216 protein-coding genes, 5 tRNA genes, 3 rRNA genes, 2 pseudogenes and 1 riboswitch (2 of these 227 running past the window's edge) are annotated in these 224,103 nt (G+C 64.1%); of the genes and pseudogenes, 102 read left to right on the top strand and 124 right to left on the bottom strand.

Annotated elements, in window-relative coordinates; all coding sequences use genetic code 11:
* Both rpsP and ffh read right to left on the bottom strand, forming a co-directional pair.
* Nucleotides 1-202, bottom strand: partial view of a 30S ribosomal protein S16 gene (gene rpsP, locus THL1_RS23085; protein ID WP_069085410.1) — the 5' portion only. Its footprint begins 50 nt before the window's first position; only the first 202 of its 252 coding nucleotides appear in the window; it begins with the start codon at nt 200-202; its stop codon lies beyond the left edge, outside the window.
* Nucleotides 203-338: 136 nt separating this feature from the next.
* Nucleotides 339-1,712, bottom strand: coding sequence for a signal recognition particle protein (gene ffh / locus THL1_RS23090; RefSeq protein WP_069085411.1), 1,374 nt, complete (start codon nt 1,710-1,712; stop codon nt 339-341).
* 156 nt (nt 1,713-1,868) lie between these two features.
* Between ffh and THL1_RS23095 the strand changes: the two genes are divergently transcribed.
* A complete protein-coding gene (locus THL1_RS23095) occupies nt 1,869-2,669 on the top strand; it encodes a cytochrome C assembly family protein (RefSeq protein WP_069085412.1) in 801 nt (266 codons plus the stop codon).
* 7 nt (nt 2,670-2,676) lie between these two features.
* Nucleotides 2,677-3,501, top strand: a complete 825-nt coding sequence (locus tag THL1_RS23100; protein WP_069085413.1) for a transporter associated domain-containing protein — start codon at nt 2,677-2,679, stop codon at nt 3,499-3,501.
* Nucleotides 3,502-3,522: 21 nt separating this feature from the next.
* On the opposite strand, the gene THL1_RS23105 is transcribed toward THL1_RS23100, so the two are convergent.
* The 5 genes from THL1_RS23105 to THL1_RS23125 are packed head-to-tail and all read right to left on the bottom strand — an operon-like array spanning nt 3,523 to nt 6,848.
* Nucleotides 3,523-4,296 (bottom strand): SGNH/GDSL hydrolase family protein, encoded by a 774-nt coding sequence (locus THL1_RS23105; RefSeq protein ID WP_069085414.1) that lies wholly within the window; start codon nt 4,294-4,296, stop codon nt 3,523-3,525.
* Nucleotides 4,293-5,474: a formate-dependent phosphoribosylglycinamide formyltransferase gene (gene purT, locus THL1_RS23110; protein ID WP_069085415.1), complete on the bottom strand. Its 1,182-nt coding sequence runs from the start codon at nt 5,472-5,474 to the stop codon at nt 4,293-4,295. The genes THL1_RS23105 and purT overlap by 4 nt, the downstream gene beginning before the upstream one ends.
* Before the next feature lie 17 nt (nt 5,475-5,491).
* Nucleotides 5,492-5,701: a DUF1289 domain-containing protein gene (locus tag THL1_RS23115; protein WP_162493737.1), complete on the bottom strand. Its 210-nt coding sequence runs from the start codon at nt 5,699-5,701 to the stop codon at nt 5,492-5,494.
* On the bottom strand, nt 5,701-6,225 hold the full coding sequence (locus tag THL1_RS23120) for a gamma carbonic anhydrase family protein (protein ID WP_069085417.1): 525 nt from the start codon (nt 6,223-6,225) through the stop codon (nt 5,701-5,703). Before THL1_RS23120 ends, THL1_RS23115 begins: the two co-directional genes overlap by 1 nt.
* Before the next feature lie 20 nt (nt 6,226-6,245).
* Complete coding sequence (locus THL1_RS23125; RefSeq protein ID WP_069085418.1) at nt 6,246-6,848, bottom strand: CoA pyrophosphatase; 603 nt, start codon at nt 6,846-6,848, stop codon at nt 6,246-6,248.
* Between the two features lie 169 nt (nt 6,849-7,017).
* Between THL1_RS23125 and THL1_RS23130 the strand changes: the two genes are divergently transcribed.
* The gene (locus tag THL1_RS23130; protein ID WP_069085419.1) at nt 7,018-7,572 is read left to right on the top strand and encodes an NUDIX hydrolase; all 555 of its coding nucleotides are present in this window, start codon (nt 7,018-7,020) and stop codon (nt 7,570-7,572) included.
* A 42-nt stretch (nt 7,573-7,614) separates the two neighbouring features.
* Nucleotides 7,615-8,118, top strand: coding sequence for a L,D-transpeptidase family protein (locus THL1_RS23135; protein ID WP_069085420.1), 504 nt, complete (start codon nt 7,615-7,617; stop codon nt 8,116-8,118).
* A gap of 112 nt (nt 8,119-8,230) precedes the next feature.
* On the opposite strand, the gene THL1_RS23140 is transcribed toward THL1_RS23135, so the two are convergent.
* The 3 genes from THL1_RS23140 to THL1_RS23150 all read right to left on the bottom strand — a co-directional run bounded on the left by THL1_RS23140 (nt 8,231) and on the right by THL1_RS23150 (nt 9,530).
* Complete coding sequence (locus tag THL1_RS23140) at nt 8,231-8,590, bottom strand: PilZ domain-containing protein (RefSeq protein ID WP_069085421.1); 360 nt, start codon at nt 8,588-8,590, stop codon at nt 8,231-8,233.
* A 60-nt stretch (nt 8,591-8,650) separates the two neighbouring features.
* On the bottom strand, nt 8,651-9,073 hold the full coding sequence (locus THL1_RS23145; protein ID WP_069085422.1) for a DUF4124 domain-containing protein: 423 nt from the start codon (nt 9,071-9,073) through the stop codon (nt 8,651-8,653).
* 85 nt (nt 9,074-9,158) lie between these two features.
* A complete protein-coding gene (locus THL1_RS23150) occupies nt 9,159-9,530 on the bottom strand; it encodes a tetratricopeptide repeat protein (protein WP_069085423.1) in 372 nt (123 codons plus the stop codon).
* 167 nt (nt 9,531-9,697) lie between these two features.
* Here THL1_RS23150 and THL1_RS23155 point away from each other — a divergent pair, with 167 nt between their 5' ends.
* Together THL1_RS23155 and pyk are read left to right on the top strand one after the other, a co-directional pair.
* Nucleotides 9,698-10,501 carry a tetratricopeptide repeat protein gene (locus THL1_RS23155; protein WP_069085424.1) on the top strand — a complete coding sequence of 268 codons (804 nt, stop codon included), beginning with the start codon at nt 9,698-9,700 and terminating at the stop codon, nt 10,499-10,501.
* A 157-nt stretch (nt 10,502-10,658) separates the two neighbouring features.
* Complete coding sequence (pyk, locus tag THL1_RS23160; RefSeq protein ID WP_069085425.1) at nt 10,659-12,110, top strand: pyruvate kinase; 1,452 nt, start codon at nt 10,659-10,661, stop codon at nt 12,108-12,110.
* 160 nt (nt 12,111-12,270) lie between these two features.
* Here pyk and THL1_RS23165 read toward each other — a convergent pair whose 3' ends face one another.
* The 3 genes from THL1_RS23165 to THL1_RS23175 are packed head-to-tail and all read right to left on the bottom strand — an operon-like array spanning nt 12,271 to nt 15,134.
* Nucleotides 12,271-13,044: an enoyl-CoA hydratase gene (locus THL1_RS23165; protein WP_069085426.1), complete on the bottom strand. Its 774-nt coding sequence runs from the start codon at nt 13,042-13,044 to the stop codon at nt 12,271-12,273.
* Nucleotides 13,045-13,072: 28 nt separating this feature from the next.
* The gene (locus THL1_RS23170; RefSeq protein WP_069085427.1) at nt 13,073-14,014 is read right to left on the bottom strand and encodes an iron-sulfur-binding ferredoxin reductase; all 942 of its coding nucleotides are present in this window, start codon (nt 14,012-14,014) and stop codon (nt 13,073-13,075) included.
* The gene (locus tag THL1_RS23175) at nt 14,007-15,134 is read right to left on the bottom strand and encodes a GGDEF domain-containing protein (protein ID WP_069085428.1); all 1,128 of its coding nucleotides are present in this window, start codon (nt 15,132-15,134) and stop codon (nt 14,007-14,009) included. The genes THL1_RS23170 and THL1_RS23175 overlap by 8 nt, the downstream gene beginning before the upstream one ends.
* 215 nt (nt 15,135-15,349) lie before the next feature.
* Between THL1_RS23175 and THL1_RS23180 the strand changes: the two genes are divergently transcribed.
* Complete coding sequence (locus THL1_RS23180) at nt 15,350-16,873, top strand: fumarate hydratase (RefSeq protein WP_069085429.1); 1,524 nt, start codon at nt 15,350-15,352, stop codon at nt 16,871-16,873.
* 125 nt (nt 16,874-16,998) lie between these two features.
* On the opposite strand, the gene THL1_RS23185 is transcribed toward THL1_RS23180, so the two are convergent.
* Both THL1_RS23185 and THL1_RS23190 read right to left on the bottom strand, forming a co-directional pair.
* The gene (locus THL1_RS23185) at nt 16,999-17,877 is read right to left on the bottom strand and encodes a carbon-nitrogen hydrolase family protein (RefSeq protein ID WP_069085430.1); all 879 of its coding nucleotides are present in this window, start codon (nt 17,875-17,877) and stop codon (nt 16,999-17,001) included.
* On the bottom strand, nt 17,874-18,464 hold the full coding sequence (locus tag THL1_RS23190; RefSeq protein WP_069085431.1) for a GNAT family N-acetyltransferase: 591 nt from the start codon (nt 18,462-18,464) through the stop codon (nt 17,874-17,876). Before THL1_RS23190 ends, THL1_RS23185 begins: the two co-directional genes overlap by 4 nt.
* A 113-nt stretch (nt 18,465-18,577) precedes the next feature.
* Between THL1_RS23190 and THL1_RS23195 the strand changes: the two genes are divergently transcribed.
* Nucleotides 18,578-18,976 carry a nuclear transport factor 2 family protein gene (locus tag THL1_RS23195; protein WP_069085432.1) on the top strand — a complete coding sequence of 133 codons (399 nt, stop codon included), beginning with the start codon at nt 18,578-18,580 and terminating at the stop codon, nt 18,974-18,976.
* Between the two features lie 132 nt (nt 18,977-19,108).
* Here THL1_RS23195 and THL1_RS23200 read toward each other — a convergent pair whose 3' ends face one another.
* From THL1_RS23200 to THL1_RS23230, 7 genes are all read right to left on the bottom strand, one after another.
* Entirely contained in the window at nt 19,109-19,414 is a 306-nt protein-coding gene (locus tag THL1_RS23200) for a ribbon-helix-helix domain-containing protein (RefSeq protein WP_069085433.1), read from the bottom strand.
* A gap of 123 nt (nt 19,415-19,537) precedes the next feature.
* Nucleotides 19,538-20,119, bottom strand: a complete 582-nt coding sequence (locus THL1_RS23205; protein ID WP_069085434.1) for a DJ-1/PfpI family protein — start codon at nt 20,117-20,119, stop codon at nt 19,538-19,540.
* A gap of 106 nt (nt 20,120-20,225) precedes the next feature.
* Complete coding sequence (locus THL1_RS23210; protein WP_069085435.1) at nt 20,226-20,837, bottom strand: DUF2846 domain-containing protein; 612 nt, start codon at nt 20,835-20,837, stop codon at nt 20,226-20,228.
* 91 nt (nt 20,838-20,928) lie between these two features.
* Nucleotides 20,929-22,086 (bottom strand): phospholipase D-like domain-containing protein, encoded by a 1,158-nt coding sequence (locus tag THL1_RS23215; RefSeq protein ID WP_069085436.1) that lies wholly within the window; start codon nt 22,084-22,086, stop codon nt 20,929-20,931.
* The gene (locus THL1_RS23220) at nt 22,083-22,664 is read right to left on the bottom strand and encodes a YceI family protein (RefSeq protein ID WP_069086614.1); all 582 of its coding nucleotides are present in this window, start codon (nt 22,662-22,664) and stop codon (nt 22,083-22,085) included. Before THL1_RS23220 ends, THL1_RS23215 begins: the two co-directional genes overlap by 4 nt.
* Nucleotides 22,665-22,954: 290 nt before the next feature.
* Nucleotides 22,955-24,004: an alkene reductase gene (locus THL1_RS23225; protein WP_069085437.1), complete on the bottom strand. Its 1,050-nt coding sequence runs from the start codon at nt 24,002-24,004 to the stop codon at nt 22,955-22,957.
* 165 nt (nt 24,005-24,169) lie between these two features.
* Entirely contained in the window at nt 24,170-24,478 is a 309-nt protein-coding gene (locus THL1_RS23230) for an ArsR/SmtB family transcription factor (RefSeq protein WP_069085438.1), read from the bottom strand.
* Nucleotides 24,479-24,605: 127 nt separating this feature from the next.
* Between THL1_RS23230 and THL1_RS23235 the strand changes: the two genes are divergently transcribed.
* Nucleotides 24,606-25,187: an ACP phosphodiesterase gene (locus tag THL1_RS23235; protein ID WP_069085439.1), complete on the top strand. Its 582-nt coding sequence runs from the start codon at nt 24,606-24,608 to the stop codon at nt 25,185-25,187.
* A 68-nt stretch (nt 25,188-25,255) separates the two neighbouring features.
* Entirely contained in the window at nt 25,256-26,110 is an 855-nt protein-coding gene (locus THL1_RS23240) for a universal stress protein (protein WP_069085440.1), read from the top strand.
* Nucleotides 26,111-26,117: 7 nt separating this feature from the next.
* Here the strand turns inward: THL1_RS23240 and THL1_RS23245 are convergent, their stop codons facing one another.
* The gene (locus THL1_RS23245) at nt 26,118-26,891 is read right to left on the bottom strand and encodes a lysophospholipid acyltransferase family protein (protein ID WP_177343850.1); all 774 of its coding nucleotides are present in this window, start codon (nt 26,889-26,891) and stop codon (nt 26,118-26,120) included.
* Between the two features lie 8 nt (nt 26,892-26,899).
* Entirely contained in the window at nt 26,900-27,670 is a 771-nt protein-coding gene (olsB, locus tag THL1_RS23250) for an L-ornithine N(alpha)-acyltransferase (RefSeq protein ID WP_069085441.1), read from the bottom strand.
* 136 nt (nt 27,671-27,806) lie between these two features.
* Between olsB and THL1_RS23255 the strand changes: the two genes are divergently transcribed.
* The 10 genes from THL1_RS23255 to THL1_RS23300 all read left to right on the top strand — a co-directional run bounded on the left by THL1_RS23255 (nt 27,807) and on the right by THL1_RS23300 (nt 39,168).
* Nucleotides 27,807-28,691 carry an acyl-CoA dehydrogenase family protein gene (locus THL1_RS23255; protein WP_069085442.1) on the top strand — a complete coding sequence of 295 codons (885 nt, stop codon included), beginning with the start codon at nt 27,807-27,809 and terminating at the stop codon, nt 28,689-28,691.
* A gap of 280 nt (nt 28,692-28,971) precedes the next feature.
* The gene (locus THL1_RS23260; RefSeq protein WP_237234742.1) at nt 28,972-30,009 is read left to right on the top strand and encodes an IS110 family transposase; all 1,038 of its coding nucleotides are present in this window, start codon (nt 28,972-28,974) and stop codon (nt 30,007-30,009) included.
* A 185-nt stretch (nt 30,010-30,194) separates the two neighbouring features.
* Nucleotides 30,195-30,980 (top strand): MBL fold metallo-hydrolase, encoded by a 786-nt coding sequence (locus tag THL1_RS23265; protein ID WP_069085444.1) that lies wholly within the window; start codon nt 30,195-30,197, stop codon nt 30,978-30,980.
* Nucleotides 30,981-31,088: 108 nt separating this feature from the next.
* On the top strand, nt 31,089-32,204 hold the full coding sequence (locus THL1_RS23270; protein ID WP_069085445.1) for a serine hydrolase domain-containing protein: 1,116 nt from the start codon (nt 31,089-31,091) through the stop codon (nt 32,202-32,204).
* Nucleotides 32,201-32,533: an amidase gene (locus tag THL1_RS23275; RefSeq protein ID WP_069085446.1), complete on the top strand. Its 333-nt coding sequence runs from the start codon at nt 32,201-32,203 to the stop codon at nt 32,531-32,533. The genes THL1_RS23270 and THL1_RS23275 overlap by 4 nt, the downstream gene beginning before the upstream one ends.
* A gap of 232 nt (nt 32,534-32,765) precedes the next feature.
* On the top strand, nt 32,766-33,977 hold the full coding sequence (locus THL1_RS23280; protein ID WP_069085447.1) for a M20 aminoacylase family protein: 1,212 nt from the start codon (nt 32,766-32,768) through the stop codon (nt 33,975-33,977).
* A 27-nt stretch (nt 33,978-34,004) separates the two neighbouring features.
* Nucleotides 34,005-35,333 (top strand): citrate-proton symporter, encoded by a 1,329-nt coding sequence (locus THL1_RS23285; RefSeq protein WP_069085448.1) that lies wholly within the window; start codon nt 34,005-34,007, stop codon nt 35,331-35,333.
* Entirely contained in the window at nt 35,334-36,818 is a 1,485-nt protein-coding gene (locus THL1_RS23290) for an amidase (RefSeq protein WP_069085449.1), read from the top strand.
* Nucleotides 36,819-36,906: 88 nt separating this feature from the next.
* A complete protein-coding gene (locus THL1_RS23295) occupies nt 36,907-37,677 on the top strand; it encodes an IclR family transcriptional regulator (RefSeq protein WP_069085450.1) in 771 nt (256 codons plus the stop codon).
* 183 nt (nt 37,678-37,860) lie between these two features.
* Entirely contained in the window at nt 37,861-39,168 is a 1,308-nt protein-coding gene (locus tag THL1_RS23300) for an OprD family outer membrane porin (RefSeq protein WP_069085451.1), read from the top strand.
* A gap of 302 nt (nt 39,169-39,470) precedes the next feature.
* Here the strand turns inward: THL1_RS23300 and THL1_RS23305 are convergent, their stop codons facing one another.
* On the bottom strand, nt 39,471-40,322 hold the full coding sequence (locus tag THL1_RS23305) for an ATPase (protein WP_069085452.1): 852 nt from the start codon (nt 40,320-40,322) through the stop codon (nt 39,471-39,473).
* A gap of 301 nt (nt 40,323-40,623) precedes the next feature.
* Between THL1_RS23305 and THL1_RS23310 the strand changes: the two genes are divergently transcribed.
* Complete coding sequence (locus THL1_RS23310; protein ID WP_069085453.1) at nt 40,624-40,887, top strand: hypothetical protein; 264 nt, start codon at nt 40,624-40,626, stop codon at nt 40,885-40,887.
* A 4-nt stretch (nt 40,888-40,891) separates the two neighbouring features.
* On the opposite strand, the gene THL1_RS23315 is transcribed toward THL1_RS23310, so the two are convergent.
* A complete protein-coding gene (locus THL1_RS23315; RefSeq protein WP_069085454.1) occupies nt 40,892-41,881 on the bottom strand; it encodes an NAD-dependent epimerase/dehydratase family protein in 990 nt (329 codons plus the stop codon).
* A gap of 194 nt (nt 41,882-42,075) precedes the next feature.
* Between THL1_RS23315 and THL1_RS23320 the strand changes: the two genes are divergently transcribed.
* Nucleotides 42,076-43,119 carry a saccharopine dehydrogenase family protein gene (locus THL1_RS23320; RefSeq protein ID WP_069085455.1) on the top strand — a complete coding sequence of 348 codons (1,044 nt, stop codon included), beginning with the start codon at nt 42,076-42,078 and terminating at the stop codon, nt 43,117-43,119.
* 76 nt (nt 43,120-43,195) lie between these two features.
* Here the strand turns inward: THL1_RS23320 and THL1_RS23325 are convergent, their stop codons facing one another.
* A complete protein-coding gene (locus THL1_RS23325; RefSeq protein WP_069085456.1) occupies nt 43,196-44,092 on the bottom strand; it encodes a LysR family transcriptional regulator ArgP in 897 nt (298 codons plus the stop codon).
* Between the two features lie 100 nt (nt 44,093-44,192).
* Between THL1_RS23325 and THL1_RS23330 the strand changes: the two genes are divergently transcribed.
* The 4 genes from THL1_RS23330 (at nt 44,193) to THL1_RS23345 (ending at nt 48,349) form a co-directional block, all read left to right on the top strand.
* Nucleotides 44,193-44,600: an ACT domain-containing protein gene (locus tag THL1_RS23330; protein ID WP_069085457.1), complete on the top strand. Its 408-nt coding sequence runs from the start codon at nt 44,193-44,195 to the stop codon at nt 44,598-44,600.
* Between the two features lie 5 nt (nt 44,601-44,605).
* Entirely contained in the window at nt 44,606-45,208 is a 603-nt protein-coding gene (locus THL1_RS23335; RefSeq protein ID WP_069085458.1) for a LysE/ArgO family amino acid transporter, read from the top strand.
* 205 nt (nt 45,209-45,413) lie between these two features.
* Complete coding sequence (locus THL1_RS23340) at nt 45,414-45,995, top strand: superoxide dismutase (protein ID WP_069085459.1); 582 nt, start codon at nt 45,414-45,416, stop codon at nt 45,993-45,995.
* Between the two features lie 287 nt (nt 45,996-46,282).
* Nucleotides 46,283-48,349: a putative bifunctional diguanylate cyclase/phosphodiesterase gene (locus THL1_RS23345; protein WP_069085460.1), complete on the top strand. Its 2,067-nt coding sequence runs from the start codon at nt 46,283-46,285 to the stop codon at nt 48,347-48,349.
* Between the two features lie 108 nt (nt 48,350-48,457).
* On the opposite strand, the gene THL1_RS23350 is transcribed toward THL1_RS23345, so the two are convergent.
* Nucleotides 48,458-49,363 (bottom strand): GIDE domain-containing protein, encoded by a 906-nt coding sequence (locus THL1_RS23350; protein WP_069085461.1) that lies wholly within the window; start codon nt 49,361-49,363, stop codon nt 48,458-48,460.
* A 1-nt stretch (nt 49,364) separates the two neighbouring features.
* On the bottom strand, nt 49,365-49,937 hold the full coding sequence (locus THL1_RS23355; RefSeq protein ID WP_069085462.1) for a LemA family protein: 573 nt from the start codon (nt 49,935-49,937) through the stop codon (nt 49,365-49,367).
* 199 nt (nt 49,938-50,136) lie between these two features.
* Between THL1_RS23355 and THL1_RS23360 the strand changes: the two genes are divergently transcribed.
* The 8 genes and pseudogenes from THL1_RS23360 (at nt 50,137) to THL1_RS23390 (ending at nt 62,012) form a co-directional block, all read left to right on the top strand.
* Entirely contained in the window at nt 50,137-51,471 is a 1,335-nt protein-coding gene (locus tag THL1_RS23360; protein ID WP_069085463.1) for an imelysin family protein, read from the top strand.
* A 289-nt stretch (nt 51,472-51,760) separates the two neighbouring features.
* Nucleotides 51,761-53,191 (top strand): di-heme oxidoredictase family protein, encoded by a 1,431-nt coding sequence (locus THL1_RS23365; protein ID WP_069085464.1) that lies wholly within the window; start codon nt 51,761-51,763, stop codon nt 53,189-53,191.
* Between the two features lie 10 nt (nt 53,192-53,201).
* Nucleotides 53,202-54,266: an imelysin family protein gene (locus tag THL1_RS23370; RefSeq protein WP_069085465.1), complete on the top strand. Its 1,065-nt coding sequence runs from the start codon at nt 53,202-53,204 to the stop codon at nt 54,264-54,266.
* 1 nt (nt 54,267) lies between these two features.
* Nucleotides 54,268-55,362 (top strand): DUF1513 domain-containing protein, encoded by a 1,095-nt coding sequence (locus tag THL1_RS23375; RefSeq protein ID WP_069085466.1) that lies wholly within the window; start codon nt 54,268-54,270, stop codon nt 55,360-55,362.
* 1,132 nt (nt 55,363-56,494) lie between these two features.
* Nucleotides 56,495-56,605, top strand: a pseudogene (locus THL1_RS31465) (hypothetical protein); the annotation flags it as partial.
* 228 nt (nt 56,606-56,833) lie between these two features.
* Complete coding sequence (locus THL1_RS31470) at nt 56,834-57,538, top strand: methyl-accepting chemotaxis protein (protein ID WP_414703764.1); 705 nt, start codon at nt 56,834-56,836, stop codon at nt 57,536-57,538.
* Nucleotides 57,539-57,780: 242 nt separating this feature from the next.
* The gene (locus tag THL1_RS23385) at nt 57,781-58,935 is read left to right on the top strand and encodes an efflux RND transporter periplasmic adaptor subunit (protein ID WP_069085468.1); all 1,155 of its coding nucleotides are present in this window, start codon (nt 57,781-57,783) and stop codon (nt 58,933-58,935) included.
* A gap of 23 nt (nt 58,936-58,958) precedes the next feature.
* Nucleotides 58,959-62,012, top strand: coding sequence for a multidrug efflux RND transporter permease subunit (locus THL1_RS23390; protein WP_069085469.1), 3,054 nt, complete (start codon nt 58,959-58,961; stop codon nt 62,010-62,012).
* A gap of 321 nt (nt 62,013-62,333) precedes the next feature.
* Here THL1_RS23390 and THL1_RS23395 read toward each other — a convergent pair whose 3' ends face one another.
* The 9 genes from THL1_RS23395 to THL1_RS23435 all read right to left on the bottom strand — a co-directional run bounded on the left by THL1_RS23395 (nt 62,334) and on the right by THL1_RS23435 (nt 69,593).
* A complete protein-coding gene (locus THL1_RS23395; protein WP_069085470.1) occupies nt 62,334-62,555 on the bottom strand; it encodes a hypothetical protein in 222 nt (73 codons plus the stop codon).
* Nucleotides 62,552-63,253, bottom strand: coding sequence for a lipopolysaccharide kinase InaA family protein (locus tag THL1_RS23400; protein WP_069085471.1), 702 nt, complete (start codon nt 63,251-63,253; stop codon nt 62,552-62,554). Before THL1_RS23400 ends, THL1_RS23395 begins: the two co-directional genes overlap by 4 nt.
* Nucleotides 63,243-63,938, bottom strand: coding sequence for a class I SAM-dependent methyltransferase (locus THL1_RS23405; RefSeq protein WP_069085472.1), 696 nt, complete (start codon nt 63,936-63,938; stop codon nt 63,243-63,245). The genes THL1_RS23400 and THL1_RS23405 overlap by 11 nt, the downstream gene beginning before the upstream one ends.
* Nucleotides 63,939-64,018: 80 nt before the next feature.
* Entirely contained in the window at nt 64,019-65,308 is a 1,290-nt protein-coding gene (locus tag THL1_RS23410; RefSeq protein ID WP_069085473.1) for a sensor histidine kinase, read from the bottom strand.
* A complete protein-coding gene (locus THL1_RS23415; protein ID WP_069085474.1) occupies nt 65,298-65,981 on the bottom strand; it encodes a response regulator transcription factor in 684 nt (227 codons plus the stop codon). The genes THL1_RS23410 and THL1_RS23415 overlap by 11 nt, the downstream gene beginning before the upstream one ends.
* Before the next feature lie 187 nt (nt 65,982-66,168).
* Nucleotides 66,169-67,809: a chaperonin GroEL gene (gene groL, locus THL1_RS23420; RefSeq protein ID WP_069085475.1), complete on the bottom strand. Its 1,641-nt coding sequence runs from the start codon at nt 67,807-67,809 to the stop codon at nt 66,169-66,171.
* A gap of 48 nt (nt 67,810-67,857) precedes the next feature.
* Nucleotides 67,858-68,151, bottom strand: coding sequence for a co-chaperone GroES (locus THL1_RS23425; protein WP_028628402.1), 294 nt, complete (start codon nt 68,149-68,151; stop codon nt 67,858-67,860).
* 191 nt (nt 68,152-68,342) lie between these two features.
* Entirely contained in the window at nt 68,343-68,795 is a 453-nt protein-coding gene (locus THL1_RS23430) for an FxsA family protein (protein ID WP_069085476.1), read from the bottom strand.
* Nucleotides 68,796-68,861: 66 nt separating this feature from the next.
* Entirely contained in the window at nt 68,862-69,593 is a 732-nt protein-coding gene (locus THL1_RS23435; RefSeq protein ID WP_069085477.1) for a HugZ family protein, read from the bottom strand.
* 104 nt (nt 69,594-69,697) lie between these two features.
* Between THL1_RS23435 and THL1_RS23440 the strand changes: the two genes are divergently transcribed.
* Nucleotides 69,698-70,456 carry an SDR family oxidoreductase gene (locus THL1_RS23440; protein ID WP_069085478.1) on the top strand — a complete coding sequence of 253 codons (759 nt, stop codon included), beginning with the start codon at nt 69,698-69,700 and terminating at the stop codon, nt 70,454-70,456.
* A 464-nt stretch (nt 70,457-70,920) separates the two neighbouring features.
* Here THL1_RS23440 and THL1_RS23445 read toward each other — a convergent pair whose 3' ends face one another.
* Together THL1_RS23445 and THL1_RS23450 are read right to left on the bottom strand one after the other, a co-directional pair.
* Complete coding sequence (locus tag THL1_RS23445) at nt 70,921-71,883, bottom strand: PA2778 family cysteine peptidase (RefSeq protein ID WP_083245997.1); 963 nt, start codon at nt 71,881-71,883, stop codon at nt 70,921-70,923.
* Nucleotides 71,883-72,290 carry a PA2779 family protein gene (locus THL1_RS23450; RefSeq protein ID WP_069085479.1) on the bottom strand — a complete coding sequence of 136 codons (408 nt, stop codon included), beginning with the start codon at nt 72,288-72,290 and terminating at the stop codon, nt 71,883-71,885. Before THL1_RS23450 ends, THL1_RS23445 begins: the two co-directional genes overlap by 1 nt.
* A gap of 166 nt (nt 72,291-72,456) precedes the next feature.
* On the opposite strand from THL1_RS23450, the gene THL1_RS23455 reads away from it, so the two are divergent.
* From THL1_RS23455 to THL1_RS23465, 3 genes are all read left to right on the top strand, one after another.
* The gene (locus tag THL1_RS23455; RefSeq protein ID WP_069085480.1) at nt 72,457-72,978 is read left to right on the top strand and encodes a sigma-70 family RNA polymerase sigma factor; all 522 of its coding nucleotides are present in this window, start codon (nt 72,457-72,459) and stop codon (nt 72,976-72,978) included.
* Between the two features lies 1 nt (nt 72,979).
* The gene (locus THL1_RS23460; RefSeq protein ID WP_069085481.1) at nt 72,980-73,942 is read left to right on the top strand and encodes a FecR domain-containing protein; all 963 of its coding nucleotides are present in this window, start codon (nt 72,980-72,982) and stop codon (nt 73,940-73,942) included.
* Between the two features lie 232 nt (nt 73,943-74,174).
* Nucleotides 74,175-76,721 carry a TonB-dependent receptor gene (locus THL1_RS23465; protein WP_145928374.1) on the top strand — a complete coding sequence of 849 codons (2,547 nt, stop codon included), beginning with the start codon at nt 74,175-74,177 and terminating at the stop codon, nt 76,719-76,721.
* Between the two features lie 195 nt (nt 76,722-76,916).
* Here THL1_RS23465 and THL1_RS23470 read toward each other — a convergent pair whose 3' ends face one another.
* The 4 genes from THL1_RS23470 to THL1_RS23485 all read right to left on the bottom strand — a co-directional run bounded on the left by THL1_RS23470 (nt 76,917) and on the right by THL1_RS23485 (nt 79,652).
* Nucleotides 76,917-77,426, bottom strand: a complete 510-nt coding sequence (locus THL1_RS23470; protein ID WP_069085482.1) for a DUF3016 domain-containing protein — start codon at nt 77,424-77,426, stop codon at nt 76,917-76,919.
* An 86-nt stretch (nt 77,427-77,512) separates the two neighbouring features.
* Complete coding sequence (locus THL1_RS23475) at nt 77,513-77,836, bottom strand: DUF3325 domain-containing protein (protein ID WP_069085483.1); 324 nt, start codon at nt 77,834-77,836, stop codon at nt 77,513-77,515.
* Complete coding sequence (locus THL1_RS23480) at nt 77,836-79,359, bottom strand: PepSY-associated TM helix domain-containing protein (RefSeq protein WP_069085484.1); 1,524 nt, start codon at nt 79,357-79,359, stop codon at nt 77,836-77,838. Before THL1_RS23480 ends, THL1_RS23475 begins: the two co-directional genes overlap by 1 nt.
* Nucleotides 79,356-79,652, bottom strand: coding sequence for a DUF3649 domain-containing protein (locus THL1_RS23485; protein WP_069085485.1), 297 nt, complete (start codon nt 79,650-79,652; stop codon nt 79,356-79,358). The genes THL1_RS23480 and THL1_RS23485 overlap by 4 nt, the downstream gene beginning before the upstream one ends.
* 260 nt (nt 79,653-79,912) lie before the next feature.
* Here THL1_RS23485 and THL1_RS23490 point away from each other — a divergent pair, with 260 nt between their 5' ends.
* The gene (locus tag THL1_RS23490) at nt 79,913-80,224 is read left to right on the top strand and encodes a DUF3509 domain-containing protein (RefSeq protein ID WP_069085486.1); all 312 of its coding nucleotides are present in this window, start codon (nt 79,913-79,915) and stop codon (nt 80,222-80,224) included.
* A gap of 22 nt (nt 80,225-80,246) precedes the next feature.
* Here THL1_RS23490 and THL1_RS23495 read toward each other — a convergent pair whose 3' ends face one another.
* Complete coding sequence (locus THL1_RS23495) at nt 80,247-80,738, bottom strand: phosphate-starvation-inducible protein PsiE (RefSeq protein ID WP_069085487.1); 492 nt, start codon at nt 80,736-80,738, stop codon at nt 80,247-80,249.
* Nucleotides 80,739-81,041: 303 nt separating this feature from the next.
* Between THL1_RS23495 and THL1_RS23500 the strand changes: the two genes are divergently transcribed.
* Complete coding sequence (locus THL1_RS23500; protein WP_069085488.1) at nt 81,042-81,296, top strand: YebG family protein; 255 nt, start codon at nt 81,042-81,044, stop codon at nt 81,294-81,296.
* A 137-nt stretch (nt 81,297-81,433) separates the two neighbouring features.
* Here THL1_RS23500 and THL1_RS23505 read toward each other — a convergent pair whose 3' ends face one another.
* From THL1_RS23505 to THL1_RS23520, 4 genes are all read right to left on the bottom strand, one after another.
* On the bottom strand, nt 81,434-82,540 hold the full coding sequence (locus THL1_RS23505) for a dihydrolipoamide acetyltransferase family protein (RefSeq protein ID WP_069085489.1): 1,107 nt from the start codon (nt 82,538-82,540) through the stop codon (nt 81,434-81,436).
* Between the two features lie 10 nt (nt 82,541-82,550).
* Complete coding sequence (locus THL1_RS23510; RefSeq protein ID WP_069085490.1) at nt 82,551-83,552, bottom strand: alpha-ketoacid dehydrogenase subunit beta; 1,002 nt, start codon at nt 83,550-83,552, stop codon at nt 82,551-82,553.
* Entirely contained in the window at nt 83,545-84,636 is a 1,092-nt protein-coding gene (gene pdhA / locus THL1_RS23515; RefSeq protein WP_069085491.1) for a pyruvate dehydrogenase (acetyl-transferring) E1 component subunit alpha, read from the bottom strand. The genes THL1_RS23510 and pdhA overlap by 8 nt, the downstream gene beginning before the upstream one ends.
* A 91-nt stretch (nt 84,637-84,727) precedes the next feature.
* Entirely contained in the window at nt 84,728-85,747 is a 1,020-nt protein-coding gene (locus tag THL1_RS23520; RefSeq protein ID WP_069085492.1) for a Leu/Phe/Val dehydrogenase, read from the bottom strand.
* A gap of 164 nt (nt 85,748-85,911) precedes the next feature.
* On the opposite strand from THL1_RS23520, the gene THL1_RS23525 reads away from it, so the two are divergent.
* Nucleotides 85,912-86,715 (top strand): SirB1 family protein, encoded by an 804-nt coding sequence (locus THL1_RS23525; protein WP_069085493.1) that lies wholly within the window; start codon nt 85,912-85,914, stop codon nt 86,713-86,715.
* A gap of 8 nt (nt 86,716-86,723) precedes the next feature.
* On the opposite strand, the gene THL1_RS23530 is transcribed toward THL1_RS23525, so the two are convergent.
* The 3 genes from THL1_RS23530 to THL1_RS23540 form a co-directional block, all read right to left on the bottom strand.
* Nucleotides 86,724-89,270 (bottom strand): LuxR C-terminal-related transcriptional regulator, encoded by a 2,547-nt coding sequence (locus THL1_RS23530; RefSeq protein WP_069085494.1) that lies wholly within the window; start codon nt 89,268-89,270, stop codon nt 86,724-86,726.
* 186 nt (nt 89,271-89,456) lie between these two features.
* Nucleotides 89,457-90,824, bottom strand: coding sequence for a DUF1329 domain-containing protein (locus THL1_RS23535; protein WP_069085495.1), 1,368 nt, complete (start codon nt 90,822-90,824; stop codon nt 89,457-89,459).
* A 20-nt stretch (nt 90,825-90,844) separates the two neighbouring features.
* Nucleotides 90,845-92,641, bottom strand: coding sequence for a DUF1302 domain-containing protein (locus tag THL1_RS23540; RefSeq protein ID WP_069085496.1), 1,797 nt, complete (start codon nt 92,639-92,641; stop codon nt 90,845-90,847).
* Between the two features lie 254 nt (nt 92,642-92,895).
* Here THL1_RS23540 and THL1_RS23545 point away from each other — a divergent pair, with 254 nt between their 5' ends.
* From THL1_RS23545 to THL1_RS23555, 3 genes are all read left to right on the top strand, one after another.
* Nucleotides 92,896-93,678: a helix-turn-helix domain-containing protein gene (locus tag THL1_RS23545; RefSeq protein WP_145928375.1), complete on the top strand. Its 783-nt coding sequence runs from the start codon at nt 92,896-92,898 to the stop codon at nt 93,676-93,678.
* Nucleotides 93,679-93,856: 178 nt separating this feature from the next.
* Complete coding sequence (locus tag THL1_RS23550; RefSeq protein ID WP_069085498.1) at nt 93,857-95,263, top strand: NAD(P)/FAD-dependent oxidoreductase; 1,407 nt, start codon at nt 93,857-93,859, stop codon at nt 95,261-95,263.
* A 75-nt stretch (nt 95,264-95,338) separates the two neighbouring features.
* Entirely contained in the window at nt 95,339-95,683 is a 345-nt protein-coding gene (locus THL1_RS23555; protein ID WP_069085499.1) for a cupin domain-containing protein, read from the top strand.
* Between the two features lie 206 nt (nt 95,684-95,889).
* Here THL1_RS23555 and THL1_RS23560 read toward each other — a convergent pair whose 3' ends face one another.
* The 5 genes from THL1_RS23560 to THL1_RS23580 form a co-directional block, all read right to left on the bottom strand.
* Nucleotides 95,890-96,801, bottom strand: coding sequence for an SDR family oxidoreductase (locus tag THL1_RS23560; RefSeq protein WP_069085500.1), 912 nt, complete (start codon nt 96,799-96,801; stop codon nt 95,890-95,892).
* Between the two features lie 105 nt (nt 96,802-96,906).
* Complete coding sequence (locus THL1_RS23565) at nt 96,907-97,158, bottom strand: hypothetical protein (protein ID WP_069085501.1); 252 nt, start codon at nt 97,156-97,158, stop codon at nt 96,907-96,909.
* 120 nt (nt 97,159-97,278) lie between these two features.
* Nucleotides 97,279-98,103 carry an alpha/beta fold hydrolase gene (locus THL1_RS23570; protein ID WP_069086618.1) on the bottom strand — a complete coding sequence of 275 codons (825 nt, stop codon included), beginning with the start codon at nt 98,101-98,103 and terminating at the stop codon, nt 97,279-97,281.
* A 50-nt stretch (nt 98,104-98,153) separates the two neighbouring features.
* Nucleotides 98,154-98,936: a class II aldolase/adducin family protein gene (locus THL1_RS23575; protein ID WP_069085502.1), complete on the bottom strand. Its 783-nt coding sequence runs from the start codon at nt 98,934-98,936 to the stop codon at nt 98,154-98,156.
* A 201-nt stretch (nt 98,937-99,137) separates the two neighbouring features.
* Complete coding sequence (locus THL1_RS23580) at nt 99,138-99,584, bottom strand: flavodoxin (RefSeq protein WP_069085503.1); 447 nt, start codon at nt 99,582-99,584, stop codon at nt 99,138-99,140.
* A gap of 103 nt (nt 99,585-99,687) precedes the next feature.
* On the opposite strand from THL1_RS23580, the gene THL1_RS23585 reads away from it, so the two are divergent.
* Entirely contained in the window at nt 99,688-100,149 is a 462-nt protein-coding gene (locus tag THL1_RS23585; RefSeq protein WP_069085504.1) for a PAS domain-containing protein, read from the top strand.
* A gap of 65 nt (nt 100,150-100,214) precedes the next feature.
* Here THL1_RS23585 and THL1_RS23590 read toward each other — a convergent pair whose 3' ends face one another.
* On the bottom strand, nt 100,215-101,162 hold the full coding sequence (locus THL1_RS23590; protein ID WP_069085505.1) for a MerR family transcriptional regulator: 948 nt from the start codon (nt 101,160-101,162) through the stop codon (nt 100,215-100,217).
* Nucleotides 101,163-101,393: 231 nt separating this feature from the next.
* Between THL1_RS23590 and THL1_RS23595 the strand changes: the two genes are divergently transcribed.
* From THL1_RS23595 to THL1_RS23625, 7 genes are all read left to right on the top strand, one after another.
* On the top strand, nt 101,394-101,963 hold the full coding sequence (locus THL1_RS23595; protein WP_069085506.1) for an antibiotic biosynthesis monooxygenase: 570 nt from the start codon (nt 101,394-101,396) through the stop codon (nt 101,961-101,963).
* A gap of 215 nt (nt 101,964-102,178) precedes the next feature.
* Nucleotides 102,179-102,889, top strand: coding sequence for a dihydromonapterin reductase (folM, locus tag THL1_RS23600; RefSeq protein WP_069085507.1), 711 nt, complete (start codon nt 102,179-102,181; stop codon nt 102,887-102,889).
* Between the two features lie 22 nt (nt 102,890-102,911).
* Nucleotides 102,912-103,472, top strand: a complete 561-nt coding sequence (gene folE / locus THL1_RS23605) for a GTP cyclohydrolase I FolE (protein WP_069085508.1) — start codon at nt 102,912-102,914, stop codon at nt 103,470-103,472.
* A 3-nt stretch (nt 103,473-103,475) separates the two neighbouring features.
* Nucleotides 103,476-103,847: a dihydroneopterin triphosphate 2'-epimerase gene (folX, locus tag THL1_RS23610; protein ID WP_069085509.1), complete on the top strand. Its 372-nt coding sequence runs from the start codon at nt 103,476-103,478 to the stop codon at nt 103,845-103,847.
* A gap of 107 nt (nt 103,848-103,954) precedes the next feature.
* On the top strand, nt 103,955-104,248 hold the full coding sequence (locus THL1_RS23615) for a DUF1244 domain-containing protein (protein ID WP_069085510.1): 294 nt from the start codon (nt 103,955-103,957) through the stop codon (nt 104,246-104,248).
* Nucleotides 104,245-104,586, top strand: coding sequence for a HopJ type III effector protein (locus THL1_RS23620; protein WP_069085511.1), 342 nt, complete (start codon nt 104,245-104,247; stop codon nt 104,584-104,586). The genes THL1_RS23615 and THL1_RS23620 overlap by 4 nt, the downstream gene beginning before the upstream one ends.
* Nucleotides 104,587-104,758: 172 nt before the next feature.
* On the top strand, nt 104,759-105,346 hold the full coding sequence (locus tag THL1_RS23625) for a putative glycolipid-binding domain-containing protein (RefSeq protein WP_069085512.1): 588 nt from the start codon (nt 104,759-104,761) through the stop codon (nt 105,344-105,346).
* Between the two features lie 245 nt (nt 105,347-105,591).
* Here THL1_RS23625 and trxB read toward each other — a convergent pair whose 3' ends face one another.
* Nucleotides 105,592-106,539: a thioredoxin-disulfide reductase gene (gene trxB, locus THL1_RS23630; protein WP_069085513.1), complete on the bottom strand. Its 948-nt coding sequence runs from the start codon at nt 106,537-106,539 to the stop codon at nt 105,592-105,594.
* A 287-nt stretch (nt 106,540-106,826) separates the two neighbouring features.
* On the opposite strand from trxB, the gene cysZ reads away from it, so the two are divergent.
* Both cysZ and THL1_RS23640 read left to right on the top strand, forming a co-directional pair.
* Nucleotides 106,827-107,594 (top strand): sulfate transporter CysZ, encoded by a 768-nt coding sequence (gene cysZ / locus THL1_RS23635; RefSeq protein ID WP_069085514.1) that lies wholly within the window; start codon nt 106,827-106,829, stop codon nt 107,592-107,594.
* Between the two features lie 91 nt (nt 107,595-107,685).
* Nucleotides 107,686-108,870, top strand: coding sequence for a glycosyltransferase family 4 protein (locus THL1_RS23640; protein WP_069085515.1), 1,185 nt, complete (start codon nt 107,686-107,688; stop codon nt 108,868-108,870).
* A 201-nt stretch (nt 108,871-109,071) separates the two neighbouring features.
* On the opposite strand, the gene THL1_RS23645 is transcribed toward THL1_RS23640, so the two are convergent.
* From THL1_RS23645 to THL1_RS23660, 4 genes are all read right to left on the bottom strand, one after another.
* Nucleotides 109,072-110,181 (bottom strand): NADH:flavin oxidoreductase, encoded by a 1,110-nt coding sequence (locus tag THL1_RS23645; RefSeq protein WP_069085516.1) that lies wholly within the window; start codon nt 110,179-110,181, stop codon nt 109,072-109,074.
* Nucleotides 110,182-110,238: 57 nt separating this feature from the next.
* Nucleotides 110,239-110,829 carry a TetR/AcrR family transcriptional regulator gene (locus THL1_RS23650; protein WP_145928376.1) on the bottom strand — a complete coding sequence of 197 codons (591 nt, stop codon included), beginning with the start codon at nt 110,827-110,829 and terminating at the stop codon, nt 110,239-110,241.
* A gap of 140 nt (nt 110,830-110,969) precedes the next feature.
* Nucleotides 110,970-111,452 (bottom strand): glutathione peroxidase, encoded by a 483-nt coding sequence (locus THL1_RS23655; protein WP_069085518.1) that lies wholly within the window; start codon nt 111,450-111,452, stop codon nt 110,970-110,972.
* 126 nt (nt 111,453-111,578) lie between these two features.
* Entirely contained in the window at nt 111,579-112,064 is a 486-nt protein-coding gene (locus THL1_RS23660; RefSeq protein WP_069085519.1) for an FKBP-type peptidyl-prolyl cis-trans isomerase, read from the bottom strand.
* Between THL1_RS23660 and THL1_RS29255 the strand changes: the two genes are divergently transcribed.
* The 4 genes from THL1_RS29255 to THL1_RS23675 all read left to right on the top strand — a co-directional run bounded on the left by THL1_RS29255 (nt 112,033) and on the right by THL1_RS23675 (nt 116,731).
* Nucleotides 112,033-112,359, top strand: a complete 327-nt coding sequence (locus tag THL1_RS29255) for a DUF3565 domain-containing protein (protein ID WP_083246079.1) — start codon at nt 112,033-112,035, stop codon at nt 112,357-112,359. The two genes, THL1_RS23660 and THL1_RS29255, sit on opposite strands and share 32 nt — an antisense overlap.
* The gene (locus tag THL1_RS23665; protein ID WP_069085520.1) at nt 112,359-113,525 is read left to right on the top strand and encodes an acetate/propionate family kinase; all 1,167 of its coding nucleotides are present in this window, start codon (nt 112,359-112,361) and stop codon (nt 113,523-113,525) included. The genes THL1_RS29255 and THL1_RS23665 overlap by 1 nt, the downstream gene beginning before the upstream one ends.
* Nucleotides 113,526-113,547: 22 nt before the next feature.
* Nucleotides 113,548-115,581 (top strand): phosphate acetyltransferase, encoded by a 2,034-nt coding sequence (gene pta / locus THL1_RS23670; RefSeq protein ID WP_069085521.1) that lies wholly within the window; start codon nt 113,548-113,550, stop codon nt 115,579-115,581.
* 244 nt (nt 115,582-115,825) lie between these two features.
* Nucleotides 115,826-116,731, top strand: coding sequence for an acyltransferase (locus THL1_RS23675; RefSeq protein WP_069085522.1), 906 nt, complete (start codon nt 115,826-115,828; stop codon nt 116,729-116,731).
* A 44-nt stretch (nt 116,732-116,775) separates the two neighbouring features.
* On the opposite strand, the gene THL1_RS23680 is transcribed toward THL1_RS23675, so the two are convergent.
* The 6 genes from THL1_RS23680 to THL1_RS23705 all read right to left on the bottom strand — a co-directional run bounded on the left by THL1_RS23680 (nt 116,776) and on the right by THL1_RS23705 (nt 125,765).
* Nucleotides 116,776-117,090, bottom strand: coding sequence for an EthD family reductase (locus tag THL1_RS23680; RefSeq protein ID WP_069085523.1), 315 nt, complete (start codon nt 117,088-117,090; stop codon nt 116,776-116,778).
* Between the two features lie 116 nt (nt 117,091-117,206).
* On the bottom strand, nt 117,207-119,363 hold the full coding sequence (locus tag THL1_RS23685; protein ID WP_069085524.1) for a putative bifunctional diguanylate cyclase/phosphodiesterase: 2,157 nt from the start codon (nt 119,361-119,363) through the stop codon (nt 117,207-117,209).
* Nucleotides 119,344-123,072: a response regulator gene (locus tag THL1_RS23690; protein WP_069085525.1), complete on the bottom strand. Its 3,729-nt coding sequence runs from the start codon at nt 123,070-123,072 to the stop codon at nt 119,344-119,346. Before THL1_RS23690 ends, THL1_RS23685 begins: the two co-directional genes overlap by 20 nt.
* A 193-nt stretch (nt 123,073-123,265) precedes the next feature.
* Nucleotides 123,266-123,973: an OmpA family protein gene (locus THL1_RS23695; protein ID WP_069085526.1), complete on the bottom strand. Its 708-nt coding sequence runs from the start codon at nt 123,971-123,973 to the stop codon at nt 123,266-123,268.
* A gap of 80 nt (nt 123,974-124,053) precedes the next feature.
* Complete coding sequence (locus THL1_RS23700; protein WP_069085527.1) at nt 124,054-124,695, bottom strand: MBL fold metallo-hydrolase; 642 nt, start codon at nt 124,693-124,695, stop codon at nt 124,054-124,056.
* Between the two features lie 50 nt (nt 124,696-124,745).
* Nucleotides 124,746-125,765 carry an AraC family transcriptional regulator gene (locus THL1_RS23705; protein ID WP_069085528.1) on the bottom strand — a complete coding sequence of 340 codons (1,020 nt, stop codon included), beginning with the start codon at nt 125,763-125,765 and terminating at the stop codon, nt 124,746-124,748.
* Between the two features lie 122 nt (nt 125,766-125,887).
* Between THL1_RS23705 and THL1_RS23710 the strand changes: the two genes are divergently transcribed.
* Nucleotides 125,888-126,724, top strand: coding sequence for a metal-dependent hydrolase (locus THL1_RS23710; protein ID WP_069085529.1), 837 nt, complete (start codon nt 125,888-125,890; stop codon nt 126,722-126,724).
* A gap of 172 nt (nt 126,725-126,896) precedes the next feature.
* Here THL1_RS23710 and THL1_RS23715 read toward each other — a convergent pair whose 3' ends face one another.
* Entirely contained in the window at nt 126,897-127,838 is a 942-nt protein-coding gene (locus THL1_RS23715; protein WP_069085530.1) for an alpha/beta fold hydrolase, read from the bottom strand.
* Nucleotides 127,839-128,089: 251 nt separating this feature from the next.
* On the opposite strand from THL1_RS23715, the gene THL1_RS23720 reads away from it, so the two are divergent.
* On the top strand, nt 128,090-128,950 hold the full coding sequence (locus tag THL1_RS23720; protein ID WP_069085531.1) for a hypothetical protein: 861 nt from the start codon (nt 128,090-128,092) through the stop codon (nt 128,948-128,950).
* Here the strand turns inward: THL1_RS23720 and THL1_RS23725 are convergent.
* The 4 genes from THL1_RS23725 to THL1_RS23740 all read right to left on the bottom strand — a co-directional run bounded on the left by THL1_RS23725 (nt 128,939) and on the right by THL1_RS23740 (nt 137,151).
* Entirely contained in the window at nt 128,939-131,662 is a 2,724-nt protein-coding gene (locus THL1_RS23725; protein ID WP_069085532.1) for a LuxR C-terminal-related transcriptional regulator, read from the bottom strand. The two genes, THL1_RS23720 and THL1_RS23725, sit on opposite strands and share 12 nt — an antisense overlap.
* 292 nt (nt 131,663-131,954) lie before the next feature.
* Nucleotides 131,955-133,322 (bottom strand): DUF1329 domain-containing protein, encoded by a 1,368-nt coding sequence (locus THL1_RS23730; RefSeq protein WP_069086619.1) that lies wholly within the window; start codon nt 133,320-133,322, stop codon nt 131,955-131,957.
* A gap of 31 nt (nt 133,323-133,353) precedes the next feature.
* A complete protein-coding gene (locus THL1_RS23735; RefSeq protein ID WP_069085533.1) occupies nt 133,354-135,228 on the bottom strand; it encodes a DUF1302 domain-containing protein in 1,875 nt (624 codons plus the stop codon).
* Between the two features lie 240 nt (nt 135,229-135,468).
* Nucleotides 135,469-137,151 (bottom strand): fatty acid--CoA ligase, encoded by a 1,683-nt coding sequence (locus THL1_RS23740; RefSeq protein WP_069085534.1) that lies wholly within the window; start codon nt 137,149-137,151, stop codon nt 135,469-135,471.
* A 180-nt stretch (nt 137,152-137,331) separates the two neighbouring features.
* Between THL1_RS23740 and THL1_RS23745 the strand changes: the two genes are divergently transcribed.
* The 4 genes from THL1_RS23745 to THL1_RS23760 all read left to right on the top strand — a co-directional run bounded on the left by THL1_RS23745 (nt 137,332) and on the right by THL1_RS23760 (nt 142,674).
* Complete coding sequence (locus THL1_RS23745) at nt 137,332-138,507, top strand: thiolase family protein (RefSeq protein ID WP_069085535.1); 1,176 nt, start codon at nt 137,332-137,334, stop codon at nt 138,505-138,507.
* Nucleotides 138,508-138,835: 328 nt separating this feature from the next.
* Nucleotides 138,836-140,383, top strand: a complete 1,548-nt coding sequence (locus tag THL1_RS23750) for a DUF1302 domain-containing protein (protein WP_069085536.1) — start codon at nt 138,836-138,838, stop codon at nt 140,381-140,383.
* A gap of 30 nt (nt 140,384-140,413) precedes the next feature.
* Nucleotides 140,414-141,790 (top strand): DUF1329 domain-containing protein, encoded by a 1,377-nt coding sequence (locus THL1_RS23755; protein ID WP_069085537.1) that lies wholly within the window; start codon nt 140,414-140,416, stop codon nt 141,788-141,790.
* A gap of 11 nt (nt 141,791-141,801) precedes the next feature.
* Entirely contained in the window at nt 141,802-142,674 is an 873-nt protein-coding gene (locus tag THL1_RS23760; protein ID WP_161490987.1) for a tyrosine-protein phosphatase, read from the top strand.
* Between the two features lie 380 nt (nt 142,675-143,054).
* Here the strand turns inward: THL1_RS23760 and THL1_RS23765 are convergent, their stop codons facing one another.
* Nucleotides 143,055-143,684 carry a LysE family translocator gene (locus THL1_RS23765; protein ID WP_069085538.1) on the bottom strand — a complete coding sequence of 210 codons (630 nt, stop codon included), beginning with the start codon at nt 143,682-143,684 and terminating at the stop codon, nt 143,055-143,057.
* 82 nt (nt 143,685-143,766) lie between these two features.
* On the opposite strand from THL1_RS23765, the gene THL1_RS23770 reads away from it, so the two are divergent.
* From THL1_RS23770 to THL1_RS23790, 5 genes are all read left to right on the top strand, one after another.
* Nucleotides 143,767-144,729 carry a 2-hydroxyacid dehydrogenase gene (locus tag THL1_RS23770; RefSeq protein ID WP_069085539.1) on the top strand — a complete coding sequence of 321 codons (963 nt, stop codon included), beginning with the start codon at nt 143,767-143,769 and terminating at the stop codon, nt 144,727-144,729.
* A 52-nt stretch (nt 144,730-144,781) separates the two neighbouring features.
* Complete coding sequence (locus THL1_RS23775; protein WP_069085540.1) at nt 144,782-145,780, top strand: class I SAM-dependent methyltransferase; 999 nt, start codon at nt 144,782-144,784, stop codon at nt 145,778-145,780.
* Nucleotides 145,781-145,915: 135 nt separating this feature from the next.
* The gene (locus tag THL1_RS23780) at nt 145,916-147,346 is read left to right on the top strand and encodes an amino acid permease (RefSeq protein ID WP_414703765.1); all 1,431 of its coding nucleotides are present in this window, start codon (nt 145,916-145,918) and stop codon (nt 147,344-147,346) included.
* Nucleotides 147,347-147,394: 48 nt separating this feature from the next.
* Nucleotides 147,395-147,515, top strand: a riboswitch (yybP-ykoY riboswitch).
* 93 nt (nt 147,516-147,608) lie between these two features.
* Nucleotides 147,609-148,190 (top strand): TMEM165/GDT1 family protein, encoded by a 582-nt coding sequence (locus THL1_RS23785; RefSeq protein ID WP_145928441.1) that lies wholly within the window; start codon nt 147,609-147,611, stop codon nt 148,188-148,190.
* Between the two features lie 209 nt (nt 148,191-148,399).
* Nucleotides 148,400-148,843: a ketosteroid isomerase-related protein gene (locus tag THL1_RS23790; RefSeq protein ID WP_069085543.1), complete on the top strand. Its 444-nt coding sequence runs from the start codon at nt 148,400-148,402 to the stop codon at nt 148,841-148,843.
* Here THL1_RS23790 and THL1_RS23795 read toward each other — a convergent pair whose 3' ends face one another.
* Both THL1_RS23795 and THL1_RS23800 read right to left on the bottom strand, forming a co-directional pair.
* The gene (locus THL1_RS23795) at nt 148,844-149,827 is read right to left on the bottom strand and encodes an NAD-dependent epimerase/dehydratase family protein (protein WP_069085544.1); all 984 of its coding nucleotides are present in this window, start codon (nt 149,825-149,827) and stop codon (nt 148,844-148,846) included. It abuts the gene before it with no gap.
* Nucleotides 149,828-149,925: 98 nt separating this feature from the next.
* Complete coding sequence (locus THL1_RS23800) at nt 149,926-150,744, bottom strand: M48 family metallopeptidase (RefSeq protein WP_069085545.1); 819 nt, start codon at nt 150,742-150,744, stop codon at nt 149,926-149,928.
* A 179-nt stretch (nt 150,745-150,923) separates the two neighbouring features.
* Between THL1_RS23800 and THL1_RS23805 the strand changes: the two genes are divergently transcribed.
* Nucleotides 150,924-153,059, top strand: a complete 2,136-nt coding sequence (locus THL1_RS23805; protein ID WP_069085546.1) for a methyl-accepting chemotaxis protein — start codon at nt 150,924-150,926, stop codon at nt 153,057-153,059.
* A 653-nt stretch (nt 153,060-153,712) separates the two neighbouring features.
* Here the strand turns inward: THL1_RS23805 and THL1_RS23810 are convergent.
* The 3 genes from THL1_RS23810 to THL1_RS23820 are packed head-to-tail and all read right to left on the bottom strand — an operon-like array spanning nt 153,713 to nt 154,794.
* Nucleotides 153,713-154,327 (bottom strand): SOS response-associated peptidase, encoded by a 615-nt coding sequence (locus THL1_RS23810; RefSeq protein ID WP_069085547.1) that lies wholly within the window; start codon nt 154,325-154,327, stop codon nt 153,713-153,715.
* Between the two features lie 24 nt (nt 154,328-154,351).
* Nucleotides 154,352-154,612, bottom strand: a complete 261-nt coding sequence (locus tag THL1_RS23815; protein WP_069085548.1) for a DUF2007 domain-containing protein — start codon at nt 154,610-154,612, stop codon at nt 154,352-154,354.
* Complete coding sequence (locus THL1_RS23820) at nt 154,612-154,794, bottom strand: CPXCG motif-containing cysteine-rich protein (protein ID WP_069085549.1); 183 nt, start codon at nt 154,792-154,794, stop codon at nt 154,612-154,614. The genes THL1_RS23815 and THL1_RS23820 overlap by 1 nt, the downstream gene beginning before the upstream one ends.
* A gap of 105 nt (nt 154,795-154,899) precedes the next feature.
* Here THL1_RS23820 and THL1_RS23825 point away from each other — a divergent pair, with 105 nt between their 5' ends.
* On the top strand, nt 154,900-156,063 hold the full coding sequence (locus THL1_RS23825; RefSeq protein ID WP_069085550.1) for a 1-acyl-sn-glycerol-3-phosphate acyltransferase: 1,164 nt from the start codon (nt 154,900-154,902) through the stop codon (nt 156,061-156,063).
* 262 nt (nt 156,064-156,325) lie between these two features.
* Here the strand turns inward: THL1_RS23825 and THL1_RS23830 are convergent, their stop codons facing one another.
* Entirely contained in the window at nt 156,326-156,613 is a 288-nt protein-coding gene (locus tag THL1_RS23830; RefSeq protein ID WP_069085551.1) for a hypothetical protein, read from the bottom strand.
* A 220-nt stretch (nt 156,614-156,833) separates the two neighbouring features.
* Entirely contained in the window at nt 156,834-157,415 is a 582-nt protein-coding gene (locus THL1_RS23835; protein WP_069085552.1) for a YajG family lipoprotein, read from the bottom strand.
* A gap of 176 nt (nt 157,416-157,591) precedes the next feature.
* On the opposite strand from THL1_RS23835, the gene THL1_RS23840 reads away from it, so the two are divergent.
* Nucleotides 157,592-157,825 carry a hypothetical protein gene (locus THL1_RS23840; protein ID WP_083245999.1) on the top strand — a complete coding sequence of 78 codons (234 nt, stop codon included), beginning with the start codon at nt 157,592-157,594 and terminating at the stop codon, nt 157,823-157,825.
* 308 nt (nt 157,826-158,133) lie between these two features.
* The gene (gene mqo / locus THL1_RS23845) at nt 158,134-159,696 is read left to right on the top strand and encodes a malate dehydrogenase (quinone) (protein WP_257784998.1); all 1,563 of its coding nucleotides are present in this window, start codon (nt 158,134-158,136) and stop codon (nt 159,694-159,696) included.
* 121 nt (nt 159,697-159,817) lie between these two features.
* On the opposite strand, the gene THL1_RS23850 is transcribed toward mqo, so the two are convergent.
* Both THL1_RS23850 and THL1_RS23855 read right to left on the bottom strand, forming a co-directional pair.
* Nucleotides 159,818-160,105, bottom strand: coding sequence for a PA4642 family protein (locus tag THL1_RS23850; protein WP_069085554.1), 288 nt, complete (start codon nt 160,103-160,105; stop codon nt 159,818-159,820).
* Between the two features lie 64 nt (nt 160,106-160,169).
* Nucleotides 160,170-160,658 (bottom strand): hypothetical protein, encoded by a 489-nt coding sequence (locus THL1_RS23855; RefSeq protein ID WP_069085555.1) that lies wholly within the window; start codon nt 160,656-160,658, stop codon nt 160,170-160,172.
* A 129-nt stretch (nt 160,659-160,787) separates the two neighbouring features.
* Between THL1_RS23855 and dauA the strand changes: the two genes are divergently transcribed.
* The gene (gene dauA, locus THL1_RS23860; RefSeq protein WP_069085556.1) at nt 160,788-162,542 is read left to right on the top strand and encodes a C4-dicarboxylic acid transporter DauA; all 1,755 of its coding nucleotides are present in this window, start codon (nt 160,788-160,790) and stop codon (nt 162,540-162,542) included.
* Here dauA and THL1_RS23865 read toward each other — a convergent pair.
* Nucleotides 162,509-162,982 carry a WbuC family cupin fold metalloprotein gene (locus THL1_RS23865; RefSeq protein ID WP_069085557.1) on the bottom strand — a complete coding sequence of 158 codons (474 nt, stop codon included), beginning with the start codon at nt 162,980-162,982 and terminating at the stop codon, nt 162,509-162,511. The two genes, dauA and THL1_RS23865, sit on opposite strands and share 34 nt — an antisense overlap.
* A 3-nt stretch (nt 162,983-162,985) precedes the next feature.
* Nucleotides 162,986-163,543, bottom strand: coding sequence for a hypoxanthine-guanine phosphoribosyltransferase (locus THL1_RS23870; protein ID WP_069085558.1), 558 nt, complete (start codon nt 163,541-163,543; stop codon nt 162,986-162,988).
* A 279-nt stretch (nt 163,544-163,822) separates the two neighbouring features.
* Between THL1_RS23870 and upp the strand changes: the two genes are divergently transcribed.
* Both upp and THL1_RS23880 read left to right on the top strand, forming a co-directional pair.
* Nucleotides 163,823-164,461, top strand: coding sequence for a uracil phosphoribosyltransferase (gene upp / locus THL1_RS23875; RefSeq protein ID WP_069085559.1), 639 nt, complete (start codon nt 163,823-163,825; stop codon nt 164,459-164,461).
* Between the two features lie 3 nt (nt 164,462-164,464).
* Entirely contained in the window at nt 164,465-165,742 is a 1,278-nt protein-coding gene (locus THL1_RS23880; RefSeq protein WP_069085560.1) for a uracil-xanthine permease family protein, read from the top strand.
* 133 nt (nt 165,743-165,875) lie between these two features.
* Here the strand turns inward: THL1_RS23880 and THL1_RS23885 are convergent, their stop codons facing one another.
* The 3 genes from THL1_RS23885 to THL1_RS23895 form a co-directional block, all read right to left on the bottom strand.
* Nucleotides 165,876-167,243, bottom strand: a complete 1,368-nt coding sequence (locus THL1_RS23885) for a spinster family MFS transporter (protein ID WP_069085561.1) — start codon at nt 167,241-167,243, stop codon at nt 165,876-165,878.
* Nucleotides 167,244-167,433: 190 nt separating this feature from the next.
* Nucleotides 167,434-168,462, bottom strand: coding sequence for a ferrochelatase (gene hemH, locus THL1_RS23890; RefSeq protein WP_069085562.1), 1,029 nt, complete (start codon nt 168,460-168,462; stop codon nt 167,434-167,436).
* Nucleotides 168,462-169,370, bottom strand: a complete 909-nt coding sequence (locus THL1_RS23895) for a TIGR01777 family oxidoreductase (RefSeq protein ID WP_069085563.1) — start codon at nt 169,368-169,370, stop codon at nt 168,462-168,464. Before THL1_RS23895 ends, hemH begins: the two co-directional genes overlap by 1 nt.
* Nucleotides 169,371-169,567: 197 nt before the next feature.
* Between THL1_RS23895 and THL1_RS23900 the strand changes: the two genes are divergently transcribed.
* From THL1_RS23900 to THL1_RS23950, 11 genes are all read left to right on the top strand, one after another.
* Entirely contained in the window at nt 169,568-170,551 is a 984-nt protein-coding gene (locus THL1_RS23900) for an NAD(P)/FAD-dependent oxidoreductase (RefSeq protein WP_069085564.1), read from the top strand.
* A complete protein-coding gene (locus THL1_RS23905; RefSeq protein WP_069085565.1) occupies nt 170,548-170,769 on the top strand; it encodes a TIGR02450 family Trp-rich protein in 222 nt (73 codons plus the stop codon). Before THL1_RS23900 ends, THL1_RS23905 begins: the two co-directional genes overlap by 4 nt.
* A gap of 98 nt (nt 170,770-170,867) precedes the next feature.
* Nucleotides 170,868-171,833: a YbgA family protein gene (locus THL1_RS23910; protein WP_069085566.1), complete on the top strand. Its 966-nt coding sequence runs from the start codon at nt 170,868-170,870 to the stop codon at nt 171,831-171,833.
* 2 nt (nt 171,834-171,835) lie between these two features.
* Complete coding sequence (locus THL1_RS23915; protein WP_069085567.1) at nt 171,836-172,762, top strand: MerR family transcriptional regulator; 927 nt, start codon at nt 171,836-171,838, stop codon at nt 172,760-172,762.
* Between the two features lie 11 nt (nt 172,763-172,773).
* Nucleotides 172,774-174,204 carry a deoxyribodipyrimidine photo-lyase gene (gene phrB, locus THL1_RS23920; RefSeq protein ID WP_069085568.1) on the top strand — a complete coding sequence of 477 codons (1,431 nt, stop codon included), beginning with the start codon at nt 172,774-172,776 and terminating at the stop codon, nt 174,202-174,204.
* Nucleotides 174,201-174,623, top strand: a complete 423-nt coding sequence (locus THL1_RS23925; protein WP_069085569.1) for a nuclear transport factor 2 family protein — start codon at nt 174,201-174,203, stop codon at nt 174,621-174,623. The genes phrB and THL1_RS23925 overlap by 4 nt, the downstream gene beginning before the upstream one ends.
* Nucleotides 174,620-175,393 carry an SDR family NAD(P)-dependent oxidoreductase gene (locus THL1_RS23930; RefSeq protein WP_069085570.1) on the top strand — a complete coding sequence of 258 codons (774 nt, stop codon included), beginning with the start codon at nt 174,620-174,622 and terminating at the stop codon, nt 175,391-175,393. Before THL1_RS23925 ends, THL1_RS23930 begins: the two co-directional genes overlap by 4 nt.
* Nucleotides 175,390-176,637 (top strand): NAD(P)/FAD-dependent oxidoreductase, encoded by a 1,248-nt coding sequence (locus THL1_RS23935; RefSeq protein ID WP_069085571.1) that lies wholly within the window; start codon nt 175,390-175,392, stop codon nt 176,635-176,637. The genes THL1_RS23930 and THL1_RS23935 overlap by 4 nt, the downstream gene beginning before the upstream one ends.
* Nucleotides 176,634-177,434 carry a DUF1365 domain-containing protein gene (locus THL1_RS23940; RefSeq protein WP_069085572.1) on the top strand — a complete coding sequence of 267 codons (801 nt, stop codon included), beginning with the start codon at nt 176,634-176,636 and terminating at the stop codon, nt 177,432-177,434. Before THL1_RS23935 ends, THL1_RS23940 begins: the two co-directional genes overlap by 4 nt.
* Entirely contained in the window at nt 177,421-178,692 is a 1,272-nt protein-coding gene (locus THL1_RS23945; protein ID WP_069085573.1) for an SAM-dependent methyltransferase, read from the top strand. The genes THL1_RS23940 and THL1_RS23945 overlap by 14 nt, the downstream gene beginning before the upstream one ends.
* On the top strand, nt 178,685-179,185 hold the full coding sequence (locus tag THL1_RS23950) for a DUF2878 domain-containing protein (RefSeq protein ID WP_069085574.1): 501 nt from the start codon (nt 178,685-178,687) through the stop codon (nt 179,183-179,185). The genes THL1_RS23945 and THL1_RS23950 overlap by 8 nt, the downstream gene beginning before the upstream one ends.
* Nucleotides 179,186-179,262: 77 nt before the next feature.
* Here THL1_RS23950 and THL1_RS23955 read toward each other — a convergent pair whose 3' ends face one another.
* The 6 genes from THL1_RS23955 to hemA all read right to left on the bottom strand — a co-directional run bounded on the left by THL1_RS23955 (nt 179,263) and on the right by hemA (nt 184,602).
* Nucleotides 179,263-179,778 carry an acyloxyacyl hydrolase gene (locus THL1_RS23955; RefSeq protein WP_069085575.1) on the bottom strand — a complete coding sequence of 172 codons (516 nt, stop codon included), beginning with the start codon at nt 179,776-179,778 and terminating at the stop codon, nt 179,263-179,265.
* Nucleotides 179,779-179,880: 102 nt separating this feature from the next.
* Nucleotides 179,881-180,675, bottom strand: coding sequence for a glutamate racemase (murI, locus tag THL1_RS23960; RefSeq protein ID WP_069085576.1), 795 nt, complete (start codon nt 180,673-180,675; stop codon nt 179,881-179,883).
* Nucleotides 180,668-181,423, bottom strand: coding sequence for a molybdopterin-synthase adenylyltransferase MoeB (locus tag THL1_RS23965; RefSeq protein ID WP_069085577.1), 756 nt, complete (start codon nt 181,421-181,423; stop codon nt 180,668-180,670). The genes murI and THL1_RS23965 overlap by 8 nt, the downstream gene beginning before the upstream one ends.
* Nucleotides 181,417-182,247, bottom strand: a complete 831-nt coding sequence (gene prmC / locus THL1_RS23970; RefSeq protein WP_069085578.1) for a peptide chain release factor N(5)-glutamine methyltransferase — start codon at nt 182,245-182,247, stop codon at nt 181,417-181,419. Before prmC ends, THL1_RS23965 begins: the two co-directional genes overlap by 7 nt.
* Before the next feature lies 1 nt (nt 182,248).
* Nucleotides 182,249-183,331, bottom strand: a complete 1,083-nt coding sequence (prfA, locus tag THL1_RS23975; protein WP_069085579.1) for a peptide chain release factor 1 — start codon at nt 183,329-183,331, stop codon at nt 182,249-182,251.
* A complete protein-coding gene (gene hemA / locus THL1_RS23980; RefSeq protein WP_069085580.1) occupies nt 183,328-184,602 on the bottom strand; it encodes a glutamyl-tRNA reductase in 1,275 nt (424 codons plus the stop codon). Before hemA ends, prfA begins: the two co-directional genes overlap by 4 nt.
* A gap of 186 nt (nt 184,603-184,788) precedes the next feature.
* Between hemA and THL1_RS23985 the strand changes: the two genes are divergently transcribed.
* The 10 genes from THL1_RS23985 (at nt 184,789) to THL1_RS24030 (ending at nt 192,048) form a co-directional block, all read left to right on the top strand.
* On the top strand, nt 184,789-186,519 hold the full coding sequence (locus THL1_RS23985; protein WP_069085581.1) for a tetratricopeptide repeat protein: 1,731 nt from the start codon (nt 184,789-184,791) through the stop codon (nt 186,517-186,519).
* 3 nt (nt 186,520-186,522) lie between these two features.
* Nucleotides 186,523-187,140 (top strand): lipoprotein insertase outer membrane protein LolB, encoded by a 618-nt coding sequence (gene lolB / locus THL1_RS23990; protein WP_069085582.1) that lies wholly within the window; start codon nt 186,523-186,525, stop codon nt 187,138-187,140.
* On the top strand, nt 187,140-187,991 hold the full coding sequence (ispE, locus tag THL1_RS23995; protein ID WP_069085583.1) for a 4-(cytidine 5'-diphospho)-2-C-methyl-D-erythritol kinase: 852 nt from the start codon (nt 187,140-187,142) through the stop codon (nt 187,989-187,991). The genes lolB and ispE overlap by 1 nt, the downstream gene beginning before the upstream one ends.
* 32 nt (nt 187,992-188,023) lie before the next feature.
* A tRNA-Gln gene (locus THL1_RS24000) sits at nt 188,024-188,098 on the top strand.
* 62 nt (nt 188,099-188,160) lie between these two features.
* Nucleotides 188,161-188,235: transfer RNA gene (locus tag THL1_RS24005), tRNA-Gln, on the top strand.
* 85 nt (nt 188,236-188,320) lie between these two features.
* Nucleotides 188,321-189,262, top strand: a complete 942-nt coding sequence (locus tag THL1_RS24010) for a ribose-phosphate pyrophosphokinase (protein WP_028629917.1) — start codon at nt 188,321-188,323, stop codon at nt 189,260-189,262.
* A gap of 108 nt (nt 189,263-189,370) precedes the next feature.
* On the top strand, nt 189,371-189,973 hold the full coding sequence (locus tag THL1_RS24015; RefSeq protein ID WP_069085584.1) for a 50S ribosomal protein L25/general stress protein Ctc: 603 nt from the start codon (nt 189,371-189,373) through the stop codon (nt 189,971-189,973).
* A gap of 35 nt (nt 189,974-190,008) precedes the next feature.
* Nucleotides 190,009-190,593: an aminoacyl-tRNA hydrolase gene (gene pth, locus THL1_RS24020; RefSeq protein WP_069085585.1), complete on the top strand. Its 585-nt coding sequence runs from the start codon at nt 190,009-190,011 to the stop codon at nt 190,591-190,593.
* Between the two features lie 26 nt (nt 190,594-190,619).
* Nucleotides 190,620-191,720, top strand: a complete 1,101-nt coding sequence (gene ychF, locus THL1_RS24025) for a redox-regulated ATPase YchF (protein ID WP_069085586.1) — start codon at nt 190,620-190,622, stop codon at nt 191,718-191,720.
* 251 nt (nt 191,721-191,971) lie between these two features.
* Nucleotides 191,972-192,048 (top strand) — tRNA-Met (locus tag THL1_RS24030).
* 143 nt (nt 192,049-192,191) lie between these two features.
* On the opposite strand, the gene THL1_RS24035 is transcribed toward THL1_RS24030, so the two are convergent.
* The 5 genes and pseudogenes from THL1_RS24035 to THL1_RS29265 form a co-directional block, all read right to left on the bottom strand.
* The gene (locus THL1_RS24035; protein WP_069086622.1) at nt 192,192-192,482 is read right to left on the bottom strand and encodes a HigA family addiction module antitoxin; all 291 of its coding nucleotides are present in this window, start codon (nt 192,480-192,482) and stop codon (nt 192,192-192,194) included.
* Nucleotides 192,483-192,650: 168 nt separating this feature from the next.
* Nucleotides 192,651-192,785, bottom strand: a pseudogene (locus THL1_RS31475) (FitA-like ribbon-helix-helix domain-containing protein); the annotation flags it as partial.
* A 396-nt stretch (nt 192,786-193,181) separates the two neighbouring features.
* A complete protein-coding gene (locus THL1_RS30185; protein WP_161490988.1) occupies nt 193,182-193,358 on the bottom strand; it encodes a hypothetical protein in 177 nt (58 codons plus the stop codon).
* Nucleotides 193,359-193,366: 8 nt separating this feature from the next.
* A complete protein-coding gene (locus THL1_RS29905) occupies nt 193,367-193,696 on the bottom strand; it encodes a hypothetical protein (RefSeq protein ID WP_145928378.1) in 330 nt (109 codons plus the stop codon).
* A complete protein-coding gene (locus THL1_RS29265) occupies nt 193,689-193,958 on the bottom strand; it encodes a hypothetical protein (protein WP_083246000.1) in 270 nt (89 codons plus the stop codon). Before THL1_RS29265 ends, THL1_RS29905 begins: the two co-directional genes overlap by 8 nt.
* 119 nt (nt 193,959-194,077) lie before the next feature.
* Here THL1_RS29265 and THL1_RS24040 point away from each other — a divergent pair, with 119 nt between their 5' ends.
* The gene (locus tag THL1_RS24040; protein ID WP_069085587.1) at nt 194,078-194,323 is read left to right on the top strand and encodes a DNA-binding protein; all 246 of its coding nucleotides are present in this window, start codon (nt 194,078-194,080) and stop codon (nt 194,321-194,323) included.
* Between the two features lie 216 nt (nt 194,324-194,539).
* Here the strand turns inward: THL1_RS24040 and THL1_RS30840 are convergent, their stop codons facing one another.
* Together THL1_RS30840 and THL1_RS30845 are read right to left on the bottom strand one after the other, a co-directional pair.
* Nucleotides 194,540-194,710, bottom strand: a complete 171-nt coding sequence (locus tag THL1_RS30840; protein ID WP_145928379.1) for a YhfG family protein — start codon at nt 194,708-194,710, stop codon at nt 194,540-194,542.
* Nucleotides 194,711-194,739: 29 nt separating this feature from the next.
* Nucleotides 194,740-195,303 carry a type II toxin-antitoxin system prevent-host-death family antitoxin gene (locus THL1_RS30845; protein WP_237234743.1) on the bottom strand — a complete coding sequence of 188 codons (564 nt, stop codon included), beginning with the start codon at nt 195,301-195,303 and terminating at the stop codon, nt 194,740-194,742.
* Between the two features lie 190 nt (nt 195,304-195,493).
* Between THL1_RS30845 and THL1_RS24055 the strand changes: the two genes are divergently transcribed.
* Nucleotides 195,494-195,721 carry a hypothetical protein gene (locus THL1_RS24055; protein ID WP_069085588.1) on the top strand — a complete coding sequence of 76 codons (228 nt, stop codon included), beginning with the start codon at nt 195,494-195,496 and terminating at the stop codon, nt 195,719-195,721.
* Between the two features lie 168 nt (nt 195,722-195,889).
* Here THL1_RS24055 and THL1_RS24060 read toward each other — a convergent pair whose 3' ends face one another.
* The 10 genes from THL1_RS24060 to THL1_RS24105 all read right to left on the bottom strand — a co-directional run bounded on the left by THL1_RS24060 (nt 195,890) and on the right by THL1_RS24105 (nt 206,606).
* On the bottom strand, nt 195,890-196,888 hold the full coding sequence (locus THL1_RS24060; RefSeq protein ID WP_069085589.1) for an isocitrate/isopropylmalate dehydrogenase family protein: 999 nt from the start codon (nt 196,886-196,888) through the stop codon (nt 195,890-195,892).
* 4 nt (nt 196,889-196,892) lie between these two features.
* A complete protein-coding gene (locus THL1_RS24065; RefSeq protein WP_069085590.1) occupies nt 196,893-197,804 on the bottom strand; it encodes a DMT family transporter in 912 nt (303 codons plus the stop codon).
* Nucleotides 197,805-197,807: 3 nt separating this feature from the next.
* Nucleotides 197,808-198,452, bottom strand: coding sequence for a carbonate dehydratase (gene can, locus THL1_RS24070; RefSeq protein WP_069085591.1), 645 nt, complete (start codon nt 198,450-198,452; stop codon nt 197,808-197,810).
* 70 nt (nt 198,453-198,522) lie between these two features.
* Nucleotides 198,523-198,975, bottom strand: coding sequence for a ribosomal protein S18-alanine N-acetyltransferase (gene rimI, locus THL1_RS24075; RefSeq protein WP_069085592.1), 453 nt, complete (start codon nt 198,973-198,975; stop codon nt 198,523-198,525).
* The gene (locus tag THL1_RS24080) at nt 198,972-199,775 is read right to left on the bottom strand and encodes an energy transducer TonB (RefSeq protein ID WP_069085593.1); all 804 of its coding nucleotides are present in this window, start codon (nt 199,773-199,775) and stop codon (nt 198,972-198,974) included. Before THL1_RS24080 ends, rimI begins: the two co-directional genes overlap by 4 nt.
* Nucleotides 199,772-201,322, bottom strand: coding sequence for a 2-isopropylmalate synthase (locus THL1_RS24085; RefSeq protein ID WP_069085594.1), 1,551 nt, complete (start codon nt 201,320-201,322; stop codon nt 199,772-199,774). Before THL1_RS24085 ends, THL1_RS24080 begins: the two co-directional genes overlap by 4 nt.
* Before the next feature lie 276 nt (nt 201,323-201,598).
* On the bottom strand, nt 201,599-203,923 hold the full coding sequence (locus THL1_RS24090; RefSeq protein WP_069085595.1) for a DUF6160 family protein: 2,325 nt from the start codon (nt 203,921-203,923) through the stop codon (nt 201,599-201,601).
* 10 nt (nt 203,924-203,933) lie between these two features.
* Entirely contained in the window at nt 203,934-204,542 is a 609-nt protein-coding gene (locus tag THL1_RS24095) for a DUF6160 family protein (protein WP_069085596.1), read from the bottom strand.
* On the bottom strand, nt 204,532-205,560 hold the full coding sequence (locus tag THL1_RS24100) for a hypothetical protein (RefSeq protein ID WP_069086624.1): 1,029 nt from the start codon (nt 205,558-205,560) through the stop codon (nt 204,532-204,534). The genes THL1_RS24095 and THL1_RS24100 overlap by 11 nt, the downstream gene beginning before the upstream one ends.
* A 2-nt stretch (nt 205,561-205,562) precedes the next feature.
* Nucleotides 205,563-206,606 carry a DUF6160 family protein gene (locus tag THL1_RS24105; protein ID WP_069085597.1) on the bottom strand — a complete coding sequence of 348 codons (1,044 nt, stop codon included), beginning with the start codon at nt 206,604-206,606 and terminating at the stop codon, nt 205,563-205,565.
* Nucleotides 206,607-206,910: 304 nt separating this feature from the next.
* Between THL1_RS24105 and mksB the strand changes: the two genes are divergently transcribed.
* Genes mksB through mksF form a run of 3 tightly spaced genes read left to right on the top strand, consistent with a single transcriptional unit; the run spans nt 206,911 to nt 211,717 of the window.
* A complete protein-coding gene (gene mksB / locus THL1_RS24110) occupies nt 206,911-208,170 on the top strand; it encodes an Mks condensin complex protein MksB (RefSeq protein WP_069085598.1) in 1,260 nt (419 codons plus the stop codon).
* Complete coding sequence (gene mksE / locus THL1_RS24115) at nt 208,170-208,886, top strand: Mks condensin complex protein MksE (RefSeq protein WP_069085599.1); 717 nt, start codon at nt 208,170-208,172, stop codon at nt 208,884-208,886. Before mksB ends, mksE begins: the two co-directional genes overlap by 1 nt.
* A complete protein-coding gene (gene mksF, locus THL1_RS24120; protein ID WP_069085600.1) occupies nt 208,883-211,717 on the top strand; it encodes an Mks condensin complex protein MksF in 2,835 nt (944 codons plus the stop codon). The genes mksE and mksF overlap by 4 nt, the downstream gene beginning before the upstream one ends.
* 208 nt (nt 211,718-211,925) lie before the next feature.
* On the opposite strand, the gene THL1_RS24125 is transcribed toward mksF, so the two are convergent.
* From THL1_RS24125 to ilvC, 12 genes are all read right to left on the bottom strand, one after another.
* Nucleotides 211,926-214,217, bottom strand: a complete 2,292-nt coding sequence (locus tag THL1_RS24125; protein ID WP_069085601.1) for an intermembrane transport protein PqiB — start codon at nt 214,215-214,217, stop codon at nt 211,926-211,928.
* Nucleotides 214,210-214,833, bottom strand: coding sequence for a paraquat-inducible protein A (locus tag THL1_RS24130; protein WP_069085602.1), 624 nt, complete (start codon nt 214,831-214,833; stop codon nt 214,210-214,212). Before THL1_RS24130 ends, THL1_RS24125 begins: the two co-directional genes overlap by 8 nt.
* The gene (locus tag THL1_RS24135) at nt 214,820-215,482 is read right to left on the bottom strand and encodes a paraquat-inducible protein A (protein WP_069085603.1); all 663 of its coding nucleotides are present in this window, start codon (nt 215,480-215,482) and stop codon (nt 214,820-214,822) included. Before THL1_RS24135 ends, THL1_RS24130 begins: the two co-directional genes overlap by 14 nt.
* 165 nt (nt 215,483-215,647) lie before the next feature.
* Nucleotides 215,648-215,763 (bottom strand): 5S ribosomal RNA (gene rrf / locus THL1_RS24140).
* Between the two features lie 136 nt (nt 215,764-215,899).
* A 23S ribosomal RNA gene (locus tag THL1_RS24145) occupies nt 215,900-218,790 on the bottom strand.
* Nucleotides 218,791-219,017: 227 nt separating this feature from the next.
* Nucleotides 219,018-219,093 (bottom strand) — tRNA-Ala (locus THL1_RS24150).
* Nucleotides 219,094-219,125: 32 nt separating this feature from the next.
* Nucleotides 219,126-219,202: transfer RNA gene (locus tag THL1_RS24155), tRNA-Ile, on the bottom strand.
* A 65-nt stretch (nt 219,203-219,267) separates the two neighbouring features.
* Nucleotides 219,268-220,804, bottom strand: a 16S ribosomal RNA gene (locus tag THL1_RS24160).
* Together the 16S, 23S and 5S rRNA genes with 2 tRNA genes alongside form the textbook arrangement of a ribosomal RNA operon.
* Before the next feature lie 510 nt (nt 220,805-221,314).
* Nucleotides 221,315-221,923 carry a protein-methionine-sulfoxide reductase heme-binding subunit MsrQ gene (gene msrQ, locus THL1_RS24165; protein WP_069085604.1) on the bottom strand — a complete coding sequence of 203 codons (609 nt, stop codon included), beginning with the start codon at nt 221,921-221,923 and terminating at the stop codon, nt 221,315-221,317.
* Entirely contained in the window at nt 221,923-222,927 is a 1,005-nt protein-coding gene (gene msrP, locus THL1_RS24170; RefSeq protein WP_069085605.1) for a protein-methionine-sulfoxide reductase catalytic subunit MsrP, read from the bottom strand. Before msrP ends, msrQ begins: the two co-directional genes overlap by 1 nt.
* A gap of 60 nt (nt 222,928-222,987) precedes the next feature.
* The gene (gene pssA / locus THL1_RS24175; protein WP_069085606.1) at nt 222,988-223,803 is read right to left on the bottom strand and encodes a CDP-diacylglycerol--serine O-phosphatidyltransferase; all 816 of its coding nucleotides are present in this window, start codon (nt 223,801-223,803) and stop codon (nt 222,988-222,990) included.
* Nucleotides 223,804-223,944: 141 nt separating this feature from the next.
* Nucleotides 223,945-224,103, bottom strand: the 3' end of a protein-coding gene (gene ilvC / locus THL1_RS24180) for a ketol-acid reductoisomerase (protein WP_257785000.1). It continues 900 nt past the right edge of the window; only the last 159 of its 1,059 coding nucleotides appear in the window; its start codon lies off the right edge, out of view; the stop codon is at nt 223,945-223,947.

Below are 224,103 nucleotides of genomic sequence, written 5' to 3' on the forward strand. Positions count from 1 at the left end.
ACGGCTGGGCGCCCTGGCTCAGCCAGTAGCTGACGCGCTCCTGGTTTACGGAGAGCTTCACTTCAGCACCCTGAGCAACCGGGTTGAAGAAGCCGACGCGCTCTACGAAGCGACCATCGCGCGCGTTGCGGCTGTTGGTCACGGTCAGGTGGTAGAAGGGGCGCTTCTTGGAGCCGCCACGGGCAAGACGGATGGTTACCATTGAACTTCGTTCCTATAGTCGGTGCTTTTCAAGCTGTGCACACACATGGGCCATGGGCCCGAAAGGCCGCATATTCTAAGGATTATCCGGCCGATTGCAAATCTCTTTTTGCTGGCCGCCGGTCGGCGGCCAGGTCTCACATCTTCGGCATGCCGCCGGGGAACATGCTGCCCATGCCGCGCATCATTTTGGCCATGCCGCCTTTGGCGGTGACCTTCTTCATCATTTTCTGCATCTGCTTGTGCTGCTTGATGAGGCGGCCGACGTCCTGCACCTGAGTACCGGAACCCAAGGCGATGCGGCGTTTGCGCGAGCCACTGATCACTTCCGGATCACGGCGCTCAGCAGGCGTCATGGAGTTGATGATCGCCTCCATCTGCTTGAACTGCTTCTCTGCCGCATTCTGGGCATTGCCCATCTGCGCCAGATTGACGCCACCGAGCATCGGCATCTTGTCCATGAGGCCGCCGAGGCCGCCCATGTTCTTCATCTGTTGCAGCTGGTCACGGAAGTCTTCGAGGTCGAAGCCCTTGCCCTTCTTGATCTTCTTGGCAAGCTTCTCGGCCTTCTCGCGGTCCATGGTCTGCTCGGCCTGCTCGATCAGGCTGAGCACGTCACCCATGCCGAGGATGCGCGAGGCGACGCGGTCCGGATGGAAGGGATCGAGGGCTTCGGTCTTCTCGCCCATGCCGAGGAACTTGATCGGCTTGCCAGTGATGGCGCGTACCGACAGTGCTGCACCGCCACGGGCATCGCCGTCCACCTTGGTCAGCACCACGCCGGTCAGCGGCAGGGCGTCATTGAAGGCCTTGGCGGTGTTGGCGGCGTCCTGGCCGGTCATGGCATCGACCACGAACAGGGTTTCCACCGGCGTGATCGCCGCGTGGACCTGCTTGATCTCATCCATCATCTCGGTGTCGATGTGCAGACGGCCGGCGGTGTCGACGATGACAACATCGATGAACTTGAGCTTGGCTTCATGAATCGCCGCCCGGGCGATATCCACCGGCTTCTGGCTGGTGTTGGACGGGAAGAAGGTGACGCCGATGTCGTTGGCCAGGGTTTCCAGCTGCTTGATCGCCGCCGGGCGGTAGACGTCCGCCGACACCACCAGCACGGACTTCTTCTTCCTCTCTTTAAGGAAGCGTGACAGCTTGCCCACGGTGGTGGTCTTGCCCGCACCCTGCAGGCCGGCCATCAGGATCACCGCCGGCGGCGCGGCGTTCAGCGCCAGGTCCTCGTTGGCGGCGCCCATCAGCTCCACCAGTTCGGCCTGGACGATCTTCACGAAGGCCTGGCCGGGGGTCAGGCTCTTGGAAACTTCGGTACCGACCGCACGGTCCTTGATCTTGCCGACGAAGTCCTTCACCACCGGCAGGGCGACGTCGGCTTCGAGCAGGGCCATGCGCACCTCGCGCAGGGTGTCCTTGATGTTGTCCTCGGTCAGCTTGGCCTTGCCGGTGACATGGCGCAGCGTCTGTGAGAGGCGGTCGGTAAGGTTTTCAAACATGCGCGTTCCTTTCGGGCTCTCGTGAGCCCCGGGTGAGCTTGCGGCAGGCGGCGGAGTATAACCAAGTGTCGCCGCCGCCGACACCGCCAGCGGTCTTTCACCGGCAGGCCTTGTATGCCACACTCACTGCCTTTCGGGCTTGCCTTACAAGGACTTATGCACCCTCTGCTGCCCAGCCTCCTGGCTGCATTCCTCTATGCGGGCACTACTGGTTACCAGGGCCTTCGCCTCAGCCAGCGTACAACGCCGGACAAGCGCCTGCTGATCCTCGGCGGCGGCCTGGCCCTGCTCGCCCATTGCACCGCACTCTTCCTCGAGCTGCTGACCCCTGCCGGGCTCTACCTGGACTTCTTCAACGCCGCCAGCCTGATCGCCGCAGCGGTGATCCTGCTGACCATCCTGGCCTCCACGCGGATACCCATCGAAAACCTGCTCCTGCTGCTGCTCCCCCTCGGCGCACTGACTGCACTGGCAGCGGCACTGGTACCGGGCGGCACCTCCCAGGCAATAGATGAAGCCCCGGGCATCCTCGCGCATATCCTGCTGTCGATACTGGCGTACGGCCTGCTGACCATGGCGGTATTCCAGGCGCTGCTGCTGCTCCTGCAGGACCACCAGCTCAAGCACAAGCACCCGTCCGGGCTGATCAAGAACTTCCCAGCCCTGCAAACCATGGAAAGCCTGCTGTTCAGCTTCCTCTGGGCAGGCTGGAGCCTGCTCTCGCTGTCGCTGATCTCTGGTTGGGTGTTCGTCGACAACCTGTTCGCCCAGCACCTTGCGCACAAGACCATCCTCTCCTGCATCGCCTGGGTGGTGTTCGGCGTGCTGATCTGGGGTCGTCACCAGCTCGGCTGGCGCGGGCACAAGGCCATTCGCTGGACCCTGGCGGGCTTCTGCCTGCTGATGCTGGCGTATTTCGGCAGCAAGCTGGTCCGCGAATTCATCCTCCACGTCTGAGTTGATCATGCACGGATTGCTCGCCGGCCTCCTCCTCGGAATCACTGTCTCCCTGGTAGCCGGCGCGCTAGTCGCCTGGCTGGCGACCCGGCGCCGCCACGGCGTGGAAATCCAGCCGCAAGCCCGCCTGCCCGTGGCGGTGACCGACGCGCTGCAGCGGGTCACCATCAGCTCCATCATGATTCCCCGCAGCGAGATGCAGGGCATCGACCTGGCGACCACGCCGGACGCGCTCCTCGCCCAGTTGCAGAGCGCCACCCACACGCGCCTGCCGCTTTACCGCGAAGACATCAACCAGATCGAAGGCATCCTTCACCTGCGCCAGTTGCCGCGCCTGCTGGCCGAGGGCCCACCCAGTGCCGAGCAGCTGTTGGCAGTGAGTCGCGAAACCTACTTCGTGCCGGAAAGCACGCCGCTGCTCACCCAACTGGTGAACTTCCAGAAGCAAAAGCGCCGCCTGGGAATCGTGGTAGACGAGTACGGCGACGTGGTGGGACTGGTCAGCCTGGAAGACATCTTCCAGGAACTGGTGGGCGAATTCGGCAGCCTGGAAGACTTCGCGCCCAATCCTGGCATTCAGTCACGCGAGGATGGCCGCTACGAGCTGGACGGCTCCCTGCACCTGCGCGAACTGAACCGGGTACTGGGCTGGCACCTGCCCTGCGACGGCCCGAAGACCCTCAATGGCCTGATCACCGAAGCCCTGGAACAGATTCCCGACTGCAGCGCCTGCCTGAAGGTCGGCCCCTATCGCCTGGAAATCCTCCAGTCCGGCGAGAACCGCGTGCAGCGGGTGCTCGCCTGGCGTGCCGCACTCACGCCCAAGGCCTAGGGGCCGCTGCGCCCCTCAACCTCATGCGCTGAGGTCGAGCACCAGACCCTCTGCCTCGCGCGTTGGCAGGGCCTCGACGATTAACCAGTCGGCGAGCGATTCGCCCCAGACCCGATACCCCAGCGACGACGGATGGTAGCCATCCAGCGCCAGGAACTCCGGGCGCATTTCCAGGCGGGTCGCGCAGCAAGCCAATCCCTCGCGCGCGGCCAGCTCTTCCAGTTGCCGATCCAGTATCCGCGCACGCCATCCCAGCAATTGGCGCAACAGCCAGGGTAATGCCGTGAAGTGCTGTAAAGGCGGCACGCCGGCCAGGGCAACCTGCGCACCGCGCTCGATGAAATGTCGCGCCAGCCCTGCAATGGCGACCTGCCAACTGCGGCTGGAACTGAAATGGGTGGTGTCGTTGACGCCGAAGACCAGCAACACCAGCTCGACGGGCTCATTGGCGACCAGCGGCAACAGGCGCTCCACGGCCTCACCAGCGGTAATGCCGTTCTCACCACAAGCGCGCCAGGCCACTGGGCGCGAAAGGCGCGAAGCGAGGGCGGCAGCCAATTGACCGGCCAGGGCGAAGTCCAGACAGGAAGCGCCGACGCCCACAACCGTGGACTCGCCAATCAGGAGAAGACGCAGGGGCTCCCCTTCGAGTTTGCTGCCGGCCAAACCGCTCTGCGGCCCGGCAGCCGGCGCCAGGCGAAGGGCCGCTCGACGGGCTTGCATGCCCATTGGCAGTGCCAGGGGCAGCAGCGGTAACGCCGCCGCCCACCAGCACAGCCCGGCCAGACGGATCACAGCTGGACATCGACCGCCTGGGCCGAACGGGTCGCCTTGGCCCGCGCCAGGTCAGTGGACTCGTCCCGCGCCAGCGCCACGCCCATGCGGCGCTGGCCGTCCACTTCGGGCTTGCCGAACAGGCGCAGAGCAGTGTCCGGTTCGCTGAGGGCAGCCCCCAGATTGCCGAAGCTGACCTGATTGGACTTGCCATCGACCAGGATCACCGCGGAGGCCGAAGGGCCCGCCTGGCGAATGACCGGGATCGGCAGGCCCAGGATGGCCCGTGCGTGCAGGGCGAACTCGGACAGGTCCTGGGAAATCAGGGTCACCAGACCGGTATCGTGCGGGCGCGGCGACACTTCGCTGAACCACACCTGGTCACCCTTGATGAACAGCTCGACGCCAAACAGGCCACGTCCGCCCAGGGCCTCGGTCACCGCCTGGGCGATGCGTTCGGATTCGGCCAGGGCTTTCGGGCTCATGGCTTGAGGCTGCCAGGACTCGTGATAGTCGCCCTTCACCTGACGATGGCCGATGGGCGCGCAGAAGCTGGTGCCGCCGATGTGACGCACGGTCAGCAACGTGATCTCGTAATCGAAATCGATGAAGCCCTCGACAATCACCCGGCCCTTGCCGGCGCGGCCGCCTTCCTGGGCGTAGTCCCAGGCGGCCTTGAGGTCGGCGTCGGATTTCAGTACCGACTGGCCCTTGCCGGACGAGCTCATGATCGGCTTGGCCACACAGGGGTAGCCGACGCTGGCCACCGCCGCGCTGTAGTCTTCGAACGTATCGGCGAAGTGGTACGGCGAAGTGGGGACACCCAGCTCTTCGGCCGCGAGGCGACGGATGCCTTCGCGGTTCATGGTCAGTTGGGCAGCGCGAGCGGTCGGCACTACGGTGAAGCCTTCAGCCTCCAGCTCAACCAGGGTTGCGGTGGCGATGGCTTCGATCTCCGGCACGATGTAGTGCGGTTTTTCCTGCTCGATCACCGCGCGCAGGGCGGCACCGTCCAGCATGCTGATGACGTGACTGCGATGAGCCACTTGCATGGCCGGGGCGTCGGCATAACGGTCAACGGCGATCACTTCGCAGCCGAGGCGCTGCAGTTCGATCACCACCTCCTTGCCGAGCTCGCCGGAGCCACACAGCAGTACACGGGTCGCGCTGGGCGACAAGGGGGTTCCAATACGGGGCATGTCATTTCCTCGGGGAGTCAAGAAGCCTGAGTCGGGGGTGTAATGAAAAGGCCGCTGGCCTTGGCGCGCTCGAAACAGCGCACCAGCACTTCACGACGCTCGGTATTGTCCATGCGACCCCAGCGGGTGATTTCGTCGGCGGTGCGCTGGCAACCGCTGCAGACGTCATGGTCGTCCAGCACGCAGACCTGCACACAGGGCGAGCGAACGGGGCGTTCGGCGTCCATCAGTCGTCCTGCTCGGCCAGATCGCGGGCGTAGCGCTGGGCGTTATGCACGTAGTGGGCTGCACTGGCTTCGAGCATTTTCTTCTGTTGCTCGGTCAGCTCGCGCACCACCTTGCCGGGGGACCCCATGACCAGCGAGCCATCGGGGATTTCCTTGCCCTCGGGAATCAGCGCATTGGCGCCGATGATGCAGTACTTGCCGATCTTCGCGCCGTTGAGCACCACGGCGTTGATGCCGATCAGGCTGAAATCACCCACCGAGCAGCCGTGCAGCATGGCGTTGTGACCGATGGTGACGGAGCGGCCGATGTTCAGCGGGTAGCCCATGTCGGTGTGCATCACAGTGCCATCCTGGACGTTGCTGTTCTCACCAATGTGGATCAGCTCGTTGTCGCCGCGCAGTACGGCACCGAACCAGACGCTGGCGCCGGCGTCCAGGCGAACCTTGCCCACCAGGGTGGCAGTGGGGGCGGTCCAGCTGTCAGGGTGGGTTTCGACCTGGGCGGTTCCAAGGCGGTATTTCATCAGGCGCTCCTCGGAGGGGCTTATTTGAGTTGTATGAAGTTCGCGGGCGCGCGGGTCATGTCGATCCCGGCGTCGTACACCAGGTTGACCAGTTCGACGACCATGATCGCGGTCAGGCCCCAGATCTTGTACTCGCCATACTGGTAGCTGGGCACGTACCAGCTGCGGCTGAGGTAGTCGATGCGGTGGGTCACCTGCCGCGGGTCGTCGCGAAAGAACTCCAGCGGCACGCTGAAGACCGAGTCGATTTCGCCGTCGTTGGCCTTGTACTGGACGAAGTCCGGAACCAGCCCCACGTAGGGCGTGACCTTGATGCCATGCCGGGAGACCAGCGTACTGAGCGGGCCGATGACCTCGACCAGTCCGGGGGGAAGGCCCACCTCTTCTTCCGCTTCGCGCAGGGCGGTGCGGATCAGGTCAGGATCTTCGGGATCGCGACGACCGCCGGGGAAGGCCACTTCGCCGCCGTGGGTAGACAGGCCACTGGCGCGCAGGGTCAGGACCAGTTCGGGCTCCTCGCTGCGGGTAATCGGCACCAGCACCGCGGCCTCGGGAAAGTCGTGATCGGTCTCCAGGATTGTCGGGGAGTAGCTCTGCACACGACGGAGCAGGTCATCCAGCATGGATTTTCTCGTTGTTCTCGACTGCCGGGCATCATGGCATGAACCTCTGGACCGCCCAAGCCCCGCGCCGACAGGTCGCACCATTCACCACCTTTGGTTTGCCCGGTAAGACGCTTGCCGTGCGGCACCATGCCGCGCCAAGATGAGCGCCTGATCCCGAGGAACTTTGATGAAATTCTGCAGCCAGTGCGGCGGCCCGGTTGTCCAGCGCATTCCCGAGGGCGATAACCGCCTGCGTTACGTGTGCGACAGCTGCCACACCATCCACTACCAGAATCCCCGCATCGTCGCCGGCTGCCTGCCGGTATGGGACGAGCAGGTACTGCTCTGTCGCCGCGCCATCGAGCCACGCAAGGGTTACTGGACACTGCCCGCCGGTTTCATGGAAAACGGCGAGACCATGGAGCAGGCTGCCAGCCGGGAAACCTTCGAGGAAGCCTGCGCCCGGGTGCGCAACCTCAGCCTCTATACCCTCTTCGACCTGCCACATATCAGCCAGGTGTACACCTTCTTCCGGGCCGAACTGGTGGATCTGGACTTCGCCGCGGGCGACGAGAGCCTGGAAGTGCGGCTGTTCTACGAACGGGAGATTCCTTGGTCCGAGCTGGCTTTCCCCACCGTGGGCCGTACCTTAGAATGTTACTTCGCCGACCGCGCCGGGCAGGTTTTCCCGGTGCGCAACGAGCCCCTGCCGCCGTTGTTGGCCCACTACAAAAAAGCCTGACCGCTACTCTGCTTACTTGAACACTGTGGGGATGTTGTGCCGATGCGCTGGTTGCTAGTTGTACTTTTCATGAGCCTTGCCGCGCTCGCCCAGGCAAGCACCACGCCGACACTGGGCGGCAAATCCATCGACAAGGTCCTGGTGGTGAAATCGGAGCGCAAGCTGCTGCTGATGAATCGCGGCGACGTGCTCAAGGCCTATCGCATTTCCCTCGGCAAGCAACCCTCGGGCCCCAAGCTGCGTGAGGGCGACCAGCGCACCCCGGAAGGTTTCTATTGGATCGACTGGCGCAAGACCAGCGACAAGTTCAACCTGGCCATGCACATCTCCTACCCCAACGCCCGCGACGCCGCCAAGGCTCGAGACAAAGGCGTACCCCCCGGTGGCATGATCATGATCCACGGCACCCCGCTGGATGAGGAATACCCAGAGTGGTACTTCCATACCCTGGACTGGACCGAGGGCTGCATCGCCATGAAGAACGCCGATATGCGTGAGATCTGGGCCCTGGTGAAAGACGGCACGCTGATCGAGATTCGCCCCTGAGCCGATCTGCTACGAACAAGGCGCCTCTGGGCGCCTTTCCTTTTAAATCATCGGCAGCGCACAGACATCGGCGTGCGCGCCGGTGTAGTCCGGTAGCATTTTTCAGGCAGATTCAGGCCGAGGCGGCCAGAGGGCGAAAGCTGAAATAGAAGCGCAGGGAGTCGATGAGGTCGGCGTATTCCGAAGGCGGCGCCACCAGCGAGAAACCCGAATCGTAGTGCCCAGGCGTCACATCTTCATGGCACCACTGGCACGTGGCGTAGAAATCGACGAAATGCAGTTGCCCGTCCTTGCCCGGAATTTTCAGCCGCATGTCGAAGCGCGCGCCCACCAGCATGGGCAGCTGGCTGATCAGCATCAGGCCGTCCATGGACACATTGCCCAGGTAACCCATGGGCTTGTCGGTGATGCGATTGAACACCTTCAGGTAATAAGGCAACTGATGGCGTTCGATATGGCGCTTGGTCGGCATGATATCAAATCGCTATTAATGACGTTTCAGTATGCGCTCGTTGCGGCGTCAGACCAACCTTCAATCGCACTCACGTGCCATGCGCTCCGCCAGCGAGCGACGGAAGGTTTCGATCTGCTCATCAGTGTAGTACTGCCGTTCACCCTGTTCGTCGACTCGGTAGAGCGGTCCACCGTGATTCAACTTCCCTTGCTGGTCACGCAACTGACCGCAACGCTTCTGCTGTTGCCCTCGCGCTTCTGCCGTCCGGCTGGCTGCCGCAGCCTGCTCCTGGCGGCGCGCATCGTAGAACCTGGCAGTGCGCACTTCACGCTCACGGGTAGCAGCATCGCGTTCCACCACCTGCGGCTTCACCGACACCTGCTCGGCGCCCTCTCGGGGTGTTTCACTGAAATGCACCCGCCCCTGGGCATCGGTCCAACGATAGATCTCCGCCCCGGCGACAGCCGGCAGCAGCAACAGGCAGCACAGCAGGTGGCGCATTCCTTGGCTCCTCGGAAATAGATGCTCAGCTTAGCCCTGGCCCTTCGCGGCTCAAGCGAAGCACGACCGACGGCCGAGTTGCGGGTCAGAGCGGTGCTGCAGTGGCCTTTGCCGTGCTGCCACCGAGGTGCCCGAGTTGCTGCAAGGTTTCCAGGCGCGCCTTGGCCCGGTAGGCGTACTCGCTGGCCGGGTAGCGGGCGATGATGAACTGGTAGGTCTGCGCGGCATCGACGAACAGGCTCTGGCGCTCCAGGCACTGGCCACGCAGCAGGGAGATTTCCGGCTGCAGGTATTGCCGGGCGCGGCTTTTGCGCTCGGCCTTGGACAGTTCGAGGATCACGTCTTCGCAATCACCGCGCTCATAGGAGCGGTAGGCGTTGTTCAAATGGTGGTCAAGGGACCAACGGGTACAACCGGCCGTGGCTGCCAGCACGGTGAGGATGATCAGGGTTCGCATGGTTAATTCCTCCGTCCACCGGAATATCGGCCGAATGCGCCGCTTCTTCAGGCCGCCGGACGATCACAAAGTACGAAGCATAACCTCCGATTGGTCCTGCCTGCGCGAGCCCCGGATGAGAAACCGCCACTGCTAGACTGCCGGAATCCATCTGCCACGGTCCCGCCATGCACGCAACGCGCCCCACTCTCCTCACCTTCTGCCTCCTGCTGAGCGCCTGCTCGCCCACCACGCCGCTGTTCATCGCACAGGTCACTACCAACGAAGTGGTGGAATACAAGGCCATGAAGAGCAAACGCATGGCCGCCGCTGTGGAAGAGGAAGGCGACCTGCTCACCTACAGCGCAATGGCCATCCGCGATGCCAAGAGCCCGGAGGCGGAAGAGCTGTATCTGGTTGGCTACCGCGATGACGAATTCAGCGATGACGTACGCGCCATTGCGCTCTACCAGATCGGCCTGATCTACATGAGCCGCTACAACGAGCAACGCAACGACACCAGGGCGCTGGCCTACCTGGAACGGGTCCTGAATGAGTTCCCCAGCAGCCGTGCAGCCGAGCGGGCCGAGGCGCGCATCCTGGTGATCCGCCAGCGTGCAAGGGACCCGGTGCAGAAAACCTCCCGCGAGCTGCTGGCCAACTGGAAGCCAAGCAATGCACTCGACCTCTACAAGGCGGGCCTGGACCCGGACATGACCCTGCTGTCGCGCCGCGCCGTACTCAAGGACCGTGTCGCCGAGGCCGAGGAGCTCTACCTGTTGGCGCTGTCCGATGCCCACGTGCAGCCCGACATCAAGCAGAAGGCGCTCTACCAGTTGGGTCTGATGTACCTGGCGCCCGACAATCCCCACGCCAACCGCGACAAGGCTATCGGCTACCTCCGTCGATTGCTCGTGCAGTTCCCCGACAGCGACCTGGCCAGCAAAGCCTCCCGCCACCTCGACCAGGCACTCAACCTGGACCGTCCCTGAGAGCAACGCAGCCACTCGGCGTGACGGCATTGAGAAGGTCGCCGAAAAACCGTTTGGCGGGCCACGTGAAACAATTCAGCGAGTAGTGAAAAGTAACCATGACTACAGTTTCCGCGCGTAGTAGCCTCGGGCTCTGCTTGAAAAATGGAGTCTTCGCATGCCCTTCCGCCGCACCAAAATCGTCGCCACCCTCGGCCCGGCCAGCAACTCCCCGGAGGTCCTGGAGCAACTGATCATTGCGGGCCTCAACGTCGCCCGCCTGAACTTCTCCCACGGCAGCCCCGAGGAACACAAGGCACGTGCCCGCCTGGTCCGCGAGCTGGCCGCCAAGCACGGCCGCTTCGTCGCCCTGCTCGGCGACCTGCAAGGGCCGAAGATCCGCATCGCCAAATTCGTCAGCAAGCGCATCGAGCTGAAAGAGGGCGACAGCTTCCGCTTCTCCGTCACCCACCCTCGCGATGCCGGCAACCAGGACGTGGTGGGCATCGACTACCCGGACCTGATCAAGGACTGCGGCGTAGGCGACGAATTGCTGCTGGACGACGGCCGCGTGGTCATGCGCGTCGAATCCACCAGCGCCGATGAACTGCAGTGCCGCGTGCTGATCGGCGGCCCGCTGTCCGACCACAAGGGCATCAACCGCCGTGGCGGCGGCCTGACCGCTCCAGCCCTAACCGCCAAGGACAAGGCCGACATCAAGCTGGCTGCGGAAATGGAACTGGATTACCTGGCCGTGTCCTTCCCCCGCGACGCCGCCGACATGGAATTGGCCCGTCGTCTGCGCGATGAGGCCGGCGGCAAGGCCTGGCTGGTCGCCAAGATCGAACGCGCCGAAGCCGTGGCCGACGACGAGGCGCTGGACGGCCTGATCCGCGCCAGCGATGCCGTGATGGTGGCCCGTGGCGACCTGGGCGTGGAAATCGGCGACGCCGAGCTGGTGGGTATCCAGAAGAAGATCATCCTGCACGCCCGCCGCTACAACAAAGCCGTGATCACCGCGACCCAGATGATGGAGTCCATGATCCACAGCCCGATGCCGACCCGCGCGGAAGTCTCCGACGTAGCCAACGCCGTGCTCGACTACACCGACGCCGTCATGCTTTCCGCCGAGAGCGCCGCCGGCGAATACCCGGTGGAAGCCGTGCAGGCCATGGCGCGTATCTGCCAGGGCGCCGAAAAACACCCGGACACTCGCCGCTCCCACCACCGTATTGGCAATACCTTCGAGCGCTGCGATGAGAGCATCGCCCTGGCGTCCATGTACGCCGCCAACCACTTCCCCGGCATCAAGGCCATCATCTGCCTGACCGAAAGTGGCTACACCCCGTTGATCATGTCGCGCATCCGCTCTTCGGTGCCGATCTACGCCTACTCCCCCCACCGCGAAACCCAGGCCCGTGTGGCGCTGTTCCGTGGCGTCGAGACCATCCCCTTCGACGCTGCCGCACTGCCGCCGGAGAAGGTCAGCCAGATGGCCGTGGACGAACTGCTGCAACGCGGCGTCGTGACCAAGGGTGACTGGGTGATCCTGACCAAGGGTGACAGCTACACCACCCAGGGCGGCACCAACACCATGAAGATCCTCCACGTCGGCGACCTGCTGGTCTGACCCGATCTGGAACGAAAAAGCCGCCCCGAAGAGGCGGCTTTTTTGTTTCCTGGTAAGAGCGAAGCAGGCCGCAGGCCTGCCATTCATTTCTGCAGGGGCAGCTCCGCTGCCAATCTCGAATGAATTCGCTCCCACTGGAAAAACTGCAGGCGTTTACCCATCACACAAACTTCGAGAAATCCGGCTTGCGCCGCTGGGTAAAGGCCGACAGCGCTTCTACCGCTTCCGGCGAGCGCAGGCGCTGGCTGAACAGTTCGCCTTCTTCGGCGATCACCCGACGCAGTTCTTCCCGCCCCGGCGCCTGCATCAGGCGCTTGCTCACTGCCAGGGCCGAGGGGGCCAGGTCGAGGAAGCGCAGTGCGGCTTCGCGGGCGCGGGCAAAGGTCACGGCGCCATTCTCCAGGGCGGCGTTGGCAATACCCCAGCTGGCGGCCTGTTCCCCCGTGAAGCCCTCACCCAACAGCAGCAGTTCCGCCGCCTTCGCATGGCCGAGCAGGCGCGGCAGGATGAGGCTCGAGCCGAACTCCGGGCAGAGGCCGAGATTGACGAACGGCATCTTCAGCTTGGCTGCGCAGCTCACGTAGACCAGATCGCAATGCAGCAGCAGGGTGGTGCCGATGCCCACCGCCGGGCCGCTCACGGCGGCCACGACCGGCTTGGGAAAATCGAACAGAGCACGCATGAACTGGAATACCGGGCTGTCCATGCCGCTCGGCGGCTCCTGAAGGAAGTCGACGATGTCGTTACCGCTGGTGAAGCACTCTTCGCTGCCCGTAATCAGCACGGCGCGGACCTCGCGATCCTCGCGCGCCGCATCCAGCACCTCGGCCATGCGGCTGTACATGGCGCGCGTCAGGGCGTTCATCTTGTCCGGGCGGTTCATGCGCAGCGTCAGCAGGCCTTGCTCGCGCTCGACCAGAATGTGCTCGCTCATGGGAAATCCTCAATGGGCAGGGGCCCGCTCACGTTTCGCGGGTCAGGAAAGTATCGGCCAGCAACTGGTTGCGGGGCAGGCCAGCCAGGTAAAGCCGGCGCGCGAATTCCTCGACGCTGGCAGGATGGCCGCAGAGTAAGGCGATGGTCTGCCGGGAAACAAGGCGGAATTGCGCCAAAACCTCCGGCAACTCGGCCGGTGTGATCAACTGGATGTCCACTCCGGAATGGGACGCTGCCAGCGCTGCCAAGGGCTCGGCCAGATAGTGACCGCTGCGGTCATGAGCCAGGTGAATGACGCGGATCGATCCCTGGTGATGGTGCCTCAAAGCATCCCGCAACAGCCCCCAGAGTGGTGCCAGGCCGGTGCCCGAAGCGAGGAAGAGCAGCGGCCGGGTGTCCCAGGATGGGTCATAGTGCAACGCGCCAGCGTGCAATTCGCCCAGGCGCAAGGTGTCGCCAACCACCAGGCGCCGGGCACGATCGCTGAACAGGCCGGGCTTGCGGCAGTCCACGTGGAATTCCAGGTAATCATCGGTGCCGGGCAGGCTGGCCAGGGAATACGGCCGGGCGACGCCGTCTTCGGTCCACAGCAGCACATGCTGCCCGGCTGCGTAGCGCAGCGGCCGCGACGGGGCGAGCTGAAAGCGCAAGACATCGGGCGCGGGCCAGTCCAGGCCTACCACTTGCGCAGCCATACCATCACGCGAGGGGTCGAAGACCTCGACCACCAGGTCCTGCACCACCAGGCACTGGCACGACAGTCGCCAGCCCTCGGCACGCTGGAAGCGGTCCAGCGCCTCCGGCCTGGCGTCCGCCGGTTCACCGGACAGGCAACGCACCAGGCAGGCATGGCAACTGCCCGACCGGCAGCTGTAGGGCACCTTGCAGCCCCCGGCGTTCAACGCATCCAGCAGGTTGCTGGCAGGTGCCACGGTCCAGCGTTTACCAGCCACTTCGAGTTCAGGCACCCTGCCCCTCCCAGGCGGCATCGCAACGGTTACGTCCGCCGCGCTTCGCTCGATAGAGTGCCTGATCCGCACGCTGCAACGCATCATCCAGATCGTCCCCGGCGACCAGCAGGGTCATGCCGGCCGACAGGCTCAACCGTTCAACCCGCACGCCTACCGGTTCGGCCTGCTCGAAGGCCTGGCGCAGGCGCTCGCAACAGGCGGTGAGGCGATCGGCATCGCAATTGGGCAGCAGCAGGACGAATTCCTCGCCGCCGTAGCGCGCCAGCACATCGCCGTCACGCAGGCAGGCTCGCGCTACGGCCGCAAAGGTTTGCAGCACGCGATCACCCGCGGCGTGACCGTGGACGTCGTTGATCCGCTTGAAATGGTCGAGGTCGATCAGCGCCAGGCCGTGTTGGCGGCTGGATGTCAGGTTGTCCAGCTCACGACCGGCCAGGCGCAGGAAATGGCGGCGGTTGAACAGCCCGGTCAGCTCGTCGGTGGCCACCAGGTCCTCCAGCTGGCGCATCATCCCGCGCAGCGTGTCCTGGTGTGCCTGGAGCGCAAAGCGGCGTTGGCGCATCCGCTGACGCAGCGCCTGGACGTAACTGGCGAAGAGGCTCAGCCAGACCATCAGCACGAACAGCATGCAGACCTGCAGCAGCGCCAGCGCCGGGTCGGCCAGCTGCATATGGTAGGCCTCGAACAGGTTGAGGCCGGCGAAGGCGAAGAAACCAATCGCCGCACAGCGGGCGAATACCCGCGGCTTCAACTGGAATACGCCGAAAAGCATGATCAGCACATAGACCGCCAGCAGCGTGCCCCGCGCACTGTCCACCATGGACATCAGCCAAGTGTTCCAGACAAGGGCGAGCAGCACCTGGGTCTCGGTCAGGCTGGGATCGGAAAAGCGCAGGTTATGGCCACGGATGAACAGCCAGAACAGGGCGACTTGAGAGCAGGCGACAAGGCCGGTGGCGACCAGGGCGGTGGAGAGCGGCACCCGGAACAGGCCACCCCACAGCGCGACCCAGCACAACACCAAGACCATCGCGTAGGTAGCCACGGCCATGCCGAAGCGCTTCAGCAGCAGACTTTGCAACGCTCTATGGCTGACCCGCTGGCTGGATGGGCTCATGGGCTCCTTCCCGTAATGGCACCATGCCTTCAATGTACGCCTGTGATCACAAATTTCCTAGCCTGTAGGATGTGTCCGACAACCGACCAAGGTCGACTACCGGCGACTGTGCCCGCTCGCCCCCACGCGCTATACTTCCGCGCCTTTTTAGCCTGCAAGCGCGCCGGGTCGTGGTCCGGCGCTTCCCTGATGTTCCCTCCAAGAGGAGCGCCCCCATGACCGTGATCAAGCAAGATGATCTGATCCAGAGTGTCGCCGACGCCCTGCAATTCATCTCCTACTACCACCCCGTGGACTTCATCCAGGCCATGCACGAGGCCTATCTGCGTGAAGAGTCGCCCGCCGCGCGCGATTCCATGGCGCAGATCCTGATCAACTCGCGCATGTGCGCCACCGGCCACCGCCCGATCTGCCAGGACACCGGTATCGTCACCGTGTTCGTCCGCGTCGGCATGGACGTGCGCTGGGATGGCGCCACCATGAGCGTGGACGACATGATCAACGAGGGCGTACGTCGCGCCTACAACCTGCCGGAAAACATCCTGCGTGCTTCCATCCTGGCCGACCCGGCCGGTGCCCGCAAGAACACCAAGGACAACACCCCGGCGGTCATCCACTACTCCATCGTTCCCGGCAACACCGTGGAAGTGGACGTCGCGGCCAAGGGTGGCGGCTCCGAGAACAAGTCGAAGATGGCCATGCTCAACCCATCCGACTCCATCGTCGACTGGGTGCTGAAGACCGTTCCGACCATGGGCGCCGGCTGGTGCCCGCCGGGCATGCTCGGCATCGGCATTGGCGGTACCGCCGAGAAGGCCGCGGTGATGGCGAAGGAAGTCCTGATGGACCCGATCGACATCCACGAACTGAAGGCCCGTGGTCCGCAAAACAAGATCGAGGAAATGCGCCTCGAGCTGTTCGAGAAGGTCAACCAGCTGGGCATCGGCGCCCAGGGCCTGGGCGGCCTGACCACCGTGCTCGACGTGAAGATCATGGACTACCCGACCCATGCCGCGTCCTTGCCGGTGTGCATGATCCCGAACTGCGCGGCCACCCGTCACGCCCACTTCGTGCTCGACGGCTCCGGCCCGGCCGAACTGGAAGCCCCGCCGCTGGACGCCTACCCGGAAATCGTCTGGGAAGCCGGCCCGTCCGCGCGCCGCGTCGACCTCGACACGATCACCCCGGAAGACGTGCAGAGCTGGAAGCCGGGCGAAACCCTGCTGCTCAACGGCAAGATGCTCACCGGCCGCGACGCCGCGCACAAACGCATCGTCGACATGCTGAACAAGGGCGAAGAACTGCCGGTGGACCTGAAAGGCCGCTTCATCTACTACGTCGGCCCGGTCGATCCGGTCGGTAACGAAGTGGTCGGCCCGGCTGGCCCCACCACCGCCACCCGCATGGACAAGTTCACCCGCCAGATCCTCGAAAGCACCGGCCTGCTGGGCATGATCGGCAAGTCCGAGCGTGGCCCCATCGCCATCGAAGCGATCAAGGACAACAAGGCCGTCTACCTGATGGCCGTCGGCGGTGCCGCCTACCTGGTGGCCCAGGCGATCAAGAAGTCCAAGGTCCTGGCCTTCGCCGAACTCGGTATGGAAGCCATCTACGAGTTCGACGTGAAGGACATGCCGGTCACCGTCGCCGTCGACACCAACGGCGAGTCGGTACACATCACCGGCCCGGCGATCTGGCAACAGAAGATCGCTGAAAACCTGGCGGTGGAAGTGAAGTAAGCCTTCAGCGTCCCACGAAGAAGCCCGGCCTCGCGCCGGGCTTTTTTATGCGCTCCCCGTAGGTTGGCGCCGAGCTTGCGAGGCCCAACGCCGCGATGTTGGGCTTCGCTCCGCTCTGCGCCAACCTACAGGAGCCGTGCCTGGCCGAACTGCTCCGGCCAGTCGCGGCGAGTGAACACCTGCCCCTCATTGCGAACCCTGCGCACTTCCTCCAGGTCCAGGTCGCAGACCAGCCACCGGCTGGTTGCCGGGCAGAGTTCGGCGCTTTCGGCGATCACGCCGTCACTCGGCATGCCAAAGTCCGGCGGTACATAGAGACCAGCGCGTCCGATGTTTTCGTCCAGTGCTGGCGACCAGGGCGCCAGGCCGACGGTAGGCGACTGAAGAACGGCGATCTGGTTTTCCAGGGCGCGAGCCTGGGCGCCGATCCGCACACGGTTGTAGCCGGCCTCGGTGTCGGTGCAGCTGGGGGCGAGAATCAGGTCTGCGCCCGCTTCGGCCAGGGTGCGGGCCAGCATCGGGAATTCGTTGTCGTAGCAGATGAGGATGCCCAGCCGCCCCAATGCCGTGTCGAACACCTTGAGCCCCTCCCCCGCCACGATGCCCCATTGCTCGCGCTCGAAGCGGGTCATGATCAGCTTGTCCTGATGGCCCAGTTCACCGCCCGGCCCAAACAACCAGGCGCGATTGCGATACAGGCCGTCGGCATCGCGCACCGGCAGGCTGCCAGGCAGCAGGTAGACACCGAGCCTGGCCGCGATACCGGCGCAGAGCGCGCGCCAGTCCTGCAACAAAGGCTGGATGCCGGCGATGGACGCCTGCAGGTCGCCGCGCTCATCCGGCGGCAACTGGCCGGCGAGCGCCAGCCCGGCGTATTCCGGCAGCACCAGCAGCTTCGCGTCGGCCGCCGCGGCTTCGGCGCATAGGCGTTCAAGATGGGCGGCGTAATCGCCCCAGCTTTCGTGGAGTTCAATGGCGTACTGGCAGGCGGCGATCCTGATCATGGGTTGAGCTCCTTGAGCCAGAAGGACATGGGCTTGGCCGACTCGGTGTCCTCGTCCAGGTCGCGCCAGTGAAATTCCGTGCGCAGCTCCGGATGATGGTGGTAGCCACGCCTCCCCCAGAAGTCGTTCAGGGGCTGGTAGCCGGGCGGGCGGCGCGGATGCTCGACGGGCCGCTCCACCGCGCAGAAGGCGCAGAAGTCGAAGCGCCCCAGGCGCCGTGCGTAATCCTCACGCTCGGCGAAGAAACGCACGCCGAGCCCCGTGCCGCGATACTCCCCCAGCAGCACCGACTCGCCAAAATAGAAGATGCGCTCCGGGTCCCACCCCTGCTCACGGAACGGCCGCTGGAACGCTTCGGTTTCATCCGCCATCGGCAAACCTGTGGAAGCGCCTACGACGCGCTCACCGTCCAGAGCCAGGACGAACAGGCTTTCCGGCGACTCGGCGTAGGTGGAGAGATAACGTGCCTCGTACGCCAGTGTGCCGTCGTAGAGGTAGGGAAAGTCGCGAAACACCGTCAGGCGCAAACGCGCGAGGTTGTCGATATGCGGCGCGATGGCGGCGCCCTGGAGCAGGCGGATGTGCATGGGAGCGGTCGTTCTGGCGATGTGGATGACGCCCCTGGCTAAGCCGGGTCTTGGCCAAGAACCTATCATGCCGGTCAGTGACCGACTGACTCCATTGCGACAGGAACCCAACCATGACCGCTACCGAACTGGTGCACGCTTATTACGACGCCTTCAACGCCGGGGACATGCCGGCCTTCCTCGCCCTGCTCAGCGAGGACGTGGTGCACGACATCAACCAGGGTGAACGCCAGCAGGGCAAGGTGGTTTTCGCGGCCTTCATGGACAAGATGAACCGCTGCTACAAGGAGCGCCTGTCGGACATCGTGGTCATGCAAAGCGCCGACGGCAGCCGCGCCGCCGCCGAGTTCGTAGTGCACGGCCAGTACCTGGCCGACGATGAAGGCCTGCCGCCGGCCACGGGGCGGACCTATGTGCTGCCGGCCGGGGCCTTCTTCCACATTCACTGCGGCAAGATTGCCCGCGTGACCAACTACTACAACCTGAACGACTGGGTCGAACAGGTCTGCTAATCGCAGCCTGCTGCGCGTCGGCGATACTGCGTCATAAACAGTCTCGGATTGCTCATTTACAGTCGTAAACTCCGCCTCCTCGACTGTTTATGCCTTGTCTCGCTCTAGCTCGCGAGGCGGTGAAGATATCCGTTAGTTGTTCTGCACCCGTGCCTTCGGCAGTTCGACCACCGTGGCGCGGCGCTGGGCCAGGTAACGGGTGCAGCTCACCCGCAGGAAGGACGCGAAGTTGACCACCTCGCCGCGGTACTCCATCACCTCGTCGTAGAGCTTGGTGATGAGCTGGTTGGTGGTCATGCCGTCCACTTCGGCGATTTCCCGCAGGATGTCCCAGAACTGGTTCTCCAGTCGCAGGGTGGTCACCACACCGCGAATGCGCAAAGAGCGCGAACGGGATTCGTAGAGAATGGGGTCGGCTTTTACGTACAGCTCGCACATGACGTAACTCCTGGTTCGTGGTGCGGCGCGTCGGCGTATATGGATCACGCTTCACCGATCCACCTTCGGAGTCCAGCATGACCTCGGTGGTGGAAACGAATAGCGGTTTCCACCCTACGCGCCTCACAGCTCGATCTTCGTCCCGAGCAGCTTGAGGAAGCCCGCCAGCCAGGCAGGATGCGCCGGCCAGGCCGGGGCGGTCACCAGGTTGCCCTGGGTATGAGCGGTATCCACCGGGATATCTACATACTGCCCACCGGCGAGTTTCACCTCAGGGCCGCAGGCCGGATAGGCGCTGCACTCACGGCCTTCCAGCACGCCGGCGGCTGCCAGCAACTGCGCACCGTGGCAGACGGCGGCGATGGGCTTGCCGGCCTTGTCGAAGGCCTGCACCAGTTCCAGCACACGTGCATTCAGGCGCAGGTATTCCGGTGCGCGCCCGCCGGGGATCAGCAGGGCGTCGTAATCCTCGACCTTGACCTTGGCGAAGTCGAAGTTGAGGGCAAAGTTGTGGCCCGGCTTCTCGCTGTAGGTCTGGTCGCCTTCGAAATCGTGGATGGCCGTGCGCACGCTCTGCCCGGCGATCTTGTCCGGGCACACGGCATGCACCGTATGGCCGACCATCAGAAGGGCCTGGAACGGCACCATGGTTTCATAGTCTTCGACGTAGTCACCGATCAGCATCAGAATCTTCTTCGCGGCCATTTCGCATTCTCCTGGAGTGGAAGCTCTGGGGCTTCAAAGGGTAGCCAATTATCCCCGGCCTTTTTCGGCCTCGGGTAATAGTCCCCTACTACAGAAGTTGCATGCCTCAGATGCCGATCTTGTCCAGCGCCCGGCCTACGCCGCGCCAGAACCCCTCCTGCAGTCGCATCACCTCACCGCTGGCGGCGACCCGCTCGCAGGGCTGCACCTGGCGGGTCGCAGTGATTTCCTGGCTAGCCAGGGGCTCTTCAACCAGTTGCAGCGGACCATTGCCGGCGCTGGGTTGCTCGCTGTTCTTCGGCGGCGGGTCCAGTTCGTCGTAGCGCAGGTAGTAAGTACGCCCGGCGCTGGCATCCAGGGCAAAGGAGGTGATGAGGGTGAAATCCAGCGGGCCGTCGGCGAACAGGCTCCAATAACTGCCGAACAGCGGCCGGCGCATCTCCAGCTTGTAGCTGGCCGCTTCGAACTCCAGCACAAGGTAGCCGTTGCTCGGCAGGCTGCCGATCAGTTCATTGTTGAGGAAGATGCCGGGCGCTTCCAGTTCCTGGTCGGCCCATTCGTTTTGCGGCCGATAGAGGTAGACCAGCGCATGGTCGCCGTCGCTCGGCGCTGCCGTCTGGAACGCGGGCCCTTCGGTTGCACCAAAGAAGGCACCTGGGGTGGAACAGCCGCCCAGCAAAGCGGCCAGCAGCAGGATCGGCAGATATCGGCGGCCCATGCAGCCACTCCCTCTGGTTATCGTGGAGCAAGCCTAGCCCGGCCCCGATCTACAGGCACCCGACGAAAGTGCGGCTACGGGTTCCGCGTCGCTAACGACGTCGATCGAGAAGGTTCACGACCAGCCGATCCAACCACCCCCAGAGACGCTGGCGCAGGCGCTTGATCAGGGGACGGGCGTGCCAGTCGTCCATGGTGATCTCGCGGCTGTCGGCGAAATCCTGGCGCATGCAGGCGTCTACCGCCCGGGTGAAGTCAGGGTCCAGCGCTTCCAGGTTGGCTTCCAGGTTGAAACGCAGGTTCCAGTGATCGAAGTTGCACGAACCGACGCTGACCCAGTCATCCGCCAACACGATCTTCAGGTGAAGGAAGCGCTGCTGGTATTCGAATATCCGCACCCCGGCACGCAGCAGGCGCGGGTAGTAACGCTGGCCGGCAAAGCGCACTGGCGGGTGGTCGGTGTGTCGGCTGGTGAGCAGCAGGCGCACCTCGACACCCCGCCGCGCCGCCTTGATCAGGGCGCGGCGCACCTTCCAGCTCGGCAGGAAATAGGGCGTCGCCAGCCAGACGCGGTTGCGTGCCGTACGAATGCTGCGCGCCAGCGACTGGACGATGTCGCGGTGCTGGCTGGCATCGGCATAGGCCAGACGGCCGAGCCCCTTCCCTACCGCAGGATAAGGTGGCAGGTGGGTCAGGCCCGGCGCTTCACCCGATTTCCAGGGGTGGCGGCCGAGGTTGGCCAGCCACTGATAGTCGAAGATCAGTTGCCAGTGCGCCACCAACGGACCTTCGATAGCCACCATCACTTCATGCCAGCGGCTGGACTCCTGTGCGGGGTTCCAGAACTCGTCGGTGGAACCGGTACCACCGATGAAGGCCAGGCGGTCGTCCACCACGAGGATCTTGCGGTGGTCGCGGTACAGGTTGCTGAAGCCGCGCCGCCAGCGTAGCGGGTTGTAGAACTGCAGCAGCACACCGGCGTGGCTCAGCCGCTCGCGCAGCGTTCCCCCCAGTTTCAAGCTGCCGAAATCATCGAACAGGCAGCGTACCCGCACGCCGCGGACCGCCGCCACGCAAAGGGCATCCACCAGCGCCTCGCTGCACTTGCCGTCTTCCACCAGGTAGAGCTCCAGCGCGACCTGGTACTCGGCCCGGGCAATGGCCGTGAGCATGGTCGGAAAGAACTGCGGCCCGTCGATCAGCAGCTCGAATCGATTGCCGGCCTTCCAGGGGAAGATCTGCCCCATCAGCGCTCCGTGAAGATCAGCACGGCCCCCACCGGCACCGACAGACTGATGCCCGACAGACCGGCCAGTTTGCGCAAATCATCCAGCGCCGAAGTCAGGCCGAAGTCTTCCACTTGCAGAACCAGTGGCGCCAGGGTCACCACCTGGAAGCGATGATCGTCCAGACGGGTCGCCAGAAGCTCGGCGCGGTATTCCTTTTCCTGGTCGCGAATCTTCACCTTCAACGGCAGCCCCAGCTCCAGTTGGGCGCCGGGCGCAAGGTCGGTGATGGGGCGCAGGTCGAGCTGGGCGGTCACTTCGGCGTCGGGGAACCTGGCAATTTCGAAGAACTGATCACGCAGGCGCTGATCGCGCAGCGGCACCCCGGTGCTGACCGATTCCAGTTCGACGCGCAGCCTCGCCTGGCCATCCTGGCCGATCTTGCCGTGCAAGGTGAGGAACCGGTGCACTTCAGAGATGCTGCCGGCCTTGGTGGAAATGAAGGAGATCCGCGAGGACTCGTTGTCCAGGTACCAGCTTGCGTGGACGGGCAGGGCCAGGGCGGCGAGCAGGGCAATGAGGGGGCGTATCGATTTCTGCATGCGGGCTTCCTTTGGCATGTCGCTGACGGCCCAGAGACTCAGGCCGGACTCCATTGGTCACACGGATCACCGTCAGGTTCCACCTGGGGCGATCCCGACGGACGGGCAATGGATGCAAAGCTACCAGAGGATGCAGACCATTACTTCCCTCTCCCTCCGGGAGAGGGAAGGCCAGGATGGCCCCAGTCGCCCAAATCGCGAATGAATGCGCTCCCACAGGGCGTTATCCGGCCCGCAATGAAAAAGCCCCGTCCTTGCGGCGCGGGGCTTCTCTCAAGAGGGTTGCGCTGTTACAGGCGCGGGTAGTCGATATAGCCCACCGGGCCCTTGGCGTAGAAGAGTTCCGGGCGCGGATCGTTCAGCGGTGCATCCAGGCGCAGGCGCTCGGGCAGGTCCGGGTTGGCGATGAAGGGAACGCCGAAGGCGACGGCATCGGCCTTGCCGCTTGCCAGCCAGGCATTGGCGCTGTCCCTGGTGAAGCGCTCGTTGGCGATGAACACGCCACCGAAGGCGTCCTTCAGTTGCGGCGTCAGGCTGTCCGCGCCTTCCCGCTCGCGGGTGCAGATGAAGGCCACGCCACGCTTGCCCAGTTCGCGGGCGACGTAGCCGAAGGTGGCAGACAGGTCGGAATCGCCCATGTCATGCAGATCGGCGCGCGGCGACAGGTGCACACCCACGCGGCCAGCGCCCCAGACCTTGATCGCCGCATCGGTGACCTCCAGCAGCAGGCGCGCACGGTTCTCGATGGTGCCGCCGTACTGGTCGCTACGCTGGTTGGTTCCGTCCTGGAGGAACTGGTCCAGCAGGTAACCGTTGGCGGCGTGGATTTCCACACCGTCGAAACCGGCGACCTGCGCGTTCTCGGCACCCACGCGGTAGGCGTCGACTATGTCGGCGATCTCTTCTGTTTCCAGAGCGCGCGGCACCGGGTAGTCACGCAGCGGACGCAGCAGACTGACGTGCCCCTTGGCGGCGATGGCGCTCGGCGCTACCGGGACTTCACCGCCCAGGTAGCTGGGGTCGGAAATACGGCCCACGTGCCACAGCTGCAGGACGATCTTGCCGCCGTTGGCGTGCACGGCCTTGGTGATATTGCTCCAGCCCTTCACCTGCTCGTCGGACCAGATGCCGGGGGTGTCCGGGTAGCCGACGCCCAAGGGGGTGACGGAGGTGGCTTCGCTGATGATCAGCCCGGCGCTGGCGCGCTGGGTGTAGTACTCGGCCATCAGCGCGTTGGGCACGCGGCCCTCGTCGGCGCGGCAGCGGGTCAGCGGCGCCATGATGATGCGGTTGGAAAGTTCCAGATCGCCGATCTTGATCGGGTCGAAGAGCGTGGGCATGTCATTTACCTCGGGTCAGTCGAGAGCCGCTTGCAGCTCGGGGTTACGGTTGCTGGATGACAGGTTCGGTGGTGCCTATCGCGAATGCGGACAAAGTGAGGGCGAGAAGCGCAGTAGGCATGTGCCTGCTCCTGGAAAATTGCGGGTTGTAGGCAGGTGCTGCAGTTACAGCTCGTCGCTCATCTGGCGAAGAAATTCAGCGATGACGGCTTCATTGCGTTTGAAGAAGTTCCACTGGCCCACCTTGCGACTGGTCACCAGCCCCGCACGCTGCAAGGTAGCCAGGTGCGCCGACACGGTGGACTGGGAAAGCCCGCAGCGCTGGTCGAACTTGCCGGCGCAAACGCCGATCTCGAAGGGATGGTCCTGTTCGACGAAATACTTCTCCGGCTCCTTGAGCCACTGCAGCATCTCTCGCCGCACAGGGTGCGCCAGTGCCTTGATGATTTCGTCGAAGTCGATGATGGTGCTCATGGCCGGATTCGTATATCGAGATGGAGCGAACTTTATATCGAGAAATGACGATACAGGATCGTTTGTGCCGATAGTCGTCATCAACGCTCATGATGGAAGCGTCTCCCGCCTGAGTTAAGCTCAACCGATGAACTACCTCGCCCACCTCCACCTCGGCGGCTCACAGCCGGCACAACTGCTCGGCAGCCTCTATGGCGACTTCGTCAAGGGGCCGCTGGCGGGGCGCTGGCCAGCGGATATCGAAGCCGGCATCCGCCTGCACCGGCGCATCGACGCCTTCACCGACAGCCACCCGCTGATCACCCAGGCCAAGCTGCGCTTCCCCAGCGAACGGCGACGCTTTGCCGGCATCCTGCTGGACGTGTTCTTCGACCATTGCCTGGCGCGCGACTGGGAGCTCTACGCCAACGAACCGCTGGACATCTTCACCCACCACGTTTACCAGGTGCTCGGCGCCGAACCCGAGTTGCCTGGCCGCCTGGCACTGATCGCCCCACGCATGGCCGCCCAGGACTGGCTGGGCAGCTACCGGGACTTCGAAACCCTGGAACTGGTCATCGCCGGCATGGCTCGGCGCCTCTCGCGACCGGAGGCGCTGAACGGCGCCATGGCGGAGCTGGAAGCGCTCTATCAGCCCCTCTGCGATGACTTCCGTCAGTTCTATCCACAGCTCCAGCACTTCGCGGGAAGCCAACAAAGCCTCGGTTGACCTGCATCAAGGGAGGCCCCCGGCGCTTGCAGTGCAATGGCCACAGACTCTGACTATGGAAGTCCCCGATGAAAGCGCTGATGCTGGCAACCGATCTTTCCAACCGCTCCGACCTCGCCTTGCGGCGCGCCGCCCGACTGGTCCGGCAGTTCGACTGCCCCTGGTTCATCCTCCACGTGGTCGACGAAGACCAGCCGCAACCGAGGCTCGAACGGGAAGTGGAATACGTCCGCCGCTACCTGAATGAACACGTGGACGCGTTCACCGAACTGGCTGGCCGCGCCCCGGAAATCTGGGTGGAAGTGGGCGACCCGGCCAAACACATCGCCGAGTGCACCCGCTGGACCGAAATCGACCTGCTGGTAGTCGGCAGCCACCGCAAGAGTCCGCTGCGCGACATCTTCGTCGGTACCACCCTGGAGCGCCTGGTGCGCACCAGCCATGTGCCCATCCTGCTGGTGAACAAGGACGTCGAGGACGACTATCGGGCGCCGCTGCTCGCCGCGGACTGCTCCCCCGGCTCTGCCCAGGCCATGCGCACCGCCCGTGAACTGGGTCTGCTGCCCGCGGACGGAGCAAGGGCGCTGTACGCCTTCGACTCGCTGGGAAGCGTGCTGGTGGCCGGCACTGGCGCCGGAACGATTCTGGGTGACCGCTCCGCCGAACGCCACCGGGCCGCCGCCGCGCTGCACGAGTTCCTGCTTCGGGAAGAACTGGGCAGCATGGTGGGTCAGCGCCTGGTCGAGGAAGGCCAGCCCATGATCGCCCTGCGCCGGGTTCTGGACCGCGAACCCACCGACCTGCTGGTGATGGGTACCCGCGGGCTGACGGGATTGAAGCGGGTGTTGATCGGCAGCGTGGCCGATGCAGCCATGCGCGAGCTGGACTGCGACATCCTCACAGTGCCGCCCAGCAAGGCTTGACCCGCCCTCAGGCGGCCAGCGCCTCGTTCTCCACCTCACCGAAGAGCGCCCGTTGCACGGCGCTCTTCGCCCGTTGACTCAACACCGTACGACTCAGGCCTTGGCTGGGGATGGGCTCCAGCAACTGGATTTCCACCTCTACCCGGTCACTACGCAGCAACCGCACCAGGTGCGACAGCAGATCGTCTTCACCGATGAAGGGCGCCACCTCGTCCCGCTGACCGTCACGCAGGTAGCGGATCGCCACGGGCTGTACCGGCACCTCAGTCTCCACCGCACTGGTCAGCAGACGACTGTGGAACGTCTTCAGCAGGCTGCCATCGGTGGTGGTGCCTTCCGGGAAGATCAACAAGTGGCGGCCAGCGCCCAGGTGTCGGGCCAACTGCTGGCCGACCAGGCCGCTGTCTCCCGAACCTCGACGGATGAACAAGGTACCGGCCTTGTGCGCGAGCCAGCCCGCCACCGGCCAGGCGCGCACCTCGGCCTTGGACAGGAACGACAGTGGCGCTACGGCGCCGAGCAGCGGGATATCGGTCCAGGACACGTGGTTGCTGACCCAGAGCATCGGCTGCCCGGGCACGTGGCCGATGACACGGACACGAAACGGCAGAGCAGCCGCCAGGCGCGCGAGGAACCAGCGGGTCAGGCGCTGCCGGGTCGCCATCATCTCGCTCCGCCCCAGACGCTCCAGCAGGCCGACCCAGGCGGCCAGCGCCAAGCCAAGGCCGATCACCGCCAGCAACCGGGCGACGCGGGCGTAGAAACGCGCGGTCTTCAACATGCCCGACCTCAGACCGCGGCCTTGAAGTGGCGGGCGTAGCGCGGGCAGAGTTCGTCGCGCTTGAGCAGGATGAATACATCGGCCACCTGGAAATCCGGGTCCCAGCACGGCTCGCCACAGATCTTCGCGCCGAGGCGCATGTAGGCCTTGAGCAGCGGCGGCATCTCGGCGATCACATTGCCCGGCAGCTCCAGCGCCGGCAGCGGGTTCTTCGGTTCCGCACGCAGGTATTCGGTGCACAGGTAGCGTTCGCGCAGACGCTGCATGATGGCCTGGGCCTGCACGCCGCCGTCCTGCATCGGGATGCTGGCGCAGCCCATCAGGTAGCCGTAACCGCCCTCGTTCAACACCTCGGCCAACTCGCCCCAGAGCACGGCGATGGTGGCGCCGTTGCGATAGGTCGGGGCGACGCAGGTACGGCCGATCTCCAGCACCGGGCTCTGCAGTTCACCGAGCCCATGGAGGCTGAATTCCTCTTCGCTGTAGTAGCGGCCCAGGTCGCGGGCGGCCTGGTGGTCGAGCAGGCGGGTCGTCGCCACCAGCTCTCCGCTTTCCAGGTCGCGCACGCCGATGTGCTGGCAGTGCGGGTCGTAATCATCCATGTCGAGACCGAACTCGGCGCCTTTCAGCTTGGCATCGAACTCGGCACTGAAGACACGGAAGCGCAGGGCCTGGGCCTCGCGCAATGCAGCAACGCCTTCCAGGCGCTCGGCCTGCAGGCGGCGAGGACTCTTCCCGTTGGGTGCGACACTGTCGCGGGTCATGGCGATCTGGGTCATGAATAAGCCTCCGTAGGCCGGCTCGATCCCGGTTGCAGCCGGACGATCTTGTTGTGCAAGCTCAGGCTAGGTAGACCCGGTGTCACCACCATGACGGTCCAATGATGCTTGTATGACAGCCCCCAAGGAGCGCCCAATGCCCTGGCAACGCCTGCTCGAAGCTTCTACCCGCCTGCCCTCCGGCCAGGCCCTGGACGACGGATACGGCGCAATGCTGGACCGCCTGGGTGAGGTCACGCCCTTCGAGCTGGCGGTGCTCGGCGGCAAGCTGGCGCCCACGCCGGGGCTGGCCTTCCTTGCGGGTTATCAAGGTGCCCTGCGTCTGCTCTGGCCGTCGGCGCCGCGGAGCCTGGGCGCGTTGTGCGTCACCGAAAACCGCAGCGTGCGCCCGGCCGACCTGCAGACACGCCTCACGGGCCTCACCCTCGATGGACGCAAGGACTTCGTGACCGCGGGCAATGCCGCCGACTGGCTGCTGGTGGCAGCGCGCGAAGAGGCCGACGGCGAGTCGCCGCGCCTGGCCCTGGCAGTCGTGCGCAATGGCGCGCCCGGCGTGCGCATCGAGCCACTCAAGCCGCTGCCGCTGATGCCCGATGTCCCTCATGCCCGCCTGCACCTGGAGGGCGCCCACTGCGAGCGCCTGGCCGGCGACGGCTGGGATGCCTACGTAAAACCCTTCCGCAGCATCGAAGACCTCCATGTACTCGCTGCCCTGGGCGGGTGGCTCTACGGCGTGTCCCGCGACAACGCCTGGCCCCATACACTGCAACTGCGTTTGCTGGGACTGCTCACGGGCGCGGCGGAGGTGTCGCGCCAATGCGCCACCTCACCCACCATGCACCTGTTGCTGGCAGCGCTCTTTGCCGAGTTCAAGGCGCTCAAACCGGAGGTGGACGCTGCCTTCGCCGCCGGCCCGACGGAATGGGCCCGGCTCTGGCAGCGCGACCAGGGCGTGCTGGAAATCGCCGGTGGGCCGAGGGCGAAACGGCTGGAGAAAGCCCTCGCCGCGCTGGGCCTCTGACGGCTGTCCTGCGGGGGATTCCATGTCAACGCCGTAGCTCTGTAGGGTGGATGGCGCTTTTCCATCCACCAGCGGCGCTATGCCAGGCCGCGAATGGTGGACCGATGGAGCGTGGTCCACCCTTGTATCTCGACTTGAGCCTCCTCAGAGGCGATAGTCCCCGACTGATCATCGGGGGAGGAACCGCAAGCCGTGTCCACCCTAAAGCCTCGAGCTTGTAACGTAGATTGCGCTGCGCTCCTCCGCACTCATCCAGTAAGTCCGAACGGTATCCAGAGCTTTGAGCTCGCATCAACAAGGTAGGACGGATGCAGTGACGATCAGCCCTTCACAGGAGGACATGATGGGAGTTGTTGTCGGCATTGATATTGCCAAGCACACATTCGATATCGCCACCTTGCAAGCCAACGGCAAGTACCGCACCAAGGCCAAGCTGGGCAATGACCAGGGCGGCTTCGAAGTTTTGCAGCAGTGGTTGAGCAAGTACGCAGAGCCGCAGGCCTGGGTCGTGATGGAAGCGACAGGTATTTACCACGAGGCCCTTGCCCAATGGCTGTACGAACGGGGTTACAAGGTCTGCGTGCTAAACCCTAGCCAGACGGCGCGTTACGCCAGTAGCCAGTTGCAGCGCGTGAAGACCGACAAGGTCGGTGCCAAGATGATTGCAGAGTACGGCCGCAGGCATCAGGACAAGCTGCGTGCCTGGGAGCCTGAAAAGCCGAAGATTCGCCGCCTCAGAGCACTTACGCACCGCCTGAAAGATCTTCAGGAGCTGGAGCAGATGGAGCAAAACCGTCTGGATGTGACGCATGATGACAAAGCTATTGAATTGATTCAGTCGATGCTCAAGCACATCCGCCAACAGATCCAGGACACGCTGGCGGCGATCGAAAAACACTTCGACGACAACGATGATCTCAAGGGGCAACGGAACCTGCTCAAGAGCATCGATGGCATTGCAGACCGAACCGCGGGACTCTTGCTGGCCGAGCTTGGCGATATCCAGCGCTTTGAGGACAGTCGAGCGGTCACCGCCTTTGCAGGACTGAACCCGAAGTTGCAAGACTCAGGCACGCTCAAGGGCCATGTTCGTATCTCGCGGATGGGCTCTGCCAGGTTGCGCGCAGGACTCTATCTGCCAGCCGTCGTATCCCTGACCTACAACCCAGCTATCCGCGCGCTGGCCGAGCGCATGCGCAGCGCCGGTAAGGCCGGCAAACAGATCGTCTGCGCAGCCATGCGCAAGCTGCTATGCATCGCTTATGGCGTGCTTAAATCAGGCGAGCCGTTTGATCCCAAACTGGCTATTGCGAAGTAAAAAACAAGACGGTATCTACGGCCGAAGCCCATCCTTGAGCGTCGGGGTCCTGTGGGAGCGAATTCATTCGCGATTGAAATCGCTCCACAAGAAGACGCCACCTGCCAGCCTGAATTGACTCAGGTCAGCACTCGCACCTCAGAAATGCCTTACATCTGCGCGTCGTTTTTCCTATCGAGGTTTACATGCGTCGCGACCCCATCGTGCTGTTCGACAACGGCACCCATCAATGCCTGATGTTTGACGATCTGGTCAGCGGCGACGGCGTGCAATCCAACCAGTTTCTGATCACCGACCATGAGCAGTATCTGCTGCTGGACCCGGGCGGCGACCTGACCTACACCCCGCTGTCGCTGGAACTGTCCAAGCACATGCCGGTGCAGGACCTGACCTACATCTTCGCCTCCCACCAGGACCCGGACATAATCGCCTCCCTGGACAAGTGGCTGCTGCATACCCGCGCGCGGGTGATCTGCTCCAAGCTCTGGGCGCGCTTCCTGCCGCACCTGACCGCCAACTACCTGGCCATCAGCCACGGTATCTCCACCTACGACCGCATCATCGCCCTGCCCGACCGCGGTCAGTCCATCAATCTCGGCCGCTGCCAGCTCAAAGCCGTGCCGGCGCACTTCCTCCATTCGGTGGGCAACTTCCAGCTCTATGACCCGGTCAGCCGCATTCTCTTCTCCGGCGACATGGGGGCTTCGCTGGTGGAAGACGCCACGCCGGTGCGCGACTTCGTCAACCATGTGCCGAACATGGAAGGCTTCCATCGCCGCTACATGGCCAGCAACAAGGTGTGCCGACTCTGGGCCGGCATGGTGCGCGGCATGGACGTGGACATGATCGTCCCGCAACACGGCCGCCCCTTCGTTGGCAAGGAAATGATCAACGCCTTCCTCTACTGGATCGAGAACCTGGAATGCGGCCTCGACCTGCTCGGTCCGGACGACTATCGCCTGCCACGCTGAACTGACCTATCGCGCTGAATAACCGCATTAGGCGGCGCGTTCGGCGCTTTTTACCGTCATGATCTCCGTGCTAGGTTGCGCCCGTCGATAACGACAAGAGGCCCACCGATGCCCATCCCCTTTCTTCGCCCGCTTGCCCTGACTCTGGGCTTGACGGCGGGCCTGGCCCAGGCTGAAACCTGGCCCGCTGCCGACTGGCAGCAAGGCCCCGCGCCCAGTGGAAACGCCGTACAGGCCTTCGAATCCTATGCCTTCCCCACACGCGACGACGCCGGCCGCAAGGGTGTGCGCACAGACGCCGTGGTAGTGATCCGCGATGGCGAACTCATCTACGAGCACTACACCGGCCCCACCCGCGCGCAGACCCCGCACCTCACCTGGTCGGTGAGCAAGAGCCTGCTGGCGTCCGTCCTTGGCGTGGCCTACGGCGAAGGCCGCTTCAAACTCGATGACCCCGTGGCGCGCTACTACCCGGATTTTTCCGGCCATCCCGACGTCCGTCTGGACCACTTGCTGCACTGGGCCTCAGGCCTCGCCTGGCAGGAGGACTACGAGTACGCCCCGCTGAAGTCCTCAGTGGTGGCCATGCTCTACACCCGTGGCCGTGGCGACATGGCCGCCTTCGCCGCCGACCATCCGTTGGACGCCGTGCCCGGCAAGCGTTTCCGCTACTCCAGCGGCGACACCAATGTGCTGTCCGCCGCGCTGCGCGGCATGGTCGGCGAGCAGGCCTATGCGGAGTACCCCTGGCGCGCGCTGTTCGAGCCGCTCGGAATCCGCTCGGCGGTATGGGAAACCGACGCCGCCGGCACCTACGTCGGTTCCTCCTACATCTACCTGACCGCCCGCGACCTGGCCCGCGTAGGCCTCTTGATGCAGCGCGGCGGCCGCTGGGGCGAGCGCCAGTTGCTGCCGGCAGACTGGGTAGCGTTCAACCGCAAGCCCTTCGCCGACTACCGGCCAGACCCCGCCGCCTCGCCGGGCGAAGCCGTACCGGGTGGCCACTGGTGGCTCAACGCCCAACTGGCCGGCGCTACGAAGCCGTGGCCAGACGCCCCGGGAGATGCCTTCGCCGCCCTCGGCCATTGGGGCCAGGCGCTCTACGTACTGCCCAGCCAGAAGCTGGTGATCGTGCGCTATGCCGATGACCGCGACGGCAGCTACCACCACAACGACTTCCTCAAACTGGCCCTTTCCGCGTTCGCCCCGGAGGTGCAGCCGTGATCGTCCGTCGCCCCGTCCTCAGTCTGCTAATGCTGGCGCTGATCCTGTTGGCAGCGCTGGTCTGGCAGAACCGCGCCCACCTGGCCGCCTTCCCCGGCATCATCAGCGCCTACACCGCCAAGGAGTACTGCTCCTGCCGCTACGTGATGGGCAACTCCGCCGACTACTGCCAGGGCTATGTGAAGCAGTACGTGCCCACCAGCGGCTTCCTCGACGACGCCGAGCACAAGCGCGTGACCGCCAGCGGCCTCGGCCACAGCAATACGGCGGCCTGGGTCAGCCCTCACCAGGGCTGCCGGTTGATGCCGGAGGCGGACAGCACACTCTGAGGCATTCGCGCCTGGCCTGTTGGGCTTCGTGGACTCAGCCCAACCTACGGACCGCCCCGATGTCCCCGTAGGTTGTGTCTGAGCGGAGCGAAGCTCAACGCAGCCCTCTCCCCGACTCTGCCCCCGGTTCCACTCTGCGGAACCACCTTCGATTGTTCTCCTTTCGCCCTCGCGGTTAGCTGAAAGGCAGCCGCGCAAGTCGGCAGTCGCCCCAACGAGGAGAACAACAACAATGACCCGTTACGCACACATCCAGGCCTGGCTCGACGACGTCGCCGACGAACTCAAGGTGCTTCGCCAGGACATCCACGCTCACCCGGAACTCGGTTTTGAAGAACAGCGCACCGCGGCCCTGGTGGCCCGGCTGCTGGGCGAATGGGGCTATGAGGTACACAGCGGCATCGGCCACACCGGTGTGGTCGGCGTGCTGCGCAACGGCTCCGCCAATCGCACCCTGGGCCTGCGCGCCGACATGGACGCCTTGCCCATCGTCGAAGCCACAGGCCTCACCTACAGCAGCTGCCACACTGGCCGCATGCATGCCTGTGGCCACGACGGCCATACGGCGATGCTGCTGGGTGCGGCGCGCTACCTGGCCGCCACCCGCCCGTTCGACGGTACCCTCAACCTGATCTTCCAGCCAGCCGAGGAAGGCCAGGGCGGCGCCGAAGCCATGCTCGCCGATGGACTGCTGGAGCGTTTCCCCTGCGAGGCGCTGTTCGGCATGCACAACATGCCCGGTCTGGAAGCCGGCCACCTGTGCTTCCGCGCGGGCTCACTGATGGCCTCGCAGGACCTGCTGGAAGTCGTGATCGAAGGCGTCGGCGGCCACGGCTCCATGCCGCACCTGTCCGTCGACCCGCTGGTGGCGGCCTCCAGCACCGTGATGGCGCTGCAGACCGTGGTGGGACGCAACGTCGACCCGCAACAGGCGGCGGTAGTCACAGTCGGTGCCCTGCAGGCTGGCGAGGCCGCCAACGTGATTCCCCAGAGCGCCCTGTTGCGCCTCAGCCTGCGCGCGCTGGATGCGAACGTGCGCGAGCAGGTCCTGGAGCGGGTTCAGGCGATCATCCACAGCCAGGCTGAAAGCTACGGCTGCCGTGCGACTGTCAAACATCGTCCGGCCTACCCCGTGCTGGTCAACAGTTCGGCGGAGACCGCCTTTGCCCGTCGCGTGGGCGAGGAGCTGGCGGGCATTGAGCACGTGCAGGACGCCCCCACCGTGATGGGCAGCGAAGACTTCGCCTGGATGCTCCAGCGCTGCCCCGGCAGCTACCTGTTCATCGGCAATGGCACTGGAGCCGGACGACCAATGGTCCACAACCCCGGATACGACTTCAACGACGACATCCTGGTGCGCGGCGCTGCGTACTGGGCCGCGCTGACGGAAACCTGGTTCCAGGAATCCGCCGCGCCTTCCCAGGCTTCTGCCACTGCCGCCTAGCCCAACACCAGACTCCGGAGATTACCCATGCACGCTTCCCAGAGCGGAACCTCGCGTTCCCGTCAGGTGACCGCTGCCGTCATCGGCAACGCCCTCGAGTGGTACGACTTCATCGTCTATGGCTTCCTGTCGAGCATCATTGCCCGGCTGTTCTTCCCCTCCGAAAGCGAATACACCTCTCTGCTGATGGCCCTGGCCACCTTCGGCGTCGGCTTCTTCATGCGCCCGGTCGGCGGTGTACTGCTCGGTCTCTACGCCGACCGCAAGGGCCGCAAGGCGGCCATGCAACTGATCATCCTGCTGATGACCTTGTCCATCGCCCTGATCGCCTTCGCCCCCGACTACGCCGCCATTGGCCTGGGTGCCCCGCTGCTGATCGTGGTCGCACGCATGCTCCAGGGCTTCGCCACCGGTGGCGAGTACGCCAGCGCCACTGCATACCTGGTGGAGAGCGCGCCAGCCAACCGTCGGGGCCTCTACGGTGCCTGGCAACTGTTCGGCCAGTGCCTGGCGGTGTTCGCCGGCTCTGGCATGGGCGCCCTGGTGACCCACACCCTCTCTCCTGAAGCGCTGGACAGCTGGGGCTGGCGGGTGCCCTTCATCGTCGGTCTTCTGATCGGCCCGGTGGGGATGTGGATGCGCCGCCACATGGAAGAGACCGAAGCCTTCCTCGAAGCCCGCGAGGCCCAGAGCGGAGAGTCCGTGAGCTTCTTCCGGATGCTGCGGGAGAATCGCCGCGCCGTGCTGGTGACATTGGGCAACACCATCTGCGGCACCGTGGCCTTCTATGTGGTGCTGGTGAACATGCCCACCTTCGCCCATAAGCAGCTCGGGCTGCCCCTGGACCAGGTGTTCATGGTGCAGATGGCGGCGGTCGCCCTGATGACCGTTGTGATCCCGCTGGCCGGCGCCCTCTCCGACCATCTCGGGCGCCGCCCGGTGCTCCTGGCGGGCACCCTGGCCTTCCTGCTGCTGGTCTACCCGCTGTTCACCTGGGTTGCCGCCGCCCCCAGCCTGGAACGCCTGCTGTTCATGCAACTGCTGCTGTGCACCGCCATCGGCACCGTCTACGGGCCGGGCCCTACGGCCGGCGCCGAGCAGTTCCCCACCGGGGTCCGCTCCACTGGCCTGGCCCTGTCCAACAACGTTGGCGTGATGCTCTTCGGCGGCTTCGCCCCCTTCATCGTCACCTGGCTGACCAAGACCACCGGCGACCCCGTTTCGCCAGCCTACTACGTGCTGCTGGCCGCCAGCATCGGCCTGGTGTCCGCCTGGTTCCTCCGCGAGGGCGCCCCCGCCGCCCTGGAGCGCCGCCAGCGCCGCGAGGTGATCGCCACTGCTGCCCGGAGCCTGTAAATGACCCGTTTCGAAGTCCCTCGTCCTGCCGCTGGTTCGCTGCAGGAGGAAATCGTCGCGCTGGACGCCCTGCCCTTGTCGGAGGCCATTCGCTCGCGTCAGCTGTCCTGCCGTGAAGTGATGCAGGCCTACCTGGAACAGATCGACCGATTCAATCCACAGGTCAACGCCGTGGTCGCCATGCGGCCGGCTGAGGCGCTGCTGAGCGACGCCGACAAGCGCGACCGCCAGTTGGCCAACGGCCAATGGCTGGGCTGGATGCACGGCATGCCGCAAGCAGTGAAGGACCTCGCCGCCTGTGCCGGCCTGCCCACCAGCATGGGTTCACCGCTGTTTGCCGGGCAGGTCGCCCAGCACGACGCCATCGCCGTCTCGCGGGTGCGGGCGGCCGGCGCGATCTTCATCGGCAAGACCAACGTGCCGGAGTTCGGCCTCGGCTCGCAAAGCTACAACAGCGTGTTCGGCACCACCGGCAATGCCTATGACCCGAGCCTCTGCGCGGGTGGTAGCAGCGGTGGCGCGGCGGCTGCCCTGGCCCTGCGCCTGCTGCCGGTCGCCGATGGCAGCGACATGATGGGCTCGCTACGCAACCCGGCCGCCTTCAATAACGTCTATGGCCTGCGTCCGTCCCTGGGCCGCGTTCCCTTTGGCCCCACGCCGGAACTGTTCGCCCAGCAACTGGCCACGGAGGGCCCCATGGGCCGCAGCGTGGCCGATGTGGCGGCACTGCTGCGCACCCAGGCCGGCCCCCATCGCGCCACGCCGCTGGCGCTGGCCAGCGCGGCCGATCTGATTGGCCCATTGCAGCGCGACTTCGACGGCGCACGCATAGGCTGGCTGGGCGACCTGGGCGGCCACCTGCCCATGGAACACGGCCTGCTGGCCCTCTGCGAAAGCGCCCTGGCGGATTTCCGCGACCTGGGTTGCCAGGTCGAGGACTGCCTGCCGGCGTTCGACATGGAGCGACTCTGGCGCTGCTGGCTGGTGCACCGCCAGTGGCTGGTGGCCGGCAGCCTGGCCGGGGCCCACACCGATCCGGCGCGGCGCGCGCAACTCAAGCCCGAAGCGATCTGGGAAGTGGAAAGCGGCCTTGGCCTCAGCGCTGCGGACGTCTACCAGGCCTCGGTGGATCGCAGCGACTGGCACCGCGCGCTGGAAAAACTCTTCGAGCGTTACGACTTCCTGCTTCTGCCCAGTGCGCAGGTGTTTCCTTTCGATGCAACGCTGCACTGGCCCAAAGCCATAGCCGGCCACGAAATGGACACCTACCACCGCTGGATGGAAGTGGTGATCGGCGCCACCCTGGCCGGCATCCCGGCGATGAGCGTTCCGGTGGGGTTCAACCCCGCCGGCCTGCCCATGGGTCTGCAGATTCTGGGCCCGGCCCAGGCCGACCTGGCGGTGTTGCAACTGGCCCACGCCCACGAACAGCTCACCCAGTGGGTACGCAACTGCCCGCCACCGTTGCTGCAAGAGGCTCGCTAAGCGAATGGCAAGCGCGGCCGGCAAATTCAGGTCCCGATCTTGCAGCGTCATCACAGTGGATACAGCCGAGACGCGGCAGGGGACGGACATGCAGGGCAGAGACGAACATGGCACGGTGAGGTCAGTGGAACGGGCGCTGGCGATCGTCGAACTGCTCGGTGAACACCAGGAGTTGGGGCTGGAGGAACTGCACTACCTCACCGGCCTGCCCAAGGCCACCGTATCGCGCCTGCTGCATACCCTGCTGGAACAGGACTGGATCTACCGTGGCCTGTGCGACCGCCGTTACCGGCTGCGCGCACGGCGACTGTTCGGCGATCCCATCCAGCGCTTCAGCCGGCATCTGGTGGAGCAGGCCGCGCCGCTACTGCGCGAGCTTAGCGAACGCACCGGGCTGGTGGCGGACCTGTCGTTCTTCGATGGCGATGACCTGCACGTGATGGAGAGTTCCATTCCTGAGGTGCTGCGCAAACGCTACCCGGTCAACCGCCTGGTGGTTGGCCTGCAGGCCAGTCTGTTCCACTCGGCCATGGGCAAGGCCTGCCTGGGCGAACTGGACAGCGCCGAGGTCCAGCGCCTGGCCCAGCGCCACCGGCTGAGCGGTGACGACCTGTTGCGCGCCCATGAACAGGCACACAACCTGGGCTTCGGCGAACGCACCGAAGGCTCCTGGGAATATGCGGTGCGCCTGCCCTTCCTGATTCGCGCCGTCGCCCTGCCGATACGCAATCAGGGGCGACTGGTAGGCAGCATCGCCTTGCACTGGCCACGGGATGCCTACAGCGTCGAAAGTGTCCAGCAGCGACATCTCGGCAGCCTGGCCGAAACCATCAGCCAATTGCAGAACAATCTAGGCTGAGTCCACCCACCTAAACCTGGAAGTTACCGCCCTAAACTTCGGCGGCAACTTCCCGCGCGCACGTGGAATACGCATTCCATAGTGTGGAACTCAATTGGATTGCCCTTTATTCACGTGATTCGACAATAGAGCCCGGCCCGAACATCGGCCTTACCGTCAAAACACAAGAATAAAGGTGATGAGATGTACAACGTTCGCTGCAAGTACCTGGCAGGGATTGCCGGATGCTTATTGGCCGGGAGTGCAAGTGCCGATGGTTTTATCGCTGACAGTGTCACCTCGATGCGTTACAGCCAGTTCTACTGGAAGGAAAACAATGGTGATGGCGTCGGCCCCACCCGTGACGAATGGGTTCAGGGTACGCAATTCAGCTTCAACTCCGGCTGGTACCGCGATGTGCTCGGCATGGATTACAGCTATGGCTTGGCCGATGACCTGCGCGTCGGCGACGAGGCCAACAGCATCAGCAACCTCGAACCCGACGACTCGGTGCAATCGCCTCACGGCCTGGCGAAACCACTGGAAGCCTACCTCCGTGGCCGCCTTCAGGGCGACGCGGGCGAACTGGTGGTCGGCGGCGGCAAGAAGGTTCGCCGCTACGCCCAGTACTTCGACGACGCCACACGTATCCTCCCCGCCGGCACGCTGGGCCTGGACGCGGACTACCGCGTCGGTGGCCTGACCCTGCGCTACAGCCATATCGGGCAGTTCAGCCCACGCAACGAGAACGGCTGGGGCGATGACTTGACCAATTTCCGCGGCGAAAGAATCGACAAGCTGCAGCTCTACGCCCTGAACTACCAGTTGCCCTTCGGCAGCCGGCTGCTGGGCGAGTACGCCGAATCCCACCAGTACCTGCGCGCTGCCTCCCTCAAGCTGGAGCACAGCGTCAACCTGGGTGCCGGCCGTTTTATCGATCTCTACGCCACCCATGGCATGCAGCAGGATGCCGGGGACCGATTCGAATACGGCGGCGTACTCGGCCTCTACCGGGCGGAGAGCTCCCACGATGCGCGATACGTCGATCTGTCTGCCAAGTACCGGACAGCCAACTACTACTTGGGCATGACCTACAACAAAGTTCGCGGCGATGACTTCGACCGGGTGTTCTTCAGCAAGGACCACGGTGCCTGGAACAGCAGCGCAAAGTTGTTTTACTTCTTCGGCGTTGAAGATGAAGAGATGTTCAAGCTGATGGGCGGAACAAACTTCTCGGCCATTGGCATTCCACAACTAAGGCTGGACGTCCACTATGCATTCTCTGACCACGCTGCCGGTTATGAGGGATTCTCCCGGCGTGAATTCCAGAGCGTATTGCAATACAGCTTCGACGGCCTTCTGAAAGGTTTGAGCCTGGCTTGGTTGCACAATGAGTTTCATACCAAGGGGCAGCCGGACGGCATCGAACGCACCAGCACCTCACGCGGGCCTGCAGGGATCATCACCCACAATGCCGAGCGGGTTTATATGAGTTACGTCTTCAAGTTCTGAAGGTCGCGACGCCCCCTCTCCCCCAACCCCTCTCCCAGAAGAGGAGAGGGGTGACTCGCGCCGGCGAGGCCCAAGCATCCGGAAGCCCACACGAGCCTGAAACGTTGCAGAGGCGGTGGGGCATCCCGACGACAGCCAAAGGGACTCGCCCGGCAAGGCGAAACAGAAACCTGATACCCACTCGGTAATGAGCCGGGCCGCCATCACCAAATCAGCTCACTAGTCATTGCACCAGAGCGTCAAATCACTCATCAAAAAGCCCCCGGACCACAAGGCACGGGGGCTTTCGTCAAACCAGCGGATCAGCGCATGTTGAGCTGCTGCTGCAGGTTCTGCACCTGGGTTTGCAGAGTGCTGATGTTGCGGGTCATCTGCGCGCGGAACGCATCGAACTCGGCGGTGCTGGCGCCCTGGGAGGGGGCCGGACGGTTATCCAGTTCGCTGCGCAGTACCAGCAGATCCTGCTCCAGGCCCTTGATCGCCTGGTTCGGATTCCCCTGCCTCTTCAGAGCTTCGACATCACTGCCCAGGCCTTTCAGGCGGCTGTCGAACTGGGCGATATCGCCCTGGGCGGCTTTCAGCCTGGTCTGCTCGGCGGCCAGGCCATCGAGCTTGCTGCCCAGCTGGCTACCCACCTGGGTCGCGGCGCTCTGGACGGTCCTGACGTCGGCGGCAAGCTGGTCGACGCGCTTGCCCTGGCTGCCAAGCTGGGCGCTGGCCGCGGCTTGCTGCCTGGACAGTTCGGCCACCTTGGCCTGCAGTTGCTTGAGCTGCAGCTTCAAGGACTCGCTGCCGCTGGTGATGTTGGATTCAGTGGCAACCACCTTGCCGGAGATATCCTGGATGCGGCCGGCCGCTTCTTCGCTGATGCGGGCGAAGCTTTCCTGAGTAGCGACCAGCTGCTGCTCCATCAGGCTGATCTGCTGGAAGCTCCACCAACCCAGGCCGCAGAGGGCAACCACCAGAGCAACGACCAGGGCCCAGAGCGGGCCGGTGCTGGCGCCCTTGACCGCGGGTGCGGCGGCGGAATGGCCATTGTGGCGGTGATGCAGGGATTCGGCGGCGGCCGGGTGATGATCGAACTCGTCACGATCACGGTCATCGGTGGTCAGGCTGGGGACATCATCCACTTCGTCGAGGGCGTCATTACGCATGGGGGGACCTTTGGGGAGAAACGCAGAACCGCGAATGCCCGGAAGTATACCGGTTCGCACGGCGGTCTTCAGCGTCGCGCCACGGCAGTGCGGATTGCACCGCAGGGGAGCAGCGACCCTCGGTTGACCACGCCGGAGCCCGGCAGTTCCGGCCTCCGGCGCCTGGTACGGGGTTTGCTAGCCAGTTGCCAGCCCCAGCACGGGGCATGCCAGGAAAGCGCCAGGCCGGGTCGTCGGCTCCGGCGCACTCCAGATCCGCCAGGACCAGGGCGGACCATCTTCAACCATGGGGGAAGAAGGAATGGAATTGACCAAGGCTGTACTGGATTGCATGCAGGCCCTGCGGCGCCAGCTCCGCGAAGAACAGGCTGTGGATATCCGCCTCAGTCAGCCCGATGCCGTTCTGTCCATGCTCAACGCCTGCGCCGAATCCCAGCACGACGCCACGCGCGAACTGGGCGAGCACCTCAGCAGCCTGACCGGCGTGCGCCAGAAGCCGCCGGTGCTCAGCGAAGAGGAGCTGATCAGGAAGTACACGCAATACGCGGGTCCCTTGAGGGGCTAGCCGATCAGGGCTGCTGCGCCCCCCACCAGGCACAGAACTCATCCAGTGCCGCCCACACGCTTACCTGCGGGTCGTAGTCCAAGTACTGCCGCGCGCGGCTGATATCCAGGGAGAAGTCCTTGGCCATCACCGCCACGGCCAGGCGATAGAGTGACGGCTCCGGACGCCCCGGCAGCAGCTTGCAAACCGATTCGTTCAACAGCGCGGCACTGTAGGCGAGCCCATAGGGGACATGGCGGGTCACCTGGGGCTCGCCCAGCTTGCGCAGCACGTAGTTGACCACGTCCCACAACGGTACCGGCTGGCCATTGCTAATGTTGTAGGCCTGGCCCAGCGCCGGGCCGGCGGCCAGCAGGCCACTGAGCAGGGCATCATTGAGGTTCTGCACACTGGTGAAGTCAACCTTGTTCAGGCCGTTGCCGATGATCTTCAGTCGCCCCTTGCGTTGCATGGCGATCAGCCGGGGGAAGATGCTCGTGTCGCCGGCGCCGGTGACGAATCGCGGGCGGAAGGCAATGACTTCGAGGCCGAACTCCTCGGCGGCGAAGACCTTCTGCTCGGCCAGGTACTTGGTCGCGCCATAGTGGTCGGAGAAGCGCTTGGGCACCTGCTCTTCGCCGATCCCCACATGAGCACGGCCGTCGAAGTAGATGGACGGTGACGACAGATGCACCAGTCGCCGCACCCGCTGCTTCAAGCACGCTTCCACCACGTTCTCGGTGACCTGCACGTTGGCCTGGTAGAAATGCTCGTACTTGCCCCAGACGCCCACCGCACCCGCGCAGTGCGCCACCGCATCGACTTCGTGGCACAGACGCTGCACCAGTTCCGGGTCCGACAGGTCGCCCTGGATGAACTCGGCGCCCCGCTTCACCAGATGCTCCACCCCTTCGGGACGGCGGCCGTTCACCCGCACATCGAGCCCCTGCTCCAGGGCGAAACGGGCAAAACGCCCGCCGATGAACCCACTCGCCCCCGTCACCAGAATCTTCATCAGTCGCCCCTTGGTACACCTTGTGATGCCCGCGACTCTAGCAGCCCTGGCGCCTGCCAGGTGTGGCGTCGCGAGCCAATAGAACGACTCTGAACGCTAACCCCGGCCATCGTTCCCGCCCGAGCCGGTGCCGTGGGCTACCTTTGTTTGCGAAACCACCGCCGAGGAACCACGCAGTGAGCACGAAAACCTGGATGATCTATGGCGCCTACGGCTACACCGGCCAACTGGTGGCCGAGGAAGCCCTGCGGCAAGGGAAAGTACCGATCCTCGCCGGCCGCGACCCGGCCCGGCTGGAAGCCCTGGGCAGCCGTCTCGGCCTGCCGACCCGGGTCTTCGACCTGAGCGACCCGGTCCACGCTGCGGAGCGCCTGGAAGGCGTCTCGGTGGTCGCCCATTGCGCCGGCCCCTTCTCCGCCACTAGTACGCCGATGATCCAGGCCTGCCTCACCAGCGGCACCCACTACCTGGACATCACCGGCGAAATCACCGTGTTCGCCCTCGCCCATGCCCAGGATGCGGCGGCACGCAAGGCCGGCATTGTGATCTGCCCCGGCGTGGGGTTCGACGTCATCCCCACCGACTGCGTGGCGGCCTGCCTCAAGACCGCCCTACCGGACGCCACTCACCTGGCCCTGGGCTTCGACAGCGACAGCGGGCTGTCGCCGGGCACCGCCAAGACCAGCATCGAGGGCCTGGCCCAGGGTGGCCAGGTGCGCGAGAACGGCCGTCTGCGCCCGGTGCCCCTGGGCCATCGCCGCCGCGAGATCGACTTCGGGCGCGGAACGAAATCTGCGGTGACCATCCCCTGGGGCGATGTGGCCACTGCCTTCTACTCCACCGGCATTCCCAATATCGAGGTCTATCTGCCGGCGCCCGCCGCGCTGGCGCTGGGCATGCGCCTGAGCGATCCGCTGCGCGGCCTGCTGGCCGGCGAGTGGATACAGGGCAAGTTGAAGGGACTGGTGACCCGCAACCTCAGGGGGCCGGACGAAGTCACCCGCGTACGCAGGCCCACCTGGGTCTGGGGCGAGGTCCGCAATGCGGCCGGCGAACGTCGCACCGCCTACCTGGAAACCGCCAATGGTTACCAGGTCACGGTGCATGGCGTGCTGCATGCTGTGCGCCATATGCTGGATTACCAGGGTGAAGGCGGCTACTTCACACCCTCGCTGCTGCTCGGTGACCGCTGCATAGAACAATTGCCCGGCTCAGGGCAGATCCGCATCACGGCCTAGCCCCGCAGCGAAAGCTCCGCGATGCAGGCACCCTGGCTGATAGGTATCGCGGACTCCCTCCCGGGAAGGCAGGCTTTCAACGTGCCAGGGGAACCAGCCAGCGGCTGGCGGCCCTGGCCAGGTGGTCGGTGAGCAGACTGAGCAGCTCGCCGCCATGGCGCCAATGGTGCCAGTAGAGCGGCACGTCGATGGGGTGGTCGGGAATCAGTTCCTGCAGTTCACCCCGCGCCATCTGAATGACGACCTGCTGCTCCGGCACCAGCCCCCAGCCCAGCCCCCCTTCGGTCAGGCGTACGAAGCCTTCGGATGAGGGGCACAGGTGGTGGATGAAGCCGCCGTCGACACCGAGAGCCTGCAGGTAGCGATGCTGCAACAGGTCATCCGGTCCGAACACGATGGCCGGTGAACGCGCCAGCGCCGTCGGCGTCACCCCCTTGGGAAAATGCCGTTCGATGAAGGCCGGGCTGGCCAGGGCGCGGTAACGCATGGCACCCAACAGCAGGCTGCGGGCCCCCGCCACCGGCCGCTCGGCAGCGCAGACACAGGCGGCCACTTCACCGGCGCGCATGCGTTTCAGGCCCACCTCCTGATCCTCTACCACCAGATCCGTCAGCACCCGCTGTTCGGCGCAGAAGTCCCCGACCGCTGCCGCCCACCAGGTCGCCAGGCTGTCGGCATTGAGAGCAATGCGAAGGCGCTCCGGCATACCGCCTTCCTCCAGCGCCGGCACCTGGCGTTGCAGATCCCGTTCCAGCAGGCGCACCTGCTGCACATGGTTGAGCAGGCGTGTACCCACCTCGGTCGGTGCAGGCGGCGCGGCGCGTATCAGTACCGGCTGGCCGACCCTGGCCTCCAGCAGCTTGATCCGCTGTGACACAGCCGACTGCGACAAGCCCAGCAACTGGGCCGCGCGCTCGAACCCACCCTGCTCCACCACGGCCGCCAGGGCCGCCAGTAACTTGTAGTCGAACAAATCAGATTTCCTAATGATAGATCAGCATGATTCGTTTTCCTTATACAGGGTCGCGCCACACACTCGCCACATCCCAACCCGTCGTAGCGAAGGAAGCACCATGGCCGGCGAAACCGCTCTCTCTACCCTGATCCGCAACATGTCGCCGCAACTCAACCCCGGCCAGTACGTGTTCTGCACCCTGATCGATGCCGCCCGGCTGGAGGGCTGCGTACCGATCGGCAGCTTTCGCGAGCGCGAAGGGCTGACGGTGATCCTCGAACGCGGCGACGCCGACCGCCTGGGACTGACCTATGACTACACCGCGGCGTGGATCACCCTGGACGTGCATTCCTCCCTCAGCGCCGTGGGTCTGACCGCCGCATTCGCTGGCGCACTGGCCCAGGCGGGCGTCAGCTGCAACGTGGTGGCCGGTTATTTCCACGACCACCTGTTCGTCGCCAGCGCCGACGCCGAGCGCGCCCTATCCACCCTGCGGGCCCTTGCGGCCAACGCCCATACGGAGTGAACAAGATGTGGCAGAGCTACCTGAACGGCGTGCTGGTGGCCGCCGGCCTGATCATTGCCATCGGCGCCCAGAACGCCTTCGTCCTCGCCCAGAGCCTGCGCCGCGAGCACCACCTGCCAGTGGCGGCGCTTTGCGTGCTGTGCGATGCGATCCTGGTGTGCGCCGGCGTCTTCGGCCTGGCCACCCTGCTGGCGCAGAACCCGATGCTGCTGGCCATCGCCCGCTGGGGCGGCGTCGCTTTCCTGCTCTGGTACGGCATCCAGGCCCTGCGCCGGGCCTTCAGTCCCAGCACCCTGGACCAGTCCGGCGACGCCGGCCCGCGCTCGCGCCGCGCCGTGCTGCTCGCCGCCCTGGCGGTGACCCTGCTCAACCCGCACGTCTACCTCGACACCGTCCTGCTGATCGGCTCCCTGGGTGCCCAGCAAACGGTTCCCGGTGCCTACGCCCTGGGCGCGGCCAGTGCCTCGCTGGTGTGGTTCTTCGCCCTGGCCCTGGGCGCGGCGTGGCTCGCCCCCTGGCTGGCGCGACCAGCCACCTGGCGCCTGCTGGACCTGACAGTGGCGCTGATGATGTTCGGCATGGCGGCGCAACTGGTGAACGGTATCTGACGCTCCGGGAGCCAAATGGGAAGGCCGTGCCAGTGCACGCGGGGGCCTCATTTCCACACAGTTGCTGCGTGGTTAAGCCCCCAGCCCGGTGCTATGATCCGGGCTTCGCGGCCAAAAAGAGTACATACTCGCAGCCGCACTTTCGGCCGACCGTGAACGGCCCCGCGCCTGGCGCAAAAATCCCGACCTGATGAAGGAGATAGACATGGCTTTCGAATTGCCGCCGCTGCCGTATGAAAAGAATGCCCTCGAGCCGTACCTGAGCGCCGAGACCCTGGAATTTCACCACGGCAAGCACCACAACGCTTACGTGGTAAACCTGAACAACCTGGTTCCGGGCACCGAGTTCGAAGGCAAGACCCTGGAAGAGATCATCAAGACCTCCTCCGGCGGCATCTTCAACAACGCAGCCCAGATCTGGAACCACACCTTCTACTGGAATGGTCTGAAGCCCAACGGCGGTGGCCAGCCCACCGGCGCCCTGGCTGACGCCATCAACGCTGCCTTCGGTTCCTTCGACAAGTTCAAGGAAGAGTTCACCAAGACCGCCATTGGCACCTTCGGCTCCGGCTGGGCCTGGCTGGTGAAGAAGGCTGACGGTTCCCTGGCCCTGGCCAGCACCATCGGCGCAGGCTGCCCGCTGACCAGCGGCGACACCCCGCTGCTGACCTGCGACGTCTGGGAACACGCCTACTACATCGACTACCGCAACCTGCGTCCGAAGTACGTCGAGGCTTTCTGGAACCTGGTCAACTGGGACTTCGTAGCCAAGAACTACGCAGCCTGAGACCCGCTCCAGCGCTAAGAGAAACCCGGCCATTCGCCGGGTTTCTTCATTTTTGCGCGTCGTTCGTCGTCTTGTGGCGGTACAAGGGAAAAATTGTCGGCCCCCTCCTCAAGCCCGGCCCAGTTCGCACCGACATAACAGGGGTGAAGGTGAAATCAGCGGATACCGGCAGCGGCACGCCGGAGTGAATGGTGGCATTCGCATACTGGCCCTTTGACGGCCAGTGCCTGTTTGCCAATACTCACATCCGTCTGGACACCTGGCGGCATCGAACAAGGAATCTCCATTTGAAGCTGGATATCAAACACAGCTTGTCGCTGAAGCTGCTGCGCGTGGTGTTGCTCTCTGCACTGGTAGTCGGTGTGGTGCTCAGTTGTGCGCAGATCGTGTTCGACGCATACAAGACGCGGCAGGCCGTGTCCAACGATGCCAACCGGATTCTCGGGATGTTCCGCGACCCCTCCACGCAGGCCGTCTACAGCCTGGATCGCGAGATGGGCATGCAGGTGATCGAAGGCCTGTTCCAGCACGAATCGGTACGCCAAGCCTCCATCGGCCATCCCAACGAGCCCATGCTGGCGGAAAAGGACCGGCCGCTGATGGAGCTGTCCACCCGCTGGCTGACCGACCCCATCCTCGGCAAGGAACAGACCTTCACCACCCAACTCGTCGGCCGCAGCCCCTACAGCGAGTACTACGGCGACCTCAGCATCACCCTCGACACCGCCCCCTACGGCGAAGACTTCGTCACCAGCTCGGTCATCATCTTCATCTCTGGCGTGCTGCGCGCGTTGGCCATGGGCCTGGTGCTCTACCTCGTCTACCACTGGCTGCTGACCAAGCCCCTGTCGAAGATCATCGAGCACCTGACCAGCATCAATCCCGACCGCCCCAGCGAACACAAGCTGCCCATGCTCAAGGGCAACGAACGCAACGAGCTGGGCCTGTGGATAAACACCGCCAACGACCTGCTGGCCTCCATCGAACGCAATACCCACCTGCGCCGCGAAGCCGAGAACAGCTTGCTGCGCATGGCCCAGTATGACTTCCTCACCGGCCTGCCCAATCGCCAGCAACTGCAACAGCAACTCGACCAGATCCTCGAAGACGCCGGCCGCCTGCAGCGCCGCGTCGCGGTGCTCTGCGTGGGCCTGGACGATTTCAAGGGCGTCAACGAACAGTTCAGCTACCAGACCGGCGACCAGTTGCTGATCGCCCTGGCCGACCGCCTGCGTGGCCACAGCGGCCGGCTCGGCGCCCTGGCGCGCCTGGGGGGCGACCAGTTCGCCCTGGTCCAGGCCGATATCGAGCAGCCCTACGAGGCCGCCGAACTGGCCCAGAGCGTGCTGGACGACCTGGAAGTCGCGTTCTCCCTGGAGCAGCAGGAGGTGCGCCTGCGCGCCACCATCGGCATCACCCTCTTCCCGGAGGACGGTGACAGCACCGAGAAGCTGCTGCAGAAAGCCGAACAGACCATGACCCTGGCCAAGAGCCGCTCGCGCAATCGCTACCAGTTCTACATCGCCAGCGTCGACAGTGAAATGCGCCGCCGCCGCGAACTGGAAAAGGACCTGCGCGAAGCCCTCAACCGCGGCGAGATGCACCTTGTCTACCAACCCCAGGTGGATTACCGCGATCATCGCGTCGTGGGTGTCGAAGCCCTGCTGCGCTGGCAGCATCCGCAACACGGCTTCGTGCCGCCGGACCTGTTCATCCCACTGGCTGAACAGAACGGCTGCATCATCCCCATAGGCGAATGGGTGCTGGACCAGGCCTGCCGGCAGCTACGCGAATGGCACGACCAGGGCTTCTCCGAACTGCGCATGGCCATCAACCTGTCCACCGTACAGCTGCACCATGCCGAGCTGCCGCGGGTGGTGAACAACCTGCTGCAGGTCTACCGCCTGCCCCAGCGCAGCCTGGAAATGGAAGTCACCGAAACCGGTCTGATGGAAGACATCTCCACCGCCGCCCAGCACCTGCTGAGCCTGCGCCGCTCCGGCGCGCTGATCGCAATCGACGACTTCGGTACGGGCTACTCCTCGCTGAGCTACCTGAAGAGCCTGCCGCTGGACAAGATCAAGATCGACAAGAGCTTCGTCCAGGACGTACTGGAAGACGAAGACGACGCCACCATCGTGCGCGCCATCATCCAGCTGGCACGCAGCCTGGGCATGCAGGTGATCGCCGAAGGCGTGGAAACCGCCGAGCAGGAGGCCTACATCATCGCCCAGGGCTGCAACGAAGGTCAGGGCTACCTCTACAGCAAGCCCCTGCCTGCACGCGAAATCACGCTCTACCTCAAGCAGGCCAGGCGACTGACCAACGCGGCGTCCAACCCGGCGACGCTCTAGCATTAATGATGGGTTTCGCAGGCTCTACCCATCCTACTGGAGCACCGCCCTATCCCGCTTTCGTAGGATGCGGTAGAGCGAAGCGAAACCCATCGAGTGAACCGGGGCTCACATGAGTCCGGTCACCCGAAGTACGTAGACAGTCGCCACCGCACCGCCCACGCAGAGCACGGCACCGAGCAGTGCCTGCCAACGGAACTGCCGGGCGAGTACATCTTCACCATGGCTGGACAGCAGGAACGGCTGGGACTCCGCCGGACGACGCATGTGGTTCATGGCGGGTGCCGCACTGGTGTGGCGGTGCCGATCCTCGGCCTCCAGTTGCGCGGCCAGGCGTACGCGGCCCCACTCGGCCTCGTCCAGCTGACCGTTGCCATTACTGTCGAAACGCTGCAGCAGGCCGGCGAAATCGCCCTTCCACTCACGGATCACCGCACCTTGGGCCGACCCTAGGTCCAGCCCCTGACGACCGCCGCCGCTGGTGCGGAAATCGCCTATGGCATAGAGGGGCTCATTGGCGTGCAGGCGTTCTTCGGTGTAGCGGTACTCGCCGCCGGACAGCCAGCCCCTCAGCCCGCCTGGGACCATGGCACCCCGAGGGTGACGCTGATGCCCGGTCCAGACCTGACGCGTGGCGGGGCGCACTTCGGCGCCACGCGGATCGATGAGGCACTCGCCGGTCGCGTCGGCCAGCCGCAGCCAGGCATCACTGACACCACTGTCCACGACGCGCCACGACTTGCTCTTGCCACTCTCGCGGTATTCCTCGATGCGGTAACGCCACCAGAGGCAGGGCGTGCCGGTCAGCGGCGCGCTGAGCTGACCGTCGCCCTGCGGATGCAGCATGCCGTACAGCTCCACATAGCCCTGGGCGGCGGAGCGAATCTTCGAGGTCGGGGTATCCAGCAACAGCCGCGCCTGCGCCATGCGACGCAGGCACCACCAGCCGCCACCCGCGAAAGCACCCAGGCTGAACCCCAGGCTGATGGCCAACCCGGCGATATCGACGGCCATATCAGCCGAACAGCGTCTTGAGGTCGACGTCGGCCTTCTCGGCCTCGCTGAACTCCAGCAGCTCGGCAGCCTTGAAGCCGAACAGGCCGGCGATGATCACATCCGGAAACTGCTCGATGCGCACGTTGTTCAGGTTCACCGCCTCGTTGTACAGCTCGCGACGGTCGGCGATGCCGTTCTCCAGGCCGCTGATGCGCTGCTGGAGGAACTGGAAGCTCTCGTTGGCCTTGAGCTGCGGGTAGTTCTCCGCCAGTGCGAAGAGCTGGCCGAGGCCGGCCCGCAGGCCGCTTTCGGCCTGGCCGAGGGCTCCGATATCGCCCTTTTCGCGGGCACTGGCCACGGCATTGCGCGCGGCGATCACACGCTCCAGCGTGGTGCGCTCGTGCTGCATGTACTGCTTGCAGGTTTCCACCAGCTTGGGCAACTCGTCATGCCGCTGCTTGAGCAGCACCTCGATGTTCGACCAGGCCTTGCCCACGCCGTGCTTGAGGCGAACCAGGGCGTTGTAGAGAACCACCGCATAGGCGGCGGCGAGCAGCAGGACCACGATCAGGGCAACGCTGGTAAGGCTCATGCAGGCTTCTCCTTCAGACTGCGGGGCACAGGGCTTGGGCGATTCTAATGGTGTTTGGCCAATAACGCGGAGACCTTGCACACAGGGTTGCAAAACGCCCGAGAACGGCCTTTCCAAAAATGAAAATCTTTCGCATTATGTGTCGGTTTCCGTTGCGCAACTTCACATTGCCATCACCCAGAAGCAAAGGACCCCGCACATGATTCGTATGCCCCTGGCCACCGCCAGCCTGCTCGCCGTCGCCATTTCCCTCGCCGGTTGCGGTGACGACAAGAAAGAAGCTGCAGCACCGCAAGCCGCTGCTCCGGCCGCCACTGCCGCAGCCCCGGCTGCAACCGCCAAGGTCGACGAGGCCGAGGCCAAGAAGGTCGTTGCCCACTACGCCGACCTCGCCCTGGCCGTCTTCACCGATGCCCACAGCACCGGCATGAATCTGCAGAAGGCCGTTGACGCCTTCCTCGCCAAGCCCGATGCCGACACCCTGAAAGCCGCTCGCGAAGCCTGGCTGGCGGCCCGTGCTCCCTACATGCAGACCGAAGTGTTCCGCTTCGGCAACCCGGTGGTCGACGACTGGGAAGGCCAGCTCAACGCCTGGCCGCTGGACGAAGGCCTGATCGACTACGTCGCCGGTGACTACCAGCACGCCCTGGGCAACCCCGGCGCTACCGCCAACATCATCGCCAACACCACCATCCAGGTTGGCGAAGACAAGATCGACGTCACCGAGATCACCGGCGAGAAGCTGGCCAGCCTGAACGAGCTGGGCGGTTCCGAAGCCAACGTCGCCACCGGTTACCACGCCGTCGAGTTCCTGCTCTGGGGCCAGGACCTGAACGGCAGCGGCCCGGGTGCCGGCAACCGTCCCGCCACCGACTACGTCGTCGGCGAAGGCGCAACTGGCGGCAACAACGAGCGTCGTCGTGCCTACCTGAAGGCCGCCACCGACCTGCTGGTTGCCGACCTGGAATACATGGTTGGCCAGTGGAAGTCGGGCGTTGCCGACAACTACCGCGCCAAGCTAGAAGCCGAACCGGCTGAAGCCGGCCTGCGCAAGATGCTGTTCGGCATGGGCAGCCTGTCCCTCGGTGAACTGGCGGGCGAGCGCATGAAAGTCGCCCTGGAAGCCAACTCCACCGAAGACGAGCACGACTGCTTCAGCGACAACACCCACAACTCGCACTTCTACAACGGCAAGGGCATCCGCAACGTCTACCTGGGCGAGTACAAGAAGGTAGACGGCACCACCCTGACCGGCCCGAGCCTGTCTTCCCTGGTCGCCAAGATCGACGCCCAGACCGACACCACCCTGAAGGCTGACCTGGAAGCCACCGAAGGCAAGCTGCAAGCCTTGGTGGACAGCGCCAACAAGGGCGTGCACTTCGACCAGCTGATCGCCGCCGATAACACCGCCGGCCAACAACTGGTACGTGACGCCATCGCCTCCCTGGTCAAGCAGACCGGCGGTATCGAAGCGGCCTCTGCCAAGCTCGGCATCACCGACCTGAAGCCGGACAACGCCGATCACCAGTTCTGATCGACGCAGCGGTAAGCAGAAGCGGATGCGGCCCAGTGCCGCATCCGCTTTTTTGTGCCTGCGGCTCCGGTGGGGCCTTGTAGGGGCGAATTCATTCGCCAAGGGTGGCGAAGCCGCCCCGGCGCGGCTTCAAGGCAGGACTTCGTCCTGCTTGGCGATTGAAATCGCCCCTACAACAATGCCGATTGCAGTCGGATCCAGAATGCAAGCCAAACGCAAATCCCTCTTATTCAGCGATCCCAGTCCTGATAAGCTTGCCGGCCTGTTTATCGCCGACCGGACCCCGCCAATGCCCGCTTCACAGGCCTTTCGCCGCTTGTCGCCCCTGCTGCTGGCCCTGGGTCTCATCAGTGCCTGTGACGACGCACCGCGGTTCACCCAGGCTGAGCCAGGCGAGCACCTTTCCGGTGGTGCCGCGACTGTCCGCCAGTTCGACCAGAACGCGTTTTCCATGCCCTCGGCCAACCTCACGCCGATGCGCCGGCTGGACTTCAGCGTGGGCAACAGCTTTTTTCGCAATCCCTGGGTGATCGCGCCCGCCACCACCACGGCGCGTGACGGGCTGGGCCCGCTGTTCAACACCAACGCCTGCCAGAACTGCCACGTGAAGGATGGCCGCGGCCACCCGCCCGCTCCCGGCGCGAACAACGCGGTGTCGATGCTGGTGCGCCTGTCGATCCCAGCTGATGCGTCGGCCGAACACGCGCGCCAGCTGGAGCGCCTGGGCGTGGTGCCGGAGCCGGTGTATGGCGGCCAGCTGCAGGACGTGTCGATTCCCGGCGTCGCCCCCGAAGGCAAGGTGCGGGTCAGCTACGAGCCGGTGCCAGTGACCTTTGCCGACGGCACTGCAGTCGAGTTGCGCAAACCGCTTCTTGCGATCACCCGGCTCGGCTATGGCCCGATGCACCCGGATACCCTGTTCTCCGCCCGCGTCGCGCCGCCCATGATCGGCCTGGGCCTGCTGGAAGCCATTCCTGAAACCGCCATCCTGGCCAACACCGACCCGGACGATGCGGATGGCGACGGCGTCCGTGGCCGCCCCAACCGGGTCTGGGACGATGTCGCCGGCAAGACCGTACTGGGCCGCTTCGGCTGGAAAGCCGGCCAGCCAAACCTGAATCAACAGAATTTTCACGCCTTCTCTGGTGATATGGGCCTGACCACCACGCCGTTGCCGAAGGACGATTGCACAGCGGCGCAGACCGCCTGCAAGGCAGCCGTGAATGGCGGCGAACCGGAGGTCAGCGACAACATCCTGTCCCTCGTGCTGTTCTACACCCGCAACCTGGCCGTACCGGCCCGGCGCCAGGTGGACGATCCGCAGGTGCTGGATGGCAAGGGCCTGTTCCACCAGGCCGGTTGCCAGGCGTGTCACACCCCCAGTTTCACCACCGCGGCCGACGCCGCCGAACCCGAGTTGGCCAATCAGGTGATTCGCCCCTACAGCGACCTGCTGCTCCACGACATGGGCGATGGCCTGGCCGACGGCCGCGCCGAGTTCCAGGCGGGTGGCCGCGACTGGCGCACGCCGCCGCTCTGGGGCATCGGCCTCACCGAAGCGGTGACCGGCCACACCCAGTTCCTGCACGACGGCCGCGCACGCAACCTGCTGGAAGCCATCCTCTGGCACGGCGGTGAAGCCGAAACGGCGAAGCAGAAAGTCCTCCAATACGATGCCGGGCAGCGTGCCGCGCTGCTGGCTTTCCTGAATTCCCTGTAAGGAGCCCCGCATGTTCCGCCCCAAACTGCTGTTCACCAGCCTCGCCGCCCTGGCCCTGGGCGCTTGCGCCCCTCAGGACCCGCAGGCGCAGACCGCCTCGGCCCTGGCCAAGCAAGTGATTCTGCCGGCCTACAGCCGCTGGGTAGATGCGGACCGCCAGCTCGCGGCCAGCGCCCTGGCCTTCTGCTCCGGCAAGGAAGACCTGGCCAAGGCCCGCGCGGACTTCATCAAAGCGCAGAAAGCCTGGGCCGAGCTGCAGCCCTTGATGGTCGGCCCTCTGGCTGAAGGCAACCGTGCCTGGCAGGTGCAGTTCTGGCCGGACAAGAAGAATCTGGTCGGCCGTCAGGTGGAGCAACTGGTCAAGGCCCAGCCGCAGGTGGACGCCGCCGCCCTGGCCAAGGCCAGCGTCGTGGTCCAGGGGCTTTCCGCTTACGAGTACATCCTCTTCGACAGCAACCTGGACATGGCCGACGGCGCCCAGAAGTCCCGCTACTGCCCGCTGCTGGAAGCCATCGGCGAGCGCCAGAAGGGCCTGGCCGAGGAAATCCTCGCGCGCTGGAACAGCAAGGACGGCATGCTCGACCAACTGAGCAAGTTCCCCAACCAGCGCTATGCCGATTCCCATGAAGCGATTTCCGAGCTGCTGCGGGTCCAGGTCACCGCGCTGGATACCCTGAAGAAGAAGCTCGGCACGCCCATGGGCCGCCAGACCAAGAGCCAGCCGCAACCGCTGCAGGCCGACGGCTGGCGCAGCGATTCCTCCCTGGCCAGCCTGGGCGCCAGCCTGGCCAGCGCCGAGAGCCTCTGGCTGGGCGTGGACAAGCACGGCATCCGCAGCCTGTTGGGCGACGACCAGAAGGCCCTGGCCGAGAAGATCGACGCCGCCTACGCCGAAACACGTGGCAAGCTCGAAGCCCTCGAAAAGCCCCTGAGCGAACTGCTGGCCAGCGAAGAGGGCCTGAAGCGCCTCAACGACTTCTACGACAGCCTGGACCGCCTGCAACGCCTGCATTCCGGCGAACTGGCCAAGGCCCTGAACGTTCAGCTCGGCTTCAACGCCAACGACGGTGACTAAGATGCTTCGTCGCCAGGTGCTCGCTCTCGCCAGCCTGCTGCTCGGTGCCGTCGGCCTGGGCGGCTGGACCCTGACCCGCAAGGGCGGCTCGCCCCTGCTGCTCTCCGCCCGCGACGACGCCGACGGTCAGCACTACGCCGTGGGCTATCGCCTGGATGGCACCCAGGTGTTCGCCACTCGTGTCGCCCAGCGCTGCCACGACATCGTCGAACATCCCAGTGAGCCAGTGGCACTCTTCGTCGCCCGTCGTCCGGGCACCGAAAGCTACCTGGTCGATCTGCGCGACGGCCGCCTGCTGCAAACCCTGGTCTCACAGAAAGACCGCCATTTCTATGGCCACGGCGTGTTCCACAAGGATGGCGAATGGCTCTACACCACCGAGAACGACACCACCGACCCCGGTCGTGGCGTGCTCGGCCGCTACCGCTATCAGGACGGACTGCTCATCCACCAGGGTGAAATCTCCACCCACGGCCTGGGCCCGCACCAGGTCTCGTGGATGCCCGATGGCGAAACCCTGGTGGTGGCCAATGGTGGCATTCGTACCGAGGCGGAAAGCCGGGTGGAGATGAACCTCGACGCCATGGAGCCAAGCCTGGTGCTGATGCGCCGCGACGGCAGCCTGGTGTCCAAGGAGACCCTGCCGCAGCAGATGAACAGCGTCCGCCACCTGGCCATCGGCGCGGACGGCACCATCGTTGCCGGCCAGCAGTACATGGGCGACGCCACCGACCGCGCCGACCTGCTCGCCATCAAGCGCCCTGGCCAGCCGTTCCAGCCCTTCCCGCTGGAGGACGAACAACGCCTGGCCATGGTCCAGTACACCGCCAGCGTCGCCATCCACAACGAACTGCGCCTGGTGGCCCTGACCGCGCCGCGCGGCAACCGCTTCTTCATCTGGGACCTGGACAGCGGCGCCGTGCGCCTGGACGCCCCCCTGCCGGACTGCGCCGGCGTCGGCGCGGTGAAAGACGGCTTCGTGGTCACCTCCGGCCAGGGCCGCTGCCGCCTGTACGACTGCCGCGGTAAGCAGTTCACCGCCACCCCGCTGCAACTGCCGGCGAGCTTCTGGGACAACCACCTGCACCTGGCCTGATGGCCCAAGGTTTTTCCGGTGGGGAATTCATTCGCGAGTTGTGTTTGCCCCCTATAAGGGGGCCATCTTCACACGCAGCACCCAGCTGATCTCCGCCACCATGCCCAACAGTAGGGTGCGCCATGCGCACCGCGGCGATGGTGGCGACTCCGAGCCTGTCTCCCGGTGCGCGCGGCGCACCCTACGGGACCGGCAGCATCCTGCTGGTTCGCTGACTCGAATCGTCACAGGCAGAGCCGGTGATTCATGACCACGTCCGCAGGATGTGGTTTCCCACGCTCAAATGAATTCGCTCCCACAGGACAAGCGCCAACAACAAGCTTTCCCGCTCCGACTACCGCGCAAAACCAAGGCCAGCACGAGCTTCCGGCCACTTGCGTACCCCCACGAAATCCCTCGTTCGCCCCTTCAGCGGCATCTCGCCGTGCCGACCAGGTGAATGCCTGCCCGACGTGCATCAACGCGCCCCGCCGGCCATCTCACAACTGCAACATTTATCTGGTAGAGAGCCGACATCCCTTTCCATTCCAAGAGGCGCAACACCATGTCTCTGCAACGCTCCTTGCGTGGCCAGATCCTCACCCTGCTCGGCGGAAGCCTGGCCCTTCTACTGCTGATTGCCCTGGCCTGTATCCACTTCTTGTCCGGTGGCATCCAGTCCTACCGCTCTCTGGTCGACGGCACGCTTGAGGCATCAAGCCTTGTGGATGAGGCCAACCTCGAGTTCAAGGTGCAGGTTCAGGAATGGAAGAACGTGCTCCTGCGCGGCAAGGCTCCGGAAAACCTGAACAAATACTGGAGCCAGTTCGAGGGCCAAGAAGCCAAGGTCCAGGCCGTGCTCGGCAAGCTGCTGGACAAGGCCACTGCACTGGATGACAGCACCCTGAAGGCCAAGGTGGAAACCCTGCGTAACGAGCACCGCAATCTCGGCATCGCCTACCGCAAGGGTCGCGACGCATTCGTCGCGGCGGGCGCCGATCCGGTCGCAGGGGATAACGCGGTCAAGGGCATCGACCGCGCCGCCAGCGAGCAGATGAGTGCCCTGGTCGCCGAACTCCACGCGCGTGGCAGCCAACAGTCCGAAGCCATCAGCGCCAGCGCCGACAGCACAGTGAACCTGGGCATCCTGGTCATGTTGCTGTCGAGCCTCGGCATCGGGCTGTTCAGCCTGTGGCTGATCAACCGCAACCTGATTGCTCCCATCAGCTCACTGATCGAGCACATCGCGCAACTCGCCCAAGGCAATTTCGGCCAGCGCGTGGACGCCAGGCGCCAGGACGAACTCGGCCGCCTGGCCGTGGCCGCCAACACCCTGCGCGATTTCCTCGCCGATACCTTCAACCGCCTCAAGCAGAGTACCGCCCAGCTGGACAACGCCAGCGGCGAACTCAACGCCATCGCCAGCCTGATGGCCGAAGGCACCCGCGAACAGTTCTCCCGCACCGACCAGGTGGCCACCGCCATGCACGAGATGTCCGCCACCGCCCAGGAAGTCGCACGCCACGCCGCCGAAGCCGCTGGCGCTGCCGACCAAGCCGATCATTCGGCGCAGCAGGGCGGCGCCGTGATGCAGGCAACCATCCACAGCATCACCGGCATGCGCAGCGAGATCGCCAACACCGCAGAGGTGATCCGTCGCCTGGAAAGCGACAGCGGCCGCATCGGCAAGGTGCTCGAAGTGATCCGTGGCATTGCTGAGCAGACCAACCTGCTGGCCCTGAACGCCGCCATCGAAGCCGCCCGCGCCGGCGACCAGGGCCGCGGTTTTGCCGTCGTGGCCGATGAGGTGCGCACCCTGGCTCAGCGCACCGCCGAGTCCACCGCGGAGATCCACCAGATCATCGACACCGTGCAGACCGGCGCGCTGAACGCCGTGCGCGCCATCGAGAGCGGCCAGAGCCGCAGTGAGGAAAGCGTGGCCCAGGTCACCGAGGCCGGCGCGATGCTGCAACGCATCACCGACGCTGTGGAGGCCATTCGTGACATGAACCGGCAGATTGCCACGGCTGCGGAAGAACAGACGTCCGTGGCCGAGGACATCTCGCGCAACCTCACCGAGATCACCGCCATCGCCACCACCAACGAAGGCAATGTGCAACGCACCCAGGGCGCCAGCCACCACCTGCACGGCCTTTCCAGCGACCTCAACCAACTGACGGCGCGCCTCCACGACTGACTGGCTGACGGCACAGGGACGTGCCGTCACCCCTGGTCCGCTAATCAGAAAAGGCCAGGCTCCCGCAAGGGGAAATGGCGCAAAATCTCGCGATCTCCGTCGATCCGCAACGCCAGATTTCGACTACTTCCCTGAAAGCAACGTTCTGCAATTTCTTGTCTTTGACTTGGTCTAAATCTGGCACTAAGGTGCTTGACTCGCCTATTCCCAGGCCTCTTTTTTCCCAGCCAAGGAACCGGAATATGTTGCTCCGCCGCATGCTCATCATGCTGGGCATGGTTACCCTCGTGGTGCTCGCCCTTGCCGCCTATAAAGGCTTCTCGATCTATCAGCAGGTCCAGCAGTTCTCTGCGCCCCAGCCGCCCATCAGCGTCTCCGCCGAAAAGGCCGTCGAGCAGCCCTGGCAAAGGCGCCTGCCCGCCATCGGCTCGCTGAAAGCCTTCCAGGGGGTCGACCTGACCGTTGAAGCCAGCGGCACCGTTCAGGACGTGCTCTTCCTCTCCGGCGAGAAAATCAAGCTGGGCCAGCCGCTGATCCAGATGGACAGCGATGTCGAGCGCGCCAGCCTGGCCACCGCCGAGGCCGAGCTGTCGCTGGCACAGGTGGAGTTCCAGCGCGGACGCAGCCTAGTCAGCCGGCAGAACATCTCCAAGAGCGAGTTCGACCGCCTGTCTTCGGAGCTCCAGGCCGCCTCTGGCAAGGTCGCGCAGCTCAAGGCACTGCTGGCCAAGAAGCGCATCATCGCGCCCTTCTCCGGCACCATCGGCATCCGCCAGGTAGACGTGGGCGACTTCCTCTCCTCCGGCACCACCATCGCCACCCTGCAGGACCTGAACACGCTGTTCGTGGACTTCTTCCTGCCGGAACAGTCCGCCCCGCTGCTGGCCGTGGGCCAGAAGGTACGCATCAGTGTCGCGGCGTATCCGGGCGAGTATTTCGAAGGCGACGTGGCTGCACTCAACCCCAAGGTCGAGGAAAGCACCCGCAACCTGCAGGTCCGCGCAGTTCTGCAGAACCCCGAGGGCAAGCTGCTGCCGGGCATGTTCGCCAACCTGGAAGTGCTGCTGCCCGGCGAGCAGGAACGCATCGTAGTCCCGGAGACCGCCATCACCTACACCCTCTATGGCAACTCGGTGTACGTGATCAGCGAGAAGCAGAATGCCGAAGGCCAGATCGACAAAGGCCAGGACGGCCAGCCTCAGCTGGTGGTGGAGCGCCGCTTCGTCGAAACCGGCGAGCGCCGTGACGGCAAGGTCGTGGTGCTGAAGGGCCTGGAAGTCGGCGAGCAAGTGGTGACGTCCGGCCAGCTCAAGCTGGATAACGGTTCCCACGTTGCCATCGTGCCCGACCAGCCCCAGGCCACCAAACCGGATAACCAAGCCCGCGCCCAGCAATAAGCGCTCGCGCGAAGGAACGGAACATGGCTTTCACAGATCCTTTCATCCGTCGCCCGGTACTGGCGACCGTGGTCAGCCTGCTGATCGTGCTGCTGGGCTTCCAGGCCTTCAGCAAGCTGGTGATCCGCCAGTACCCGCAGATGGAAAACGCCCTGATCACGGTGACCACCGCCTACCCGGGCGCCAACGCCGAGACCATCCAGGGTTACATCACCCAGCCGCTGCAGCAGAGCCTGGCCAGTGCCGAAGGCATCGACTACATGACGTCGTCGAGCCAGCAGAACATGTCGGTCATCCAGATTTACGCGCGCATTGGCGCCAACTCCGACCGCCTCTTCACCGAGCTGCTGGCCAAGGCCAACGAGGTGAAGAACCAGCTACCGCAGGACGCCGAAGACCCGGTGCTGTCCAAGGAAGCGGCTGACGCCTCGGCGCTGATGTACATCAGCTTCTACAGCGACGAGTTGTCCAACCCGCAGATCACCGACTATCTGTCGCGCGTGATCCAGCCCAAGCTGGCCACCCTGCCAGGCATGGCCGAGGCGGAAATCCTCGGCAACCAGGTCTTCGCCATGCGTCTGTGGCTGGACCCGATGCGCATGGCCGCCTATGGCGTCACCGCCAACGACGTCAACGATGCCGTGCGCAAGTACAACTTCCTCTCCGCCGCCGGCGAGGTGAAGGGCCAGTACGTGGTGACCAGCATCAACGCCACCACCGACCTCAAGTCGCCCGAAGCCTTCGGCGCCATTCCGGTTAGGACGGTCGGCGACAGCCGGATTCTGGTGCGTGATATCGCGCGGGTGGAAATGGGCGCGGAGAACTACGACTCCATCAGCTCGTTCGACGGCATTCCCTCGGTCTACATCGGCATCAAGGGCACACCCAGCGCCAACCCGCTGGACGTGATCAAGCACGTGCGCGCCATCATGCCGGAGCTGGAATCCCAGCTACCGCCGAACCTGAAGGTCTCCATCGCCTACGACGCCACGCGGTTCATCCAGGCCTCCATCGACGAGGTGGTGAAGACCCTGGTCGAGGCGGTGCTGATCGTGATCGTGGTCGTCTTCCTGTTCCTCGGCGCCTTCCGCTCGGTGCTCATCCCGGTGATCACCATCCCGCTGTCGATGATCGGCGTGCTGTTCTTCATGCAGCTGATGGGCTACTCCATCAACCTGCTGACGCTGTTGGCCATGGTGCTCGCCATCGGCCTGGTGGTGGACGACGCCATCGTCGTTGTCGAGAACATCCACCGTCACATCGAGGAGGGCAAGACCCCCTTCGACGCGGCAATCGAGGGAGCCCGAGAAATCGCCGTGCCGGTGATCTCCATGACCATCACCCTGGCGGCGGTCTACGCCCCCATCGGCTTCCTCGAAGGTCTGACGGGTGCGCTGTTCCGCGAGTTTGCCCTAACCCTGGCCGGTGCGGTGATCATCTCCGGCATCGTCGCGCTGACCCTGTCGCCGATGATGTGCTCCAAGCTGCTGCGCCACGAAGAGAACCCGTCGGGCCTGGCACACCGCCTGGACATGATCTTCGACCGCCTCAAGCAGCGTTATCAGCGCGCCCTGCACGGCACCCTGAACACCCGCCCGGTGGTGGTCGTGTTCGCGATCATCGTGCTCTGCCTGATCCCGGTGCTGCTGAAGTTCACCAAGAGCGAGCTGGCCCCGGACGAAGACCAGGGCATCGTCTTCATCATGGCCAAGGCGCCACAGCCCACCAACTTGGACTACCTGAACACCTACACCGAAGAGTTCGTGAAAATCTTCAAGGCGTTCCCCGAGTATTACTCGTCGTTCCAGATCAACGGCTTCGATGGCGTGCAGTCCGGTATCGGCGGCTTTCTGCTGACGCCCTGGGACGAACGCGAGCGCACCCAGATGGAGCTGCTGCACGAGGTCCAGGCCAAGCTCAACCAGATTCCGGGATTGCAAATCTTCGGCTTCAACCTGCCGTCGCTGCCGGGTACGGGTGAAGGCCTGCCCTTCCAGTTCGTGCTCAACACACCCAACGACTACGAGTCGCTGCTACAGGTGACCGAACGCATCAAGGCGCGTGCCTTGGAGTCGGGCAAGTTCGCCTTCCTCAACGTCGACCTGGCGTTTGACAAGCCGGAAGTGGTGGTAGAGATCGACCGCGAGAAAGCGGCCCAGATGGGTGTGTCCATGGAAGACCTCGGCTCGACCCTGGCCATCCTGCTCGGCGAAGGCGAGATCAACCGCTTCACCATCGACGGCCGCAGCTACAAGGTGATCGCCCAGGTGGAACGCCCCTACCGGGACAACCCGGGCTGGCTGAGCAACTACTACGTGAAGAGCGAAAGCGGTGACATGGTGCCCCTGTCGACGCTGATCAGCGTGCATGACAGCGCCCGGCCGACCCGCCTGAAGCAGTTCCAGCAGCTGAACTCGGCGATCATCGAGGGCTTCCCGCTGGTGAGCATGGGCGAGGCCATCGACACCGTGACCCAGATCGCTCGCGAAGAGGCGCCGCGCGGATACGGCTTCGACTTCGCTGGCGCCTCGCGCCAGTATGTGCAGGAAGGCAGCGCGCTCTACGTGACCTTCGCCCTGGCGCTGGCGATCATCTTCCTGGTGCTGGCGGCGCAGTTCGAGAGCTTCCGCGACCCGCTGGTGATCCTGGTGACGGTGCCTCTGTCCATCTGCGGTGCGTTGATCCCGCTGTTCCTCGGCTGGTCGAGCATGAACATCTACACCCAGGTGGGCCTGGTGACGCTGATCGGCCTGATCAGCAAGCACGGCATCCTGATCGTGGAGTTCGCCAACCAGTTGCGTCGGGAGAAAGGCCTGAACGCCCGCGAAGCCGTGGAGGAAGCCGCGGCCATCCGTCTGCGCCCGGTACTGATGACCACTGCGGCGATGGTGTTCGGCATGGTGCCGCTGATCTTCGCCACCGGCGCCGGCGCGGTCAGCCGCTTCGACATCGGCCTGGTGATTGCCACCGGCATGTCCATCGGCACGCTCTTCACCCTCTTCGTCCTGCCTTGCGTCTACACGCTGCTGGCGAAGCAGGAGTTGCAGACGAACGAACAGGTGGCGACCAGTCACTGAGCGTTGTTGTGACGAGAAAAGCCCCGACCCGGTCGTAATGCTGTTCACTTAAGTGGTGGCGGTAGCGCATATGAGGAGAGGCGTGACCGGCCTTCGGAGTAGTCTGCCACCAAGCTGAAGGCCCCGTAGGAGCGAGCTCTGCTCGCGAAGGCGGCGGGTTCGCGAGCAGAGCTCGCTCCTACGAGGGTTAGATGCCTCGGACAAACAGCTTTTGATGATGCAAAACCAAAAACGCCGCCCTCCTGCTGAAGGAAAGGCGGCGTTTTTTCTTATGTGAACAGCATTACGCGCTCGCGGGGTTTTCCGTGAATCCGACTGTTGCTACTGGGCGCGCAGTCCCTGGGACAGTCCGAACATGAACAGCAGCAGGTTCTGGTCCGGCTGCGCCTGCGCTTTCAACCGGGCATTAGGAGGAAGTGGGCAGTATCCGAGGCCGTTGACGCTGACCACAGAGGGCGAGGGTTCTTGCCAGGCAGCCGCCGCCAGGGAGGCCACTCCCAAGGCACCGACGAGGAACAGAGCTCGCGTGGTTTCTAACTTCATGATCGCAACCTCTTGATAGCGCTGCCAAACGCTGCTTCATAACCGTAGATCAGCATCTGCCAACCCGCCTCGTCCAGCGACGAATGGCGCCTAAACTGCCACAGGTCGCGCAGGGCTGCCCGTTTACTCGACCACCGGCGCCGGGCTTTTTCCAGGTCCAGCAGGGCCACTTCGGGCAAGCCGCCCGCCCCCATCGGCCGCACGAAAACATGCTTGGAATAGAGGCAACCATGCTGCCAGCCGCCTTGGTGCAGGCGGCACAGCATAGCGGCCAATTGTTGCAGTACGAGGTGCCGGTCCCCCTCGCCCGCCTGGGCTGCGTACCAGCGATCGAACTCGATGAAACCCTCCAGGACCTCGGTCACCAACAGCCCCTGCCAGCCACCCTGCGGGGAATGGCGAACAGCACCGAAGACCAGGTGAGGCACCCTGACCCCCAGCCGCTCAGCGGCCAGCAGGGCCTCCCGCTCGCGCTGCACGGTCGGGCGACCGAAGGGGTGACGCAGGCTGCGGTACAGGTGCCCGACCTGGCGTTTCACGTAGAGCACGCGACCGTTCGTCAGGCAAACCCGCTGCACGCCGCTCACACCGCCACGACGCTGGTTGGGTGCTTCCACCCATTCGCCGCCCAGGGCCCAGAAACGCTGGAACTGTTCATGCTCCTGAGACCGCAGGGCGCCTGCGTACTCAGCGGCCATGGCCCGGTACCTTGCGCAGCACATAGATCCGCCACATTGCATAGAAGGGCAGGAAATCCAGGTGCTCCTGGATCTCGAATCCAGCCTCGCGAAACTCCGCCTCGGCGGTGGCCGCCGGGATTACATGGCGATTCTGGTAGCCCTGCGCGGCCCGCCGGGCCTGGCGCCGGCTTTCCAGGCGACGACGACGCCAGGCCTTGTAGTTGCCGTCCACCCAGAGCGACAGGATCAGGCTGTCACGGGTAACCCGGCGGCATTCACGCAGCAGGGTCATGCGGTGGGCCGGATCGCCGATGTGGTGCATCAGGCGCATGCAGAAGATGCTGTCCACGGCGTTCTCGGGCAGTTGGATGGAGAACGCCGAGGTTTGCAGCAAGCGGACGCGCCGGACCACTTCAGGTGGCTGGAACTCACTGGCCACCCGAAGCATCTGCTCGGAGTTGTCGGCACCGATGATCACCCGGTTCGGCTTCTCCGCCAGAAGCGGCCAGAAGCGGCCAGCACCGCAGGGCAGGTCGAGTACCAGGCCGGGCTCGTCGGCCAGGGCCAGGGCCCGACGCGCCAACTGCAGGTCCCGCCAGTTCGACAGCCGCCGCGCGAGTCCCGCCTGGTGCTTGCGAAAGTAGGCTTCAGCGTGATCGCGGTCGTACTTGTCGGAGAATTCGAGGTTGATCGGGCGGGTCATGGACCACCTCCGCATGGATGATGGCCCCTAAACTAATCCCCGGCTGGTCAAGGACTGGTCAAACGCAGGTGAAAAAAGCGTCAAGGCAAGATGCTGAGCTGCCCGTTGAGGTCCACCTCGAAGCGGCAGCCCGTCGGCTCCACTGCACTCAGGGTGACCGTCCAGCCCTGGTGGTCGCAGATCCGCTGCACCAGCGAGAGCCCCAGACCAAGACCGTCGCCACGTCGCGCAGGACCTCGAACGAAGGGCTGGAACATGGCTTCGCGCTCTGCTTCAGGAATACCGACGCCGCTGTCCTCCACCACAAAACCACCGTCCCTGAGGACCAGACGTATGCTGCCGCCATCGGTGTAGTGCAGGGCATTGCGCAGCAGGTTACCCAGCACCGAACGAAGGAAGGACGCGTTGTAGGGCTGGTACTGGATCGGGCCGGGCTGATAGTCGAAGCGCAGGCCCTTGTTCTCGATAGGCTCGCGCCACAGGCTGACGAGATCGTCGGCCACGTTGCTAAGGCTCGCCTTGGGCGCTGCGTTGGCTTCTTCGCGCTGGGAACGAGCAAGCATCAGGAAGGTCTGCACCAGGTCACGCATCTCCTCGGTCGCGCGGGCGATGCGCTGCACCTGGGCGCGGCCACGGGCGTCGAGGTTGGGGTTTTCCACCAGCAGTTCGCAGGAACTGGCCAGCACCATGAGCGGGGTGCGCAATTCGTGGCTGACATCGCTGGTGAACAGGCGCTCGCGGTTGAGCACATCATGGAGACGGCCCAGGGTGTCATCGAACGCCTGCGCCAGTTGCCCCACTTCGTCGGCGGCGTAGTCCGGCGCCAGGGGTGGTGCCATGCCCAGCAACTGATCGCGGTGCCGTACCTGACCGGCCAGGCGCACCACCGGCTCGATGACCTTGCGCGCCAGCAGCCAGCCCAGCAGTAGCGCCAGCAGCACACTGAGGCCGAAGCCGACCATCACCACCCGGTACAACACCTGTTCGCGGGCTTCGAAGTCGCTCTGGTCCTGCAGCATCACGTAGCGCTGGCCATCCAGCTCCCGCACCAGCGCGTGGTAGGAATTCTCGCCCTCGAACACCTCATGGAAACCGACCTGGAGATTGGCGAGGTTCTCGGGAATGGCATAAGGCGGCGGGCTGTCGCTGCTGTAGAAGCGCGTATCGCTGTCGAGGCTCGGCGCCCGCCCCTGGGCGATGTTCTGGGTCAGGACCCGGTTGAGTTCGTTGTTCAGGTCGCGGGAGATCAGTTGCTCTTCGATCAGGTGCACCACCGCGATGATGCCGACCGCGAAAGCGCCCCCCACCAGGCTCGTCATCAGCACGAAGGCGATGAGGATCCGTCGAGCCAGGCTCTGCTTAAACTCCATCAGTGGACTCCGCCAGGCGATAACCCAGCCCGTGCGAGGTATGCAGCAATGGCTTGCCGAATGGCTTGTCGATCACCTGGCGCAGTTGGTGAATGTGGCTGCGCAGGCTGTCGCTGTCGGGGCAGTCGTCACCCCAGAGGGCTTCTTCCAGCGCCTCTCGACGCACCAGGTGGGGGCTTTTCTGCATCAGCACGGCGAGCAGCTTGAGCCCGATCGGGTTGAGCTTCAGCGGCTTGCCCGCGCGGTTGACTTCAAGGGTGTCCAGGTCATAGCTGAGGTCGCCGACCTGCAAGGTGCGCTTGCCACCGCCCTGGGAGCGGCGCAACACCGCCTCGACGCGTGCCGCCAGTTCGGAGAGAGCAAAGGGCTTGAGCAGGTAGTCGTCGGCGCCGGCCTTGAACCCCTGCAAGCGGTCATCCAGCGCGTCGCGTGCGGTGAGCATGATGACCGGCGTATCGCGCCTCGCCTCTTCGCGCAGCCGGCGGCACAGGTTATAGCCGTCGAGCCCTGGCAGCATGATGTCGAGCACGATGAGGTCGTAGTGCTCGCTGGTGGCCAGGTGCAGGCCGGAGAGGCCGTCCCGCGCGCAGTCGACGCTGTAACCCTTGAGTTCGAGGAAGTCGACCATGTTGGCCAGGATGTCGTGGTTGTCTTCGACTAGCAGGATACGCATCGGCTCAACTCCATTAATTCACTGGTGACCAGTTGCCGGCCCGAGCACCTTTGACCGGGAGCCCGCTGGGAGTTCCCCATGGCGCCTGGGTCCGATCATACCCATGCTCCCTGCAACGGCGCAGTCATGCAGGCAAGAAAAAGCCCCGCACGAGGCGGGGCTTCTTCAGACCGGATGGCCGGGTGGCTTACATCATGCCGCCCATGCCGCCCATGCCGCCCATGTCCGGCATAGCCGGGCCAGCCTTGTCGTCAGCCACTTCGGCAACCATGGCCTCGGTGGTGATCATCAGGCCGCCGATGGAGGCAGCAGCTTGCAGAGCAGAACGGGTGACCTTGGCCGGGTCCAGGATGCCCATTTCGATCATGTCGCCGTAAACGCCGGTGGCAGCGTTGAAGCCGAAGTTGCCGGAACCTTGCTTGATCTTGTCGACCACCACGCTCGGCTCGTCACCGGCGTTGGCGACGATCTGGCGCAGCGGCGCTTCGACAGCGCGACGCAGCAGGGCAATACCGACGTTCTGGTCTTCGTTGTCGCCTTTCAGGCCTTCGATGGCCAGCAGGGCGCGAACCAGGGCCACGCCGCCGCCAGGCACCACGCCTTCTTCCACCGCAGCACGGGTAGCGTGCAGGGCGTCTTCAACGCGGGCTTTCTTCTCTTTCATCTCGACTTCAGTAGCGGCACCGACCTTGACCACGGCAACACCGCCGGCCAGCTTGGCCAGACGCTCTTGCAGTTTTTCCTTGTCATAGTCGGAGGTGGTTTCCTCGGTCTGCTTGCGGATCTGGGCAACGCGGGCTTCGATGTCAGCCTGGGCGCCAGCGCCGTCGATGATGGTGGTGTTTTCCTTGCTCAGCACAACGCGCTTGGCGTTACCCAGGTGCTCCAGGGAGGCGCTTTCCAGGGACAGGCCGACTTCTTCGGAAATCACGGTGCCGCCGGTCAGGATCGCGATGTCCTGCAGCATGGCCTTGCGGCGGTCGCCGAAGCCCGGAGCCTTGACGGCCGCGACCTTGACGATGCCGCGCATGTTGTTCACCACCAGGGTGGCCAGGGCTTCGCCTTCGACGTCTTCAGCGACGATCAGCAGCGGGCGGCCGGCCTTGGCGACGGATTCCAGCACCGGCAGCATTTCGCGGATGTTGGAGATCTTCTTGTCCACCAGCAGGATCAGCGGGCCTTCGAGCTCGGCGACCATGGTGTCCGGCTTGTTGATGAAGTAGGGGGACAGGTAGCCACGGTCGAACTGCATGCCTTCGACGACGGACAGTTCGTTTTCCAGGCCCGAGCCTTCTTCAACAGTGATCACGCCTTCCTTGCCAACTTTCTCCATGGCTTCGGCAATGATGTTGCCGATGGAGTCGTCGGAGTTGGCGGAGATGGTGCCTACCTGGGCGATGGCCTTGGTGTCAGCGCAGGGCTTGGCCAGCTCTTTCAGCTGGGCGACGATGGCAGTAGTGGCCTTGTCGATGCCGCGCTTCAGGTCCATCGGGTTCATGCCGGCGGCAACGGCCTTCAGGCCTTCGTTGACGATGGCCTGAGCCAGAACGGTAGCGGTGGTGGTGCCGTCACCGGCAGCGTCGTTGGCCTTGGAGGCAACGTCTTTCACCAGTTGGGCGCCCATGTTCTCGAACTTGTCTTTGAGCTCGATTTCCTTGGCAACGGAAACGCCATCCTTGGTGATGGTCGGAGCGCCGAAGCTCTTGTCCAGAACCACGTTGCGGCCTTTCGGGCCGAGGGTGGCTTTAACGGCGTCGGCCAGTACGTTTACGCCAACCAGCATTTTCTTGCGGGCGGAATCGCCGAATTTGACTTCTTTAGCAGCCATGTTGATTGATCCTCAATTCTTTAGTGTGTAGGCGGAGATTCGCGAGACTCAGGCTTCGACGACAGCGAGGATTTCGCTCTCGCCCATCACCAGCAGCTCTTCGCCATCGACCTTGATGGTGTTGCTGCCGGAGTACGGGCCGAACACCACCTGATCACCGACCTTGACGGCCAGCGGACGCACTTCGCCGTTGTCCAGCAGGCGGCCGGTGCCTACAGCGACGACTTCGCCACGGTTCGGCTTCTCGGCAGCCGAACCCGGCAGCACGATGCCGCCAGCGGTTTTGGTCTCTTCTTCGCTGCGACGGATGACGACGCGGTCATGCAGAGGACGAAGCTTCATTGTCGATCTCTCCCAATAGTTGTTTCTACGACCGGTGATGCACCGGTGGGTTGGTAATGTCCGGCGGGGCCGGTTGCAGCGCGACGAGCGCGCCGCTGGAATCTGACCTGCCATTTGGCAAGAACCTTGCGGTGACCGATACATAGGGGCGCCGGATGGCATTTCAAGGGCCGCGTGCAAAAAAATGCGTTTTATTGATCGCGACGCTCGTACTCGCCTTCGATGACGTGCGGGCGGGTCTGACCGCTGCGGGCCGCCAGGTCATCGGCGAAGGCGCGCTGACGCAGGGCCTGCTCCTGGGCACGCTGGCGCAGGTTGCGGATGAACAGGCGACGGGTGAAGGGGATCAGGCAAAGCAGGCCGAAAATGTCGCTGATGAAGCCCGGCAGCAGCAGCAGGCCACCCCCCACGGCAATCAGCAGGCCCTCGAGCATTTCCTGCTCGGGTACCTCGCCCCGCGCCAGGCGCTCGCGGGCACGCCAGGCGGTGGCGACACCCGCCACCCGCAGCAGCACGCTGCCGAGCACGGCGGTGCCGATCACCAGCAGCAAGGTGGGCAGGACGCCGATCACGCTGCCGACCTTGATCAGGACAGCCAGCTCGATCAGCGGAAAGAGCAGGAACAGGAAGAGAAAAACGCGCATCAAATGTTTCCTTGCTGGAAGAACAGCTTCCGATACCCCTCTACATGAAGTCGCCTTCCCGCCAATTCAAGCCACCGCTTCACCACTGGTCGGCCAGGCTTGCGCGCGGGCCAGCTGAACCAGGGCCTGACGGACCGCACCAGGGTTGTTACAGGATGTTGGGAAGGGCAGCCAGTGAAGCGTCTGACCAACGCGTAGGTGGAAGCCTTCGGTATCGATTCCGACCATCTCCGCCACGGGATTGGCAGGCAGCCCGGCCAGCTCCACGTAGTGGCCAATGGCATTGGCGTGGTCGCTGTTCATGTGCTCGAGCATGCTGATTTCCGCATCGCCGGCGAAGGCATTGGCCAGCACCAGGTGATCCACCCAGTGGATGGCGCCGAAGCCGCCGATGAAGCGCGCCCGCACCGGTTCCAGGCACCAGAAATCGAAGTCGTGAGTGCGGTGGTAGTCCGCTGCCTGGGGGAAGTAGCGGTAGTAGCGGGTGGCGGCGGCCTCGACCTCGGCGGCGTCACTGATCGGCCGCGCTTCGGCCAGCAGGGTCAGGCGCCCGGCGGCCTGGACATCGACAGCACCACGCTCGCCCACCAGCAGCGAGCACTTGGCGTCCTTCTGCAGGTTATGGGTGTGCTGGGCAATGCGGCTGATCAGGATCAGCGGCCGGCCTTCCGCGTCCAGGCAATAAGGCACCACTGATCCGAAAGGGAAGCCCGGCATGGCCTTGGAATGGGTGGACAGCACCCCCTGGTATTCCTTGAGCAGCATTTCTCGTGCATGCTTTGCGGCTTTCACGCTCACCTTATGACTCCTCGCAGAGAATCCGTCGAAAACGGACGAGCGCCCAGAATAGCGGTTTACCGGCGCCAGCGGGGGCAAAGCGACAGTTATTCGAGGGGATTCGCATGCAACTCAAAGACAAGGTCATCATCATCACCGGTGGTTGCCAGGGCCTCGGCCGCGCCATGGGTGAGTACCTGGCGGCCAAGGGCGCGAAGCTGGCCCTGGTGGACCTCAACCAGGAAAAACTCGATGAGGCCGTGGCCGCCTGCAAGGCCGCGGGTGGTGACGCCCGCGCCTACCTGTGCAACGTGGCCAACGAAGAACAGGTGACCCACATGGTCGCCCAGGTGGCCGAAGACTTTGGCGCCATCAACGGCCTGGTGAACAACGCCGGCATCCTGCGCGACGGCCTGACCATCAAGGTCAAGGACGGCGAAATGACCAAGATGAGCCTGGCCCAGTGGCAGTCGGTGATCGACGTCAACCTGACCGGCGTCTTCCTCTGCACCCGTGAAGTCGCCGCCAAGATGATCGAGCTGAAGAACGAAGGCGCGATCATCAACATCTCCTCCATCTCCCGCGCCGGCAACATGGGCCAGGCCAACTACTCCGCCGCCAAGGCCGGCGTCGCAGCCGACACCGTGGTCTGGGCGAAGGAACTGGCTCGCTACGGCATCCGCGTGGCAGGCGTGGCACCGGGCTTCATCGAGACCGACATGGTTGCCAGCATGAAGCCGGAAGCCCTGGAAAAGATGACCTCGGGCATCCCCCTGCGCCGTCTGGGCAAACCGATGGAAATCGCCCACTCGGTCGCCTACATCCTGGAAAACGACTACTACACCGGTCGAGTCCTGGAACTGGACGGCGGCCTGCGCCTGTAAGGCTCCGCCCCAAGAAAAAGCCCCGAACTCTCGGGGCTTTTTCGTTTCGGCCAGAACCAATCTTGTGGGAGCAACTTCAATCGCGAGCAAAGATCCACGTTCCTAGAACGTGGACTTGCGGCAGCCCCCCCCTGGAAAGGGGCGAATCCGCCCTCACGCACAAGGCCGCCGCTTTTGCCTGGTCTGGATCGTAGGGTGCGCTGCGCGCACCGATTCCGGGATCGGCTTCGGCACCACGGCGCACCCTACCGGATCGGCTTCATCCCGCTCGCCCGGCCATTCGAATCGTCACAGGCAGAGTCAGTGAATCATGACCGCGTCTTCAGAACGTGGCTTCCCACGTTCAAATGAATTCGCTCACACAGGATCACAGGCCGCAGGACCGTAGGATGGGTAGAGCCTGCGAAACCCATCAACCGAAGCCCGCCAGGGTATCGCTTCGCTCACTCCCCATCCGCAAGCCACTACTCACGAAGCACCGCACCCTCCCCGCACACTGGCAAGGCCTGGCATTGCCCCCTGCCCGACACAGTCCCTAACGGCACAGCCAGACGCGGGTCGTTCGGCGCCAGTTGCCGTGCACAGGCGCGCGCCTGGCCAGCCTGAACCGCGCAGCCCTTCTCGTTGAGCACCTCGGACAGGTTGAACCAGCCCAGGGCGTAGTCCGGCTTGCGCTTCAGGCTTTCACGTAGGGCCGCTTCGGCACCGTCGCGATCCCCCTCGGCATAACGCGCGTTGGCCAGGGCGAAGTGTGGCAGCGGCTCCTTGGGCCAGTGCTCAGCCGCCGTGCGGTAGGCGCGTTCCGCCACGGGGCGTTGGGCGGTCTGCTCCAGATCGCTGGCCGCCTTGATCCAGGGCTCCAGCCGCGCTTCTGCAGGCAGTTGATCCGCTGGCACTGTTACCACGGCCCAGCGCTCGGCGCGCTGCCAGGTGCGGTCAAAGCTGCGCAGGTCAGTCACCCAGCGCTTGGTGGTGCCGGAGCGCAGCACCAACTCTTCCTTGCTGCGATCAAACCCTACCACCACCGCGAAATGCCATCGCGGCAACCATTCCAGGCCGAGGTTCTGCATCACCAGCACCGGGTTGCCAGCGGCCACCTGGACCAACAGGGCATCCAGATTCGGCTCCAGCGGGTACACCAGCATGCCGTGCTGGCGAGCAGCAGCCACCAGCTCCAGCTTCAGGCTGCCTTGCCGGGCTGGCAGGTAGACCTTGGGCATCAGCACCTCGGGCGAGGTCTGCACCCCGCGCTGCACCAGCACCGTGGCCAGCGCGGCCGGGCCGCACTGGTAGATCTCCTGGGGGTAGAACGGCGTCTGGGTCAGCTCTACCTGCTTAGGCAGCCGTTCGCTCTGCGGCGGCAACATCGGTTGCTGCCCGGCACAGCCGGCCAGGGCCAGCGCCAGGACAGCGAGCCACGGGCGCATCAGTTGATGCATTTGATGAAGCTGAAGATGTCAGTCGCGCAGAGCATGTCGGTGATGATGAAGATCACCAGGAACAGCACAATGATGCCCACCCAGCCACCGGCAGGCTCCTGCTCCAGGCGCTGGTTGAATTGCTGCAGCTCGGCGGGGGTCAGGCTGGCGATACGCGCCTCCACCTGCTCACGCGGCACACCAAGGGATTCGAGCTTCTGCTGGACCTGTTGGTCATCGAGCATGGCGCGCAACTGTGCCTGGTCGACAGGTTGATGCTGCGGCAGCTGTTGTTCCTGCATGGCTTGAGGCGTGCCGATCATGGCGGCCTGGGCCACGGGCATCTGGCCGAGGAAGACGAGTTGGCTGGCGATCAGCAGAGAGGCAAGACGACGATTGCAAGGACGCGAAAGCATGGTGGTTTCTCCAGATTTTGTTCTCAGTTGACCACGGTGCGTGTTTGACGGTTCCAGACCTCCTACAGCAATAGCAGAGGTTTCATCACATTCCAGGGATTATTGCTGAAATCCGGCGAGCAACCATAGAATGCGAACCATTAACATTTGTTTCCGAGTCCAGCTCTTGAATCACGCCGCCGACGCCCTTTCGCCCCCGCCGGCCGAATCCCTGCAGACGCTCTACAACGACCACCATGGTTGGCTGACGGGCTGGCTGCGCCGTCGCCTGGGCTGCCCGCAAAACGCCGCCGATCTCGCCCAGGACACCTTCCTGCGCGTGCTACTGGCGCGGGAAAAGCCAGTGATCCTCGAACCTCGCGCCTTTCTCACCACGGTGGCCAAGCGCGTGCTGGCCAACCACTACCGCCGCCAGGACATCGAGCGTGCCTACCTCGAAGCCTTGGCCGCACAGCCGGAAGCACTCGCGCCAAGCGAGGAAGAGCGCGCCATCATCCTGGAAACCCTGGTGGAGCTTGACCGCCTGCTCGACGGCCTGCCGCCGCTGGCGAAGAAGGTCTTCCTGCTGGCCCAGGTGGATGGCATGACCTACGTCGAAATCGCCTCCCAGCTCGCTATCTCCCTCTCCACCGTCAAGCGCCACATGGTCAAGGCCGCGCAGCGCTGCTACTTCGCGGAGAGCGTCTGAGATGAGCCTGCACGCCCTGGATCGCAGGCGCATTGCCTCCGCCGTCGCCGAGCAGGCGGTGGCGTGGCTGGTGGAATTGCAGAGCGGCGACATCAGCGAGCAGCGGCGCCAGGCCTGGCAAGACTGGCGCGCCGCCGATGCCGAACATGAGCGCGCCTGGCAGCGCATTGAAACCGTCAACCTCAGCCTCCGTGACCTGGATACACCGCTGGCGCTGAACGCCCTGGGTGCTCCTGCCCGGCGCAACCGCCGTGAGGCGCTGAAGCTGTTGATGCTCTGTGCCCTGGTGAGTGGCGGCGCGATCAGCCTGCGGGACAGCGAGCCCCTGCTGGCGCTGCGCAGCGACGCGGCCACGGGCGTCGGCGAGCGCCGTGCGCTACACCTGGCCGACGGCTCGCGCCTGGACCTGAACACGGCCAGCGCCGTGGATGTCCGCTTCGATGCGGGGCAACGACTGATCGAAATGCGCCAGGGCGAAATCCTCCTCGACGGCGTCGCCGATTCACGCCCCTTGCGCATCCGCACGTCCCAGGGGCTGATCGAAAGCCGTGGCGGCCGCCTCGGCATCCGTATTCTCGAACGCAGCAGCCGAGTCAGCCTGTTCGCCGGCAGCGCCGACCTGCTTGCCGACGGTCAGCGCCAGTCGTTGCTACCCGGCCAACAGGCCAACCTCAGCCCGGCACGCATCGGAACGCCGTTCAGTGCCAGCGAGGACAGCGTCGCCTGGACCCGGGGGATGCTGGTGGCAAGCCACATGCGCCTGGACGACTTCCTCGCCGAACTGGGGCGCTACCGTCGCGGCCACCTCAGCTGTGACCCGCAAGTGGCAGGGCTGCTGCTTTCTGGCAGTTATCCGCTGGATAACACCGAGCGCATCCTCGCCATGCTGCCCAAGGCGTTGCCGGTGGAGGTGCATAGCCTGACCCGCTACTGGATCAAGGTGCATCCACGCGCCACGGGGTGAACAACACCCTTCGCCGTGAGCGCAAGGGTGGACCACGCTTCATCGGTCCACCGTTCGAGGCTCGATCGGGCTCCGTTGGTGGATGTGAAAGGCGACATCCACCCTTGCACGAGCCAATGCGCAGCGGCGCGGCGATACCCATCAGAAATTTTTTGCGAAAGCTGAGCCTTTTTTCGGATCTCGCGTGACAAGGCAGGCAGAGACCTTCCCCATTCACTGACGAGACACCTCCATGCAGTATTCGCCCCGCGGTCATCGCTTTGCCCGCAAGCCCCTGTTCCGCGCCATGCAGCCGCTGTTGCTCGGCCTCAGCCTGGCCACTGCCCTGCCCTCCGCCGCTTTTGCCGCCAGCCTGGAAATCGGTGCGCAAAGCCAGCGCCAAGCCTTCGACATTCCCGCCGGCCCGCTGGAGTCCGCGCTCAATCAGTTCGGCCGCGAAGCCGGCGTACTGCTGTCCTTCAGCCCCAAGCTGACCACCCGCCGACAGACCCAGGGCCTTCACGGCCAGTACGGCGTCGATGAGGGCCTGCGCCAGCTGCTGGTCGGCAGCGGCCTGCAGGCCGTGACCCAGGACGGCGGCTACAGCCTGCAGTCCACCGGCGGCGCCATCGAAGTGGACCGCCAGGTGGTCGTCGGCTCCCGTGCACCCACCAGCATCAGCGAACTACCAGGCACCGTGTGGATCATCGACGCGCCCCAGCTGCAGGAGCAGACCAAGGGCGGCGTGCCCTTCAAGGAAGCCCTCGGCCAGTTGATCCCCGGCCTCGACATCGGCCCCCAGGGCCGCACCAACTACGGCCAGAACATGCGTGGCCGTAGCGCCCTGGTGATGATCGACGGCGTTTCCCTGAACAGCTCCCGTGGCATCAGCCGCCAGTTCGACTCCATCGATCCGTTCAACGTCGAGCGCATCGAAGTGCTTTCCGGCGCCAGCGCGGTCTACGGCGGCGGCGCCACCGGCGGCATCATCAACATCGTGACCAGGAAGGGCGAGGCCGGCCCGGCACGCCTCAACAGCGAAGCGGGCCTGCGCAGCGGTTTCGAGACTAGCCAGGACCATGACTGGCGCGTGGCCCAGTCCGTCAGCGGTGGCAGCGAGCAGATCAAGGGGCGTGCCTCGGTGGCCTATCAGAAGAACGGCGCCGCCTACGACGGCAGCGGCGACCAGGTGATGCTCGACATCACCCAGACCGACCTGCAGTACAACCAGTCGGTGGACGTCATGGGCAGCCTCGACTTCAACTTCGCCAACGGCCACAGCCTGAGCCTGGGCGCCCAGTGGTACGACTCCGGCTACGACGGCGACAAGGGCGTCGATCTCGGCCGCAACTTCCGTGGCCTGCGTGGCCTGGAGCCCTTCGAGATCGAAGGCGGCGCCAGCTTCGACCGCGAGCCGCGAACCGAACGCACCCAGTTCAACGCCACCTACCATGCGCCTGAAGTGCTCGGCCACGATCTCTACCTGCAGGCTTACTACCGCAGTGAGGAAATGGCCTTCCAACCGTACCCGAGCATCACCTTCACCGGCACCGGCGCCATCAACCCGACCCGCTCCTACTACTCCGCCTCCCAGCAGGACACCGACTACTACGGCCTGAAAGCCGTGCTGGTGAAAGAGTGGGATCGCTTCACCCTGACCTACGGCGCCGACATCGAGCGCGAGAGCTTCGACGCCGACCAGGCCCTGTTCGACCTGAACACAGCCGCCCAGACCGGCGGCCTGGTCGCCGACGAATACGCCAGGGTAGGCCGTTATCCCGGCATCGACACCGACAGCAACTCGCTGTTCGCCCAGGGTAGCTGGAAGGCTACCGACGACCTCACCTTGTCCGGCGGCGTGCGCCGCCAGCGCACCAACAACGATGTCGGCGACTTCGTTGCGGCCACCCAGCAGATCCAGATCAGCAAAGGCAACGGCACCAGCGCCGATGCCATTCCCGGCGGCGAGAAAAACTACCAGGTCGACCTCTACAACTTCGGTGCCGTCTACAAGCTGAACAAGGCGCAGCAGGCCTGGACCAACTACTCCGAAGGCTTCGAGCTGCCCGACCCGGCAAAGTACTACGGCCAGGGCACCTACTCCGCCGCTCCGGTCAATGGCCGCTGGGTATTGCAGAAAGGAGTGAACGTCAGGGATTCGGCCCTGGACGGCATCAAGACCAAGCAGGTGGAACTCGGCTGGCGCCACTATGACGGCAGCCTGGACGCCCAGCTGGCGGCCTTCTATGCGTGGTCCGACAAGAGCATCACCTACAACCGCACCACCCTGCTGGTGGAGCAGCTGGACAACAAGAAACGCAACTACGGCCTCGAAGGCCAGGCCAACTACTGGCTGACCGAGAACTGGCAGGTCGGTACCAGCGCCCTGGCCATTCGCTCCCAGCAGAAGATCAACGACCGCTGGGAAAAGCAGGACGTGACCGCCGCCAGTCCCTCCAAGCTGACCAGCTTCGTCGGCTGGCGTGACGACGAGACCAGCCTGCGCCTGCAAGGCGTACGGACCTTCAACCTGAGTGACGACGGCAACGTACTCGCCAGCGGCCAGTTCGACGGCAACGACCACAAGATCGATGGCTACACCACCTTCGACTTGCTGGGCAGCCAGGCCCTGCCGGTGGGTACGCTGAACTTCGGCATCCATAACCTGCTGGACAAGGACTACACCACCGTCTGGGGCCAGCGTGCGCAGGTGTTCTACAGCGCCAACATTCCCGCCGACCTGTTCGACTACCACGGTCGTGGTCGTACCTACAGCCTGAGCTACAGCGTGGAGTTCTGAGGCAGGCGGGAATGCCTGGTCTACCTGTGGGAGCGAATTCATTCGCGAAATGGGATAGCGCCGCGTCAGCCTGAATCTTCGCTCACCCCCACCCCTCTCCCAGTGGGAGAGGGGTGAAGCTCGCCCTACCTTCAGCGCGATCCTGTAGGGGCTAATTCATTCGCCAGGCAGCCCCGGCCTGCCCTGCAATTCCCCTTAATAGGACACCGTCTTGTCCTTCGGCCCGATGTTCCAGCGGAACCAGTCGTCCAGCATGGTCTTCTCGTAGCGCAGGCGGTCGTTGCTGAAGTAGTAGTTGCCGTGCTGCAGGTAGGACTGGTCGATCACCGTGACATCGCGGCTGACCAGGGTCTTGCCGTCCCGCTCGAGGCTGTAATGCAACTTGATCCGGGGCCAGGTCACTTCGCGCATGAAGCGAACATCCCGGAAGTTGACCCGCCAGGGCTCGTACTGGCCGGCCAGGTCGATGTCGCGGATGTCCACCTTGAGGGTCTGGCCAGGCTGCAGGTAGCGCTTGCCCAGTTTTTCGATATGGGCCTTGAGGTCCTTCAGCACGATATCATCCGCGCCACGGCCGTAGTCGCGGTAAAGGCGTGCGTCGCTGTACTTCTCCGGCTGGGTGAAGCTGACTTCGGTGGTGGATGCCAGTGCGGTCGGGGTAAGAATCAGCACCGCCAGTACGATGAGGGGCAGTGTGGGTCGCATGGAACACCTCCTGACGGTGATGCAGGCACCGCCAGGATCAGTGTACGCCCGCCCGAGCAGTCGGAAAGCGGAGCCAGTCAGACGGCTCAGAGCAGAGCCAGCGCACCGGCGCACAACGGTAATAGCGCCACCAGAGGCAGCACCCAGCGGCTTTTCCAGGCCAGCAAGGCAACCAGCAGCAAACCGGCCAGCATCAGTTGGCAAAGCCAGATCACGCCGCCGACTTCCCCACCCCGTTCGGCGATGGTCAGGACCAGGGCGACCAGCATGGCGAACACTGCGCCCACCCGCAGCACGCGGCTGCGGAATTCGCCCGGTGCACCACTGAAAACCAGCTTGTGCTGGCGCGACATGGCCAGCGCCAGACCGACCATCGCCAGGTAGCAGAAGGCAAAACTCAGGGCCAGCATCAGGCGCGCTCCTCTACCAGGCGACGGCGGACGCGCGGCGCCTTCGCCACCTGCGGCTGTGAACGGCGCCAGGCCAGCAGGCCGCAGAGGGCGCCGGACAGGAGCAGCACGAGATCGATCCCGGCCATGTCCCAATCACCGCGAGCCAGGGTGGCCAGCAGGCTGCCCTGGGGCGTGACCACGGCATTGAGCAGTGGCAAGCCGAGGGCCAGGACTGCCACGGCCAGCAGCACGTCACGAGCCACCTTGCCGCTGTTGCGATGCAGCACCGCCCAAAGCGCCACCGCTAACCAGACACTGACGAACACCCAGGTCTCCGCGCTGGCGCGCTCGGCCATGCCGGCCGGCAGCAGGCGATTGCCGTAGAGCAGGCCCAGGCTGGCGACAGGCAGGCCGCCGACCACCGCGCCATTGAGCGCGCGCACCAGGCCGATGCCAAAACCGCCGCGCGCCTCGCGCTTGCGCAGCCAGACCTGCAGGCCGGCCACCAGCATCGCGCAGCCCATCAGGCCGAGCAGCAAATAAAGGGCGCGGACGATCTGCCCGCCGAACTGCGCCATGTGCAGGTTGGTCAGCCAGGCGTAGCTCTGGTAACCGGGGCTGTAAGGCTTCTGTTGGTGGAGCAGCTCACCGCTGGCCGCGTCGTAGGACAGGGTCCACTGGAAGTCGACGATGCCGGAACGGTCATAGCGGCGGATGTCCACCACCGCAGCGGCATCGCCCGGGTGGTGCACGCTGATCCAGCCAGTTTCATTGCCGCCCCAGCGACGGTGAGCGTCGGCCACCAGCCCGTCGAGCGATGCCGCCGGCGGTGCCGGGCGCTTGACGTCTTCACGGTGGTACGCGCCCATGGTGTCGAAGAAGAAGCCTTCCGCATCGCCCTTGTAGGCCAGCTGAATGCCGGCGGGCATGTAGAAGGTCACGAAGATGGCCAGGCCGGTGTAGGCAATGATCAGGTGGAACGGCAGCCCCACCACGCCGAACAGGTTATGGGCATCCAGCCAGGCGCGCTGGCCATTGGCGTCCGGGCGCAGGGTGAAGAAGTCCTTGAAGATGCGGCGGTGGATGATGATGCCGCTGATCAGCGCCACCAGCATGAACATGGCGGCAATGGCCACGATGTACATGCCGATCATCCCGGCGTTCAGGTCGTAGTGCAGGGTGAAGAAGAACAGTCCGCCGACGGTTTCCGGCATCGCCTCGCCGGTCGCCGGGTTGAGGGCGAAGCGCACGAACTCGCTCTCGTCGGCCGGCTCGTAGCCAGCCCAGTAGAAGGGCTCACGCTCGCTCGGCGGGCGAATCCAGATGGCGTGGGCGTCCGGCGCTTTCGCCAGCATGGCGTCGCGTACCTGGTCGACGGTCATGCTGTAAGTGGCGGTCTCGTGCAGCGCCGGGCGCATCCAGCGCTCCAGTTCCTTGTCGAAGCAGGCGATGCTGCCGGCGAAGAAGATGACGAACAGCAGCCAGGACGGCAGCAGCCCACCCCAGGTGTGCAAACCCGCCATGGATTGGCGCAGGCTCATGGACGTACTCCGAAATCACTGGGCAGGTAGGCGGCCAGGGCCATCAGGACGGTCACCGCCACCAGCACCAGCCAGGCGCTTAGGGCCGAGCGCGCGGCAAAGGCGTAAAGGATGGCGAAGGTGTAGACGGCGAAGCAGGACAGGCTGGCGAACACCACCCGATCGCTGCGCACGAGCGGCAGATAAACGGACAGGAATGCCGTGGCCGCATAGGCCGCCGCGTATCCGCCGAGGATCGCCGCCAACACCCGCGCGGTCACGTCCCAGCACGTGGAGGTCTTGGCTTTACTCACGTTGCTACCTTGATCAAGGACACCCCTGGCAGAGGGAATTCCAAAGGGCGGAAGGAAATTTCAGAAATAATTCTGAGAATTATTTACATATGCGCCTGGATTGCAACAGAGAAATGCTATCGGCACGGATCGAACGACCTCGATCCGGCTATACGCGACATCTGGTCGGGGCACTCACCCACCACCGGTCATTGCGGTTCGAACTTTGCAGTTCTCCTGGCGTCCATCGACTCATCGCTCGACCAACCAGGTGACAGGCCATGTACAACCCTTTCCAGATCCTGACCGACGCATTCCAGGCCGAGTACCGGGTCAACCTCAGTCTTGAAAGCCAGGGCGGCAACATCATGCTGACCCTCACCAACGAGCGCGGCGTGGTAGCGCGGCGCTTGATCAGCCCGGCCCAGCGCAATGACCCGGTTCGACTCCAGCGGGTGATCGAAAGCATTCGCTTGGGGATAGCCATCGAAAGCGGTCACAAGGTAGGTGAATTGCTCACCAGCATGACCGGCGGCCATGTCGCCGCGGTGCGTACCGGCCGGGTCAATGTTGCACAGGTAGCGCGCATCTGATGCACGCTACCTGTGCACGGCGTCAGGCCTCATCTTCCGCGGCTACCTGACGACGCAGGCGCTGCCGGCGCGGCGGGGAATCGGTCTGCTCCGAAGGGAAGCGCGAGGAGGCGTAGCGCACCACCAGGATCGCCAGTGCCAGCAGCAGGATCGCGCCAGAGACGAACACCGCCCCCAGGTCCGGCCGGTGGTGGTGCGACACATCGGAGATGAGCAGGCGCGTGAGCGCGGTGATCGCCACATAGATCAGGAAGCGCACCGGCATGTGGTTGGTCTTGAAGTAGATGCCGACCATGGCGCCCAGTTCGAGGTAGATGAACAGCAGGAGGATGTCATCGACCGTGATATGCCCCTTCTCCACCATCCCCAGGAAGGCCACCACCGCAGCCCAGGCGGTGATTCCGCCGATGGCGAACAGCGCCAGGTAGTGGAAGCTTTCCACCAGCAGGTTTCCCAGCGATTCGGCCAGGCCATGCACGTTCTCGCGCAGTTGTTCAGCCCAGTTGATTTTCACGATACAGCTCCTTGGTACTACAGGCCCGATGGTGACGGGCGAAAGTGACAATGGGGTTATGCAGAATGGAGGCCGTACCGGCCCCTGCGCCACGAGACAGGTTGTCGCAGCCTGCACCCCCGCAAGGCGAAGGCACGGGCTATGCTTGGGTCCCAGCGGAATTCGGCCCGATCCGCAGCGATCGCTGAGGTCGGTCGGCAAGTGGAAATTTCCTACGGGCTATTCCCATTTGCCATCATTCCGAATACTGTATGCGCATCCAGTATTTTTTTAGACCTGATGATCAAAGGTGAGGGGTGATGAATGGCCGTCGAAGTGGTGTACCGCAGCAGCCGCGATCCGGAGCGCCTGTTCATGGATAAGGCCGAAGCCGACCGTTACGACAAGATGCTCGAACTGGCCGAGTCCGTGGCTGAAGTCCTGCAAAAGGCGGTGCCATCCCTGAGCGAGCAGCAGGTCGAAGACATCGGCATTTTCATGGCCAAACACCGCGACACCTTCGCCCGCGCCTTCAAGAACCAGCCCGAGGCCCTGACCGAACTGGAACTGCCCCTGTAGGAGCGAATTCATTCGCGAAATGGCATGGCACCGAGCCGCCGGAAACCACCCTCTCCCCCAGCCCCTCTCCCAAAGGGAGAGGGGTGACTCCCGGCCAACCATCGGCGCAGTCCTGTGGCCAATTGAGGCACAGCGGCCTAAGGCTGCTCCAGCGCCTGCACCAGCGCTTTCAGGAACCGCGCGGCTTCCCCACCAGTGACCGCACGGTGGTCGAAGGTCAGGGACAGCGGCAGCACCGGGTGGATTTCCACCTTGCCCTGCCAGGCCACCACTTCATCGCGGATGCCACCGGCACCGATGATCGCCACCTGCGGCGGGACCACCACGGGGTTGGCGTAACGGCCGAACAGGGTGCCGAAATTGGACAGGGTGATGGTGGCGCCCATCATTTCCTGCGGCGGGATGGAGCGTGCCTTCACGTCCGCCCGCAGCCGCGACATACCCTCTTTCAGGTCCTCCGCACTGCGCCCGCCAACATTGCGCAGCACCGGTACGAAGAGCCCGTCCGGGGTGTCGACGGCGATGCCGAGGTCAAGCTTGTCGTGCTGGCGAATGGAAAGGGCGCGGCCGTCGAACCAGCTGTTGAGGATGGGCTCCACCTCACAGGCAGCGGCAATGGCCTTGCCGAGGCGGATCAGCGGGTCGCGGGCCTCCGGCCAGCGGTGCAGGTCGGCATCGCCGAAGATAGTCACCGGCACCACCTCGGCATGAGAGCGCGCCATGTTGATCGCCATGCTGCGACGCACGCCGCGCAACCGCTCACCACCGAAGCTGTCGCGGGCACTTTGCGCAGCCTGCTCCACATCGGCACGGGTCACCAGGCCATCCGGGCCGCTGCCGGCCAGGGCCGCCAGTTCCACGCCCATCTGCCGGGCCAGCTGACGCACCGCTGGCGTGGCACGCGGCGCTAGATGCTCGCGAGTGGAGGGCGCGGCGCCAATGAAGAAGCTGTCGGCTTGGGCATTGCCGCCCCCCTCCAGACGACCGACCACCGTACCAGCGTCGGCGTCCTCGCCTTCATAGCCGAGCAGCGGTTCGCCCACATGGAGAATGTCGCCCTCGTTGCCGAAGGTCTTCGCCACCACGCCATCGTGAGGCGCCGGAATGTCCACCAGGGCCTTTGCGGTTTCCACCGAGACGAGCAGCTGGTCGGCCTTGACGCTATCCCCCACCTTCACGTGCCACTGGACGATTTCCGCTTCCTGCAGTCCTTCGCCCAGGTCGGGCAGTTTGAAGTATTTCATCGTGCACTCCTCAGGCGTAGTTCAGCACCAGCTCGCAGGCCGCAAGGATATCCTCAGGGCTCGGGATGTAGAGCTGCTCCAGGCGATACAACGGCGGTGGAATATCCGGCGCGGTAACCCGCTGGATAGGCGCTTGCAGGTCGAGCAGCGCGCGCTCGTAGAGGCTGGCGGCAATCTCCGCGCCCACCCCGCAACTGCGCGGCGCCTCATGGACGATCACGCAGCGGCCGGTCTTGCGCACCGAGGCTTCCAGGGTATCGAGGTCCAACGGCTTGATGCTGGCAACGTCTATCACCTCGGCGGAAACGCCCCGCTCTTCCAGCCGTGCGGCGGCCTGCAAGGTCTCGTGGACGCTGGCGCCCCAACTGATCAAGGTGATGTCCGAGCCCTCGCGCAGGGTGAAGCAGGTGTCCAGGGGCAGGCGCTTGCCGTCGTCGATGATCGGCTGCGGGTTCATCCGGTAAAGCCGGGTGGGTTCGAGGAAGATCACCGGGTCCGGGTCGTCGATGGCGGATAACAACAGGCCGTAGGCCCGTGCCGGTGAGGATGGGATGACCACCCGCAGGCCGGGGATATGGGCGAACAGCGCTTCGGTACTTTCGCTGTGATGCTCCGGCGCACGGATGCCGGCGCCCATCGGGCTGCGTAACACCATCGGGCAGGTCAGTCGGCCGCGGGTGCGGCAACGGATGCGACTGGCATGGGACACCAGGTGCTCCATGGCGGCGTAGATGAAGCCGAGGAACTGGATTTCCATCACCGGCTTCAGGCCCTGGGCGGCCATGCCCACGGCCAGGCCGCCGATCATGGTTTCGGCCAGCGGGGTGTCGATCACCCGCTTGAAACCAAAGCGGTCGCGCAGGCCGAGGGTGGCGCGGAACACGCCACCGTTGACGCCGACGTCTTCCCCCAGGATCACGACGTTTTCGTCCTCCTGCATGGCACGGTGAAGGGCCATGTTCACGGCCTCCAGCAGGGCGCGCTTTTCTGTTGTGGCGTTGAGGTTACTCATGATGGCTGTCCTTCCGACGGGAGACCCGTTCCATCAGCATTTCGCGCTGCTCGCCGAGGGCGGAGGGCCAGCGTGCGTAAACATGATCGAGCACCGACTCCACCGGCTGGACACCGCTGGCCTCGAAGTTATCCACAGCCGCCTGTACCTGACGCTGGCAGTCAGCAATCAGTGCCTGTTCGCGGCCCTCGTCCCAGACCTTGTGGCTGGCAAGGAAAGCCTGCAAGCGTTTGATGGGCTCCTCCTGCCAGGCCGCCTTGACCTCCTCGGCACTGCGGTAGCGCGTGGCATCGTCGGCGGTGGTGTGGTCGCCCAGGCGGTAGCTGATGCACTCCAGCAGCACCGGGCCCTTACCGTGGCGGGCACGGTCCAGCGCCCATTGCACGCGGTCATGGACGGCCAGCACGTCGTTGCCGTCCACCTGTTCGCCATGGAAGCCCGCGCCAATGGCCTTCTGCGCCAGGGTCGGCGCGCCACTCTGGATGCGCCGGGGCACCGAAATGGCCCACTGGTTGTTGTTCACCACGAAGAGCACCGGCAATTGCCAGGCACCGGCGACATTCAGGGCTTCGAGGAAGTCGCCCTTGCTGGTGGCGCCGTCGCCGCAGGTGGTCACCACCGCGCGGTGCTGGCCACGGATCTTGATCGCCGTGGCCACGCCGCAGGCATGCAGGGCCTGGGTGGCGATGGGCACGCAGATGGGGAAGTCCTCTTTCGAGCGCGAGTCCTGGAAGTCGCTGCCGCGTTCGTCGCCCCCCCAGTAGAGGAGGATTTCCTCCATGCGCACGCCGCGCATCAGTTGCACGGCGGTGTCGCGGTAGTAGGGTACCAGCACGTCTTCGGCGCGCATCAGGCTGCCGATGGCGACGCCGATGGCTTCCTGGCCGAGGGTCGGGGCATAGGTGCCGATGCGGCCTGTGCGTTGCAGGGCCACCGCCTTCTGGTCGAAGAGGCGGGTCAGCACCATGCGTCGGTAAAGGTCGGTGAGCAGATTGAAGTCGTCGGCCCAGGCCGGCAGCTCGCTGACCAGGCGCCCCTCGGGGTCGAGGAAACGCGTGTAGGGCAAATCGATCCGATTGGACATGGCATCGCTCCTTACACCTTTTGGGTGCCTGTGCAGTACCCGGTGCTTGTGGCTCCGGGGCTAACGGGCCGGGCCGCTGGTTGGCGGCCGCTCAGCCGAACAGCAGGCGCTCGGCCAGGGCGTCGGCGACCCGCGCGGGGGATCGCTTGTCGGCCTGGGCGTGCGCGTAGATCTCGGTGAGGCGCTGGCTGATCCGCGCCAGGTGCGCGGTAATCGCCGGCAACCCCGCGCCCTTGTGCTTGAGGGCGACGTAAATGAGCCCGCCGGAGTTGATCACATAGTCCGGTGCGTAAAGGATGCCGCGCGCTTCCATCTCGTCGGCAATCTCAGGGCTGGCGAGCTGGTTGTTGGCCGCGCCGGCCACCGCCGCGCAGCGCAGCTGGCCCACGGTCTGGGCATTGAGCACGCCACCCAGGCCACAGGGCGCGAGGATGTCGCACGGGGTGGTGAGGAAGGCATCGGCCGCCACCGGCTGGGCGCCGAACTGCTCCATCGCCAGTTGCACGCGGCCGGCATCCAGATCGCTGACCAGCAGTTCGGCGCCCACCGCGTGGAGCTGCTCGGCCAGCGCGTAGCCCACATGGCCGAGGCCTTGCACGGCCACGCGCAGGCCTTCCAGATCGTCGCTGCCCAGGCGCGCATGGGCCGTGGCACGAATGCCGGCAAATACGCCGAGTGCCGTGTGCGGAGACGGATCGCCGGCAGCGGTGGTGCTGGTCACGTGCCCGGTCTGCTGGGCGATGCAGTCCATGTCGGCGCTGGAGGTACCACTGTCCACGGCGGTGATGTAGCGGCCACCCAGGGATTCGATCATGCGGCCGAATGCTTCGAACAGCGCGGCGCGGTTATCCACATGGGCGGAGCGAATGATCACGGCCTTGCCGCCACCCTGTTCCAGACCAGCCAGTGCGGCCTTGTAGCTCATGCCCTGAGCGAGGCGGATCGCATCGCGAATCGCGCTTTCATCATCGGGGTAAGCGAGATAACGGCAACCGCCCAAGGCCGGGCCGAGGCGGGTGTTGTGGATGGCGATGATGGCCTTGAGTCCGGTGGCAGGATCGTTGGCGAGGTGCAACGCCTCCAGCCGGGCGGTTTCCATCATGGCGAACATGGCGGGCTCCCTTCCTGACTTTAGGGCCAGTATAGGACGAGCTGCGCAGTCCGCCCTCTCGCATCCGGACATAAGGCGGGCCACCGAGATAACCACGGCGCGGGCCGGCACTGGACGAAAATCAACCAGTTGGCTACAAGGAAACAACCCCTCGGAGATGCCCCATGGACCCGCGCCAACGCTGCCTGGCCTGCCTCGAACGCGACCCTCCTGCAATGCTGGAGGCGGCGCTGTGGATTGCCGCCGAGCATGATCCGCGCCTGGACCCGGAACGGGGGCTGCGTGATTTTGGTGGCCTGCTCCAACTGGTGGCGACCGGCCTGCCGAACCTGGCACCTGTCGAGCTGGCCCAGCCACTGCTGCGACGGCTGAACGAGCTGGACTTCCATGAAGACGACGACACGCCCCTGCGCCCACGCGCCGCCCTGCTGCCCCAGGTACTGGCGCGCAAACGCGGGCAACCGCTTTCACTGGCGCTGATCGCCCTGGAGTTGGCCGCGCGATTGGGCATTCCCCTGACCGGAGTCAACTTCCCCGGCCATTTCCTGCTGCGCGTGCCGGGGGCCGATCACCTGCTCGACCCGTGCAGCGGTCGCCGTCTCTATACCCGCGACTGTCGCGACCTGCTAGCGCGCGTGCAGGGCCCCCAGGCCGAACTTCAAGCAACGCACCTGCAAACGGCCAGCGCGAAGGAAATGATCCAGCGCCTGTCGCGCAACCTGCGCCTGCTGCACCAGGACGCCGGTGAGTTCCTGGCCGCGTTGAAGGACGCCGAGCGCGTGTTGTTGCTCGGCCCTCCGAGCATGCATGACCACCTGGCGCGAGCCGATATCTACCAGCGCCTGGATTGCCCCCAGGCGGAACGCTATGACCTGGAACATGCCCTGCTGCTCTGCGACAACCCCGCCCAGCATCTGCAACTGGCCCAGCGCCTGCGCCGGCTGGGGCATGTGCAGGCATTGCATTGAATCGGACACTACATCAGGCCCAGCGACTTGGCGTGCGCCACCGCCTGGGTGCGGCGCTTCACGCCGAGTTTGCCGTTGATGCGCCGGGCGTGGGTCTTCACCGTGTGCAGGGAGATAAACAGGCGCTCGGCGATTTCCTGGTTGGAACTGCCCAGGGCAATCAACCCGAGCACTTCCAGTTCACGCTGGCTGAGCGGACCGACCGCGCACTCGGCAGCGTCATCCTCCTCTTCCATGCCCAGGGCCCTGAGCATGTGCGGCTGACGCAATTGCAGTTCGCGTAGTGGCTGCTGCAGGTTGATCTGGCTCGCCAAGGTCAGGCCATCACGCAACTGTGCTGCGGCCTTGTCGAGCTCACCGGTCAGGTAGGCGCATTCGGCCAGGGCCACATGAATCTCGACTTCCAGTGCCGGCATGCCAGCCTCGCGCGCCCGGTGCAATTGACCCAGCAGGCGCTGCCGGGCGTTGAACACTTCCCCTTCGTAAAGCTCGGCCAACGCAAGGTGCCACTCGATGCGGGGAATCAGGTCGAGGGTCGCTGGTGGCGCCTGCACGGCGTGCTCGCCACGGAAATGCTTGAGCACGCGCAGCAGGGCATGGCGCGCCTGGCCGCTGCGTCCCTGCATGAGCAGCAGGCTGCTGCTGACCTGCAGCAGCACGGCGCGGTATACCCGCTCGGGGATATGGCGCATCTGCATCAGGCGTTCGGCTTCGCGCAAGCGATCGAAGGCCGAATCGAATGCCTGCCGATTGGCATCCAGCGTCGCCAGGCCGAGGTAGCCGAACAGGACGCGGTAGTCGCCGCAGTTGCGGGCCTCCTGCAGTCCGAACTGGTAGTGCTCGCGCGCCTGGTCATCATTGCCCTGCCGCAAGGCGAGGCGACCACGCCGCAGCGCCAGTCGTCCCAGCAACGGACTGGCCAGGCGGCCCTTGGTGAGCAGGAAATCCTGTGCCCGTTCCAGCACGGCGTCGGCACGCAGCAGTGCGCCCCGGTGCTCGAGTATCTGGGCATGGTCCAGTTCGAGAAAGGCTTCCATCAGCAGGCTGCCGTGGCTGCGTGCCAGCAGCAGCGCCTCGCGATTGAGGCTCTGGGCGTCGTCCAGCCGGCCTTCCAGCAGCGCCTGCTGGGTAAGACCGGAGTAACAGACCAGGCACTGCTCCCAGGCGGATTCAGGCAAGGCATCCAGCGCCTCACTCAAGTGCAGGCGGGCGCTGGGGGAATCCCCTTGCAGGTGCGCCAGCAAACCGTACTGCGCCTGCCAGTACGCCACCAGCTCCTGCTGCCGGACGGCGTCGGGTTGTGGCAGGAATCGCGCCTGCTCGGCAATGCAGGCGGCAGCCTCGTCCAGCTTTCCGGCAAACAGCAGCGCGCCGGCCAGCATGCGCATGCAATGAGGCGACACCCGCAAGAGGTTGTCGTCGACCTCCCGATCCAGGCGCAGCAACAGGCCGACGTTGCGTCCCTGGAACAGATGCTCGACTCCCAAGTGCTGCAGCAGGCTGACCGCGGCTTCGGGCTGCCCGGCCTCCAGGGCGTGTTCGACGGCGGTCTGCCAGTCTCCCTCGGAGGCGAACCACTGGCAGGCGCGCAGGTGCCACCCCCTCCCCGCCTGGGCATCCTGTACCGGCATCTTGCCGGCCAAGGGGGCGAAAACCCGGAACCAGCCGGGCTGATCAGCTAGCGGTTCGATGAAGCTGCCCAACACCTGCAGATCGCGCAGCAGGGCCGCGCCCTCGCCGTTACCGAACAAGTGGTCGCAGAGTGGCGCATTGAAGCGCGGCAGATGTACCAGCGCATGCCAGGCTTCGGCCTGCTGGGCATCGAGGCTGGCAAACATCTCGTGGTGGAGGTAAGCCACCAAGGTCGCGGAATGGCCGACATCGTTGCCGTATTCGGCAAAGCCCCATTCGGTTGGCTCAAGCAAGGCCATGCGCAGGCCCGCACACCATCCGCCGGTACTCTCCAGCAACCGGCTGACGGCATCTCCGGGCCAGGCCTGGAGTGACTGATCGAGCAGTTTGAGCAATTCGCCGCGCTCGAACGCCAGGGCATTGGTGTCCAGCTCCAGCAGTTCGCCGTCGATCAGCAGGCGCGGCAAATTGCAGGAAGGCCGGCAACGGCCGCTGATCCACCAACTCACGGATGCGCTGCTGGCATTCAGCAGTCGATCCAGGCAGGCATCAAGTTCGGCAGTAGGCCGGCGACAGTAGTCGTCCAGCATCACCCAGGCGGGTGTTTTCCACAGTGCCAGCGCACGCAGCACGCCCTCTTCGTCCGCTTTCGCGATGCCCAGGGCGTCCGCCAGCATCGCGCAGAATTCAGCGACCGTCCGTTCCCGGCCTCCCAGTGCCAGCCAATGCACCGTGCAATCGGCCGGACGGCGCATAGCGCACTCGGTCAGCAGAACACTCTTGCCACTCCCGGCCGGAGCGCAGAGCAGCCGCAACCGCACCCTGGAGGTAACCAGCCGTTCGCACAGGCGCGGACGCGGGACATGCAGCGTTGGCAGGCGCGGCAGGAAGGCGAGGGTTTCGAAGCGGCTCATTGCAGACATCCGGGTATGCCCTTTGTTCGTGCAGGTACGACCTGGAGCCACACCCTAGGCCTCTATCTCGGGCTTTATGAAGGATCATTCAGCGCCATTATCCGGCTCCATAAAAAAGGCGGCCTACGGCCGCCAGGTTCTGGAGTAGCACAATCACATGCCTTGCCTGACGCACATCCCCTGTGCGCCTTGCCCTCAGCGTACCCCGGCGTTGCGCAGCGCCGCCGGGGTGTAGTCGGCCGCCTTGCCGACGAAGCCGAACTCGAAGCTGTGCTTTTCCTCGTTCTTCATGCCCAGGGCCAGGTAGCGGCCGGCGATGATGTCGTACAGGGCTTCCAGGGTGTAAGCCGGAACCTGCTGGTGGTAGTAGAACTGGGCGTGCCCCTCGGCGACGCGCCAGAGCTGGCCGCGACCGTCGTAGTGATCCACCAGCGCCACCTGCCAGCTGTCTTCGTCAATGTACATGTGGCGCTTGGCATAGATATGGCGCACCCCCGGTTTCACGGTGGCGACCACTTCCCACACGCGATGCAGCTCGTAGCGCGTCAAGTCCTGGTTGATGTGCCCGGCCTTGATCACGTCGTCGTACTTGAGCTGCGGCGAATCCAGCCTGTAGCTGTTGTAGGGAATGTACATCTCCTTCTTGCCCACCAGTTTCCAGTCGTAACGGTCCGGCGCGCCGGAGAACAGGTCGAAATTGTCCGAGGTGCGCAGGCCGTCGGCGGCGGTGCCCGGACCGTCGTAGGCGACCTGCGGGGCGCGGCGCACGCGGCGCTGGCCGGCGTTGTAGACCCACGCCAGGCGCGGCTCCTTGACCTGGTCCAGGGTATCGTGGACCAGCAGCACATTACCGGCCAGGCGCGACGGCGCGGTGACCTGCTGCTTGAAGTAGCTCAGCACGTTCTCGCCCTTGGCCACTTGCAGGTCGGGCATCTCCTGAGGTACCGCTATTTCTTCCTCGAAGCGGATCGGCGTGTAGGAGCCGTTAACCTGGGGAGTGGCCTGGGTGATGATCCGCCGCAGGTTGCCGCCACGGTATCGAGTGATGTGGTTCCAGATCACTTCCACGCCGTTCTTCGGGATCGGGAAGGCGTAGTAGCGGCTGCCAGTGAAGTTGGCCAGGCCGTTGCCATCGTTGATCGGCTGCACGTTGACCGCGCTCTTCTTCGCCGCTTCAGAGACCTCCGGCGGCACGGCGACCGTGCGATGTGTCGGGTAGACCGGAATCCGGTAGGTCTCGGGGTAACGCTTGAACATCGCCACCTGGCCTTCGGAGAGTTTGTCCTTGTACTGCTCGACGTTGGCCGCGGTGATGGTGAACAGCGGCTTTTCGTCGGCGAACGGGTCGGCGAGGAAGCCCTTGGCGTCCACCGCGCCGGCGCTCTTGCCGAGGCCACCGGTCCACGCGGGGATGCTGCCGTCGGCATTGCCGGCCTTCTCCGCCCCCAGCGGGGTCAGGCTGGCGCCAAGTTTCGCCGCGTCATCGGCGGACACCGCCGCCATCACGTTGGCAGCCAGCAAGGACAGCGCCAGCGCGCCGCATTGCAGAATCGTTTTGCGCATCGTCATGCTCCCTTTGCCACTCAGAAGTTCACGCCGAAGCTGACGGCGAGGAAATCGCGGTCCACCAGCGTGTTGTACGTGCCGCCGAAGAAGTCTGTGTAACTGAGGCTCGCGGTGTAGGTGTTCTGGTAGTCGGCATCGACTCCGATGCTCAGTGCCTTGGCGCCTTCGTTGAACAGGCCGTTGGGGCCGTAGCCGTCGACGTCGTGGGACCAGGCGAGGTTGGGCCGCAGGTTGATGCCGGCGATCACGTTGCTGTAGTCGAGCACTGCGCGGGTGCGGTAGCCCCAGGCGGTGCCGGTGACGAAGCCGTGGGTATCTCCGCCGAAGCCGTAGGCGCCGTAGATCGAGTCGCGGCCGTAACGCAGCTCGCGGGTCGACTCCAGGCCGCCGACGTGCACCACACCGATTTCACCCACCAGGGTCAGGCGATCCGCGCCCATGACCTGGTCGATGAAGTGGGTCAGGGTGGTCTGCACCTGGGTGATTTCCTTGCGCTTGTAGCCAGTGTTGTCGCCACCGGGACGGGTGGCGATGGGCGAGGCTGCGCCGCCGGCGATAGGGTTGACCAGGGCCAAGGTCAGGTCAGTGGTGTTCAGTTGCACCGGCGCGTTGGGGCGATAGCTCAGCTCGCCGCTCCAGGCTGTGCCGGTGGGCAGGGTGGTGGAGAAACTCAGGCCGTAGAGTTGGATGTCCTCCGGGTACTCCAGGTAGTACTGGCCATTGCCGAGCAGGGTGCTCTGCGCCAGGCCGGCGCCCGTGCCCGGGGCGATGGCGTTGGCCGTGGCGACGATCCGGGGGATGGCCGCCAGGGTTGCGGCGCTGGCGGTGGAGGTGCCGACGAACGGCGTACGGCTGTGGTAGTTCAGGAAGTACGCGCCGTACTCGGTCTCGTCGCCCAGCCAGCGCAGGGCCGTACCGAACTGGCCGCCATCGCGGGCGTCGCGGTCACCGCCACGGGGCAGGATCACGCCCTCGGACGTCACGTCGAAACCCTGGCCGAAGGCCGCGGCGATCGGCTGCAGCGGCGCAATGGCCGGGCTACCCACGGTGTAGCCGGTGTCGCAGCCGTCGGCGGCCACATCGGAGGTTGCGAAGAAGGTGCCGCAGTTGTCGAGGACGGTCTGGTCCCACTCCAGTTGGTAGAACGCTTCGACGCTGAGCTGGTCGGTCAGGCTCTGGGACAGGTAGAACATGTTGACCGGAATCAGCCCTTCCTTGATCTCGGCACCGGGGCGACGGAACGCGGACACGTCCACCGGGTTGATCGCGTTGATGCTGTTGCCGATGAAGGTGCTCTCACCCCAGCTCACCACCTGCTTGCCCAGGCGCACGCTGCCGGGCAGGTCGGCGAGTTGATAGTTGTGGTAGACGAAGGCATCGAGCAACTGTGCGCCGGAGGACTTGGAGCCTTCCTTGCGGTTGTGGTCGCTGATGTCCTTGAACAGGCGGCTCTCGTCCTTCAGCTCGAAGTCGTACCAGTACTTGCCACGGACGAAGACGCCGGTATCGCCGTACTTCAGTTCGAGGTCGTGGATGCCCTTGAAGATCTTCGAGAAGGTTTCGCCCTTCTTGAAGTTGAGTCGGCTGTCATCGCCGGTCGAGGACTGCCCCTTGCCGCCGTTGTTGACGCTGATCAGGTCCGGGTCGGCGCCTCGCATGGACCAGCTCGCGCCCACCGACAGCGAGGAGTCGAACTGCCCCTCGATCTCGCCAATGTTGAAGGAGACCGCGTGAGCCTGGGCGGCGACTCCTATGGCGACGGCGGCGGCCAGCGCGTGCGGCCGGAAAACTGCGCGCATTGTTGTTTTTGTCATGCGGCGTTCCTGGTTGGTGAAGGAGGGCACCACCCTAACCAGTCACCCGTGCAGGCGATAAGCGCACCAAGGAGGGATTCATCCTGTCGCTCGAAGGAGTGAATCGACGCTCTGCAATGCCGCCTGGCGCACCTTCATGGACACCCCGCATGCCGCGCCATGCAGAACATGGATGGAACTTCCGCCGCTCACTACCTCATGGCCGCTGGCTGAGGCATCCTGAGCGGATCCCGCTGCCCTGATCGACCATGACCATGCACGACGCCCTCCCCGACCCGCAGACCGCCGCCACCCGCGATGTGGTGATGCGCTATCACCTGAGCTGGAAAGCCCGCGATATCGATGCCGTATTGGCGCTCTATCACCCCGAGGTGGAATACAACGACTTCTTCCAGAACCGCTGCATGCGCCGCGAAGACCTGCGGGGCTACCTGCAGGCCACCATGCCCAGCGGCCCGGAAGACTTCCTCGAACACAACGACCGCATCCGCATCGATGGCGACACCGCCTTCATCCAGTACGCCATCAGCGTCGCCGGCGGGGGCACCTTCCGCGCCAGCGAAGCCATCACCGTGCGCGACGGGCTGATCTGGCGGATCAACGAGTACGCCCTGCTGGTTCAACCCGCCGTCCAGCCCGGCAAGTCCCAATCGCAACGCCCGGCAGCCAGCCGCCTCGGCCTTTCGGCACGGCAACTAGGCATGCTGGCGCGGGATATCGAAGAGTACTTCCAGCGCTCCCAGCCCTACCTCGACCCGGCCCTGGACCTGCACCAGGTGGCCAGCGCCACCGGCTACACCCGTAACCAGATTTCTTACCTGCTGAACCAGATGCTCGGGCAGAGCTTCTACCAGTACGTCAACCAGGCGCGCCTGCAGCACCTGCTCACCCTGCTGGCAACCGCCGTGCCGCCGGTGCGCATCGACGAACTGGCCTTCAGCGCCGGCTTCAACTCGCTCTCCGCCTTCTACCGCTGCTTTCGCCAGCACACAGGGTTGTCGCCCAAGGCCTACCTCAAGCAACGGCCCCAATCGTAGGGTGCGCCACGCGCACCGGGCGGAGTTCAGCCCCGCACCAGGGTTCTGGTGTGCACGGCGCACCCTACCGGCAAGTCCATGAATACAGGCGCATTCCCAGCGTGCCCGCGCACACGACAAGTGCCCGGCCAGGCACTAGCCTTGCCAGCCACGACAACCTGCCAACGGGAACCTGCCTATGCCGAACTGGCGCTCGATCAGCCTGTGGATGGACACGCTCGATGAAGACCTCAAGCCACGACCGGCGCTGTCCGGCTCGCACGAGGTGGATGTGGCGATCATCGGCGCCGGCTACACCGGCCTGTGGACGGCCTACTACCTGAAGCGCCAGGCCCCCGAGCTGAAGATCGCCATGGTCGAGGCGCAGTTCGCTGGCTTTGGCGCCAGTGGCCGCAATGGCGGCTGGCTGATGGGCAACCTGCTGGGCGAGGACCGCGCCCTGGCGTCGCTGCCGGCCGAGGTGCGCAAGGCGTCCTTCGACCTGCTCCACGGCATTCCCGATGAAGTGGCCGAGGTGCTGCAACGCGAAGGCATCGACTGTCACTTCCGCAAGGCCGGCATCCTCTACTGCGCCGCACGCTACCCAGAACAGGAAAAGCGCCTGCGCGACCAGTTGGCGGACCTGTATGCCGAAGGCCTCACCGAAGCCGACTACCGCTGGCTCAGCCCCGACGAATTGAACGGCCAGTTGCGCGTGGCCAATCCCTACGGCGGCATCCACACCCCGCATTGCGCCACCATCCAGCCGGCGCGACTGGTGCGAGGCCTGGCACAGGCCGTGGAGCGCATGGGCGTGCAACTGTTCGAGCAGAGCCCCGCTACCCACTGGGAGCCCGGCCTGGTGCGCACCGCACAGGGTCAGCTCAAGGCCCGCTGGGTAGTGCCGGCCATCGAAGGCTATGCTGCCAGCCTGCCGCCGCTGGGCAAGTACCAGTTACCGGTGCAGAGCCTGCTGATCGCCACCGAACCGCTGAGCGATTCGCAATGGGCGGAGATCGGCCTGGAACACGGCCAGGCCTTCAGCGAGAGCAGCCGCCAGGTCACTTATGCACAACGCACCGCCGACAACCGCCTGGCCTTCGGCGCCCGCGGCGGCTACCGCTTCGGCGGCCGGCTACGGGAAAACTTCCAGCTCAACGACGAAGAAGTCGGCCTGCGCCGCTACCTGCTCGGTGAACTCTTCCCGCAACTGCGCAACGTGCGTATCACCCACAGTTGGGGCGGCAACCTGGGCATGGCGCGGCGCTTCCGTCCGCACATGCTGGTGGACCGCAAGCACGGTATTGCCCTGTCCGGCGGCTACGGCGGCGAGGGCGTGGGCGCCAGCAACCTGGGTGGACGCACCCTGGCCGACCTGATCCTCGGCAAGGAAAGCCTACTCACTCGCCAACCCTGGGTCCTGGGCGACGGCCCGCTGGAGCGCCTCAGTGCCTGGGAACCAGAACCCTGCCGCTGGCTCGGCTACAACGCCATCATCCGCAGCTTCGTCCACGAAGACCGGGTGCTGGCCAACCCCCACAGCGCGCCCTGGCGTCGCGCCATGGCGCTGAAACTGGCCACCCTGATGGAAGGCCTGATGCGCTGAGCCGCGCGAAATCTCACTGAACCCGTTCGCGAGCAGAGCTCGCTCCTACATCCAGGCATTTGCGGAGCCAACAACATGAAAGCCACCTTGCTGAAGAACACCCACGAAATGTCCCTGTCCGAACCCACCCCGGTCGCAGTCCCCGTTGGCGAGCCTGTACCGCACACCCGCGTGCACTCGGTGGAGCGCAACGACAATGTGGAAACCGGCGTCTGGGAATGCAGCCCCGGCCGCTTCCGCCGGCAGATCGTCGAGCAGGAGTTCTGCCACTTCACCCACGGCAGCTGCACCTTCACCCCGGATGGCGGCGAGCCCATCGCGATCAAGGCGGGCGACGCCCTGCTGCTGCCGGCCAACAGCCTGGGTATCTGGGATGTGAAGGAAACGCTGCGCAAGACATACGTGATCATTTCGCGCTGATTGCGTTGTGGGGGCGAGTTCATTCGCAGAGGGCTGCGCAGAAGCCTCCATTCGGAACCGAACGGCAGGCCTAAGGCCTGCCTGCATAGCGAATGAATTCAACCCCACGAAATGCAGAAGGCCGGCGACAAGGCCGGCCTTCAACATAGTGCTTCCCCGCAGGAATGCTCAGCCCGCTGGCTGAACTGCCCCGAAGAACGGCGCGATCAGAGGGCGTACTTCTGCAGGTTGGCCATCATTTCGCGCAGGGCTTCGACGTTGTCCGCCGGGTGCGCGGCGCCTTCGAAATCGCAGATGGTCTTCCAGTTGGCAGCCACGTCCTCGGCATCGAAGCCCGCCTTCGGGTCGAAACCGAAGCCCAGGCTGCGCTCCCAGCGCACCTTGCCGATCCAGCCGCCGCCGACTTCGAACAGACCGGAGGTGTCCTGGCACTGCTCGCTGCCGAGAAACACCACCAGCGGGCTGACCAGCTCCGGCTTGAGCTGCTCGAACACCTGCGGCGGGATCAGGCCTTCGGTCATGCGAGTACCGCCGGTGGGGGCGATGGCGTTGACCAGGATGTTGTTCTTGCGGCCCTCGATAGCGAGGTTCCGGGTCAGGCCGTAGAGGCCGAGCTTGGCCATGCCGTAGTTGGACTGGCCGAAGTTGCCGTAGATGCCCGAGGTGGACGAGGTGAAGATGACGCGGCCGTAGTTCTGCTCGCGCATGTGCGGCCAGGCGGCGCGAGTGACCTTGTAGGCGCCTTCGACATGGACCTTGTAGACCAGGTCCCAATCGGCGTCGTCCATCTTGTGGAAGGTCTTGTCGCGCAGGATGCCGGCGTTGTTCACCACCACGTCGACACGACCGAAATGGTCGAGGGCGGCCTGCACGATCTTGTCGCCGTCGGTCACCGAATCATGGCTGGCAACGGCGGTACCGCCGGCTTCGCGAATTTCCGCTACCACACGGTCGGCTGCCGAGGCGTTGGCGCCTTCGCCATGGGTGCTGCCACCCAGATCATTGACCACCACCCTGGCGCCATGACGGGCGAACAGCAGGGCGTGGGCGCGGCCAATGCCACCACCGGCTCCGGTAACGATCACGACTTTTTCTTCGAAGCGGATTGCATCGCTCATGGGTTGGGCTCCTTGGCAGACCTGGGTATCGGCCGAGTCTCCGGCAGCTCACCCCGGCCTCACAAGAATCGGAGCCGCCATGAATGTTGCCCGATAAGGACGACGCTACTTGAAGGGAATGAACAGGCTGCCGCGCGGACGCAGCTTGAACAGCCACCAGTGGTAGCTGTGGCAAAGCAAGGCAAGCAATGCCGCCGTCAGCAGGCAACCGACCGCGGCCAGCCAGCTCCACAGACCGGGTTCGCGCAGAATGGCGTAGCCGATCAGGCTGAGGCCCGCGATGACCAGCACGGCTGCGGTGGCCGGTCCGAGCGTACGAATGGCGGGATAGAGGAACACCAGAAAGCGGAACAGCATGATCAGGCCTCGAAGATGCCGGACACTCGGTGCCCAGCCAGTGGGTGAGGCCGGAGATGCTAGTGCCACGCCTCCAGCGGATGGAGGCGGGACCGTCTGATCAATCGATGGAAATTTCCGTTATCCGTGTCGGTCACGAAAAGCCAGATAGTGCTCCAGCACCTGCTCCGGCGCTTCGGTCTGCGGGTAATGGCCGATCCCCTCCAGCAGCACGGTATCGGCGTCCGCGATCAGCTCATGGTAGCGCGCCACCATATGGGCGCCGGAGATGGGGTCCACCGCACCGTCGATCACCCGCAACGGCACCCCGCCCTTCTGCATCGCGGCCACCCAACGGTCGCGTTGCTGGCGACGTTCGGGGATGTAGTGGATCAGCCGGTGCATCACCGCCGGCCCGTTCTGTTCGGCAATCAGGCGCCAGAAGTCATCCAGTTCCATGTCGCTGGGCTGGCTGTGCGGCCCGAACACCTGGGCAAAGCTGGCGGCCAGCTTGCGCCGCGAGAACAGCCGACCGACCAGGCCACCCAGCGGGCTGAGCAGCAGTTTCTGTACCAGCACCGGTCGATGGGTTTCCGGAAACAGGCCACCGTTGAGGAAGACACAGCTGGCCAGTTTGCAGCGTCCCTCGTGGTGCCGGGCCAGCAGTTCCTGGGCGACGCTGTCGCCGTAGTCGTGTGCCAGCACATGCACCGGGTCCTTCACGCCCAGATGGGCGAGAAGCGCCTGGTTGATATCCGCCTGCTCCAGCAACCGGTAGTCATGGCCACGGGGCTTGTCGGAATAGCCGAAGCCCAGCAGGTCGCAGGCGATGACGCGGAAGCGACGGGCCAGCGGCTCCCAGAGGTAGTGCCAGTCCCAGGAGGCGGTGGGGAAGCCGTGGATCAACAGCAGCGGCTCGCCCTCCCCCGCCGTCCAGTAGCGGATGCGTTGCCCGCGAAAGTCCATGTCCTGCGCCTGGGCGCGCCAGTCGCCCAGGGGAATGCCGGACAGGCCGGTCACTCGGCGTACCCGGGATTCTGCAGGTCGAGCTTGCGCAGCAGCGCCGGCCAGGGCAGCGCGCCGCCCATACCCGTGGAGCTCTTCATCACCCCGGCGATCATCGCCCTGGCGCCGTCGAGGATCTGCTGCGGGATGTGGATGAGTTCACCACCACCGGCCTCGGCCATTACCTGGATCTCGCAGGCGCGCTGCAGGGTGAACATGCCAAGGAACGCATCGGGGATGCTGCCGAAAGCGGTGAGCAGGCCGTGGTTGGGCAGGATCATGAAGTTGGCCTGGCCGAGGTCGGCCTGCAGGCGGGACTTCTCGTCATGGTTCAGCGCCACGCCCTCGTAACCGTGGTAGGCCAGGCTGGCGAGGACGAACAGCGATTGCTGGGACAGCGGCAACAGGCCGTTCTTCTGCGCCGACACGGCAATGCCGGCGGACGTGTGGATATGCAGCACGCAGCCCACGTCCGGGCGCGCTTCGTGCACAGCGCTGTGGATGGTGTAGCCGGCCGGGTTGATGTCGTAGGGGCTGTCCATCAGCTTGTTCCCGGCCAGGTCGATCTTCACCAGGCTGGATGCCGTGATCTCGTGGAACATCAATCCGTAGGGGTTGATCAGGAAGTCTTCGGTGCCGGGCACCTTGGCCGAGATGTGGGTGAAGATCAGGTCGTCCCAGCCGTAGAGGGCAATGAGCCGATAGCAGGCGGCCAGGTCAACGCGGGCCTGCCATTCGGCAGCGGACACCTGATCCTTGACGTTGAGCGACGGGAGGGCTTGGGCGGCGGTCATGGCGAAACCTCGTTGTTGTTATGCGTCCGAGGAGTCTAGCCATGGGCTGCCGCAGCGATAGTCGCCTTGGCAGCCAGCTTAATGGCCTTGCGGGTCAGATCAGGTTGGCCATCAGGCGTGGCTGGAATCGTTGAGGGCGTATTCGCCGTTGAAACCGCAGGATGGGACGGCAATTCGCCCCCACAGAAAAGCAAAGCGGGATCAGATCAGCGCGGCGATGACGCTGGCCAGCCAGGGCTCGGCATCCAGCTCGGGGGTGACGGTTTCGCTGGCGTCGACGCGCTGCATCTCGACCACTTCACGCAGGCCGAGCTCGGCATAGAGCTCGCGCATCATCTCGCCACCGCCGCAGAACAGGTCGTAGCTGGAGTCGCCCAGTGCCAGGATGGCGCCAGGGCGGCCGCGCCAGTTGGGCAGGCGGTCGCGCAGCTCGTGATACAGCGGCAGCAGGTTGTCCGGCAGCTCTCCCATGCCGGTGGTGGCGGTCACGGTCAGCAGCGCGTGCGGATCGAAGGCAATCAGTTCATCCAGGCTCGCACGCTGCAGGTAGTGGGCGTCCAGGCCTGCGGCCTTGAGCAGCTTTTCCGCATGGCGGGCGACTTCTTCGGCGGTGCCGTAGACCGAGCCGGACAGGATGGCGACTTTCACTTGGGTACTCCGAGTCTGGGTGAAATGCCGCGCATTATGCCGCAACTGGACCGGCCGACAGGATGACTTAGACTGCTCCGATCAGATCCAATGAGCCCGAACGATGATCAACGCCAAGCTGCTGCAACTGGTAATAGACGCCTCCAACGATGGCATCGTGGTCGCCGAGCAGGAGGGCGAAGACAACATCCTGATCTATGCCAACGCGGCCTTCGAGCGCCTCACCGGCTACCCGCGCGACGACATCCTCTACCAGGATTGCCGCTTCCTCCAGGGCCAGGACCGCAACCAGTTGGGCCTGGCGGCCATCCGCCAGGCGATTCGCAGCGGCCAGCCGTGCCGGCAGATCCTGCGCAATTACCGCAAGGACGGCAGTGCCTTCTGGAACGAACTGTCCATCACCCCGGTGTTCAACGAATCCGACCAGCTCACCTACTTCATCGGCATACAGAAGGACGTTACCGAGCAGGTCGAAGCCCGCCAGCGGGTGCGCGAACTGGAAGCGGAGCTGAGCACGCTTAAGGCCGAACTGGCCAAACTCAGGGACAGAGGACCAAAGCCGTAGGAGCGAGCTCTGCTCGCGAAGCCGTTCGCGAGCAGAGCTCGCTCCTACAAGGTTTGGTTGACGGTTCAGGTATCCAGATGTCCAGCGAGCAGTTGCCGCAGGCGTCGCTGCATCAGTCGGCCTTCGCTGCCCAGGCAGGCCAGCGGGGAGCCATCGAGCTCTTCGCTCAACAGGTCAGCCATTTCACCGGCCACCGCCAGCGGGCACTCCAGCCCCAGAGCCATGCGTTTCAGCTGCAGGTGAAGGTCATCCGCCGGAGGCTGGTTGGAGAAGAGCACCAACGCCTGGGGCTGCAGCTTGTCGCACACCATCGCCAGCTCCGCCAGCGGCTGCCCCAGGCCAAGCACGCTGACCGACACATCGCTGCTACCCAGCAGCACGCCTGCCACCAGCAACTCCAGCTCACGACCCTGCTCCGGCAGGGGTGCCAGCACCACACGCTCGCGCTGGCCACAACGGGCCATCTGCAAACGCTGCAGGACACGAGCCCGGAGAAAGCTGTCGAAGAACACCCACTCACTGCCACGGCCGAACTCGTCCTGGCGCAGCAGGAGTTCCTGCCAGACCGGCATCAGCACATCGGTGAACACCACGTGCAACGGGTAGGTAGAAAACACCTGGCCGTAGACGCGCTCCAGTTCGGCCTCGTCCAGGGTGGACACCGCGTTGCGCACCATGGTGCGCCATTCACTCCATTCCCCCGCCGCCACGTCCTCGTGGAGCGGCATCACCGGTGCCTTGGCGGCATTGCTGCGGGCAAGCAACTTGCCCACCTTGCTCACCGAAACACCGCGTTCGATCCAGGCGAGGATGCTGCGCACCGCCTCGACATCCGCCAGGGAGTAGAGCCGGTGACCGCTGTCGGTACGGATCGGCTGGATCAGCCCATAGCGCCGCTCCCAGGCACGCAGGGTGACGGGATTGACGCCGGTCAGACGTGACACTTCCCGAATCGGGAAGAGTTCTTCCCGTTTCAGGGCGGCCGAGGCAAGGGATGCACCGGATTCGGTCATGGCGGTCAATCATCAGGGGAAATATTCACGCAGTTTAAACCTTGTTGCGCAGATTCCAATTGGCGGCAGGCCACGGCGGGCGCGGCACGACCTGCCGGTCATCCTTCGCGCTGGCGCTTTGCCGAAAAACCGGAATAATCCTTGCCTCTTTTTCAACGCAGCCCACCACCCCGGCGCTGCGTGATGCGCCGCGCCCTACCCGGGCGGCGCTTGGTTGCGAGGAGATACACGATGTCTGCCGATCCCGTCACCCTGATGGTGGCCCGCCGCGTCGCCCGCGAGCGCTACCACGACTTCATGGCCTGGCTACGCGAAGGCGAGCAACTGGCCGCCGATTTTCCCGGCTACCTGGGCTCGGGTGTCCTGGCGCCACCGCCGAATGACGACGAGTTCCAGATGATTTTCCGCTTCGTCGACGAACCGACGATGGCCGCCTGGGAGCACTCCGCCTCGCGCCGCGCCTGGCTGGAGCGTGGTACCGGCCTGTTCGAACAACCCCACGAACATCGCGCCCTGGGCCTGGACGCCTGGTTCGGCAAGGCCGAGCAGCGGCCCCCGCGCTGGAAGCAGAGTGTGGCGATCTGGCTGGCGTTCTTCCCGGTGTCCCTGGCCTTCAACCTGCTGTTCGGCGGCTGGCTGGGCGACTTGTCGCTGCTCCTGCGCATTCTGCTCAGCACCCTGGTGCTGACGCCGCTGATGACCTACTGGTTCATCCCGCTCTCCACCCGCCTGCTAGCCCCCTGGCTGCAAGGCACTCGCCCGGCCTCCACACGCACTGGCGCGGCGGTCCATTCCCGTTAACTCAACAGGAGTTGTACACAGCCAGCCTGCGTACAACTCATCTCGCACCGGCTCTGCCCGCGCCGTTCGTCGAATCAAGCACTTAGCCTCGCCGCCCGATGCACCATCAGTCGGCGAGCGCGCGCATTTGTACACAGCCAGCCCCTGGTATAACGTTCTACACATTCGCCCCGGCCGTCTCCGGCCCCCCGCTTGTTCCCCCGCACGAGGCGTTCATGAGCCGTCCCGCCGCCCCCATCCTGATCACCGGTGCCAGCCAGCGCATCGGCCTCTATTGCGCCGAGCGCCTGCTGGACGACGGCCAGCCGGTGATCATCAGCTACCGCACCGAACGCGACGGCGTGCAGCACCTGCGCCAGCGCGGTGCCCTGGCACTGCAGGCGGACTTCTCCCATGAAGCGGGCATTCTTGCCTTCATCGATGAACTCAAGGGCAGCACCGACAGCTTGCGTGCCATCGTCCACAACGCTTCGGACTGGCTGACCGAAGCCCCCGGCCAGGAAGCCGATGCCTTCAAGCGCATGTTCAGCGTGCACATGCTGGCGCCCTACCTGATCAACCTGCACTGCGAAGAGCTGCTGCGCCGTAGCAGCCCGGCGGACATCATCCACCTCAGCGACGATGTGGCGCGCAAGGGCAGCGAGAAGCGCATCGCCTACTGCGCCAGCAAGGCCGGGCTGGATAACCTGACGCTGTCGTTCGCCGCGCGCTTCGCCCCGCACATCAAAGTCAACGGCATTGCGCCGGCGCTGGTGATGTTCAATGCCGATGACGACGACGCTTACCGCAAGAAGACCCTGGCCAAGTCGGCGCTGGGCATCGAGCCCGGCCCCCAGGTGGTTTACCAGGGCCTGCGTTACCTCCTGGACAACGCCTACGTCACCGGAACGACCCTCACCCTGAACGGCGGCCGCCACCTGAAGTGATGCGGCCGCAAGGACTGTCACCATGAGCGACGAGATAATCGGGCACTACCGGGAAATCCTCCTGGGGCTGGGCGAGAACCCGGACCGCGAAGGCCTGCGCGATACGCCCATGCGCGCCGCCAAGGCCATGCGCTATCTCTGCCACGGTTACGAGCAGAGCCTGGAGGGGATCGTCAATGGCGCCCTGTTCGCCTCGGACAACGACGAGATGGTGGCAGTCAAGGACATCGAGCTCTATTCCCTGTGCGAGCACCACCTGTTGCCCTTCATCGGCAAGGCCCATGTAGCGTACATTCCCACCGGCAAGGTGCTGGGGCTGTCGAAGATCGCACGCATCGTCGACATGTTCGCCCGGCGGCTGCAGATCCAGGAGAACCTCACCCGCCAGATCGCCGAGGCGGTGCAACAGGTCACCGGCGCCGCCGGTGTGGGGGTGGTGATCGAAGCCCAGCACATGTGCATGATGATGCGCGGTGTGGAAAAGCAGAACTCGGTGATGAGCACCTCGGTGATGCTCGGGACCTTCAGGGCATCCCAGAACACCCGACACGAATTCCTGAAACTGATCAAGCGGAGCAACTAGAGAATGCCGCGACTGGAGCCCGGAATGGCGCGAATCCGCGTCAAGGACCTGCGCCTGCGCACCTTCATCGGAATCAAGGAGGAGGAAATCCTCAACAAGCAGGATGTGCTGATCAACCTCACCATCCTGTACCCGGCCGAAGAGGCGGTGCGCGACAACGACATCGACCACGCGCTGAACTACCGCACCATCACCAAGGCGATCATCCGCCACGTCGAAGAAAACCGCTTCGCCCTGCTGGAACGCCTGACCCAGGAAATCCTCGACCTGGTCATGGCCAACCCCAGCGTGCGCTACGCCGAGGTGGAAGTGGACAAGCCCCATGCGCTGCGCTTTGCCGAGTCGGTGTCCATCACGCTCGCCGGCCACCGCTGACAACCCGTCCACGACATCGTGGGCAGGTTCTGACTGATTTGCCGCGGCCAAGGAGGGCTCTTATCATCCCTGCCAATTCCTCCCGCAAGCCCCAGGAGAGTCCTGCCATGACCGAGCAAGAACGCCTCGAACTCGAAGCCGCCGCCTTCCGCAGTCTGGTGCAACACCTTCGCAGCCGCCCCGATGTGCAGAACATCGACCTGATGAACCTCGCCGGTTTCTGCCGCAACTGCCTGTCCAAGTGGTACAAGGCCGCGGCCGATGACCTGGGCCTGGACGTCACCCCGGACCAGGCGCGCGAAGAAATCTACGGCATGCCCTACGCCGACTGGAAAGCCAAACACCAGCAAGAAGCCAGCGCCGAGCAACAAGCGGCCTTCAACAAAGCGAACAAAGAATGAGCAATCTGAACGACTTCCGCGCCCGCCTGCACAGCGACCAGCACGTCTTCGCCGATACCCTGGCGTTCATCGCCGAGGGCTACGACTACCAGCAGAGCGCCTTCGCCAACGGCGCTGTGGAAAACACTGCCGGCCAGAACGAAGGCTCCTGCAAGACCCTGGGCCTGGCCCTGCTGGAAGGCTTCAGCCTGGAAGAGACCCTGCTGGCCTTCGGCGAGCACTACCGGTCGGTGCTGGCCACCCCGGAAGGCAGCGACCACGGCAATATCCGCGCCCTGATGAACACCGGCCTCGCGGGCGTGCGCTTCGAACGCCAACCGCTGCAACGCAAGGCCTGATCCCCCGCCGCCCTGTCCGGGGCGGCATTTCCTTAGGCTCCGGCTTCCGTTTTCTATCAGCAATGGCTGACAGAAATTTTCTACCAAACGCGTAGGATTCTCATCAGACAGCTGTGGAGATAACGGCATTCGTCCCCACAGGAAAAGCCCCACTCTCTGCCGGAGCGCACGGATGCAGCAGACCCTCGTGTGGAAGCCACTGACAACGCCCGGTGTCGAAAGCCTGCACCTGTCGATGGATGAACAAGGTATCCATGCCAGCAGCCACCTGATCCAGAATCGGCATGGCCAGAGCATCGCGGTCACCTATGTGCTGGACAGCGACCCGCGCTGGCGCTTTCGCCATCTCTGGCTGAAAGTCGAAAACCATGGCCAGCGCAGCCTGCGCCTGGATCGCGACATCCGCGGACGCTGGCTGCTCAACGGCCAGCACCGCCGCGATCTCGACCCGTGCCAGTTGGTGATGCTTTCCGGCACCCCCTTCACTCACACCCCGGCACTGCAACGCTGCGGCCTGGCAACCGGCCAGAGCGAACAGTTGCAGGTCGCCTACATTGACCTGCCAAGCCTGCGGGTCGAAGCGCGCCAGCTGCGCTACTACTGCTTGCGCCAGCAGGCCCAGCAGAGCCTGTATCGCTGCGAGGCGGAAGGTCGCAAGGCGGTCGAGCTGACGGTGGACGGCCAATCCCTGCTGCTGGAGGCCCCGGGCCTGTACCAGCGCATGAGCGCGCGGACCCTGTCGTTGAGTTCCTGGGTCTGATGCAAGCCTGCGGCAGGTTGGGCCGGGGTACGAAGCCCAACACATCGTCGAGGACGTACGTGAACGGCCGTCGGAGTAGTCTGCCACCTTGTAGCCCGGATGAAATCCGGGAGCAGTGGTTAGACTTTCCCCGGATTTCATCCGGGCTACCAAGCTGCAAAGCGCTCCAGTCCTGTGGGGGAATTCATTCGCAGCCCCAAATGGAAAGCCCCCGCATTTGCGGGGGCTCTCTATGTGGGCAGGTCTTACTGCGCGTCGAGGTAACGCTCGACATCCAGGGCGGCCATGCAACCGGCGCCGGCCGAGGTGATGGCCTGGCGATAGACGTGGTCGGCCACATCGCCGGCCGCGAACACGCCGGGGATGCTGGTGGCGGTGGCATTGCCATCGCGGCCACCGTTGACCACCAGGTAGCCGTCCTTGAGGGCCAGTTGGCCTTCGAACAGCGAGGTGTTCGGCGTATGGCCGATGGCGACGAACAGGCCGTCGACCTTCAGCTCGTCGGTGCTGCCGTTGTTGCGCTTCAGGCGCACACCGGTGACGCCCATGTCATCGCCCAGCACCTCATCCACCGCGGCATTCAGCTTGAGTTCGATCTTGCCTTCGGCAACCCGCGCCATGAGCTTGTCCTGAAGGATCTTCTCGGCGCGGAAGGTTTCGCGACGATGTACCAGGGTCACCTTGCTGGCGATGTTGGCCAGGTACAGCGCCTCTTCCACCGCCGTGTTGCCGCCGCCCACCACCGCAACTTCGCGGTTGCGGTAGAAGAAGCCGTCACAGGTGGCGCAGGCGGATACGCCCTTGCCCATGAACGCTTCCTCGGACGGAAGCCCCAGGTAACGCGCGCTGGCGCCCGTGGCGATGATCAGTGCGTCGCAGGTGTAGGTAGCGCTGTCGCCAACCAGGGTGAACGGTTTGCCAGCCAGGTCGACGGCGTTGATGTGGTCGAAGACGATCTCGGTCTCGAAACGCTCGGCGTGTTCCTGCATGCGCTGCATCAGCGCCGGGCCGGTCAGGCCGTGAGGGTCGCCGGGCCAGTTGTCGACTTCAGTGGTGGTGGTCAACTGTCCGCCGGCCTGCATGCCGGTGATCAGCAGCGGCTTGAGGTTGGCACGGGCGGCGTAGACGGCGGCGCTGTAACCTGCCGGGCCGGAACCGAGGATGATGACCCGCGAATGACGTGCAACGGACATGGCTGACTCCTGCCCTCAGGGCAATAAAAAGGAGCCACTGCGGCACTTGGGGAAGGCTTTGGGTGCAGTGGCCCCGTTGAACCGGGTCTGGCCGTTACCGATTGGCCAGCAATGGGCGCAAGGTTACCGAGGGGTCCTCGATAGCGGAAATACCCGCTCTCAATCCCACCCATAGGCGGCACCTATTGGCGTAATGGCCATCAAATTTGTTCCGAGCCTTTTCCAGGCTTTCCACGCCGCCGGCAAAGCCGTTAAGGTCGGCGCGTTTGCAACCTTGGGGGACCACCATGCCTGCACCCACACTATCCGGGCCGCAATACCTCGGCGAAGGACTGAAGCTGATCCTCAGCCCCGGACTGCGCCTGTTCGTCCTGCTGCCGCTGACCGTCAACCTGCTGCTGTTCGCCGCCCTGATCGGCTTCGCGATGCAGGAATTCAGCGGCTGGGTCGACGCTTTCATGCCCACGCTTCCCGACTGGCTGAGCGTCCTCCAGTACCTGCTCTGGCCACTGTTCGTGCTGCTGGTGGTGGTGCTGGTGTTCTTCACCTTCACCATGCTGGCCAACATCATCGCCGCGCCCTTCAACGGTTTCCTCGCCGAGAAGGTGGAAGTGGTGGTGCGCGGCCAGGACGATTTCCCGGCCTTCAGCTGGGCCGAGCTGATGGCCATGATCCCGCGTACCGTGGGCCGCGAGCTGCGCAAGCTGGCCTACTTCCTGCCGCGCGCCGGCGCCCTGCTGATCCTCTCCTTCATCCCCGGCGTCAACCTGCTGGCCACGCCGCTGTGGATCATCTTCGGCATCTGGATGATGGCAGTGCAGTACATCGACTACCCGGCGGACAACCACAAGCTGGGCTGGAACGAGATGCTCGCCTGGCTGCGGGAGAAACGCTGGCAGAGCCTGGGTTTTGGCGGCATCACCTACCTGGCGCTGCTGATTCCCTTCGTGAACATCGTGATGATGCCCGCCGCCGTCGCCGGCGCGACGCTGTTCTGGGTGCGCGAGCAAGGCGATCTGGCCCTGCAGAAGCAATCCGGCCAGGTGGTGCGCTAGCGCGCCCTTTCGGATAAGCCACCGGGCCACCGTCACACAGGCGTCACCTGGCTGTCACGCGGGCTACACGGCCCGTGTCGACACTGGCGTCATGACCATAGCGCCTCTGTACATCTCGCTGATCAGCGAAACCTTCCTGCCCGAAGTCAACGGCGTGGCCAACACCCTTGGCCGCCTCTGCGACGGCCTGCGCGCCGCCGGTCACCGGCTGCAACTGGTGCGCCCGCGCCAGGCCTGCGACCAGGGCCGCCGGAGCGACGATGACCTGCTGCTGATCCGCGGGTGGCCGCTGCCGGGTTACCCCGGCCTGCAATGGGGTCAGTCCTGCCTGCACAAGCTGTTGCGCCGCTGGCGCCAGCGCAAGCCGGATGTGCTCTACATCGCAACCGAAGGCCCACTCGGCTTATCCGCCCTGCGCGCTGCACGGCGCCTGGGGATTCCCGTGGTGAGTGGCTTTCACACCAATTTCCAGCAGTACACCGGGCATTACGGCGTAGGTCTGCTCACCCGGCTGCTGACCAACTACCTGCGCTGGTTCCACAACGCCACGCGGCTGACCCTGGTGCCCAGCGTCAGCCAGTTGCAGGACCTCACCCGACGCGGCTTCGAGCGCCTGCAACTGCTGTCCCGTGGCGTCGATGGCCAGTTGTTCAATCCAGCCCGGCGCTGCCCCGAGCTGCGCGCGCAGTGGGGCCTGGGCGAGCAGGACATCGCGGTGTTCCATGTTGGCCGGCTGGCGCCGGAGAAAAACCTCGTTCTGCTCGGCAAAACCTTCCAGCACCTTCAGGAACGTTTTCCACAGTTTCACCTGAAGCTGATCGTGGTGGGTGACGGACCGCAACGCGCCCAGCTCCAGCGCACCCTGCCAGACGCCATTTTCTGCGGTGTGCAACGCGGCGAAGAACTGGCCCGGCATTACGCCTCGGGCGACCTGTTCCTGTTCCCCAGCCTTTCGGAAACCTTTGGCAACGTCGTGCTCGAAGCCCTGGCGTCGGGCCTGGCGGTGGTGGCCTTCGACCAGGCTGCCGCCGCCCAGCATATCCGTCACGGCCACAACGGGTCCCTGGCGCTACCCGATGAACCGGGAAGCTTCGTCGAGGCCGCCACCTGGCTGCTGGAAGACCCGGAACGCCTGCGCCGCGTGCGTCTGAACGCACGCATGCACGCCGGCCGCCAAGGCTGGGAAACAATCGTCCAGCAGTTCGAGCAATACCTGCTGCACGCCCGCCGGCCGGAGCCAGAAGTCCCCCTGGGCCGAACGCTGCCACCGACCTAGGCGAACGCCGCTGGCGTCGCCGCGTAAGCCAGGTGACCCCAACGACAACGCACGGTCCGTAGAAGGTTGGTGCGGGCCACGCTGGTTCGAGCGCAGCGAGGCCCAACGATGGAGTGTTGGGCTTCGTACCTCAGCCCAACCTACATGAGGCCCGAGCCGGATAAAGCAGAGGCCCCGCATCCGTGGGGCTCCTTCATCGACTTACACCAGACTCGCCAGCGCATCCCGGCTGAAGGGCAGGATGTCCTGCATGCGGCCTTCACGCACTTTCACTGCCCAGTCCGGGTCCACCAGCAGGGCGCGGCCCACGGCGACCAGATCGAACTCTTCCTTGTTCAGGCGTTCCAGCAAGCCTTCGATATTCGCCGGCTGGGCGACCTTATCGGTTTTGACCATGAACTGCAGGAACTCGCCATCCAGGCCGACGCTGCCGACGGTGATGGTGGGCTTGCCGGTGAGCTGGCGGGTCCAGCCGGCCAGGTTGAGGTCGGAGCCGTCGAACTCCGGCTCCCAGAAGCGGCGGGTGGAGCAGTGGAAGATATCCACACCGGCCTCGGACAGCGGCTTGAGGAAGTCACCCAGGGCTTCGGCAGTCTGCACGAGGCGGGCGGTGTAGTCCTGCTGCTTCCACTGGGAGAAGCGGAAGACCACCGGGTAATCCGGGCCCACGGCAGCGCGGATAGCCTGGACGACCTCGATGGCGAAGCGCGAACGGTTGGCCAGGCTGCCACCGTATTCGTCGGTGCGCTGGTTGGTGCCTTCCCAGAAGAACTGGTCGATCAGGTAACCGTGGGCGCCGTGGATTTCCACGCCGTCCATGCCGATGGCCTTGGCATCACGAGCGGCCTGCGCGTAGGCGGCGACCACGTCCTGGATATCTTGTTTGGTCATGCCATGGACCACCGCCTGGCCGTCCTTCAGCTTTTCCATCGGGCCGTAGCCCGGAACGCTGGCATCCGGCTCGGTGCCCAGGCGACGCACATTGCCCACGTGCCAGAGCTGCGGCACGATGCGACCGCCTTCGGCATGCACCGCGTCTACCACCGCCTTCCAGCCAGCCAGGGCGTCCTCACCGAAGAAGCGCGGCACATGGGGATAGCCGTTGGCGGCCTGGTGGCCGATGGTGGTGCCCTCGGTGATGATCAGGCCGACACCGGCGGCGGCGCGACGGCGGTAGTACTCCACCACCTTGGCGTTGGGCACGCCGCCCGGGGAGAAGGAGCGGGTCATGGGCGCCATCACCACGCGGGTGGGCAGTTCCAGGCCGCCAAGGCGGAAGGGTGCGAAAAGGGCTTGTACGGGAGCGGTCATGGGTTCTCCTGTGGCCGGCCATATGACCGGTCGTCTCGGTTTCAAGGCATTGAAAAATCATGCCCGAAGCAGCAGCTCCAGGCGGTCGACGAAAGCGTTCATGGGGGCCGTGCCGCCGCCCACCTTCAAGCGCGTAAGCACGCCTTGCCAGGCATTGGTGATAAAGGCGGCGAGGTTGGCGCAATCTTCATCGGCGCGCAGCTCACCGGCGGCCACGGCGTCTTCCAGGCAGGCCTGGAGGATGTCCACCGAGCCCTGCAGGATGCTCTCCACCTGCTCGCCGATGGCGGGCGACAACTCGGCCATCTCGAAACCGAGGCTGCCGATGAAGCAGTGGTATTCGGGCTTTTCGCGGCTGGAAAAATGCGCCAGCAGCTCGCGGTAGTAACCGAGGATGCGCTGGCACGGGCTCAGCGCCGGGTTGCCCAGGGCCTGGGCATAACGCTCCAGGCGCGGCAGGTAGAGGTGTTCCAGGGCCTGCAGGGCAAAGTCTTCCTTGCTGGCGAAGTAGTGATAGAAGGAGCCCTTGGGAATGCCCGCGGCCTGGACTATCTCCTGAACGCCGGTGCCGTGGTAGCCACGGCGGGTCATCACCTGGGAGCCCTTGGCGAGGATGAGGTCGCGTTTGTCGAGTCGGATGCTGGTCATGGCGGCGAGCATATGACCGGTCGTCTCGCCTCGCCCAGCACTATTGATCGGCGTGATTGGGAGCCACAGGCCCGGATGGAATCGGAGGGTGCGAGCACGGGGCGGCTCCTTCCGCCCCGGTCGTCATGAGTGAGGGTGAATCAGGCCAGGGCCTTCTCGACGGACTGGATCAGCGCGGGATCGTCCGGCGCGGTGCGCGGCGAGAAGCGCGCGAGTACGCGGCCGTCCTTGCCGACTAGGAATTTCTCGAAGTTCCAGGTGATGTCACCGGGGAACTCGGCACCCTCGCCCGCCAGCAGGCGGTACAGCGGATGGCGCGCCGAGCCGTTGACCTCGATCTTGCTGCCCAGGGGAAAGGTCACGCCGTAGTTCAGGCTGCAGAATTCGCGGATCTCTTCCTCGCTGCCCGGCTCTTGGGCAGCGAACTGGTTGCAGGGCAATCCGAGCACGGTGAACCCCTTGTCGCGGTATTGCTGGTAAAGCTTTTCCAGACCGGCATACTGCGGGGTCAGGCCGCATTTGGAAGCGACATTCACCACCAGCACCACCTGGCCCTTGTACGGCGCCAACGGCAGGTCCTGACCGTCGAGCGCACGCAAATTGAGGTCGTGAAAGGCACTCATGACTGACTCCTCGAGAATCACAGGGATTTCACAGCAGACAAAAAAGGCGCCCCGGGGCGCCTTTTCGGTTTTCTCAGCTTAGCAGCCGATTCGCGAGTTGCCGGTTCGGCAGTCGCAGACAGCCGGTCAGTGGTGGTGACCGCCTTCGCCGTGGATGTGGCCGTGAGCGATCTCTTCGGCGTTGGCCTCACGCACGTTGACCACCTTGACCTTGAAGTTCAGGCGCTGGCCGGCCAGTGGGTGGTTGCCGTCGACGGTGACGTCGTCGCCATCGACGTCGCGGATGGTCACGATCTGCATGCTGCCGTCCGGGCCGGAGGCATGGAACTGCATGCCGACTTCCAGCTTGTCGACGCCTTCGAACATGGCGCGGTCCAGGGTGGCGACCAGTTCGGCGCTGTACTCGCCATAGGCATCTTCCGGCTCGACGGCAACGTTCAGCTCGTCACCCGCCTGCTTGCCTTCCAGGGCGCGTTCCAGGCCAGCGATGATGTTGCCTGCGCCGTGCAGGTACACGAGCGGGGCGCCGCCAGCGGAACTGTCGATCACCTCACCGGCGTCGTTGGTAAGGGTATAGTCGATGGACACGGCCTTGTTGGCGGCGATCAGCATGGTGCGAGACCTTCTGCGAATGAATGATGAAAGCGCAAGTTTAACCGCGCCGCCGGTCGATTGCGACCCGAGCGCTGACGGGCGGCCCCGTCTGGTCGGCTATAGGCAAGACGAAGACGGTCACTGGGTGGCGGTCCTTTCCTGCGGCCATACTCAACACCTACGGCACCAGCCGCCGTGGCAGTCGCGCGCTTGGGTGCTCGACCCCCTCCAGCGCGCAGCCCAGTTGGGCCGCTTGTTCCCCTGCGGCTGGTGCGCCCAGGGCGTAGCGCCCGAACCCTCTGAGGAAACCTGATGCCCGCACGCAACATCCTGGTGATCCACGCGCGCAAGACGTCGCTGCGCTTCGTCCTGGTCAACGAGGCCCACAGCCAGTTCATCCTCCATGGCATGGCTGAAGGGCTCGGCAGCCGCGACGCCGAACTGCGTTGGCAGCGCGGTGGCGAAAAGGACAGCCTGATGATCCCCAATGCGGACCACCGCGCCGCCCTGTCGCAACTGATGCCCATTGTCCAGGGCGCAGCCGGCGGCAAGCTGCACGGCGTCGGGCACCACGTGCTGCACGGTGGCGAGCTGTTCAACACTGCCTGCCGTCTGGACGCCCAGGTGATCCGCCGCCTGCACGCCCTCGTTCCGCTGGCGCCGCAGCAGATGCCGGCGAGCCTGGTGGGCATCGAGGCCGCCATGCACCTGCTGCCGAACCTCATCCACGTGGCGGTGTTCGACACCGCCTTCCACCAGAACATGCCCGAGCACGTCTACCGCCTTGCCCTGCCGGATGCCGTCTACCGCGACCATGGCCTGCGCCGCTATGCCTTCCATGGCAACAGCCATCGCTACGTCAGCCGACGCGCGGCCGAGCTGGCGGGCCTGTCCCTCGGTGACAGTTGCTGGCTCAGCGCCCACCTGGGCGAGCACAGTTCCGCCTGTGCCATCGTCAACGGCCAGAGCCGCGACGCCAGCATGAACCTGGTGATGGCAACGCGCAGCGGCGACATCGACCCGCACCTCTACACCCAGCTGCACCGCAGCCTGGGCTGGAGCCTGGAGAAAATCGACCAGGTACTGCGCCAGGAAAGCGGCCTGCTCGGCCTCTCGGCGCTGGCCAGTGACCTGCGCAGCCTGGAGACCGCCCGTGACCAGGGTCATGCCGGCGCCACCCTGGCCATCGAGGTGTTCTGCTACCGCCTGGCCAAGACCCTGGCCGCCGTTGGCTGCGCACTGCCGCAGTTGGACGGGCTGATCTTCACCGGCGAGATAGGCGAGAATTCGCCCCTCGTGCGCAGCCGCACGGTGGATCACCTGAAGCTGCTCAACCTGGCCATCGACCGCGAGGCCAACGCCCGCTGCGTGCGCGGCGTCGCCGGCCCCATCCACAGGCGCGGCCACCCGCGCGTGCTGGTGGTGCCCACCAACGAAGAACGCCAGATCGCCCTCGACACCCTGGCCCTGCTCGCCTGAATCGCCTTTGCCAAGGAGCCCCATGCACTGTTTCTTCATCGCCCCGACCGGCTTCGGCGTCGGCCTTACCTCCACCAGCCTCGGCCTGGTGCGCGCCCTTGAACTGGCGGGCCTGCAAGTCGGCTTCCTCAAGCCCGTGGCCCAGCCCCATCCCGGTGACCTCGGCCCGGAACGCTCCACCGAACTGGTGGCCCGTACCCATGGCCTGACGCCACCCGTTCCACTGGCACAGTCCCAGGTGGAACGGATGCTCGCCGACGGCCAGCTGGACGAGCTGCTGGAGGAGATCACCGGCCTCTTCCAGCACGCGGCCCAGGGCAAGGACGTGGTCATAGTCGAAGGCATGGTGCCGACCCGCCACGCCAGCTATGCAGCCCGCATCAACTTCCACCTGGCCAAGAGCCTGGATGCCGACGTGATCCTGGTGTCGGCGCCGGAAGACGAGAGCCTGTCCGAACTGTCCGACCGCCTGGAGATCCAGGCCCAGCAGTTCGGCGGGCCGCGCGATCCGAAGGTGCTCGGGGTGATCCTCAACAAGGTCCGTGAGCAGGACTTCGTTCGTCGTCTCAAGGACCAGTCGCCCCTGCTGCGTGGCAACGATTTCCGCCTGCTTGGCAGCGTGCCCTGGCTGGACGAGCTGAATGCGCCGCGCACCCGCGACGTCGCCGACCTGCTGCAAGCCCAGGTGATCAACGCTGGCGACTTCGACCAGCGCCGGGTGCAGAAGATCGTGGTCTGCGCGCGCACCGTGCCCAATACCGTGCAACAGCTCAAACCGGGCGTGCTGGTAGTGACGCCGGGCGATCGCGACGACATCATCCTCGCCGCCAGCCTGGCCTCCATGAACGGCGTGCCCCTGGCCGGCCTGCTGCTGTCCAGTGACATTCAGCCCGATCCGCGCACCCTGGAGCTCTGCCGTGGCGCCCTGCAAGGTGGCCTGCCGGTGCTGGGCGTCGCCACCGGGACCTACGACACGGCCACCAACCTCAACCGCATGAACAAGGAAATCCCGGTGGACGACCGCGAGCGCGCGGAGAAGGTCACCGAGTTCGTCGCCCGCAACCTCGATCTCGACTGGCTGCGCGCCCGTTGCGGCGCCCCCAGCGCCAACCAGCGCCTGTCGCCGCCCGCCTTCCGCCATCGGCTGATCCAGCAGGCGCAACTGGCCGGCAAGCGCATCGTCCTGCCCGAAGGCGCCGAGCCCCGCACGGTGCAGGCCGCCGCCGCCTGCCAGGCACGGGGTATTGCCCATTGCGTGCTGCTGGCCAAACCCGAAGACGTGCATGCGGTGGCTCGCGCCCAGGGCATCGAACTGCCCGAGGGTCTGGAAATCCTCGACCCGGACCGGGTGCGCGAACGTTATGTGCAGCCCATGGTGGAGCTGCGCCAGAACAAGAGCCTGAACGCCCCCATGGCCGCCGCGCAGCTGGAAGACAACGTCCTGCTCGGCACCATGATGCTGGCGCTCGACGAAGTCGACGGCCTGGTGTCCGGTGCCATCCACCCCACCGCCAACACCATTCGCCCGGCGCTACAGCTGATCAAATCAGCCCCTGGATACCGCATTGCGTCCTCGGTCTATCTGATGCTGATGCCTGAGCAGGTCGTGGTGTACGGCGACTGCGCGGTCAACCCCGAACCGGACGCCAGCGACCTGGCGGAAATCGCCCTGCAGAGTGCCGACTCCGCCGAAGCCCTGGGCATAGTGCCGCGTGTGGCGCTGATCAGTGATTCGAGCGATGAAGCGGAGCTGGCCAAGGTCCGCGAAGCCATTCGCCAGGCCCATGGCGTACGCCCCGACCTGCCCATCGAAGGCCCCCTGCCCTACGCCAGCGCAAAAGACGGCCGCACCACGGTCTTCGTGTTCCCCGACCTCGCCAGCGGGGATGCCGCCTACAAGGCCGTGCAGCAAAGCAGCCACGTGACCAGCGCCGGCCTCGTGCTGCAAGGTTTGCGCAAACCGGTGAACGACCTGCCACGCAACACCGTGGTCGACGACATCATCCACACCATCGCCCTGACGGCGATCCAGGCGGCGTGCGGGGCGGAAGGCTGAGGCTCCCTGCCGGCCGATGTGGGAGCGAATTCATTCGCGAAATGGCCGATCGCGAATGAATTCGCTCCCACAAGAGCAGACGCCAGCAGGCGCGCCCCTCGACCGTCCGGTCACCCTTCGCGCTTGCAGTCCAGTGAACAACCGTTAACCTTTGCCATCATTCTGCCCGCCGCCAGGGAATGCAGCGGGCCCAATCCATTTCAAGGTGGCCTTGACCACCCCACGGCGAGGCGCCATCCCCTTCATGCTCAGCTTTATCCCCTCTCCCCTGCTCGGTGCCCTGGCGGCGTTGTTGCTGACACTCAACACCCTGTTCTGGTGCATTCCGCTGTTCGCCGTCACCCTGCTTAAACTGCTGCTGCCCTTCCGTGCCGCCAAACACGCGCTGAACTGGGCCGCCAGCTTCGTCGCCGAGGGCTGGATCAGCTGCAACAAACTGTGGATGCGCCTGGTGCGTGACACCCGCTGGAACGTCGACGGCCTGGCCGGCCTGGATTACCAGCACAGCTACCTGGTCACCAGCAACCATCAGAGCTGGGTGGACATTCTGGTCCTGCAGCATCTGTTCAATCGCCGCATCCGCCTGCTGCGCTTCTTCCTCAAGCAGGAGCTGATCTGGGTCCCGGTGATCGGCCTGTGCTGGTGGGCGCTGGATTTCCCCTTCATGAAGCGCTACTCCAAGGCCTACCTGGCCAAGCATCCCGAGAAGAAGGGCAAGGACCTGGAAACCACCCGCCGCACCTGCGACAAGTTCCGCGACAATCCGGTCGGCATCTTCAACTTCCTCGAAGGCACCCGTTTCACCCGCGCCAAGCACGACGAACAGGGCTCGCCCTTCCAGTACCTGCTCAAACCCAGGGCCGGCGGCATCGCCTTCGTGCTGGACGCCATGGGCGAGCAATTGCACTCGCTGGTCAACGTCACCATCCACTACCCGGATGGCAACCCAAGCTTCTGGACCCTGCTGGCCGGCCGGCTGCGCCAGGTGGTGGTGCGTATCGAAAAGCTGGACATTCCCCAGGAGTTCATCGGCAAGAACTACGACCAGGACGAGCAGTACCGCCTGGCGTTCCAGCAATGGGTGAATCACCTGTGGGAAGTCAAGGACGCCCAGCTCGCCCGGCTGCACCAGCAATTCCCGGCGGCCTGAGCCGGATACGAAAAACCCGCCGAACGGCGGGTTTTTGCTTTTTCCTAGGCCGTCTGTAGCACCTCATCCACCTGGAGCAATGGCGCCAGGTTGGTGTAATTGGGGATATCGGCGCTGATCTCGTCGCCGTTCAGTTCCAGCGTGCTACGCAGTTCCTCCATTGACAGTACCCATAGGTTGGCCATGCAGATAAACGGCGCCACGGCGCCATCCGCTGCGGCCAGGCCCCTGCGCACTTCGACCTTCACCAGGTTTTCGCCGATCAGGCGGGTCAGGAGCGGGATATGTTCCTCGCAGTAGTAGGTGAAATCGAACTTGGCGCCCGGCGCGTTGGGGTACGCCACAACAAAGCAGTACATGGAGCCTCCTTATCGCGATGTGCCGGGGGCCTGATCCCGAATGCCCCGACACATGAAGTGTAGGCCCGTGAATTCGGGTGTGCGTGATGGCCCGCACACCCTGATCTCTCTCCGCCTCAGGGGGACGGCGTGAGGCTGCCGGAGCCCTCGCGCAGCGTGTTCCAGTCCACCCCCCGTGGAAAGGCCTCGGCCTTGGCCACGGGCAGGCCCGGCGCCACCAGGAAGCCCTGCATGTAGGCACAGCCATGCTCCAGCAGCCAATCTCGCTGGGCCAGGGTTTCCACGCCCTCGGCGATCACCTCCAGGCCCAGGTGGCGGCTGAGGTCGATGATGGTGCTGACCACCGCGGCGTCGCGCCGCGACTCCAGCATGTTGGAGATGAACAGGCGGTCGATCTTCAGCGTGTCCAGTTCGAAATGCCGCAGATAGGCCAGGGACGAATAACCGGTGCCGAAGTCGTCGATGGCGATGCGTACGCCCAGCGCGCGCAGTTGCCGAAGCTGTTCGCGGGTCAATTCGAGGTCCTGCATCAACGCGCTTTCGGTGACTTCCACCTCCAGTTGCTCGGGCCGCAGACTGAATTCGCTCAGCACCCGCCGCAGGTCGTCCACCAGTTGCGGCATGCCGAACTGCACCGGGCTGACGTTCAAGCTGACCACCAGATCGTCACCAAACAGCGGCCTCCAGGCACAGCACTGGCTGGCGCCCTCGCGCAGGACCCAGTCGCCCAGGCGGTTGATCAGACGGGTTTCTTCCAGCAAAGGGATGAACACATTTGGCGCCACGGTACCGGCCACCCGGTGTTCCCAGCGCAACAGTGCCTCGAAGCCACGCAGACGACCGGTTTCCAGGTGAATCTGCGGCTGGTAGACCAGGTGGAAGTCGTTCTGCTCGATGGCATTGCGCAGGCTTTCCTCCAGCATCAACCGGGATCGGGCGCGGCCGTTCATCTCCGGCGAGTAGAAGCGGTATTGCTGGCGACCGGCTCGTTTGGCCTCGTACATGGCGATGTCTGCCGCACGCAGGAGGCCATCCACGCTCTGCCCGCACTCGGGGAAACAGGCGATGCCGACACTGGCGCCAAGGGTAACGTCGATGCCTTCGATGTGATGGCGCACCGAGACCAGTTCGATCAGTTTCTCCGCCACCCGCGCGGCGTCCTCGGGATGATCGAGGGTATCGAGCAGCGCGGTGAATTCGTCACCGCCCATGCGCGCGAGGATGTCGTAGGGCCGTAAGCAGTTCTTCAATTGCTCCGCCACCCGCCGCAATACGCGGTCGCCCGCCTCATGGCCGAGGGAGTCGTTGATCAGCTTGAAGCCATCCAGGTCCAGATAGAGCACTGCCATACGCTTGCCATTACGCTCGATACGCGCCAGGGAAGCCTCCAGCGCCTGGTGGAAACCACGGCGGTTGAGCAGCCCGGTCAAGGCGTCGGTGATGGCCTGGGACTCCAGTTGGGCATGCAGTTGGCGCACCGCTGACATGTCCAGGGCAATGACCACCATGGAGCGTTGCAACCGGGGTAGAGGCGAGGATGACAGCGCCACCGGCAGGCGCTCGCCGCCTAGGGTCTTGAGGCTGGCGTCGTGCAAGCGATAGGTCTCGTTCTGCCTCCAGTGGCGATAAAAGTCCGAGCTTTTCCACTCGCCACCCACCTCCGGGTAAGCGATCAGGTTCAGCAGCGGCTGGCCTTCCAGATTGCCCACCGAGCCCTGCAGCATCTGCGCCATGGCCGGGTTGGCGAAGTTGATGATGCCGTCTTCGCCAACCACCAGGATGCCTTCAGCTGCATTCTCCAGCACCGATGCGTTGAATGCCCGGGCGCTGTCGAGCTGCTGGCTCAGTTGCAGCAGATCGCGCCGGTTGCGCTCGTGGGCCAGCAGGGATTGCACCTTGTGGCGCAGCACCTGCGGGTCGAAGGGTTTGAGGATGAAATCCACTGCGCCAGAGGTGTAACCCCGCAGCACGGCGTCCTGGGTATGGGCGATGGCCGAGATGAAGATAATCGGCGTGTAACGGGTCAGGGGGCTGCTACGCATCAGTCGCGCCACTTCGAAGCCGTCCATGCGCGGCATCTGCACGTCCAGCAGCACCAGGCCCACCTCTTCCTCCAGCAGGCATTTCAGCGCGGCCTCGCCAGAGTCCACGGTGCGCACCTGCCACTCGCCGTCGTCCAGCAGGGCCTCCATGGCTGCAAGGTTTTCCGGACGGTCGTCCACCACCAGCAAGATGTTCGCCACAGGGTCTTCCTTACGCTGCAGGCGCGCCATGGCGACCTCCTGGTTGTTCCATCCAGCGGTAGAGCATGTCCAGCAGTTCCTGGCGACTGACCGGCTTAGCCAGGTAGTCGTCGGCGCCGGCGGTTATGCATTTCTCCCGGTCGCCCTTCATCGCATGGGCGGTCAGGGCAATGATCGGGATACCACAGCCATGCTCCTGCTTGAGCACGCGGGTGGCGGTGTAGCCGTCCATATTGGGCATGGCCATGTCCATCAGGATCAGGTCGAAGGGTTCGCGCTGGAAGCAGTTGATGGCTTCCAGGCCATCGCTCGCGGCGGTGACTTTCAGGCCCACTTCATCGAGCAACGCACTGAGCGCGTAGATGTTGCGCACATCGTCGTCCACCAGTAGCACACGGCAGCCCTCCAGCGGGTCCGCTGCCGGGCCGGCCCCCGGCTGGCGCACGGCGGCGAGGAAGCCCTGCACCGCTGAGCTGAGATTGTCGAGGTCTTCACCGGCCTTGCGCACCACGACCGCCGAGTAGCGGCGCAGCCGCTGCAGGTTCTGCTGGTTGACGTCGACTCCGGTATTGATGACGACCCGCGAGCCATCCAGCGGGCGCTCGCGGTCAAGGCTGTCGAGCAGCTCGAAACCGTCCTGGTCAGGCAGGTCGAGGTCAATCACCAGGGCGGAAAAGTCGTTCTCCGCATAGGCCTTGCGCGCGCCCTCTCCGCTGGCACTGGCCACCACGTTGAAGCCCAGTTGCTGCAAGTGCTCGCGGTAGTGCTCGCGCTCTACCTCCACATCCTCGACCAGCAGCAGCTTGCGTTCCTCGGGTGGCTGGCCGCCTTCAAGGTCCTGGAAGACCTGCTCCAGGTCTTCGCGGGCGATGGGCTTGACCAGGTAGCGCGTCTCGTCCTCGTTCCAGTCCTGCGGCTGCGGCACGCAGGAAAGGATATTCACCGGCGTATTGCGGTGGTTGGCGTGGCTGCGCAGCCTGCGGTAGATCTGCCAGCCGCTGATGTCAGGCAGCAGGATGTCGAGGATGACGGCCGCGAAACGCTCGCTCTGCAGCAGGGCAATGGCCTGTTTGCCGCTTCGACAGTGGACCGCGGAAAAGCCGTGTGCCTGAGCTTCCTCGGCGATCACCGAGGCGAAATTGATGTCATCTTCGACGATCAGCACGGACGGCCCCTGCCCGCTGCGCACCGGCTGCTGGGGCTCCTCGTCGTCCTTCGGCTGGCTGGCGGCCACCGCCACCGGCAACTGGACGATGAAGCGCGAGCCGCGCCCCGGCACGCTTTCCAGGCGGATGTCGCCATCCAGGGCCAGCACCAGCTGGCGAGTGATGGCCAGCCCTAGTCCGGTGCCGCCGAAGCGGCGGCTGGTGGAGCCGTCGATCTGCTGGAAGGCCTGGAAGATGCGGTCGTGCTGGTCTTCGGGAATGCCGATCCCCGTGTCGCGGACCGCGAAACGCAGGACTTCGCGCTCGTCGGTAACAGCCGCGGGGTCCAGCTCGACGGACAGCTCTACCTCGCCCTGTTCGGTGAACTTGAGGGCATTCGACAGCAGATTGCGCAGGATCTGGTGCAGGCGCACACGGTCGCTGTGTATAACCCGCGGTACGCCGGCCTGGACGTGGGTGGACAGGCGCAGCCCCTTGATCTCTGCCATGGGACGCAGGCTGGCATCCAGCTCGGCGAACATGTCCTGGACGTTGAGCGGCTCCAGCTTGAGCTGCATCCGCCCCGCTTCCACCTTGGCCAGGTCGAGCACGTCGTTGATCAATTGCAGCAGGTCGTTGCCGGCGCGGTGGACGATGTCGGCATGGCGGGTCTGCTTCTCGGTGAGGTTGCCAACCATGTTCTGACGCAGCTGATCGCTGAGGATCAGGATGCTGTTGAGCGGCGTGCGCAACTCGTGGGACATGTTGGCGAGGAATTCGGACTTGTAACGGTTGGCTAGCATCAGTTGCTCGGCCTGGTCGCGCAGGCGCTGCTCCGCGGCGCGGCGCTCGCTGATGTCGATGATCACCGCCTGCACCAGCACCTCACGGCCGACGCGGATCGGCGACAACCCCACTTCAAGGGGAATCATGCGGCCGTCCCGATGCTGGCCGAACAGTTCGCGGTTGCTGCCCATGCGCCGCTGCTCAGGCTTGCGCATGAAGCCCTCGCGCAGGTGTATATGGGCCTCACGCAAGGCTTCTGGCAGCAACATCTCCACGGGAGATTCGAGCATTTCCAGACGGCCATAGCCGAACAGCTGTTCGGTCTGTCGGTTGACCATCGAGATCCGCCCAAGGGAATCCACCAGGACAATGGCGTTGGGCGAAGCCTCCACCACCAGGCGGAAGCGCTCTTCAGCGCTCTTGCGCGCCTGCAGGTCCACCAGGTTGATCAGGTAACGCTGGTTCACGCCAAGGTTCAGGCTGCTCAGGGTCAGCGCTACCGGGATTCGCTCTCCCCCCTCCTGCTGCGCTTCGACCTCGGTCAACTGGGTGGGCGCCTGGTCAACTTCACTCGACTCCAGGGCCGCCATATTCGGCAGGTAGCGCTGCAAGCGCTGCCCCAGCAGAAATTCGGTGTTGCAGGCCAACAAGTCGCCGGCACTGGCATTGGCCATTTCGATCCGCCCTTGGGCATCACAGATAAGCGTAGCCACCGGCAGGTGCTGCAGCAGCAGGCGGAAGCGTTCCTCACGCTCGGCAAGCTCGATGGAGGAAGACAGACTGAGTTGCAATTGTCGCTCACGCTGGTAGAGGTAGCCGCCCACCAACAGCGAGAGCAGCCCTGCGGCCGCCAGGCCGGTCCAGAGGCTGAAGGCGATTCGGTTGTTGCCCAGCATGGTCTCGTACTTTGCGGTGCTGCCTACGCCCAGGGCCCATGTGCGGCCAAACAGCTGCAGTTCCTGGACCTGGTGGAAACGTGGCTGGCGGTCGCCACCGGCCTGCGCCAACAGGGGCATGCCTGGGCTGCCGAGGTCCTTCAGGTCGATGCTGTAGAGGCTGCTCTGGGTCCCCAGGATGCCGTCCATCAGGTCGTTCACGCGAAAGGCGCCACAGACCATGCCGACCAGTGCCGCGCGGCGCTCCTCGACGGTGCTGCTGGGCGCGTCCGGGCGGTACACCGGCATGTAGAGCAGCAGGCCGCTCTGCACTTGCTGATCGGTTTCCTGCCTGAGCTTGACCGGCCCGGTGAGGATGGCCTCGCCGGTCTCCCAGGCGAGATTGATAGCCTCCCGGCGCACCGCCTCGGTGAGCATGTCGAAGCCCAGGGTGCGGCGGTTGCGCCAGTCCATGGGGCTGCTGTACTGCACCACCAGATACTCGTCCCTAGGCTCCGAAGGGAATATGCGGAACTCGCGACGCCCCTGGTCCCAGATCTCACCGACGAAATCGCTGAGTTCCTTGTGCTTCAGGTAACGCGCCCAGGCCAGTGCCTGGATACCCGGATAGCGGTCCTGCAACTGCAATTGGTCAGTGGCCCGCGCCCACCCCTCGGCCGACACGGCGGCGCTGCCGACCATCAGGCCGGACATGCCCCGAAGGACCATCTCGTAGGCGCGCATCCGGATGCCGACGCGCTGGGCAATTTCCTCCGCCTCGTTCTTGAAGCGCTGCTCGTACTCGGTACGGTTGCGTGCTTCCAGAGCTAACCATTGCCAGAGCACCAGGCCCCCGAGAACCAGCATCAGGATCAGGGTTACCAGCAATGGCAGCAGGTACTTGGGGGATGGGGGGGATTGACGATCGTCCATGCAGTCTCCTGTCCTTTCCATGGCCGTCGCCGCGTCGCTGGGTGCGCGGGCAAACGGTTCAGGCCGGGCTCAGCGGAGCCCTGCAACGCAGTCTAGACAGGAAAGTGGGAACTGGCGTTGAGCCAGTAGTCGAGCGACGAGCGGCAGGAACGAAAAGGCCCGCTGCTGCGGGCCCTTTCGGGGAGAGTGGAACTCAGTACTGCTGCGGAGCCTGGGCGCCGGGGATGGGGGTCAGTTTGATCTCCACGCGGCGGTTCTGCGAGCGGCCCGCCTCATTGGCGTTGCTGGCCACCGGCAGGTCCGGGCCCATACCACGGGAAGTCACGCGGGCACCATTGACGCCCTGGGCCATCAGGTAGTTGGCCACGCTCTGTGCACGCAGTTGCGACAGGTTCATGTTGTATTGGTGGCTACCGGTGCTGTCGGTGTGGCCGACCACCTCGATGTTGTTCTGGTCGTACTGCTTGAACGAGGTCGCCAGGTTGTTCAGCGGGGTGTAGAAGTTGCTGGCGATATCCGCCGAGTTGGTAGCAAAGGTGATGTTGCCCGGCATGATCAGGTTGATGTTGTCGCCCTGGCGCTGTACCTGCACGCCGGTGCCTTCCATGCTGCGACGCAGCTCCGCTTCCTGCTTGTCGACGTAGTAGCCGTAGCCAGCACTGGCAGCGCCCGCCACGGCGGCACCGATCAGCGCACCCTTGCCACGGTTGTCGTGATTGATCGCAGCGCCCGCTACGGCACCAGCCAGGGCGCCCAGGGCACCGTACTTGGCGGTCTTGCTCATGCCGCCCTCGGCGGGAGCCTGGACTTCACCCTGTTGATTGTAGGGATTCTGCGCGGCACAGCCAGACAACATGGCGAAAGCGGTGGCGGCGATGATCAGGCGACGCGGGGTGAACATGGACTTTTACTCCTGAGAATTCTCAAAGCCGATATGGCTGCGGGCCATTAGAGCATCTGGATGCAGAGAAATTCCGTGGATCAGGCCCGCACAAACGGATTTTCACGCATCTCGTCACCCAGGCGGGTATTCGGACCGTGGCCGGTGACCACGGTGGCCTCCTCGTCAAGGCTGTAAAGGCGCTGCTTGATAGAGCGTTCGATGGTGCTGTAGTCGCCACCCCAGAGGTCGGTACGGCCGATGCCACGACGGAACAGGGTATCGCCGGCGATCAGCAGCTTGGCCTCGGGGAACCAGAAACTCATGGAGCCCGGTGTGTGACCGGGTGTATGCAGGGCAACGCCACAGCCACAGGCCAGCTCCTCGTCATCGGCCAGCCACTGGTCGGGTGCGGGCACCGGCTTGTAGGGCACGCCGAACATGCGGCACTGCATCTCCAGGTTGTCCCAGAGGAACTGGTCTTCCTTGTGCAGGTGCAGGGTCGCGCCGGTGGCCTTCTTCAACTCGCCGGACGCGAGGAAGTGATCCAGGTGAGCATGGGTGTGAATGATGCTGACCAGCTTCAGGCCGTGCGCTTCCAGGCGCGCCAGGATCAGCTCATGGTTGCCGCCCGGGTCTACGACTATAGCCTTCTTGCTGACCGGATCGCCGATCAGCGTGCAGTTGCACTGCAACGGGCCGACAGGGAAGGTTTCGCGGATCAGGGTGGTGGGCTGGGTCATCGGGCATCTCCGGTACGGCGGTGCGCTCTGCGGCGCGCGGGGAATGGGCTTCACGGCTCGGCACGATAATCGCTCGGCAGCCTGCCCGTCCATTTGCGGAAGGCGCGGCGGAAATTGGAGGGATCGCTGAAGCCCAGCAGGTTGGCGATTTCGAACAGCGGCAGGTGGGTAGTGCTGAGGTATTGCAGGGCCAGGCCCTTGCGCACTTCGTCCAGTACCTGTTGATAACTGGTGCCCATGGCCGACAGGTGCCGGCGCAGGCTGCGCCCACTGGTGTGCAGGGCGCGGGCGGCGCCGTCGAGGTCGGGAAAGTCGCCGGGGCGAGCCAACAGCAGGCGGCGCACGCGGGTCAGCAGCGCGTCCTGCACATCCAGGCTGGCCAGCAACGCCTCGCATTGCTGCTCGCACATCTGCACCGTGGCCGGATTGGCCAGGGCCATCGGCCGTTCCAGGTAGCCCTTGGGCAGGCTCAGCCAATGGCAGGCCTGCTCGAACTGCGCCGCCACGCCAAATACGTCCGCGTAGCGGCCGGAATAGTCGGGCGCCGGGTGGGCGAAGCCCACTTGCTGGCCGCGCAGCTCCTCCCCCACCAGAAAGCGGGCGATGCTGAAGAAGCTGGCCAGCAGCCCCTCGCCGGCAAAACGTCCGAGCGGTCCCATGGGGAAGGACTCGGTGGCGCGCAATTGCAGGGAGTCGTCCAGCTCCACCAATTCCAGTTCGTAGGCCAGGCCCAGCACCCGGTAGTACTTCATGGCGAACTGCAGGGCGCGGCCCAGGTTGGCGCTGGAAAGCACCGCGTAGCCGAGGATGCCGTGGGTGGAGACGTTCAGGCGCTGGCCGAGGATCAGGCCCAGGGCGGGTTCGCGGCAGTGCAGCAACGCCGCACCCGCCAACTGGTTGAAGTCGAGGAAAGACAACCGGCCGTTGGGATTGCCCAGCATTTCCGGCCTGACCCGTGCGGCGGTCAGCAACACCGCGCGCGTCACACCCAACTCTTCAGCCAGGCCCAGCAGGGCCTCGGCATAGGCGACGGGCACCAGTTCGGCGGAGAAGGTCAATGGTTGCTTCATATTGGCGTCTTGTTCTGGTTGTGGCCGGATATGACCCGAAGGTTGGCAGAAGATAACCTTGTCCGACAAAACCCGGCAAGCCGATAGTGGGACCATGGTCCAAACAGACTCAAGGAGACCCCATGGCCAGCACCACCCCCGAAGGATTGGTTATCCGTCCGCGCCACATGGATTTCGATCTGCCCAGCCCGCTGCCCCGCCACTGGCACAGCGGTGACGCCTTCAAGAGCCACCTGTTCGACGCGATGTCGGTGCTCTTCCCGGATGGCGAGCGCTTCTTCATCGACTCGGTGCGCCAGTTCCGCGACCAGATCGATGACCCGGTCCTGAAAGAACAGATCCGCGGCTTCATCGGCCAGGAAGGCCACCACAGCCGCGAGCACCTGGAATACAGCAACCGCCTTCGCGAGCTCGGCTACGACATCGCCGCCATCGAACGCCGTGCCCAGGCGCGCATCCGCTACACGCAGAAGACGTTCTCCGCCCGTCGCCAACTGGCCGCCACCGCCGCCCTGGAGCACATCACCGCGATCATGGCCGACGGCCTGTTGAAGAACCCCGAGTACATGGCCGGCGCTCACCCGACCATGGCCCGACTGTGGCGCTGGCATGCGCTGGAGGAAACCGAGCACAAGGCCGTGGCCTTCGATGTCTACAACCAGGTCTGCGGCAGCCATCGCCTGCTGCGCCGGGCAATGATGATGGGCACCTTCTTCTTCGTCCTCGACACCACCCGTGGCCTGGCCCACATGCTCAAGCGCGACGGCCTGCTGTGGAACTGGCGCGTCTGGCGCGACGGCCTGAGCTGGATGTGGGGCCGCAACGGCATCTTCCGCCCACTGGTCGGCACCTACCTGGACTTCTTCAAGCAGGGCTTCCACCCCTGGCAGCACGACAACCTGGACCTGCTGTACAAGACGCGGGAAGAGTTCGACGTGCCGCAGGCGGGTGCGGCTTGAGTAGTGCCCGGATAAGAAAAAACGGCCCTTCGGGGCCGTTTCCATTTGAGTATCCGAATCGCATGTAGGGTGCGCCGTGCGCACCGGTGCAACCGCGCAGGAGACTCGGTGCGCGCGGCGCACCCTACGGTCAAGTCCGAGTGGTGGACGCCCACTCACCCAAGCGCCTCTATCACCCCAACAAAAACCGCATTGCATCCGCCGCGCTCTGCTGCGGAATCTCTTCCATCGGGATATGCCCCACGCCTGGATAGGTCTTCACCTGGATACCCGGCAGGTCACGCTGCCACAGCGGCACGTGCTTCGGTGAAATCCAGCGGTCTTTCTCTCCCCAGAGCAGCAGGGTCGGCGCCTTGATCTGCGCCACGCGCTGGCCGGTGCCTTCGAGCTCGTCGCGGTTGACCTTCAGCAGCACTCGGAAGATGTCCATCATCGCGCGGCGGTTACCCGGCCTGCGGCTGAGGTCGTAGTAGCGGTCCACCACACCCGGCTTGATTCGTCCCGGCTCGCCGTAGACTTCCTTGATGCCCTGGGCGATCAGTGCTCGCGGCATCCACAGCGGCATGGCCAGGGTCGCGCCCGGAAGCGCGGCGGAGGCGATCATCCATGGCACCTTGCGCATCGGGTAACCCGCGGGGTCGACCAGTACCAGCTTCACCACCCGTTGCGGCTGGGCCAGGGCGAAGTTCCAGGCGATGTAGCCACCGAGCGAGTTGCCGGCGATGGAACACCTGCCCACGCCCAGGTAGTCCAGCAGCAATCCGAGGATGCCGACCATGCGCTCGGCCGAGTAGTCACCGGTGCGCTTGGGACCGGTAAGGCCGAAGCCCGGTACGTCAAAGCGGATGATCCGGTAGTGCGGAGCGAATGCATCGACCCAGTCGTCCCAGGTGTGCAGGGAAGCGACCACACCGTGGATCATCACCAAGGCCGGTTTGTCACGGCTGCCTTCGTCGCGGTAATGGACGTTGAAACCATCCAGCTCGATAAAGCGCGAACCGCTGTCGGCGCTGGCGTAGCGCGCCTTGAGACGGTCGAGCGGCAAGGAACCGAAGCCCAGGCGGGCGAAGCCGGCGGCGAGCGGTGGCGACAGCGGCAAGCTGGATGCGGACATGCGGGGCACCTCGTGGTTGTTATTGTCGAGGGCCTATCACAGCACGGCGCCCGGCCGACCGCGCCCAACCTAGGTTGAGCGTCGACAGAGCGCCGAAATCAGTACGCGCGGGTCAGTAGATCGCCCTCATCGCCATCGCTGCACCTTGCTCGCTCGTTTCCATCAGCCTGCATGCCCAACCAAGGCCCGGGTGACGGCGCTTCCCGGCGCCGTTACTCTTGACCGGCCTCCCCGCAGGACTGTCCGGATCGATGACGCTAAAACGCTCTCTGCCTTGGCCGCTGGCCATCCTTTTGCTGGTTTTCGCCCTGCGCGCACCGGCTGCCGAGCTTTTTTATCTCGGGCAGAAGATTCCGGATATCCAGCACCCCTGGGCCAGTGGCGAGTACCACCAGTTGATCGTCGCGCTGCAGCAGATCGACACCACCCAGGTCAACGCCCTGCCCCGGCGCAGCGGCGAGTTCACCGGGCCGATCTACACGCGCATGGTCAGCGAGGAGAACTTCAAGCCGCAGCTGAACATCTACGCACCGCTGGAGCTGCGCCAGAACGAAGCCCGCGAAGTGCTGTTCCAGCTCAAGGAGCTGATGCGCCTGTACTTCGACTTCAAGGCCCCGCAGCAGCCCTATGGCGCCGAGGCCCTGGGGCTGATGACCTACTCGCTGCGCCAGCAGGCCATCCTCTTCACCCTGACGGTGGAGTTCTGGATGACGCTCTCGGAGAAGGAACAAGGAAGCCCCATTCGCCTGCAGGGGCTGCTGGAGACCAAGGCGGCAGCGGCGATGCTGACCTCCAGCGCCCTGGATTACCTCGGCCTGACGCGCCAGTTCAACCGCGAGGACCTGGTGCTCTACAGCGCCGAACTGGCCAAGCAGCTACCGGAGCTTTTCGTGCACCTGCAGGGTGATGTGCGCGGGCAGTTGCTGGCACGGGTCGCCGACCTGGCGGACAAGCACCCCTATGGCGAAGTGCGCGGCAACATGGCTGACCTGCTGCCAGTCCTGGCGGCCATCCAGCAGGATGTGGACGCCCAGTTGGCCAAGCCGGTCAAAGCCAGACCGGCCACTCCGGCACTGGACCTCTCGGCACCACCGGCCGCCTCACCGCAGTAGGCCGAGGGCCTTGGCCCGGGCCACCGCCTGGGTCCGTCGCTCCACACCCAGCTTGCTGTTGATATGCCGCGCGTGGCTTTTCACCGTGTGCAGGGAGATGAACAGCCGCTCGCTGATTTCCTGGTTGGAACAGCCCTGGGCGATCAGCTGCAACACCGCCAGCTCCCGCGAGCTCAGCGCTTCGGCGGTCCCGACTTCCACGGGTGGTGCCATCTCCGCCCCCGGCAGCCGTTCGAAGAGTTCCCTTACTGCGTCCGGCGAGCGCGTCGCCAGCTGTTCGCGAAGCCACTGGGGCTGCTGCTCCAGCAGTTCCCGGTAGGGCAGCAGGGAGCCTCCGGCGAGTGACTCCAGCGCTCGGTCCAGCAGGGCGACGGCATCCCGCTCGCGAACGGCACGCAGCAAGGCTACCAACTGCAGCCGGGCCATCAGCGCCACATGCAGGGCACCCTGGCCTTCGGCCTTTTCCATCAACGCCCGCAGGCGTAGCTCGGCATCCACCAACCGCCCCTGGGCACGCGCCAGCGCGGCGAGCTGCAGCTCGATGTAGAACGGCAGCTGTGGATGGAATTCCGGCGCGGCGGCGGCCTGCTCGCCGGAATAGGTTTCCGCCAGGCGCGGCAGCCAGGCTTCGGCGAGTTCCAGTTGCCCCTGGGCCAGCCACAGTTCGCACTTGGACAGGGTAATCATGGCCAGGTAGTAGATCGGCGGCACATCCCAGATGTGCATCAGGCGTTCGGCTTCGGCCAACTGCGCGAAGGCGGCGGCGAAGCGCCCTTCACGGCCTTCAAGCCCAGCGAGGGCGCAGTGGCCGATAAGCAGGCTGATATCGCGGCAGGCGCGGGCTTCGGCGATGCCCGCCTGAAGGCTGGCCCGCGCGGCCTGGGGCTGCATCCGCACGCTGAGCAGATACCCCTGATAAAGCATCAGCCGCGCCCGAGCGACGCAGGCGCGAGGAATGGCAACGCCACGCAGGCGGTCCAGCCCTTGCTGCACCTCGGCCTGGGAGCGCAACAGTTCGCCGCGCACCTGCAGCACCCGCGCCCGGTCGTAGTGGACCAGGGCCTCGAACAGGGGATTGGCCCCACGCTGGGCCATCTCCAGGGCTTCGCGATTGAGGCTGCGGGCGCGCCAGAGGTCGCCGCGCACCAGCGCGATGTTGCCCAGCAGGGACAGGCTCAAATGGCGCTGGCCATAGTTTTCCGGCTGCAGCGCGCCAAGGGCTTCGGTGCAAAAATGCTCGGCACGGTCGATGTCGCCCCGGCCACGGGCGATCAGACCGCTGATGGCTTGCCACTGCACCAGCAGGCTGCGCTGCTGCACGGCGTCCGGTGCTGGCAGGAACCGCGCGAGGTTACCGGCCAGCTCTTCCGCCGCGTCCAGCTGACAGGCCAGGCCCAGTGCCAGGCTGTAGAGCACGATCAGTCGTGGCGTACTGGACAGCAGGCTGTCGGGCAGGTCCATCTTCCAGCGCAGCAGCATGGCGATGTTCTGGTTGGCCAGGAGTTGTTCTTCAGACAGGTTCTGCACCAGCGAGGCCGCCACGTCGGGCTGGCCAGCGCGCAGGGCCTGCTCCACCGCTTCGTCCAGCAACCCGCGTGCGCTGAACCAGCGGCAGGCGCGCAAGTGCATGCCGGAAGGCGCCCGGCTGGTGGACGCGCGTGCGCGCAGCAGGTCGGAGAACAGGTGGTGGTAGCGGAACCATTGGCCCTGCTCGTCCAGCGGCACCAGGAATACCTGGTGGGCTTGCAGGTGACGGAGGATGGCGGCGCTGTCGTGGCTTTCGCGGGCGGCGTCGCACAGCTCCGCGCAGAAGCGTTCGAAGCGTGCAGTCTCGTAGAGGAACGCCTGGACATCGGGCGGCTGGCGCTCGATCACTTCCTCCAGCAAATATTCCCGAATCAGGCTTTCGTCACCGTGGGCGCCCTGCTCCACGTCCGGCCCCGCGGGTGCGCCCTGACCGGCCAGCAGCCACAGACGCAAACCGGCGACCCAGCCTTCACTGCGCTGCAGCAGGCCATCCAGGTCTTCGTCTTCGAGCTTGGCGCCCTGGCTGTGCAGCAGCGCCAGGCACTCGTCCTCGGTCAGCCGCAGGTCCTGCTCATTCAGCTCCAGCAGGTGCCGGGACAGGCGCAAGCGCGCCAGGTGCCAGTCCGGACGCTGGCGACTGGTGACCAGCAGCACCCAGCCGTCCGGCAGGTGGTTGAGGAGGAATTGAAGGCAGCGGTCCAGCACCGCGTTCTGAGCCAGGTGGTAGTCATCCAGCACCAGCAGCAGCGGCTGGTCGGCATCCAGGCGCGCGGCGACTTCGTCGAGCAATCCATCCAGCCACTGTTCGAAGGCGAAGGGTTGGTGGCGCTGGCGCATCTTGAGGTGACCCAGCGCCTCGTCGCCCAGGCCCGGGTAGAACTGGCGCAGACCCTCCAGCAGTCGCTCCAGGAAACGCCCTGGATCGCAGTCGCGCAGGCTGAGGCTGAGCCACAGGCTCTGCCAGCCGGGCGGCAGGCTTTCGCAGAATTCGATGGCCAGGGAGCTTTTGCCGAAACCCGCGGGCGCACTGAGCATCAGCAGGCGGCCATCCAGACCGGCGGCAAGCCGCTCACACAAGCGCGGCCGCGGGACATGGCCGGCGGGTCGCGGCGGGCGGAAGAAGCGCGCATCCGCAATTGGGAAGGCGCCCGTAGTCATGGATCGCGAACGGGTCAGGACGGTCATCACCCAGCTTCTGGAAATGTTGTACTTGCAGGGACGCGAACCTGAACGAGCCTATCCGTTCAAGTAGCCCAATAGAAGCCCCGGCGGGAAGTACAAACAAGAAAAAGCCGGCCCGCACAGGCCGTGTGAAAACGTCACGAGCGAAGATCAGGCAAGGCGAAAACAGCCGAAGAAGCGCAGTTTACGAACTGTAAATGAGCATTCTGAGACTGTTTTCAACGCAGCATCATCGAGCGCAGTAGTTTTCACACAGCCTGCGTAGGCCGGCTTCCTTACAAGGTGTTGCAATGACTCAGCGAACACCCGCCTGGCGCAGGGCCGCCGGGGTGTAGTCGCTTTCGCCGGCGGCGTAGCTGAAGTCGTACGACTGCTTCTCTTCGTTCTTCATGCCCAGGGCCAGGTAGCGGCCGGAGAGCAGGTCGTAGAGGCTTTCCAGCGTGTACCACGGCACCTGATGGTTGTAGTAGTACTGGGCATGGGCCTCGGCGACGCGCCACAGGGTGCCACGGCCATCGTAGTGGTCGATGGCGGCGGCTTGCCAGGTGTCTTCGTCGAGGTAGAAGTCACGCTTGGCGTAGATGTGGCGTTCGCCCGGCTTCAGGGTCGCGACCACGTGCCACACGCGGTGCAGCTCGTAGCGGGTCAGGTCCTGGTTGATGTGACCGGCCTTGATGATGTCGCTGTACTTCAGCTTCGGATCATCCAGCTTGTAGCTGTTATAGGGGATGTAGATCTCTTTCTTGCCTTCCAGCTTCCAGTCGTAACGGTCCGGCGCGCCGTTGTAGAGGTCGAAGTTGTCGGACGTACGCAGACCGTCGGCGGCGGTACCCGGACCGTCGTAGGACACCTGCGGCGCGCGACGCACGCGGCGCTGGCCAGCGTTGTAGAGCCAGGCCAGGCGCGGTTCCTTCACCTGGTTGAGGGTTTCGTGCACCAGCAGCACGTTGCCAGCCAGACGGGACGGCGCGGTCACGCGCTGCTTGAAGTAGAACAGCACGTTGCTCGGTTTGCTGGCGTCGTAATCCTTCAGCTGGTCGCGGAAGGTGAACTCGTCCTGGAAGTACACCAGGCTGTAGGAGCCGTTCGGCTGCGGGGTCGCCTGGGTCACCAGACGGCGCACGCTGCCGCCGCGATAGCGGGTGATGTGGTTCCAGATGGCTTCCAGGCCGTTCTGCGGGATCGGGAAGGGGTTGGCGGTGCGGAAATTCTCCAGACCATTGCCACCCTCCACCAGCTTGGTGTTGGTGGCGTTGTATTGAGTGGCTTCGATCACCTTGGCCGGCACGGAGGCCGTACGGTGGGTCTTGTACACCGGCATCTTGTAGGTGTCGGGGTAGCGCTTGAACATCGCCAGCTGGCCGGGAGTCAGCTTGTCCTTGTACTGGTCGACGTTCTGCGCGGTGATGGTGAACAGCGGCTGCTCGCTGGCGAAGGGGTCCGACAGGAACCCCTTCGAATCGACGGCGCCGGCATTCTGAGGCAGGCCGCCGGTCCATTCAGGGATGGAACCATCGGCATTGCCGGCCTTCTCGGCGCCCAGCGGGGTCAGGGTCGCGCCCAGCTTGGCCGCTTCATCGGCCGAAACCGCCGCCATGACGCTGGCGGCCATCAGGGACAGCGCCAGGACACCGGTTTGCAGCAGACTCTTTGTTGTTTTCATTTTCATGGTCTTCCTCAAGATTGCAGTCCGCTTAGAAGTTCACACCGACGCTGAGCGCGAGGAAATCGCGATCGATCAGGGTGTTGTACTTGCCACCGAAGAAGTCGGTATAGGCAAGGCTGGCGGTGTAGGTGTTCTGGTACTCGGCGTCCACGCCCAGGCTGACGGCCTTGGCGTCTTCGGTGAACAGGCCGTTCGGGCCATAACCATCGACGTCATGGGACCAGGCGATGTTCGGCTTCAGGTTGATGCCGGCGAATACGTCGTTGTAGTCCCATACGGCGCGGACGCGGTAACCCCAGGCCGTGCTGGTGACGAAGCCGTCGTCCTCGCAATACTTGCTGACGTTCTCCGCCGTGGCGCTGCCCAGGGTGCTGGCGTTGAGGGTCCGGCAGGTGTTGAGCGCCCCGGTATTGGGCAGCGGTCCGGGGCCGAACACCGGGTCACGGCCATAGCGGGCCTCGCTGGTGCTTTCCAGGCCGCCGGTGTGAACCACGCCGATCTCACCCACCAGGGTCAGGCGGCTGGCGCCCATGACCTGGTCGAAGAAGTGGGTGAAGGTGGTCTGGAACTGGGTGATTTCCTTCCGGCGATAGCCATTCAGGTCCTGGCCCGGAACGCCATCCAGCACCGATGCGTTGCCGAACAGGGCGAATGCTGGGCTCAGGGAGGACAGCGGCCCAACGCCTGCGAACAGAATGTCAGTGGTGTTCAGTTGAACAGGAGCGTTCGGGCGATAGCTGAGTTCACCGCTCCAGGCCGTGCCGGTGGGCAGCGTAGTCGAGAAGCTCAGACCATAGAGACGAATGTCTTCCGGGTATTCGATGAAGTAGTTGGAGCGACCAGCCACAGCCAGCGGTGCCAGGGCTCCCAGCCTCGCGGAGTCGATGAAGGTGGCACGGGAAGGCGCCGAACCACTGAAGATCGGTGCACGGCTGTGGTAGTTGATGAAGTAGGCACCGAACTCGGTGTTCAGGGGCTCCATGAAGTAACGCAAGGCGGTACCCCACTGGCCGCTGTCCTCAGCGTCCCGGTCCGGGCCACGGCGCACCAGCACGCCTTCCTGGTTGATGTCCACGCCACGGGCGGTAAGCGCCGCCAATGCGGGCGCCGGGAGCGAGGAACGCTGGCGCAGGACACGCAGGTTGTCGTCACAACCATCGGCCACCACGTCCGGCTGGGCGAAGAAGGTGCCGCAGTTGTCGATGACGGTCTGGTCCCACTCCAACTGGTAGAAGGCCTCGGCGGACAGGTTGTCGGTCAGGCTCTGGGATACATAGAACATGTTGACCGGGATCAGGCCTTCCTTGATCTCGGCGCCAGGACGGCGGAACGCAGACACGTCGACCGGGTTGATCGAGTTGATGCTGTTGCCGATGAAGGTGCTCTCGCCCCAGCTCACCACCTGCTTGCCCAGGCGCACGCTGCCCGGCAGGTCGGCGATGTCGTAGTTGTGATAGACGAAGGCGTCGAGCAGTTGCGCGCCGGAGGCCTTGGCGCCCTCCTTGCGGTTGTGGTCGTCGATGTCCTTGAACAGGCGGCTTTCGTCTTTCAGTTCGAAGTCGTACCAGTACTTGCCGCGAACGAAGACGCCGGTGTCGCCGTACTTCAGTTCGAGGTCATGGATGCCCTTGAAGATCTTCGAGAAGGTTTCGCCCTTCTTGAAGTTCAGGTGGGAGTCGTCGGAGGTCTGGGACAGGCCGTCCCCACCGTTGTTCACACCAATCAGGTCCTTGTCGGCCCCCCGCATGGACCAACTGGCCCCCACGGACAGCGAGGAGTCGAACTGGCCTTCGATCTCACCGATGTTGAACGTCACGCCGAATGCCGGTGCAGCGAGCGTGGAAGCGAGGCTGACGGCCAGTGGCAGTTTCGCCAGGCGCCAGAACGTTGTGGTTGTTGTCATCGACGCTACTCCATGTGTTTTTTGTTATTGATGGTTGCGGACTATAGCCAGCAGGTATTAGCGCTTGATCCCTCGAAAGTGTGATTTGGAAACCCCAGGCACTCTGGCTCGCTCCTTCCGACGGATTAGTCCGATCCTTCGATAGGAAAGATAGCCAGTAATTTTCGGAACGCAGCAATTAACAAGCCAAGCGTTTGCTTGGTTGCCGGGCCGCGTCCCAGAGGGCGCGGCCCATGCTGATTAGAGAGCGGAGAGGAATGTGCTGCCGGCGGCCTGCCACTGGGCGATGTCGACACGAATGCGTTTCTTGTCCAGCTTGCCCACACTGGTCTTGGGAATTTCAGTAACAAGCGCGATCTGGCTGGGAATAGCCCACTTATTGATGTGACCTTGCTCGACAAAGGGCTTGAGGTGTTCCTTCAGCGCCTTGGCATCCAGGGCCTGATCGTCACGAACCACCACCAGGGCGAACGGGCGCTCGCCCCATTGCGGATCGGGCACTCCGACCACGGCGACTTCGCGTACCGCCGGGTGCCGACTGATCAGATCCTCCAGCTCCAGAGAGGAAATCCATTCGCCGCCGGTCTTGATCACATCCTTGATGCGGTCGCGGATCTCGATGAAGCCCATGCCGTCCAGGGTGGCCACATCGCCGGTGTGAAGCCAGCCGCGCTCCCAGAGTTCCTCACTCTTTTGCGGCTCGTTGAAGTAGCCGTAGGTCAGCCAGGGTGCGCGCAGCACCAGCTCGCCCTGGGATTCGCCATCCACCGGCTGGAACTGGCCGTCGCCGTCCATGATGGCGGCTTCTACCAGCGGCACTGGTACGCCGGCCTTGATGCGGTAGGTGATGCGCTCGTCTTCGCTACCGGCCAGCAACTCTTCGTTGAGGTGCGCCACCGAAATCAGCGGGCAGGTCTCGGACATGCCGTAGGCGGCGGTGAGCTGGATGCCTCGGGCCTTGGCCGCCTCGTAGAGGGAACGGTTCAGCGCACTGCCACCGATGATCATCTTCAGGCCGCCGAAGTCATGGCCCTGGGCGTTGGGGGCGTTCATCACCATCTGCAGGATGGTCGGCACGCAGTGGGAGAAGGTCACCTTCTCTTCGCGGATGAGGCGGCAGAGCATGTCCGGCTCGTAGCGGCCCGGATAGACCTGCTTCACGCCGAGCATGGTGGCCACGTAAGGCACGCCCCAGGCGTGGACGTGGAACATCGGGGTGATGGGCATGTAGACATCATCGGTGCCCATCAGGCGGATGCTGTCCAGGGCGCCGATGGTCGAGGCCATCGACAGGGTGTGCAGCACCAGTTGGCGGTGGGTGAAGTAGACGCCCTTGGGATTGCCGGTGGTGCCGGTGGTGTAGAAGGTGGTGGCCACCGAGTTCTCATCGAAGTCGGGGAAGTCGTACTTCGGGCTGGCAGCCTCCAGCAGCGTCTCGTATTCGCCCACCAGGTTCGGCAGGTCGGCGCTGTGGTCGCTGCCGTCCGTGAGCAGCAGAGTCTTCTCTACCGTGGTCAGTTGGCCGCCGATGGCCTTGTAGATCGGCACGAACTCGCTGTTGACCAGCACGAAGCGGTCCTCGGCGTGGTTCATGGTGTAGAGAATCTGGTCCGGCGAGAGGCGGATATTAATGGTGTGCAGCACCGCGCCGATCATCGGGATGGCGAACATGCATTCCAGGTAGCGGTGGCTGTCCCAATCCATCACCGCCACGGTATCGCCGGCCTTGACCCCGGCCTCGGTGAGGACGTTGGCCAGCCGCGCCACACGCTCGTTGAAGGAGGCATAGCTGTAGCGGATACGGTCGCGATAGACGATTTCGCGGGTCTTCTCGTAGCGGCTACCGGACATCAGCAGGCGCTTGATCAGCAAGGGATAGACGTAGGCGTTTTCGGCGGGCTTGATGATGCGGGTCTTGAGCATGGGGCACACCTGGTGAGGTTAGGAACTTATAAGGTTGATCCCGACTTTAGGGCCCATCGGCCAGACGCAAATCAGTCAAAAGAGTGATTTGATGAGTGACTCTTTTTAGCTTTCCGGTCACGAGATAGAATCCGGAACTTCGGCCGGTCGCGGCCAGTTATCCACAGAGGTAGGTTCGAGATGTCCGATATCGTTATTGTCAGTGGCGCCCGTACTCCCATGGGCGGCTTCCAGGGCAGCCTGTCCGGCGTTTCCGCCGTGGACCTTGGAGCGCTGGCCATACGCGAGGCCGTCAGCCGCGCCGGCATCCAGCCGGCCGACGTGCAGGAAGTGATCATGGGTAACGTGCTGCCCGCCGGCCTCAAGCAGGGCCCGGCCCGCCAGGCAGCGCTGAATGCCGGTCTGCCCGCCGCCACCGGCTGCACCACCATCAACAAACTCTGCGGCTCCGGCATGAAAGCCGTGATGCTGGCCCATGACCTGCTCAAGGCCGGCACCAACCAGGTCATGGTGGCCGGCGGGATGGAGAGCATGTCCAACGCCCCCTACGTACTGGAGAAGGCCCGCACCGGCCTGCGCATGGGCCACGGTGAGATCAAGGACCACATGTTCCTCGACGGTCTGGAAGACGCCCGCACCGGCCGCCTGATGGGCTCCTTCGCCCAGGAAACCGCCGACAAGTACAGCGTGACGCGTGAGGAGATGGACGCCTACGCCATCGAGTCCCTCAAGCGCGCCCAGGCTGCCATCGCCGATGGCGCCCTGAACGCCGAAATCGTCCCGGTAACCGTGGTCACCCGTAAGGGTGAAGTCGTGGTCAAGGACGACGAGCAGCCGCTGACTGCAAACCTGGACAAGATTCCCGGCCTGAAGCCCGCCTTCAGGAAAGACGGCACCATCACCGCCGCCAACGCCAGCTCCATTTCCGACGGTGCCAGCGCACTGGTATTGATGACCGCCGAAGAAGCTGCCCGCCGCGGCCTCAAGCCGCTGGCGAAGATCGTCGGCCACGCCACCCAGAGCCAGGACCCGAGCGAGTTCACCCTGGCCCCCATCGGCGCCATGTCCAACCTGTTCAATAAGACCGGCTGGAACAAGGACGACGTGGACCTGTTCGAGATCAACGAAGCCTTCGCCATGGTGACCATGCTGGCCATGCGCGAACACGGCCTGGACCACGCCAAGGTCAACGTCTACGGCGGCGCCTGCGCCCAGGGCCACCCGGTGGGCTCCACCGGCTCGCGCATCCTCATCACCCTGATCAACGCCCTGCGTAACAAGGGCGGCAAGCGTGGCATCGCTTCGCTGTGCATCGGTGGCGGTGAAGCAACTGCGGTGGCGGTGGAGCTGCTGTAACTGCACAAGCCGAATAGAAAAGGGCGCGGTCGATACCGCGCCCTTTTTGTTTTGACGCGACGGGCTCCAGCATCGAAAAAGCGAACGCCGAATATTCCGACCACCCCGTAAGAATCATCCCAAACTCAACGCCAAGTTCCCTGCCACCCAAGCGGCAGAACGCTCGCCCCACGCGGCTTTGACGAGTATCTACACCATTCTCCCGGTACTCGCATCCGCACACCCTTAGTCCCATCGGACTAAGACCATGCCCCCCAACATTTCGATAGTGGCGACGCCCAGCTCACTCGAAGGCGGCCGCTCCGAGCCGCCTGGAATGGAGGCTCGAATGACAATAAGAAACGCCCGACTCACGTCGACCCGCCTTGCCCTGCCCTCCTTGCTGCTCTTCAGTGGACTGTCGCAGTCCGCCACGTTCCACCCCACCAATGACCTCTCGATCAACAGCAGCACGGTGGTCTCCTATGGCCTGGCCATACGCACGGAAAAGCGCGCCCATTCCCTGAGCAGCCACAGCCCGGCGGCGGCCAATCGCGACGACGGCAACAACGCGTTCGACCGCGGTAGTCTCATCAGCCACCGCGTCGGCGTACTGAGTGACGCCGACTTCAACTGGCAGCGGGACTTCGGCCTGTTCGTCCGCGCCAGCGCCTATTACGACGATGTCTACCACCGCCGCAATGACAACCGCAGCGGCACCTCCAACTGCTTCGCCGGAGGCCAGTGCTCGCGTCCGGACCGTTTTTCCAGCCAGACAGTCGACGCCCACGGCGGCGAGGTGCGAATGCTCGACAGCTACGTCTACGGCAGTTGGCAGTTCGCCGAGCGCCCGTTCAACCTGCGCCTTGGCCGCCAGGTGGTGAACTGGGGGGAGGCACTGTACAACGGCGCCGGCATTTCCTCGGCCATGAGCCCGGTCGATGCCACCAAGTCCAACGTGCCGGGTGTGGAAGTGAAAGAGCAGTTACTGCCGGTGGGCCAGGTCCTGACCCAGTACGCCCTCACCGACAGCCTCGACCTGCAGGCCTACGTGCAATACGAGTGGAAACCCAATGAACTGAACGCGGTAGGCAGCTATTTCTCCACCACGGACTTCATCGACAAGGGCGGCTTCAACGACGCCACGGGCAACCTGCATCGCCTGCCCGACGATGAGCCCAGGGATAGCAGTCAGTACGGCATCGCCCTGCGCTATGTGGCCGAGCAGTGGAACAGTACCGAGTTCGGTTTCTACCGCCTGCGCTTCCACAGCAAGACGCCGCAACTGGACTTCCAGAGCCAGCGCGCGAAGCGGGCCTACCAGGCTCGCTATTTCGACGATATCGACCTCTACGGCAGCAGTTTCGCCACCAACATTGGCGACACCAGCGTCAGTGGCGAGCTGAGCTACCTGGACGGCCAGCCTGTCGCCGTCGAACGTACCGCGGTACGCGGCAAGGTCGCTCAGGCGCTACTCTCGGCAATCCACCCGATCGGCGCTACGCCCCTGGCCGACAACCTCACCCTGACCGGCGAAGTCGGCTACAACCGGGTGCTGGACACCGAGCTCGCCAATCCCGGCGAGCGCAACGGCGACAAGCTGGCCAACGACCGCTCAGCCTGGGGCTACACGCTCAACGCCAACCTGCGCTACATCGACCTGTTCAGTGGCTGGGACCTCAGCGTACCGATCACCGTCAGCCAGGGCGTGCGAGGCGTCTCCTCCCTCAGTGGCACCTACCGCGAAGGCAACACCCGCCTGTCGTTCGGCACCACCTGGCAATACCTCGGCAACTTCGCCATCGACGCCCGCTACAACCTCTACCTCGGCAGCCCCGACGACAACTCGCAGACCGACCGCGACCACCTGGCCCTCAGCGCCCGCTACAGCTTCTGAAGCACGTCACTGGATGAAGGAGAAATCACCATGACCGCACGCCTCTCCGTGCTGGTACTGTGCGGCCTGGGCGGATTGACGTCCCACGCCCACGCTGGCCTCAGCGACGCGGAACTCGCCCGCCTGGACCAGGACCTCACCCCCATCGGCGCCGAGCGCGCCGGCAATGCCGACGGCAGCATTCCCACCTGGTCCGGCCAATGGCGCGGCACGCCGCCCCATGTGCAGTTCGCCGGCAGCGGATCGCAGTACCCCGATCCTTACGCCGGCGAGCGCCCGCTGCTCAGCATTACCCGCGACAACCTGGCAGAACACAGCGCACGCCTCACTGATGGCCAACGTGCCCTCTTCGCCCGTTATCCGGCCAGCTACCGCATCGACGTCTATCCCAGCCACCGCGACTTCCGTTATCGCCAGGCAGTGGAGGACAACCTCCGCGAGAACGGCCGTAGCGCCGAGCTGAGCAACGAGGGCAACAGCGTGACCGGCGCCTGGGGCGCCTCGCCCTTTCCCATCCCGAAGAACGGCCACGAACTGGTGTGGAACCTCAACCTGCAGGCTCGGGGTGGCGGCGAGGATTCCACCTACACCATGATCGTCACCTACACCAACGGTCAGCAGGCGCGGCTGGTACAGCGCACGCAGAGCCTTAATGCCTGGTCCAACCCCGAAGGCAGCCGTGCCGATGCGGCCAGCGGTTTGCAGAGCCTGTTCATGAGCACCCAGCTAGAGCCGGCCCGCGCCATGGGCGAGATCACCTTCGGCCAGGAGTTCTTCGACCCCATCGCCAATCCCCGGCAGAGCTGGCAATACGTACCCGGCACCCGGCGCATCCGTCGCGCGCCCAACGTCGGTTACGACAACCCGTCCACCGGCGCAACCGGGAGCGTGCGGGTCAACGACGACAGCCGCATGTACAACGGCGCACCGGACCGCTACGACTGGAAGATCCTCGGCAAACGGGAAATCTACATCCCCTACCACAACTACCGACTGGACGACCCGGCGCTCAGCATCGCCGACATCACCGCCACCCGTGGCCACCCGAACCCGGAACACATCCGCTACGAGTTGCACCGGGTGTGGGTGCTGGAAGGCAAGCTGAAGCCCGGCAGGCGGCATATCTATTCCCAGCGAGTGATTTACATAGACGAGGACAGCTGGGGCGGGGTGCTGGCCGACAACTACGACAGCCGTGGCCAACTCTGGCGCAGCAACCTGCAAACGTCCTACTACGCGTACGACACCCAGAGCTACCAACCACGCGCGTCCGTCTATCAGGACCTCATTTCCGGCGCCTACCTGGTGGACCGCCTCGCCAACGAACACCAGCCCGTTCGCCTGGCCGACTTCGCGTTCGATGCCAACCACTTCAGCCCCGCAACTGTGCGCAAGCGCGCGCAATGAGGAGACCTGCGATGAAAGCTCTGATGACTGGCCTTGCGCTGTTACTGTTCACTGGACTCGGCTCGGCGACACCCGCGGACCAGCCTGCCGACAGTCGGCTGCTGCCCCTGCAAGGAGCCGCCAACGTCCGTGATCTGGGCGGCTACCGTACCGAAGACGGCCGCCGCGTGAAGTGGGGTCTGCTCTACCGTGGCGGCGCTCTGGACAAGCTCACCGAGCACGATCAGCAGCATCTGCAGCGACTTGGCCTGCAACGCGTGGTCGATCTGCGCAGCCCGGCAGAAATCGACGACGCACCCGACCGCCTCCCGCCGGACCTGCTGGCACGACGAATAGAACTGCCGGTGACCGCTGGCAACCTGGACATTCGCGACCTGACCCGGCGTATCCATGCCGGCGACCTCGCGAGCCTGGACCTGCAGGACATTCTGATGGAGGGCAACCGCAGTTTCGTCCGCGAGCATGCCGGGATCTTCCGTGACTGGCTGCACGGCCTACTGAACGATCAGAGCGCGCCGGTGCTCTTCCACTGCACCGCAGGCAAGGACCGCACGGGCTACGCCGCGGCCGTCCTCCTGTTGGCACTGGGCGTGCCCGAAGCCACCGTGATGCAGGACTACATGGCCTCCAACCAGTACTTGGCGGAGAAGAACCTGCGCATCGCCGAGCAGGTTCGCCAGGCTTCCGGCGGGCGCACCGATCCAGCCCTGCTGCAGTCGCTGCTGGGCGTGGAGCCGCGCTACCTGCAGGCCGCCTTCGACGCCATGCGCGAAGAACAGGGTTCGGTGGATGCCTACCTGCGCCAGACCCTGGGACTGGACGACGCGACCCGCGCAGGGTTGCAGGAACGATTCCTCGAAGTCGCAACCGAGGCCGGCAGCTGAGCTGGGGGAGAACGCCCGAAGGAGTGCGCGGCCAGCCTGGGACTGCTGGCCACTCTGGAGAAGCACGCGCCATAAACCTGTGGGAGTGAATTCATTCGCGAGTAAAGATCCACGTTCGTAGAACGTGGACTTGTGTTTGCCCCTTATAAGAGGGCCATCCTCACACGCAGCACCCAGCTGATCTCCGCCACCGTGCCCAACAGTAGGGTGCGCCATGCGCACCGCGGCGATGGTGGCAACTCCGAGTCCGTCTCCCGGTGCGCGCGGCGCACCCTACAGGACTGGCAGCACCCTACTGGTTCGCTGACTCATGACCACGTCCGCAGGACGTGGTTTCCCAAGTTCAAATGAATTCGCTCACAAGAGTGCTTTCAACCCAATCACTTCAGCTCGCTGAACGCCAGCTTGATCCCCAGCCCCACCAGCACCGCGCCCATCAGCCGGTCGAACCAGTGCCCCATGCGGGCGAAGCCGGCGCGCACCCGGCGCTGGCTGAAGAGCAGGGCCACGAGGCTGAACCAGGCTGCGGTAGCGAAAGCCAGGTAGACGCCGTAGCCGGCCTGGATGGCCAGCGGCGTGTGTGGGTTGATGACCACGGTGAACAGCGACAGGAAGAACAGCGTCGTCTTGGGGTTCAGGCCATTGGTGACGAAACCGGTGACGAAGGCGCCGCGCGGGCTGCGCTCGCCGGCCATGAGCGCGGCCTCGGCGGCGATTGGGTCAGCCGGCTTGGCCCGCAAGGCTTTTATACCGATGTACAGCAAGTACGCGGCCGCAGCCCACTTCAGCGCGTTGAACAGCATGATCGACTGGGACACGATCAGGCCGATGCCCAGCAGCGAATAGGCCACATGCACGAAGATTCCCGTGCCCACGCCCAGCGCGGTCCAGGTTCCGGCACGGCGCCCATGGGCCACGCTCTCGCGCACCACGATGGCGAAGTCCGGTCCGGGGCTGGCCACGGCCAGCAGGTGGATCAGGGCGACGGTGAGGAATTCCGTCCAGTACATGCGACCTCCAATGGATGTAACAAGCTTTGGTAGGCTGGCAACCTTACGCCTTCCCACGGACTCGCAAAAGGTACAGCCCCGCATGAACAGCAGCCGCGCCGTCTTCCTCGACCACGCCTCCCTCGACCTCGGCGACCTCGACCTGAACCCGTTGCGGCAGGCTTTCGGCGAACTGCAACTGCATGCGCAAACCGCTCCTGATGTGGTGGTGGAACGCTTGCGTGGTGCCCAGGTGGCGATCAGCAACAAGGTGCGCATCGGCGCCGACGCCATGGCCGTCAGCCCGGATCTGAAACTGATACTGGTGGCCGCCACCGGGACCAACAACGTCGACCTAGAAGCGGCCCGCGCCCATGGCATCACTGTCTGCAACTGCCAGGCCTACGGCACGCCCTCAGTGGCCCAGCACACCCTCGCGCTGCTGCTCGCACTGACCACCAGCCTGCCGGACTACCAGACCGCCGTGCGCGCCGGCCGCTGGCAGCAGGCCAATCAGTTCTGCCTGCTGGACTTCCCCATCTTCGAACTCGAAGGCAAGACCCTCGGCCTGCTCGGCCACGGCGAGCTGGGCAGCGCGGTGGCGCGTCTGGCCGAAGCCTTTGGCATGCGCGTGCTGCTTGGCCAATTGCCGGGGCGGCCGCCTCGCGCCGACCGCCTGCCCCTGCACGAGCTGCTGCCCCAGGTGGATGCCCTGACCCTGCACTGCCCGCTCAATGAACAGACCCGCGACATGATCGGCGCCGCCGAACTGGCGCTGATGAAACCCGGCGCCCTGCTGGTGAACACCGCCCGTGGCGGCCTGGTGAACGAGGAAGCCCTGGCGGCGGCCTTGCGCAACGGCCAGCTGGGCGGTGCCGCCACCGACGTGCTGACCCAGGAACCGCCGCGGGATGGCAACCCGTTGCTGGCCGCCGACATCCCGCGCCTCATCGTTACCCCGCACAGCGCCTGGGGCAGCCGCGAGGCACGGCAGCGCATCGTGCAGCAGCTTGCCGAGAACGGTACCGCTTGGATGAAGGATTCACCTGTCAGAGTAGTCAGCTAGTTCCTACAACTTCCTGATAAAATTCGCTGCTTTTTATCAGGATCTTCTTCAGATGGACCCACGCAGCGAAGTCCTGCTTCGGCAGGCCGAACTGTTCCAACGCCCGGTGCTCCTGGCCGGGCTGCCAGCGGACGACCTGCTCGGCACCCTGCCGCAAGCCAGCGGCTGGAGCTGGCACGCGGGCGACCAGGCGGCTCTCGAAAGCCGCTTTGCCGGGCGCAGCCAGTTCGGCACGACCCCGCCGGACGCGCCCGTCGCTGCGGCCGTGCTGTTCCTGCCCAAGTCCCGCGAACTGACCGACTACCTGCTGGCGGCCCTTGCGGCCCGGCTGCCCGGCGGCGAACTCTTCCTCGTGGGGGAGAAGCGCGGCGGCATCGAACGCGCTGCCAAGCAGTTGGCCGCCTTCGGCAAGCCGCGCAAGCTGGACAGCGCGCGCCACTGCCAACTCTGGCAGGTGAACATCGACCAGGCCCCCGCCGCCCCTGACCTGGAAGCCTTGGCCCAGCGCTACCGGCTGGACCTGTCTGACGGTCCGCTGGACGTGGTCAGCCTGCCCGGCGTGTTCAGCCATGGCCGCCTGGACCACGGCAGCGCCCTGCTTCTGCAGCAACTCGATGGATTACCCACTGGCCATCTGCTGGACTTCGGCTGTGGTGCCGGCGTACTTGGCGCGGTGCTCAAGCGTCGTTATCCACAGAGCCGGCTCAGCCTGCTGGACGTGGACGCCTTTGCCGTCGCCAGCAGCCGCCTGACCCTGACCGCCAACGGCCTGGAGGGCGAAGTCATCGCCGCAGACGGTATCCATGGTGCCCCCCAAGGACTGGTGGCCATCGTCAGCAACCCGCCCTTCCACCAGGGTGTGCATACCGATTACCAGGCCAGCGAAGACCTGCTGCGCGAAGCCCGAACTCATCTGCAGCCCGGCGGCGAACTTCGCATCGTGGCCAACAGCTTCCTCAAGTACCCGCCGCTGATCGAGTACCATCTCGGCCCCTGCCAGACCCTCGCCGAAGGGGATGGCTTCCGCATCTATCGCGCCCGCCGGGGCTGACCTGGCGGGCTCCGGCCCCTTATCCATACTCAAGCGGCACTCAATAGCCGCCCTCCCCCGGTTTCGGCCGGGAGACCTGGAGTTTTTCTCGTGACCGATCTCAGCACTGCCAGCGCCGCCCCTCCCACGGAGGGCCTGCACCGCTCACTCAAGCCCCGCCACCTGAACATGATCGCCATCGGCGGCTCCATCGGCACCGGCCTCTTCGTTGCTTCCGGTGCCACCGTTGCCACTGCCGGGCCGGGCGGTGCGCTGCTGGCCTACGCGCTGATCGGCTTGATGGTCTACTTCCTCATGACCAGCCTGGGGGAAATGGCCGCGCATATTCCGGTCTCCGGTTCATTCAGCACCTATGGCAGCCGCTTCGTCGATGATGGCTTCGGTTTCGCCCTGGGCTGGAACTACTGGTACAACTGGGCAGTGACCATTGCCGCCGAGCTCGTGGCGGCGCAGCTGATCATGAGTTTCTGGCTGCCAGACGTGCCCGGCATTTACTGGAGCGCCCTGTTCCTCGGCCTCATGTTCCTGCTCAACGTGATCTCGGTGAGGGGCTTCGGCGAGAGCGAGTTCTGGTTCGCCCTGATCAAGGTGGTCGCGGTCGTGGTGTTCATCGGCATCGGCCTGGCCACCATCTTCGGCATCATGGGCGGCATCGAGTCCCCTGGCTTCAGCAACTTCACCCAGGGCGACGCGCCCTTCGTCGGCGGCCTGCAGGCCATGGTCGGGGTGGCGATGATTGCCGGTTTCTCCTTCCAGGGCACCGAGCTGATCGGCATCGCCGCCGGCGAGTCGGAGAACCCGAAGAAGAACATCCCCATCGCCATTCGCCAGGTGTTCTGGCGCATCCTGATGTTCTACGTCCTGGCGATCTTCGTGATCGGCATGTTGATCCCCTACACCGATCCGAACCTGATGAAGAACGACGCCAGCGACATCAGCGTGTCACCCTTCACCCTGCTCTTCGAACGCGCCGGATTCGCCGCCGCCGCCAGCGTCATGAACGCGGTGATCCTCACCGCCATCCTCTCGGCCGGCAACTCCGGCATGTACGCGTCCACCCGCATGCTTTACAACCTGGCCCTGCAGGGCAAGGCGCCGAAGCTGTTCGCCCGCCTCTCGGCCAGCGGCGTGCCGCGCAACGCGCTCTATGCCACTACCCTGGTGGGTGCGCTGTGCTTCTTCACCTCCATCGTCGGTGACAGCACCCTCTACACCTGGCTGCTCAACACCTCGGGCATGTGCGGCTTCATCGCCTGGCTGGGCATCGCCATCTCCCACTACCGCTTCCGCAAGGGCTACCTGTCCCAGGGCGGCCGCCTGGAAGACCTGCCCTACCGCGCCAAACTGTTTCCCTTCGGCCCGCTGTTCGCCTTCACCCTCTGCCTGCTGATCACCCTCGGGCAGAACTACCAGGCGTTCTTCGGTGAGCGCATCGACTGGGCCGGACTGGCCGCCACCTACATCAGCCTGCCGCTGTTCCTCGCCATCTGGCTGGGCTACCGGATGAAGAAAGGCAGCCGGCTGGTGCGTTATTCGGAAATGGATGTACGCGCCAGCGACAGCTGACCGACAGGCAATTCGCACTTGCCGGGGCGACCCGGCTTGTGCAAAATGCGCCCCGTCCTAGGGGAGTAGTCTCCCGCGAGCGCCCTGCTCGCCCGGCGTGCGTCAACACACTTGGTCCGCAGACCATGGCGCACGCGACCCCGAGCCTGCACAGACAGGCCCGCGGTTTGACAAGACCTATGACACGAACAACCTGACCCGGGGCGGGCAGGCTGTACGTGTCATGGTGATTAGTCGACCCGCCCCCGTAGGAACCCTGATGCTGGAATCCCTCTTCGTCCCGACGCTGATCGTTGCCCTCGCCGAAATCGGCGACAAGACTCAGTTGCTCGCGTTGCTCCTCGCTGCCCGCTTCCGCAAGCCCTGGCCAATCATCTGGGGCATAGTCGCCGCTACGCTCGCCAACCATTTCGTCGCCGGCGCGGTGGGCTCCTGGGTCGCCAGCTTCTTCTCCACCGCCACCCTGAGCTGGATCCTCGCCGCCTCCTTCGCCGCCGTGGCCCTCTGGACCCTGGTGCCGGACAAGCTGGATGACGACGAAGAGTCCGGCCTGAAGAAATACGGCCCCTTCCTCACCACCCTGATCGCCTTCTTCCTCGCTGAGATGGGCGACAAGACCCAGGTCGCGACCGTGATGCTGGCCGCGCAATATCCGCACTTCATCATGGTGGTCATGGGCACGACCCTGGGCATGCTGGTCGCAAACGTGCCGGTGGTGCTGGCAGGCAACTTCGCCGCCGACCGCCTGCCGCTGACGCTCATCCGCCGTCTGGCCGCCGTCGCCTTCGCCGCCCTGGCCGTCTACGCCGTGTACGAAGCGCTGAAGCTCAGCGGGATTCTCTGACCAGGCAGGTTGGTGCGGGCCACACGGGTCTGAGCCTGCGAAGCCCAACGAGCGGGGCCGATCCCGATTTGCTGGGTTTCGCTTCGCTCAGCGCCAACCTACGGTGAAACACATGCGGAATTGCCTCCAACCAGCGGCGCTTCGGCCAATGGCTGGAACGATGGTACTGGTAAAGTGGCGCACTGGATCAAGGCGCAGGGGAGCGCATCGTGTCACTGGACGATATGAAACGGCTGGTCCGCCAGCACATTGACCTGTCCTGGAACAAGGGCCGCCTGGCCCTGGCCGAACAGCTGCAGAGCAAGGACTTCCTCTACAAGAGTTCCTTCATCGGCCGCCCCTTCAACAGCGCCGCCTATTGCCAGATGGTGGCGAACATCCGCAACGCCATGCCCGACCTGGAAGTGGTGATCGAGGAGTGCATCGCCGAAGACAACAAGGTGGTGACCTGGTGCACCCTGATCGGCAGCATCCAGAAGCCCGCCCTGGGCTATCCGCCCAGCGACAAGATCCTCAGTATTTCCGCCATGGCCTTCTGGACCCTGAACAGCGTCGGCGAAATTCAGGAAATCTGCACCATGTTCGACATGGAAAGCTTCCGCGCCCAACTCGGCCTCGCGACCCAGTCCCTGGCCGAGAAAGCCTTGCCCTGATCAGAGATAGCCGTTGGTTCGGAACCAGCCGATGGTGCGTTCCAGGGTGACGTCCAGCGCTGTCTCGGCGACGAAGCCCAGCTCGTGGCGCGCCTTGCTGCCATCGAGGAACTGCCCACCGGCCATGACCGCGATGGCGGTGTCGTCCAGCTTCGGCACCTCGCCGGACAAGCGATAACGAAGCCGCCCCATGGCTGCCATGCCCTTGGCCAGGGCCAGCGGCATGGGTCGAGGTGGCGGCACGCCCAGCCGTCCGGCGATCCGCTCGGTCAGCTCGACCATCTCGATGTTCTGCCCGGTGAGCAGGTAGCGCTCGCCCACTCGCCCCTTCTCCAGCGCCAGCAGCAGGCCGCGCCCGGCATCGGCAGCGTCCACCAGGTTGCGCCGGCCGGGGACGTAGTGGGTCATCCAGCCGCTGGCGATAGCCGTGATGATGCGTCCGGTGCTGGGGCCCACATCGAACTCGCCCAGGCACATGCCGGGAATTCCGATGATCACTGGCAAGCCGCTGCGGGCCTGTTCGCGGGCCTGCTCATCCAGCGCCCACTTGCTCAGCAGATAGGGGTTCTTCCAGCGCGGCATGCCTTCGTAGAACAACCCTTCGTGGCCCGGCAGGCCCTCGGGATGGCGCGGCAACGCGATGGCGGCGCCGGTGTAGAGGATGCGCGGCACATGGGCCGCCAGGCAGGCAGCGTAGAAGTGGTTGGTCTGGTCGAGGGCGCTGGCGACTTCCTCCTGCCAGCGGCGCGGCCGCTTCGGGTAGCCGGCAGCGCAGTAGATCACGCCATCCACACCGCCGAGCGCACGGGTGAGACCGGCATGATCGAGCAGCTCGGCGGCCCGGCACTCAGGCTCCAGGTAGGCCAGCCGCTCGATCCGGGAAGACGGCCGATGAATCAGCACCAACTGGTGCCCCGCATCCTTGACTGCCCGTGCCACGTGATGGCCGAGCAGGCCTGTTGCTCCAAGTACGGCGATTTTCACTGCGACTCCTCATCCGCTGGAGGTTCGCCACCGCGGAAGGCCCGAGGTGGCGGCAAGCAGTCTAGAACGCGGGCTGCCGGGATGCCAGGACGCTCAGCTCAACGCTGTCCCTTGGCCTGCTGGTACAACGGCATCACTTTCGGGATGGCCGCCTGGAGAGCCGACATGCGCGAACTGGACGACGGGTGGGTGCTCATGAACTCCGGCGGCGCACCACCACCGGCCTGCTCCATCTTCTGCCAGAGGGTGATGGCTGCATTCGGGTCGTATCCCGCGCGGGCAGCCAGCTCAAGGCCGATCAGGTCCGCTTCGTTCTCGTTGGAACGGCTGTTGGGCAGGGTCATCAGGTATTCGACGCCTGCATTGGCCATTCCCAGGCCGGCCTGGCCGACGCCCAGTACGGAACCGATCTGGTTGGCCATCTGCACGCCATAGGCCTTGGACATGGCTTCACGGCTGTGCTCACGCAGGGCGTGAGCGATTTCGTGGCCCATTACCGCCGCCAGTTCGTCGTCGGTGAGCTTGAGCTTATCGATCAGACCGCTGAAGACGATGATCTTGCCGCCCGGACCGCAGTTGGCATTGAGCTCGTCGCTGTCGATCACGTTGGCGTCCCAGGCCCATTGCGCCGCATCCGGACGGAACACCGGAGTCTGGGCGATCAGGCGCCTGGCGATGGCATCGACACGACGCGCGTCCGAGCTGTTCTTGTCCAGCACGCCCTTCTGCGAGGCCTCACTGAGCGTCTGCTGATAGGACTGGGCATACATCTGATTGAGTTCGGAACTCGACAGCATGCTGAACATGTACTGCTTGCGCTCAACCCCCACTGCTCCGCCGCTGGTGGTGTTGACGGCCTGGCACCCTGCCAGGAGCAGGGCTGCGGTCAGTCCCGACAGATAAAACAGCTTGGCCATGATGGCTCTCCATTGGTGCAACGATGGGTATGCTACGGCCGCTCCGGAAACGGGAGCAACTCTGCCGGCGTCGCATATGGACACGCGAAACGCCGTTTTTATCTCGCCCCAAGGCTAAGGAAATGCAAGGTGCTGGCCGATAACCGGTTTCTGGCGTCAACTCTGCTCGTGGAGCCCTTATGAAGTTCAGGTCCATCCAATTCTCGATAGCCGCGCTGGCCGGGGCCAGCGTTCTGGCAGTGGTCGTCGTGCTGGTCCTCTATGCGCTGTTTGCCGGAGCCCGCACCCAGGAACTGGTCAAGGAGCGGACGCAGTCCCTCCTGGAGCAGGGCATTCGCGAACAACTCGTGGCTCTGGCCGGCTCCCAGGTCAGCCAGATCCAGCGCGAACTGGAGTATCCCCTCACCGTGGTGAAGGGGCTGGCCAGCATTAACCGCCTGATGGGCCCCACCGGCGCCGGCGGGCAGCCAGAGCTGGGCCTGGTGCGCGAAGAGATGTCGCAACTGTTGCGTGCCACCGCGACCGACAACCCGAAGCTGCTGGATACCTTCGCCGCCTGGGAGCCCGACGCCTTTGCCGGGCGAGACAGCGATTACGCCGGGCGCAAGGCCGAAGGCTTCGGCCAGGACGGACGCTTCATGCCCTGGTGGTACCGCCAAGCCGACGGCAGCCTGACCGTCGAGCCCATGGGCGATACCCTGGAAAGCGAGAAAAAGCTGCCCACCGGCATCCGCGAGGGCGAGTACTACCTGTGCCCGAAGGAAACCCGCCGCCCCTGCATCGTCGACCCGGCACCCTACGAAATGGGCGGCAAGATGGTCATGATGTCCTCGTTCAACGCGCCGATCCTGGTCAATGGCCAGTTCCGCGGCTCGGTGGGCGCCGACTTGTCGCTGGACTTCATCCAGGACCTGCTGCACAACGCCGATCGCCAGCTCTACGAGGGTGCAGGCGAACTGGCGTTGATCTCCGCCAATGGCCGCCTGGTCGCGTTCACCAAGGACGCCGGCAAGCTGGGTGAACCGGCCGACACGGTCATTCCAGGCGAGACGATCAGGCAACTGGCGAGCCTGTCCGACGGCAAGCCCACCTTCAGCGCCGACGGCGAGCAGATCCAACTGCTGATGCCTTTCACCATCGCCGATACCGGGGTGCGCTGGACACTGTTCCTGCAACTGCCTCAGTCGGCCGTGTACGGCGATCTCAAACAGCTCCAGGCCGACCTCGGCGCCCAGCGTCATGCCGACATCGTCGGCATGACGCTGGTGGGCTTGCTGATCGCGGGCCTCGGCCTGCTGGTGATTGGGTTCGTGGGCTACGGCATCGCCCGTCCGCTGCGCCAGATGGTCGGCATGCTCGACGACATCGCCAAGGGCGACGGTGACCTGACCCAGCGCCTGCACAACAACCGCGCCGACGAGATGGGCGCCATCGCCAGCGGTTTCAACACCTTCCTTGGCAAACTCCAGTCCATGATCAGCCAGGTCGTGACCTCGGTGCAGAAAGTCAGCGACTCCTCCGAGCACACCGCCGACATCGCCATCCGCACCAACCAGGGCGTGCAGAAGCAGTTGGCGGAGATCGAACTGGTGGCCACCGCCGTCCACGAAATGACCGCTACCGCGCAGGACGTGGCACGCAACGCCACCCATGCGGCGGAAGCGGCCAGCCACGCTGACCAGGCGGCCAATCACGGCAAGCGCATCGTCCACAGCACCGCCGAAGCCATTTCCGCCCTGGCCACCGAAATTGCTCGCGCCGTGGGCGTAGTGCAGACCCTGGCCAAGGACAGCGAGAACATCAACGCGATCCTGGTGGCCATACGTGGCATCGCCGAGCAGACCAACCTGCTGGCGCTGAACGCTGCGATCGAAGCGGCGCGCGCCGGCGAGCAGGGTCGCGGTTTCGCCGTGGTGGCCGATGAAGTGCGCAACCTGGCGCAGAAGACTCAGCAGGCCACGGAAGAAATCCAGACCATGATCCAGCAACTGCAGCACGGCACCCGCGAAGTGGTGAAGGTGATGCAGGACAGCCAGGAGAAGACCGACACCAGCGTGCAACACGCCAACGAGGCGGCCCATGCGCTGGAGTCCATCACTCAGGCGGTCTCGGTGATCAATGATATGAACACCCAGATCGCCAGCGCGGCCGAGGAACAGAGCGCAGTGGCCGAAGACATCAACCGCAACGTGATCAACATAGGCCAGGTCGCCAACGAAGTGGCCGGCGGCGCCGACGAAGCCTCCGAAGCCAGCGCCGAGCTGACCAAGCTGGCCGAGCAGCAACGGCGGCTGATCAATCAGTTCAAGGTGTAACAACAGAAGCCCCTCTCACGAGGGGCTTTTTCTTGTGGGGGCGATTTCAATCGCCAAGGACAGCGCCGCTGTCCCTTTGAGCCTTGCAAGGCAGACCTTCGGCCTGCTTGGCGAATGAATTGGCTATGTCTGCGTTAGATGTTGCAGAGATGAATGGAACACTCTAGCACTGGGCCTCCCAGGCTCCGAGCCAGCTGAAACAGCCCTCTCCCCCGCCCCTCTCCCAGAGGTGGAGGGGTGACTCGCGCCGGCGAGGCACAAAGCATCCTGAAGCCCACACGGGCCTGAAACCGGGCAGACGCGGTGGGGCGGCGACTCCGCCCCTTCAGGAGGCCGAGTGAATCGTTGCAGAGGGGGACGAGCGGCATGGATGCCGCGAGAGGCGTGTGGGGCCATGGATGGCCCCTCTCGCCGGGCCCCCGGCGCAACGATGGAGGGGAGGGCACCCCGGCGAAGCCGGGGCCGGATGCAGGGGCAAGCGTTTTGCTTCCTTTTGGTGGTGCGGCATTCCGACGACTGCAAAAGGGAGGCGCCTGGGAAGGCGAAACCAGAAACATCCGCAGAACTCGATAAGCAGCTGGACTCAGGGCGTTCTAGCAACACTTAACGCAGATATAGCCAATGAATTCGCCCCCACAAATGCAGGATCGACGTCAGGCCGGCGTCAGGCACTCCGGCCCATCGAGCTTGGGATCGTTCACCAGTGTCGCCAGGGCACGTTCGCGTAGCTGCGGACCGGGTCTGGCCAAGAGCTCCAGCAACTGCATCGGCGTCGACTCGGCGGCCAGCCACACACGCTGCGCCTCCTCGTCCAGCACCAGCGGGCGGCGCAGGTCGGCGACGGGCTGGGTGACCATCGCCAGGCTGAGGTACTCCATATCGCCCGCCGGATAGGCCTCCCAGAGAGCGGCGAGGTACGTGATCCCGCCTTCAGCGCTGACCCAGTAGGGGCGTTTGCGCACGCCGCGCCACTCATAGAAACCATTGGCCAGGATCAGGCAGCGCCGCGAGCGGAAAGGCTCGCGGAACATCGGCTGGTCGGCCAGGGTTTCCACGCGCGCGTGCGCAGGTGTCTTCGACAGGTCGGTGAGCCAGGCAGGCGTCAGGCCCCAGCGGGCCAGGTCGGCACGGCGCTCGCCGTCCAGCTCGCGCAGCATCAATACCCGGCCGCCGGGGGCCAGATTCCAGTGCGGCTGATGATCGGCGGGAAAACCAGGAAGGGCCGCCAGCGCGGGCGACCAGCGGAACAGGGCGAAACGTCCAGACATGGGGCAGCCAGTTCGGGTCGGGGATCAGCAGAGCAAGGTGCCGGGGTAGCTGTCGGGCTCCTCGCCCGGCAGCGGTTGGGCGGCATTGTACGCGGCGATCAGTCCGCTGGCGCGTTCGGCATCCTCGTCTTCCACCAACAGGCCGAGCAGCCCGAACACCGGCAACTCGCCGATTCCGCCCAGCAGGTGCCCACCGGCCAGGTGCGCCTCCACACCCTCGCTGGCGAGCATGCCCAGCAACAGTTCAGCCTCGATCAGGTCCCTGGGCTCATAAATGCGCCGCATCAGTCATCCTCCCGGCGAACCTCCAGGTTCCAGTCCTGGCCGTCAGTCCAGAGCAGGAACAGGATGGGCCGGCAACAGACCGGACAGTCCTCGATGTACTGCTGGTCGCCACCGGAAAGGTCAAGCACGGCTTCGGCCGGCTCGCCGCAATAGGGGCATTGGTAATCCTCTGTTTCCAGCATCCCCGCCTCCCGTGTGACTTGCCTGTATAATCGCCGGTCTACTTGACGCCCCACATGACGGGGCCTCCACCCTTTACCCAGCCGATTCCAGAACAAGAGTGACCAATGGGCGAATTTGAAGCCATCCGACCCTATGACGATGCCGAGGTCCCGGCGGTGCTGTCGCGCCTGTTCGCCGACGACGCCTTCCTCGGCACCCTCACCCGCTACCGTTTCCCGAAACTGGCGGGGCCGCTGGGCTGGCTCCTCAAGCCTGTTATAGCTCATCGGTTGCGCCGGGAGTTTTCCAGTATTGACTCGGTGTCCGCTTTGCAGGACCGCATCGAGCACTATGTGGATAACACCATCGAGCGGGCCACCGACGGCGTGACCTATTCGGGCGTGGAGCGCCTGAAGCCCGGCACCGCCTACCTGTTCCTGGCCAACCACCGCGATATCGTGATGGACCCGGCCTTCGTCAACTACGCCGTGTACCATGCCGGCCTGCCCACTCCGCGCATCGCCATCGGCGACAACCTGCTGCAAAAGCCCTTCGTCAGTGACCTGATGCGCCTGAACAAGAGCTTCATCGTGCGCCGTAACCTGGCCGGTCGCCGCGAGAAGCTGGCGGCGTTCCAGCTGCTGTCGGCCTACATCAACCACTCGATCCGCGCGGATGGCCAGTCGATCTGGATCGCCCAGGCCGAAGGCCGCGCAAAGGACGGCGACGATCGCACCGATTCGGCGATCCTCAAGATGTTCCACATGAGCCGCAAGGACGAGCCGTTCGCCGAAGTGATCCGCGACCTGCACTTGATCCCGGTCTCCATCAGCTACGAGTACGACCCCTGCGATCAGGCCAAGGCCCGCGAACTGCAGATCCGCGCCAGCACGGGCAGCTACGCCAAGGCACAAGGCGAGGACGATGCCAGCATCGCCCTCGGCATCACCGGCTACAAAGGCCGAGTGCATATCAACTTCGGGAGCGAGATCGGCAGCGCCAGCGAAGACGCCAAGCAACTCGCACAGGAAATCGACAAGCAGATCCTCGGCGGTTACCGCTTGTTCCCCGTGCACTACCTGGCTTACGCCCTGTGGGGCGAACGTGACCCCGAACTGCGCGTACCAACGGCAGCCGAGGTGTTCAGCGGCGACGAACTGGCCCGTGCCCGGACCGAGTGGCAGAAGCGCCTGGACGCTTGCCCGGAGGAGCAGCGCCCGTACCTGATCCAGCAGTACGCGACCCCGGTGCGCAATCAGTACCGGATCAAGGCGGGGCTTCCCCTGTAAGGCGGATTCGGAATGCAAAACGGCGACCCTGGGGTCGCCGTTTTTCATTGCGCTGTAGGTGCCAGAACCTGTTCACAATCTCGCGAGCTAGAGAAGAACAAGGCGAGAAACGCAGCGAAGCGAAGTAACAGCCGAAGGCTGGCCCAAAGGGCGAGTGTAACGAGTCCTGGCTGAGGGCGCGGAGTCTACGAGTTTTAAATGAGCAGCCCGAAGCCAATTTCAACGCAGTTATTCCGACGCGCAGCAGATTGTGCGCAGGTTCTCAGAGCTGGGTGCTGGCCCAGGACACCCCCAGGGCCACCGCCAGGCTGAAATAGCCGAAGGCGTAGAAGAAGCGGTTCAGGCGCCGGGCACTCTCATCCTGTATATCGGTGGCTTCGTCCACTTCCTCCAGCTCGCTTTCGGCGGCCAGGCGGGCAATGGAACGCTGCTCTCGCAGTCGGGTAGCCAGCAGCACCCAGGCGCCAGCACAAGCAAAGAACAGGGCCAGGCCATTCACGACCTGGGCGGGGTGGGCCAGAAACATGGCCCAAAGCGCCTGCAGCGACATCTTCAACTCCGCTTCAGGCGGTGCGGCCGTGCACCCAACCTGCAAGACAAGGATCAGTCCGCCCTGATCCGGACGGTCTATTGGAAGGTCCGGAGTTTACCGAAACCAGCGCCTGACCAGTCGGTCGTTCCGACGAATGCATTTTTTGGGCGCCACGAACCTGTCCTGCCCGGCATGAAAAAACCCGGCAATTGGCCGGGCTTAGTCACGCAACGTCGACTTACTGGGCCAGCAGTTGGCCGATGGTCGGGTCCTTGAAGGCACGGGTCAGGGCATCGCTCAGTACGTCGCTCACCAGCTTGGTATTGGTCTGCTGGTTCGGCGCGGTGCCGAAACGCTGGTTCAGCGAGGCACCGTACTTGCCGCTGTAGCGACGGGTGCTGTTCTGCACGTCGACGCGGAAGCTGGCGCTGATGGTGGCCTCGGTGACGTAGGTTTCCTTGGGCGACTGGTACTTCAGGTCGGCCAGGGTCAGGGTCAGTTGCGGGGCGTTGTAGGCGTTGGGCGACGGAGTGAAGCCCAACAGGCGCACAGCCGCCTCGGCCTCGGCTTGCAGGCGCGGCAGGATATCCTGGCTCTGCACGCTGATGGCGCTGGTGTCGGCATAGATGCCACCGCGGGTTCCGAGTACAGGGGAAGGACGACCGTCCGCGACGCGCACGACCACCGGCTGACCTTGGCCGAACGGGGTCAGCGGGCCGGTGAGTTTGGGTTGCGGGCTGAGTTGTTGCGGGCTGAGGGCACAGCCGACCAGGGTCAGGCTGAGGGCGGCCAGCAGGCCAAGCAACGAGCGTTTCAGCATGCTTTATCTCTCCAGGAATGAAGGCAAAACGGCCGGCAGTATAACCAGCCGGCAATCGTACTGACAGAGCGCCAGCGCTCATGCAATGTCAGACCTTCGCGCAGCGGCGCGGTTCCTGTCATTCGCCTGTCACGCCACCATGGGATAACGGCGCTGCACCTTCTGGAGTAGCCCCGATGATTTTCCTCTGGTCCCTGTTCACCCGCCAACCACAGCGCCGCAGCTTCGCGTTGCTGGACGCCGCAGGAATCTGCCGTGGCCTGCATCAGGGAATCGAGCGCCCGGCCAGCGGCAACTGGGTGGAAGTGCGCGAAACCCGCCTCGCCTGGCTCGACCAGCCGCTACCCGCCAGCGCCCGGGTCGCGCCGGTCGTCGGACAACCTGCACGCCGACGCGCGTTGGCAGCCTGACCGATGGATGAATAAAAGTCACACCAAGCGCCCTATTCCCCCGATTTCATCGTTATAATCGCCCCCCGATTATAAGGTCGTCTCCTGATCGGGCCTCGCAACACCGCACCTCGCGCCAGCTTGGGCATCCGCACAGCCCCACAGAGAGCCGTCCACTTTTCGCGCTGCCACGCGTTGGCTTGCCGCATCCTTCCGCCCGAATTGCAAACGCTTTGTTGCAGGGACGCATGCGTAGTCACGCGCGCGCAGACGGAAGCGGCCTGCCTGTGAGCAGGCGATTCTTTTGAGGTTCACGTCTCCAAAAGAGCGTGAGAAGACGGTTTTTCACTACTTCACGAGAGAGTGGCGAGCAAATGGCGCAAAACGATTACGAAGCAGTGGACGTGTTGCTGGTCGGGGCCGGCATCATGAGCGCTACGCTGGCGGTACTGCTTAAAGAACTCGATCCCGGCATCAAGCTGGAGATCGCAGAACTCCGGGAGTCGGGGGCCATCGAGAGCTCCAACCCCTGGAACAACGCAGGCACCGGTCACGCTGGCCTCTGCGAACTGAACTACACGCCCCAGGCGGCTGATGGCTCCATCGACATCAAGAAGGCCGTCAACATCAACGCCCAGTTCGAGGTTTCCAAACAGTTCTGGGCCTATATGAGCGGCAAGAGCGCGTTCGGCTCGCCCAAGACCTTCATCAACGCCGTCCCGCACCTCTCCTTCGTGCGCGGCGACAAAGACACCGCCTTCCTCAAGAAGCGCCATGAGCTGCTCCGCCAGCATCACGCCTTCAGCGAGATGGAGTACACCGAAGACCGCGCCACCATGGCCAAATGGGCGCCGCTGATGATGAAAGGCCGCGACGCATCCGAAAAAGTCGCCGCGACCCGCGCCATGAACGGTACCGACGTCAACTTCGGCGCCGTCACCAATCAGCTGCTGCAGTACCTCTCCAGCCTGCAGGGCACCCGCGTCAGCTACTTCCAGAAGGTCACCGACCTCAACCGCACCGACACGGGCTGGAAAGTCAGCATCAAGAACACCCAGACCGGCGCGAATCGCGAAGTGTCCGCACGCTTCGTGTTCCTCGGCGCCGGTGGCGGTGCGCTGCCGCTGCTGCAACTCTCCGGCATCCCCGAGGGCAAAGGCTTCGGCGGCTTCCCGGTGAGCGGCCAGTGGCTGCGCTGCGACAACCCTGAAGTGGTCAAGCATCACCAGGCCAAGGTTTACAGCCAGGCTGAAGTGGGCGCTCCACCGATGTCCGTGCCGCACCTGGACACCCGCGTGGTCGACGGCAAGAAGTCCCTGCTGTTCGGACCCTACGCCGGCTTCACCACTAAGTTCCTCAAGCACGGCTCCTTCCTGGACCTGCCACTCTCGGTTCGTCCGAGCAACCTCGGCCCGATGCTGGCCGTGGCGCGCGATAACTTCGACCTGACCCGCTACCTGGTCAAGGAAGTGATGCAGTCCCAGGACCAGCGCCTGGATGCCCTACGCAAGTTCTACCCGGACCTGAACCCGGCCGACTGGCGCCTGGAAGTCGCTGGCCAGCGTGTGCAGATCATCAAGAAGGACGCGGGCAAAGGCGGCGTACTGCAGTTCGGTACCGAGCTGGTTTCGGCCGCCGACGGCAGCATCGCGGCCCTGCTGGGCGCCTCGCCGGGCGCTTCGGTGACCGTTTCCATCATGCTCAACCTGATCGAGCGCTGCTTCGCCGAGCAGGCTCGTTCCGAGCAGTGGACGACCAAGCTGAAGGAAATCTTCCCGGCCCGCGAAAAGGTCCTGGAAAGCGACGCGGCCCTGTACCGCGAAGTCAGCGCCCGCTCCGACGAGCGCCTGGGCCTGACCAGCGTCGACACCGCGACCCAGAGCATCGCCTGAGCCTCGCTGGGGCATTGAGAGAAACCGCCCTTCGGGGCGGTTTTTTGTTGCCCGCAGGAAACGCTCCTACCGCCCACAAAAAAGCCCGCTCGATGGCAGGCTCTCTCGTCAGCGCAAGGGATCAGCCGCGGGCGGCCTTGATCACTTCGATGTAAGGCTCGGCCTGGCGCTGGTCCTGGATCAGGGCGATGAAGTCGTTGCCTTTCTCGTCCTTGGCATTGAGGTCGTAGCCCGCCTCGACGAAGAAGCCGACGAAGCGCTCGAAGTCGTCGATGCGCAAACCGCGGTAAGCCTTGATCAGCTTGTGCAGCGAAGGCGGGGTGGAATCGGCCGGCTCGACGTCGAGGAACAGCTTGATCGAGTCTTCGGAGATTTCTTCGCCAATCACCTGCTTCTTGTCTTTACGCATCGCTCACATCTCTCGGGCCGGGTATCACGGGGGCAGGCAGTTTACCCCCGCCCGACCGTCGGGCTCAACGCAGGCGTACCGCGCCGCTGTGCAGGTCGGCCCAGACATGGCCATTGGGGTAGCTGAGGAACTGGCAATAGACCGGCCCGTTGCGCAACAGATCGAGCACCGCTGGGTACTGTGCCATCGGGTAGTTCAGGCTGAGAATGCGGCTTTGCGGGTCGTAGCTCGGCTTCTTCAGGCTCTTGCCCTCGATATCGAACTGGATCACCACCTGCCGCACGTCGGCGCCCTTGCTCAACGGCTTGCCCTTGAGGCGTACCACGGTGGGCGAGGAGATCGGGATCGGCTGCTGGTTGGAATGCCGCTGGCTACCCAGCATCACGGCGTACTCGGTGACCTGGATCAGTTGCTGCTGGTCCGGCTGCTCCTGGCGCAGGGAAAGATCGTCCGGCGGCAGGAACTGGGCGTGCATGGGAGCAGTTTCAGCGGCGCCTGCAGAGAGGCTCAAGATCAACAGGAGAGCAGCGCCGAGGCGCAGGGACGAGGACATCGAAAGCTCCGGCAACAGGGGAGCGCAGCACTCTAGCACGGGCCCTGGCGGCCTTGGCATAGGACTCAAGTCAAAACCCGGCGCCATGGCCAGCCCCTATACTGGGCAGGTTTCAGCCAAGGAGCCGCCATGTCCGGATACCTGCCCCCATTGTTCGCCGCCCTGCGCCAGACCCTGCGCGAGGGCTACTCCCTGGCGGCCCTGCGCGGCGACCTGGCGGCCGGGGTCACGGTCGGCATCATCGCCATCCCGCTGGCCATGGCGCTGGCCATCGCCGTCGGCGTAGCGCCGCAGCACGGTCTCTACACGGTGCTTCTGGCCGCGCCCCTGATCGCGCTCACCGGCGGTTCGCGCTTCAACATTTCCGGCCCCACCGCAGCCTTCGTGGTGATCCTGCTGCCCATCACCCAGCAATTCGGCCTCGGCGGCCTGCTGCTCTGTACCCTGATGGCCGGGCTCATCCTCATCGCGATGGGCCTGGCACGCCTGGGGCGACTGATCCAGTTCATTCCCTACCCGGTGACCCTGGGTTTCACCGCGGGTATCGGCATCGTCATCGCCACCCTGCAGATCAAGGACCTGCTCGGGCTGCAGCTGTCCCATCCGCCGCAAAACTACGTCGAGCAGTTGCGCCTGCTGGCTGACGCGATCCCCGGCGTACACCTGGGCGACACGCTGGTGGCCATCGCCTGTTTTTCGGTGCTGGTGATCTGGCCGCGCCTCGTCCCGAAAGTGCCCGGGCATCTGGTGGCCCTGGCCCTGGGCGCGCTGCTAGGGCTGCTGCTGGAAGCCGTGGGCATCCCCGTCGCCACCCTCGGCGAGCGTTTCAGCTATGTGCTGGACGGCGTCCCCCACCCAGGCATTCCCCCCGTCCTGCCGGACTTCGCCTGGCCCTGGCAGTTGCCTGGCCCGGATGGCCAACCCCTGGGCCTGTCGTTCGAGCTATTCCGCCAACTGCTGCCTCCGGCCTTTGCCATCGCCATGCTCGGTGCCATCGAATCCCTGCTCTGTGCCGTGGTAGCCGATGGCATGGCCGGCACGCGCCACGACCCCAACGCCGAGCTCCTTGGCCAAGGCCTGGGCAACCTGGTGGCACCGCTGTTCGGCGGTATTACCGCCACGGCCGCCATCGCCCGCAGCGCCGCCAACGTACGCGCCGGAGCCCAATCGCCCATCGCCGCGATCATCCATGCCGGCGTCGTTCTGCTGGCCATGCTGCTGCTCGCGCCTTTGTTCAGCTACCTGCCAATGGCGGCCCTGGCGGCGCTGCTGCTGATGGTGGCCTGGAACATGAGTGAGGCGCGCCATGTGCTGCACACCCTGCGGATCGCACCCCGCAACGATGTGCTGGTCCTGCTCACATGCCTGGTGCTGACGGTGCTCTTCGACATGGTGCTGGCGGTCGGCGTCGGCCTGCTCATGGCAGCCGGCCTGTTCATCAAGCGCATGAGTGATCTCACCGATACGGCCCCCCTGCCCCGCCATTTCCACGAATCCCTGCGCGAATTGCCTGAGCAGGTCCTGGTGTATGCCATTCGCGGGCCGCTGTTCTTCGGCGCTGCGGAGAAGGCCCTGAGCGTGCTGCGCCGCTTCAACCCGGATGTGAGCGTGGTGATCGTGGAGATGAGCGCCGTGCCCATGCTGGACATGACGGCGCTGGCGGCACTGGAAAACCTGCTGCACGACTATAGCCACCAGGGCGTCGGCCTGGTGCTGGTCGGCACCTCGCCGCGAGTGCGGCTGAAACTGCGGCGCGCCGGCGTGCACCGCGAGACAGGCCGACTGGCCTATGTGCAGTCACTGGAACAGGCGCAGGCCAAGGCGTTGCAGTGGCTTGAGGGGGATAGGCCTCAGGAAAAGAACGAGCACATCCAGGCAAGATAGTCGGCCGCGCCCGGTTCGCCTTCGCGGGGCGCCCAGGCGGGTTGCTCGCCTTCGCCGACCGGCCGGTAGGGGCCGGCCTTGCATTCGAACAGCAGGCTGTCTGGCTCCAGCACCACCAGCGCATGGAACACCCCCGGCGGTACGTCGACGCCAAGGCAGTCGCCACCGGCCACCAGTTCGCGCTTGTCGGTGACCTGGCCGGCCTCATCGAAGATCAGCACGCCCAGGCGCCCCTTGAGCACCAGCAGGCTTTCTGCCTTGTCGGCAGAGAGGTGCCGGTGCGGCGGGATATAGGTGCCAGGTTGCAGCCCCACCGCCATGCGGTGACAGGGCTCTTCCATGGCGTGGAAGTTGTGGTGCTGCCGTTTGCGCGGGCTTGCCGCAGCCTTCCCGGCCAGCTCAGCGAACAGGGCCTGATCGAGGAAACGCGGCGCGCTCATAGCTCAGAGCCCCTTTACGGCGTAGATGCCGGCGGCGTTGCGCCAGTAGCCCTTGTAGTCCATGCCGTAACCGAAGATGTAGCGGTCTTCGCAATCCAGGCCCACGTAGTCGGCCTTCAGGTCCGGGCGGGCCTTGCGGTCGTGGGTTTTGTCGATCAGCACAGCGGTGTGGACATGGGCCGCGCCAGCGTGTTTGCAGAAGTCGATGATCGCCGCCAGGGTGTGCCCCTCGTCGAGGATGTCATCGATGATCAGCACGTCACGGTCGATGAAGGAGATTTCCGGCTTGGCCTTCCAGAACAGTTCGCCGCCGCTGGTTTCGTTGCGGTAGCGGGTGGCATGCAGGTAAGACAGCTCCAGCGGGAAGTTCAGCTTGGGCAGCAGCTTGCCGGCAAAGATCAGGCCGCCGTTCATCACGCAGAACACCACCGGATTGCGCTCGGCCAGCTCACCGTTGATCACTTCGCCGACCTTGGCGATGGCCGCCTCGACCTGGGATTCGGTGTACAGGCAATCGGCTTCGGCCATTACCTGGCGGATGTGTGCGAGATCGGCGGACATGGCATTTCCTCTGGGTTCGACGGGGAACATGCGCAGTTCCCGCGGAAAACTTGAACAGGGCGTCAAGATAAAAGTCGGCAAAGGTACTCATCCGACTGCCCGGGAGCAAGCCCCGACGGACGAGTGTCGACCATACTGCAGCAGGCCGCTGCCGCGTGTGGACAGTTCCTTGCTTGACCGCGACATCAGGGGCTCTGACCCACCAGTCAGTGCAGCACGGCTTGTGATCAATGGATTAAGCTAACGCAATTTTTTGCCAGCCCGCCGGAGAACCCTCCCATGCCCATCCGTGAGATCCGCCACCCGCTGATCCGCCACAAGCTCGGCCTGATGCGCCGCGCCGATATCAGCACCAAGAACTTCCGCGAACTGGCACAGGAAGTCGGCGCCCTGCTGACTTACGAAGCGACCAATGACCTGCCCCTGGAAAACTACGACATCCAGGGCTGGGCCGGTACCGTGCAGGTCGAGAAGATCGCCGGCAAGAAGATCACTGTAGTGCCCATCCTGCGTGCAGGCATCGGCATGCTCGACGGTGTGCTCAGCCTGATCCCGGGTGCCAAGGTCAGTGCCGTGGGCGTTGCCCGCAATGAAGAAACCCTGGAAGCCCACACCTACCTGGAGAAACTGGCACCGGAGATCGACGAGCGCCTGGCGTTGATCATCGACCCGATGCTCGCCACCGGCGGTTCCATGGTCGCCACCATCGACCTGCTCAAGCGTGCCGGCTGCAAGGAAATCCGCGCCATGGTGCTGGTGGCCGCGCCAGAAGGCATCAAGGTGGTCAACGATGCCCACCCGGACGTGATGATCTACACCGCCTCCATCGACCAGAGGCTCAACGAGCACGGCTACATCATTCCGGGCCTCGGGGACGCCGGCGACAAGATCTTCGGCACCAAGCAGAAGGAAAACTGATTGATGAGCGACGAATTCAAGGACCCGCTCTGGCGCCAGGTGATTTCCGGCGCGCAGATGCTCTTCGTGGCCTTCGGTGCCCTGGTGCTGATGCCGCTGATCACCGGACTGGACCCGAACGTAGCGCTCTTCACCGCAGGCCTGGGCACGCTGCTGTTCCAACTAGTCACGGGCCGCCAGGTGCCGGTTTTCCTGGCCTCCAGCTTCGCCTTCATCACCCCCATCATCCTCGCCAAGGGCCAGTTCGGCCTGGCCGCGACCATGGGCGGCGTGGTGGCGGCGGGTTTCGTCTACACCTTCCTTGGCCTCGCCGTGAAAATCAAAGGCACGGGCTTCATCGACCGCCTGCTGCCGCCGGTGGTGATCGGCCCGGTGGTGATCTCCATCGGCCTGGCCATGGCCCCCATTGCCGCCAACATGGCCATGGGCAAGGGGGGTGACGGCGCCGAGCTGATCCCCTACGCCACCGCCATGTGGATTTCCATGCCGGCGCTGCTGACCACCCTGATCGTCGCCGTGTTCGGCAAGGGCATCTTCCGCCTGGTGCCCATCATCTCCGGCGTGTTCGTCGGTTTCGCCCTGTCCTTCTGGTTCGGCGTGGTGGACACCGCGAAGATCGCCGCCGCCCCCTGGCTGGCGCTGCCGAACTTCGTCGCCCCCGAATTCAACCTGCAGGCCATCCTGTTCATCGTTCCGGTGGCCTTAGCCCCGGCCATCGAGCACATCGGCGGCGTGATTGCGGTCGGCAGCGTAACCGGCAGGAACTACCTGAAAACCCCTGGCCTGCACCGCACCTTGCTCGGCGATGGCCTGGCCACCTCGGCCGCAGGCCTGTTCGGCGGACCGCCGAACACCACCTACGCGGAAGTGACCGGCGCCGTGATGCTGACCAGGAACTACAACCCGAAGATCATGACCTGGGCGGCGGCGTTCGCCATCGGCCTGGCCTTCATCGGCAAGTTCGGCGCCATCCTGCAGAGCATCCCGGTGCCGGTGATGGGCGGCATTCTCTGCCTGCTGTTCGGTTCCATCGCGGCGGTCGGCCTGAACACCATGATCCGCCACCAGGTGGACCTGGCCGAAGCACGCAACCTGGTGATCGTCTCCGTGACCCTGGTATTCGGCATCGGCGGCATGCTGGTGGGCACCGGTACCGGCCAAGACGACTTCGGCCTGAAGGGCATCGCCCTTTGCGCCATCGTCGCCATCGCGCTGAACCTGATCCTGCCGGGTCACCAGACTTGGAAACATCAGAGCCCGGACGACGCGCCACATATCTGAAACCGCTCAATGACCAAGCCCCGTAATCCGCGGGGCTTGGTCATGGCGCTTGGCAGCTCAGAGCTAGCCGTAGGATGGGTAGAGCTTGCGAAACCCATCGCTCCGACTTGATGGGTTTCGTTCCCTCACCATCCTACGAAGACAGCTGCGCCTCGCGGAGCATGCTGTCGTCCTCTGACTCCACGCCCCATTTCTGCAGCCGCTGCAAGCTCTCGCGATAGGGTTTGAGCCCCGCCCACAGAAGCACCACCGAGCTTGCCACCGCAATGGTGGTGACGATCAGCAACGAGTAGCGCAGGGCCTGGTCGTTGTCGAACACGTAGTCGGTGACCAACGCCACTGCGGTAGGACCGAACCCCAGGCCGATCAGGGTGATGACAAAGAGGTAGATCGCCGAGGCCTGGCCGCGCATGGAGTTGGGCATGATTTCCTGGATTGCAGCCGGCGCCACGCCGAAGGGCATGCTCAAGCAGAACACCGTGGGCGCCATCAGCACCGTTACCCAGAAGGCATCGTCCAGCAGCGGGAACAGCACCACCAGCGGCAACGCCCCGACAGCCGCGAACAGGCCGACGCGCATGTTCGCGTCCGTACGCCCGTGCTTGGCCATCCAGTCCGCGAGGCGGCCGCCGAAGACGATGCCCAGGCAACCGAACATGGCCACCAGGCTGCCGTAGATCACGCCCACCTGACCGGCGTCCCAGCCGTGGGTACGGATGTAGAACGTTGGAATCCAGGCGGCACTGCCATAACCCGCGAACGCCAGGCCGGCAAAGCCGAAGTTGTGGCAAACCACGGTGCGCCGGTTGCTGCGCAGATAGCGCCCCACCTCCGACAGCGGCACCACTACCCCGGCGCCGATACCCCGTCGCTGCGGTTCACGCACCGCCAGCATCAACAGAGTGAAGAGCACACCGGCAGCGCCCAGGGCCAGGAAGATCAACTGCCAGGGCCGCACTTCGCCCAGCAGGGGCAAGTGGACATCGCCCTGGGCCGAAGCGAACTTGATCACCAGCCCGCCCAGCAGGAACGCCAACCCGGAGCCGAGGTAAACGCCCATGGAGTAGACGCTGATGGCCGTGGCGCGTCGCTCCTTGGGGAAGCTATCGGCGATCAGTGAATAGGCCGCCGGGGACAGGGCCGCCTCCCCCACTCCAACGCCGATGCGGCAAAGCAGGAACTGCCAGTACAGCTTGGCCAGGCCGCACGCGGCGGTCGCGGCACTCCAGAACAACACGCCAATGGCGATCAGCCCACGCCGGCTGCGGCTGTCAGCCAGCCGCCCGAGCGGAATACCACATACGGTGTAGAAGAGCGCGAACGACAGCCCCATCAGGAGGCTCATCTGCGTGTCGCTGATGGCCAGGTCGCGGCGAATGGGCTCCACCAGCAAGTTGAGAATCTGCCTGTCGATGAAGGACAGCACGTAAGCCACCATCAAAATGGTGACAGTGGTCCAGGCACACAGACTCGAGGGGTAGCCGTTGTTCTTGTTTTGCACTGGGCTCTCCTCGGCGCCGCCGGTGCGGCGCACGACGGTTGAAGGTGAGCCCAGCTTAGGTGGCCATGGGCGGCCTGAATACCGGAGCGCGCACCATATAGGTGAGGTGAATGCGCACCATGGCCTCCGATTGATAGTGAAATCACAGGAGCGAGCAGAGCGCGCTCCTGTGTGTGGTGGGCGGATGGAATCAGAGAGGACGGACCGTCGTCTCGCACAACTTCGCCAAGGCCGAAACCCACTGCGGATGGCTGTTCATGCAGGGCACCAGCACGAGCTCCTGGCCACCCGCTTCCTGGAACTGCTCATTGCCACGCTGGCCGATTTCCTCCAGCGTTTCGATGCAGTCAGCGACGAAGGCCGGGCACATCACCAGCAGTTTCTTCACGCCTTGCCTACCGAGCTCGTCGAGGCGGGTTTCGGTGTAGGGCTCGATCCATTTGTCCCGGCCCAGACGGGACTGGAACGACACCGACCATTGCCCGGGATTCAAGCCGGCGCGCTCGGCGAAGGCTTCGGCGGTGCGCTGGCACTGGCTGCGATAGCAGACCGCCAGGACCTCGTCGCTCACGCCACGGCTGTCCTTGGCACGCAGGTCGTGGTTCGGGTCGATGCCCTTCACCAGCTTGCGGATATGACGTTCGGGCAGGCCGTGGAAGCTCAGCAGCAGGTGATCGAAATCCTGCTCCAGATAGGGTTGGGCGCTGGCCACCAGGGCATCCAGATAATCGGGTTCGGCGAAGAACGGCGGCAGTACCGAAACCTCGAGCTTCAGGCCCTGCTCACGAATCACCCGGCGGGCTTCTTCGATCGCAGTGGTGGTGGTGCTGTCGGCGAACTGTGGGTAAAGCGGCGCCAGGGTCGCGCGTTTGACGCCCTGCCCGGCCAGTTTGCGCAGGGAGCGCTCGATCGAGGGTTCGCCATAGCGCATCGCCAGCTCCACCGGACCGTGCGGCCAATGCGGGCCGATGGCCTCCTGCAGTTGGCGGCTGAGGACAATCAGCGGCGAGCCGCCCGGCCACCAGATGGACGAATAGGCATGGGCGGACTGCTCCGGACGCTTGATCAGGATCAGCGATACCAGCAGGCGCCGCAGCGGCCAGGGCAGGTCGACCACGAAAGGGTCCATGAGGAACTGGTCGAGGTAGCTCCGCACATCCGCCACCTTGGTGGAAGCCGGGGACCCCAGGTTGACCAGCAGCAGCGCGTGATCAGTCATCAAACATCCTTAGGCTTCAGCAGGTCGCCGAGCGCCATATCCAGATCGGTGAATGCAAAAGTGAATCCCGCCGCCCTCAGGCGTGACGGCGCTGCGCGCTGGCCTCCCAGCAGCAGGCCGGCCAGCTCGCCCAGCATCAGGCGCAGGACGAAAGCCGGCGCCGGCATGATGGCCGGTCGCCCCAGCGCGCGCCCGAGGCTGCGGGCGAAGTCGCGGTTACGCACCGGCTGCGGCGAGCACGCATTATAAGGACCGCGCGCATCGGTCTGCCGCAAGAGAAAATCCATCAGGGCGATTTGGTCGTCCAGGTGCACCCAGGGCATCCATTGCCTGCCATTGCCGAGCGGCCCACCCAACCCCAGCTTGAAGGGCGGGACCAGGCGCTTGAGAAAGCCGCCGTCGCGCGCCAGCACCAAACCGGTGCGTACCAGCACCACACGGATGCCTAGCGCCTCGGCCCGTTGCGCAGTTTCCTCCCAGGCCACGCAGAGCTGGCTGGCGAAGTCATCGGTGATGGGCGGCGACTCCTCGGTCAGCTCCCGTTCGCCGCCATCGCCGTACCAGCCCACCGCCGAGCCATTGAGCAGCACCTTCGGCATCCGGTCGCGCTTTTCCAGCCACTCCAGCATCTGCTCGGTGAGGGTGATACGACTGCCCCAAAGCTGTGCCTTGCGTTTGTGGCTCCAGGGCCGGTCTGCAATGGGTTCGCCAGCCAGGTTGACGATGGCCTCCAGCGGTTCGTCGCCATAGTCGGAAAACTGGCTGATACCGCGCACGGCACGGCCGCACAGGCTGGCGACACTTTGCGGACGGCGGCTCAGCACGGTGAGCTGATGCCCATCGGCCAGCCAGCGCTGACAAAGCGCCCGACCGATCAGGCCAGTACCGCCGGTCAGCAATATGTGCATGGCATCCTCCTCGCATGGCGCTAAATGCGGATATCGCCCTAGTCTGGTTTATGACGTTCCGACGTGCCCCGGATCGGGACATGCACCGTCAGAATTGCAGACATCCGCGATTGGAACCAACCAGCCTGTACAAGGCTTGAAATTTGTATAGGTATTGTCTAAAGCGTAGCCTGTAGCCATAGGTAACGAGGTAGACCATGAGTGCACCTATCGCCATCATCGGTACCGGTATAGCCGGCCTCTCCGCCGCCCAGGCGCTGCATGCGGCTGGGCAGGACGTGGAACTCTTCGACAAGAGCCGCGGCAGTGGCGGACGCATGGCCAGCAAGCGCAGCGACGCCGGCTCCGTGGATCTTGGCGCGCAATACTTCACCACCCGCGACCGCCGCTTCGCCGAGATCGTGCAGCAATGGCGCGACCGGGGCTGGGTCGCCGAGTGGTCGCCTAGCCTCTACAACTTCAGCGAAAGCCGCCTGCTGCCGTCTCCCGACGAACAGATTCGCTGGGTCGGTACGCCCCGCATGAGCGCCATCACCCGAGCTCTCCTGGGCGCCCTGCCGGTGAACTTCGCCTGCCGAATCACCGAAGTCTTCCGTGGTGAGCGCCACTGGGGCCTGCAGGATGCCGAAGGCCTCAGCCACGGACCGTTCAGCCATGTGATCGTCGCCACCCCCGCGCCCCAGGCCGCCGCCCTGCTCGCTGCCGCGCCGAAGCTTGCCGGCGCCGCCGCCAGCGTCGCCATGGAGCCGACCTGGGCCGTGGCACTGGGCTTCGGCGACCCGCTGGACACCCGCGTCGAAGGCTGCTTCCTGCAAGACAGCCCGCTGGACTGGCTCGCCCGCAACCGCTCCAAACCCGGTCGCGAGGCCAGCCTGGATACCTGGGTCCTGCACGCCAGCAGCGCCTGGAGCAAACAGCACCTGGACATGCCCAAGGAGTTCGTGGTCGAGCACCTCCATGGCGCCTTCGCGGAAATGATCGGCTGCGCGGTACCGGCACCCAACTTCAGCCTGGCCCATCGCTGGCTCTACGCGAGGCCGAGCCAGGCGCACCAGTGGGGCGCGCTGGCCGATGCCGATCTCGGCCTCTATGCCTGTGGCGACTGGTGCCTGTCCGGTCGCGTGGAAGGGGCCTGGCTCAGCGGCCAGGAGGCCGCCCGCCGCCTGCTCGAGCACTTGTGAGCGCAACGCGGCTGAACCCACGCAAGCTGCTGCTCTCGAAATGGACGGCCGTGCGGCCGTCCAATCACGAAAAACACTTCCTCGTGACCCGGCTGATCCTCGACGAAACCGGCGTCCTGCTCGACGTCGAACTCGAAGCGGTGCATAGCCATCGCAGTCAGCAACTCCCCTGGCACACCCTCACCGACTCCCGCCGCTGGCTGATCGGCTGGCGCTGATTCCCTCCCGCCAAAAACCTGTACAAGTCATTTGACTTGTACAACTTTATGCCTAATATTTTTAAAAAGCTATACAAACAGCGAGCTTTGTATAAGTCATGTCCACGCCATTCGACCTGCCGCAGCGCCCCAGACTGGGCATCAGCGCCTGCCTCCTCGGTGACCCTGTGCGTTACAACGGTGGGCACAAGGAGTCGTACCTGTGCAGCCGCAGCCTGGCGCAGCACTTCGACTTCGTACCGCTATGCCCGGAAGTGGCCATCGGCCTCGGCATTCCCCGTGAGGCCATTCGCCTGGTCGGCGACCCCGCTGCGCCTCGCGCGGTGGGCAACCGGCACCAACGCGACCACACCGAGGCCCTGGCTGAGTTCGGTGAAATCATGGCCGCGCAACTCGCCGATATCAGCGGTTACATCTTCATGCAGAAGTCGCCGTCCTGCGGACTGGAGCGGGTCAAGGTCTACCAGGCCAACGGCCATCCCGTCGATGGGGGTGGACGTGGCATCTATGCCAACGCTTTCTGCGCCCTGCACCCCGATCTGCCGGTAGAAGAAGACGGCCGCCTCAACGATCCGGTGCTGCGGGAAAACTTCCTCACCCGCGTCTACGCGCATGCCCAGTGGCAGGCCATGCGCCGCGCGGGGCTGAGCCACAAGGCCGTCATCGACTTCCATTCCCGCTACAAATACCAACTGATGGCCAACGACCCGGTGCAATACAAGGCGCTGGGACGCCTGCTCGGCAGCATCGGCGAGCACCCGGTTGACGTGATCGGCCCGCGTTATTTCAGTGCGCTGATGATTGCGCTGAAGAAGTGCGCCACCCGCGGAACCCACAGCAATGTGCTGCAGCACCTTTGCGGCTACCTCAAGCGCCACCTCAGTCGCGAAGAAAAAGCCGAACTCCAGCGCCTGATCGAGCAATACCGCAGCGGCATCGTCCCGCTGGTCGTGCCCATGACCCTGCTCAAGCACCACTTCAACGGCCACCCGGATCGCTACATCGCCCAGCAGGCCTACCTGCAGCCGCATCCGGAAGAACTCAGCCTGCGCAACGCTCTCTAGCCATGGACAAGACACCGGGTACCCCGCAGGAAATCGACTACCAGGCCGCCCTGGCCAGCGGCCTGCTACCCATCCGCGAAGTGGCGCGCCAGACCGGCATCAACCCGGTCACCCTGCGCGCCTGGGAGCGTCGCTATGGGCTGATCGTGCCGCTGCGCACCCGCAAGGGACACCGCCTCTACACCGAAGATGAAGTGGCACGCATCCGCCTGATACTCACCTGGCTCGACCGCGGTGTGGCGGTGGGGCAGGTAAAGGGGCTTCTCAAGACCCAGCAAACGAGCGCCGCCGATAGCGAACCCGCATCGCCCTGGGCGGAACAGCGCCAGCACCTGCTGGAAGCCATCGGCAACCTGGCCGAGCGTCAACTGGACGAGCGTTTCAATGCAGCCATGGCGCTCTACCCGCCCCGGACCCTGTACCGTCAACTGCTAAGCCCCCTGCTGGACGAGCTCGAACAGCGTTGGCGCGGCCAGTTCGGTGGCCAGGTCGAGCGCGTGTTCTTCCTCTCCTGGCTGCGCACCAAGCTGGGCGCGCGCCTTTATCACAACAATCGCCAGTGCAGCGGTGCGCCGATCCTCCTGATCAACACATCCGAGCGGCCCATGGAACCCAGCCTCTGGCTCACCGCCTGGCTGGCCAGCAGCACCGACTGCCCGGTGGAAGTCTTCGACTGGCCGGTGCCGGCCGCCGAACTGACCCTCGCCGTGGCGCACATCCAGCCTCGCGCGCTGCTGCTCTACTCCAGCCAGCCCTTCAACGCTGCCCAGTTACCGCGCCTGCTAAATGGCCACCCCTGCCCCTGCCTGCTGGCCGGTCCTGCGGTGGCCATCCACCAGGCTGAACTCGAACCCGGCACCCACCTGGCCGAAGGCCCGCTGGATGCCCTGCAGACCCTGTCCGACCTGGGCCTGCTGCAACACCGTTAAAGGATCGCGCCATGCGCCAACTCATCTGGTTCCGCACCGACCTGCGCGTGCGAGACAACAGCGCCCTGCACGCCGCCCTCACCAGCGGCCCCACCCTCGCCCTGTTCATCATCAGCCCCGGTCAATGGCAGGCCCACGACGATGCACCGGCCAAGGTGGATTTCTGGTTACGCAACCTGGCCGAACTTGGCCGGGCCTTGCGCGAACTCAACGTGCCGTTGCTGATTCGACAGGCGGACACCTGGGCCGATGCCCCGCGCGTGGTGCGTGACCTCTGCCACGAATTCGACATCGGCACGGTCCAGGTGAACGAGGAATACGGCGTCAACGAGACCGAGCGCGACCGCCAGGTGAGCGCGCGCCTGGCGGAGGATGGCATTGTCCTGCGCAGCCACCTCGACCAGCTGTTCTTCCGGCCCGGCAGCGTGCTGACACAGTCCGGCACCTACTTCCAGGTCTACAGCCAGTTCCGCAAGGTCTGCTACCAACGCCTGCACACCGCGCTGCCGGGCTGCTTGCCGCCGCCACGACCGCAGACCGGACTCGGTATCGCCAGCGATGTCCCGCCCAGCCAGCTCGAAGGCTTCGCCACGCCCACAGAGCGCCTGCGCCACCTCTGGCCCGCTGGCGAGGACGCAGCGCGCGAGCGCCTGGAAGCCTTTGCCCAGGAGGAGCTCTGGTGCTACGAGCAACGCCGCGACTTTCCCGCCCATTCCGGTACCAGCCAGCTCTCGCCCTACCTCGCCGCCGGTGTGATCTCTCCACGCCAGTGCCTGCACGCGGCGCTGCGCAACAACCAAGGCGAGTTCGACAGCGGCAACCCGGGCGCCGTCACCTGGATCAACGAGCTGCTCTGGCGTGAGTTCTACAAACACATCCTCGTGGGCTTCCCGCGCGTGTCCCGTCACCGTGCCTTCCGGCGTGAGACCGAGTCCCTGGGCTGGCGCCGGGCGCCCGAAGAGCTGGCGGCCTGGCAGCAGGGCCGCACCGGTATCCCTATCATCGACGCCGCCATGCGCCAACTGCTGGACACCGGCTGGATGCACAACCGCCTGCGCATGGTGGTGGCCATGTTCCTGACCAAGAACCTGTTGATCGACTGGCGAGAGGGAGAGCGCTGGTTCATGCGCCACCTGATCGACGGCGACCTCGCAGCCAACAACGGCGGTTGGCAGTGGAGCGCCTCCACCGGCACTGACGCCGCGCCCTACTTCCGCATCTTCAACCCCATCAGCCAGTCCCAGCGCTTCGACCCCGACGGCCACTTCCTGCGCCACTGGCTGCCTGAGCTGGCGCACCTGGACAAGCGAGATATCCACAACCCCGCCAGCCTCGGCGGACTCTTCGGCGTCGCGGGCTACCCGGCCCCCCTGGTGGACCTCGGCGCAAGCCGCGAACGCGCACTGATGGCATTCAAAGACCTCGAGGAACGCGCCGTATGAATGACTACCTCGGGGCGTTCGCCACCCGGTTCGCACGCCTGGACCGCCACAACCTGGCGCTTCTCCGCGAGCTCTACAGCGACGACGTGCGCTTTACCGACCCGCTGCACCAGGTTGAAGGCCTGCCGGCCCTGCAGCGCTATTTCGAGGCGATGTACGCCGACCTTCACGAGTTGCAGTTCGACTTCCTGGGCCGAGATCAGGTCGGCGAAGGCGAAGGCTACCTGCGCTGGCGCATGGCCTTCCGCCACCCACGCCTTAGCCGAGGACGCGCGATCTGTCTGGAAGGGTGCTCGCACCTGCGCTGGCGAGACAAGGTCCATTGGCATCGCGACTACTTCGACGCCGGCGCCCTGCTCTACGAACATGTACCGCTGCTGGGCGGCGCCATCCGCTGGTTGAAGCGGAGGCTGGCATGAGCGGTAGCCGGCGCATCTGGCTCACCGGGGCCAGCAGTGGCCTGGGTCGCGCCCTGGCGTTGGAGCTGCTCAGCGCCGGCCATCGACTGGCCCTCAGCGCCCGTAATGCAGGGGCGTTGCAACAGATCGCAGCCCGCTGGCCCGATCAGGTGCTGGTGGCCCCCGGCGACCTGACCGAACCCTGGCAGGTGCGTGATATCGGCGAGCGCATCGCCCATCACTGGGGCGCCCTGGACACCGCCATCCTCAATGCCGGCACCTGTGAATACCTGGACGCCCGCCACTACGACGCCGCCCTGGTCGAGCGCGTGGTACGCACCAACCTGCTGAGCACCAGCCAGTGCATCGAGGCGGCACTGCCGCTGTTGCGCAAGGGCGAGCGACCGCACCTCGTGGGCGTGGGCAGTTCGGTGACCTACCTCGCCCTGCCCCGCGCCGAAGCCTACGGCGCCTCCAAGGCCGGCCTGCGCTACCTGCTGGAAGCCCTGCGCATCGACCTGGCCCGGGAGGGTATCGATGTCACCCTGATCAGCCCCGGCTTCATCGACACGCCGCTGACTCGCCGCAACGACTTCCCCATGCCACTGCGCTGGCCAGCCGAACGCGCTGCGCGGCACATCGCCCGGCGCCTGCCGGCACGGCCGCTGGACATCGCCTTTCCCGGCCCCTTCATCGCCGGCCTGCTACTGCTGGCGCACCTGCCAGGACACCTGCGCCTGGCGCTCGGCAAGCGCCTGGCTCGCAACCGCGACAAGGATGGCGCGCCATGAACATCGCCATCATCGGCAGCGGCATCTCCGGCCTCACCTGCGCCTGGCTGCTCAATCGTCGCCACCGCATCACCCTGTTCGAAGCCAACGACTGGATCGGTGGCCACACCCACACGCTGGACGTGGAAGTCGATGGCCAGCGGCATGCCGTGGACACCGGCTTCATTGTCTTCAACGACTGGACCTACCCGAACTTCATCCGTCTGCTCGATCAGTTGGGCGTGCCCTTCAAACCCACCGAGATGAGTTTTTCGGTCTGCGATCCGGACAGTGACCTGGAATACAACGGGCACAGCCTCGCCAGCCTCTTCGCCCAGCGTCGCAACCTTGTCTCGCCGGCTTTCTGGGGCATGCTGCGAGACATCCTGCGTTTCAATCACGAAGCCCTCGCGGACCTGCAGGAGCACCGAATCCCGTCTGACGCCAGCCTCGGCGACTACCTTCGCAGCCGCCGCTACGGCCAACGCTTCATCGAGCACTACATCGTGCCCATGGGGGCGGCCATCTGGTCCATGTCCCTGGCCGACATGCTGGGCGTCCCCCTGGACTTCTTCCTGCGCTTCTTCAAGAACCACGGACTGCTCTCGGTCAGCCGACGGCCGCAGTGGTATGTGATCGAGGGTGGTTCGCGCAGCTATGTGGCTCCATTGACCGCTGCCTTCGCTGAGCGCATTCGCCTGAAGTGCCCGGTGCAGCGAGTCGAGCGCGACCAGCACGGCGTGTGGTTGCACAGCGCCGCCGGCCGCGAACGCTTCGACAAGGTGGTGTTCGCCTGCCACAGCGACCAGGCCCTGGCCCTGCTGGCCGACGCCAGCGAAGCGGAACAGCAGATTCTCGGCGCCCTGCCCTACGCCGCCAACGAGGTAGTGCTGCACACCGATACCCACCTGCTGCCACGTCGCCGCCTGGCCTGGGCAAGCTGGAACTATCGCCTGGGCGGCCCGCCGCACCAGCCAGCAGCGGTGACCTACAACATGAACATCCTGCAGGGCCTCGACGCCCGGCAGACCTGCTGCGTCAGCCTCAACCAGACCGACGCCATCGACCCGGCGAAGATCCTCGCCCGCTTCAACTACGCCCACCCGCAGTACAGCCTCGCCGGCCTCAAGGCCCAGGCGCGCTGGGCGGAGCTGGCCGGCATGCAGCACAGCTACTACTGCGGCGCCTATTGGGGCAATGGCTTCCACGAGGATGGCGTGGTCAGCGCCTTGCGCGTTGGCATGGCATTCGGAGAAAGCCTGTGAACAGTGCGCTCTACAGCGGCTGGGTCAGGCACCGGCGCTTCTCGCCCTGCGCCCATGATTTTCGCTATCCCATCGGCCTGCTCTACCTCGACCTGGAGGAGCAGGCACAAGTGTTCGCCCTTTCGCCCTTCGCAGGGCGCGGATCGCTGGCCCCCTTCGGTTTCCGCGAAACCGACTTTCTCCCCGAATACACCCGTCGAGGAACCCGACTCGCCGAAGCCGTGCGCCAGCGCGTGGAAGAAGCCCTCGGCGAGCGCCCACAAGGGCCGATCCGCTTGCTCGCACAACCCCGTAGCTGGGGCCTGGCGTTCAACCCGGCGAGCTTCTTCTACTGCTTCGACGATCAGGAACGGCTGGTGGCGATCCTCTGCGAAGTCACCAACACCCCTTGGCGGGAACGTCACCACTATGTGCTGTCGGCCAAGGGAGAAGGGCACCAGCACCTGCGGGTGAACAAGGCCTTCCACGTATCGCCGTTCCTGCCCCCCGATCTGGAGTACCACATGGCGTTCAGCCCCGTGGGCGAGCGCGTGGGGGTTCATATGGAGGACTGGCGGGGCGGCCTGAAACTGTTCGACGCCACCCTGCAGCTCAACCGCCAGGCCCTAGACCGCGCCAGCCTGCACCGTTACCTGCGGACCTTTCCCTGGACGACCGCCCGAACGCTGGCGGCCATCTATTGGCAGGCGCTGCGCCTGCTGCTCAAGCGAATACCGCTGTATCCCCACCGACACGCCCGGGACGCCTTCAGCCTGGCGACTCCCGCCACAAAGGAGCACGACGATGAAAAGCCCTAGCCTCACCGCCAAGCTCGGAGCGATGCGCGGCAATGGCGTGGCGGCAGGTCTGCTACGCCGCGCCGTACTCCGCCAACTGGGCCGGCTGCGCCACGGTCAACTCACGCTGATTGAAGGAGCGGAACGACGGGTCTTCGGCGAGTGCGAGACCACCCTAACGGCGGAAATCCAGGTGCTGGACCCGGCCGTCTGGGGACTGGTGGCAGGCAATGGCTCGATCGGCTCGGGCGAAGCCTATGTCCACGGTTACTGGAACAGTCCGGACCTGACCGCGGTCATCCGCGTGTTCGTCGCCAACCTGGAGGTGCTCGATGGCATGGAACGCGGCATGGCCCGCCTCGGCTGCCCCCTGCTGCACGCCGTGCACTGGCTCAACCGCAATACTCGCCGCGGCTCGCAGCGAAACATCGCCGCCCACTACGACCTGGGCAACGAACTGTTCGAGCAGTTCCTCGACCCGACTCTGATGTACTCCGCCGCGCAGTTCAGGAGGCCCGAGGACAGCCTGGAAGAGGCCCAGGTGAACAAGCTGGAACGCATCTGCCGCAAGCTGGAACTCAAGCCTTCCGACCACCTGCTGGAGATTGGCAGCGGCTGGGGCAGCATGGCCATCCACGCGGCCCTGCACCATGGTTGCCGGGTCACCACCACCACCCTCTCCCGCGAGCAGTTCCGCTACTGCCGGCAGCGCATCGACGAGCTGGGGCTGCAGTCTCGTATCACCCTGCTGCTACAGGATTACCGCGAGCTGCAAGGCCGCTTCGACAAGCTGGTGTCCATCGAGATGATCGAGGCGGTCGGTCATCGCTACCTGCCGACCTACTTCCAACAGTGCGCACGGCTGCTCAAGGACGACGGGCTGATGCTGCTGCAGGCCATCACCATTCGCGACCAGCGCTTTGAACAGGCCAGGCGCAGCGTGGACTTCATCCAGCGCTACATCTTTCCTGGCGGCGCGCTGCCTTCGGTGCACAGGATGCTGGAGGCCGCAACCGACCACAGTGACCTCAACCTGGTGCACCTGGAGGACTTCGGCAGCCACTACGCGCGGACCCTGCGCCTATGGCACGAGAACCTAAGCCAGGCGCGCGGGCGCTTGGCGCAAATGGGTTACGACGACTACTTCTACCGGCTCTGGGAGTTCTATTTCTGCTACTGCGAAGGCGGCTTCATCGAGCGCAGCATCGGGACCGCGCAGTTGCTTCTGGCCAAGCCCGGTGCACGCCCGGAAGCGCTGCTGGGCCACTTCGATGCCTAGGCTGGTCGCCAACGCCGTGCTGTTCCAGATCGGATGGCTGGCGTGCGTGTTCGGCAGCCATCAACCCTGGTTGCTGCTGGCTGTGCCTTTGATACTCGCAGTGCACTTCTGCTGGATTGGCAATTGGCAGCAGGAGCGAAAACTGCTGCTCATCGTGTTTCTCGCCGGCAGCCTGCTGGATACCGCGCTCATTCACCTCGGCGTGTTCCACTTTCCCGGCACTGACCGCGTGCTGCCACTCTGGCTGGCCTTGCTCTGGTCCCTGCTGGCCACCACCCTCAACCACAGCCTCGCCTGGAGCGCCCGCCCCTGGTGGCGTGCCAGCCTTCTAGGTGGACTGTGCGCACCGCCGGCCTACCTGATCGGCGCACGACTGGCGGATGTGGGGTTGCCGCTGGGGCTGTGGATAAGCGCGGGGCTGCTGTCGCTGGTCTGGGCGATGGTACTGCCGGCCTTGCATGGTGTTTCAGCATGGGGCCGGGCCGATACGTGAGCCCCGGCAGAGGACGATGTCATTGCCCCAACAAAAAACCGAGCACTTGGCCCGGTTTCTGGTGCTGCAGGTTCGCTTTAGAAAGACAGGCGATAGTGCAGGGTGTAAGCCTCTACGCCATCGTTCGGCTGCTTGATGCCAGCGTTGGAATAGTGCATGGCGCGTACGCCGACTTCCTGGTTGGCGAAGCGCAGGCCGAGGCCGATGCGGTCTTCGAACTGGAAGGAGGAGCTCAGGTCATTGTCTTCGAGGTCGGTGTCCGAGAACAGGGCGACACCGATACCGGCTTCAACATAGGGCTTCACGGTTTCACCGGCGAACTCGTAAACGAATACCGGCGTGAAGGACAGGCTGTGGTTGCTGGCTTTCTCATCGCCTTCCCAATAGGTGTAGGCGGCGTCCCAATAACCGGTCAGGCGGCCGACATCAGTCTGGAACCAGTTGCTGGAGAAATCGAACTGGGTACCCAGGCGATAAACCATGGTGGACTCGCCGGACTGGCCGATATCCAGCGAAACATCCGCAGCCTGCGCGGAAACGACGTGGCCGACGGTGATCGCTGCAGCTGCGGCCCAGCAGAAAAGCTTCTTCATGAAACCAATCCTTTTTCTGAAGTGCAGACAAAAAGTCTTAATACCTTGCAGCGATTATAGATAGCTTTTTAATCGGGGAAAGTACTCGGGCGGCCTTTTGTATCAATCCGGAAACCTGTCCACACGGGCGGATTCGCCCCAGAGAGTCGGGAGAATTTTCTGCATCGCCATCGGATCGCCACTCGACCAGAAACGGCAGTTTTCGACCTCCCCTTCTGCCAGCAGGCCATGTGCTTCCAGCAGGCGCTGCAACTGACGGGCAACCGCCGCGCCGGTATCGATCAGGCTGACCGGGGCCGGCACCAGTTCGCGCAGCAACGGGCGTAGGAACGGGTAGTGGGTGCAGCCAAGGATCAAGGTATCGCAGCCCTCGGCCAGCAGCGGCTCGACGTAGGCCATCAGCAGGGCGCGCGTTTCCGCCCCCAGCAGGTCACCGGCCTCGATGCGCTCCACCAGTCCGGGACAGGGCTGGGTAATGACCCGCACATCACCGGCGAACCGATCCAGCAGTGCCGCGAACTTGGCGCTCTTCAGTGTGCCGGTAGTCGCCAGCACGCCCACCACGCCAGTACGGGTAGCAGCGGCAGCGGGCTTTACGGCCGGCTCCATTCCGACGATGGGCAGCTGTGGATAACGCTCGCGCAGGTCGGCGACAGCCGCCACGGTGGCGGTATTGCAGGCCAGCACCAGCGCCTTGGCACCCTGATCGAGAAGAAACTCGGCGATATGCTGGCTGCGCTCGCGAATGAACTCAGCGCTCTTCTCGCCGTAAGGCACATGGCCGCTGTCGGCCACATACAGCAAGGATTCACACGGCAGTAGCGCGCGAATCTCCCGCAGGACGGAGAGGCCGCCAACACCCGAGTCGAAAACGCCGACCGGTGCCGCCTCAGGCATGCCGCGCTCCGCAGACTTCGCAGGCGGGGTCACGCTTGACCCGCAACTCGCGGAAACGGCTCCCCAGGGCATCCACCAGCAGCAGGCGGCCGACCATGGGCTCGCCAAAACCGGCGATCAGCTTCAGGGCCTCCAGCGCCTGCAGGCTGCCCACCAGCCCCACCAGCGGGCCGACCACGCCAGCTTCGCTGCAGGTCAGTTCAGCTTCGCTGCCGTGGCCGTAGAGGCAGTGGTAGCAGGGGCTATCGTCGCGCCGCGGGTCGAACACCGAAAGCTGGCCTTCGAGACGAATCGCAGCGCCAGACACCAGCGGCTTGCCAGCCGCCACACACGCGGCGTTAACCGCTTCGCGCGTGCCGAAGTTGTCGGTGCAATCCAGCACCAGATCAACCGCGCCAACGGCAGCAGCCAGGGAGTCCTCATCCAACGCGCGGGTATGCGGCACCAGGTGCACTTCAGGATTCAGCGCGGCGAGACGGGCCATGGCCGAGTCGACCTTGCCCATCCCGACGCTGTTGCTGTCGTGGACGATCTGCCGCTGCAGGTTGGTCAGGTCGACGGTGTCGAAATCCGCCAGGTGCAGCTCACCCAGACCGGCAGCCGCCAGGTAAAGCGCGACCGGCGACCCAAGGCCGCCGAGGCCGACGATCAGCACGCGGCCCTGTTTCAGCCGCAGTTGGCCGTCGACATCGATCTGCGGCAGGAGAATCTGCCGGCTGTAACGCAGAAGTTCCTGGTCGCTCAGCATGGCCACTGCCCAAGGGAGATGCGCTCATGGCCACCGAGGTCGCGGCGGCTATCCACCTGGGCGAACCCCTGGCGGGCCAGCAGGTCGCGCACCGCTACGGCTTGGTCGTAGCCATGTTCCAGCAGCAGCCAGCCACCAGGAAGCAAATGCGCAGGCGCGTCCTGGATGATCTGGCGAATGTCGTCCAGGCCATCAGCGCCCGCCACCAGGGCACTGGCAGGCTCGAAGCGCACGTCACCCTCGACCAGATGCGGGTCCTGGGCGGGGATGTATGGCGGGTTGCTGACGATCAGGGCAAAACGCTGTTCGCCCAGGGCTGAGAACCAGTGGCTCTCGATGAACTGCGCGTTGTTCAGCTTGAGCCGGGCACGATTGCGTTCGGCCAATTGCACGGCGGCGGACACCCGGTCCACCCCGATCACCCTCCAGCCCAGGCGTTCGCAAGCCAGGGCCAGGGCAATCGCGCCGGTGCCGGTGCCGAGGTCGAGCACGTCGGCGGGGCTTGCCGGCAGCAGGGCCAGTGCAGTTTCCACCAGGACTTCGGTATCCGGACGCGGGATCAGGGTATGTGGTGCAACTTCCAGATCCAGGCTCCAGAAACCCTGGTGGCCAAGGATATAGGCCACCGGCTCACCGCCACGACGGCGCTCCAGGTAGCAGGCGAAACGTTCGGCCGCTTCGCTGGACACCACGCGTTCCGGCCAGGTATGCAGGAAGCTGCGCGGCTTGCCGAGGGCGGCAGCCAGCAGCAGTTCGGCGTCCAGGCGCGGGGTGGGTGAATCCGGCAGGCGGGCTTCACCGAGAAGGCTGGCAATGATGGTCACGTCAGTCCCCCAGGGCCGCGAGCTGATCGGCCTGGTATTCGGCGAGCAGCGGCTCGATCACGGCCTCCACGCCACCGGCCATGACGTCGTCCAGCGCGTACAGGGTGAGGTTGATGCGGTGGTCGGTGACCCGGCCCTGCGGATAGTTATAGGTGCGGATGCGCTCGGAACGGTCGCCGGAACCCACCAGCAGGCGGCGGGTATCGGACATTTCCTTGTGGGCGGCAGCTTCCTGCTGGTCGTTCAGCTTGGCAGCCAACCAGGCCATGGCCTTGGCGCGGTTCTTGTGCTGGGAACGCTCTTCCTGGCACTCGACGACGATGCCCGACGGGATGTGGGTGATACGCACCGCCGAGTCGGTCTTGTTCACGTGCTGGCCACCGGCGCCGGACGCGCGGTAGGTGTCGACGCGCAGATCGGCCGGGTTGATCTCGATGGCGGCCTGCTCATCCGGCTCCGGCAGCACGGCAACGGTGCAGGCAGAGGTGTGGATACGGCCCTGGGATTCGGTCTCTGGCACCCGCTGCACGCGGTGCGCGCCGGACTCGAACTTGAGCTTGGCGTAGACGTTGTCGCCCTCGACCCGCGCAATCACTTCTTTATAGCCGCCGTGCTCGCCCTCATTCTCGGAGAGGATCTCGACACGCCAGCCCTGGCGCTCGGCATAACGGGAATACATGCGGAACAGGTCGCCGGAAAAAATTGCCGCCTCATCGCCGCCGGTGCCGGCGCGGACTTCGAGGAAGACGTTGCGGCCGTCGTTCGGGTCCTTGGGCAGCAGCATGCGCTGCAGGCGGTCTTCCAGCTCCGCCAGTTGCTCACGGGCCTGGGCCACTTCTTCCTCGGCCATCTCGCGCAGGTCCGGATCGCTGTCCTTGAGTAGCGCCTGGGCGCCCTCGAGGTCGCCCTGGACCTTGCGGAACTCGCGGAACGCCAGGATCACCGGCTCGACCTCGGCAAACTCCTTGGAGTAAGCGCGGAACTTGCCTTGGTCCATGATGACCTCGGCATCGCCAAGCAGGGCGGTGAGCTCCTCGTAGCGATCCTGGAGGAGGTCGAGCTTGTTCAGCAGGGAAGCTTTCATTGCGAGCGTTTATCCGAGCCCTCATCGAGGGCGAAGAGTTCCTGGGCCACGGCCAGCGCGTCGAAACGGCCGTCGGCGGAGAGTTTCTTCAGCTGCACGCTGGGGGCGTGCATCAGCTTGTTGGTCAGGCCACGAGCCAGAATGGCCAGCACCTCTTCGGCGCAAGTGCCGTTCTGCAGCATACGCTGGGCCTTGGCCAGCTCGTCATCACGCAAACGCTCGGCCTGCTGGCGGTAGGCACGCAGCACGTCGACCGCAGCCAGCTCGCGCAGGCGCTGCATGAAGTCGTCGACCCCTGCGCCCACCAGCTCTTCGGCAGCCTGGGCCGCACCCTGGCGGCTCTTGAGATTTTCGGCGACCACTTCGTGCAGGTCGTCCACGGTATAGAGGTAGACATCATCCAACTCGCCCACTTCGGGCTCGATGTCGCGCGGGACGGCGATGTCGACCATGAAGATCGGCTTGTGCCGGCGCTGCTTGAGGGCACGCTCCACCGCGCCCTTGCCGAGGATCGGCAGTTGGCTGGCGGTGGAGCTGATGACGATGTCGCTGTTGACCAGTTCCTGGGGCATGTCAGCCAGCAGCACGGCGTGCGCGCCGAACTCTTCGGCCAGGATGCTGGCGCGCTCAAGGGTGCGGTTAGCGACCACGATGCGTTTCACGCCTTGCTCGTGCAAATGACGGGCAACCAGCGTGATGGTTTCACCGGCACCGATCAGCAAGGCTTGGCTGCGGTGCAGGTCGGAGAATATCTGCCGGGCCAGGCTGACGGCGGCGAAGGCCACGGAAACCGGGTTCTCGCCGATCGCGGTGTCGGTACGCACCGTCTTGGCGGTGCTGAAGGTGGCCTGGAACAGACGACCCAGCAGCGGGCCGACCGTACCCGCCTCGCGCGCAACGGCGTAGGCGGACTTCATCTGGCCAAGGATCTGTGGCTCGCCGAGGACCATGGAATCCAGCCCGGAGGCAACGCGCATCATGTGGCGGACCGCAGCGTCATCCTGGTGCACATAGGCGCACGCGCGCAGCTCTTCCAGGCTGAGGTTGTGATAACCGGCCAGCCAGGCGAGCACTTCATCGGTGCTGGGGTGATCCTGCTCCAGATAGAGTTCGCTGCGGTTGCAGGTAGAGAGGATCGCCGCCTCGCGGCTGGGCGTGATGCGACACAGCTGCTGCAGGGCGTCCACCAGCTGCTCGGGGGTGAAGGCCACGCGTTCGCGGACGTCCACCGAGGCGGTCTTGTGGTTGATACCAAGAGCAATGAAGGCCATGCAGGGTCGCTAACTGAAACGGGAGGGCGCGCAATTGTCCTACTTCACCCGAACGACGACAACCACCGCCGATAATTGTCGGCCTGAACAGGTTTTGCCGCCCGCAGGTTGGCCCCCCGCCCCATGTGCTAGCCTGACGGCTTGTGTCATGATGGGCCACTCGCTGGTTAGACGCCTTCCGCCTCTATGAATAGATCCCTCGCGTTGCTGACCGCCCTGCTGTTTCTCGGCGGCTGTCAGAGCTTGACCCACAAGTCTCCGGACGGCACCCCACCGGTCGAGGAAGGCAACCAGGCCTCCGCACCCGCCAAGCCCGAGGTCTATGGTTCGTTCAGCCGCGAAACCCTCTACGCCCTGCTCGCCGCCGAACTGGCCGGACAGCGCAACCGTTTCGACATCGCCCTTGGCAATTACGTCCAACAGGCCAATGCCACCCAGGACCCGGCTGTCGCCGAGCGCGCCTTCCGCATAGCCGAATACCTCGGCGCCGACCAGGCCGCCCTGGATTCTTCCCTGATCTGGGCCAAGAACGCCCCAGACAATCTCGACGCCCAACGCGCTGCCGCCGTGCAGTTGGCCCGCGCCGGACGCTACGACGAAGCCATGGCTTATATGGAGAAGGTGCTCCAGGGCCAAGGCGACACCCACTTCGACTTCCTCGCGCTGTCCGCGGCGGAAACCGACGCCGATACCCGCGCCGGCTTGCTGCAGAGCTTCGACCGCCTGCTGGCCAAGCACCCGGACAACAGCCAACTGGTATTCGGCAAGTCCGTGCTGCTGCAACAGGATGGTCGGACCGAAGAAGCGTTGGCGCTGCTCGAAGGCCTGCCGGCCGACGACAAGGAAATCGCCCCCATCCTGCTTCGTGCCCGCCTGCTGCAAAGTCTCAAGCGTGGCAATGAGACCCTGCCCTTGCTGCAGAAAGCCATCAAGCAGCACCCGGATGACAAGCGTCTGCGCCTGACCTACGCCCGCATGCTGGTGGAACAGGGCCGCCTGGACGAAGCCAAGTCCGAGTTCTCGGGGCTGGTCCAGCAATTTCCCGATGACGACGACCTGCGCTACTCCCTGGCGCTGGTCTGCCTGGAAGGCGAAGCCTGGGACGAAGCCCAGGTCTACCTGGAGGAGCTGGTCGACCGCGGCAGCCACGTCGACTCGGCCCACTTCAACCTTGGCCAGATCTACGAGAAACGCGGCGACAAGAACAGTGCGTTGATCGAGTACGCTCTCGTCGGCCCCGGCAACGACTACCTGCCTGCGCAGATGCGCCAGGTGGAAATCCTGCTGGAAAGCGGCCGCGCCGACGAAGCCGAGGCCCGCCTCGCCAAGGCGCGCGAAACCCAGCCGGACTACGCCATCCAGCTATACCTGATCGAGGCCGAGAGCCTGGCCGAACGGCAGCAGCCGGAGCGCGCCTGGAAGGTTATCCACGAGGGGCTGCAGCAGTTCCCGGACGACCTCAACCTGCTCTATACCCGCGCCATGCTGGCGGAAAAGCGCAACGACCTTGCCCAACTGGAGAAGGACCTGCGTTTCATCATCGAGCGTGAGCCGGAAAACGCCATGGCGCTGAATGCCCTCGGCTACACCCTGGCCGACCGCACCACCCGTTATGACGAAGCCAAGCAACTGGTCGAACAGGCCCACAAACTCAACCCGGACGACCCAGCCATCCTCGATAGCCTGGGCTGGGTGAATTACCGCATGGGCAACCTGAACGACGCCGAGCGCCTGCTGCGCCAGGCCCTGCAAGAGTTCCCCGACCATGAAGTGGCCGCCCACCTGGGCGAAGTGCTCTGGGCGCGCGGCAAGCAGGTCGAGGCCCGCAAGGTCTGGGCCGATGCCCTGCAGAAACAGCCCGACAGCGCCATTCTCCGTGACACCCTGCAACGCCTGACCGGCTCAGGAAACCTCTGATCCATGCGTTTACGTAATCTCCTGGCGGCCGGTGCGCTCATCCTGCTCACCGGCTGCTCCGCCCTCACTCCCCGCGAAACCCTCGAAGGCCAGGGCAACCAGGCCAGCTGGAACGCCCACAAGACCCAGGTCAGCACCCTCGATGGCTGGCAGATCAGTGGCAAGGTGGGCATCCGCGCACCGAAGGACTCCGGCAGCGGCACCCTGTTCTGGCTGCAGCGCCAGGACTACTACGACATCCGCCTGTCCGGCCCCCTGGGCCGTGGTGCCGCGCGCCTGACCGGGCGCCCGGGCAATATCGAGCTGGAAGTGGCCAACCAGGGCCGCTATCAGGCCGAATCCCCCGAAGCACTGCTGGAAGAGCAACTCGGCTGGCGCCTGCCCGTCTCGCACCTGCTCTGGTGGGTCCGCGGCCTGCCCGCACCCGACACCCGCAGTCGTTTGACCCTCGACGGCGATAGCCGCCTTTCCCGCCTGGAACAGGACGGCTGGCGCGTGCAGTACCTCAGTTATGTCGAACAGAACGGCTTTGCCCTGCCCGAGCGCATCAAGCTCAGCGGCGAAAACCTCGACGTCACCCTGGTGATCAAGGACTGGCAACCGCGCCAGCTCGGCCACTGATGCACGACGCGCAACTCGTCCTGCCGGCCCCGGCCAAGCTCAACCTCATGCTGCACATCCTCGGTCGTCGTGCCGATGGCTATCACGAGCTGCAGACCCTCTTTCAGTTTCTCGACCATGGCGACGAACTGGGTTTCTCCCCGCGCCAGGACGATGAAATCCACCTGCGCACGGAGGTGCCCGGCGTTCCCCATGACAGCAACCTGATCGTGCGCGCAGCCCGCAAGCTGCAGGCCGAATCCGGCTGCCGGCTTGGCGCCGACATCTGGCTGGACAAACGCCTGCCGATGGGTGGCGGTATTGGCGGCGGCAGCTCGGATGCCGCCACCACCCTGCTCGCCCTGGATCGCTTGTGGAACCTGGGCTGGAGCGAAGACCGACTTGCCGCCCTGGGGCTCTCGCTGGGAGCCGATGTGCCCGTGTTCGTACGCGGTCGCGCGGCCTTCGCCGAGGGTGTTGGCGAGGAACTGACTCCCGTGGAACTGCCGGAGCCCTGGTTCCTCGTCGCAGTGCCGCAAGTCTTTGTCAGCACAGCAGAAGTTTTCTCCGATCCCGAGTTGACACGGGATACTCCGCCCATTAAAGTTCGCAGCCTTCTTGAGGGGGGCGGTCGAAACGACTGCCAGCCGGTGGTCGAGAAGCGTTACCCGGATGTACGTAACGCGCTGATCTTGTTGAGTAAATTCACTTCAGCTAGATTGACCGGCACTGGAGCTTGTGTGTTTGGGAGCTTCCCAAGCAAAGGCGATGCTGATAAAGTCTCGCGCCAACTTCCGGCCACTCTGCCGAGCTTTGTCGCTCAGGGGCGTAACATCTCGATGTTGCACCGCAAGCTTCAAGGTCTGGCTTGAGAGGGAATGCAAGGCATTCGGTTGTACGATACAGGGGCGTCGCCAAGCGGTAAGGCAGCAGGTTTTGATCCTGCCATGCGTTGGTTCGAATCCAGCCGCCCCTGCCATTAACCCAATGGGTTCATGCGTACAGCAGTAACGAAAGCACTGCACAGCAAGTTAAAATTTTAGGGGCGTCGCCAAGCGGTAAGGCAGCAGGTTTTGATCCTGCCATGCGTTGGTTCGAATCCAGCCGCCCCTGCCATACACTTAAAAAGCTGTTCAAAAGCCACGGCCTTTGAACGGCTTTTTGATTCATCAGGCCCACCCTCAGCCGGCAGGTACTGCGCGTGTCCAAGATGATGGTCTTCACGGGGAACGCCAACCCCGATCTGGCGCGTCGCGTCGTACGTCAACTGCATATTCCCCTCGGTGATGCCTCTGTAGGCAAATTCTCCGACGGTGAAATCAGTGCTGAAATCAATGAAAATGTCCGCGGCAAGGACGTCTTCCTGATCCAGCCGACTTGCGCACCGACCAACGATAACCTGATGGAACTGGTGGTGATGGCTGACGCCTTCCGCCGTTCCTCGGCGTCCCGCATCACCGCGGTCATCCCCTACTTCGGCTATGCCCGCCAGGATCGCCGTCCGCGCTCCGCTCGCGTGGCCATCAGCGCCAAGGTAGTGGCTGACATGCTGACCGTAGTCGGTATCGACCGTGTACTCACCGTCGACCTGCACGCCGACCAGATCCAAGGCTTCTTCGACATTCCGGTGGACAACATCTACGGCTCCCCGGTCCTGGTCGATGACATCGAAGACCAGCGCTTCGAAAACCTGATGATCGTTTCCCCGGACATCGGCGGCGTGGTTCGTGCCCGTGCCGTCGCCAAGTCTCTCGGCGTTGACCTTGCGATCATCGACAAGCGTCGCCCGAAGGCCAACCAGTCCGAAGTCATGCACATCATCGGCGACGTCGAAGGCCGCACCTGCGTGCTGGTCGACGACATGGTCGACACCGCTGGCACCCTGGGCCACGCTGCCAAGGCCCTGAAGGACCATGGCGCCGCCAAGGTCTACGCCTACTGCACCCACCCGGTGCTGTCCGGCCGCGCCATCGAGAACATTGAAAACTCCGTGCTGGACGAGCTGGTGGTGACTAACACCATCCCCCTGTCCGCCGCGGCACAAGCCTGCTCGCGTATCCGTCAGCTGGATATCGCGCCGGTTGTGGCTGAAGCGGTCCGCCGCATCAGCAATGAAGAATCGATCAGCGCGATGTTCCGCTAAGCGGGCATCCCTGACGAAACGCGCCCCGCTCAAACGGGGCTTTTTGCCCAACCGCCCGGATGCTGGTCGCAAGCATTACGGGCGTTTTGGTTATTTTGGAGAACTGTAATGACTGATTTCGCCCTGAATGCCGAAGCGCGTTCTGACCTGGGGAAAGGTGCGAGCCGCCGCCTGCGTCGTAACGCCAACCTGGTTCCCGCTGTTGTATACGGCGGCGAGAAAGCCCCGGTATCCGTAAGCCTGCTGGCCAAAGACCTGGCCAAGCTGCTGGAAAACGAAGCCGCTTTCAGCCACGTGATCGCACTGAACGTTTCCGGCGCTACCGAAACCGTTCTGATCAAGGCCCTGCAGCGTCACCCGGCCAAAGGCTTCGTACTGCACGCTGACTTCCAGCGCGTAGTTGCCGGCCAGAAACTGAGCGCCCACGTACCCCTGCACTTCATCAACGAAGCTACCTCCGTTGGCGTGAAGCAAGGCGGCGGCGAAGTTTCCCACACCATCGCTGAAGTCGAAGTCTCCTGCCTGCCGAAAGACCTGCCGGAGTTCATCGAAGTCGACCTGGCCAAGGTCGAAGTAGGTCAGACCGTTCACCTGTCCGACCTCAAGCTGCCGAAAGGTATCGAGCTGGTGGCCCTGGCCCACGGCAACGACCTGGCTGTGGCCAACATCCACGCCTCCCGCGTTGTGAAAGAAGAAGGCGAAGCCGAGTAATCCATTACTCTGCAGCCTGAAGAAGGGCCCCTGTAGTGACTGCCATCCAACTGATCGTCGGCCTGGGTAACCCCGGCCCCGAATACGACCAGACCCGGCATAACGCAGGGGCCCTTTTCGTTGAGCGCCTGGCCGACCGCGAACACGTCAACCTGAGCCTCGACAAGAAGTACTTCGGCCTGGTCGGGAAATACTCCCATCAAGGTCGCGACGTTCGCCTGCTGATCCCCACCACCTACATGAACCGCAGCGGCCAGTCCGTAGCGGCCCTGGCTGGGTTCTTCCGCATTCCGCCCGAGGCCATCCTGGTGGCCCACGACGAACTCGACATGCCCCCCGGCGTCGCCAAGCTCAAGACCGGCGGCGGCCACGGTGGCCACAACGGGTTGCGCGACATCATCGCCCAACTCGGCAACCAGAATTCGTTCCATCGCCTGCGGCTTGGCATCGGCCATCCGGGGCACAGCAGCCTGGTTTCCGGCTTCGTTCTTGGCCGCGCCCCGCGCAGCGAACAGGAACTGCTCGACACCAGCATCGATTTCGCCCTCGACGTGATGCCAGAACTGCTCGCCGGTGACCTCACCCGCGCCATGCAGAAACTGCACAGTCGAAAGGCCTGAAACCACTCCGCGCAGAGGCACATTCCATGGGATTCAATTGCGGCATCGTCGGCCTGCCCAACGTCGGCAAGTCCACCCTGTTCAACGCCCTGACCAAGTCCGGCATTGCAGCGGAGAACTTCCCCTTCTGCACCATCGAGCCGAACAGCGGCATCGTGCCGATGCCCGACCAGCGCCTCAACGCCCTGGCTGAGATCGTCAAGCCCGAGCGTGTAATCCCCACTACCATGGAGTTCGTCGACATCGCCGGCCTGGTAGCAGGCGCCTCCAAAGGTGAAGGCCTGGGCAACAAGTTCCTCGCCAACATCCGCGAAACCGACGCCATTGCCCACGTGGTTCGCTGCTTCGAAGACGAGAACGTCATCCACGTCTCCAACAGCGTCGACCCCAAGCGCGACATCGAGATCATCGACCTCGAACTGATCTTCGCCGACCTCGACAGCTGCGAGAAGCAACTGCAGAAAGTCGCCCGTAACGCCAAAGGCGGCGACAAGGACGCCCTGGCGCAGAAAGCCCTGCTGGAAAAACTCATCCCCCACTTCAGCGAAGGCAAGCCCGCGCGCTCCCTGCTGAAGAACCTGGGCGACGAAGAGAAACGCCTCGTTCGCGGCTTCCACCTGCTCACCAGCAAGCCAGTGATGTACATCGCCAACGTTGCCGAAGACGGCTTCGACAACAACCCCCACCTGGACGTGGTGAGAGCCATCGCCGAAGAAGAAGGCGCCATCGTGGTTCCCGTCTGCAACAAGATCGAAGCTGAGATCGCCGAGCTGGACGACGGTGAAGAGAAGGACATGTTCCTCGAGGCTCTTGGCCTCGAAGAACCCGGCCTGAACCGCGTGATCCGCGCCGGCTACGACCTGCTCAACCTGCAGACCTACTTCACCGCTGGCGTGAAGGAAGTCCGCGCCTGGACCGTCCGCGTCGGCGCCACCGCCCCGCAGGCCGCTGCCGTGATCCACACCGACTTCGAAAAAGGCTTCATCCGCGCCGAAGTCGTCGCCTATGACGACTTCATGCAGTACAAGGGTGAAAACGGTGCCAAGGAAGCTGGCAAATGGCGCCTGGAGGGCAAGGAGTACATCGTCAAGGATGGCGACGTGATGCACTTCCGCTTCAACGTCTGATCGTTGAAAAAGCCCCGGACCTCCGGGGCTTTTTGCTTTCGTAGGTTGTGGCTGAGCTGCGCGAAGCCCAACAAAGTCTGAAACACCGACGTTGTGCTTCGTCAAACTCAGCCCAACCTACAAACATCAGGCTACCCCCCGGCGCACACTGCTGAAAACACTCCCACCGCCTAAACGCTTGAAAGATCACAAAATTATCTAAGCGAAGGGGTTGACAGCCCTCCGATAGATACGGAAAATGCGCGCCACTCGGCTACATAGCTCAGTCGGTTAGAGCGCAGCATTCATAATGCTGATGTCCCAGGTTCAAGTCCCGGTGTAGCCACCATACAAAACAAAGGGTTAGCGCAAGCTAACCCTTTTTTGTTTTGGGCGGCAGACTACACCGCCGACTACCCCCGCCGCCCCTCCTCCTCATGTCCACGCAAAGAAAAACCCTGATTTGCGAGACCTCTTTCGTCCCGAATTCACCTAGCCGTGCGCTGCCAGTGGCTCTATCTCATGCTCAATGGCTTCGCCCTTTGCCGCGTACACCGTGGCCAGCGCGTACTCGGATTGCATGTTCATCCAGAACTGGGCGGACGTATCGAAGTAGCGCCCCAGGCGAATGGCGATGTCTGCCGTGATGCCCCGCTGCTCACGTGCAATGTCGTTGATAGTCGGGGCGGATACGTGAAGTGCGCGAGCAAGTGCAGCCGGGGTGATGTTGAGGGGTTCCAGGAACTCCTCGCGCAAGATCTCGCCCGGGTGTATAGGTCGCATGACGTCGCCAACTGGACGGGTGGTGAGCGGCCCATCATCAAAGTCCGCTGCACGTGCCCTTGTGTTGCGGGAAGGCAACTCCAAGTCAACTCCTCCAATGGAGGCAAAACGATTGTGAATTCGGGTTCCCAACCCACTGGGCGTGTCATGCTTCGCCAAGGCTTCGGCAAGAATCACCCTCACCTCGCCCTCCATTGAACGGCCATGGCTGGCCGCGAGGACACGAAGCCGCGCCTCAAGGTCGTCGCCCAGGTTACGAATCGTGATGCCAGCCATGCCCTCCCCTCCAATGCGATCATTCATTTCATCGAGCTCATGCAGGGAAGCGCTGACTTTGCGCACGACGACAGGCGGGATGGTGAAGCTCCAGCCCCAGGACCAGGTCGCCGCCAGGGGTAGGTTCGGCTAACCCTTTGTACCTTCAGTGGCAGTCACGTCTCCGAGAATGGGCTTCTGCCTATCCACTCTCCCGAACGAATCAGGTCCGCGAACACCTCCGAGAGCAAGTGCCGTTCGCGCTCCACACGCCCCGGAGCCGCAACCTTGAGGCGGGATGCCCGGTAGTGATTCCAGGCTCACTCGTCGAAGTCGACCACTGGCGGGTCGTTCAGGCCCTCCACCAGTCCTAGGGTATGGAGCAGCCTCGTCTGGTGATCCATGAGCGAATGGCCGAGCCGTTCGTACCAGAGCAGAACCAGGTCAGAAAGACGCTCGTCCAGGGGACAGCCTGTCCAGTTGCCGCAGCGTAATGAAGTCGGCCTCATAGCGCAGGGCAACGGTGCGGCTGGAGAAGCCTGCCTTGCGAACTCGCCGTCCGACTTGGCCGTCCTCGTAGAAATCCGCCGTCCAGCCTCCTCCCTCCTTGGAAATCGGCATGGGGCTTCTCAGTGCTCGCGCGCGCTGGCGAGTCTCACCACCTTGCACCCGGTCGGCACACAACGCGCCAGCACATCCGAGCGCGGACGGCGGGTTGCAACTTCGCGCAGATAGATTCCCGGCTCACGCGGCAGACCGCGCAGGTCGATCGCCACTGAGCCACAGCGATGAGGCAAGTGATACCAACCGGATAAATTTGTCATCGGAGCTGCGCGATGCAGGGTCTGAATGGGTATCGAGCGGCTCTTCCCGCGCGCCCCTCGTTCCAGAATGCAGAGCAAGCGCAGACCGCGATACAGGTGACCGTTAAACAACCGGCAGGACATCAACTTACTCATCGGCATAGTCCCCCGCACTGAACACCGTCTTGCCCTGGTCCAGGTCCTTGCGGATTCGGTGCAGGTTGATCACGCGGCGGCGACCGATCTTCACCGTGGGCAACGTGGCCGACTCCACCCAGCCACGCACCACGTCTTCAGTGATCTGCTCGATCCCAAGCATTCGCGCCAACGCCAACTGTGAGCAAAACGGTGGGTCACGGAAGTCGGCAAGCGCGCCTTGTTCTTCTGGGAGAAACCTCGTTACACCAGACTGTTCCATACAATGTCCCTATAATCGGCCAGACGTAATCCGCGCAAACAAGAGTAACCATTACTCAGTGAGTAAAAATTACTCCAAACCAGGGATTGAGTAAAGATTACTCTTGCTGAGAAATTTCCATGGACGCTGTAAGAAAAAGAGCACTCCAGCTAATCCGGACGGTTGGCCCCAAGCACCTGAGTGAGCTCGGCGGAAAAAACTACGAACGCTGGAGAAACATCAGTGGCGGGAAGATCAGGATCAGCACCGAGGAGTTGGGAATTCTTGCCGATGCATATCCGCAATACGCCCTTTGGCTGATTTCCGGAAGGGTTGAGCCGGAGCATGGACATCGAAGTCCGGACTATGACGATGCCGAGAGCTAATTACCCAGGCTCCATTACAAAAGGGGACCGAAGTAAAGAGGACGGAATAAAGGGGACTGCAGAGTAAAGGTGGACAGATTTATTTTTTGCCCTTTATTGAAATGAAGCCATGTTGCTTGGGCAGCTATCTAAGCTTGAACTTTTCATTCCTCGGTAAGAAGTCGTACTTATCTCAAAGATGTGTACGCATGCAGGGCAGCGCCAGACAAGACGATATCAGCCTTGCGTGTTGCGGTACGCGTCCAGAACAGCTTCGCGAGTAGGCAGCTTGCGATCCGCATCGGCCGGAGTCACGTCGAAGCCCTCCAAACGAAGGCTGGCAGCATAGTTAGACTGGCGCACCTTGGCGAAGTAGGCCTTTTTTGCCTGTAGAGACGGGGCTGGCATTGGGTAACCTCTCGCTGCGTACCGCGCCACTATAGCGGATGCTCCGATGGCGTAGTGGGCGACTGGGCAAGCAACTCCTCGATCTCTACCACCACCGTCGGCTCCCCCTGGCGAGCGTGCACCAGTTCAGCCAGACGGAGGTCTTCGATTTGCTCCAGCATTGCCAAGTATCGTGCAGGTGGAACGACATAGAAGACCGGCTCGTTAAGATTGAGGATAACGACGGCTTCGCCCTGCCCCTTGCGGATGGTCGCCATCGGATCACGATCGAAGTCGGTCAGAGAGACGGCGACATCCGCAAGGATCGGAGGGTTCGCGTCCTTGCAGGGAGGCTGCTCGTCGTCTTCTACCAGCTCGTGCATTACCGTTTTTTCGGATTCCAGTTGAGCCAGGGATCGCGCCAGGTTGGCGGCGTTAGCCGGGGACTTCAGCAGGTGGACGGTTTCCATCAGGCTGTTGAAGCTGTCGAGCGAAAGCAGCACGGCGTCCGGCGCATTGCGACGGGAAATGATGGTGAAGTCCGAGTCGTCTGAGACCTCATCGATGACTTTCTTCAGGTTGCTGCGGGCATCAGAGACGTTGACTACGCGCATGGCGGCCCCTCATGTTCAATTTGCCAAAGGTCCAATAATCATGAATGCCGAGTGGCAACTGGCCCAAGGCCAATGATTATCAGCCCACCGTGAACACCGTCGTAGGAGGCGTCCGATTCTCTCCCTGCTGCATGGACCATTCCCAGGCTTCGTGGTGACCTTGCTCGGTCATCCATGCGAGGCAATCCACATGCAGATTCATGTTGGCGAACGCAGGGAAGGTGATGTTCTTACGCTGAGGGTGCTGGAAGGAGTCAGCGAATCAGTGTTGATGGAGATGTTGAAGGCCGAGGGGATCGAGATTGTGGTGGGGCCAATAGTGAATGGCTCGGCACAGCTCGAGATTCGGGCGCCTAAACGAATGCTCGTCCTTGTGGAGAAGGCTCTGCCAGGACCACCGGAGATTGATTCTGGTTGAGTGTGAGAACCCCGCATTGGCGGGGTTTTCTTTTGTGTGGGGTTCGGAAGTGCGGGGCCTGGCTTCCCTCACCCCAGCCCTCTCCCGGAGGGAGAGGGGGTTGTTTGTGCCTAGTCGGCGTGCTTGCGATGGAATTGGCACCCTCACCCCCGGCCCGGAGAGGGGCGATTACAGAGCGCCCAGGATGCCCTGCCCCACCACCTGGGTGGTTTCAAAGCCGAAGTCGGCTTTGCCTTCTTCACGCAGGAAGTTTTCCACAGCAGTTTCCAGGCGTTTGGCAAGGGCGGGTTTCTGCCAGTGGTAGCGCAGCAGCAGGGCGGTGCCGAGGATGGCGGCGATGGGGTTGGCGCGGCCGCTGCCGGCGATGTCGGGGGCGCTGCCGTGGACGGGTTCGGCGAGGGCGATTCCGTTGCCCCAGTTGAGCGAGGGCGCCAGGCCCAGGCCGCCGCTCCAGTGGCAGGCAAGGTCAGAGAGGATGTCGCCGAAGAGGTTGGTGGTGACGATCAGATCGAAGGCTTCTGGCTGTTCCACCAGTTGCAGGGCGGCGAGGTCCACCAGGCGTTCGTCGAGTTCGGCGGCCCAGCCCTCCCCTTCCAGCACTTCGCGGCAGGTGTCGCGGAACAGTCCGCATGTCAGGGGCAGGACGTTGGCCTTGTGGACCAGGGTGATGCGCCGGGCCTTGCGTGCCTTGGCCACTTCCAGCGCGCGACGGGCTAGAGCCTCGGTGGCGTCACGGCTGATGACCCGTTCGGCGATGGCCACGCCTTCGGATTCCCAGTGCTCGCGGCCGCTGTAGAGGCCTTCGCTGTTCTCGCGCAGGATCATCAGGTCCACGCCCGCTCGGGGCGAGACGCCGGGCCAACTGCGGACCGGGCGCAGATTGGTGTTGAGCTGAAGCACCTGGCGCAGTTGCAGGATCGCGCTGCGGTAGCCAGGCACGCGCTGGCCGGTGGGTGACGAGACGGCACCGAAGATGCCCGCCCCGCTGCCACGCAGGGCCTGGAAGGTGGCCTCGGGCACGGCGCAACCGGTGCGCTGGAAGCAATCCCAGCCGGCCTCGACTTCCACCGTTTTCAGGTCGGGCAGGAGTTTCTCCAGGGCCTCCACTGCCACCGGCACCACTTCGCGGCCGATGCCGTCTCCGGGGATGACGACTAGCGTGTGCATGGGCTTACCTCAGCGAGGGGCGTGTCGCCAGCAGCAGGCCGGCGAAGATCAATGTCCCGCCAAACCAATGGTAAGCCTGCAAACCCTCGCCCAACAGCAGGTAGCCCAGCAGCGCGGTGAACACCGGCATCAGGTAGTTGGTGAGCACGGCCTTGGCCACACCCAGCACGCGGATGCCCTGGTTCCACAGCAGGTAGGCCAGGAGCGAGGCAGCGACGCCGGTGTAGCCAATGGCAGCGAAGTTTTCCGCGGAGAGTTCGAAACGCTGCCCGCTGGCCAGCTCCAGCAGATAGAACGGCAGCAGCATGGGCACGCCGCACGCCACCAGAGCCCCCAGCAGCACCAGAGGCGGCAGCTTGAAGTAGCTGTTCCAGCGGCGCAGCAGCAGGGTGTACAGCGCCCAGTCGAACACGGCGAGCAACATGATCAGGTCACCCGGGTTGAACGACAGCGCGGCCAGTTGCGCCAACCGTCCCTGGGCAATCAGCACCAGCAGGCCAGCAGTCGCCACGGCCATGCCGAGCCACGCGCGCCGAGGTGGCCATTCATTGAGCAACACACCGGCGCCGATGAAGGTGGCCAGCGGCAGGCAGGTGTTGAGCAGGGTGAGGTTGATGGCCACCGTGGTGCGCGCGGCGAAGTAGAGCAGCACGCTGTAGGTGCTGATACCCAGTGCTGCGACCACTAACAGGCGCCAGCCAGCATGGCGCAGGGCGCTGCGGTGCTCCCACAGGGGCAGGGCAACAAAGGGCAGGAGGATGACGAGGGCCAGGGTCCAGCGCCAGAAGGCCAGGCTGAAGGGCGGAATGGCGTCGTGGAAGGCACGGGCGACGAGGGCGTTGCCGGCCCAGAAAACGCTGGCCACAAGCAGGCCGAGCCAGGCCAGACCGACAGCCCGGCTGTTTTGTTGCGGCATGGTTCAACTCTGTCCTAGTGGGCGCAGGCGGTACTGCGGCGGCAGTTGTTCCATGCCGCTGACGGTGACGTTGAGGTTCTTCCAGATACCGTCCTTGATGCCGTAGATGCAGCCGTGTACGGAGAGCTCCTGGCCGCGGTGCCAGGCGTTTTGCACGATGGTGGTGTGGCTGACGTTGGCGACCTGCTGGATCACGTTGAGCTCGCAGAGACGGTCGACGCGCTCCTCCTCAGTGGCGAAGGTCGCCAGGTGGTCACGCTGGTCGTAGTAGAGGTCGCGGATGGTGCGCAGCCAGCCGTCGATCAGACCGTACTGCACATCGCGCATGGCGGCGCGGACGCCGCCGCAGCCGTAGTGGCCGGTGACCAGGATGTGCTTCACCTTGAGCACGTCCACGGCGTACTGGATGACCGACAGGCAGTTGAGGTCGGTGTGCAACACCACGTTGGCCACGTTGCGGTGGACGAAGAGGTCGCCGGGCAGCATGCCGACGATTTCGTTGGCCGGCACGCGGGCGTCGGAACAGCCGATCCAGAGGAATTCCGGAACCTGCTGCTTGGACAGCTTTTCGAAGAAATCCGGATCGCGCTGCTTGATGTTCTCGGCCCAGCGCGCGTTGTTGTCGATCAGCTCTTGCAGGTCGCTCATGCGTCTTCTCCTCTTCTGGCTGGCGCACCTTACGGAGCGCCGGAAGCTTTGGCAATGGCCTGCGCGGGGCTCAGTCGATCAGGGTGCAGGCCATCACCAGGGCGTCTTCGCGGCCACCCACGGCGGGGTAGTAATCGCGGCGACGGCCGATCTCGTTGAATCCGTAACGCTCGTACAAGCGGTAGGCGGACTGGTTGCTGGCCCGCACTTCGAGGAAGCACTCGCCGGCCTTCAGTTCGCGGGCCCGCACCATCAGGTGCTCCAGCAAGCGCAAGCCCAGACCACGGCCCTGGCTTTCCGGCTTGACGGTGATGTTCAGCAGGTGGGCCTCGTCGACAATGACGTTAATCACGCCATGGCCGACTTGCTGGCCGCCTTCGAACATCAACCAGCAATCGTAGGATTTCAGGCTGTCGGTGAAGATGCCGCGCGTCCAGGGATGGCTGAAGGCGGCGTATTCGATTTTCAGTACGGTATCGAGGTCCGCCTCGGTCATCGGGCGGAAAGAAACGGCATCGGTCATTCAGTGTGTTTCCAGCGGCGCATCACACGGCGCATGGCTTGCCAGAGTTCGGCCTTGCGTTCGGGCTCGTCCATCAACGGTTCCAGGCCCGGTAGGGCCCAGGCGGCACCCAGGCCTTCCACCTGCAGCTCGCGGTTGAAAGCGGTGGCGTCGGCTTCGCCGGCGAAACGCACCGCCGGCAGCCCCACGAGCCAGAGGCAGGCACAGTCGTCCTGCTCTTCCACACGCATGCCGACAAAGCCCTGGACAAAGTCTCGGGCAGCCTCGGGGCCCTGGTCCATGTTGCCGCGACTGAGCAGCGGCCAACGAACCGGTTCACCGAGAATCTGCGGGCTGTCCGGCAGGCCGGCGGCACGCAGCAGGTCTTTCAGCAGCAAGTAGGCCGGATCGCGGCTCTGGAAGGGCTCGCCGGTGGGCAGTTCCACCAGCAGCAGGCAGTTGCCGGCACGCAGCAGCTGCAGCGAGAAGCGCGGCGGCGGCAGCACTTCGACCGTGGCCGGTGCGGCTTCGGGCTCGGGCGCGGCCTCGGGTTCGGGCTGGGCGGCCGGGCGCGGGGTGCTACCGGGACGGGGAATCTCGATCTTGGCGCGCACTGACGTCGCGGCTGGGCGAGCGTCGGCGGCCGGAACATCGGGGGTGACATCCGCAACTGGCTTTGGTGCGTCCTCGAGGAGCACTTCCGGGGCCAGGGCGAGCAGTTCGGGGTTGGAGGCCGCGGCGAAGGGCAATGCCACGCGCGGTAGCCAGGTGGCTACCTGCATGGCATCGAGATACGCGCGACGACGGTGTTCAGTGATCAAACGTCAGCAACCTGTGGGTGAGCCTTGCGTACGCCGGCCTGCATCAGGTTCAGCGCATTGAGGTAGGCCTTGGCGGAGGCGACAACTATATCGGTATCCGCACCGTTTCCGTTGACGATTCGTCCGGCTTTTTCCAGGCGGACAGTGACTTCACCCTGGGAATCGCTGCCCTGGGTGATAGCGTTGACCGAGTAGAGCTGCAGGCTCGACTCGGAGGACGCCAGGCTTTCGATGGCCTTGAAGGTGGCATCCACCGGGCCGGAGCCCTCGGCGCTGGAGCCCTGCTCCACGCCGTCGATGGCCAGCACCAGCTTGGCCTGGGGCACTTCGCCGGTCTTGGAGGCGACTTCCAGATAGACCAGCTTGAAGTGTTCCGGGGCTTCTTCGCCCAGGGTGTCGGAGACCAGCGCTTGCAGGTCTTCGTCGAAGATTTCGTGTTTCTTGTCCGCCAGCTCCTTGAAGCGGGCGAAGGCGGCGTTCAGCTCGGCCTCGCTGCTCAGTTGGATGCCCAGCTCGTCGAGGCGGGTGCGGAAGGCGTTACGCCCGGAGTGCTTGCCCAGCACCATCTTGTTGGTATTCCAGCCGACGGACTGGGCGGACATGATTTCGTAGGTTTCGCGATGCTTGAGCACACCGTCTTGGTGGATGCCGGACTCGTGGGCGAAGGCGTTGGCGCCGACGATGGCCTTGTTCGGCTGCACCGGGAAGCCGGTGATGCCGGAGACCATGCGCGAGGTACTGAGGATGTGCGGGGTGTCGATGTTGGTGTAGACGCCGAGCACGTCCTGGCGGGTCTTGATGGCCATGACGATTTCTTCCAGCGCGGCGTTGCCGGCGCGCTCGCCCAGGCCGTTGATGGTGCATTCCACCTGACGCGCGCCGACGGCAACGGCGGCCAGGGAGTTCGCCACGGCCAGTCCCAGGTCGTTGTGGCAGTGCACGGAGAATACCGCCTTGTCGGCATTGGGGATGCGTTGCAGCAGCTGGCGCATGGTGTCGGCGTACTGGTGCGGAATGGCGTAGCCAACGGTGTCGGGGATGTTGATGGTGCGGGCGCCAGCATCGATGGCGGCCTCAATGATGCGGCAGAGGAAGTCGATCTCGGAGCGGCCGGCATCTTCGCAGGAGAACTCCACGTCTTCGCAGAGCTTGCGCGCGCGTTTTACTGCGCGAACGGCCTGTTCCACCACCTGGTCCGGCTGCATGCGCAGCTTGTACTGCATGTGGATGGGGCTGGTGGCGATGAAGGTGTGGATACGGCCGGAGTTGGCGCCGGCCAGGGCTTCGGCGGCACGGTCGATATCGGCATCCACCGCGCGGGACAAGCTGCACACGGTGCTGTCCCTGATGCTGTCGGCGATGGCCTTGACCGCTTCGAAGTCGCCAGGGCTGGCGATGGCGAAGCCAGCCTCGATCACGTCCACTCGCATGCGCTCCAGGGCCTTGGCGATGCGCAGCTTTTCTTCCTTGGTCATGGAAGCGCCGGGGCTCTGCTCGCCGTCGCGCAGGGTGGTGTCGAAAATGATGACGCGATCTTGGCTGCTCATATCTCGCTCCTCACGGCCCCACCGTGCGTGCGGCCGGGGCTCAGGCTGATGGTACCGGACTGCTTGTGGCAACGGTTCCAGATCAGGGAATTGTGGCGTGAAAAGCGGTGGGCGGAAAGCTCGGCGGGCGGATGATAGAAGAGGTCAGCGAAACCTTGTAGGAGCGAATTCATTCGCGAAAGGAGCGCGAAGCGCTCCCCGGGGCCATGGGGCAGCACTACGTCCTGCAATCGCGAATGAATTCGCTCCCACAATAAAGGCTCCCCTGGGAGGGGTTCAATTGATTGGCGTGGCCGTCAGGTTGGCGCTGATGTCGGCGTTCTGCACCTTGATGCCGTACATGGAGGTCACCGCGCCGCCGGTGGGGTGAACGTGTTGCAGGCGCTCGACGTTGATCTCCTTGAAGTGGATGCGGCCATTCACCGCGAAGCCCAGCGGGTCCGGAGAGACTGGCGTACAAGTTCCGCCGTTCCTGTTGCAGACTTTGGTAGGTGCCACGTCCAGGTTGAGGTCGGCGTTGAAGCCGTAGGTGTTGGCATTGGGGTCGCTGGGGTTGCCGTCGGAGGTGGAAAAGTTATCCACAACCAGCTGGCTGCCAGTACCGGCGGCGCCGTTGACGCGGTTGGTTTCCCAGACGATCTGGTTGCGCTTCTCGTCGGTGGCCACGCCGTTGGTGGTGCTTTCGATGGTGGTGTCACGGACGAAGACGTTCTTCAATTTCACCGATACACCTTCGTTGCCCCGATCTTCCCAGCGCCCGCCGCTGGCCGAGCAGGCGCCGGCACTGGTGCCACTTCCGCCCACGCAGAGGGCACCGGCACCGCCGGAGCTGAGCGCCAGGCTCGAGCCCAGCTCAAAGCGTTTGAGTACCAGTCGTCCGAGGCTGGGACCAGTGGCGCGATCACCCCAGCGCAGGTCGCTGACCTCCAGCTTCGACCAGTAGGTGCCCTTGCGCAGTTCCACGCCGCTGTTGCTCAAATCCACCGAGCCATCGCGGAAGTGCATGTCGTACTGGGTGCCGGCCAGCCAAAGGCCCTTGCCGGTTTCATCCACGGTGATGGCGGCGCGGGCATCGCTGAAAACGAAGTCGGCGTTGTAGCGAATGCCATCGCCGCTGCTGCCGCCCGGCAACAAGGTGAGCTGGCCGCTCAGGGTGAAATCGTAGGCCGGGAAGATTTCCATCAGTACCAGCAGTTCGGTGCCGCCCTGCAGCGGCGCGTTGGGTGAGCCCACCCGCAGGCCGTCGAAGCTATAGCCGCCCTTGATGTTGGAAAGGCCCAGGCGCAGGCCGTCGAAATGGCCGTTGTAGTTGCCCTTGCCCATGTCGCTCTGGGTGCCGGCATAACAGCTGGTGCTCGCTCCGCCGGCGCAGCTCTTGGTCAAGTCCAGGGTGATCTGGCCGGTGCCGTTGGTGCGCAGGCCACTGAACCGCATGCTGTTGCCGTTATCCGTCAAGGAGACCGAGCTGTTGGCCATGTTCCAGCTAACGTCGGCGGTCAGGCCCTTGGCGCCAGAGTTAGAGTCGCCGCCCGGACGCAGCTTGAGCCAGTTCTGCTTGGCGCCATCGTCGGCGAAGTTGAGGTCGATGGCCAGGCTGCCGAGCTTCTGGTTGGTCGGGTTGCCGATGATCAGGCCGCCCAGGGTGGCGTTGAGCTTGAGGTCCTGGAAGGCCACCTGTGCATAACTGCCGCCGACGTCCTGGGCCAGGTCGAGGGTCAGGCCGCTGAGGCTGCGCAGGGTGCCGGAGAAGTTCTCGGCGCGCAGGATGCCTTCGTCCTGATACTGGAACAGGCTGCTACCGATGTTCAGATCCGGGCGGATGCGGATGCCTTCGCCACTGGCGCCCCCGCTGGCGACGCTGATGCTGCCGCCCAGGCGCAGGTCCATGTTCAGCTTGCCGAAGCTGCGGCTGGCGTTGGGATCGCGCAGGTCTGGCGCGCCGGGGGTAACAGGCGCGGCGGTGGGGTCGCCATGGGCGAGGTCGAGGCTGATGCCGCCTAGGGTGCCGACGAAGCGCGCATCCCCCAGGTTCAGCTTGACCTCCTGGCCGCTACCGCCGTTGACGATGTCGAGGTAGGCGTTGTCCAGGTAGGTGTCGAAGGACAGGCCTTTGACGATGAGGTCGAAGCCGTTGTCGCGGTAGTAGAAGGCCACATCGGTCAGAGACAGCCGGCTGTCGTCCACCGCGATGCCACTGACGCCGCTGGCCCCGCCGCCCTTGAGCTTCAGGGTGGCGCCCAGGGTGTAGAAGGCGCGGAACGAGCCGAAACTCTTGCTGCTGCCATCCATTTCGATGTTGTTCACCGCCAGCACCTGGGGACTGGAGCTGTGCTGGACCTGCAACTGACCGCCCTGCACGTCGATGGTGGACTGGGAGGTGCTGGTGGTGCCGCTGGCGGCGCGATTGCTCACATCCCGCAGGTTCATGCTGCGGCCGTCCTGGGTGTAGCTGACGCTTTCAGCCGACCAGCTCTCGCCGGAGGTGTCCAGGCTGATGCCGCCCTGGCCGCTGACCGACGCCATGGTGGAGTCGTCCAGCGCTTCCATGGCCTGGGCCTGGGACGCGAGGAGCATGCCGATCAGCAGGGGTGCCAGGCGCATGGTCGGTTCCTCAGTTCTTCGGGAAGATCAGCACGCTGCCTTGCATGCGGATAGTGCCGTCAATCTTCGCCGAGAAAATATTGGTCTGCTGGTAGCTGGGGTTGCCGCCGTTGGCGAGGGTGCCGGACTTGTTCTGCCAGCCGCCCTGGTTGGCCACGCCGAAGGCGAAGCTGCCGTTCTTGAAACGCATCTCGTTGGGCAGACCGATGGCCAGCACGTCCTGGCTGAAGGTTGCGCCATCGCCGCCGAAACCGCTGTTGATCAGGCGGGTGTTAAGCGTCAGTCCCTCGAAGCTGAAGATGCCCTTGAGGTTGTCCAGCACGTACCAGCCGCCATTGGCCTCGGAGCGAATGGCGATGCGCAGGCCGCAGCTTTCAGGGCTGCCGGCGCCAGCGATTGCACAGCTTCGCTCGTTGGCCTTCCAGGTGGTTGGGTCGTTGGACACCGGGGTGTTCCACAGCACGCCGCCGTTCTTGTTGATGCTGAACTCGCCGGAAAGGTACACCCCGCCCTGCCCGTTCATCTGGCTCAGGTCGGCGTCTTCCAGCGCCTGCAGCTCGCCCCGGGCCAGGGCCGGGAGAACCAGCAGCGCTGCCAGGCAAAGCGCCTTAGAGGTCATGGCTGGTCACCTTCAGGTAGTTGATGCTCAGACCCTGGATGGCGTTGTAGCCGAAGTTGTAGCCACCGCTGCTGAAGCTGCCGCTGCCGGCCTGGAGGCTGTTGATAACAATGTTGGTACGCGGTGCATTGGCGTAGAAATCGGCGGCCAGGGCTTCTTTCTGCGCCTGGGTGGTGCCGGACGCCGTGGGGTTGGGCAGTTCCAGCACGAACTGGCCATTGCTGCTGACGTCGAACAGCAGAGGCTGGGTCTTGCCGTAGCCAAGGGAGATGTTGGCGTAGGCGTTGTTGAGGAAGATGGTGCGGTCGCGCTGTTCGGCGGCGGTGGTGCAGCCGCTGCTACCGGCCGCGCAACTCATGATCTGCAGGCTCTTGGTGAAGAGGTTGAGGCGCGCCTCGCCCACCATCTGGTTGCGGCCACTGTCGCCCCACAGGCGCAGGTAAGAGCCATCCATCGCCAGCTCGGCGAAGTCCAGGTTGAGGATGTCGGTGCGCCCGGCCGCCACCTGGAAATCGAAGCGAATCCCCAGGTCCACCTTCTCGCTGGCCCGGCTGGAGCAGTTGTTGCCGGCCGCCGCGAAACCGGCGATGCACGCCTGGCCGGCCGCACCGGTGAGGCGCTCGGGGAACATGAACTCAAGGACGGTGACGTTGCCCGGAGTGGTCTGCACCCATTGCCCGTCGTCCCGCAGGGTGCGCATGGCTTCCCCCTTGGACAGGTTAAGGGCGAAAGGATGGTCGAGCCGACCGACGGTCACCGGACTGAGGTTCGCGCCTTTGTTGCTGCCGGTGGCGCCGAGGTAGAACTCTTTCACCGAGATGGGAACGTTCTGCCCGCTGCCATTGGCGATGTCGTTGATGGTGATGGTGGCGTTGTTGGCGTCAAGCAGGACCTGGTCCAGCACGAAGCCGATGCCGGCGCCCTCCACACTGGAAAGCTCCGCGTCGTCCAGCGCCTTGAGTTCGGCTTGCGCCGTAGTGGCGGCCAGCAACAGCAGGATCACGGCGGTTCTGCGCATGCTCAGCACCCCGCGGTCGACGCGCCCAGGCAGGTGTCCTGGCGCGGGATGCCGTTGAATGCCTGGTCGAAGTCGATATTGATCGGCGACACCAGGTTGCCGTTGGCGTCGCGATACTTGGGCATGTTCATGAAAGCGCCCTTCAGGGCGGTCATGAACGCATTGCGGTCCATGTCCTTCCACGCCAGATCCTGGGTCTGGAAGGAGATGAAGAAGCCCCGGGCCGCGCCTTCCATATTGCTCATGTTGCTGATGTTGCCCACCGGCAGGGACTGGAACTGGGAAAGCGGGAAGCAGGTCGCGATTCCCAGGATGCTGCAATTCTGCGAGGCGAATACCCCCAGCAGCGCATCGGTCCAGCCGCCGGCGCAACCTGAGGTGCAGGTCAGGCCGTCGCCGTTCTTGATACCCGCCTGGGCCGCGCGGGTCGGGTCCGCCACGCCCTGGCCGGTCACCAGTTCGGCGTCGGCCTCGACGATGCTGCTGCGGTAGACGCCGGCGGCGAACAGGGCCAGTTGCTGGGCGAAATTGGCCTTGTCGTAGATGGCGTTGCCGGTGCCCTTGATATGCACCGGGATGTTGCCGGTCAGGCTCTGGATATCCCCGGAGAGCACGCCCTTGGACTCGCCGAAGCCGATGCGCACGCCCACCACCTTGCTGCCGGAATAGGCCAGCTCGACGAAAGGGTTGGCGATCTTGAAAGGGTTCACCGAGCCATCGGCATTAACGGTGCCGAGGGCGAAGTTGTTGATCAGGATATCGGACGAACCGGCGGCCTCGCCGGTCCGGGTGAGGAGGTCGTCGTACTGACCGAGCTGGAGTTTCTTGATATTGAGTTGGGTGTCGACATTCACGCCGAAGTTGACCCGGGTGTAGTTGATCCCGGCATTGGCGTCGGTGGTCAGATTGATGAAGGCCTGACCGGTGACATTGGACAGTTCGCTGTCGGCCAGCTCCTCCATTCGCGCCTGCGCGCTGGACATGGACAGCAACCCGGCAAGGACAACAGCCGTCAGCGACCAGGCGGGCAGCAAATTCGAACCCATGGCGACTTCCCCGATTGTTCTTGTATGGGCAAGCGACGAAGACTCGTCCCCTTTCCGGCCACTATATGGAGCCCAGCCGGGAAGCGTCCCGACCCATAGTCGAGTTCAAAGCGGCAGGTCGGGAGACGGCGAAGGGCAGCTGTTACCCATCGCCACAACGGAGTAACGCTGGGGTCAGCCCTGGCGGAACAGGACGACCGAGGTGGTCAGCGACGGGTGTCGCTCCTCTGATCGGTTGAAGCTCAATCGCCACCGGCAACCTGAAGTACAATCGCCTCTTTTTTCAGCGAACCCCGGCCAATCGATGATCGATCCCAAGCGCGTACTGCGCGCCCTAGCCGAACACTGGACGTTGCTCGAGCCGCTCTGCGAGCGTTTCGATGCCGGCACCCTGAGCCTGGTGGAGCTGCGTGTGCAGCTCGCCAACCAGTTGCCGGAAGGCACGCCCACCGACGTGACCGCCCTGCTCGACCTCTGGGTACGCCTGGACATTCTGGTTCCGGTGGCCAAAAGCCCGAACCGCTTCGAGCTGAACGCGCAGATCCACGACTTCCTCGCCTACCTGCGGCGCGAACATCGCCTTGGCCTGTGCCTGGAGATCGAAGCCTACCTGCGCCACCTGGAACGCCTTGCCGGCTATATCCAGGAAGCCTTCGAAATCCGTGACGGCAACGACCTGGCGCGCCAGTTGCGTCTGCTCGACATGCGCGTTCGCGACGTCCTGAAGAAGCTCGACAACGACGAACAGGCGCTGGTGGCCGTGGCTGACCGCGCCAAGACCAGCGACCGGCAGATTCCCCTGCGCCAGCGCTACGCCGAAGTGCTGGCCACCTGGGACGAATACGTCGAGCCGATGATCCAGCTGGTGGCCGCCGACGGCGCCTTCGAACAGGGCGTGCGCCGGGTCGAGCAAGTGCTGCTGCGCCTCTTGGGCGAACAGCAGCGCCTCGGCCAACTGGTGGACGATGACCTGCTGCTGCGTACCCACGCGCGCATCCTGGAAATGCAGACCAGCGCCCAGCTCACCCTGCGCAAGGCTCGCGAACTGCTGCTGCCGCTGCGCGAAGAAGCGCGCCGGCACAACGCCGTGACCCGTGGTGCGGCCCTGGCGCTGTCGGTCATCCGCAAGAAGGGCCTGGACGCCGTACCCCAGGCGGCGATGCCGCTGTTCACCCGGCCGCAGACCACCTTCCTCGGCAGTGGCTCGCAGGTGGAGGCCTATGTCTACGCCCTGGCGCGCTTCCAGCCGAAACCGGCGCACTTCCCGAAGTCCGGCGGCACGCGCAAGGCCGCTGCGCCGCGCTCGCCGAAGACCGCGCGGGAAATGCTCGACCGTTGCGAGCAGGCCCTGCCGCTACCGGACCTGATGATCTGGCTGCTGGAGCAGGAACCCGAAGGCGCCACCGACGAACTCCTCTACTGGTTCTCGCGTCTGTCCCGCGATGCGCGTTTCTCGCGCGATCGCCTGGAGCGCCGTGACTACCTGACCGCCGAGCACCAGGTCAGCCTGAGCTCCTATGCCCTGATCAAGAGCCCCAACGCCGCGGCCGAGAAGACCTCCTGATGAATATCGACCTGAAAGAAATGACCCAGCTGGCGCCCATCTTCCGCGAGCTGTTCAAGGGTTATCACCTCTCCCGCAGCGAGCCGGAGTGCTACGCCCAACTGTCCACGATGCAGGACCAGTACCGCGCCCTGTTCAAGGGCCTCGGCTTCGAGCTGGTTTGCGACCCGCGTGGTTTCTACTACTTCGTGCCCGAACAGATGGGCGCCCAGGTGAACAAGACCGCCCAGCGCCTGGCGCTGTTCACCTTCATCCTCGTCGAGCACCTGGCCGACCAGGGCCGCGACCCGCTTTCCGTACTCGATGGCGGCAGCATCGGCCGCGACGAGTTGCCGGCCCTGCTGGAGAAGTACCGCGACCTGTTCCACCAGGCCGAGGTCACCACCCATGAAGAGCTGGAGGAGAAGGTCATCCGCCGTCTCACCCAGCTGGGCTTCGCCGAAGACAGCAACGGCATCTACCGCTTCCTGCCACCGATGCACCGCTTCCTCGACGTGTGCCTGGCCGTGCAGCACGACCGCGACCTGGCTGCCAGCCTGCACAGCACTGACCTGGAACTGCGCACGCCAGTGCTGATGGATGACGACAGCGGCGATGCCATCGTCCCCGTCGACATCCCTGAAATCGTCGAAATCGAAGCAGCTGCAGAATCCGAAGACGACGCCCTGGCCCGCGCCATGGCCGAAGAACGCGCCGCCCAGGAGGAAAACGCATGAGCCAGGAACGCTACGGCATTCGCCGCTTCGCCCTGCTGAACACCGCCGGCTACAGCCTGGGCCTGTTCCCGCTGGAAACCCCGCTATCGATCTACGGCGCCAACAACCTCGGCAAATCGGCCTCGATCAATGCACTGCAGTTCCCGATCCTGGCACGCATGTCGGACATGAGTTTCGGCAAGTACAGCCTGGAGCAGTCGCGCAAGTTCTACTTCGCCACCGATACCAGCTACATCCTGGTGGAAGTCTCCCTGCCCCACGGCCCCCATGTGATCGGTGTGGCCGGTCGCGGTCCGGGCGGCGGCTTCGGTCACCAGTTCTTCGCCTACCGTGGCGAACTGGACCTGGGTCACTACCAGCGCGATGGCACCTGCCTGCGCCAGCGTGAGCTGTTCAACAACCTGGAACGCGAAGGCATCAAGGCCTACGAGCTCAAGCCTGACGAGCTGCGCCGCCTGCTGGTAGGCGGTCATACGTCCATTCCGCTGGACCTGACGCTGATCCCGTTGCGCTCGACCAGCGAGCAGAGCCTGAAGACCTTCCGCTCGCTGTTCATCAACCTGCTGCACATGCGCGAGATCACCGCGGCCAAGCTCAAGCAACTGTTCCTCGATGCCTTCGAGCACAGCCTGCGTTCCGGCAGCGTGGACTACATCGCCGCCTGCGAAGAAGCCTTCCGCGACGTGCGCCGCATGGAGCAGGACTACCAGGCACTGGTTTCCGCCGGCCCGCTGGTGGAAGCCCTGGCCAATGGCGTGACCCAGCGTGAAGTGCTGCGCGGCAAGCTGCATCGCATTTCGCCGCTGCTGGATTCACTGCTGGGCACCTGGCAGGACTACTCCGGCGCCCGCCGCGAAGAACTGGTGATCCAGGCCGAGCACTATCGCGGCGAGCAGGATGGCCTGCAGAACGAACAGCGCGGCGGCACCCAGGAAATGATGCGCCTGGAGCGCGCCATTACCGAGAACCAGCGCTGGCTGGGTGAGCTGGCGGTGCTGAAGAACCGCTTCGCCCTGGTGGAAGACGCCAAGGTGCTGGAGCAGCAGCTGCTCGCGGCCAAGGACGCCCACGACGAACTGGCCGGCGCCCTAGCGCAATCCCGCCAGTTCTCGGCCGAAGACCTGGACGAGCGCCTGCGCGATCTGGAGAAACGCCTGAAGGCCGTCAAGCAGCAGCTCGACCATGCCGACAACAACAGCTACTCGCGCCTGCGCGAGGAGTTCTCCCAGGCCGACGTCGACCGCCTGATGCGCCTGTTCAACGGCCAGCTGTTCAGCTTGCCGCTGGGTGAGAAAGGCATCCAGCTGGACGACGGCGAAGCCTGGGTGAAGACCCTGGAAACCGTGCTCGACCAGTTCAAGGGCAGCCAGTTCGAGGTGCCCGGGCTGTCCATCGACCTCTCCCACATCGAGCCGCCGGCGCTGCAGGCCCTGGCGGACCGTGCCGCATTGCGAGACCAGAAGGACCGCCTGGAGCGCGAGCTGAAGCAGCTCAAGACCCAGCAAACCGTGGCGGCTGACCGCGCCGCGAGCAAGGCCCAGGCCGAAGCCCTCTACCAGGCCGTTCTGGATGCCCAGAAGGCCATGGAAGACTTCCGCAAGAGCCAGACGCTCAGCGCCGAAGAGCCCGCCAAGCTGGAAGAGCTGGCGCAACTGGAAGCCACCCAGGACGAACTCAAGCGTTCAGCCGATGCCTTCACCGAGCGCGTCCAGCAGCTCTCCGCCAAGCTGCAGCTGGTGGGTCGTCAACTCGCTGACCTGGAAGCCAAGGAACGCACGCTGGAAGACGCCCTGCGCCGCCGCCAACTGCTGCCGGCCGACCTGCCCTTCGGCAAACCGTTCATGGACCCGGTGGACGACAGCCTGGATAACTTGCTGCCGCTGCTCAACGACTACCAGGACACCTGGCAGGCGCTACAGCGTATCGACGGCCAGATCGAGGCGCTCTACGCCCAGGTCCGCCTGAAGGGCGTGGCCAAGTTCGACAGCGAAGACGACGCCGAGCGCCGTCTGCAGCTGCTGATCAACGCCTACGCGCACCGCCAGGACGAGGCGCTGACCCTGGCCAAGGCACGCCGTGCTGCGGTCACCGACATCGCCCGTACCCTGCGCAACATCCGCAGCGACTACGACAACCTGGAACACCAGCTGGCCCTGTTCAACCGCGAGATCAACAAGCGCCAGGTGTCCAACCTTGCGAGCTTCCGCATCGTCCTCGCACCGAACAAGGAAGCGCTGCGCCACATCGACCAGATCATCCACAGCGCCGGTCAGTACGAGGAAGGCGAGACGCTCTCCGTCTTCGACCTGACCAACTCGAGCGACCAGGATGCGAAGAACGAAGAGGCCAAGGAGTACCTGGCACGCCTGGTAGCGGCCAACGGCAACCAGTTGGGCCTGAAGGACCTGTTCGAACTGGCCTTCGAGATCACCAAGGTACACGGCCAGCCGGTCATTCATACCGACATCGATGGCGCCGCTTCCAACGGCACCACCATGACCATCAAGGCGCTGACCAACATGTACCTGTTGCTGCACCTGATGGACCGCGAGCAGGCCGGCCGCATCCGCCTCCCCTACTACCTGGACGAGGCGGCGGACATCGACGAGCGCAACCAGCAGGCGCTGATCGAAACCAGCCAGCAACTGGGCTTCACCCCCATTCTCGCCTCGGTGAAACCGCAGGTTTCGGCCAACGTCGCCATTGACCTCGAAGGCGGCAGCGGCCCGAATGGCATCTACATCGATGAGGCGGACTGGAAGTTCATCAAGCGCCGCGAAGTGGCAAAGGCTGCGACCGAGGCGGAGGAAACGGCGGCCGAGCCCGCCTGACCCGACGCCGGAACAACAAGAGGACCGCAAATTGCGGCCCGTTTGTTTGTATGGGGATCAATTGCGTAGGGTGCGCCGTGCGCACCGGAAAGAGGCGTCGGCCAAATCGTCGTCGGGCTTGCGCATCGGACTTGCTGCGCATGGCACCCTACGGCCAGTCCTTTCCGGGAGCTGGCTTTCCAGCTCCCGGAAAGACGGTCCAGGTCGTTTACTTGCTCAGGGGAATTTTCGGCGCCCAGGTCAGCCATTCATCCTCGGCATCGTCATGCAGGGCGAAGGTCTGGCCATTGAGAGCGACGTTCCCCATCTGCCCTTCGTTCGGCGTGGCGAAGGAAATACCGCCTTCGACCATCGACTCCAGGGACTCGGTACGCACCTTCACGCCGTTGAACAGGCTGGCGTCCACGCCGACACCACTGGTGTGCCAGAAGCGACTGCCACTGTGCACCAGGGGCGCATAGCGCGGCTCGATCAGCACCTGGATGAACACACGGTCAGCCGTTTTGCCCAGTTCGTAGGCAAGCACCTTGCCTACCGGAACTTCGCGGTAGCTGACGATCACGCCGGGCTTGATGGAGCCACGGCGCGGCGCACTGAGGGTGATGCGCAGGCCTTCCTGGCGGGCAATCGGGTCCGGCGCGTCGGCAAGCGCGGTGAAGCGCGTCTGCGGAGCACCCGGCTTGGCCGCCGGCAACACCTCCAGATACTGGCCACTGACCAGGGTGTCCAGATTGGCCGTACGCAGCAGGCCGAGCTCCGGTCGCACCACCCAGAACTGGCTGCCGGCACGCGCGATGCGATCGGCCGCTTGGGTGAGACGCGCCTTGACCACGACGCCGGACAGGTCGTTGTTGAGCGTCACGGTTTCCACCTCACCGACATCAATGCCCTTGAAGCGGATGGGTGTACCCTCCTTGAGGCCTTCGGCCTGGGGAATGACGATTTCGATCAGGGTGCCTTTGACGATGGCCACGGATTCGTCGTCGTACAGGGTGAACCGGCGTGGGCGCGTTACGGGCTTGGCCTTGGGATCGGGGGTTGTAAAAGTGATGCCGCCGGCCAGCAGGGTCTGCAGGGACTCGCTCTTCACTTCGACGCCCGACAGACCGCCCTTGAGGGTGATGCCGCTGGAGTTCCAGAAGCGGGTGGATTCATTCACCAGCTTGGTGAACTCAGGCTCGATGTGAATGCCGATCACCACGCGCTGCTGGTCGCGGGAGAGCTGGTAGCTCTGCACACTCCCCACACGCATCTGACGGAACAGGATCGGGCTCCCGACTTCCAGCGACCCGAGGCGATCACTGGTCAGCACCAGGTGCAAGCCAGGGGCATCGGTGTTCAGCGGCGGCGCCTTGGGACGAACCTTGAACTCGCGGGTCGGCGTCCCTTCCCTGGCAAAGCGCACGGCAATGTAGTTGCCCTTCACCAGGGCCTCGATGCCCGTGATACCGGCTAGCGAGATCGACGGCTTCACCGTCCAGAACTCAGTCCCCTCTACCAGATAGTCTTCGGTACGCGGCTCCATGGTCAGCTCGGCCGTGGCGCCGGTGAAGTCCTTGTCCATATCCAGCTTCTTCAGGGTGCCGACCTGCACGCCGTTGTACATCACCGGCGTGTTGCCCGGGCTGAGCCCGCTGACATCGTCCATACGTAACAGCACTCTCAGGCCGGCTTCGGCAGATTCGAAGCCGTCATACAGGCGGAAGGGAATGCTGGGATCGGTGGGCGGGCTGTCCTGTCGGTGCTCCGGTGTGGCAAAGGCGATACCGCCGGCCATGATGCTGAGCACGGATTCGGTACGGATCTTCACCCCCGAGAGCCCGGCGGTGACATTGAGCCCGCTGGCGTTCCAAAAGCGCGTGTGTTTGCGCACCAGATGGGCGTAGGGCTGCTCGATGTGCACCTTGATCTCGACCGTGCGCTGGTCTTCGGCCAACTGATAGCTCTTCACCTGACCAACCTGGATCTGCCGGTAATAAACCGGGCTGCCCTGTTCAAGAGAGCCAAGGCGTTCGGCCTTGAGTATGAGGTGAAGGCCGGGTAGCGAGTCGGACAATGGTGGCGGCTCAGGCAGTGCCGTGTACTTGCGTGCGGACTCGCCCTTCACCGGATCGATGGCGATGTAGATACCCGACACCAGGGTTTCCAAACCCGTGACACCCGCCAGGGAGACCCGCGGACGAACCAGCCAGAAGCGGGTGTCCTTGCTGAGGTAGGGTTCGGCTTCCTTCATCACCTCGACCGTGGCGACCACGCCCTTAATGTCGTCGCTGACATGCAGGTCGACCACCTTGCCCACCTGGATGCCTTTGTACATCAGTTGAGTCTTGCCGACCTGGATGCCGTCGCCGTTCTCGAAGCGGATCTGGATCTCGATGCCTGCTTCGCTCATGGCCTTCCAGGCCAGCCAGAGGCCGATGAGCAACGCCACCAGAGGTAGAACCCAGATAGCGGACCAGCTCGTGGTTTTGCGGGTTTTGGGCGTTGGCAGCTCAGGCATTCTCGTCGTCCATATCGGTGTTGTCCCAGATCAGTCTGGGGTCAAAGGTCACGGCCGCGGTCATGGTGATCACCACGACGCTGGCGAAGGCCGCCGCTCCCAGGTTGGCTTCGATGCTGGCCAGGTTGCCGAAGTTCACCAGCGCCACAAGGATGGCAATGACGAAGATATCCAGCATGGACCAGCGGCCGATCCATTCGATGAAGCGGTACATCAGGATGCGCTGCCTCGGCGACATGGGTAGTCGTCGCTGTACTGAGTAAAGCAGCAGTGCGATACCCACCAGTTTGAAAGTGGGCACCAGGATGCTCGCAACGAAGACCACCAGGGCGATGGGTACCATCTCGGCATGAATCAGCTCGAGCACGCCGCCCATGATGGTCGAGGGCGCGCCATTGCCGAAGAAATTGACCGTCATGATCGGCAACACGTTGGCCGGCACATAGAGGATGGTTGCGGTGATCAGCAGCGCCCAGGTACGCACGACGCTGTTGGGGCGGCGCGGGTACAGGATGGCGCCGCAGCGGCTGCAGTGGCCATGGTCGTCATCCGACTCGGGGCGGTTCAACTGGTGGCATTCGTCACAGACGACGATCCCGGCATCAATGGCGCGCATGGGCACCTCCTTCGGCGTCCAGTGCATCCCAGACCTGGTGCGGCGACATGGTGACTTCCAGCCACACCTGCGACAGCAGCAGCCCGATGAAGCAGGCCAGACCGACGCCCAGATGCAAGTCGGCGAGATCGATAAGTTTGACGATGGAAACCAGGATGCCCATGAGATAGACCTCGAGCATTCCCCACTCTCGCAAGTGGTGGTACAGACGGTAAAGCATCAGGCCCAGGCCGAGGGCACGGCGGGTACTGATACAGACGAGGACCAACAGCTGGCAGAGCAGCTTGACCAGCGGAACCACCATGCTGCACAGGAACACGACTACGGCAACACCTTCCATTCCGGTGTTGTAGAGGCCAACAACCCCTGTCCAGACAGTGTCATGGGTCGTCTGACCAAGCAGGTTGAGCTTCATGATAGGCAGGAAGTTGGCCGGCACGAACAGCAGCAATGCGGTCAGCACCAGAGCCAGGGCACGGCGCTCCATCTGCGAACGGTGTACCAGCAGCTCATAGCCGCAGCGCGGACAACAGGCTTTCTGCTCTTCGCCCAGATCAGGGTGACGCATCAATAGATCGCACTCGTGGCAGGCAATCAGATCGTGTAGAGGGAGTTCGGAAAGCGGGCGTTCTACAGCCTGTTCAGGCATGGCGGCAAGGCTCACAGGGGTACGCGGCTATTCTAGACGAGCGAACCAGAGTGGTCGCAACTCAAGGGCTACCTGTCGCTACCGGCGCCACTGGTTCATCCGAGCTTTCCGCGCACAAAGACAAACCCCCGAACCGCGTGAGCGGATCGGGGGTTTGGGATAGAAGCTTGACGATGACCTACTCTCACATGGAGAAGCTCCACACTACCATCGGCGATGCGTCGTTTCACTGCTGAGTTCGGGATGGGATCAGGTGGTTCCAACGCTCTATGGTCGTCAAGCAATTCGGTAGGGATCTCGTCGCGAGACGCGATCCCGAATCAGGTATGTGACAGTCTGGTTTTGCGGTTCAGGCCAATTTTCGGTCTGTCGACTTCACCCATCGCACCCACAATCACCAGATTGTTTGGGTGTTATATGGTCAAGCCTCACGGGCAATTAGTATGGGTTAGCTCAACGCCTCACAGCGCTTACACACCCCACCTATCAACGTCGTAGTCTTCGACGGCCCTTCAGGGGATTCAAGATCCCAGTGAGATCTCATCTTGAGGCGAGTTTCCCGCTTAGATGCTTTCAGCGGTTATCTCTTCCGAACATAGCTACCCGGCAATGCCACTGGCGTGACAACCGGAACACCAGAGGTTCGTCCACTCCGGTCCTCTCGTACTAGGAGCAGCCCCTCTCAAATCTCAAACGTCCACGGCAGATAGGGACCGAACTGTCTCACGACGTTCTAAACCCAGCTCGCGTACCACTTTAAATGGCGAACAGCCATACCCTTGGGACCGGCTTCAGCCCCAGGATGTGATGAGCCGACATCGAGGTGCCAAACACCGCCGTCGATATGAACTCTTGGGCGGTATCAGCCTGTTATCCCCGGAGTACCTTTTATCCGTTGAGCGATGGCCCTTCCATACAGAACCACCGGATCACTAAGACCTACTTTCGTACCTGCTCGACGTGTCTGTCTCGCAGTCAAGCGCGCTTTTGCCTTTATACTCTACGACCGATTTCCGACCGGTCTGAGCGCACCTTCGTACTCCTCCGTTACTCTTTAGGAGGAGACCGCCCCAGTCAAACTGCCCACCATACACTGTCCTCGATCCGGATGACGGACCAGAGTTAGAACCTCAAGCATGCCAGGGTGGTATTTCAAGGATGGCTCCACGAGAACTGGCGTCCTCGCTTCACAGCCTCCCACCTATCCTACACAAGCAGGCTCAAAGTCCAGTGCAAAGCTACAGTAAAGGTTCACGGGGTCTTTCCGTCTAGCCGCGGATACACTGCATCTTCACAGCGATTTCAATTTCACTGAGTCTCGGGTGGAGACAGCGCCGCCATCGTTACGCCATTCGTGCAGGTCGGAACTTACCCGACAAGGAATTTCGCTACCTTAGGACCGTTATAGTTACGGCCGCCGTTTACCGGGGCTTCGATCAAGAGCTTCGCTTGCGCTAACCCCATCAATTAACCTTCCGGCACCGGGCAGGCGTCACACCCTATACGTCCACTTTCGTGTTTGCAGAGTGCTGTGTTTTTAATAAACAGTCGCAGCGGCCTGGTATCTTCGACCGGCATGGGCTTACGCAGTAAATGCTTCACCCTCACCGGCGCACCTTCTCCCGAAGTTACGGTGCCATTTTGCCTAGTTCCTTCACCCGAGTTCTCTCAAGCGCCTTGGTATTCTCTACCCAACCACCTGTGTCGGTTTGGGGTACGGTTCCTAGTTACCTGAAGCTTAGAAGCTTTTCCTGGAAGCATGGCATCAACCACTTCGTGTTCTAAAAGAACACTCGTCATCAGCTCTCGGCCTTGAACACCCGGATTTGCCTAAGTGTTCGGCCTACCACCTTAAACTTGGACAACCAACGCCAAGCTGGCCTAGCCTTCTCCGTCCCTCCATCGCAGTAACTAGAAGTGCGGGAATATTAACCCGCTTCCCATCGACTACGCATTTCTGCCTCGCCTTAGGGGCCGACTCACCCTGCGTCGATTAACGTTGCGCAGGAACCCTTGGTCTTTCGGCGTGCGAGTTTTTCACTCGCATTGTCGTTACTCATGTCAGCATTCGCACTTCTGATACCTCCAGCAAGCTTCTCAACTCACCTTCACAGGCTTACAGAACGCTCCTCTACCGCTCGTCTTACGACGAACCCGTAGCTTCGGTGTCTAGTTTGAGCCCCGTTACATCTTCCGCGCAGGCCGACTCGACTAGTGAGCTATTACGCTTTCTTTAAAGGGTGGCTGCTTCTAAGCCAACCTCCTAGCTGTCTAAGCCTTCCCACATCGTTTCCCACTTAACTAGAACTTTGGGACCTTAGCTGACGGTCTGGGTTGTTTCCCTTTTCACGACGGACGTTAGCACCCGCCGTGTGTCTCCCACGCTGACACTTCCAGGTATTCGGAGTTTGCATCGGTTTGGTAAGTCGGGATGACCCCCTAGCCGAAACAGTGCTCTACCCCCTGGAGTGATACGTGAGGCGCTACCTAAATAGCTTTCGAGGAGAACCAGCTATCTCCGAGCTTGATTAGCCTTTCACTCCGATCCACAGGTCATCCGCTAACTTTTCAACGGTAGTCGGTTCGGTCCTCCAGTCAGTGTTACCTAACCTTCAACCTGCCCATGGATAGATCGCCCGGTTTCGGGTCTATACCCAGCGACTGAACGCCCTATTAAGACTCGCTTTCGCTACGCCTCCCCTATTCGGTTAAGCTCGCCACTGAATATAAGTCGCTGACCCATTATACAAAAGGTACGCAGTCACCTAACAATGTAGGCTCCCACTGCTTGTACGCATACGGTTTCAGGTTCTATTTCACTCCCCTCTCCGGGGTTCTTTTCGCCTTTCCCTCACGGTACTGGTTCACTATCGGTCAGTCAGTAGTATTTAGCCTTGGAGGATGGTCCCCCCATATTCAGACAAAGTTTCACGTGCTCCGTCCTACTCGATTTCACTTCCTGGACCCTTTCGCGTACGGGGCTATCACCCACTATGGCCGCACTTTCCAGAGCGTTCCGCTAAAATCCAAGAAGCTTAAGGGCTAATCCCCGTTCGCTCGCCACTACTAAGGGAATCTCGGTTGATTTCTATTCCTCAGGGTACTTAGATGTTTCAGTTCCCCTGGTTCGCCTCTTGCACCTATGGATTCAGTACAAGATACCTAGGTTATCCTAGGTGGGTTCCCCCATTCAGAGATCTCCGGATCAAAGTCTGTTTGCCGACTCCCCGAAGCTTATCGCAGGCTACCACGTCTTTCATCGCCTCTGACTGCCAAGGCATCCACCGTATGCGCTTCTTCACTTGACCATATAACCCCAAGCAATCTGCCTGTGAGCATGGCGGTGAAGACGACATTCGCCGAAAATTCGCGCTTGAACTCGCAAATTTTACCTTGAATCATTGAGTGCAGTGAAACACTCAACAAGTCACTTCTATCACATACCCGAATTTTTAAAGAACGATTCTGAAACAAAGTCCAGAATTCAATATCCCACAACGGATATTCAATTCTGAGCTCTTGGTCAGCCTGGAGATGGTGGAGCCAAGGAGGATCGAACTCCTGACCTCCTGCGTGCAAAGCAGGCGCTCTCCCAGCTGAGCTATGGCCCCAATGTCCAGCGGTCAGTCGACCCCGCGACAATTGGTGGGTCTGGGCAGATTCGAACTGCCGACCTCACCCTTATCAGGGGTGCGCTCTAACCAACTGAGCTACAGACCCAATCGCCTTCGCAATTGAATCAAGCAATTCGTGTGGGAACTTATGAAGAAGCTGATGTCTTCGATTAAGGAGGTGATCCAGCCGCAGGTTCCCCTACGGCTACCTTGTTACGACTTCACCCCAGTCATGAATCACTCCGTGGTAACCGTCCCCCTTGCGGTTAGACTAGCTACTTCTGGAGCAACCCACTCCCATGGTGTGACGGGCGGTGTGTACAAGGCCCGGGAACGTATTCACCGTGACATTCTGATTCACGATTACTAGCGATTCCGACTTCACGCAGTCGAGTTGCAGACTGCGATCCGGACTACGATCGGTTTTATGGGATTAGCTCCACCTCGCGGCTTGGCAACCCTTTGTACCGACCATTGTAGCACGTGTGTAGCCCTGGCCGTAAGGGCCATGATGACTTGACGTCATCCCCACCTTCCTCCGGTTTGTCACCGGCAGTCTCCTTAGAGTGCCCACCATAACGTGCTGGTAACTAAGGACAAGGGTTGCGCTCGTTACGGGACTTAACCCAACATCTCACGACACGAGCTGACGACAGCCATGCAGCACCTGTGTCTGAGTTCCCGAAGGCACCAATCCATCTCTGGAAAGTTCTCAGCATGTCAAGGCCAGGTAAGGTTCTTCGCGTTGCTTCGAATTAAACCACATGCTCCACCGCTTGTGCGGGCCCCCGTCAATTCATTTGAGTTTTAACCTTGCGGCCGTACTCCCCAGGCGGTCGACTTATCGCGTTAGCTGCGCCACTAAGATCTCAAGGATCCCAACGGCTAGTCGACATCGTTTACGGCGTGGACTACCAGGGTATCTAATCCTGTTTGCTCCCCACGCTTTCGCACCTCAGTGTCAGTATCAGTCCAGGTAGTCGCCTTCGCCACTGGTGTTCCTTCCTATATCTACGCATTTCACCGCTACACAGGAAATTCCACTACCCTCTACCGTACTCTAGCTCAGTAGTTTTGGAGGCAGTTCCCAGGTTGAGCCCGGGGATTTCACCTCCAACTTGCTGAACCACCTACGCGCGCTTTACGCCCAGTAATTCCGATTAACGCTTGCACCCTTCGTATTACCGCGGCTGCTGGCACGAAGTTAGCCGGTGCTTATTCTGTTGGTAACGTCAAAACAACCAGGTATTAACTGACTGCCCTTCCTCCCAACTTAAAGTGCTTTACAATCCGAAGACCTTCTTCACACACGCGGCATGGCTGGATCAGGCTTTCGCCCATTGTCCAATATTCCCCACTGCTGCCTCCCGTAGGAGTCTGGACCGTGTCTCAGTTCCAGTGTGACTGATCATCCTCTCAGACCAGTTACGGATCGTCGCCTTGGTGAGCCATTACCCCACCAACTAGCTAATCCGACCTAGGCTCATCTGATAGCGTGAGGTCCGAAGATCCCCCACTTTCTCCCGTAGGACGTATGCGGTATTAGCGTCCGTTTCCGAACGTTATCCCCCACTACCAGGCAGATTCCTAGGCATTACTCACCCGTCCGCCGCTCGCCGGCATCCCGAAGGACCCGCTGCCGCTCGACTTGCATGTGTTAGGCCTGCCGCCAGCGTTCAATCTGAGCCATGATCAAACTCTTCAGTTCAATACTGCTTGGGTTTTGAGAAAACCCTAAACTTGGCTCAGCAATCGCAAATAAACTCTCGAATTCACGAGTGTTACTTGTGATGCTGATAATCAGTTGACTATCAGGCTTACCTCACAAGCACCCACACGAATTGCTTGATTCAGTTGTTAAAGAGCGTTTCGATCAAGCCTTTCGTCTCAACCGAGGCCGCGCATTCTACCGCAGCCTTTCTTCCTGTCAAGCTGTTTTTTCGAAAATTTCTTTTCTACTCAACCGCTTGCGCTGCCAATCCGAATCACTCTTCTCGTCAGCGGGAAGGCGCATTCTACAGCGTTCAAACCCGCTGTCAACGCCTCCGTTCCCACTTCATTCGCCTGCGGCGAATCTTGCGAAGCGGAACCTCTCGCCACCTTCACCAAGCATTTAACTCATTGATTTACAAGGAGTTTTGCTTGGCAACTGCGCCGGAAGTGGGGCGCATTATAGGGATGCAGAATCTGCCGTCAACACTTATTTGAAACTTTTCGGTCATCCCGGCTGAACGCCTCGGAACATCCTGGGCAGGAGGCGCTCTACCGGTGGCGCCCGCAACAGCATCAGTAGAGCTCCTGCAATGGCGTAGCCGGACCACTCAGCCATATCCGCCCGCACGACCCAGAGCATGTGGAGCAACGCGATGGCAAGAACCGCATAAACCAGGCGGTGCAGTTGCTTCCAGCGTTTACCCAGGCGCCGAATGCTGAAGCGGTTGGAGGTGACGGCAAGCGCTAGCAGTCCGGAGAACCCCAACGCCCCGACAAAGATATACGGCCGCTTGCCCAGGTCGATCAGCAACTGCTGCATGTCCAACCCGAGAATAAACACGGCATACGCACTGATATGCAGCACTACATAGGTAAAACACCAAAGCCCCAGTTGGCGCCGTGCCGCAATCCACCCTCCCCAGCCGGTCAACTTCTGCAAGGGGGTCATGGCCAGCGTGATCAGCAAAAACCAGAGCGCCCCTAGACCCAGGCGATCGACCAGGACCTTGCCCGGGTCCGGCCCCAGCGCAAAAATCCACGCCTGGTACAGCCACAGGCCGACAGGAACTGGCGCAACCAGCAAGACAAAAAGCTTCCAGAGCTTGAAACGCATCAGTAGTACTTCCTCAGATCTAGCCCGGTATAAAGGCTGGCAACTTCTTCATAGCCGTTGAACATGCGAGTGGGCACGACATTCGGGCTGAACAAACCGCTCGGCAGCCGCCGCTCATGGGCCTGACTCCAGCGTGGATGATCCACCTCCGGATTGACGTTCGAATAGAAGCCATATTCCTCAGGTGCAATTGTTTGCCAGGTGGTCGGCGGCGGCTCACTGACCAGACTGATCCGTACGATGGACTTGATGCTCTTGAAACCGTACTTCCAGGGCACGACCAGGCGCAGCGGCGCACCATTCTGATTTGGCAGCACACGGCCATACATACCAACGGCAAGAATGCTCAGTGGGTGCATGGCCTCATCCAGACGTAATCCCTCCACATAAGGCCAATCGATCAGGGAAAAGCCCGAACGCACACCAGCCATCTCGTCTGGTGCAAGCCGGGTCTCGAAACTCACGTATTTGGCCTTGGAGGTTGGCTCCACCCGTTTGAGCAAATCAGCCAAGGGGAAACCCAGCCACGGGATGACCATCGACCAGGCCTCGACACAGCGCAATCTATAGATGCGTTCCTCCAACCCATGAGGCCTGATCAGATCCTCAACCGAGTAAGTGCCTGGCTTCCCTACTTCACCATCTATGAGCACCGTCCAAGGTTCGGTCTGCATGTTCTCGGCATAGCGCGCCGGATCGCCCTTGTTGGTTCCGAACTCATAGAAATTGTTGTAATGAGTCGCATCCTGGAAGGGCGTGATGGACTCCCCCTTCGCAGTAACGGCCTGCCAGCGAGTGGTTGCCAGCTTTTCGGTGAACCATGCAGGTGCCTGGGCAGGCTCAGCATCAGGATAGACAGACGCATCCCCCGCGTATCCTGGCAATGCGGCCATGGCAGCCAGGCCTCCGGCTGCCGCCAGCAATCGACGACGCGAGATATAGAGGGATTCAGGCGTGACTTCGTGCTCGCGGCACGCGGACGAAGGAGGGATATGGATCAGCATGGCGACTCCGCAACTCGGGCTGGGATGCCCAATAGACTGCGGAGCCGCGAAGAAATTACATCACTCGACCTGCTTGCGGCGGCGCAACTGGAGCAAGTATTGCACCGGGCCGGACGCGGCGTAAGCCAGGAAGATCAGCAGGAGAATGCGCGGCGGGTCGCTGAACACCACGGCGAAGGCCAGCACCACGATCAGGATGGCCACAAAGGGCACGCGTCCTTTCAGATCGAGGTCCTTGAAACTGTAGAACTTGATGTTGCTCACCATCAGCATGCCGGCAAGAGCGACCAGCAGGGCGACGATGAAGGACATGTTCGAGCCCTTGATCCCGAAATCGCTGAAGGCCCAGACGGTACCCGCAACCATACCGGCTGCGGCTGGGCTGGCGAGACCGATGAAATAGCGCTTGTCCACTTTGCCGATCTGGGTGTTGAAGCGCGCCAGTCGAAGCGCCGCACCCGCCACAAAGATGAAAGCAACGGTCAGGCCAACGCTGCCCAACCCGCTCAGCGCCCACTCGAATGCAAGCAGTGCCGGAGCCACGCCGAAGGCAACCATGTCCGACAGAGAGTCGTACTCGGCTCCGAAGGCGCTCTGAGTGTTGGTGAGTCGGGCGACGCGACCGTCGAGGCTGTCCAGCACCATGGCAACAAAAATGGTAGCAGCCGCCACCGAGAAGTTGCCATTCATGGCGTTGACGATGGCGTAGAAGCCAGCGAACAGGTTGGCGGTGGTGAACAAATTGGGTAGCAGATAGATACCGCGATGCCGAACCTTGCGACCTTCGGCGTCCTGCCCCTCCTCGACATGCTCGTCGATGGGCAGCAAGCTGTCGCCGTCAGCAGACTGATTCGGATCTTCGGGACGTTCATTCATGAACAACATCCTTACAACGAATACGGATTGTGGTGGGGGCACCCGGAAGGCACCACCCGGCAAACAGGCTTTATACCAGAACCCTGCTGCCAGAACGAAAGAACGCGGCCGAGGCCGCGTTCTTTCCAATCGGAGAAGACCTTAGTTCTTGGTCTTGTCAACGATCTTGTTGGCAGAGATCCACGGCATCATCGCACGCAGACGCTCGCCAACCTGCTCGATCGGGTGAGCAGCGTTGTTGCGGCGGTAGGCGGTCATCGAAGCGTAGTTCGAGGCACCTTCCTGGATGAACATCTTGGC

The organism is Pseudomonas sp. TCU-HL1 (genome assembly GCF_001708505.1).
Lineage (GTDB): Bacteria > Pseudomonadota > Gammaproteobacteria > Pseudomonadales > Pseudomonadaceae > Metapseudomonas.

What these genes read in the sequence shown, in the direction of transcription:
- THL1_RS23740 (WP_069085534.1), bottom strand. Translation starts at nt 137,151, where the DNA reads ATGCTCAAGACCCGCATCATCAAGCCCGCCGAAAACGCCTACGTCTAT.
- THL1_RS23540 (WP_069085496.1), bottom strand. Translation starts at nt 92,641, where the DNA reads ATGACAAAAACAACAATGCGCGCAGTTTTCCGGCCGCACGCGCTGGCC.
- THL1_RS23450 (WP_069085479.1), bottom strand. Translation starts at nt 72,290, where the DNA reads ATGCTTTCGCGTCCTTGCAATCGTCGTCTTGCCTCTCTGCTGATCGCC.
- THL1_RS23100 (WP_069085413.1), top strand. Translation starts at nt 2,677, where the DNA reads ATGCACGGATTGCTCGCCGGCCTCCTCCTCGGAATCACTGTCTCCCTG.
- THL1_RS23300 (WP_069085451.1), top strand. Translation starts at nt 37,861, where the DNA reads ATGTACAACGTTCGCTGCAAGTACCTGGCAGGGATTGCCGGATGCTTA.
- THL1_RS23680 (WP_069085523.1), bottom strand. Translation starts at nt 117,090, where the DNA reads ATGTACTGCTTTGTTGTGGCGTACCCCAACGCGCCGGGCGCCAAGTTC.
- THL1_RS23950 (WP_069085574.1), top strand. Translation starts at nt 178,685, where the DNA reads ATGCCTAGGCTGGTCGCCAACGCCGTGCTGTTCCAGATCGGATGGCTG.
- THL1_RS23710 (WP_069085529.1), top strand. Translation starts at nt 125,888, where the DNA reads ATGGCCAGCACCACCCCCGAAGGATTGGTTATCCGTCCGCGCCACATG.
- THL1_RS23525 (WP_069085493.1), top strand. Translation starts at nt 85,912, where the DNA reads ATGGACCCGCGCCAACGCTGCCTGGCCTGCCTCGAACGCGACCCTCCT.
- THL1_RS24125 (WP_069085601.1), bottom strand. Translation starts at nt 214,217, where the DNA reads ATGCCTGAGCTGCCAACGCCCAAAACCCGCAAAACCACGAGCTGGTCC.
- THL1_RS23870 (WP_069085558.1), bottom strand. Translation starts at nt 163,543, where the DNA reads ATGTCCGCCGATCTCGCACACATCCGCCAGGTAATGGCCGAAGCCGAT.
- THL1_RS30840 (WP_145928379.1), bottom strand. Translation starts at nt 194,710, where the DNA reads ATGCCAGCCCCGTCTCTACAGGCAAAAAAGGCCTACTTCGCCAAGGTG.
- THL1_RS23330 (WP_069085457.1), top strand. Translation starts at nt 44,193, where the DNA reads ATGGCCGGCGAAACCGCTCTCTCTACCCTGATCCGCAACATGTCGCCG.
- THL1_RS29905 (WP_145928378.1), bottom strand. Translation starts at nt 193,696, where the DNA reads ATGAGTAAGTTGATGTCCTGCCGGTTGTTTAACGGTCACCTGTATCGC.
- mksF (WP_069085600.1), top strand. Translation starts at nt 208,883, where the DNA reads ATGAGCCAGGAACGCTACGGCATTCGCCGCTTCGCCCTGCTGAACACC.
- THL1_RS23505 (WP_069085489.1), bottom strand. Translation starts at nt 82,540, where the DNA reads ATGAAATACTTCAAACTGCCCGACCTGGGCGAAGGACTGCAGGAAGCG.
- THL1_RS23735 (WP_069085533.1), bottom strand. Translation starts at nt 135,228, where the DNA reads ATGACAACAACCACAACGTTCTGGCGCCTGGCGAAACTGCCACTGGCC.
- THL1_RS23820 (WP_069085549.1), bottom strand. Translation starts at nt 154,794, where the DNA reads ATGCTGGAAACAGAGGATTACCAATGCCCCTATTGCGGCGAGCCGGCC.
- THL1_RS23655 (WP_069085518.1), bottom strand. Translation starts at nt 111,452, where the DNA reads ATGAGTGCCTTTCACGACCTCAATTTGCGTGCGCTCGACGGTCAGGAC.
- THL1_RS24085 (WP_069085594.1), bottom strand. Translation starts at nt 201,322, where the DNA reads ATGAGCAGCCAAGATCGCGTCATCATTTTCGACACCACCCTGCGCGAC.
- THL1_RS23800 (WP_069085545.1), bottom strand. Translation starts at nt 150,744, where the DNA reads ATGGCCAAGCTGTTTTATCTGTCGGGACTGACCGCAGCCCTGCTCCTG.
- THL1_RS24035 (WP_069086622.1), bottom strand. Translation starts at nt 192,482, where the DNA reads ATGCGACCTATACACCCGGGCGAGATCTTGCGCGAGGAGTTCCTGGAA.
- THL1_RS23280 (WP_069085447.1), top strand. Translation starts at nt 32,766, where the DNA reads ATGACCCGTTACGCACACATCCAGGCCTGGCTCGACGACGTCGCCGAC.
- THL1_RS23095 (WP_069085412.1), top strand. Translation starts at nt 1,869, where the DNA reads ATGCACCCTCTGCTGCCCAGCCTCCTGGCTGCATTCCTCTATGCGGGC.
- THL1_RS23225 (WP_069085437.1), bottom strand. Translation starts at nt 24,004, where the DNA reads ATGCCCACGCTCTTCGACCCGATCAAGATCGGCGATCTGGAACTTTCC.
- ispE (WP_069085583.1), top strand. Translation starts at nt 187,140, where the DNA reads ATGCACGACGCGCAACTCGTCCTGCCGGCCCCGGCCAAGCTCAACCTC.
- THL1_RS23125 (WP_069085418.1), bottom strand. Translation starts at nt 6,848, where the DNA reads ATGCTGGATGACCTGCTCCGTCGTGTGCAGAGCTACTCCCCGACAATC.
- hemA (WP_069085580.1), bottom strand. Translation starts at nt 184,602, where the DNA reads ATGGCCTTCATTGCTCTTGGTATCAACCACAAGACCGCCTCGGTGGAC.
- THL1_RS23200 (WP_069085433.1), bottom strand. Translation starts at nt 19,414, where the DNA reads ATGTGCGAGCTGTACGTAAAAGCCGACCCCATTCTCTACGAATCCCGT.
- THL1_RS23385 (WP_069085468.1), top strand. Translation starts at nt 57,781, where the DNA reads ATGTTGCTCCGCCGCATGCTCATCATGCTGGGCATGGTTACCCTCGTG.
- THL1_RS23810 (WP_069085547.1), bottom strand. Translation starts at nt 154,327, where the DNA reads ATGTCTGGACGTTTCGCCCTGTTCCGCTGGTCGCCCGCGCTGGCGGCC.
- THL1_RS23180 (WP_069085429.1), top strand. Translation starts at nt 15,350, where the DNA reads ATGACCGTGATCAAGCAAGATGATCTGATCCAGAGTGTCGCCGACGCC.
- THL1_RS23650 (WP_145928376.1), bottom strand. Translation starts at nt 110,829, where the DNA reads ATGACCAGCATCCGACTCGACAAACGCGACCTCATCCTCGCCAAGGGC.
- THL1_RS23130 (WP_069085419.1), top strand. Translation starts at nt 7,018, where the DNA reads ATGAAATTCTGCAGCCAGTGCGGCGGCCCGGTTGTCCAGCGCATTCCC.
- THL1_RS23985 (WP_069085581.1), top strand. Translation starts at nt 184,789, where the DNA reads ATGAATAGATCCCTCGCGTTGCTGACCGCCCTGCTGTTTCTCGGCGGC.
- THL1_RS23340 (WP_069085459.1), top strand. Translation starts at nt 45,414, where the DNA reads ATGGCTTTCGAATTGCCGCCGCTGCCGTATGAAAAGAATGCCCTCGAG.
- THL1_RS23910 (WP_069085566.1), top strand. Translation starts at nt 170,868, where the DNA reads ATGTCCACGCCATTCGACCTGCCGCAGCGCCCCAGACTGGGCATCAGC.
- olsB (WP_069085441.1), bottom strand. Translation starts at nt 27,670, where the DNA reads ATGACCCAGATCGCCATGACCCGCGACAGTGTCGCACCCAACGGGAAG.
- THL1_RS23465 (WP_145928374.1), top strand. Translation starts at nt 74,175, where the DNA reads ATGCAGTATTCGCCCCGCGGTCATCGCTTTGCCCGCAAGCCCCTGTTC.
- THL1_RS23140 (WP_069085421.1), bottom strand. Translation starts at nt 8,590, where the DNA reads ATGCCGACCAAGCGCCATATCGAACGCCATCAGTTGCCTTATTACCTG.
- THL1_RS23930 (WP_069085570.1), top strand. Translation starts at nt 174,620, where the DNA reads ATGAGCGGTAGCCGGCGCATCTGGCTCACCGGGGCCAGCAGTGGCCTG.
- THL1_RS23285 (WP_069085448.1), top strand. Translation starts at nt 34,005, where the DNA reads ATGCACGCTTCCCAGAGCGGAACCTCGCGTTCCCGTCAGGTGACCGCT.
- THL1_RS23205 (WP_069085434.1), bottom strand. Translation starts at nt 20,119, where the DNA reads ATGGCCGCGAAGAAGATTCTGATGCTGATCGGTGACTACGTCGAAGAC.
- THL1_RS23865 (WP_069085557.1), bottom strand. Translation starts at nt 162,982, where the DNA reads ATGAGCGCGCCGCGTTTCCTCGATCAGGCCCTGTTCGCTGAGCTGGCC.
- folX (WP_069085509.1), top strand. Translation starts at nt 103,476, where the DNA reads ATGCCGCGACTGGAGCCCGGAATGGCGCGAATCCGCGTCAAGGACCTG.
- THL1_RS23760 (WP_161490987.1), top strand. Translation starts at nt 141,802, where the DNA reads ATGAAAGCTCTGATGACTGGCCTTGCGCTGTTACTGTTCACTGGACTC.
- THL1_RS23410 (WP_069085473.1), bottom strand. Translation starts at nt 65,308, where the DNA reads ATGGAGTTTAAGCAGAGCCTGGCTCGACGGATCCTCATCGCCTTCGTG.
- THL1_RS23510 (WP_069085490.1), bottom strand. Translation starts at nt 83,552, where the DNA reads ATGAGTAACCTCAACGCCACAACAGAAAAGCGCGCCCTGCTGGAGGCC.
- THL1_RS23220 (WP_069086614.1), bottom strand. Translation starts at nt 22,664, where the DNA reads ATGCAGAAATCGATACGCCCCCTCATTGCCCTGCTCGCCGCCCTGGCC.
- ffh (WP_069085411.1), bottom strand. Translation starts at nt 1,712, where the DNA reads ATGTTTGAAAACCTTACCGACCGCCTCTCACAGACGCTGCGCCATGTC.
- THL1_RS23835 (WP_069085552.1), bottom strand. Translation starts at nt 157,415, where the DNA reads ATGCTGAAACGCTCGTTGCTTGGCCTGCTGGCCGCCCTCAGCCTGACC.
- THL1_RS23360 (WP_069085463.1), top strand. Translation starts at nt 50,137, where the DNA reads ATGATTCGTATGCCCCTGGCCACCGCCAGCCTGCTCGCCGTCGCCATT.
- can (WP_069085591.1), bottom strand. Translation starts at nt 198,452, where the DNA reads ATGAGCGACCTGCAAGAGCTGATCGACAACAACGCGCGCTGGGCCGAG.
- THL1_RS30845 (WP_237234743.1), bottom strand. Translation starts at nt 195,303, where the DNA reads ATGCGCGTAGTCAACGTCTCTGATGCCCGCAGCAACCTGAAGAAAGTC.
- THL1_RS23135 (WP_069085420.1), top strand. Translation starts at nt 7,615, where the DNA reads ATGCGCTGGTTGCTAGTTGTACTTTTCATGAGCCTTGCCGCGCTCGCC.
- THL1_RS23695 (WP_069085526.1), bottom strand. Translation starts at nt 123,973, where the DNA reads ATGTTCACCCCGCGTCGCCTGATCATCGCCGCCACCGCTTTCGCCATG.
- THL1_RS23625 (WP_069085512.1), top strand. Translation starts at nt 104,759, where the DNA reads ATGCAGCAGACCCTCGTGTGGAAGCCACTGACAACGCCCGGTGTCGAA.
- THL1_RS23620 (WP_069085511.1), top strand. Translation starts at nt 104,245, where the DNA reads ATGAGCAATCTGAACGACTTCCGCGCCCGCCTGCACAGCGACCAGCAC.
- pssA (WP_069085606.1), bottom strand. Translation starts at nt 223,803, where the DNA reads ATGAATGAACGTCCCGAAGATCCGAATCAGTCTGCTGACGGCGACAGC.
- THL1_RS23490 (WP_069085486.1), top strand. Translation starts at nt 79,913, where the DNA reads ATGTACAACCCTTTCCAGATCCTGACCGACGCATTCCAGGCCGAGTAC.
- THL1_RS23840 (WP_083245999.1), top strand. Translation starts at nt 157,592, where the DNA reads ATGATTTTCCTCTGGTCCCTGTTCACCCGCCAACCACAGCGCCGCAGC.
- THL1_RS23685 (WP_069085524.1), bottom strand. Translation starts at nt 119,363, where the DNA reads ATGGCGCGCCTGCAGCGTAAGGAAGACCCTGTGGCGAACATCTTGCTG.
- THL1_RS23230 (WP_069085438.1), bottom strand. Translation starts at nt 24,478, where the DNA reads ATGAGCACCATCATCGACTTCGACGAAATCATCAAGGCACTGGCGCAC.
- THL1_RS23715 (WP_069085530.1), bottom strand. Translation starts at nt 127,838, where the DNA reads ATGTCCGCATCCAGCTTGCCGCTGTCGCCACCGCTCGCCGCCGGCTTC.
- THL1_RS23175 (WP_069085428.1), bottom strand. Translation starts at nt 15,134, where the DNA reads ATGAGCCCATCCAGCCAGCGGGTCAGCCATAGAGCGTTGCAAAGTCTG.
- THL1_RS23395 (WP_069085470.1), bottom strand. Translation starts at nt 62,555, where the DNA reads ATGAAGTTAGAAACCACGCGAGCTCTGTTCCTCGTCGGTGCCTTGGGA.
- msrP (WP_069085605.1), bottom strand. Translation starts at nt 222,927, where the DNA reads ATGCTGATCCATATCCCTCCTTCGTCCGCGTGCCGCGAGCACGAAGTC.
- msrQ (WP_069085604.1), bottom strand. Translation starts at nt 221,923, where the DNA reads ATGCGTTTCAAGCTCTGGAAGCTTTTTGTCTTGCTGGTTGCGCCAGTT.
- THL1_RS23730 (WP_069086619.1), bottom strand. Translation starts at nt 133,322, where the DNA reads ATGAAAACAACAAAGAGTCTGCTGCAAACCGGTGTCCTGGCGCTGTCC.
- THL1_RS23915 (WP_069085567.1), top strand. Translation starts at nt 171,836, where the DNA reads ATGGACAAGACACCGGGTACCCCGCAGGAAATCGACTACCAGGCCGCC.
- THL1_RS23855 (WP_069085555.1), bottom strand. Translation starts at nt 160,658, where the DNA reads ATGTCCTCGTCCCTGCGCCTCGGCGCTGCTCTCCTGTTGATCTTGAGC.
- THL1_RS23235 (WP_069085439.1), top strand. Translation starts at nt 24,606, where the DNA reads ATGAACTACCTCGCCCACCTCCACCTCGGCGGCTCACAGCCGGCACAA.
- THL1_RS23900 (WP_069085564.1), top strand. Translation starts at nt 169,568, where the DNA reads ATGAGTGCACCTATCGCCATCATCGGTACCGGTATAGCCGGCCTCTCC.
- THL1_RS23705 (WP_069085528.1), bottom strand. Translation starts at nt 125,765, where the DNA reads ATGAAGCAACCATTGACCTTCTCCGCCGAACTGGTGCCCGTCGCCTAT.
- THL1_RS23265 (WP_069085444.1), top strand. Translation starts at nt 30,195, where the DNA reads ATGCGTCGCGACCCCATCGTGCTGTTCGACAACGGCACCCATCAATGC.
- THL1_RS23350 (WP_069085461.1), bottom strand. Translation starts at nt 49,363, where the DNA reads ATGGCCGTCGATATCGCCGGGTTGGCCATCAGCCTGGGGTTCAGCCTG.
- cysZ (WP_069085514.1), top strand. Translation starts at nt 106,827, where the DNA reads ATGCCTGCACCCACACTATCCGGGCCGCAATACCTCGGCGAAGGACTG.
- trxB (WP_069085513.1), bottom strand. Translation starts at nt 106,539, where the DNA reads ATGTCCGTTGCACGTCATTCGCGGGTCATCATCCTCGGTTCCGGCCCG.
- THL1_RS23700 (WP_069085527.1), bottom strand. Translation starts at nt 124,695, where the DNA reads ATGACCCAGCCCACCACCCTGATCCGCGAAACCTTCCCTGTCGGCCCG.
- dauA (WP_069085556.1), top strand. Translation starts at nt 160,788, where the DNA reads ATGTCCGGATACCTGCCCCCATTGTTCGCCGCCCTGCGCCAGACCCTG.
- THL1_RS23210 (WP_069085435.1), bottom strand. Translation starts at nt 20,837, where the DNA reads ATGGGCCGCCGATATCTGCCGATCCTGCTGCTGGCCGCTTTGCTGGGC.
- THL1_RS23480 (WP_069085484.1), bottom strand. Translation starts at nt 79,359, where the DNA reads ATGAGCCTGCGCCAATCCATGGCGGGTTTGCACACCTGGGGTGGGCTG.
- THL1_RS23335 (WP_069085458.1), top strand. Translation starts at nt 44,606, where the DNA reads ATGTGGCAGAGCTACCTGAACGGCGTGCTGGTGGCCGCCGGCCTGATC.
- THL1_RS23195 (WP_069085432.1), top strand. Translation starts at nt 18,578, where the DNA reads ATGACCGCTACCGAACTGGTGCACGCTTATTACGACGCCTTCAACGCC.
- THL1_RS23405 (WP_069085472.1), bottom strand. Translation starts at nt 63,938, where the DNA reads ATGACCCGCCCGATCAACCTCGAATTCTCCGACAAGTACGACCGCGAT.
- lolB (WP_069085582.1), top strand. Translation starts at nt 186,523, where the DNA reads ATGCGTTTACGTAATCTCCTGGCGGCCGGTGCGCTCATCCTGCTCACC.
- THL1_RS29255 (WP_083246079.1), top strand. Translation starts at nt 112,033, where the DNA reads ATGGACACGGCCTTGTTGGCGGCGATCAGCATGGTGCGAGACCTTCTG.
- THL1_RS24040 (WP_069085587.1), top strand. Translation starts at nt 194,078, where the DNA reads ATGGACGCTGTAAGAAAAAGAGCACTCCAGCTAATCCGGACGGTTGGC.
- THL1_RS23690 (WP_069085525.1), bottom strand. Translation starts at nt 123,072, where the DNA reads ATGGACGATCGTCAATCCCCCCCATCCCCCAAGTACCTGCTGCCATTG.
- THL1_RS23305 (WP_069085452.1), bottom strand. Translation starts at nt 40,322, where the DNA reads ATGCGTAATGACGCCCTCGACGAAGTGGATGATGTCCCCAGCCTGACC.
- THL1_RS23470 (WP_069085482.1), bottom strand. Translation starts at nt 77,426, where the DNA reads ATGCGACCCACACTGCCCCTCATCGTACTGGCGGTGCTGATTCTTACC.
- THL1_RS23565 (WP_069085501.1), bottom strand. Translation starts at nt 97,158, where the DNA reads ATGCTGTTCCGCTTTCTGGTGTTCCTCTATCCCGCCATTCGTACGCTC.
- THL1_RS23560 (WP_069085500.1), bottom strand. Translation starts at nt 96,801, where the DNA reads ATGAGCGATGCAATCCGCTTCGAAGAAAAAGTCGTGATCGTTACCGGA.
- THL1_RS23945 (WP_069085573.1), top strand. Translation starts at nt 177,421, where the DNA reads ATGAAAAGCCCTAGCCTCACCGCCAAGCTCGGAGCGATGCGCGGCAAT.
- THL1_RS23585 (WP_069085504.1), top strand. Translation starts at nt 99,688, where the DNA reads ATGATCAACGCCAAGCTGCTGCAACTGGTAATAGACGCCTCCAACGAT.
- THL1_RS23925 (WP_069085569.1), top strand. Translation starts at nt 174,201, where the DNA reads ATGAATGACTACCTCGGGGCGTTCGCCACCCGGTTCGCACGCCTGGAC.
- THL1_RS23550 (WP_069085498.1), top strand. Translation starts at nt 93,857, where the DNA reads ATGCCGAACTGGCGCTCGATCAGCCTGTGGATGGACACGCTCGATGAA.
- THL1_RS23645 (WP_069085516.1), bottom strand. Translation starts at nt 110,181, where the DNA reads ATGACCGCTCCCGTACAAGCCCTTTTCGCACCCTTCCGCCTTGGCGGC.
- ychF (WP_069085586.1), top strand. Translation starts at nt 190,620, where the DNA reads ATGGGATTCAATTGCGGCATCGTCGGCCTGCCCAACGTCGGCAAGTCC.
- THL1_RS24090 (WP_069085595.1), bottom strand. Translation starts at nt 203,923, where the DNA reads ATGCGCCTGGCACCCCTGCTGATCGGCATGCTCCTCGCGTCCCAGGCC.
- mksB (WP_069085598.1), top strand. Translation starts at nt 206,911, where the DNA reads ATGATCGATCCCAAGCGCGTACTGCGCGCCCTAGCCGAACACTGGACG.
- THL1_RS23240 (WP_069085440.1), top strand. Translation starts at nt 25,256, where the DNA reads ATGAAAGCGCTGATGCTGGCAACCGATCTTTCCAACCGCTCCGACCTC.
- folM (WP_069085507.1), top strand. Translation starts at nt 102,179, where the DNA reads ATGAGCCGTCCCGCCGCCCCCATCCTGATCACCGGTGCCAGCCAGCGC.
- THL1_RS23895 (WP_069085563.1), bottom strand. Translation starts at nt 169,370, where the DNA reads ATGCACATATTGCTGACCGGCGGTACTGGCCTGATCGGTCGGGCGCTT.
- THL1_RS23440 (WP_069085478.1), top strand. Translation starts at nt 69,698, where the DNA reads ATGCAACTCAAAGACAAGGTCATCATCATCACCGGTGGTTGCCAGGGC.
- THL1_RS23120 (WP_069085417.1), bottom strand. Translation starts at nt 6,225, where the DNA reads ATGAAATACCGCCTTGGAACCGCCCAGGTCGAAACCCACCCTGACAGC.
- THL1_RS23445 (WP_083245997.1), bottom strand. Translation starts at nt 71,883, where the DNA reads ATGCGCCCGTGGCTCGCTGTCCTGGCGCTGGCCCTGGCCGGCTGTGCC.
- THL1_RS23750 (WP_069085536.1), top strand. Translation starts at nt 138,836, where the DNA reads ATGACAATAAGAAACGCCCGACTCACGTCGACCCGCCTTGCCCTGCCC.
- THL1_RS23805 (WP_069085546.1), top strand. Translation starts at nt 150,924, where the DNA reads ATGAAGTTCAGGTCCATCCAATTCTCGATAGCCGCGCTGGCCGGGGCC.
- THL1_RS23145 (WP_069085422.1), bottom strand. Translation starts at nt 9,073, where the DNA reads ATGCGCCACCTGCTGTGCTGCCTGTTGCTGCTGCCGGCTGTCGCCGGG.
- THL1_RS23575 (WP_069085502.1), bottom strand. Translation starts at nt 98,936, where the DNA reads ATGACCGCCGCCCAAGCCCTCCCGTCGCTCAACGTCAAGGATCAGGTG.
- THL1_RS23830 (WP_069085551.1), bottom strand. Translation starts at nt 156,613, where the DNA reads ATGTCGCTGCAGGCGCTTTGGGCCATGTTTCTGGCCCACCCCGCCCAG.
- THL1_RS23755 (WP_069085537.1), top strand. Translation starts at nt 140,414, where the DNA reads ATGACCGCACGCCTCTCCGTGCTGGTACTGTGCGGCCTGGGCGGATTG.
- hemH (WP_069085562.1), bottom strand. Translation starts at nt 168,462, where the DNA reads ATGACTGATCACGCGCTGCTGCTGGTCAACCTGGGGTCCCCGGCTTCC.
- THL1_RS23720 (WP_069085531.1), top strand. Translation starts at nt 128,090, where the DNA reads ATGACGCTAAAACGCTCTCTGCCTTGGCCGCTGGCCATCCTTTTGCTG.
- THL1_RS23415 (WP_069085474.1), bottom strand. Translation starts at nt 65,981, where the DNA reads ATGCGTATCCTGCTAGTCGAAGACAACCACGACATCCTGGCCAACATG.
- THL1_RS24105 (WP_069085597.1), bottom strand. Translation starts at nt 206,606, where the DNA reads ATGGGTTCGAATTTGCTGCCCGCCTGGTCGCTGACGGCTGTTGTCCTT.
- THL1_RS23150 (WP_069085423.1), bottom strand. Translation starts at nt 9,530, where the DNA reads ATGCGAACCCTGATCATCCTCACCGTGCTGGCAGCCACGGCCGGTTGT.
- THL1_RS23765 (WP_069085538.1), bottom strand. Translation starts at nt 143,684, where the DNA reads ATGTACTGGACGGAATTCCTCACCGTCGCCCTGATCCACCTGCTGGCC.
- THL1_RS30185 (WP_161490988.1), bottom strand. Translation starts at nt 193,358, where the DNA reads ATGCCGATTTCCAAGGAGGGAGGAGGCTGGACGGCGGATTTCTACGAG.
- THL1_RS23545 (WP_145928375.1), top strand. Translation starts at nt 92,896, where the DNA reads ATGCACGACGCCCTCCCCGACCCGCAGACCGCCGCCACCCGCGATGTG.
- THL1_RS23595 (WP_069085506.1), top strand. Translation starts at nt 101,394, where the DNA reads ATGTCTGCCGATCCCGTCACCCTGATGGTGGCCCGCCGCGTCGCCCGC.
- THL1_RS23665 (WP_069085520.1), top strand. Translation starts at nt 112,359, where the DNA reads ATGCCCGCACGCAACATCCTGGTGATCCACGCGCGCAAGACGTCGCTG.
- THL1_RS23500 (WP_069085488.1), top strand. Translation starts at nt 81,042, where the DNA reads ATGGCCGTCGAAGTGGTGTACCGCAGCAGCCGCGATCCGGAGCGCCTG.
- THL1_RS23370 (WP_069085465.1), top strand. Translation starts at nt 53,202, where the DNA reads ATGTTCCGCCCCAAACTGCTGTTCACCAGCCTCGCCGCCCTGGCCCTG.
- THL1_RS23745 (WP_069085535.1), top strand. Translation starts at nt 137,332, where the DNA reads ATGTCCGATATCGTTATTGTCAGTGGCGCCCGTACTCCCATGGGCGGC.
- THL1_RS23310 (WP_069085453.1), top strand. Translation starts at nt 40,624, where the DNA reads ATGGAATTGACCAAGGCTGTACTGGATTGCATGCAGGCCCTGCGGCGC.
- THL1_RS23520 (WP_069085492.1), bottom strand. Translation starts at nt 85,747, where the DNA reads ATGTTCGCCATGATGGAAACCGCCCGGCTGGAGGCGTTGCACCTCGCC.
- THL1_RS23430 (WP_069085476.1), bottom strand. Translation starts at nt 68,795, where the DNA reads ATGCGCGTTTTTCTCTTCCTGTTCCTGCTCTTTCCGCTGATCGAGCTG.
- THL1_RS24135 (WP_069085603.1), bottom strand. Translation starts at nt 215,482, where the DNA reads ATGCCTGAACAGGCTGTAGAACGCCCGCTTTCCGAACTCCCTCTACAC.
- THL1_RS23640 (WP_069085515.1), top strand. Translation starts at nt 107,686, where the DNA reads ATGACCATAGCGCCTCTGTACATCTCGCTGATCAGCGAAACCTTCCTG.
- THL1_RS23955 (WP_069085575.1), bottom strand. Translation starts at nt 179,778, where the DNA reads ATGAAGAAGCTTTTCTGCTGGGCCGCAGCTGCAGCGATCACCGTCGGC.
- THL1_RS31470 (WP_414703764.1), top strand. Translation starts at nt 56,834, where the DNA reads ATGTCCGCCACCGCCCAGGAAGTCGCACGCCACGCCGCCGAAGCCGCT.
- THL1_RS23155 (WP_069085424.1), top strand. Translation starts at nt 9,698, where the DNA reads ATGCACGCAACGCGCCCCACTCTCCTCACCTTCTGCCTCCTGCTGAGC.
- rimI (WP_069085592.1), bottom strand. Translation starts at nt 198,975, where the DNA reads ATGACCGATGCCGTTTCTTTCCGCCCGATGACCGAGGCGGACCTCGAT.
- THL1_RS23295 (WP_069085450.1), top strand. Translation starts at nt 36,907, where the DNA reads ATGCAGGGCAGAGACGAACATGGCACGGTGAGGTCAGTGGAACGGGCG.
- THL1_RS23400 (WP_069085471.1), bottom strand. Translation starts at nt 63,253, where the DNA reads ATGGCCGCTGAGTACGCAGGCGCCCTGCGGTCTCAGGAGCATGAACAG.
- groL (WP_069085475.1), bottom strand. Translation starts at nt 67,809, where the DNA reads ATGGCTGCTAAAGAAGTCAAATTCGGCGATTCCGCCCGCAAGAAAATG.
- THL1_RS23245 (WP_177343850.1), bottom strand. Translation starts at nt 26,891, where the DNA reads ATGTTGAAGACCGCGCGTTTCTACGCCCGCGTCGCCCGGTTGCTGGCG.
- THL1_RS23850 (WP_069085554.1), bottom strand. Translation starts at nt 160,105, where the DNA reads ATGCGTAAAGACAAGAAGCAGGTGATTGGCGAAGAAATCTCCGAAGAC.
- THL1_RS23475 (WP_069085483.1), bottom strand. Translation starts at nt 77,836, where the DNA reads ATGCTGGCCCTGAGTTTTGCCTTCTGCTACCTGGCGATGGTCGGTCTG.
- purT (WP_069085415.1), bottom strand. Translation starts at nt 5,474, where the DNA reads ATGCCCCGTATTGGAACCCCCTTGTCGCCCAGCGCGACCCGTGTACTG.
- THL1_RS23775 (WP_069085540.1), top strand. Translation starts at nt 144,782, where the DNA reads ATGGACCCACGCAGCGAAGTCCTGCTTCGGCAGGCCGAACTGTTCCAA.
- THL1_RS29265 (WP_083246000.1), bottom strand. Translation starts at nt 193,958, where the DNA reads ATGGAACAGTCTGGTGTAACGAGGTTTCTCCCAGAAGAACAAGGCGCG.
- THL1_RS23355 (WP_069085462.1), bottom strand. Translation starts at nt 49,937, where the DNA reads ATGAGCCTTACCAGCGTTGCCCTGATCGTGGTCCTGCTGCTCGCCGCC.
- pta (WP_069085521.1), top strand. Translation starts at nt 113,548, where the DNA reads ATGCACTGTTTCTTCATCGCCCCGACCGGCTTCGGCGTCGGCCTTACC.
- mksE (WP_069085599.1), top strand. Translation starts at nt 208,170, where the DNA reads ATGAATATCGACCTGAAAGAAATGACCCAGCTGGCGCCCATCTTCCGC.
- THL1_RS23770 (WP_069085539.1), top strand. Translation starts at nt 143,767, where the DNA reads ATGAACAGCAGCCGCGCCGTCTTCCTCGACCACGCCTCCCTCGACCTC.
- THL1_RS23165 (WP_069085426.1), bottom strand. Translation starts at nt 13,044, where the DNA reads ATGAGCGAGCACATTCTGGTCGAGCGCGAGCAAGGCCTGCTGACGCTG.
- THL1_RS23825 (WP_069085550.1), top strand. Translation starts at nt 154,900, where the DNA reads ATGGGCGAATTTGAAGCCATCCGACCCTATGACGATGCCGAGGTCCCG.
- THL1_RS23815 (WP_069085548.1), bottom strand. Translation starts at nt 154,612, where the DNA reads ATGCGGCGCATTTATGAGCCCAGGGACCTGATCGAGGCTGAACTGTTG.
- THL1_RS23660 (WP_069085519.1), bottom strand. Translation starts at nt 112,064, where the DNA reads ATGCTGATCGCCGCCAACAAGGCCGTGTCCATCGACTATACCCTTACC.
- upp (WP_069085559.1), top strand. Translation starts at nt 163,823, where the DNA reads ATGCCCATCCGTGAGATCCGCCACCCGCTGATCCGCCACAAGCTCGGC.
- phrB (WP_069085568.1), top strand. Translation starts at nt 172,774, where the DNA reads ATGCGCCAACTCATCTGGTTCCGCACCGACCTGCGCGTGCGAGACAAC.
- THL1_RS24060 (WP_069085589.1), bottom strand. Translation starts at nt 196,888, where the DNA reads ATGCACACGCTAGTCGTCATCCCCGGAGACGGCATCGGCCGCGAAGTG.
- murI (WP_069085576.1), bottom strand. Translation starts at nt 180,675, where the DNA reads ATGCCTGAGGCGGCACCGGTCGGCGTTTTCGACTCGGGTGTTGGCGGC.
- folE (WP_069085508.1), top strand. Translation starts at nt 102,912, where the DNA reads ATGAGCGACGAGATAATCGGGCACTACCGGGAAATCCTCCTGGGGCTG.
- THL1_RS23320 (WP_069085455.1), top strand. Translation starts at nt 42,076, where the DNA reads ATGATCTATGGCGCCTACGGCTACACCGGCCAACTGGTGGCCGAGGAA.
- THL1_RS23270 (WP_069085445.1), top strand. Translation starts at nt 31,089, where the DNA reads ATGCCCATCCCCTTTCTTCGCCCGCTTGCCCTGACTCTGGGCTTGACG.
- THL1_RS24095 (WP_069085596.1), bottom strand. Translation starts at nt 204,542, where the DNA reads ATGACCTCTAAGGCGCTTTGCCTGGCAGCGCTGCTGGTTCTCCCGGCC.
- THL1_RS24065 (WP_069085590.1), bottom strand. Translation starts at nt 197,804, where the DNA reads ATGCCGCAACAAAACAGCCGGGCTGTCGGTCTGGCCTGGCTCGGCCTG.
- THL1_RS24100 (WP_069086624.1), bottom strand. Translation starts at nt 205,560, where the DNA reads ATGCGCAGAACCGCCGTGATCCTGCTGTTGCTGGCCGCCACTACGGCG.
- THL1_RS24015 (WP_069085584.1), top strand. Translation starts at nt 189,371, where the DNA reads ATGACTGATTTCGCCCTGAATGCCGAAGCGCGTTCTGACCTGGGGAAA.
- THL1_RS23935 (WP_069085571.1), top strand. Translation starts at nt 175,390, where the DNA reads ATGAACATCGCCATCATCGGCAGCGGCATCTCCGGCCTCACCTGCGCC.
- THL1_RS23185 (WP_069085430.1), bottom strand. Translation starts at nt 17,877, where the DNA reads ATGATCAGGATCGCCGCCTGCCAGTACGCCATTGAACTCCACGAAAGC.
- THL1_RS23365 (WP_069085464.1), top strand. Translation starts at nt 51,761, where the DNA reads ATGCCCGCTTCACAGGCCTTTCGCCGCTTGTCGCCCCTGCTGCTGGCC.
- THL1_RS23290 (WP_069085449.1), top strand. Translation starts at nt 35,334, where the DNA reads ATGACCCGTTTCGAAGTCCCTCGTCCTGCCGCTGGTTCGCTGCAGGAG.
- THL1_RS23530 (WP_069085494.1), bottom strand. Translation starts at nt 89,270, where the DNA reads ATGTCTGCAATGAGCCGCTTCGAAACCCTCGCCTTCCTGCCGCGCCTG.
- THL1_RS23390 (WP_069085469.1), top strand. Translation starts at nt 58,959, where the DNA reads ATGGCTTTCACAGATCCTTTCATCCGTCGCCCGGTACTGGCGACCGTG.
- THL1_RS23255 (WP_069085442.1), top strand. Translation starts at nt 27,807, where the DNA reads ATGCCCTGGCAACGCCTGCTCGAAGCTTCTACCCGCCTGCCCTCCGGC.
- THL1_RS23115 (WP_162493737.1), bottom strand. Translation starts at nt 5,701, where the DNA reads ATGGACGCCGAACGCCCCGTTCGCTCGCCCTGTGTGCAGGTCTGCGTG.
- THL1_RS23460 (WP_069085481.1), top strand. Translation starts at nt 72,980, where the DNA reads ATGAGCCTGCACGCCCTGGATCGCAGGCGCATTGCCTCCGCCGTCGCC.
- THL1_RS23675 (WP_069085522.1), top strand. Translation starts at nt 115,826, where the DNA reads ATGCTCAGCTTTATCCCCTCTCCCCTGCTCGGTGCCCTGGCGGCGTTG.
- THL1_RS23590 (WP_069085505.1), bottom strand. Translation starts at nt 101,162, where the DNA reads ATGACCGAATCCGGTGCATCCCTTGCCTCGGCCGCCCTGAAACGGGAA.
- THL1_RS24055 (WP_069085588.1), top strand. Translation starts at nt 195,494, where the DNA reads ATGCAGATTCATGTTGGCGAACGCAGGGAAGGTGATGTTCTTACGCTG.
- THL1_RS23725 (WP_069085532.1), bottom strand. Translation starts at nt 131,662, where the DNA reads ATGACCGTCCTGACCCGTTCGCGATCCATGACTACGGGCGCCTTCCCA.
- THL1_RS23880 (WP_069085560.1), top strand. Translation starts at nt 164,465, where the DNA reads ATGAGCGACGAATTCAAGGACCCGCTCTGGCGCCAGGTGATTTCCGGC.
- THL1_RS23555 (WP_069085499.1), top strand. Translation starts at nt 95,339, where the DNA reads ATGAAAGCCACCTTGCTGAAGAACACCCACGAAATGTCCCTGTCCGAA.
- THL1_RS23190 (WP_069085431.1), bottom strand. Translation starts at nt 18,464, where the DNA reads ATGCACATCCGCCTGCTCCAGGGCGCCGCCATCGCGCCGCATATCGAC.
- pdhA (WP_069085491.1), bottom strand. Translation starts at nt 84,636, where the DNA reads ATGTCCAATCGGATCGATTTGCCCTACACGCGTTTCCTCGACCCCGAG.
- THL1_RS24130 (WP_069085602.1), bottom strand. Translation starts at nt 214,833, where the DNA reads ATGCGCGCCATTGATGCCGGGATCGTCGTCTGTGACGAATGCCACCAG.
- THL1_RS23965 (WP_069085577.1), bottom strand. Translation starts at nt 181,423, where the DNA reads ATGCTGAGCGACCAGGAACTTCTGCGTTACAGCCGGCAGATTCTCCTG.
- THL1_RS23425 (WP_028628402.1), bottom strand. Translation starts at nt 68,151, where the DNA reads ATGAAGCTTCGTCCTCTGCATGACCGCGTCGTCATCCGTCGCAGCGAA.
- THL1_RS23615 (WP_069085510.1), top strand. Translation starts at nt 103,955, where the DNA reads ATGACCGAGCAAGAACGCCTCGAACTCGAAGCCGCCGCCTTCCGCAGT.
- THL1_RS23375 (WP_069085466.1), top strand. Translation starts at nt 54,268, where the DNA reads ATGCTTCGTCGCCAGGTGCTCGCTCTCGCCAGCCTGCTGCTCGGTGCC.
- THL1_RS23535 (WP_069085495.1), bottom strand. Translation starts at nt 90,824, where the DNA reads ATGCGCAAAACGATTCTGCAATGCGGCGCGCTGGCGCTGTCCTTGCTG.
- pyk (WP_069085425.1), top strand. Translation starts at nt 10,659, where the DNA reads ATGCCCTTCCGCCGCACCAAAATCGTCGCCACCCTCGGCCCGGCCAGC.
- prfA (WP_069085579.1), bottom strand. Translation starts at nt 183,331, where the DNA reads ATGAAAGCTTCCCTGCTGAACAAGCTCGACCTCCTCCAGGATCGCTAC.
- THL1_RS23570 (WP_069086618.1), bottom strand. Translation starts at nt 98,103, where the DNA reads ATGGACTTTCGCGGGCAACGCATCCGCTACTGGACGGCGGGGGAGGGC.
- THL1_RS23315 (WP_069085454.1), bottom strand. Translation starts at nt 41,881, where the DNA reads ATGAAGATTCTGGTGACGGGGGCGAGTGGGTTCATCGGCGGGCGTTTT.